At 67.0% G+C, this 220,357-nt stretch carries 227 protein-coding genes, 4 tRNA genes, 1 other RNA gene and 1 pseudogene (2 of these 233 cut by a window edge); 124 read left to right on the top strand and 109 right to left on the bottom strand.

What is annotated here, in order from left to right:
- On the top strand, positions 1-622 hold the 3' portion of the coding sequence (locus ACW17W_RS10225; protein WP_492076757.1) for a hypothetical protein. 335 nt of this gene lie to the left of the window's left edge; 622 of the gene's 957 nt are visible here — the last part of the coding sequence; its start codon lies beyond the left edge, outside the window; the stop codon is at positions 620-622.
- 23 nt (positions 623-645) lie between these two features.
- Here the strand turns inward: ACW17W_RS10225 and ACW17W_RS10220 are convergent, their stop codons facing one another.
- Entirely contained in the window at positions 646-3,222 is a 2,577-nt protein-coding gene (locus ACW17W_RS10220) for a TSCPD domain-containing protein (RefSeq protein ID WP_492076756.1), read from the bottom strand.
- A gap of 198 nt (positions 3,223-3,420) precedes the next feature.
- Between ACW17W_RS10220 and ACW17W_RS10215 the strand changes: the two genes are divergently transcribed.
- On the top strand, positions 3,421-3,813 hold the full coding sequence (locus ACW17W_RS10215) for an NADH:ubiquinone oxidoreductase subunit NDUFA12 (RefSeq protein WP_492076755.1): 393 nt from the start codon (positions 3,421-3,423) through the stop codon (positions 3,811-3,813).
- Positions 3,810-4,490 (top strand): DUF2155 domain-containing protein, encoded by a 681-nt coding sequence (locus ACW17W_RS10210; protein WP_492076754.1) that lies wholly within the window; start codon positions 3,810-3,812, stop codon positions 4,488-4,490. Before ACW17W_RS10215 ends, ACW17W_RS10210 begins: the two co-directional genes overlap by 4 nt.
- A gap of 5 nt (positions 4,491-4,495) precedes the next feature.
- Here the strand turns inward: ACW17W_RS10210 and aat are convergent, their stop codons facing one another.
- The 4 genes from aat to ACW17W_RS10190 are packed head-to-tail and all read right to left on the bottom strand — an operon-like array spanning position 4,496 to position 7,524.
- A complete protein-coding gene (aat, locus tag ACW17W_RS10205; protein ID WP_492076753.1) occupies positions 4,496-5,200 on the bottom strand; it encodes a leucyl/phenylalanyl-tRNA--protein transferase in 705 nt (234 codons plus the stop codon).
- Entirely contained in the window at positions 5,170-6,522 is a 1,353-nt protein-coding gene (accC, locus tag ACW17W_RS10200) for an acetyl-CoA carboxylase biotin carboxylase subunit (protein ID WP_492076752.1), read from the bottom strand. The genes aat and accC overlap by 31 nt, the downstream gene beginning before the upstream one ends.
- Before the next feature lie 9 nt (positions 6,523-6,531).
- Positions 6,532-7,032, bottom strand: coding sequence for an acetyl-CoA carboxylase biotin carboxyl carrier protein (gene accB, locus ACW17W_RS10195; protein WP_492076751.1), 501 nt, complete (start codon positions 7,030-7,032; stop codon positions 6,532-6,534).
- 18 nt (positions 7,033-7,050) lie between these two features.
- The gene (locus ACW17W_RS10190) at positions 7,051-7,524 is read right to left on the bottom strand and encodes a type II 3-dehydroquinate dehydratase (RefSeq protein WP_492076750.1); all 474 of its coding nucleotides are present in this window, start codon (positions 7,522-7,524) and stop codon (positions 7,051-7,053) included.
- 116 nt (positions 7,525-7,640) lie between these two features.
- On the opposite strand from ACW17W_RS10190, the gene thiS reads away from it, so the two are divergent.
- A complete protein-coding gene (gene thiS, locus ACW17W_RS10185) occupies positions 7,641-7,838 on the top strand; it encodes a sulfur carrier protein ThiS (RefSeq protein ID WP_492076749.1) in 198 nt (65 codons plus the stop codon).
- 41 nt (positions 7,839-7,879) lie between these two features.
- The gene (locus ACW17W_RS10180) at positions 7,880-8,677 is read left to right on the top strand and encodes a thiazole synthase (protein WP_492076748.1); all 798 of its coding nucleotides are present in this window, start codon (positions 7,880-7,882) and stop codon (positions 8,675-8,677) included.
- 51 nt (positions 8,678-8,728) lie between these two features.
- On the opposite strand, the gene ACW17W_RS10175 is transcribed toward ACW17W_RS10180, so the two are convergent.
- The 3 genes from ACW17W_RS10175 to ACW17W_RS10165 form a co-directional block, all read right to left on the bottom strand.
- The gene (locus tag ACW17W_RS10175) at positions 8,729-9,550 is read right to left on the bottom strand and encodes a DsbA family protein (RefSeq protein ID WP_492076747.1); all 822 of its coding nucleotides are present in this window, start codon (positions 9,548-9,550) and stop codon (positions 8,729-8,731) included.
- Between the two features lie 22 nt (positions 9,551-9,572).
- Positions 9,573-11,045: a M48 family metalloprotease gene (locus ACW17W_RS10170; protein ID WP_492076746.1), complete on the bottom strand. Its 1,473-nt coding sequence runs from the start codon at positions 11,043-11,045 to the stop codon at positions 9,573-9,575.
- 62 nt (positions 11,046-11,107) lie between these two features.
- On the bottom strand, positions 11,108-13,813 hold the full coding sequence (locus tag ACW17W_RS10165; protein WP_492076745.1) for an Rne/Rng family ribonuclease: 2,706 nt from the start codon (positions 13,811-13,813) through the stop codon (positions 11,108-11,110).
- Positions 13,814-14,314: 501 nt separating this feature from the next.
- Here ACW17W_RS10165 and ACW17W_RS10160 point away from each other — a divergent pair.
- From ACW17W_RS10160 to prfB, 4 genes are all read left to right on the top strand, one after another.
- A complete protein-coding gene (locus tag ACW17W_RS10160; protein ID WP_492080305.1) occupies positions 14,315-15,499 on the top strand; it encodes an N-acetylmuramoyl-L-alanine amidase family protein in 1,185 nt (394 codons plus the stop codon).
- An 82-nt stretch (positions 15,500-15,581) separates the two neighbouring features.
- A complete protein-coding gene (locus ACW17W_RS10155; protein WP_492076744.1) occupies positions 15,582-16,334 on the top strand; it encodes an exonuclease domain-containing protein in 753 nt (250 codons plus the stop codon).
- An 84-nt stretch (positions 16,335-16,418) separates the two neighbouring features.
- Positions 16,419-18,812, top strand: a complete 2,394-nt coding sequence (locus tag ACW17W_RS10150; protein WP_492080304.1) for a penicillin-binding protein 1A — start codon at positions 16,419-16,421, stop codon at positions 18,810-18,812.
- Positions 18,813-18,960: 148 nt separating this feature from the next.
- Positions 18,961-20,083, top strand: a protein-coding gene (gene prfB / locus ACW17W_RS10145) for a peptide chain release factor 2 (protein ID WP_492076743.1) whose coding sequence is annotated in 2 segments (ribosomal slippage) — positions 18,961-19,029 and positions 19,031-20,083 — 1,122 coding nt in all. Because the reading frame shifts where the segments join, the coding sequence is not laid out codon by codon here.
- 84 nt (positions 20,084-20,167) lie between these two features.
- Here the strand turns inward: prfB and ACW17W_RS10140 are convergent.
- The 4 genes from ACW17W_RS10140 to tyrS form a co-directional block, all read right to left on the bottom strand.
- Complete coding sequence (locus tag ACW17W_RS10140) at positions 20,168-20,692, bottom strand: bactofilin family protein (RefSeq protein ID WP_492076742.1); 525 nt, start codon at positions 20,690-20,692, stop codon at positions 20,168-20,170.
- 37 nt (positions 20,693-20,729) lie between these two features.
- Positions 20,730-21,881: a M23 family metallopeptidase gene (locus ACW17W_RS10135; protein ID WP_492076741.1), complete on the bottom strand. Its 1,152-nt coding sequence runs from the start codon at positions 21,879-21,881 to the stop codon at positions 20,730-20,732.
- 206 nt (positions 21,882-22,087) lie between these two features.
- Entirely contained in the window at positions 22,088-22,555 is a 468-nt protein-coding gene (bcp, locus tag ACW17W_RS10130; RefSeq protein ID WP_492076740.1) for a thioredoxin-dependent thiol peroxidase, read from the bottom strand.
- Between the two features lie 44 nt (positions 22,556-22,599).
- A complete protein-coding gene (gene tyrS / locus ACW17W_RS10125) occupies positions 22,600-23,868 on the bottom strand; it encodes a tyrosine--tRNA ligase (RefSeq protein ID WP_492076739.1) in 1,269 nt (422 codons plus the stop codon).
- 280 nt (positions 23,869-24,148) lie between these two features.
- Here tyrS and ACW17W_RS10120 point away from each other — a divergent pair, with 280 nt between their 5' ends.
- Genes ACW17W_RS10120 through ACW17W_RS10105 form a run of 4 tightly spaced genes read left to right on the top strand, consistent with a single transcriptional unit; the run spans position 24,149 to position 27,143 of the window.
- Positions 24,149-24,442 (top strand): hypothetical protein, encoded by a 294-nt coding sequence (locus tag ACW17W_RS10120; protein ID WP_492076738.1) that lies wholly within the window; start codon positions 24,149-24,151, stop codon positions 24,440-24,442.
- 9 nt (positions 24,443-24,451) lie between these two features.
- Entirely contained in the window at positions 24,452-24,991 is a 540-nt protein-coding gene (locus tag ACW17W_RS10115; protein ID WP_492076737.1) for a DOMON-like domain-containing protein, read from the top strand.
- Positions 24,988-26,190, top strand: a complete 1,203-nt coding sequence (locus ACW17W_RS10110; protein ID WP_492076736.1) for an exo-beta-N-acetylmuramidase NamZ family protein — start codon at positions 24,988-24,990, stop codon at positions 26,188-26,190. Before ACW17W_RS10115 ends, ACW17W_RS10110 begins: the two co-directional genes overlap by 4 nt.
- Positions 26,190-27,143, top strand: a complete 954-nt coding sequence (locus ACW17W_RS10105; RefSeq protein ID WP_492076735.1) for a DMT family transporter — start codon at positions 26,190-26,192, stop codon at positions 27,141-27,143. Before ACW17W_RS10110 ends, ACW17W_RS10105 begins: the two co-directional genes overlap by 1 nt.
- Positions 27,144-27,405: 262 nt before the next feature.
- On the opposite strand, the gene ACW17W_RS10100 is transcribed toward ACW17W_RS10105, so the two are convergent.
- Complete coding sequence (locus ACW17W_RS10100) at positions 27,406-28,056, bottom strand: alpha/beta hydrolase (RefSeq protein WP_492076734.1); 651 nt, start codon at positions 28,054-28,056, stop codon at positions 27,406-27,408.
- Between the two features lie 157 nt (positions 28,057-28,213).
- Between ACW17W_RS10100 and ACW17W_RS10095 the strand changes: the two genes are divergently transcribed.
- The 13 genes and pseudogenes from ACW17W_RS10095 to ACW17W_RS10035 all read left to right on the top strand — a co-directional run bounded on the left by ACW17W_RS10095 (position 28,214) and on the right by ACW17W_RS10035 (position 37,118).
- Positions 28,214-28,702: an Rrf2 family transcriptional regulator gene (locus ACW17W_RS10095; protein ID WP_492076733.1), complete on the top strand. Its 489-nt coding sequence runs from the start codon at positions 28,214-28,216 to the stop codon at positions 28,700-28,702.
- Entirely contained in the window at positions 28,699-29,829 is a 1,131-nt protein-coding gene (locus ACW17W_RS10090; RefSeq protein WP_492076732.1) for a cysteine desulfurase family protein, read from the top strand. Before ACW17W_RS10095 ends, ACW17W_RS10090 begins: the two co-directional genes overlap by 4 nt.
- Entirely contained in the window at positions 29,829-31,295 is a 1,467-nt protein-coding gene (sufB, locus tag ACW17W_RS10085) for a Fe-S cluster assembly protein SufB (RefSeq protein ID WP_492076731.1), read from the top strand. Before ACW17W_RS10090 ends, sufB begins: the two co-directional genes overlap by 1 nt.
- Complete coding sequence (locus tag ACW17W_RS10080; RefSeq protein ID WP_492076730.1) at positions 31,292-31,768, top strand: hypothetical protein; 477 nt, start codon at positions 31,292-31,294, stop codon at positions 31,766-31,768. The genes sufB and ACW17W_RS10080 overlap by 4 nt, the downstream gene beginning before the upstream one ends.
- Positions 31,752-31,898 (top strand): annotated as a pseudogene (gene sufC, locus ACW17W_RS10075) (Fe-S cluster assembly ATPase SufC); the annotation flags it as partial. The gene ACW17W_RS10080 and the pseudogene sufC (ACW17W_RS10075), both read left to right, overlap by 17 nt.
- A gap of 7 nt (positions 31,899-31,905) precedes the next feature.
- Positions 31,906-32,370 (top strand): hypothetical protein, encoded by a 465-nt coding sequence (locus ACW17W_RS10070; protein ID WP_492076729.1) that lies wholly within the window; start codon positions 31,906-31,908, stop codon positions 32,368-32,370.
- Positions 32,371-32,423: 53 nt separating this feature from the next.
- On the top strand, positions 32,424-32,669 hold the full coding sequence (locus ACW17W_RS10065; protein WP_492076728.1) for a hypothetical protein: 246 nt from the start codon (positions 32,424-32,426) through the stop codon (positions 32,667-32,669).
- 5 nt (positions 32,670-32,674) lie between these two features.
- On the top strand, positions 32,675-33,424 hold the full coding sequence (sufC, locus tag ACW17W_RS10060; RefSeq protein WP_492080303.1) for a Fe-S cluster assembly ATPase SufC: 750 nt from the start codon (positions 32,675-32,677) through the stop codon (positions 33,422-33,424).
- Entirely contained in the window at positions 33,421-34,434 is a 1,014-nt protein-coding gene (gene sufD / locus ACW17W_RS10055) for a Fe-S cluster assembly protein SufD (RefSeq protein WP_492076727.1), read from the top strand. The genes sufC (ACW17W_RS10060) and sufD overlap by 4 nt, the downstream gene beginning before the upstream one ends.
- A 131-nt stretch (positions 34,435-34,565) precedes the next feature.
- Positions 34,566-35,783, top strand: coding sequence for a cysteine desulfurase (locus ACW17W_RS10050; RefSeq protein ID WP_492076726.1), 1,218 nt, complete (start codon positions 34,566-34,568; stop codon positions 35,781-35,783).
- Positions 35,783-36,175: an SUF system Fe-S cluster assembly protein gene (locus ACW17W_RS10045; RefSeq protein WP_492076725.1), complete on the top strand. Its 393-nt coding sequence runs from the start codon at positions 35,783-35,785 to the stop codon at positions 36,173-36,175. The genes ACW17W_RS10050 and ACW17W_RS10045 overlap by 1 nt, the downstream gene beginning before the upstream one ends.
- Positions 36,176-36,347: 172 nt before the next feature.
- Positions 36,348-36,743 carry a HesB/IscA family protein gene (locus ACW17W_RS10040; RefSeq protein ID WP_492076724.1) on the top strand — a complete coding sequence of 132 codons (396 nt, stop codon included), beginning with the start codon at positions 36,348-36,350 and terminating at the stop codon, positions 36,741-36,743.
- A gap of 3 nt (positions 36,744-36,746) precedes the next feature.
- Positions 36,747-37,118, top strand: coding sequence for a TfoX/Sxy family protein (locus ACW17W_RS10035; RefSeq protein WP_492076723.1), 372 nt, complete (start codon positions 36,747-36,749; stop codon positions 37,116-37,118).
- Between the two features lie 7 nt (positions 37,119-37,125).
- Here ACW17W_RS10035 and ACW17W_RS10030 read toward each other — a convergent pair whose 3' ends face one another.
- The 3 genes from ACW17W_RS10030 to ACW17W_RS10020 form a co-directional block, all read right to left on the bottom strand.
- Positions 37,126-37,914, bottom strand: a complete 789-nt coding sequence (locus ACW17W_RS10030) for a lysophospholipid acyltransferase family protein (RefSeq protein WP_492076722.1) — start codon at positions 37,912-37,914, stop codon at positions 37,126-37,128.
- Positions 37,915-37,944: 30 nt separating this feature from the next.
- A complete protein-coding gene (locus ACW17W_RS10025; protein ID WP_492076721.1) occupies positions 37,945-39,006 on the bottom strand; it encodes a GGDEF domain-containing protein in 1,062 nt (353 codons plus the stop codon).
- Between the two features lie 231 nt (positions 39,007-39,237).
- Positions 39,238-40,818 (bottom strand): DEAD/DEAH box helicase, encoded by a 1,581-nt coding sequence (locus ACW17W_RS10020; RefSeq protein ID WP_492076720.1) that lies wholly within the window; start codon positions 40,816-40,818, stop codon positions 39,238-39,240.
- Positions 40,819-41,161: 343 nt separating this feature from the next.
- Between ACW17W_RS10020 and ACW17W_RS10015 the strand changes: the two genes are divergently transcribed.
- Together ACW17W_RS10015 and ACW17W_RS10010 are read left to right on the top strand one after the other, a co-directional pair.
- Positions 41,162-41,452, top strand: coding sequence for a hypothetical protein (locus ACW17W_RS10015; RefSeq protein ID WP_492076719.1), 291 nt, complete (start codon positions 41,162-41,164; stop codon positions 41,450-41,452).
- A gap of 81 nt (positions 41,453-41,533) precedes the next feature.
- The gene (locus ACW17W_RS10010; protein ID WP_492076718.1) at positions 41,534-42,922 is read left to right on the top strand and encodes an MATE family efflux transporter; all 1,389 of its coding nucleotides are present in this window, start codon (positions 41,534-41,536) and stop codon (positions 42,920-42,922) included.
- A 52-nt stretch (positions 42,923-42,974) separates the two neighbouring features.
- Here ACW17W_RS10010 and ACW17W_RS10005 read toward each other — a convergent pair whose 3' ends face one another.
- Together ACW17W_RS10005 and ACW17W_RS10000 are read right to left on the bottom strand one after the other, a co-directional pair.
- Positions 42,975-44,927, bottom strand: coding sequence for a DNA topoisomerase IV subunit B (locus tag ACW17W_RS10005; protein WP_492080302.1), 1,953 nt, complete (start codon positions 44,925-44,927; stop codon positions 42,975-42,977).
- Between the two features lie 151 nt (positions 44,928-45,078).
- Complete coding sequence (locus tag ACW17W_RS10000; RefSeq protein ID WP_492076717.1) at positions 45,079-46,395, bottom strand: O-antigen ligase family protein; 1,317 nt, start codon at positions 46,393-46,395, stop codon at positions 45,079-45,081.
- A 112-nt stretch (positions 46,396-46,507) separates the two neighbouring features.
- Between ACW17W_RS10000 and ACW17W_RS09995 the strand changes: the two genes are divergently transcribed.
- Positions 46,508-47,662, top strand: a complete 1,155-nt coding sequence (locus ACW17W_RS09995) for a low temperature requirement protein A (protein WP_492076716.1) — start codon at positions 46,508-46,510, stop codon at positions 47,660-47,662.
- On the opposite strand, the gene ACW17W_RS09990 is transcribed toward ACW17W_RS09995, so the two are convergent.
- Genes ACW17W_RS09990 through ACW17W_RS09980 form a run of 3 tightly spaced genes read right to left on the bottom strand, consistent with a single transcriptional unit; the run spans position 47,650 to position 50,590 of the window.
- A complete protein-coding gene (locus ACW17W_RS09990; protein ID WP_492076715.1) occupies positions 47,650-47,868 on the bottom strand; it encodes a type II toxin-antitoxin system RelE/ParE family toxin in 219 nt (72 codons plus the stop codon). The genes ACW17W_RS09995 and ACW17W_RS09990 overlap by 13 nt on opposite strands.
- A gap of 54 nt (positions 47,869-47,922) precedes the next feature.
- Positions 47,923-48,192, bottom strand: coding sequence for a hypothetical protein (locus tag ACW17W_RS09985; protein ID WP_492076714.1), 270 nt, complete (start codon positions 48,190-48,192; stop codon positions 47,923-47,925).
- A 43-nt stretch (positions 48,193-48,235) separates the two neighbouring features.
- Positions 48,236-50,590, bottom strand: a complete 2,355-nt coding sequence (locus tag ACW17W_RS09980; RefSeq protein ID WP_492076713.1) for an ATP-dependent helicase — start codon at positions 50,588-50,590, stop codon at positions 48,236-48,238.
- A 149-nt stretch (positions 50,591-50,739) separates the two neighbouring features.
- Between ACW17W_RS09980 and ACW17W_RS09975 the strand changes: the two genes are divergently transcribed.
- Entirely contained in the window at positions 50,740-50,925 is a 186-nt protein-coding gene (locus tag ACW17W_RS09975) for a hypothetical protein (RefSeq protein ID WP_492076712.1), read from the top strand.
- Positions 50,926-50,927: 2 nt separating this feature from the next.
- The gene (locus tag ACW17W_RS09970) at positions 50,928-51,218 is read left to right on the top strand and encodes a hypothetical protein (RefSeq protein ID WP_492076711.1); all 291 of its coding nucleotides are present in this window, start codon (positions 50,928-50,930) and stop codon (positions 51,216-51,218) included.
- Position 51,219: 1 nt separating this feature from the next.
- Here ACW17W_RS09970 and ACW17W_RS09965 read toward each other — a convergent pair whose 3' ends face one another.
- Both ACW17W_RS09965 and ACW17W_RS09960 read right to left on the bottom strand, forming a co-directional pair.
- Positions 51,220-51,936: an SIMPL domain-containing protein gene (locus tag ACW17W_RS09965; protein WP_492076710.1), complete on the bottom strand. Its 717-nt coding sequence runs from the start codon at positions 51,934-51,936 to the stop codon at positions 51,220-51,222.
- A gap of 106 nt (positions 51,937-52,042) precedes the next feature.
- Positions 52,043-52,270 carry a ribbon-helix-helix domain-containing protein gene (locus tag ACW17W_RS09960; protein ID WP_492076709.1) on the bottom strand — a complete coding sequence of 76 codons (228 nt, stop codon included), beginning with the start codon at positions 52,268-52,270 and terminating at the stop codon, positions 52,043-52,045.
- A 234-nt stretch (positions 52,271-52,504) separates the two neighbouring features.
- Between ACW17W_RS09960 and ACW17W_RS09955 the strand changes: the two genes are divergently transcribed.
- Positions 52,505-53,437, top strand: coding sequence for a DMT family transporter (locus ACW17W_RS09955; RefSeq protein WP_492076708.1), 933 nt, complete (start codon positions 52,505-52,507; stop codon positions 53,435-53,437).
- 11 nt (positions 53,438-53,448) lie between these two features.
- Here ACW17W_RS09955 and ACW17W_RS09950 read toward each other — a convergent pair whose 3' ends face one another.
- Positions 53,449-53,628 carry a DUF4169 family protein gene (locus ACW17W_RS09950; protein ID WP_492076707.1) on the bottom strand — a complete coding sequence of 60 codons (180 nt, stop codon included), beginning with the start codon at positions 53,626-53,628 and terminating at the stop codon, positions 53,449-53,451.
- A gap of 109 nt (positions 53,629-53,737) precedes the next feature.
- Here ACW17W_RS09950 and ACW17W_RS09945 point away from each other — a divergent pair, with 109 nt between their 5' ends.
- Positions 53,738-53,974 carry a DUF2171 domain-containing protein gene (locus tag ACW17W_RS09945; RefSeq protein WP_492076706.1) on the top strand — a complete coding sequence of 79 codons (237 nt, stop codon included), beginning with the start codon at positions 53,738-53,740 and terminating at the stop codon, positions 53,972-53,974.
- On the opposite strand, the gene ACW17W_RS09940 is transcribed toward ACW17W_RS09945, so the two are convergent.
- Positions 53,968-55,224: a patatin-like phospholipase family protein gene (locus ACW17W_RS09940; protein WP_492076705.1), complete on the bottom strand. Its 1,257-nt coding sequence runs from the start codon at positions 55,222-55,224 to the stop codon at positions 53,968-53,970. The two genes, ACW17W_RS09945 and ACW17W_RS09940, sit on opposite strands and share 7 nt — an antisense overlap.
- 126 nt (positions 55,225-55,350) lie before the next feature.
- Between ACW17W_RS09940 and ACW17W_RS09935 the strand changes: the two genes are divergently transcribed.
- The gene (locus ACW17W_RS09935; RefSeq protein ID WP_492076704.1) at positions 55,351-55,746 is read left to right on the top strand and encodes a YccF domain-containing protein; all 396 of its coding nucleotides are present in this window, start codon (positions 55,351-55,353) and stop codon (positions 55,744-55,746) included.
- 6 nt (positions 55,747-55,752) lie between these two features.
- Here ACW17W_RS09935 and ACW17W_RS09930 read toward each other — a convergent pair whose 3' ends face one another.
- The 4 genes from ACW17W_RS09930 to fumC are packed head-to-tail and all read right to left on the bottom strand — an operon-like array spanning position 55,753 to position 58,520.
- Positions 55,753-56,493 carry an AAA family ATPase gene (locus ACW17W_RS09930; RefSeq protein WP_492076703.1) on the bottom strand — a complete coding sequence of 247 codons (741 nt, stop codon included), beginning with the start codon at positions 56,491-56,493 and terminating at the stop codon, positions 55,753-55,755.
- Position 56,494: 1 nt separating this feature from the next.
- The gene (locus ACW17W_RS09925; RefSeq protein ID WP_492076702.1) at positions 56,495-56,806 is read right to left on the bottom strand and encodes a CcdB family protein; all 312 of its coding nucleotides are present in this window, start codon (positions 56,804-56,806) and stop codon (positions 56,495-56,497) included.
- Positions 56,806-57,063, bottom strand: a complete 258-nt coding sequence (locus ACW17W_RS09920; RefSeq protein ID WP_492076701.1) for a type II toxin-antitoxin system CcdA family antitoxin — start codon at positions 57,061-57,063, stop codon at positions 56,806-56,808. The genes ACW17W_RS09925 and ACW17W_RS09920 overlap by 1 nt, the downstream gene beginning before the upstream one ends.
- 53 nt (positions 57,064-57,116) lie before the next feature.
- Positions 57,117-58,520, bottom strand: a complete 1,404-nt coding sequence (gene fumC, locus ACW17W_RS09915) for a class II fumarate hydratase (protein ID WP_492076700.1) — start codon at positions 58,518-58,520, stop codon at positions 57,117-57,119.
- A 100-nt stretch (positions 58,521-58,620) separates the two neighbouring features.
- Between fumC and ACW17W_RS09910 the strand changes: the two genes are divergently transcribed.
- Positions 58,621-58,992 carry a RusA family crossover junction endodeoxyribonuclease gene (locus ACW17W_RS09910; protein ID WP_492076699.1) on the top strand — a complete coding sequence of 124 codons (372 nt, stop codon included), beginning with the start codon at positions 58,621-58,623 and terminating at the stop codon, positions 58,990-58,992.
- Here ACW17W_RS09910 and ACW17W_RS09905 read toward each other — a convergent pair.
- The 4 genes from ACW17W_RS09905 to miaA all read right to left on the bottom strand — a co-directional run bounded on the left by ACW17W_RS09905 (position 58,968) and on the right by miaA (position 61,424).
- Positions 58,968-59,372 carry a GFA family protein gene (locus ACW17W_RS09905; protein ID WP_492076698.1) on the bottom strand — a complete coding sequence of 135 codons (405 nt, stop codon included), beginning with the start codon at positions 59,370-59,372 and terminating at the stop codon, positions 58,968-58,970. The two genes, ACW17W_RS09910 and ACW17W_RS09905, sit on opposite strands and share 25 nt — an antisense overlap.
- A gap of 113 nt (positions 59,373-59,485) precedes the next feature.
- Positions 59,486-59,977 carry an SspB family protein gene (locus ACW17W_RS09900; protein ID WP_492076697.1) on the bottom strand — a complete coding sequence of 164 codons (492 nt, stop codon included), beginning with the start codon at positions 59,975-59,977 and terminating at the stop codon, positions 59,486-59,488.
- A 163-nt stretch (positions 59,978-60,140) separates the two neighbouring features.
- Positions 60,141-60,509, bottom strand: a transfer-messenger RNA (tmRNA) gene (gene ssrA, locus ACW17W_RS09895).
- Between the two features lie 39 nt (positions 60,510-60,548).
- Complete coding sequence (gene miaA, locus ACW17W_RS09890) at positions 60,549-61,424, bottom strand: tRNA (adenosine(37)-N6)-dimethylallyltransferase MiaA (protein ID WP_492076696.1); 876 nt, start codon at positions 61,422-61,424, stop codon at positions 60,549-60,551.
- 97 nt (positions 61,425-61,521) lie between these two features.
- Between miaA and ACW17W_RS09885 the strand changes: the two genes are divergently transcribed.
- Together ACW17W_RS09885 and ACW17W_RS09880 are read left to right on the top strand one after the other, a co-directional pair.
- Entirely contained in the window at positions 61,522-62,592 is a 1,071-nt protein-coding gene (locus tag ACW17W_RS09885) for an Mrp/NBP35 family ATP-binding protein (RefSeq protein ID WP_492076695.1), read from the top strand.
- A gap of 122 nt (positions 62,593-62,714) precedes the next feature.
- On the top strand, positions 62,715-63,812 hold the full coding sequence (locus ACW17W_RS09880) for an NADH:flavin oxidoreductase (RefSeq protein WP_492076694.1): 1,098 nt from the start codon (positions 62,715-62,717) through the stop codon (positions 63,810-63,812).
- Between the two features lie 110 nt (positions 63,813-63,922).
- Here ACW17W_RS09880 and ACW17W_RS09875 read toward each other — a convergent pair whose 3' ends face one another.
- The 8 genes from ACW17W_RS09875 to ACW17W_RS09840 form a co-directional block, all read right to left on the bottom strand.
- Positions 63,923-64,258: a YbjQ family protein gene (locus tag ACW17W_RS09875; protein ID WP_492076693.1), complete on the bottom strand. Its 336-nt coding sequence runs from the start codon at positions 64,256-64,258 to the stop codon at positions 63,923-63,925.
- 2 nt (positions 64,259-64,260) lie between these two features.
- Complete coding sequence (locus ACW17W_RS09870; RefSeq protein ID WP_492076692.1) at positions 64,261-64,788, bottom strand: dihydrofolate reductase; 528 nt, start codon at positions 64,786-64,788, stop codon at positions 64,261-64,263.
- Positions 64,789-64,842: 54 nt separating this feature from the next.
- On the bottom strand, positions 64,843-65,511 hold the full coding sequence (locus ACW17W_RS09865) for an aquaporin (protein WP_492076691.1): 669 nt from the start codon (positions 65,509-65,511) through the stop codon (positions 64,843-64,845).
- A gap of 124 nt (positions 65,512-65,635) precedes the next feature.
- On the bottom strand, positions 65,636-65,938 hold the full coding sequence (locus tag ACW17W_RS09860) for a phosphoribosyl-ATP pyrophosphohydrolase (RefSeq protein WP_492076690.1): 303 nt from the start codon (positions 65,936-65,938) through the stop codon (positions 65,636-65,638).
- Positions 65,938-66,303, bottom strand: coding sequence for a hypothetical protein (locus ACW17W_RS09855; RefSeq protein ID WP_492076689.1), 366 nt, complete (start codon positions 66,301-66,303; stop codon positions 65,938-65,940). Before ACW17W_RS09855 ends, ACW17W_RS09860 begins: the two co-directional genes overlap by 1 nt.
- Complete coding sequence (locus ACW17W_RS09850; RefSeq protein WP_492076688.1) at positions 66,282-66,707, bottom strand: hypothetical protein; 426 nt, start codon at positions 66,705-66,707, stop codon at positions 66,282-66,284. The genes ACW17W_RS09855 and ACW17W_RS09850 overlap by 22 nt, the downstream gene beginning before the upstream one ends.
- On the bottom strand, positions 66,707-67,558 hold the full coding sequence (locus ACW17W_RS09845) for a thymidylate synthase (RefSeq protein ID WP_492076687.1): 852 nt from the start codon (positions 67,556-67,558) through the stop codon (positions 66,707-66,709). Before ACW17W_RS09845 ends, ACW17W_RS09850 begins: the two co-directional genes overlap by 1 nt.
- A gap of 245 nt (positions 67,559-67,803) precedes the next feature.
- Positions 67,804-68,346: a DUF924 family protein gene (locus tag ACW17W_RS09840; RefSeq protein ID WP_492076686.1), complete on the bottom strand. Its 543-nt coding sequence runs from the start codon at positions 68,344-68,346 to the stop codon at positions 67,804-67,806.
- Between ACW17W_RS09840 and ilvC the strand changes: the two genes are divergently transcribed.
- Positions 68,345-69,370 (top strand): ketol-acid reductoisomerase, encoded by a 1,026-nt coding sequence (gene ilvC / locus ACW17W_RS09835; RefSeq protein WP_492076685.1) that lies wholly within the window; start codon positions 68,345-68,347, stop codon positions 69,368-69,370. The genes ACW17W_RS09840 and ilvC overlap by 2 nt on opposite strands.
- 35 nt (positions 69,371-69,405) lie before the next feature.
- On the opposite strand, the gene ACW17W_RS09830 is transcribed toward ilvC, so the two are convergent.
- Positions 69,406-69,482: transfer RNA gene (locus ACW17W_RS09830), tRNA-Pro, on the bottom strand.
- A 154-nt stretch (positions 69,483-69,636) separates the two neighbouring features.
- Between ACW17W_RS09830 and ACW17W_RS09825 the strand changes: the two genes are divergently transcribed.
- A tRNA-Gln gene (locus ACW17W_RS09825) sits at positions 69,637-69,710 on the top strand.
- Between the two features lie 69 nt (positions 69,711-69,779).
- Here ACW17W_RS09825 and ACW17W_RS09820 read toward each other — a convergent pair.
- The 5 genes from ACW17W_RS09820 to ACW17W_RS09800 form a co-directional block, all read right to left on the bottom strand.
- Positions 69,780-71,156, bottom strand: a complete 1,377-nt coding sequence (locus tag ACW17W_RS09820) for a hypothetical protein (RefSeq protein ID WP_492076684.1) — start codon at positions 71,154-71,156, stop codon at positions 69,780-69,782.
- 64 nt (positions 71,157-71,220) lie between these two features.
- Positions 71,221-71,610, bottom strand: a complete 390-nt coding sequence (locus tag ACW17W_RS09815; RefSeq protein ID WP_492076683.1) for a hypothetical protein — start codon at positions 71,608-71,610, stop codon at positions 71,221-71,223.
- Positions 71,607-72,182, bottom strand: a complete 576-nt coding sequence (locus ACW17W_RS09810) for a GNAT family N-acetyltransferase (protein ID WP_492076682.1) — start codon at positions 72,180-72,182, stop codon at positions 71,607-71,609. The genes ACW17W_RS09815 and ACW17W_RS09810 overlap by 4 nt, the downstream gene beginning before the upstream one ends.
- Entirely contained in the window at positions 72,179-74,419 is a 2,241-nt protein-coding gene (locus tag ACW17W_RS09805) for a S9 family peptidase (protein WP_492076681.1), read from the bottom strand. Before ACW17W_RS09805 ends, ACW17W_RS09810 begins: the two co-directional genes overlap by 4 nt.
- Positions 74,420-74,687: 268 nt before the next feature.
- Complete coding sequence (locus ACW17W_RS09800) at positions 74,688-76,472, bottom strand: acyl-CoA dehydrogenase family protein (RefSeq protein WP_492076680.1); 1,785 nt, start codon at positions 76,470-76,472, stop codon at positions 74,688-74,690.
- A 136-nt stretch (positions 76,473-76,608) separates the two neighbouring features.
- On the opposite strand from ACW17W_RS09800, the gene ACW17W_RS09795 reads away from it, so the two are divergent.
- Genes ACW17W_RS09795 through ACW17W_RS09780 form a run of 4 tightly spaced genes read left to right on the top strand, consistent with a single transcriptional unit; the run spans position 76,609 to position 78,885 of the window.
- Positions 76,609-77,160 (top strand): cytochrome b, encoded by a 552-nt coding sequence (locus ACW17W_RS09795; RefSeq protein WP_492076679.1) that lies wholly within the window; start codon positions 76,609-76,611, stop codon positions 77,158-77,160.
- Between the two features lies 1 nt (position 77,161).
- Complete coding sequence (locus ACW17W_RS09790; protein WP_492076678.1) at positions 77,162-77,737, top strand: YceI family protein; 576 nt, start codon at positions 77,162-77,164, stop codon at positions 77,735-77,737.
- Positions 77,734-78,660 (top strand): L-threonylcarbamoyladenylate synthase, encoded by a 927-nt coding sequence (locus ACW17W_RS09785; protein WP_492076677.1) that lies wholly within the window; start codon positions 77,734-77,736, stop codon positions 78,658-78,660. Before ACW17W_RS09790 ends, ACW17W_RS09785 begins: the two co-directional genes overlap by 4 nt.
- 27 nt (positions 78,661-78,687) lie before the next feature.
- The gene (locus ACW17W_RS09780; RefSeq protein ID WP_492076676.1) at positions 78,688-78,885 is read left to right on the top strand and encodes a hypothetical protein; all 198 of its coding nucleotides are present in this window, start codon (positions 78,688-78,690) and stop codon (positions 78,883-78,885) included.
- Between the two features lie 12 nt (positions 78,886-78,897).
- Here ACW17W_RS09780 and ACW17W_RS09775 read toward each other — a convergent pair whose 3' ends face one another.
- The 5 genes from ACW17W_RS09775 to ACW17W_RS09755 form a co-directional block, all read right to left on the bottom strand.
- Complete coding sequence (locus ACW17W_RS09775; RefSeq protein ID WP_492076675.1) at positions 78,898-79,983, bottom strand: patatin-like phospholipase family protein; 1,086 nt, start codon at positions 79,981-79,983, stop codon at positions 78,898-78,900.
- 18 nt (positions 79,984-80,001) lie between these two features.
- Positions 80,002-80,814, bottom strand: a complete 813-nt coding sequence (locus ACW17W_RS09770; RefSeq protein WP_492076674.1) for a 3-hydroxybutyrate dehydrogenase — start codon at positions 80,812-80,814, stop codon at positions 80,002-80,004.
- A 102-nt stretch (positions 80,815-80,916) separates the two neighbouring features.
- Positions 80,917-81,690 (bottom strand): peroxide stress protein YaaA, encoded by a 774-nt coding sequence (yaaA, locus tag ACW17W_RS09765; protein WP_492076673.1) that lies wholly within the window; start codon positions 81,688-81,690, stop codon positions 80,917-80,919.
- 75 nt (positions 81,691-81,765) lie between these two features.
- Positions 81,766-82,257, bottom strand: a complete 492-nt coding sequence (locus ACW17W_RS09760; protein WP_492076672.1) for a YybH family protein — start codon at positions 82,255-82,257, stop codon at positions 81,766-81,768.
- Positions 82,257-83,678, bottom strand: coding sequence for an FAD-binding oxidoreductase (locus ACW17W_RS09755; protein WP_492076671.1), 1,422 nt, complete (start codon positions 83,676-83,678; stop codon positions 82,257-82,259). Before ACW17W_RS09755 ends, ACW17W_RS09760 begins: the two co-directional genes overlap by 1 nt.
- A gap of 98 nt (positions 83,679-83,776) precedes the next feature.
- Between ACW17W_RS09755 and ACW17W_RS09750 the strand changes: the two genes are divergently transcribed.
- The 4 genes from ACW17W_RS09750 (at position 83,777) to ACW17W_RS09735 (ending at position 86,281) form a co-directional block, all read left to right on the top strand.
- A complete protein-coding gene (locus ACW17W_RS09750) occupies positions 83,777-84,217 on the top strand; it encodes an NUDIX hydrolase (RefSeq protein ID WP_492080301.1) in 441 nt (146 codons plus the stop codon).
- Between the two features lie 82 nt (positions 84,218-84,299).
- On the top strand, positions 84,300-84,647 hold the full coding sequence (locus ACW17W_RS09745; protein WP_492076670.1) for a hypothetical protein: 348 nt from the start codon (positions 84,300-84,302) through the stop codon (positions 84,645-84,647).
- 158 nt (positions 84,648-84,805) lie between these two features.
- Positions 84,806-85,804 (top strand): SPFH domain-containing protein, encoded by a 999-nt coding sequence (locus ACW17W_RS09740; protein ID WP_492076669.1) that lies wholly within the window; start codon positions 84,806-84,808, stop codon positions 85,802-85,804.
- Positions 85,805-85,819: 15 nt separating this feature from the next.
- Entirely contained in the window at positions 85,820-86,281 is a 462-nt protein-coding gene (locus tag ACW17W_RS09735) for an NfeD family protein (protein ID WP_492076668.1), read from the top strand.
- On the opposite strand, the gene rnhA is transcribed toward ACW17W_RS09735, so the two are convergent.
- Complete coding sequence (gene rnhA, locus ACW17W_RS09730; RefSeq protein WP_492076667.1) at positions 86,278-86,736, bottom strand: ribonuclease HI; 459 nt, start codon at positions 86,734-86,736, stop codon at positions 86,278-86,280. The two genes, ACW17W_RS09735 and rnhA, sit on opposite strands and share 4 nt — an antisense overlap.
- A gap of 58 nt (positions 86,737-86,794) precedes the next feature.
- Between rnhA and ACW17W_RS09725 the strand changes: the two genes are divergently transcribed.
- The 5 genes from ACW17W_RS09725 to tatC all read left to right on the top strand — a co-directional run bounded on the left by ACW17W_RS09725 (position 86,795) and on the right by tatC (position 89,318).
- Entirely contained in the window at positions 86,795-87,022 is a 228-nt protein-coding gene (locus ACW17W_RS09725; RefSeq protein WP_492076666.1) for an AbrB/MazE/SpoVT family DNA-binding domain-containing protein, read from the top strand.
- Between the two features lie 10 nt (positions 87,023-87,032).
- A complete protein-coding gene (locus ACW17W_RS09720) occupies positions 87,033-87,434 on the top strand; it encodes a type II toxin-antitoxin system death-on-curing family toxin (RefSeq protein ID WP_492076665.1) in 402 nt (133 codons plus the stop codon).
- Positions 87,435-87,577: 143 nt separating this feature from the next.
- Entirely contained in the window at positions 87,578-87,796 is a 219-nt protein-coding gene (locus ACW17W_RS09715) for a twin-arginine translocase TatA/TatE family subunit (RefSeq protein WP_492076664.1), read from the top strand.
- A 41-nt stretch (positions 87,797-87,837) separates the two neighbouring features.
- Complete coding sequence (gene tatB / locus ACW17W_RS09710) at positions 87,838-88,443, top strand: Sec-independent protein translocase protein TatB (RefSeq protein ID WP_492076663.1); 606 nt, start codon at positions 87,838-87,840, stop codon at positions 88,441-88,443.
- A gap of 47 nt (positions 88,444-88,490) precedes the next feature.
- Positions 88,491-89,318 (top strand): twin-arginine translocase subunit TatC, encoded by an 828-nt coding sequence (gene tatC / locus ACW17W_RS09705; protein ID WP_492080300.1) that lies wholly within the window; start codon positions 88,491-88,493, stop codon positions 89,316-89,318.
- 55 nt (positions 89,319-89,373) lie between these two features.
- Here the strand turns inward: tatC and ACW17W_RS09700 are convergent, their stop codons facing one another.
- From ACW17W_RS09700 to ACW17W_RS09690, 3 genes are all read right to left on the bottom strand, one after another.
- Positions 89,374-89,772 carry a host attachment family protein gene (locus ACW17W_RS09700; protein WP_492076662.1) on the bottom strand — a complete coding sequence of 133 codons (399 nt, stop codon included), beginning with the start codon at positions 89,770-89,772 and terminating at the stop codon, positions 89,374-89,376.
- 169 nt (positions 89,773-89,941) lie between these two features.
- The gene (gene glnA, locus ACW17W_RS09695; protein ID WP_492076661.1) at positions 89,942-91,351 is read right to left on the bottom strand and encodes a type I glutamate--ammonia ligase; all 1,410 of its coding nucleotides are present in this window, start codon (positions 91,349-91,351) and stop codon (positions 89,942-89,944) included.
- Positions 91,352-91,432: 81 nt separating this feature from the next.
- On the bottom strand, positions 91,433-91,771 hold the full coding sequence (locus tag ACW17W_RS09690; RefSeq protein ID WP_492076660.1) for a P-II family nitrogen regulator: 339 nt from the start codon (positions 91,769-91,771) through the stop codon (positions 91,433-91,435).
- Positions 91,772-91,892: 121 nt separating this feature from the next.
- On the opposite strand from ACW17W_RS09690, the gene ACW17W_RS09685 reads away from it, so the two are divergent.
- A complete protein-coding gene (locus ACW17W_RS09685; RefSeq protein WP_492076659.1) occupies positions 91,893-92,720 on the top strand; it encodes an NAD(P)H-hydrate dehydratase in 828 nt (275 codons plus the stop codon).
- A gap of 1 nt (position 92,721) precedes the next feature.
- On the opposite strand, the gene ACW17W_RS09680 is transcribed toward ACW17W_RS09685, so the two are convergent.
- Both ACW17W_RS09680 and ACW17W_RS09675 read right to left on the bottom strand, forming a co-directional pair.
- A tRNA-Leu gene (locus ACW17W_RS09680) sits at positions 92,722-92,806 on the bottom strand.
- A gap of 96 nt (positions 92,807-92,902) precedes the next feature.
- Positions 92,903-94,477, bottom strand: a complete 1,575-nt coding sequence (locus tag ACW17W_RS09675) for an amino acid permease (RefSeq protein WP_492076658.1) — start codon at positions 94,475-94,477, stop codon at positions 92,903-92,905.
- Positions 94,478-94,674: 197 nt separating this feature from the next.
- Between ACW17W_RS09675 and hrpB the strand changes: the two genes are divergently transcribed.
- From hrpB to ACW17W_RS09660, 3 genes are all read left to right on the top strand, one after another.
- Positions 94,675-97,128: an ATP-dependent helicase HrpB gene (gene hrpB / locus ACW17W_RS09670; RefSeq protein ID WP_492076657.1), complete on the top strand. Its 2,454-nt coding sequence runs from the start codon at positions 94,675-94,677 to the stop codon at positions 97,126-97,128.
- An 88-nt stretch (positions 97,129-97,216) separates the two neighbouring features.
- Entirely contained in the window at positions 97,217-98,002 is a 786-nt protein-coding gene (locus tag ACW17W_RS09665; protein WP_492076656.1) for a hypothetical protein, read from the top strand.
- Positions 97,999-99,291, top strand: a complete 1,293-nt coding sequence (locus tag ACW17W_RS09660; RefSeq protein ID WP_492076655.1) for an MFS transporter — start codon at positions 97,999-98,001, stop codon at positions 99,289-99,291. The genes ACW17W_RS09665 and ACW17W_RS09660 overlap by 4 nt, the downstream gene beginning before the upstream one ends.
- Here ACW17W_RS09660 and ACW17W_RS09655 read toward each other — a convergent pair.
- From ACW17W_RS09655 to ACW17W_RS09645, 3 genes are read right to left on the bottom strand one after another with little or no spacing between them, the layout of a single operon-like run.
- Positions 99,288-100,085 carry a TrmH family RNA methyltransferase gene (locus ACW17W_RS09655; RefSeq protein ID WP_492076654.1) on the bottom strand — a complete coding sequence of 266 codons (798 nt, stop codon included), beginning with the start codon at positions 100,083-100,085 and terminating at the stop codon, positions 99,288-99,290. The two genes, ACW17W_RS09660 and ACW17W_RS09655, sit on opposite strands and share 4 nt — an antisense overlap.
- Positions 100,082-100,987: an RsmD family RNA methyltransferase gene (locus ACW17W_RS09650; RefSeq protein ID WP_492076653.1), complete on the bottom strand. Its 906-nt coding sequence runs from the start codon at positions 100,985-100,987 to the stop codon at positions 100,082-100,084. The genes ACW17W_RS09655 and ACW17W_RS09650 overlap by 4 nt, the downstream gene beginning before the upstream one ends.
- Positions 100,988-100,997: 10 nt before the next feature.
- The gene (locus ACW17W_RS09645) at positions 100,998-102,452 is read right to left on the bottom strand and encodes a glycosyltransferase family 2 protein (RefSeq protein WP_492076652.1); all 1,455 of its coding nucleotides are present in this window, start codon (positions 102,450-102,452) and stop codon (positions 100,998-101,000) included.
- Between the two features lie 94 nt (positions 102,453-102,546).
- Here ACW17W_RS09645 and ACW17W_RS09640 point away from each other — a divergent pair, with 94 nt between their 5' ends.
- On the top strand, positions 102,547-103,206 hold the full coding sequence (locus tag ACW17W_RS09640; protein ID WP_492076651.1) for a TetR/AcrR family transcriptional regulator: 660 nt from the start codon (positions 102,547-102,549) through the stop codon (positions 103,204-103,206).
- 7 nt (positions 103,207-103,213) lie between these two features.
- On the opposite strand, the gene ACW17W_RS09635 is transcribed toward ACW17W_RS09640, so the two are convergent.
- The gene (locus ACW17W_RS09635) at positions 103,214-105,286 is read right to left on the bottom strand and encodes a transglycosylase SLT domain-containing protein (protein ID WP_492076650.1); all 2,073 of its coding nucleotides are present in this window, start codon (positions 105,284-105,286) and stop codon (positions 103,214-103,216) included.
- Positions 105,287-105,396: 110 nt separating this feature from the next.
- On the opposite strand from ACW17W_RS09635, the gene dapA reads away from it, so the two are divergent.
- Positions 105,397-106,293 carry a 4-hydroxy-tetrahydrodipicolinate synthase gene (dapA, locus tag ACW17W_RS09630; protein WP_492076649.1) on the top strand — a complete coding sequence of 299 codons (897 nt, stop codon included), beginning with the start codon at positions 105,397-105,399 and terminating at the stop codon, positions 106,291-106,293.
- Positions 106,293-106,796, top strand: a complete 504-nt coding sequence (smpB, locus tag ACW17W_RS09625) for an SsrA-binding protein SmpB (protein WP_492076648.1) — start codon at positions 106,293-106,295, stop codon at positions 106,794-106,796. The genes dapA and smpB overlap by 1 nt, the downstream gene beginning before the upstream one ends.
- 42 nt (positions 106,797-106,838) lie before the next feature.
- Here smpB and ACW17W_RS09620 read toward each other — a convergent pair whose 3' ends face one another.
- The 3 genes from ACW17W_RS09620 to ACW17W_RS09610 all read right to left on the bottom strand — a co-directional run bounded on the left by ACW17W_RS09620 (position 106,839) and on the right by ACW17W_RS09610 (position 109,547).
- Positions 106,839-107,828, bottom strand: coding sequence for a hypothetical protein (locus tag ACW17W_RS09620; RefSeq protein WP_492076647.1), 990 nt, complete (start codon positions 107,826-107,828; stop codon positions 106,839-106,841).
- Positions 107,829-107,892: 64 nt separating this feature from the next.
- A complete protein-coding gene (locus ACW17W_RS09615; RefSeq protein ID WP_492076646.1) occupies positions 107,893-108,903 on the bottom strand; it encodes a hypothetical protein in 1,011 nt (336 codons plus the stop codon).
- 110 nt (positions 108,904-109,013) lie between these two features.
- Positions 109,014-109,547: a LabA-like NYN domain-containing protein gene (locus ACW17W_RS09610; RefSeq protein ID WP_492076645.1), complete on the bottom strand. Its 534-nt coding sequence runs from the start codon at positions 109,545-109,547 to the stop codon at positions 109,014-109,016.
- Between ACW17W_RS09610 and folK the strand changes: the two genes are divergently transcribed.
- From folK to ACW17W_RS09550, 12 genes are all read left to right on the top strand, one after another.
- The gene (folK, locus tag ACW17W_RS09605; protein ID WP_492076644.1) at positions 109,546-110,088 is read left to right on the top strand and encodes a 2-amino-4-hydroxy-6-hydroxymethyldihydropteridine diphosphokinase; all 543 of its coding nucleotides are present in this window, start codon (positions 109,546-109,548) and stop codon (positions 110,086-110,088) included. The two genes, ACW17W_RS09610 and folK, sit on opposite strands and share 2 nt — an antisense overlap.
- Positions 110,089-110,111: 23 nt before the next feature.
- On the top strand, positions 110,112-110,492 hold the full coding sequence (locus ACW17W_RS09600; RefSeq protein WP_492076643.1) for a hypothetical protein: 381 nt from the start codon (positions 110,112-110,114) through the stop codon (positions 110,490-110,492).
- Positions 110,493-110,581: 89 nt separating this feature from the next.
- Positions 110,582-110,941, top strand: coding sequence for a DNA-directed RNA polymerase subunit omega (gene rpoZ, locus ACW17W_RS09595; protein ID WP_492076642.1), 360 nt, complete (start codon positions 110,582-110,584; stop codon positions 110,939-110,941).
- Between the two features lie 221 nt (positions 110,942-111,162).
- Positions 111,163-113,229, top strand: coding sequence for a RelA/SpoT family protein (locus ACW17W_RS09590; RefSeq protein ID WP_492080299.1), 2,067 nt, complete (start codon positions 111,163-111,165; stop codon positions 113,227-113,229).
- The gene (locus ACW17W_RS09585) at positions 113,229-114,035 is read left to right on the top strand and encodes an LOG family protein (RefSeq protein ID WP_492080298.1); all 807 of its coding nucleotides are present in this window, start codon (positions 113,229-113,231) and stop codon (positions 114,033-114,035) included. Before ACW17W_RS09590 ends, ACW17W_RS09585 begins: the two co-directional genes overlap by 1 nt.
- 16 nt (positions 114,036-114,051) lie before the next feature.
- Positions 114,052-114,642, top strand: coding sequence for an orotate phosphoribosyltransferase (gene pyrE / locus ACW17W_RS09580; protein ID WP_492076641.1), 591 nt, complete (start codon positions 114,052-114,054; stop codon positions 114,640-114,642).
- A gap of 4 nt (positions 114,643-114,646) precedes the next feature.
- Positions 114,647-115,411: a pyridoxine 5'-phosphate synthase gene (locus ACW17W_RS09575; RefSeq protein WP_492076640.1), complete on the top strand. Its 765-nt coding sequence runs from the start codon at positions 114,647-114,649 to the stop codon at positions 115,409-115,411.
- A complete protein-coding gene (gene acpS / locus ACW17W_RS09570; RefSeq protein WP_492076639.1) occupies positions 115,408-115,809 on the top strand; it encodes a holo-ACP synthase in 402 nt (133 codons plus the stop codon). The genes ACW17W_RS09575 and acpS overlap by 4 nt, the downstream gene beginning before the upstream one ends.
- Before the next feature lie 58 nt (positions 115,810-115,867).
- On the top strand, positions 115,868-116,776 hold the full coding sequence (lepB, locus tag ACW17W_RS09565; protein ID WP_492076638.1) for a signal peptidase I: 909 nt from the start codon (positions 115,868-115,870) through the stop codon (positions 116,774-116,776).
- Positions 116,776-117,480, top strand: coding sequence for a ribonuclease III (gene rnc / locus ACW17W_RS09560; protein WP_492076637.1), 705 nt, complete (start codon positions 116,776-116,778; stop codon positions 117,478-117,480). Before lepB ends, rnc begins: the two co-directional genes overlap by 1 nt.
- Complete coding sequence (gene era, locus ACW17W_RS09555) at positions 117,477-118,436, top strand: GTPase Era (protein ID WP_492076636.1); 960 nt, start codon at positions 117,477-117,479, stop codon at positions 118,434-118,436. The genes rnc and era overlap by 4 nt, the downstream gene beginning before the upstream one ends.
- Positions 118,437-118,440: 4 nt before the next feature.
- Positions 118,441-119,706, top strand: a complete 1,266-nt coding sequence (locus ACW17W_RS09550; RefSeq protein ID WP_492076635.1) for a serine hydrolase domain-containing protein — start codon at positions 118,441-118,443, stop codon at positions 119,704-119,706.
- Between the two features lie 7 nt (positions 119,707-119,713).
- On the opposite strand, the gene ACW17W_RS09545 is transcribed toward ACW17W_RS09550, so the two are convergent.
- Entirely contained in the window at positions 119,714-120,490 is a 777-nt protein-coding gene (locus tag ACW17W_RS09545; RefSeq protein WP_492076634.1) for an NAD kinase, read from the bottom strand.
- 31 nt (positions 120,491-120,521) lie between these two features.
- Entirely contained in the window at positions 120,522-121,676 is a 1,155-nt protein-coding gene (locus ACW17W_RS09540) for a DUF2336 domain-containing protein (RefSeq protein ID WP_492076633.1), read from the bottom strand.
- Between the two features lie 175 nt (positions 121,677-121,851).
- Between ACW17W_RS09540 and ACW17W_RS09535 the strand changes: the two genes are divergently transcribed.
- Together ACW17W_RS09535 and ACW17W_RS09530 are read left to right on the top strand one after the other, a co-directional pair.
- Positions 121,852-122,616: a class II aldolase/adducin family protein gene (locus ACW17W_RS09535; protein WP_492076632.1), complete on the top strand. Its 765-nt coding sequence runs from the start codon at positions 121,852-121,854 to the stop codon at positions 122,614-122,616.
- Positions 122,616-123,428 (top strand): hypothetical protein, encoded by an 813-nt coding sequence (locus ACW17W_RS09530; RefSeq protein ID WP_492076631.1) that lies wholly within the window; start codon positions 122,616-122,618, stop codon positions 123,426-123,428. Before ACW17W_RS09535 ends, ACW17W_RS09530 begins: the two co-directional genes overlap by 1 nt.
- A 1-nt stretch (position 123,429) precedes the next feature.
- Here the strand turns inward: ACW17W_RS09530 and ACW17W_RS09525 are convergent, their stop codons facing one another.
- Positions 123,430-123,912: a c-type cytochrome gene (locus ACW17W_RS09525; protein WP_492076630.1), complete on the bottom strand. Its 483-nt coding sequence runs from the start codon at positions 123,910-123,912 to the stop codon at positions 123,430-123,432.
- 176 nt (positions 123,913-124,088) lie between these two features.
- Here ACW17W_RS09525 and ACW17W_RS09520 point away from each other — a divergent pair, with 176 nt between their 5' ends.
- The 3 genes from ACW17W_RS09520 (at position 124,089) to ACW17W_RS09510 (ending at position 127,215) form a co-directional block, all read left to right on the top strand.
- Positions 124,089-124,364, top strand: coding sequence for a FeoA family protein (locus ACW17W_RS09520; protein WP_492076629.1), 276 nt, complete (start codon positions 124,089-124,091; stop codon positions 124,362-124,364).
- Positions 124,365-126,263, top strand: coding sequence for a ferrous iron transporter B (gene feoB / locus ACW17W_RS09515; RefSeq protein ID WP_492076628.1), 1,899 nt, complete (start codon positions 124,365-124,367; stop codon positions 126,261-126,263).
- 181 nt (positions 126,264-126,444) lie between these two features.
- A complete protein-coding gene (locus ACW17W_RS09510) occupies positions 126,445-127,215 on the top strand; it encodes a prepilin peptidase (protein ID WP_492076627.1) in 771 nt (256 codons plus the stop codon).
- On the opposite strand, the gene ACW17W_RS09505 is transcribed toward ACW17W_RS09510, so the two are convergent.
- The 3 genes from ACW17W_RS09505 to ACW17W_RS09495 form a co-directional block, all read right to left on the bottom strand.
- Positions 127,212-127,844: a TetR/AcrR family transcriptional regulator gene (locus ACW17W_RS09505; protein WP_492076626.1), complete on the bottom strand. Its 633-nt coding sequence runs from the start codon at positions 127,842-127,844 to the stop codon at positions 127,212-127,214. The two genes, ACW17W_RS09510 and ACW17W_RS09505, sit on opposite strands and share 4 nt — an antisense overlap.
- A gap of 37 nt (positions 127,845-127,881) precedes the next feature.
- A tRNA-Thr gene (locus ACW17W_RS09500) sits at positions 127,882-127,957 on the bottom strand.
- A gap of 49 nt (positions 127,958-128,006) precedes the next feature.
- Entirely contained in the window at positions 128,007-128,444 is a 438-nt protein-coding gene (locus ACW17W_RS09495) for an HIT family protein (RefSeq protein WP_492076625.1), read from the bottom strand.
- A 78-nt stretch (positions 128,445-128,522) separates the two neighbouring features.
- Here ACW17W_RS09495 and ACW17W_RS09490 point away from each other — a divergent pair, with 78 nt between their 5' ends.
- The 7 genes from ACW17W_RS09490 to ACW17W_RS09460 all read left to right on the top strand — a co-directional run bounded on the left by ACW17W_RS09490 (position 128,523) and on the right by ACW17W_RS09460 (position 136,733).
- Complete coding sequence (locus ACW17W_RS09490; protein ID WP_492076624.1) at positions 128,523-130,130, top strand: carboxyl transferase domain-containing protein; 1,608 nt, start codon at positions 128,523-128,525, stop codon at positions 130,128-130,130.
- A 13-nt stretch (positions 130,131-130,143) separates the two neighbouring features.
- Positions 130,144-131,043, top strand: coding sequence for an enoyl-CoA hydratase-related protein (locus ACW17W_RS09485; protein WP_492076623.1), 900 nt, complete (start codon positions 130,144-130,146; stop codon positions 131,041-131,043).
- Between the two features lie 135 nt (positions 131,044-131,178).
- Positions 131,179-133,080: an acetyl/propionyl/methylcrotonyl-CoA carboxylase subunit alpha gene (locus tag ACW17W_RS09480; protein WP_492076622.1), complete on the top strand. Its 1,902-nt coding sequence runs from the start codon at positions 131,179-131,181 to the stop codon at positions 133,078-133,080.
- 77 nt (positions 133,081-133,157) lie between these two features.
- A complete protein-coding gene (locus ACW17W_RS09475; protein ID WP_492076621.1) occupies positions 133,158-134,987 on the top strand; it encodes an aminopeptidase P family protein in 1,830 nt (609 codons plus the stop codon).
- A gap of 34 nt (positions 134,988-135,021) precedes the next feature.
- The gene (locus ACW17W_RS09470; RefSeq protein WP_492076620.1) at positions 135,022-135,285 is read left to right on the top strand and encodes a type II toxin-antitoxin system VapB family antitoxin; all 264 of its coding nucleotides are present in this window, start codon (positions 135,022-135,024) and stop codon (positions 135,283-135,285) included.
- A complete protein-coding gene (locus tag ACW17W_RS09465) occupies positions 135,282-135,683 on the top strand; it encodes a type II toxin-antitoxin system VapC family toxin (RefSeq protein ID WP_492076619.1) in 402 nt (133 codons plus the stop codon). Before ACW17W_RS09470 ends, ACW17W_RS09465 begins: the two co-directional genes overlap by 4 nt.
- Positions 135,684-135,743: 60 nt before the next feature.
- Positions 135,744-136,733 (top strand): aldo/keto reductase, encoded by a 990-nt coding sequence (locus ACW17W_RS09460; protein WP_492076618.1) that lies wholly within the window; start codon positions 135,744-135,746, stop codon positions 136,731-136,733.
- A gap of 63 nt (positions 136,734-136,796) precedes the next feature.
- Here ACW17W_RS09460 and ACW17W_RS09455 read toward each other — a convergent pair whose 3' ends face one another.
- Together ACW17W_RS09455 and ligA are read right to left on the bottom strand one after the other, a co-directional pair.
- On the bottom strand, positions 136,797-139,559 hold the full coding sequence (locus ACW17W_RS09455; protein ID WP_492076617.1) for a TonB-dependent receptor: 2,763 nt from the start codon (positions 139,557-139,559) through the stop codon (positions 136,797-136,799).
- Positions 139,560-139,799: 240 nt separating this feature from the next.
- Positions 139,800-142,127, bottom strand: coding sequence for an NAD-dependent DNA ligase LigA (gene ligA / locus ACW17W_RS09450; protein ID WP_492076616.1), 2,328 nt, complete (start codon positions 142,125-142,127; stop codon positions 139,800-139,802).
- A 111-nt stretch (positions 142,128-142,238) separates the two neighbouring features.
- Here ligA and ACW17W_RS09445 point away from each other — a divergent pair, with 111 nt between their 5' ends.
- From ACW17W_RS09445 to ACW17W_RS09435, 3 genes are all read left to right on the top strand, one after another.
- Positions 142,239-143,222: a M20/M25/M40 family metallo-hydrolase gene (locus ACW17W_RS09445; protein ID WP_492076615.1), complete on the top strand. Its 984-nt coding sequence runs from the start codon at positions 142,239-142,241 to the stop codon at positions 143,220-143,222.
- A 68-nt stretch (positions 143,223-143,290) separates the two neighbouring features.
- Entirely contained in the window at positions 143,291-143,911 is a 621-nt protein-coding gene (locus ACW17W_RS09440) for a methyltransferase family protein (protein ID WP_492076614.1), read from the top strand.
- Positions 143,912-143,919: 8 nt separating this feature from the next.
- Positions 143,920-144,510 (top strand): hypothetical protein, encoded by a 591-nt coding sequence (locus ACW17W_RS09435; protein ID WP_492076613.1) that lies wholly within the window; start codon positions 143,920-143,922, stop codon positions 144,508-144,510.
- A 44-nt stretch (positions 144,511-144,554) separates the two neighbouring features.
- Here the strand turns inward: ACW17W_RS09435 and ACW17W_RS09430 are convergent, their stop codons facing one another.
- Positions 144,555-145,016, bottom strand: a complete 462-nt coding sequence (locus tag ACW17W_RS09430; protein ID WP_492076612.1) for a peptidylprolyl isomerase — start codon at positions 145,014-145,016, stop codon at positions 144,555-144,557.
- 68 nt (positions 145,017-145,084) lie between these two features.
- Here ACW17W_RS09430 and ACW17W_RS09425 point away from each other — a divergent pair, with 68 nt between their 5' ends.
- Positions 145,085-145,822: an RlmE family RNA methyltransferase gene (locus tag ACW17W_RS09425; RefSeq protein ID WP_492076611.1), complete on the top strand. Its 738-nt coding sequence runs from the start codon at positions 145,085-145,087 to the stop codon at positions 145,820-145,822.
- A gap of 15 nt (positions 145,823-145,837) precedes the next feature.
- Here ACW17W_RS09425 and ACW17W_RS09420 read toward each other — a convergent pair whose 3' ends face one another.
- Positions 145,838-146,404 (bottom strand): DUF2061 domain-containing protein, encoded by a 567-nt coding sequence (locus ACW17W_RS09420; protein ID WP_492076610.1) that lies wholly within the window; start codon positions 146,402-146,404, stop codon positions 145,838-145,840.
- Positions 146,405-146,527: 123 nt separating this feature from the next.
- On the opposite strand from ACW17W_RS09420, the gene guaB reads away from it, so the two are divergent.
- From guaB to ACW17W_RS09385, 7 genes are all read left to right on the top strand, one after another.
- Positions 146,528-147,985: an IMP dehydrogenase gene (guaB, locus tag ACW17W_RS09415; RefSeq protein WP_492076609.1), complete on the top strand. Its 1,458-nt coding sequence runs from the start codon at positions 146,528-146,530 to the stop codon at positions 147,983-147,985.
- Between the two features lie 15 nt (positions 147,986-148,000).
- A complete protein-coding gene (locus tag ACW17W_RS09410; RefSeq protein WP_492076608.1) occupies positions 148,001-148,402 on the top strand; it encodes an MAPEG family protein in 402 nt (133 codons plus the stop codon).
- A gap of 8 nt (positions 148,403-148,410) precedes the next feature.
- Positions 148,411-149,820: an RsmB/NOP family class I SAM-dependent RNA methyltransferase gene (locus ACW17W_RS09405; protein WP_492076607.1), complete on the top strand. Its 1,410-nt coding sequence runs from the start codon at positions 148,411-148,413 to the stop codon at positions 149,818-149,820.
- Entirely contained in the window at positions 149,817-150,488 is a 672-nt protein-coding gene (locus ACW17W_RS09400; RefSeq protein ID WP_492076606.1) for a 5'-methylthioadenosine/S-adenosylhomocysteine nucleosidase, read from the top strand. Before ACW17W_RS09405 ends, ACW17W_RS09400 begins: the two co-directional genes overlap by 4 nt.
- Positions 150,485-152,050, top strand: coding sequence for a glutamine-hydrolyzing GMP synthase (guaA, locus tag ACW17W_RS09395; RefSeq protein WP_492076605.1), 1,566 nt, complete (start codon positions 150,485-150,487; stop codon positions 152,048-152,050). The genes ACW17W_RS09400 and guaA overlap by 4 nt, the downstream gene beginning before the upstream one ends.
- A 290-nt stretch (positions 152,051-152,340) precedes the next feature.
- Positions 152,341-153,594 carry a tyrosine-type recombinase/integrase gene (locus ACW17W_RS09390; RefSeq protein ID WP_278069324.1) on the top strand — a complete coding sequence of 418 codons (1,254 nt, stop codon included), beginning with the start codon at positions 152,341-152,343 and terminating at the stop codon, positions 153,592-153,594.
- Positions 153,595-153,732: 138 nt separating this feature from the next.
- On the top strand, positions 153,733-154,272 hold the full coding sequence (locus ACW17W_RS09385) for a YjaZ family protein (RefSeq protein ID WP_278069323.1): 540 nt from the start codon (positions 153,733-153,735) through the stop codon (positions 154,270-154,272).
- A gap of 258 nt (positions 154,273-154,530) precedes the next feature.
- On the opposite strand, the gene ACW17W_RS09380 is transcribed toward ACW17W_RS09385, so the two are convergent.
- The 4 genes from ACW17W_RS09380 to ACW17W_RS09365 form a co-directional block, all read right to left on the bottom strand.
- On the bottom strand, positions 154,531-154,812 hold the full coding sequence (locus ACW17W_RS09380; protein ID WP_278069322.1) for a helix-turn-helix transcriptional regulator: 282 nt from the start codon (positions 154,810-154,812) through the stop codon (positions 154,531-154,533).
- Positions 154,813-155,025: 213 nt separating this feature from the next.
- Positions 155,026-156,243: a hypothetical protein gene (locus ACW17W_RS09375; protein WP_492076604.1), complete on the bottom strand. Its 1,218-nt coding sequence runs from the start codon at positions 156,241-156,243 to the stop codon at positions 155,026-155,028.
- A 158-nt stretch (positions 156,244-156,401) separates the two neighbouring features.
- On the bottom strand, positions 156,402-156,599 hold the full coding sequence (locus ACW17W_RS09370) for a hypothetical protein (RefSeq protein ID WP_278069320.1): 198 nt from the start codon (positions 156,597-156,599) through the stop codon (positions 156,402-156,404).
- Positions 156,600-156,881: 282 nt separating this feature from the next.
- Entirely contained in the window at positions 156,882-158,162 is a 1,281-nt protein-coding gene (locus tag ACW17W_RS09365) for a DUF4238 domain-containing protein (RefSeq protein WP_278069319.1), read from the bottom strand.
- 232 nt (positions 158,163-158,394) lie between these two features.
- Here ACW17W_RS09365 and ACW17W_RS09360 point away from each other — a divergent pair, with 232 nt between their 5' ends.
- On the top strand, positions 158,395-159,258 hold the full coding sequence (locus ACW17W_RS09360; RefSeq protein WP_492076603.1) for a DUF3800 domain-containing protein: 864 nt from the start codon (positions 158,395-158,397) through the stop codon (positions 159,256-159,258).
- Between the two features lie 44 nt (positions 159,259-159,302).
- On the opposite strand, the gene ACW17W_RS09355 is transcribed toward ACW17W_RS09360, so the two are convergent.
- Both ACW17W_RS09355 and ACW17W_RS09350 read right to left on the bottom strand, forming a co-directional pair.
- The gene (locus ACW17W_RS09355; protein ID WP_492076602.1) at positions 159,303-160,445 is read right to left on the bottom strand and encodes a GIY-YIG nuclease family protein; all 1,143 of its coding nucleotides are present in this window, start codon (positions 160,443-160,445) and stop codon (positions 159,303-159,305) included.
- Between the two features lie 40 nt (positions 160,446-160,485).
- Positions 160,486-161,481 carry a hypothetical protein gene (locus tag ACW17W_RS09350; protein WP_492076601.1) on the bottom strand — a complete coding sequence of 332 codons (996 nt, stop codon included), beginning with the start codon at positions 161,479-161,481 and terminating at the stop codon, positions 160,486-160,488.
- A gap of 11 nt (positions 161,482-161,492) precedes the next feature.
- Between ACW17W_RS09350 and ACW17W_RS09345 the strand changes: the two genes are divergently transcribed.
- The 3 genes from ACW17W_RS09345 to ACW17W_RS09335 all read left to right on the top strand — a co-directional run bounded on the left by ACW17W_RS09345 (position 161,493) and on the right by ACW17W_RS09335 (position 166,887).
- Positions 161,493-163,184, top strand: a complete 1,692-nt coding sequence (locus ACW17W_RS09345; protein WP_492076600.1) for a hypothetical protein — start codon at positions 161,493-161,495, stop codon at positions 163,182-163,184.
- Between the two features lie 90 nt (positions 163,185-163,274).
- Entirely contained in the window at positions 163,275-164,654 is a 1,380-nt protein-coding gene (locus ACW17W_RS09340) for a hypothetical protein (RefSeq protein ID WP_428062574.1), read from the top strand.
- Positions 164,655-164,892: 238 nt separating this feature from the next.
- The gene (locus tag ACW17W_RS09335) at positions 164,893-166,887 is read left to right on the top strand and encodes a ParB/RepB/Spo0J family partition protein (protein WP_428062576.1); all 1,995 of its coding nucleotides are present in this window, start codon (positions 164,893-164,895) and stop codon (positions 166,885-166,887) included.
- Positions 166,888-166,971: 84 nt separating this feature from the next.
- On the opposite strand, the gene ACW17W_RS09330 is transcribed toward ACW17W_RS09335, so the two are convergent.
- Together ACW17W_RS09330 and ACW17W_RS09325 are read right to left on the bottom strand one after the other, a co-directional pair.
- On the bottom strand, positions 166,972-167,595 hold the full coding sequence (locus ACW17W_RS09330; protein ID WP_428062578.1) for a DUF2026 family protein: 624 nt from the start codon (positions 167,593-167,595) through the stop codon (positions 166,972-166,974).
- 228 nt (positions 167,596-167,823) lie between these two features.
- Positions 167,824-168,204, bottom strand: coding sequence for a hypothetical protein (locus ACW17W_RS09325; protein ID WP_492076599.1), 381 nt, complete (start codon positions 168,202-168,204; stop codon positions 167,824-167,826).
- A 70-nt stretch (positions 168,205-168,274) separates the two neighbouring features.
- On the opposite strand from ACW17W_RS09325, the gene ACW17W_RS09320 reads away from it, so the two are divergent.
- The 7 genes from ACW17W_RS09320 (at position 168,275) to ACW17W_RS09290 (ending at position 174,527) form a co-directional block, all read left to right on the top strand.
- Entirely contained in the window at positions 168,275-169,219 is a 945-nt protein-coding gene (locus tag ACW17W_RS09320; protein ID WP_492076598.1) for a phage exclusion protein Lit family protein, read from the top strand.
- A gap of 28 nt (positions 169,220-169,247) precedes the next feature.
- Entirely contained in the window at positions 169,248-169,718 is a 471-nt protein-coding gene (locus ACW17W_RS09315; RefSeq protein ID WP_428062584.1) for a thermonuclease family protein, read from the top strand.
- 214 nt (positions 169,719-169,932) lie between these two features.
- Positions 169,933-170,709, top strand: a complete 777-nt coding sequence (locus ACW17W_RS09310) for a Shedu anti-phage system protein SduA domain-containing protein (RefSeq protein ID WP_428062586.1) — start codon at positions 169,933-169,935, stop codon at positions 170,707-170,709.
- The gene (locus ACW17W_RS09305; protein ID WP_428062588.1) at positions 170,706-171,533 is read left to right on the top strand and encodes a hypothetical protein; all 828 of its coding nucleotides are present in this window, start codon (positions 170,706-170,708) and stop codon (positions 171,531-171,533) included. The genes ACW17W_RS09310 and ACW17W_RS09305 overlap by 4 nt, the downstream gene beginning before the upstream one ends.
- 70 nt (positions 171,534-171,603) lie before the next feature.
- Positions 171,604-172,203, top strand: coding sequence for a hypothetical protein (locus ACW17W_RS09300; protein WP_428062590.1), 600 nt, complete (start codon positions 171,604-171,606; stop codon positions 172,201-172,203).
- A gap of 58 nt (positions 172,204-172,261) precedes the next feature.
- Complete coding sequence (locus ACW17W_RS09295; RefSeq protein ID WP_428062592.1) at positions 172,262-173,176, top strand: HEPN domain-containing protein; 915 nt, start codon at positions 172,262-172,264, stop codon at positions 173,174-173,176.
- Complete coding sequence (locus tag ACW17W_RS09290; protein WP_492076597.1) at positions 173,163-174,527, top strand: AlbA family DNA-binding domain-containing protein; 1,365 nt, start codon at positions 173,163-173,165, stop codon at positions 174,525-174,527. The genes ACW17W_RS09295 and ACW17W_RS09290 overlap by 14 nt, the downstream gene beginning before the upstream one ends.
- Here the strand turns inward: ACW17W_RS09290 and ACW17W_RS09285 are convergent.
- Complete coding sequence (locus ACW17W_RS09285) at positions 174,524-175,453, bottom strand: S1 family peptidase (RefSeq protein WP_492076596.1); 930 nt, start codon at positions 175,451-175,453, stop codon at positions 174,524-174,526. The two genes, ACW17W_RS09290 and ACW17W_RS09285, sit on opposite strands and share 4 nt — an antisense overlap.
- 182 nt (positions 175,454-175,635) lie before the next feature.
- Positions 175,636-178,881: an error-prone DNA polymerase gene (locus tag ACW17W_RS09280; protein ID WP_492076595.1), complete on the bottom strand. Its 3,246-nt coding sequence runs from the start codon at positions 178,879-178,881 to the stop codon at positions 175,636-175,638.
- A 126-nt stretch (positions 178,882-179,007) separates the two neighbouring features.
- Here ACW17W_RS09280 and ACW17W_RS09275 point away from each other — a divergent pair, with 126 nt between their 5' ends.
- Genes ACW17W_RS09275 through ACW17W_RS09260 form a run of 4 tightly spaced genes read left to right on the top strand, consistent with a single transcriptional unit; the run spans position 179,008 to position 182,699 of the window.
- Complete coding sequence (locus ACW17W_RS09275) at positions 179,008-179,571, top strand: hypothetical protein (RefSeq protein WP_428062600.1); 564 nt, start codon at positions 179,008-179,010, stop codon at positions 179,569-179,571.
- Positions 179,568-180,941 carry a 7-cyano-7-deazaguanine synthase gene (locus ACW17W_RS09270; protein WP_492076594.1) on the top strand — a complete coding sequence of 458 codons (1,374 nt, stop codon included), beginning with the start codon at positions 179,568-179,570 and terminating at the stop codon, positions 180,939-180,941. The genes ACW17W_RS09275 and ACW17W_RS09270 overlap by 4 nt, the downstream gene beginning before the upstream one ends.
- A complete protein-coding gene (locus ACW17W_RS09265) occupies positions 180,938-182,110 on the top strand; it encodes a helix-turn-helix domain-containing protein (protein WP_428062604.1) in 1,173 nt (390 codons plus the stop codon). The genes ACW17W_RS09270 and ACW17W_RS09265 overlap by 4 nt, the downstream gene beginning before the upstream one ends.
- A 10-nt stretch (positions 182,111-182,120) precedes the next feature.
- Positions 182,121-182,699, top strand: a complete 579-nt coding sequence (locus ACW17W_RS09260; protein WP_428062606.1) for a PIN domain-containing protein — start codon at positions 182,121-182,123, stop codon at positions 182,697-182,699.
- Between the two features lie 11 nt (positions 182,700-182,710).
- On the opposite strand, the gene ACW17W_RS09255 is transcribed toward ACW17W_RS09260, so the two are convergent.
- Both ACW17W_RS09255 and ACW17W_RS09250 read right to left on the bottom strand, forming a co-directional pair.
- On the bottom strand, positions 182,711-184,231 hold the full coding sequence (locus tag ACW17W_RS09255) for a Y-family DNA polymerase (RefSeq protein ID WP_428062608.1): 1,521 nt from the start codon (positions 184,229-184,231) through the stop codon (positions 182,711-182,713).
- Complete coding sequence (locus ACW17W_RS09250) at positions 184,146-184,904, bottom strand: ImuA family protein (protein WP_428062610.1); 759 nt, start codon at positions 184,902-184,904, stop codon at positions 184,146-184,148. Before ACW17W_RS09250 ends, ACW17W_RS09255 begins: the two co-directional genes overlap by 86 nt.
- 149 nt (positions 184,905-185,053) lie before the next feature.
- Here ACW17W_RS09250 and ACW17W_RS09245 point away from each other — a divergent pair, with 149 nt between their 5' ends.
- From ACW17W_RS09245 to ACW17W_RS09235, 3 genes are all read left to right on the top strand, one after another.
- Complete coding sequence (locus ACW17W_RS09245; RefSeq protein WP_428062612.1) at positions 185,054-185,632, top strand: SOS response-associated peptidase family protein; 579 nt, start codon at positions 185,054-185,056, stop codon at positions 185,630-185,632.
- Positions 185,633-185,968: 336 nt separating this feature from the next.
- Positions 185,969-186,262: a DUF736 domain-containing protein gene (locus ACW17W_RS09240; RefSeq protein WP_228184609.1), complete on the top strand. Its 294-nt coding sequence runs from the start codon at positions 185,969-185,971 to the stop codon at positions 186,260-186,262.
- Between the two features lie 72 nt (positions 186,263-186,334).
- Positions 186,335-187,228 carry an ArdC family protein gene (locus ACW17W_RS09235; RefSeq protein WP_428062615.1) on the top strand — a complete coding sequence of 298 codons (894 nt, stop codon included), beginning with the start codon at positions 186,335-186,337 and terminating at the stop codon, positions 187,226-187,228.
- 70 nt (positions 187,229-187,298) lie between these two features.
- On the opposite strand, the gene ACW17W_RS09230 is transcribed toward ACW17W_RS09235, so the two are convergent.
- A complete protein-coding gene (locus tag ACW17W_RS09230; RefSeq protein WP_428062617.1) occupies positions 187,299-187,733 on the bottom strand; it encodes a hypothetical protein in 435 nt (144 codons plus the stop codon).
- 293 nt (positions 187,734-188,026) lie between these two features.
- Here ACW17W_RS09230 and ACW17W_RS09225 point away from each other — a divergent pair, with 293 nt between their 5' ends.
- From ACW17W_RS09225 to ACW17W_RS09215, 3 genes are all read left to right on the top strand, one after another.
- A complete protein-coding gene (locus tag ACW17W_RS09225) occupies positions 188,027-188,545 on the top strand; it encodes a MobC family plasmid mobilization relaxosome protein (RefSeq protein ID WP_492076593.1) in 519 nt (172 codons plus the stop codon).
- Complete coding sequence (locus ACW17W_RS09220) at positions 188,545-189,567, top strand: relaxase/mobilization nuclease domain-containing protein (protein ID WP_428062621.1); 1,023 nt, start codon at positions 188,545-188,547, stop codon at positions 189,565-189,567. The genes ACW17W_RS09225 and ACW17W_RS09220 overlap by 1 nt, the downstream gene beginning before the upstream one ends.
- Positions 189,568-189,650: 83 nt before the next feature.
- The gene (locus ACW17W_RS09215) at positions 189,651-193,412 is read left to right on the top strand and encodes a hypothetical protein (RefSeq protein ID WP_492076592.1); all 3,762 of its coding nucleotides are present in this window, start codon (positions 189,651-189,653) and stop codon (positions 193,410-193,412) included.
- 26 nt (positions 193,413-193,438) lie between these two features.
- Here the strand turns inward: ACW17W_RS09215 and ACW17W_RS09210 are convergent, their stop codons facing one another.
- From ACW17W_RS09210 to ACW17W_RS09135, 16 genes are all read right to left on the bottom strand, one after another.
- Positions 193,439-194,074, bottom strand: coding sequence for an LPD7 domain-containing protein (locus tag ACW17W_RS09210; RefSeq protein ID WP_428062624.1), 636 nt, complete (start codon positions 194,072-194,074; stop codon positions 193,439-193,441).
- The gene (locus ACW17W_RS09205) at positions 194,071-195,927 is read right to left on the bottom strand and encodes a type IV secretory system conjugative DNA transfer family protein (RefSeq protein WP_492076591.1); all 1,857 of its coding nucleotides are present in this window, start codon (positions 195,925-195,927) and stop codon (positions 194,071-194,073) included. The genes ACW17W_RS09210 and ACW17W_RS09205 overlap by 4 nt, the downstream gene beginning before the upstream one ends.
- Positions 195,893-196,900, bottom strand: coding sequence for a P-type DNA transfer ATPase VirB11 (gene virB11, locus ACW17W_RS09200; protein WP_492076590.1), 1,008 nt, complete (start codon positions 196,898-196,900; stop codon positions 195,893-195,895). Before virB11 ends, ACW17W_RS09205 begins: the two co-directional genes overlap by 35 nt.
- Positions 196,900-198,057, bottom strand: a complete 1,158-nt coding sequence (virB10, locus tag ACW17W_RS09195) for a type IV secretion system protein VirB10 (RefSeq protein WP_492076589.1) — start codon at positions 198,055-198,057, stop codon at positions 196,900-196,902. The genes virB11 and virB10 overlap by 1 nt, the downstream gene beginning before the upstream one ends.
- The gene (locus ACW17W_RS09190; RefSeq protein ID WP_492076588.1) at positions 198,054-198,866 is read right to left on the bottom strand and encodes a TrbG/VirB9 family P-type conjugative transfer protein; all 813 of its coding nucleotides are present in this window, start codon (positions 198,864-198,866) and stop codon (positions 198,054-198,056) included. The genes virB10 and ACW17W_RS09190 overlap by 4 nt, the downstream gene beginning before the upstream one ends.
- A gap of 8 nt (positions 198,867-198,874) precedes the next feature.
- Positions 198,875-199,558, bottom strand: coding sequence for a VirB8 family type IV secretion system protein (locus ACW17W_RS09185; RefSeq protein ID WP_314135996.1), 684 nt, complete (start codon positions 199,556-199,558; stop codon positions 198,875-198,877).
- Between the two features lie 223 nt (positions 199,559-199,781).
- Positions 199,782-200,705, bottom strand: coding sequence for a TrbL/VirB6 family protein (locus ACW17W_RS09180; protein ID WP_492076587.1), 924 nt, complete (start codon positions 200,703-200,705; stop codon positions 199,782-199,784).
- 9 nt (positions 200,706-200,714) lie between these two features.
- Positions 200,715-200,867, bottom strand: coding sequence for a hypothetical protein (locus ACW17W_RS09175; RefSeq protein WP_492076586.1), 153 nt, complete (start codon positions 200,865-200,867; stop codon positions 200,715-200,717).
- 56 nt (positions 200,868-200,923) lie between these two features.
- Positions 200,924-201,628, bottom strand: a complete 705-nt coding sequence (locus ACW17W_RS09170; protein WP_492076585.1) for a TrbJ/VirB5 family protein — start codon at positions 201,626-201,628, stop codon at positions 200,924-200,926.
- On the bottom strand, positions 201,625-204,000 hold the full coding sequence (locus tag ACW17W_RS09165) for a VirB4 family type IV secretion/conjugal transfer ATPase (protein ID WP_492076584.1): 2,376 nt from the start codon (positions 203,998-204,000) through the stop codon (positions 201,625-201,627). The genes ACW17W_RS09170 and ACW17W_RS09165 overlap by 4 nt, the downstream gene beginning before the upstream one ends.
- Complete coding sequence (locus tag ACW17W_RS09160) at positions 203,993-204,328, bottom strand: VirB3 family type IV secretion system protein (protein ID WP_003170565.1); 336 nt, start codon at positions 204,326-204,328, stop codon at positions 203,993-203,995. The genes ACW17W_RS09165 and ACW17W_RS09160 overlap by 8 nt, the downstream gene beginning before the upstream one ends.
- Positions 204,321-204,500 (bottom strand): hypothetical protein, encoded by a 180-nt coding sequence (locus ACW17W_RS09155; RefSeq protein WP_134581276.1) that lies wholly within the window; start codon positions 204,498-204,500, stop codon positions 204,321-204,323. The genes ACW17W_RS09160 and ACW17W_RS09155 overlap by 8 nt, the downstream gene beginning before the upstream one ends.
- Positions 204,500-204,799 carry a TrbC/VirB2 family type IV secretion system protein gene (locus tag ACW17W_RS09150; RefSeq protein WP_492076583.1) on the bottom strand — a complete coding sequence of 100 codons (300 nt, stop codon included), beginning with the start codon at positions 204,797-204,799 and terminating at the stop codon, positions 204,500-204,502. Before ACW17W_RS09150 ends, ACW17W_RS09155 begins: the two co-directional genes overlap by 1 nt.
- Complete coding sequence (locus ACW17W_RS09145) at positions 204,796-205,434, bottom strand: lytic transglycosylase domain-containing protein (RefSeq protein WP_492076582.1); 639 nt, start codon at positions 205,432-205,434, stop codon at positions 204,796-204,798. The genes ACW17W_RS09150 and ACW17W_RS09145 overlap by 4 nt, the downstream gene beginning before the upstream one ends.
- Before the next feature lie 76 nt (positions 205,435-205,510).
- Positions 205,511-205,780 (bottom strand): LuxR C-terminal-related transcriptional regulator, encoded by a 270-nt coding sequence (locus ACW17W_RS09140; protein WP_492076581.1) that lies wholly within the window; start codon positions 205,778-205,780, stop codon positions 205,511-205,513.
- 83 nt (positions 205,781-205,863) lie between these two features.
- A complete protein-coding gene (locus ACW17W_RS09135) occupies positions 205,864-206,346 on the bottom strand; it encodes a helix-turn-helix domain-containing protein (RefSeq protein ID WP_492076580.1) in 483 nt (160 codons plus the stop codon).
- A 265-nt stretch (positions 206,347-206,611) separates the two neighbouring features.
- On the opposite strand from ACW17W_RS09135, the gene ACW17W_RS09130 reads away from it, so the two are divergent.
- From ACW17W_RS09130 to ACW17W_RS09115, 4 genes are all read left to right on the top strand, one after another.
- The gene (locus ACW17W_RS09130; protein WP_492076579.1) at positions 206,612-207,208 is read left to right on the top strand and encodes a GntR family transcriptional regulator; all 597 of its coding nucleotides are present in this window, start codon (positions 206,612-206,614) and stop codon (positions 207,206-207,208) included.
- A gap of 91 nt (positions 207,209-207,299) precedes the next feature.
- Positions 207,300-207,533, top strand: a complete 234-nt coding sequence (locus ACW17W_RS09125) for a hypothetical protein (RefSeq protein ID WP_292176471.1) — start codon at positions 207,300-207,302, stop codon at positions 207,531-207,533.
- A gap of 52 nt (positions 207,534-207,585) precedes the next feature.
- Positions 207,586-208,209 (top strand): lasso peptide biosynthesis B2 protein, encoded by a 624-nt coding sequence (locus tag ACW17W_RS09120; RefSeq protein WP_492076578.1) that lies wholly within the window; start codon positions 207,586-207,588, stop codon positions 208,207-208,209.
- Positions 208,206-209,942 (top strand): asparagine synthase-related protein, encoded by a 1,737-nt coding sequence (locus ACW17W_RS09115; protein WP_492076577.1) that lies wholly within the window; start codon positions 208,206-208,208, stop codon positions 209,940-209,942. The genes ACW17W_RS09120 and ACW17W_RS09115 overlap by 4 nt, the downstream gene beginning before the upstream one ends.
- Here ACW17W_RS09115 and ACW17W_RS09110 read toward each other — a convergent pair.
- The 4 genes from ACW17W_RS09110 to ACW17W_RS09095 all read right to left on the bottom strand — a co-directional run bounded on the left by ACW17W_RS09110 (position 209,832) and on the right by ACW17W_RS09095 (position 216,796).
- Entirely contained in the window at positions 209,832-212,282 is a 2,451-nt protein-coding gene (locus ACW17W_RS09110) for a S9 family peptidase (protein WP_492076576.1), read from the bottom strand. The two genes, ACW17W_RS09115 and ACW17W_RS09110, sit on opposite strands and share 111 nt — an antisense overlap.
- Positions 212,282-215,236 carry a TonB-dependent receptor domain-containing protein gene (locus ACW17W_RS09105; RefSeq protein WP_492076575.1) on the bottom strand — a complete coding sequence of 985 codons (2,955 nt, stop codon included), beginning with the start codon at positions 215,234-215,236 and terminating at the stop codon, positions 212,282-212,284. The genes ACW17W_RS09110 and ACW17W_RS09105 overlap by 1 nt, the downstream gene beginning before the upstream one ends.
- A gap of 71 nt (positions 215,237-215,307) precedes the next feature.
- Entirely contained in the window at positions 215,308-216,402 is a 1,095-nt protein-coding gene (locus tag ACW17W_RS09100; RefSeq protein ID WP_492076574.1) for a FecR family protein, read from the bottom strand.
- Positions 216,314-216,796, bottom strand: a complete 483-nt coding sequence (locus tag ACW17W_RS09095) for an RNA polymerase sigma factor (RefSeq protein ID WP_492080297.1) — start codon at positions 216,794-216,796, stop codon at positions 216,314-216,316. The genes ACW17W_RS09100 and ACW17W_RS09095 overlap by 89 nt, the downstream gene beginning before the upstream one ends.
- 520 nt (positions 216,797-217,316) lie before the next feature.
- On the opposite strand from ACW17W_RS09095, the gene ACW17W_RS09090 reads away from it, so the two are divergent.
- A complete protein-coding gene (locus ACW17W_RS09090) occupies positions 217,317-217,556 on the top strand; it encodes a helix-turn-helix transcriptional regulator (RefSeq protein ID WP_492076573.1) in 240 nt (79 codons plus the stop codon).
- A gap of 79 nt (positions 217,557-217,635) precedes the next feature.
- Positions 217,636-218,034 carry a nuclear transport factor 2 family protein gene (locus ACW17W_RS09085; RefSeq protein ID WP_013269060.1) on the top strand — a complete coding sequence of 133 codons (399 nt, stop codon included), beginning with the start codon at positions 217,636-217,638 and terminating at the stop codon, positions 218,032-218,034.
- A gap of 421 nt (positions 218,035-218,455) precedes the next feature.
- On the opposite strand, the gene ACW17W_RS09080 is transcribed toward ACW17W_RS09085, so the two are convergent.
- Positions 218,456-218,935 (bottom strand): MerR family transcriptional regulator, encoded by a 480-nt coding sequence (locus ACW17W_RS09080; RefSeq protein WP_013269061.1) that lies wholly within the window; start codon positions 218,933-218,935, stop codon positions 218,456-218,458.
- A 54-nt stretch (positions 218,936-218,989) separates the two neighbouring features.
- Between ACW17W_RS09080 and ACW17W_RS09075 the strand changes: the two genes are divergently transcribed.
- From ACW17W_RS09075 to ACW17W_RS09065, 3 genes are all read left to right on the top strand, one after another.
- On the top strand, positions 218,990-219,646 hold the full coding sequence (locus ACW17W_RS09075) for a cation efflux transmembrane domain-containing protein (protein WP_013269062.1): 657 nt from the start codon (positions 218,990-218,992) through the stop codon (positions 219,644-219,646).
- 226 nt (positions 219,647-219,872) lie between these two features.
- Positions 219,873-220,175 carry a hypothetical protein gene (locus ACW17W_RS09070; RefSeq protein ID WP_492076572.1) on the top strand — a complete coding sequence of 101 codons (303 nt, stop codon included), beginning with the start codon at positions 219,873-219,875 and terminating at the stop codon, positions 220,173-220,175.
- A 57-nt stretch (positions 220,176-220,232) separates the two neighbouring features.
- A protein-coding gene (locus tag ACW17W_RS09065) for a TolC family protein (protein ID WP_013269063.1) crosses the window boundary here: on the top strand, positions 220,233-220,357 show its 5' end (the start). It continues 1,129 nt past the right edge of the window; the window shows 125 of its 1,254 coding nt (coding positions 1-125); it begins with the start codon at positions 220,233-220,235; its stop codon lies off the right edge, out of view.

The raw sequence follows: 220,357 nt of genomic DNA, 5'->3' as shown, positions 1-220,357 counted from the left end.
GGGTCAGGAGGCCATGGCTTCGGACGCCGTCGTCCGGGCCCGCGATCAGTACTATCTGGCCCTGACAGAATTCGTGGACGGGCTGATCGCCATTCGCGCCTGCGGCCTCGGACCTGACCATGCCCTGCATCAGCCGATCCATGACTACGGCGGGGTGGCCACAAGGCTGGGCTGTTCACATATCCTGCGCGGGGTTCGCCTGATCCGGGAGATCCTGCCGGATCTTCGTTTCACCACCATCTTCGTCCTGATTACCGTCAACTATCTGACCGGGGCCGACTTGAGGCTTGATGACGTCGCGCCCGGTCGATCCGGCGCCCCGACGCTGCTGAAGCCCCGTCTGGGCCCCGTCAGGGGGAGTGAGGTGGCGAAGTTCACGGGGCTGCCCGAGGAGACCGTTCGCCGGCACTTGCTGGCTCTCACGCGCTGCGGCGAGTTGAGAAAGGTCGACCGGGCCTATGACATGGCTCTCGACGATCCGGAACGGGTCGCCATCCGCCGCAAAATCCACAACCGCAGACGCGCCAGCGTGAACCAGTTTGTCTGGAAGATGCGGCTGGCCGGCGCCATCACCGGGCCGGACGCCCCCGCATCGATGGCGGTGACGGCCGAGGCCTCGTGAGGCCCGGGCCTATGTCACTGGCGTCAGCCGATCTCGCCATGCAGGGCGGGAACTATTCCGCAGCTGTCGCAAATCCAGCCCCCGCCGCGCTGTTGCAGGCTGAAGTCGCCACAGGCGGGACAGGCGTCGGCCTGGACGGCCTCGGGGGCGGGGGCGGGCGGCTCCCGATCCCGGCCAAATGGCAGGACGACCAGATTGTCCGGCGCATGGCCGCGGGCGAATCCCTTTGAGATGAAGCGGGCGGCGGGCACCAGTTCATCGGCCTTGCCGGATCCCAGACCATCGGCGTCCAGGGGCTCGGCGTCGGCGTTGGCCAACTGCTGGCGGCCCAGATAGGACACGCCGAGTTCACGGAAGATATAGTCGAGGATCGAGGTGGCCGAGCCGATCGAGTCATTGCCGGTGACCCGCCCGGCCGGTTCGAACCGGGTGAAGACGAAGGCGTCGACGAACTCGTCCAGAGGCACTCCGTACTGAAGGCCGATGGAGATGGCGATGGCGAAGTTGTTCATCAGGCTGCGGAAGGCGGCGCCTTCCTTGTGCATGTCGATGAAGATCTCGCCCAGCTCGCCGTCGTCGTATTCCCCGGTGTGGATATAGACCTTGTGGCCGCCCACGGCCGCTTTCTGGATATAGCCCTTGCGGCGGTCGGGCAGTTTCCGGCGGGTGCGGTCGCGTTCGACAACACGCTCGACAATCCGTTCCGGGGCAGGGGCTTCGGCCGCAGTCGGCTGGCCCGCAACGACGTCAGGCCGTCGGGCTGGAGCCGGCTCTGGCTCGACGATGTCGAACAGGCGGCTCGAAGGCGGCGCGGCGCGGCGGACGACGAAGGCCCGGCGGCCTTCCGTCGCCGCGGCGACCAGGAGGGGGCGGGCCTCGTCCGCCCCCGCCTGCCAGTCCAGCACGACGGGACGGACGTCAGGGATGTCGCTGTGGACGGCGATGGCGGCCCGCACCCTGCGTTCGACCTCACCACCGGAAAGGCCGAGGAGGGTCGTCAGGGCCGCGGGCGCATCTGTCCAGTCGCCAAGGTCGGGGTGCCCCAGCGCATGGCGTGCAGCGGCCTCGACGTCGCGCGATGACAGACCCAGCCGGATCAGGAGCGGAATGTCGCTGCCGGGCTCAAGCCCCAGAACATCGCGGACAAAGCCGGGATCAAGCCAGGGACTGCGGAAGGCCTCATCGAGGGTCGCGGCATTTGCAAGCCCGGCTTCCATGGCCCTGAGCTCCACATCGGTGAAGCCGAAGCGGCGCAGGATCTCGTGATCGACCCCGGGCGCCTCGATGAGGGTCCGGTGGCCGAACAGCCGCCGCTCGGCGCGCGCCGTCGTCTCCCTGTCCATGACCTGGGCGAGCCCGGGGCGCAGGCGGCGTCCGATGTCGCCGTCCGCGGTCTGGAAAACCTCGACATGGCTGAAACCTGAAAGGCCCAGGCGCAGGTCCAGCTCCGCGTCATCGCGCAACAGGCCGAGAGTCAGGTTGCGGCGCTCTCCGGGCGCGCCCAGCCGCACCGCCAGTTCGCGCGAGGCGTCCGAGGCGGCGCGGGCGAAACGCGCCGCCACCGCCGACAATGCTCCAAGCCCCGCCTCATCCAGCGCGCTGCCGGTGTTCAGCAGCCAGTCGGCGCCGCCGGCCAAGCCAAGCACCAGGGGGCGACCGGCCTCGTCGGCCTCGGCGTCGGCGGTGGCCAGATCAAGGGCCGTCGTCCAAAGTCGAGCGACGGCCTGAAGCGTCGTTTCGTCATCGCCGATGGCGGGCAGGTTGATGGCGCAGGCTGCCGCCGCGTCCGCGTCCGCCAGGGCCTCGGCGGTGGACCCGTCGAAGGCAACCACCACACCGGCTTCCGTCAGGCCCGCCGCGACGACGGCCCGCATCGCCGGACTGTCGCCCTGATCGGGCAGGTCGGGGCTCGCCCTGACGAGAACCGGGGGCGGGGTCGGGCCATCCGGCAGCGGACGCTCGATCCGTTCGCCCGCAATGGCCCGCTGGATCTCCGCGTCGAGGCAACCGGTGCGACGGGCGGCGAAGACAGCCCGCGCGAGAGCCGGGTTGGACGCGGGGTCGGAACAGTCGCGGGCCGGGCCCTCACATCGGGCCACGGCATCCCCGACAGCGGACAGGGCGTCGATCGCCGCCTCGACGGCCGCGCCGGCGAGGGCTGTCGCGCGTGCTGTGCGGGTCGCCGTCAGGAGCATCTCGAGGTCGTCGGGACGGGTCAGATCCAAGGCCGGACGCCGGCTGCTGCGGCGGTGCGCCGCGGGCGCCGCCAGTCCCAGCCACAGGGTCGCCGTCAGTTCGGCGCTGAAGACCCGGGCTTCCTCCAGGCCGGAGAACAGGCCGTTCTCTATCCCCCGGGCGCCCAGGGTCGCCGCCCATCGGCTCGCCCGACCCTCGAAGACAGCGTCGAGGCCTGAACGGGGGACGCCGCTGTCGTCAGACGCGGCCGGAAGGGCGTCGACCCAGTCCAGCCAGGCTTCGACCTGAACGTCGCTCCAAGCGGCGGGAGCCAGGGTCGTCGTGACCGAATCGCCGCGCTCGATCTCGCGCCAGTCCAGGGTCAGGTCGGCCGCCGCCGGAGCAAAGCGGGACGAGAAACGCATGCGCACCTCCGCAAGAAGCGTCGAGACTAGGTCGCGTCGGCATGGCCTTCAATATATGTTGCGGTCTGGGGTCGTGTTACCCCCAAGATGTTGACCGCGGCCGGAGGCCTGACGCGCTGGACGCCGGGCCGCGCGCTTTCTATGATGGGCGCACCGCCGCGCGACCGCCGTCGCGGCCGAAACGACTGGATCATCCGAGTGTTCGACAAGATCTTCACCTGGTGGAATGGCGCCACGATCGGCACCCTGTTCACCATCGCCAGGCGCGGCAGTCTGGTCGGCGCCGATGAGTTCGGGAACCGCTACTACCAGTCGCGCGACCATCAGAGCTATGACGGCCGCAAGCGTCGCTGGGTGGTCTATGACGGCTATGCAGAGGCGTCGAAGGTGTCGCCGGACTGGTATGGATGGCTGCACTATACGTTTGATGAGCCGCCGACCGAGGCGCCCCTGCCGCGGCGCCGGTGGGAGAAGGATCATCAGCCGAATATGACCGGTACGCCCCTGGCCTGGCGTCCGCCGGGCTCCCTGGCCGCAGAGGGCGTCCGTCCCGCCGCAACCGGCGACTACGAAGCCTGGGCCCCGGAATGACAGGGCGCGCGTCGCCGCGTTCCGGATCTGGCGCTGTCCGCATCCTGCTGATCGGCGGCGTCGGACTGGCGCTGGCCCTGGCCGGCGGGGCGGTCGTCGCCGGAGGCTTGCAGCAGTCGACGCCGCAACCCGCCACTCCGTCCTCAGATCCGATCGGCGATCTGCTGCGCAATCAGGCGCCGGTCGAAAGCGCCCCGGCGGGCGCCCCGGCCCCATCATCGCCTGTGGCGGTCACCCCGCCCGCTCCGGCCATTGTTCCCGAGGCGGCTGATATCGATCCGACGGTCGAGGACGCGGCCCCGGCGAAGATCGAGAAGGCCGAGGTTGTGGTCGAGCCCGACGCGCCGGCGCCGCGGCGGCGTCTGCGGATCGCTGTGGTCGAGGCCATCGACAAGATCACCGCCGAGCGGATGCGGTTCGAGGTGGTTGTGGGCGGGCGTCCCGTCCGCTTCAACAACAGCCTGATCTTTTCGGCCCGCGCCTGTGAGTTGTCGGCCCCGAATGAGTCGGTCGAGGATGCGATCGCCTATATGGACGTCAGTCTGCAGCCGCGCGGCGCGCTCCCCGGCGCCGAGGCCCGCCAGATTTTCCGCGGCTGGATGTTCGCCTCCAGCCCCGCCGTCAGCGGCCTGCAGCATCCGCTGTATGACGCCTGGATCGTGGGCTGCAAGGCCTAGGCGCTTCAGGCGACAGCCCGGTCGACGGCCTCGGCGCCGGTCATCGGCAGCGACAGCGACCCCGGGTCTGTTTCGCCCTTCAGGGCGGCTTTCAGCAGCCTGAGATAAGCCGCCTGCGGGGTTTCGACCGCGCCGAACTGGCTGAGGTGATCGGTCAGGAACTGGGCGTCCAGCAGGCTCCACCCGCCGCGTTTCAGCCGCGCAACCAGATGCACCAGGGCGATCTTGGATGCATCACGCTCCCGACTGAACATGCTCTCCCCGAAAAAGGCCCCGCCCAGGGTGACGCCGTACAGGCCGCCGACCAGAACCTCGTCCTTCCAGCATTCCAGACTGTGGGCCCGACCCATGGCGTTCAGGGCCAGGTACAGACGCCGGATCGGGCCGTTGATCCAGCTGTCCTCGCGCCCGGGGGCCGGGGCCGCACAGGCATCGACGACGGCGGCGAAGGCCGTCGATATGCGGATGTCGAACGGCTCTGCCCGGACGGTCCGCCGCAGCCGGGACGGAATATGGAACCCGTTCAGCGGGATGACGCCGCGCTGGTCCGGCTCGACCAGGAAGACCCGCGGATCATCGCGCGCCTCGCCCATTGGAAACACGCCGCGCGCATAGCAGGACAGCAGTTGTTCGGGCCCGAATGCGCCGAACGGGCCTCCGGCGCTGAACCCGGGATCGGTCAGTTCGGCGTCTTCTGCTTCGCCGCCCATTTTTCAAGCCAGTGGATGTCGTAGTCGCCGGACAGGATATCCGGTTCCTGCAGCAGCTTCTGGAACAGGGGGATGGTGGTGTCGATGCCGCCGACGACCATCTCGTTCAGGCTGCGCTTGAGCCGGGCAATGCACTCGGCGCGGTCGCGGCCATGGACGATCAGCTTGCCGATCAGGCTGTCGTAATAGGGCGGGATCGAATAGCCGGCGTAGATGGCGCTATCCAGCCGCACGCCTAGGCCGCCGGGAGCGTGGAAGTCGGTGATGAGGCCGGGGGAGGGGGTGAAGGTCTCGGGGTTCTCGGCATTGACCCGCACCTCTATGGCGTGGCCTTCGAAATGGATGTCGTCCTGTGTGAAGGACAGGGGCAGGCCGGCGGCGACGCGGATCTGCTCGCGCACCAGATCAACGCCGGTGATGGCCTCGGTCACCGGGTGCTCGACCTGCAGCCTGGTGTTCATCTCGATGAAGAAGAACTCGCCGTCCTCCCACAGGAACTCGATGGTGCCGACGCCCAGATAGCCGATGGCGGCGATGGCCTTGTTGACCGTCTCGCCGATCTTCTTGCGGCCCTCGGCCGACAGGGCCGGCGAGGGGGCCTCTTCCAGCACCTTCTGGTGGCGGCGTTGCAGCGAGCAGTCGCGTTCGCCCAGATGGACGACATTGCCGTGGCTGTCGGCGATGACCTGGATCTCGATGTGGCGCGGCTTCTGGAGATAGCGCTCCATATAGACCGCGCCATTGCCGAAGGCCGCCTTGGCCTCGGTCTGGGCGGTCTGGACGGCCTCGACCAGATCGTCGGCGGTCAGGGCGACCTTCATGCCGCGTCCGCCGCCGCCGGCCGCCGCCTTGACGATCAGGGGGAAGCCGATGGTCTTCGAGGCCTCGATGGCGGCCTCGACGGTCTCGACCTCGCCGGCCGAGCCGGGCACGCAGGGGATGCCCGCCTCCAGCACCGTCTTCTTGGCGCTGATCTTGTCGCCCATGACCCGGATATGTTCGGGTTTCGGCCCGATGAAGGTCATGCCGTGGGCCTCGACGATCTCGGCGAACCGGGCGTTCTCGGACAGGAAGCCATAGCCGGGGTGGATGGCCTGGGCGCCGGTGATCTCGGCCGCCGCGATGATCGAGGGGATGTTCAGATAGGACTTCGCCGCCGGCGCCGGGCCGATGCAGACGCTCTCGTCGGCCAGCCGCACCCACATGGCGCCCCGGTCCGCCTCGGAGTGCACGGCGACCGTTGAGATGCCCATCTCCTTGCAGGCGCGGTGGATACGCAGGGCGATTTCACCCCGGTTGGCGATCAGGACCTTGGTGAACATCGGCTCGCCTTACGCTTGCAGCAGGACGAGGGCCTCGCCGTATTCGACAGGCTGGCCGTCGCCGACCAGCACCTCGACCACCACGCCGTCGCGCGGAGACTGGATCGGATTCATCGTCTTCATGGCCTCGACGATCAGCAGGGTCTGGCCCTTCTTGACCGTGTCGCCGACCTTGATGAAGGGCGGGGCTTCGGGCGAGGCCTGCAGGTAGGCGGTGCCGACCATGGGCGACTTCACCTCTTCGCCCGACCTGGCGACGATGGTGGCGGGATCGGACGGCATGGAGGCGGGCGCTGCGGCGGCGGCGGGCTGTACCGCCGGAGCGGCCTGCGGGGCGGCCGCGTACTGGACGACGGGTGCGGCGGTGATCTCGCGCGCCACGCGTATGCGCAGCTCGCCGCGCTCGACCTCGATCTCGGTCAGCGAGGTGTCATTGAGGATATCGGCCAGCTGGCGAACCAGGCTTGTGTCGATCTCGGCGTCGTTCTTGAGGGTCTTGGCGTCGGCCATCGGTCTGGAGCCTTCTTCTTATCCTTGAGGCGAACGGGCGGCGGCGAGGCCGCGTTCCCGTATCAGCCCGAGTGCGGCCGTGACGGCCAGTTGATAGCTTTGCGGGCCGAAGCCCGTCACCGCGCCGGTCGCCGCCAGCGAGACATAGGTATGGCGCCGGAACTGCTCCCGCGCCGCCGGATTCGACAGGTGGCATTCGATCACCGGGATCGACAGGGTCTTGAGTGCGTCCAGCAGGGCCACCGAGGTGTGACCGTAGCCGGCGGGATTGAGCACCAGGGCCGAGGCTGCGGTGCGCGCCTCCTGCACCCAGTCGATCAGTTCACCCTCGTGATTGGTCTGGCGAAAGACCACGACGGCGTCGCCGGCGGCCCGTTCGCAGATCGCCTGCACGTCCGCCAGGGTTTCGTGGCCATAGATATCCGGCTCCCGCACTCCGAGGAGGTTGAGGTTGGGGCCGTTCAGGACGTAGATGACGGGAGTTTCTGGCATTCCTTGACGGGGTTCCGGGCGCGGCGGCCGCATATGAATCGGGCGGCCTTTTAACTGACAGACGACGCGGGTCAAAGCGGCGCGCCCATCACGATCAATCAGGTTGACCTAACGGTATGCAGATTCAAGTCAACGGGGATATGAAACAGGTCGAGGCCCGGACCATACTGGACCTCGTCGCCGAACTGTCCCTCGACCCGCGCAAGGTGGCGGTGGAGCGCAATCTGGAGATCGTGCCGCGGTCTCTCCACGCGACGACCGCTCTTGCCGAGGGCGACCGGATCGAACTGGTCCAGTTCGTCGGCGGCGGATGAGACGGGTTTCGTTTCGGCCCGCGTGGGCCTAGATCAGGGCCATGAACGCGCAAAGCCCTATCGCCGCTGCCTCCGATACCTGGACCGTCGCCGGCCGCACCTTCACCTCGCGCCTGATCGTCGGCACCGGCAAATACGCCGACTATGCCCAGAATGCCGCGGCGGCCGAGGCGGCGGGCGCCGAGATCGTGACCGTGGCCCTGCGCCGGGTGAACCTGTCGGACCCGTCCCAGCCGATGCTGGTCGACCATGTGAAGCCGGACCGGTTCACCTTCCTGCCCAACACCGCCGGCTGTTTCACCGGCGAGGATGCGGTGCGCACCCTGCGGCTGGCGCGCGAGGCGGGGGGATGGAGCCTGGTCAAGCTGGAGGTGCTGTCAAACTCCGCGCACCTGTACCCCGACATGATCGAGACGCTTCGGGCGCTGGATATGCTGGTCAGGGACGGGTTCGACGTCATGGTCTATTGCACCGACGACGTGGTGATGGCCAGGCGACTGGAAGACGCGGGCGCCGCCGCCATCATGCCCGCCGCCTCGCCGATCGGATCGGGTCTGGGCATCCAGAACCGCGTCAATATCCGTCTGATCGTCGAACAGGCGAAGGTCCCTGTGCTGGTTGACGCCGGGGTCGGCACGGCGTCGGACGCCACCATCGCCATGGAACTGGGCTGCGACGCCGTCATCGCCAATACCGCCATCGCCGGGGCGAAAGACCCCATCCTGATGGGCTCGGCGATGAAGCACGCCGTCATCGCCGGGCGTCAGGCCTATCTGGCCGGGCGGATGGCGAGGCGGATGTACGCTGACCCCTCGTCGCCGCTCGCCGGGCTGATCTGACGGCTGGTTTGCCGGATGACGCGCCTGGCTGCGCGGGGACGGCAGCCGGTGCTATTTCGCCTTCGCGGCCTCGATGGCCTTCAGCACCTCCTGCGGGGCGATGCCGGCGGTGGCCTGGCCGTTGATGATAAATGTCGGGGTGCCCGTCAGCTGGAAGGCGGCGGCGGTGGTGTGGATGTCGGCCAGATGGCGCGCCACCTCGGGACTGGCCATGGCGACTTTGGCGCGGGCCAGATCGACGCCGCGCTCGACCAGCACCCGGTCAACGGCGGCCTCGTCCAGCGCCGGTTCCGCCATCAAACCCTCATAGACCTCCAGATACTTGCCCTGCAGATGCGCGGCGACGGCGGCGCGGGCGGCGTAGTGCGAGGCGACATCATCGCCCCGATCCAGAATGGGCCAGTCCTTGAACACGAAGCGCACGTCCGGATGACTCTGCATCAGCCGGACATAGTCGGGCGCCACGGCCTTGCAGCCCGGACAACGGAAATCGAAGAACTCGATCACTGTGACCCTGGCGTTCTGCGGCCCGAAAGCGGGATCGCGCGGGTCGGCGCGCAGCAGGGCCGGATTGGCGGCGATGGCGGCGTTTGTCGTCTGGACCCGTGCGCCGTCGTCGCGCGACTGACGGGCGGCGACGACCTCGTCGAGCACCTCCGGATGGGCCAGAAGATAGGCGCGGACCTGGGGGCCGATGTCGCGCGGCAGGACGTAGGGCGCGGCCGCGAGGCCGAGCGCCAGGACCGACACGGCCAGGGCCAGGACGCTGCGTCCTGAAAGCCAGCGGGACAGGCGATCCGGCCCGGTCTTCGCCGGCGCCGGCTCCGGGGCGGGGGTTGGCGTCGGGGCAGGCGAGGGGGCGTCGTCAGTCATGAAGTCGGCAATCCAGAGCGGCTCAGGCCGTCGGCAGGGGCGAGGCCACAGGCGGGGCCACGGGCGCGGGCAGCAAGGGCGTGTCACGGGCCGGCGGCTCAATGACCGTCGGACGCCGCCGGGCCTGACGCGCATCCAGATCGTCGATGTCCTGGGTCGTGGCGCCTGAGGCGAGAACGATGTCCACAGCGCGGCGCCATTCGACGCTGCTGCGATCCAGCAACGGCCGGGCGCGCAGGGCGAACTGGGTGGCCTGATCCTTGTCGCCGACGGCGAAATAGGCTTCGGCAGAGGCGAGGCGGGCCTCGCCCTCCTTGCCCTGGGCGGCATAGGCCTGGGACAGCAGCCGCCATGCCAGACTGTTGTCGTCCTCGCGCGCCACGGCCCGTTTCAGCTCATCGATGGCGCGGTCCAGATTGCCGGCGTCATTGGTCTCGATCAGGGCGTGGGCCAGGTTGATCCGCAACAGGGGCGCGTCCGGCTTCAGTGTCACTGCCTTCTGGTGGGACTCGATAGCGTCGTCGGGGCGACCCTCCTCGAACAGGATCTGGCCGCGCAGCTCCCAGAGGTAAGGGTTGTCGGGCTGCTCGGCCAGCAGGGTGTCCACGCTGGCGATGGCGCGGTCGGTCTGACCGTCCCGGTAAAAGGCGATGGCGCGGGCGTAACGGGCGGGGAAGCCGGTATCGCTCTCGGGATAGGCCCGCAAGGTCGTTCCGGGCGGATCCATGAAGGCGTGGATCTTGGCCAGGATCAGGGCGTGCTGGGCCAGCCGCTCGGGACTGTCCACGCGGCTGTAGTGCGAGGCGGCCTCGACCGGGCGACGCAGGGCCTCGATCCGCTGGCCGGACAGGGGGTGGCTGCGGAAATAGGGATAGCGGCGCTGGTCCGAGAACACCTCCTGCGAGCGGAAATTCTCGAAGAAGTCGACCAGTCCCTTGCCCGACTCGCCCGCGGCCTCGAGAGCCCTCGCACCCGAAATATCGGCCTCGCCCTCCTGGCTTTGCATATACCTCAGGGCGCCAAGCGTGCCGAAATACTGGCTGTTCGCCATCAGCATGGCGCCGGCGCCGGGCTCGCCGGCGAGGGCGGCCAGGGCGCCCAGGGCCATGGTCATCAGGAAGGGCTGCATGCCTGCGTTCTGGACGCCGTCACGCAGCAGATGCCGGTTCTTGATGTGGCCCGCCTCGTGGGCGATGACGCCGAGCAGTTCGTTGGGCGTGGAGGTCTGCTCGATCAGGCCGGTGTTCAGACCCATGATCCGGCCGCGCAGGGCGAAGGCGTTCAGGCCGGGGTCATTGACCAGAAGGATCTCGACCTCTTCCGGATCCAGGCCCATGGCGCCCAGAACGGGCGCCGACCATTCATGGATGATCCCCTCGACCTCGGTGTCGCGGATCAGGCTCTGGGCCGAGGCCTGCCCCGCCGCGCCTGACAGGATCAGGGCGGCGGCGAGGCCTGCGATCAGGCGAGAACTGTAGCGAACAAGGCGGCTCAAGCGGAACTCCTGGACGGCAGGCCCCCGCCTGATTTCGCAGACGACTATCTAATCGCGGCCATTCAACGGCGCCACCATCCACGCTTGGGCTTTTCGGGCGGAGCGGCGATCTGGGCCGGGTCCGCTGCGATGATGGCGGACAGGTCGGCTGCAGGCGCAGGCGGCGTGTGTTCGACGACGGCCGCCGCGACAGGCAGGGCAGCGGGCTCGGGCTCGCTACCGGCTTCCTGGGCAGGATCGCCGTCAGCTTCAGAGACCGCCACCGGCCCGGCCTCGGCGGCCTCGGCCGGAGTCACGTCCAGTTCGACGGGGGCCGTGGTCGGCTCGGCCTCATTGGGCTCAACCGCCGTGTCCAGATCGACATCGAGCGTTGCGGCCGAGGCGCTGGCGGGGCGGCGACGCACCCGACGACGCTGGGGTTCCGCCGGTGCGGCAGGCGCTTCGCCTTCAGCCTCGGCCATGACGACCGCCATAGGCGTATCAGGCGAGCCGTCCGGCGGCATGCCTTCATTGGTGGCGCGGGCCTCGACCTTGATCTCGTGCGGTTGCGCCTCGGCGCCGCCGCGACCGCGACCCCGACGACGACGGCGCGAACGACCGCCTTCATTGCCGGTCGGCTCCAGGGTTTCGCCGTCGGGCCGTTCGCCGATCCGTTCCTCGACGTCGCCCGTGACAGAGGCCGCCACCGGCTCGGTCGCGCGTTCAGACCGCGTGGGGTTGATCGGGTCGAACCAGACGTAGGGGTCTTCCAGCGACGGCGTACGGCCGCGCACCCAGAAGAAGCCCGAGCCGGAGGCCGCCGGCGCCTCGCCGTCCTCCCGCGCCCGGCGTCCGCCACGGCGGCCGCGCCGACGCCGGCGACCGGCCTCGCTGTCATCATCGTCGTCCGAGGCTGCGCCGACGGCCGGCGCGTCCTCGGCGCCGCTCGAGACTTCCTCATCGCGACGACCTCCGCGACGGCGACGCTTGCGACCACGGCCGCCGCCGCCGCCGACCTCGAGCCGCCCGCGAGCCTCGTCGTCGTCGGTGTCCTCGCGCTCCAGATCGCCTTCGTCCTCGTCGTCCTCGTCTTCTTCGTCCTCTTCGTCTTCGTCGTCGAAGGCGGTGTCGTCGAAGTCGTCCTCGAGATCGGCCAGAGAGACGGCCGCTTCCGGCGCGACGAAGTCCTCATTGGTTTCGGTGCGCTCGATGGCGCTCTCGCCCTGGGCCAGGCTGTCGTCGATCTGGATGATGACCGACAGACCGCGCTGCTCCAGCAGGGCCTGCAGATAGGCGCGCTTGTGGTTCAGGATGTAGAGGGCGACGGTGGTCGAAACGCGCAGGTTCACCGATCCCGCGCCGTTCTTGCCGGCCTCGATATCCACGGCGCGCAACACCATCAGGGCGGCGGATTCCGCAGAGCGGATACGACCGGCGCCCTGGCAATGCGGACAGATTTCTGTGGCGCCCTCCAGCACGCCCAGACGGCGGCGCTGGCGGCTGATTTCCATCAGTCCGAAGGCGGAGATCTTGCCCATCTGGATGCGGGCGCGGTCTTCCGACAGGGCGTCCTTCAGGATGCGTTCGACGGTCCGGTTGTTCTTGGACTCATCCATGTCGATGAAGTCGATAACCACCAGACCGGCCAGGTCGCGCAGGCGCAGCTGGCGGGCGGCCTCGACGGCGGCTTCGCAATTGGTCTTGAACGCCGTCTGTTCGACGTTGCGTTCCTTGGTCGCCCGGCCCGAGTTGACGTCGATGGCGACCAGGGCCTCGGTCTGGTTGATGACCAGATAGCCGCCGGACTTCAGCGTCACCACCGGCTGATGGATGCCGGTCAGGACGTCCTCGATGCCATTGGCGGCGAACAGGGGTTTGGAGCCCTGATAGAGGTGCACCTTCTTCGCCTGCGACGGCATCAGCACGCGCATGAAGTCGCGCGCCTCCTTGAAGCCCTCGACGCCCTGGACCTGGATGCCGTCGAAATCCTTGTCGAACATGTCGCGCACGGCGCGGCGGACGAGGTTCTCCTCCTCATAGATCAGCGAGGGGGCATGGCTGGCCAGGGTGGTTTCGCGGATCGTCTCCCAGAGGCGCAGCAGGTATTCGTAGTCGCGCTTGATCTCGGCCTTGGTCCGCTTGGCGCCGGCCGTGCGGATAATCAGGCCCATGCCCTTGGGCACATCCAGGGCCGAGGCGGCCGACTTCAGGCGGCGGCGGTCCGAGGAGTTGGTGATCTTGCGCGAAATGCCGCCGCCCTTGCCGGTATTGGGCATCAGGACGCAGTAGCGGCCGGCCAGCGACAGCCAGGTGGTCAGGGCCGCGCCCTTGGCGCCGCGTTCATCCTTGACGACCTGGATCAGCAGGATCTGGCGCCGCTTGATGACGTCCTGGATCTTGTAGCGCCGCATCAGGCGACGCTTCAGCCGTTCCTCGTCCGCCAGACCGCCTTCGGATTCGCCGTCATCGCTGTCGCGGCCCAGGTCGTCGTGCTCATCCTCCTCGGACGGCGCCTCGGCCATGATGGCTTCGCGGTCGGCGACCGGGATCTGGTAGTAGTCCGGGTGGATCTCGTTGAAGGCCAGGAAGCCATGGCGATTGCCGCCGTATTCGACGAAGGCGGCCTGCAGGCTGGGTTCTACGCGGGTGACCTTGGCGAGATAGATGTTGCCGCGCAGCTGGCGTTTGGTTTTCGACTCGAAGTCGAACTCCTCAACCTGGCGTCCGTCGACGATCGCCACCCGGGTTTCTTCCGGGTGGGCCGCATCGATCAGCATTGTCTTTGACATGGAGGGTCTCTCTCTGGCGCGCTCTGGCCGGACCTGGGTTCAGGTCCCGGGCGGCTCGCCGAATGGGATGAAGGGCCAGGGCGTGCGTCTTCCCGACGGCGATCGCGGCGATGGCCGGATCGAAATCCCGGACGAGCCGGGCGGGAACGCAGGCGAAATGGCCCATGGGGTCTGGCAGGTCCTCGACCCGGACGCGCCATATGCGGCGGCGTCGTGGGGCCGGTCTTCGAACGCGCGGAGCAGGCCCGGCGCATCCTCGGAGGGGTGAAAGTCAATGTGCCGCGAAGATCACGCGCCGGACGCCGATCGGATCGGCAGGCGAGAACACTCCGCGAGCGGAAACAAGCATAGGCATGCCGAACACGAAAGAAAAGGTTTCGCCGCTTAACTCTATCCCAACCCCGATCGGCGAGGCTGGGGGCCAGCGAAAGTGGATCGCCCGTCAGAATGATCGGTAGCATGTTAGCCAGAACCGCCCTGTGGGGGGTGCGAGAGTGGTCGATGACGGCATTGGCCTTCGTCGCAATCTGTGTCGCCCTGTTCCTGGGCGGACGCAGCGCCGCAGGCGGCGCGGCCGGCGATATCTTCGGCGTCCGCTTCGGCGGCGATGACGAGCGGACCCGCGTGGTCCTGGACCTCGGGGCCTCGGCGAGGGGCGCGGTCATCGAATCGGGCGAGGACGGCCGTGTGGTCCTGACCCTGGCCGGCGTGGCGTCCGGGCGAGGGATTTCCGGCTCCGGATCCGGTCTGGTGCGCGGGTATCGCGTGGCCGCCTCGGGGACGGCGTCGCGGGTCCAGCTTGAACTTTCGCGCGCCGCCGAGATCGAGCGTCGGTTTCTTCTGCCGCCCGGCGACGGCGTGGCCAACTATCGCTATGTCGTCGACCTGAAGGCGAAACCCGGCGCGACCGCGCCGGTTCGCCCCTCCGTCGCGGCCAATGCCCGTCCGGCGGCCGCTGCTGCGGTGCGCGCCGACAAGCCCCTGATCGTCATTGATGCCGGTCATGGCGGCCGGGATCCGGGAGCCCGGGGCGCCGACCATCATGAAAGCGCCCTGACGCTGGCCGCCGCCCAGGCCCTGAAGGCCGAACTGGAGCGCGGCGGACGCTATCGCGTCATCATGACCCGCACCAATGACGCCTATGTCGATCTGTACCAGCGCGTCCGGATCGCCCGGCGGGCCGACGCCGACCTGTTCATCTCGCTGCATGCCGATGCCGGCAGCGATCCGGCCCTGCGCGGCGCCAGCGTCTATACCTTGTCGGAACAGGGGGCGAACCGGGCGGTGCGCGAGGTGACGCGCGGCGACGACTGGCACCGCGACCTCCATCTGCCCGGCCGCGACCCCTCGGTGGACCGCATCCTGCTGGACCTGACCCAGCGCGCAACCCAGAATCGGTCAGCCCAGTTCGCCCGCGTCCTGCTCAGCCATGTCGAGGCGGCCGATCATCCGATGCTGAGGCGCAGCCACCGCGACGCCGGTCTCGCCGTCCTGCTGGCGCCCGACGTTCCCGCCGTGCTTCTGGAGATGGGTTTCATCACCAATCCGGACGATGAGCGACTGCTTTCGGACAGCCGACGCCGCAGTCGACTGATGCGGGCCGTGGCCGAGAGTATCGACCGGTATTTCCGTGAGCCCGCCGCGCCGATCCAGATGGCGGCGAACCGGGGCGGCCAGGGCGGCTGATCGGCGGAGGGTGGGGCGCGGACGGCGCGTGCGCCGGGATCGTCCTCTCGCAAGGCCCGTGCGGTCGCCGTATGTTTCATCCATGCGCCTGCGAGTCGTCGATCTTGAAACCACGGGCGGCGACCGGTCCTCGGAGATCATCGAGGTCGGCTTCGTGGATGTGGTGCAGGACGGGGACGGGTGGCGGGCCCTGGCTCCGGTTTCGAAACTGTTCCGGCCTCGGGGCGAGATCTCGTTTCACGCGATGGCGGTGCACCACCTGACGCCCGATCACTTCAGCCCCGACGATCCGCACTGCGACGAGGCCGCCCTGCGCGCGATGTTCGCCCCCCGATACGGGGAGGGCGGACCCGACATCATGGTGGCCCATTCGGCGCGGTTTGAACGGGCCTTCATCGCCGACAGCGCAACCGGCGGCCTTCCGTGGATCTGCACCGTCCGGGCGTCGAAGGCGGTCTGGCCACAGGCGCCGGGCCATTCCAACCAGGTCCTGCGCTACTGGCGGGGGTTCCGGCTGGATCCCGCCATGGCGGATCCGGCGCACCGCGCCGGCCCCGATGCCTGGGTCACGGCCCATATTCTGATGGATCTGCTGAGGGAGGCGACGGTCGAACAGCTTCTGGCCTGGTCGAACGCCCCCCGGGAGGTGGCCACGGTTCCCTTTGGCAAGCACCGGAAGAAGCCGTGGAGCGCGGTGCCCGCCGACTATCTGAAATGGATGGCGGCGCAAACCGATATGGAGGTCGAGGTTGTGGCGGCCGCGCGCGCCGAGCTGGAGCGACGCCAGACGGTTCCGGTGGATCAGGCCCTAGCCGCCACAGGCAACGCGGTCTAAACCGGATTCTGCGCCCGATCGTCGGCGGCGAACGGGTTGGTTGGTCTGGAGTCCGCGGTGAAGATTGCCGAACGCTGGTTCGTGATGGCGGGCATCGGCCTGTTGGGCGCGATCGCCCTGGGCGGGCTGATCGTGGCGGTCTATGCGGCCTGGCTGTTTCACGACTTGCCGGACGCTTCGGAACTGGCCGACTACCGTCCGCCGACGGCCACCCGGGTCTATGCCGGCGACGGCACCCTGATCGGCGAGTTCTCGGACGAGCGCCGCATCTATGTGACCTATGACCAGATCCCCGAGCCGGTGATCCACGCCTTCCTCGCGGCCGAGGACAAGAATTTCTTCCAGCACGGCGGCATCGACGTTTCGGGCGTCGGTCGGGCCATGTTCAAGAACGTCTTCAACTTCGTCTCCGGCCGACGGCTGGAGGGGGGCTCGACCATTACCCAGCAGGTGGCCAAGAATGTCCTGCTGACGAATGAATCCACCCTCGGGCGCAAGCTGAAGGAAGCGATCCTGTCCAGCCGCCTTGAGGCGACCCTGACCAAGGAACAGATTCTCGAACTGTATCTGAACGAGATTTTCCTGGGATACCGCTCCTATGGCGTGGCCTCGGCCGCCTACAACTATTTCGGCAAGTCGCTGAACCAGTTGACGCCCGACCAGGCCGCCTTCCTGGCCGCCCTGCCCAAGGGCCCCAACAACTATCATCCCAAACGCCATCCCGGGGCCGCCAAGGGCCGTCGTGACTGGGTGCTGGGGGAGATGGCCCAGAACGGCTGGCTGTCGGCCGGGGACCTGGCGGCCGCCGTCGCCCGGCCGCTCGGCGCCCAGGACGCGCCGCGCCGCGCCCAGTATCAGGACGCCGACTTCTTCGTGGAGGAGGCGCGTCGTCAGGCCCTGCTCAACAAGGATATCGGCGAAACGCTGAACGCCGGCGGCTTCTATATGCGAACGACGCTGGATCCCGACCTGCAGACGGCGGCGCGCGACGCCCTGATGACCGGGCTTGAGAACTACGATCGCCGGCACGGTTGGCGGGGCGGCTGGGGACAGACCGATCTGTCCGAGGGCTGGCAGGCGACGGCGTTGAAAAAATCCGCTCCGCCCGAACGTCGGGCGTGGCGGGCGGCGGCGGTCACCGCCGCCTCGCGAGGCAGCGTACAGATCGTTACGGCCCGCGACGGCGACACCGGCAGCCTCGTGCCGGCAGACGTCGCCTGGGCCAATGCCGGGCGCGGGCTGAAGCGGGGCGACCTGATCTTCGTGGAGCCGCGCGGCGGTCAGTTCGCCCTGAAACAGATCCCGGCGGTCAATGGCGCCATGGTCGCCATCGAACCCCAGTCGGGCCGGGTCCTGGCCATGGTCGGCGGCTATTCCTACGCCCTGTCCAGCTTCAACCGGGCGACCCAGGCGCGCCGCCAGCCGGGCTCGGCCTTCAAACCCTTCGTCTATGCGACCGCCCTGGAAGGTGAGTTTACACCGGGCTCCATCGTGCTGGACGCCCCGATCAGCTTCGCCGGCGGGGCCAATGGCCAGCGCTGGACCCCCGAGAACTACAGCCGCGAATACTACGGACCACAGAGCCTGCGTCGCGGCCTTGAGCTGTCGCGCAATGTGATGACCGTCCGCCTCGCACAGGCGGTCGGAATGCAGAAGATCGTCACCCAGTCCGCGCGGATGGGCCTGCCGGGTCTGTCGCCCAATCTGTCCGTCTCGCTCGGAGCCGGGGAGGTGACGCCCTATCAACTGACGGCCGCCTACGCCGCCTTCGTCAACGGCGGTCGGCGCGTCGAGCCCTATCTGATCGACTATGTCCAGGACCGGAACGGCGAGACCGTTTACCGCGGCGACCGGCGGAACTGCCGCGAATGCGGTCGGGGCTTCAGCGGACAGCCGTCGCCACGGCTTGATCCGCGTGGAACCCAGGTCATTGACCCGATCACCGCCTATCAGATCAGCTCCATGCTGGAGGGCGTGGTCCAGAGAGGGACGGCGGCGAGCGCCCGCGGCCTGGGCCGCTGGGTCGGCGGCAAGACCGGCACCACCAATGAATACCGCTCGGCCTGGTTCGTGGGCTTCACCACCGACATCGTGGTCGGCGTCTTCATCGGCTTCGACGACAACCGGTCGCTGGGCTCTGGCGAGACCGGAACCACGGCGGCGGTGCCGGTCTTCATCAACTTCATGCAGCAGGCGTTGAAGGAAAGGCCTGCCCGTCCGTTCGTGCGGCCGCGCAACGCCATCTTCCGCACCGTCAACGGCATTGAGGAAGCCTTCCGCCCCGGCACCGAGCGTCAGCGCGAGGAACAGGCTCCGGCCGGACCGGCCCTGCCCGCCGGACCCCAGACCTATGATGATGTGGTCCGTCGCGAGATGGAGGCCGCCGCCCCGCCACCTGGCGCCGCCGCGCCTGCAGCCGCACCGCCGCCGCCGCAGCCCCAACGCCCGCCGGCAGAGGATCTGAGCGGCCTGTACTAGGGCCAAACCGGTTGGACTCCACGCAATCCTGCGGTGGCTAGGGTTCGCGACAGGAAATGGTCCGGTGCGGGCCCGTTCAATTGCGGCTTTCCCTTTGGGGCGCGGACCTCTATGTCCGCGCCTCACCTTTGTATCGCAGGAGTTCGCGATGAGACCGGATGTCGAGGCCATGAAGGCCGACATCGAGCAGAGCGTCGCTCTGCTCAGGAGGCGTCTTTGACTGGGATGTCGCTCTAAGAAAGCTCGACGAGCTGAATGCGCGGGTCGAGGATCCGACGCTCTGGAATGACGCCGAGGCGGCCCAGGCCGTGACCCGGGACCGTTCGCGCCTGAAGGGGCAGATCGACACCGTTCTGGAGATGGAAACAGCGCTGGAAGAGGGCGTGATGCTCTCCGAAATGGCCGATGAAGAAGGCGACGAGGCGGCGCTGGAGGATGCGCGGGCCAGTCTGAAGGCCGTCAAGGAGCGCGCTGCCCGGGCCGAGCTGGAAGCCCTGCTCTCCGGCGAGGCCGATGGCAACGACGCCTATCTGGAAGTGAACTCCGGGGCCGGCGGCACCGAGTCCAATGACTGGGCGGGCATGCTGCTGCGCATGTATTCGCGCTGGGCCAGGGCTCACGGATATGAGGTCCAGATCGAGGCCGAGGAGCAGGGCGAACAGGCGGGCATCAAGTCCGCCACGATCCTGATCTCCGGGCCGAACGCCTATGGCTGGCTGAAATCGGAGTCGGGTGTTCACCGCCTGGTGCGCATCAGCCCCTATGATGCGGCGGCCAAGCGCCATACCTCCTTCGCCTCAATCGGCGTCTCTCCGGTCGTGGACGACACCATCGAGATCGACATCAATCCGTCCGATGTCCGCACCGACACCTACCGCGCCTCCGGCGCCGGCGGCCAGCACATCAACAAGACCGATTCGGCTGTGCGCCTGACCCACGTCCCGACCAATACGGTCGTGGCCTGTCAGGCCGGCCGGTCGCAGCACCAGAACCGGGAACAGGCCTGGAAGATGCTGAGGGCGCGGCTGTACGAACTGGAACTGCAGCGGCGCGAGGCCGCCGCCCAGGCCATGGCTGACGCCAAGACGGATATTGGCTGGGGTCACCAGATCCGGTCCTATGTCTTGCAGCCCTATCAGATGGTCAAGGACCTGCGGACCGAGGTCGAGACCTCCGACACCCAGGGCGTTCTTGACGGCGACCTGGATCCGTTCATGGGGGCTGCGCTGGCCGCGAGAGTGGGCGAAACACGCGGGTCAACGGTCGAATAGCCCGCTCCACGACCGAACAAGGCCCCGGATCGCTCCGGGGCCTCGTTCCTTGCGCCAAACTTGACCAACCCGGCCGAACGCGTCCTAGAGAGGACGCAGGGGTACCGCATCGAGGGCATTCTCCAGCGCTGCCGTCGGGTTGGCGGCGGGCTGCGGTGCAGCCTGTGGAGCGAACGTGGTCGGCTGAACCGGGGCGGCGACGGGCGTCGCTACCGCCGGAGCGGGAGCCGGGGCCTCGCGCCGGCTTTGCAGCACGCGGCCCTGGAAGTAGGCGCCGATATCGATCGACAGCTGTTCGGCCGTGATGTCGCCATCGACATAGGCGGTGGCGACCAGCTTGACCTGTTTGCCGGTCACGCCGCCCACGACACGGCCGCGCACCTCCAGATAGTCGGCGGTCACATTGCCCTCGATGGCCCCGGTCTCGCCGACAATCAGGCGGCCGACGCGGACATCGCCCTTGATCGAACCGTCGACCTGCAGATCGCCCTGGCCGGCGACGACCCCTTCGAACTGAAGGTCGGCAGACAGGGTGGACAGGCCGCGCGGCGGCGCCGCATGACCCTGGGCGGGGGCGGCGGACAAACGGGGGGCAGTTGCCTCGGGCATGGGCGGAATCTCGGGAACCGGGGGGCGGACGGGGGCTTTAGTCATCTTGTTGAACAAGGGTCTCTCCTGCTCTGAGGAAGCGGGCTGGGTTCTGCGGGCGGCCGTCCACCCACACTTCGTAGTGGAGATGCACCCCGGTCGAGCGACCGGTGGTGCCCATGGCGCCGATGCGCTGGCCGAGCGCCACCGCCTGGCCGGGCTGGACAGCGATGGCGTTCAGATGGGCGAAGCGGGTCTTGAAACCGCGCCCATGGTCTAGCTCGACAGTATTGCCATACCCTGAACGCACACCGGCGAAGGACACCACGCCCGGGGCCGTGGCGTGGATGGGCGCGTTCAGGCCGGCGGCGAAGTCCTGACCCTGATGCAGGGCGGGATGGCCGTTGAAGGGATCGAAGCGGAAACCGAAGCCGGACGTCGTGCGGGCGTCTGCGGGGCGGTGGAGCGGCAGGCTGGCGGCGGCATCGGCCAGGCTGCGCATCTCATAGAGGTTGTCAGCGGCGCGGCGGATGCGCAGGGCGAACGCCTCGTCCACATCCAGAATGGCGGCCAGGGCGCGCGGATCGCGGGCCTCGACCAGCGGGCCGCCGAGCGCGGCGCCCGAGGCCGCATAGGCCGCCGGGTTCAGCCCGGCCAGGCGGAAGGCGAGCCGCAGGCGTTCGGATCGGTTCTGGGCGAACAGTTCGGCCCGCTCGATCAGCCGCTCCTGATCCAGCCGCACCGACAGGATGCGCTGGACAGGCGAGGCGGAGGCGTTCAGCGGCCGGGCAGGGGCCAGTGCGGTCCGGGCCCCCGCGACGCCCTGGAACATCCCCATGACGCCGGTAAGGGCGGCGTGGCGCCGCTCGACCATATGGGCCATCTCATCCAGCGAGCCCGTGGTGGCCGACATCCGGACCACGGCGGTGTCCAGCCGTGCCTGGAGGTCGGCGTTCAGCCGCTCGGCGCCCGCCCGCTCCCGCGCCAGACGGGCCTCGGCCCGATGGGCGGTGAAACCGGTCATCACCGTCGCGCCGGTCGCCACAACGGTCCAGCCGGCGACGACCATCCCTGCGGCAGCCAGCATCAGCTGCTTGCGCGTGCTGATGGCATAGCCGCGGATGTCCCCGTCGGCGCGAAGATAAATTTGCCGCTCGGGGAACCAGCGCCTGATCCAGCCCCCGCCGGTCCCGTCTGTCTTGTGGCCCATGTGAACCGCCCCGTTTTCGGGCGGCACTATCCGTCAGTCAGGCCACTGGAACAACACTGTTCATGGTTGGTTAACCATCAATCTATCGTTCAAACGCCTCGCAGGAATACATGGTCATCGCAGATTCGCGTTTGAGGCGAGCTGTAAAACACGTGTACCCGGCGCCGGACCTTCTTCAACTATTTATGACAGGCCCGAACGGTAGGTCAGGGCGCCTGTACAAAGCCCAGGACGGCCTCTGCATGCCCCTTGACCGACACCTTTCGCCAGACCTGACGGATCAGTCCGTCGGCGGCGATCAGGACAGTGGCGCGTTCGATCCCCATATAGGTCTTGCCGTACAGGGTTTTCTCGACCCAGACGCCGAAGGCCTCGGTGACTGAGCCGTCTTCATCAGAGGCCAGGATCACCCCCAGCTCGCGCTTTTCCGCAAACCGCGCCAGCTTCTTCACAGGATCGCGCGACACGCCGATCACCGCAACGCCCGCCGCCTCGAACTGCGGCAGCAGGGCCGTAAAGTCCTGCCCCTCGGTGGTGCAGCCGGGGGTGTCGGCCTTGGGGTAGAAATACAGCACGAAGGGCCGGCCCGAGAGGGCGGCGGACGAGACGCGGTCGCCCGTATGGGTCGCCATATCGAAGGCGGGCGCGGGATGGCCGGGAGTCAGGTCCGTCATGGTCGAAATCCTCTCATCGATTGCCGTCACTACGACTTCGGCGATCAAACGGGTCGCACCAGAACGATTTTTTTCTTGCCGGCCGCCAGTTTGAAGACGCCGTCGGCATTGATGTCGCCCGCCTCGATCAACCGTGCGCCGTCGGCGACGGGCTGGTCGTTCAAACGCAGGCCGCCGCCCTGGGCCAGACGGCGGGCCTCGCCGTTGGAGGCGCTGAGACCGGCCCTGGTCATGACGGAGGCGATCATGGCGCCGATTACCTCTTCGCGCGGCAGTTCGACGGTCGGCAGGTCGGCGGACAGCCTGCCTTGTTCGAAGGCGCTCTCGGCCGCGCCTCTGGCGCTGGCCGCCGCCTCTGCGCCGTGCAGCAAGGTGGTCGCTGCGTCGGCGAGAGCCTTCTTGGCCTCGTTGATCTCCGCCCCGGGCAAGGCCTCCAGCCGGGCGATCTCGTCCAGCGGCAGGTCGGTGAACAGGCGCAGGAACTTGCCGACGTCGGCGTCTTCGGCGTTGCGCCAGAACTGCCAGTAGTCATAGGGACTGAGCTGTTCAGCGTTCAGCCAGACCGCCCCTTGCGCCGTCTTGCCCATCTTGCCGCCCGAGGCCGTGGTCAGGAGGGGGGTGGTCAGGCCGTAGGCGGCCTTCTGGTCCACGCGGCGGACCAGATCGACGCCCGAGACGATATTGCCCCACTGGTCCGACCCGCCCATCTGCAGGGTCACATTGTGGCGGCGGTTCAGCTCCAGGAAGTCCACTGACTGCATCAGCATGTAGTTGAACTCGAGGAAGCTCATCGGCTGTTCGCGTTCCAGCCGCAGCTTGACCGAGTCGAAGGCCAGCATCCGGTTGACGGTGAAATGGGCGCCGTAGTCGCGCAGGAACTCGATGTAGCCGTACTGCGACAGCCAGTCGTCATTGTTGATCAGGATGGCGTCGGTCGGGCCGTCGCCGAAGGTCAGGAAGACCTCGAACACCGACTTGATGGAGGCGATGTTGGCGGCGATGTCGGCGTCGGTCAGCTGCGGGCGTGAGCTGTCGCGGCCGGTCGGGTCGCCGACCTTGGTGGTGGCGCCGCCGATGATGACCACGGGCTTGCCGCCCGCCTGCTGCAGCCGGCGCAGCATCATCACCGAGATGAGATTGCCGACGTGCAGGCTCTTCGCCGTGGCGTCGAAGCCGACGTAGCCGACCACAATCCCGGCCGCAGCGGCCGCATCCAGCTCGGCGGGGTGGGTCACCTGGTGGATGTAGCCGCGGTCACGCAGGGTGGTGAGGAAGGCGGACTTGAAGTCGGTGGGGGCAGGGGTCTCGGTCATGGCGGTTCCGTTAGCAGGGAGGCCAGCGGGCGTCATCCGTTTCCGGGGAAGAACGCGCCGCCGGCGAGGGCGGCGCGTGGGTTCGCGGCCGCTCGCTAGCTCAGCGGGCGGTAATACAGGCCGGTGCGGGCGGTGACGGCGAACATCCGGGCTGGATAGGGCGCGGTGCGCCGGAGCGTCAAGCCCGCCCCTTTGAGGCGCGGGGCGAAATGGGGTTGAAGCCACGCGGCGTCATGGTCGATTAGAGGCGTGACGCCGCTCCTGACGAAAGACGATCCTCATGGCCCTACCCGTGCGAAACCCGGCGGCCCTGCGCCTGCTGATCGGCTGGATCGTCATCGCGGCGCTGACGCTGGGCGGACTGGCCCTGATCGGGTTCGGGCCCGGGAGCGCGGGCTTCAACTCCGTCTTCCTGCCGGCGATCGTCGCGGTCCTGTTCCAGGGCGGCGCGGCCTTGATGGCGGTCCGGCGCGGCCATGTGCGGCTGGGCTGGATCATCCTTCTGTCGCCGACCGTGCTGCTGATCGGGACGATCGTGCTGATCTTCGGTCTGTATCTCCTTGGCAGACCCTGAGGCCGATCCGTGCCCGGCGCCACTCTCATTCCGCACCCCGCATCGCCGTCCGGCCCTGCGACGACGATCGCGGTCGAATATGTGCGGCGGGCCGGGCAGCTCTGGCTTCGCTTCATTTTCGAGGGCGATCCCGACCTGGTCCTCTGGCCGGCAGAAGCACCGTCGGGACGTGCGGATGATCTCTGGACCCACACCTGTTTCGAGGCCTTCGTCAGCACGCCCGACGGCTATCGAGAGTTCAACCTGTCTCCGTCCGGTCAATGGGCTGCGTACCGTTTCACCGGCTATCGCGACGGCATGAGCGCTGCGGATGAGGGCGTCGTGGTCGATGGTCTCGACGGCGGATCGGACTACGTGGCTCTGGAGGGCCGGATCGACCTTCCCGACGACGCGCATCGTCTCGGCCTCTCCGCCGTCATCGAGGACATCGACGGCGACAAGACCTATTGGGCCCTGGCCCATCCGTCGGATAAGCCGGACTTCCATCATCCCGACTCGTTCACGCTGGTCCTGCCGGCGCCCGAAGCCGCTGCAACGGAAGCCAAATGAAATTCGGCATCGACCGCCTGATCTCCGAACACGCGCTTCAGGCGGAACTGAAGGGACGGCGCGTGGCCCTGCTGGCCCATCCGGCCTCGGTGACGGCGGACCTGACCCATTCGATCGATGCGCTCGCCGCCATTCCCGGCATCCAGCTGACCGCCGCCTTCGGTCCCCAGCACGGGATGAAGGGCGATCTGCAGGACAATATGATGGAGACCCCGGACGAGACGGATCCGGTGCACGGCATCCCGGTCTTCAGCCTGTATGGCGAGGTGCGGCGGCCCAGCGGCCCGTCGATGACCACCTTTGACGTCATCCTGATCGACCTTCAGGACGTCGGCTGCCGCATCTACACCTTCGTCACGACCCTGCTCTATGTGCTGGAGGCTGCGGCGGAGCACGGCAAGACGGTCTGGGTGCTGGACCGCCCCAATCCGGCCGGGCGCCCGGTGGAGGGCACGATCTTGCGGCCGGGCTGGGAGAGTTTCGTCGGGGCCGGGCCCATGCCGATGCGGCACGGCATGACCCTGGGCGAGATGGGCCACTGGTTCATCGATCATTTCGGGCTGAAGGTCGACTATCGCGTCATCGAGATGCAGGGCTGGGACCCGGAGGCCGCGCCGGGCTACGGCTGGCCGCTGGGCGAACGCAGCTGGATCAACCCCAGCCCCAATGCGCCCAATGTGTCGATGACCCGCGCCTATGCCGGGACGGTGATGCTGGAGGGGGCGACCCTGTCGGAGGGACGCGGCACCACCCGGCCGCTGGAGCTGTTCGGGGCGCCCGATATCGACGCCCGGGCGGTGATGGCGGAGATGAAGGCGCTGGCCCCCGACTGGATCAAAGGCTGCGTCCTGCGCGACTTCTGGTTCCAGCCGACCTTCCACAAACACGTCGGCCGGCTGTGCAACGGGGTCCAGATCCACGTCGACGATCCGCACTATGACCACACCACCTTCAGGCCGTGGCGGGTGCAGGCCCTGGCGTTCAAGGCGATCCGGCGGCTCTATCCCGACTATGACCTGTGGCGGGACTTCCCCTATGAATATGCGTTCGGGAAGCTGCCGATCGATGTGATCAACGGTGGGCCGGAGTTGCGCGAGTGGGTGGATGACCCCGCCTCGATGCCGGACGACCTGGACGCCGTGGCCGGCCCCGACGAGCGGGCGTGGATCGAGGCGCGCAAGCCCTTCCTGCTGTATTGATGACCACCTCCCGCGACCGGTGGGTCGGGACGGCCTGCGGCGTCGGGGCCGGGGCCATGTGGGGGCTGGTCTTTCTGGCGCCCAAGATCGCGCCGGACGCCTCGCCCCTGCTGATGAGCGCGGGCCGGTATCTGGCCTATGGGCTCATCGCGGCCCTTCTGCTGGCGCCGCGCTGGCGCAGGGTGACGGCTCTGCTGAACGCCAGGGCGTGGTGGGCGCTGGCCTGGCTGAGTCTGGCGGGGAACATCGTCTACTACCTGTTCCTGGTCGTCAGCGTGCATTTCGCGGGCGTCGCGGCCTCGGCCCTGATCGTCGGCATGGTGCCGGTGGTGGTGGCGGTCTGGGGCCTGCGCGACGCGGACGCGCCGCCGCTGACGAAGGTGGGGCCGCCGATCCTGCTGGCCGCGCTGGCCGTGGCCCTGATCGGGTGGGAGAGCCTGTCGCGCGAGGGCGCGGGGCGGGATGGGGGCTCGGTGTTGATCGGCCTCGGCTGCGGACTGGCGGCCCTGCTGTGCTGGTCGGCCTATGCGGTGGGCAACAGCCGCTGGATGGCCCGGCTGCCGCAGGTCAGCGCGCATGAGTGGTCGTTGTTGACCGGAGTGGTGACCGGCGGTTTCGCCCTGCTGCTGGCCGGGCCGGCCCTGGTCGGCGGCGGGGCGATGACGCCGGACCAGTGGGCGCGGCTGGGGGCGGTCAGCGTCGGGGTGGCGGTGCTGGCCTCCATCGTCGGCAACGCCTTCTGGAACCAGGCGAGTCGTCTGTTGCCCCTGTCGATGCTGGGCCAGATGATCGTGTTCGAGACCCTGTTCGCCTTCCTGTACGGCTATCTGTGGGAAGGGCGGGGGCCGACGGTGGTGGAGGTCGCGGCCATGATCCTGATGGTGGTCAGCGTGGTGTGGTGCCTGCGGGCGCACCGGTCGTCCACGGTCGCGGTGGTGGAAAGCGAGCACTGACCCGCCAGGCGGGAAAAAGCGCACTCGAAGAAAAATGGAGTGCACATCGTGCACATTTTCTCGTGAGGCGGGGCGTGGTGAGCGCGCTCAACGGGAAGCGAGCGTGATCGGCGGCGATGTCAAAGACCGGGCCGCAGAGTGGCATGGCGATGCGTCAGAAACGGTCGTGTGCTTCCACAACCCGGCTATCGTCATCCTCCGGTCTGCGCCGCTGCGCGGCTTGCCGGAGGATGACGATCGCTAGAGAAGCGAAGCGTGCGGCTTACGCCGGCTCGGCTTCCAGTCGCTTGTCCAGATACAGGCCCACGCGGCGGTCGACGGCGTCGATATGGTCCTGCCAGAAGTGGCTGGCGCCGTCCTCCAGCTCATAGTCGATGACGATGCCCTTCTGGGTGCGCAGCTTGTTGACCACGCGCTCGACCTCGACCGGCGGCACGATGGTGTCGGCGGTGCCATGCAGGAACAGGCCCGAGGCCGGGCAGGGGGCCAGGAAGCTGAAATCGTACATGTTCGACGGCGGCGAGACCGAGATGAAGCCGTCCGTTTCCGGACGGCGCATCAGCAGTTGCATGCCGATGTAGGCGCCGAACTGATAGCCGGCGACCCAGGTCTGGGTGGCGGCCGGGTTGTTGGACTGGAGCCAGTCCAGGGCGGTGGCCGCGTCGGCCAGTTCGCCGATGCCGCTGTCGAACTCGCCCTGGGACTTGCCGACGCCGCGCGAATTGTAGCGCAGGGTCGCAAAGCCGCGCTTCACGAACAGCTGGTACAGGGTCACCGCCACCGGGTTGTTCATATGCCCGCCCGCCTTGGGGTGGGGGTGCAGGATCAGGGCGATCGGGGCGTTCGGGCGTTTGCCCGGAGAATAGCGGCCTTCGATGCGGCCCGATGCGCCGGGCAGGATGACTTCAGGCATAGGGCTCTGGAATCCGTTCAACTGTCGTTTCGAGACGGGGGAATACTTGACCGCAGCGGTAGGACTTTCTAAGTCCAGCCGGCGCGCAACCGCCTTCGGGAAGGCGCGGGTCTTAGCATAGAGGCCCCGAAAAGCGCGAGATTTTTGAAGGCCCCCGATGCGACTCTCGACCAAGGGACGATACGCCGTCATGGCGATGGCCGATCTGGCCAGAAACGGCCGCGCCGACGGCGAGGTTTCACGCGCTGTGTCGCTGGCCGAAATCGCCGCCCGACAGGAGATTTCGCTGTCCTATCTGGAACAGCTGTTTGCCCGTCTGAGGAAGAGCGGGCTGGTCCAGAGCGTGCGCGGCCCCGGCGGCGGCTATCGTCTGGCCAAGGGGGCGCATGAGACGGTGGTGGCCGAAATCGTTCTCGCCGTCGACGAACCGATCCGCGCCACCCGCTGCGTGGCCCACGGCTCGCCCAAGGGCTGTATGCTGGCCGGCGAGCGCTGCATCACCCACAATCTGTGGGAGGACCTGGGCGACGAGATCCATCGCTATCTGGCCGGGGTGTCGCTGGAAGACGTGGTGATGAACCGAACCGGCTCGCGTCGGCACACGCCGACCAGCCCGGACGCCTCGTCCGTCGGGGTGGCGGCATGACGGTTTATCTCGACAACAACGCCACCGCCCCGCTGCGGCCGGAGGCGGTGGAGGCGATGACGGCGGCGCTGGCCGAGGTCGGCAATCCGTCGTCGATCCATGCGGCCGGCCGCAAGGCGCGGGCGCGGGTCGAGACGGCGCGCGGTCAGGTCGCGGCCCTGATCGGCGCCTCGGCCCAGGACGTGACCTTTACCGGCTCGGGCACCGAGGCCAACGCCCTGGCCATCCATTCGGCGATCGCGGCGGGCTTTCGTCGACTGATCGTCAACCCGACCGAACACCCCGGCGTGCTGGAGACGGTGCGGGCCACAGGACTGCCGGTCGAATGGCTGGAGGTCGAGGAGGACGGGCTGGTCGCCATCGACGAGATCGGCGAGCGGCTTCAGGCCTCCGATAGGCCGGCGCTGGTCATCGTCCAGTTCGCCAACAGCGAGACGGGGGTGGTCCAGACCTTCCCGGAGGTGGCCCAGGTCTGCAAACGCTTCGGCGCCTGGCTGCACGTCGATGCGGTTCAGGCGGTCGGCAAGACCCCGATACAGGCGCACCATGTCGGCGGCGACACCTGGACCCTGTCGGCGCACAAGCTGGGCGGACCCCAGGGCGTGGGCGCCGTGGTCAACGTGACCGGCCGGACGTTGACGCCTGACCTGCGCGGCGGCGGTCAGGAGCGCGGCCTGCGCGCCGGCACCGAGAATGTCGCGGCCATCGCCGGCTTCGGCGCGGCGGCCGAGGCGGCGCTGAACGACTTCGACGCCATCGCCCGCCAGCAGCCCTGGCGCGACGCGGCCCTGGCGCGGATGGAGGCCGTCGGCGCCGAGGCCGTCGGGGCCGGCGCCTGGATCCTGCCCAATGTCCTGTCGGCGGCCGTCGAGGACTGGCCCAGTGGAATGCAGGTCATGGCCCTGGATCTGGCGGGGGTCATGGTCTCGGCCGGCTCGGCCTGTTCCTCGGGCAAGGTGGCGAAGTCGCCGGCGCTGGAGGCCATGGGGTTGACCCATCTGGCCGGGGGCGTGATCCGCGCCTCGGGCGGCTGGGCCACGACCGAGGCCGACTGGGTCCGGTTCGCGGACGTGTGGATTGAAGCCTACGGCGCCTGGCGCGCCAGACGACAGGAGAGGGCCGCGTAATGGCCGCCGTTCAGGAAACCATCGACGCCGTCGCCGCCCTCGAGAAATACGAGCACGGCTTCACCTCGGACATCGAGACCGAATACGCCCCCCGCGGGCTGAGCGCCGACATCGTCCGCTTCATCTCCGAGAAGAAGGGCGAGCCGGAATGGATGCTGGAATGGCGTCTGGCCGCCTATGAACGCTGGCTGGCCATGGAGGAGCCGAACTGGGCCTCGGTGAAGTACGAGCCGGTCGATTACCAGTCGCTGTTCTACTACGCCGCGCCCAAGAAGAAGGACGGGCCCAAGTCGCTGGACGAGGTCGATCCGGAAATCCTGGCCATCTACGCCAAGCTGGGCATTCCGCTGGGCGAGCAGGCGGTGCTGGCCGGCGTCGAGGGCGCGCCGCGCTATGCCGTGGACGCGGTGTTCGACAGCGTCAGTGTGGTCACCACCTTCAAGGCCGAACTGGCCAAGGTGGGCGTGATTTTCATGCCGATTTCTGAGGCCTTGCGCGAATATCCGGATCTGGTGCGGCAATATCTGGGATCGGTGGTGCCGGTCTCGGACAACTATTTCGCGGCCCTGAATTCGGCTGTCTTTTCTGATGGATCCTTCGTCTACATCCCGCCGGGCGTAAAATGCCCGATGGAGCTGTCGACCTATTTCCGCATCAACGCCAGCCAGACCGGCCAGTTCGAACGCACCCTGATCATCGCCGACAAGGGCAGCTACGTCTCCTATCTGGAGGGCTGCACCGCCCCGATGCGGGACGAGAACCAGCTGCATGCGGCGGTGGTCGAGCTGGTCGCCCTGGACGACGCCGAGATCAAATATTCGACGGTCCAGAACTGGTACCCCGGCGACGCCGAGGGCAAGGGCGGCGTCTACAACTTCGTCACCAAGCGCGCCGACTGCCGGGGCGACCGGTCCAAGGTCAGCTGGACCCAGGTCGAGACCGGCTCGGCCGTGACGTGGAAATATCCGTCCTGCGTCCTGCGCGGCGAAGAGAGCTCGGGCGAGTTCTATTCGATCGCCATCACCAATGGACATCAGCAGGCCGACACCGGCACCAAGATGATTCATCTGGGCAAGAATTCGAAGAGCCGGATCATCGCCAAGGCGGTGTCGGCGGGGAAGTCGGACTCGACCTATCGCGGCCTGGTCTCGGTGCATCCCAAGGCGACCGGGGTGCGCAACTTCACCCAGTGCGACAGTCTGTTGATCGGCGGCGACTGCGGCTCCCACACGGTGCCCTATATCGAGGCCCGCAACGGCTCGGCCCAGCTGGAGCATGAGGCGACGACCACCCGCCTGAGCGACGACCAGCTATTCTACGCCCAGCAACGCGGCCTGTCGCAGGAGGAGGCGGTGGCGCTTCTGGTCAACGGCTTCGTCCGCGACGTGATGCAGAAGCTGCCGATGGAGTTCGCGGTGGAAGCGCAGAAGCTGGTGGCGATCTCGTTGGAAGGGAGCGTGGGGTGAGCTTCCTTCAGGCGCAGTACGAAGCAGAGACGCACCGACTGGAAATGGAATCGATGGCGAAGGCGGAAGCTGATCGACTAGCCGAGCTGGCTAGGAAGAAAAGTCCAGAGCGACTTTGGCTCGAGGAGCTTTTCGAGATGCTCGCCGTCGAGGCAGCGTTTGCATCGGCTAAGGGTTTCAAACTGGAGGACCGGCACGATCAAATCGTCCTTCAAGGTGAGCACAGTCTCATCTCGGTCCACGTGAACTGCCAGAAGCTTCAGGTGTCCAAGCTGGCGATCATGACGGTCCTGCCGGGTGACAAGGCGAAGAAGAAGGCCGCACCAGAGAACGCTCAACCTCTCCAGTTCGCGATGCCTATCGGCGAGGGCGATACCCAATGGGTCGAAACGGCCAAAGAAGCCGTCGAACTAATCGGGCGCTATCTCGCTCAAGCAACTTTCCGAAGTGATTTGAATGCTATCGATCAATAACCTCCACGTTTCCGTCGGCGACAAGCCGATCCTCAATGGCCTGACGCTCGACGTTCCGGCGGGCGAGGTGCACGCCATCATGGGGCCGAACGGGGCGGAAAGCCGGGAGCTGTGCTATGTCAGAGACGGAGGTCAGCATGTCCGCCTTACCTAAGACCCGCGCCATAACCCTCGAAGTTGAGGACGGTCTCGCCGAGCGGTTTCAACGCGCCGCCGAGGATCGGGGTATCTCCCTGAACGAGCTGATCGTCGGTTTCGCGGACTGGACCTTGCAGGAGCAGCAGTCCATGTCGAACGCCCCGTTGACGCCTGAGCAGATCGCTCAGGTCGAGGCCGGGATCGCGTCCGCCGAGCGCGGTGAGCTGATCCCGCAAGAGGAAGTGTTTGCCCGACTGAAGGAGCGCTTTCCAGACGAGACCGGGCGCGAAATCCTCGAACGCGCCGTGGAGTCGTACAGCGAGTTGCTCACCTATGCCGCCGATATGCCCGCCCTGCACGAAGACTGGGATGCTCAGGTCGCGAGGGGCCTGGCCGATGTCGCGCGAGGGGACGTCACGCCGCAGCACGAAGTCTTCGCCCGTTGGAAGGCAAAGTACGGGTGAGGATCGTCGAGTGGGGTAGGTCCGCGGAACTCTCGGCTGAGCGATTCCTGGACATGCTGCTGGACGAAAATCCAGCGGCAGCCAAGCGAGCGCGCGAGGAGATCCAGGGCGCCACCCGGCGCTTCATGTGGATGCCGACGCCGGGGCGAACCTCAACGCGGTGGCCCGGCTGTCGAGAACTGGGCCTCCTGCGTTGGAAGAAGATTATCGTGTTCAAGATCTTCCCAGACCGCCTTTCTGTGTTGGCCTTTCTCGACGCCCGACAAGACCTCGACACCATCGACCTGACTGAAAAATGAAACCCATGCTCTCCATCTCCAACCTCCACGTTTCCGTCGGCGACAAGCCGATCCTCAAGGGCCTGACGCTCGACGTTCCGGCGGGCGAGGTGCACGCCATTATGGGGCCGAACGGGGCCGGGAAGTCGACTCTGGGCTATGCCCTGTCGGGGCGGCCCGGCTATGAGGCGACCGAAGGCGCTGTGTCGTGGAATGGCGAGGACCTGCTCGACCTCGACCCGGCGGCGCGGGCGGCGAAGGGCGTGTTCCTGTCGTTCCAGTATCCGATCGAGATCCCCGGCGTCCCGGCCCTGACCTTCGTGCGCACGGCGCTGAACGCCCAGAAGCGGGCGCGGGGCGAGGAGGAGGTGTCGGCGCCCGCCTTCCTCAAACAGGTCAAGGCGGCGTCGGCGGCGTTGAAGATGGACTTTGACATGCTGAAGCGGCCGCTGAACGTCGGCTTCTCGGGCGGCGAGAAGAAGCGGATGGAGATCCTGCAGATGGCCCTGCTGGAGCCGTCGTTGCTGATCCTCGACGAGACCGATTCCGGCCTCGACATCGACGCCCTGCGCATCGTGTCGGAGGGGGTGAACGCCCTGCGTTCGCCCGACCGCGCCATGCTGGTCATCACCCACTATCAGCGGCTGCTGGACTATATCAAACCCGACCGGGTCCATGTGCTGGCCGCGGGCCGGATCGTGGCCTCGGGCGGGCCGGAGCTGGCGTTGCAGCTGGAGGCGGAAGGGTACGACAAGTATCTGCCGCAGGCGGCATGACGGCGCTGGACCTGCGCGACCCCTCCACCTTCCCGTCGCGGCGGGTGGAGGCGTGGAAATACACCGACCTGCGGCGGGTGCTGAAGGATGCGCCCGAGCCGTCGCCGACCACCGCGATCGGCCCGCCCGGACCCTTCTACGACCTGGGCGGCGAGGCCATCGTCTTCGCCAACGGCCGACCCGTCGGCGTCGCCGACTTCATCGCTTCGGGCGACCAGACCCTGCGCCTGCGGTTCATCTCCAACGCTGTCGGCTCCGGCCATACCGCCTCGGCGCGGGTGGTGGCGCGACCGGGCGCGCGGCTGCTGCTGGTGGAGACCCACGAGGGCTCGGGCTCGGCCTATGTCGCGCACAACCGGCTCGACATTGACGTGGCGCGGGACGCCGAGGTGATCCGCGTGGTCCTGGTCGAGGAGCCGGAAGACTCCATCTCGATCACCGACATCGACGTGCGCGTGGCGCCGGGCGGCGTCTATCGCCAGACCACCATCACCACGGGCTCGAGGCTGCAGCGTCAGGCCACGACGGTCGCCCATGGCGGCGAGGGGACGGAGATCACCCTCGACGGCCTGTACGCCCTGTCCGGCGAACGCCATGCCGACCTGACCAGCGTTGTCCGCCACGGCGGGCTGAACGGCGTCACCTCGCAACTGACCAAGGGCGTGGTGCGCGACACGGCGCGCGGGGTGTTCCAGGGCAAGATCGTGGTCGAGCGCGGGGCGGACGGTACGGACGCCCGCATGGGCCACCACGCCCTGATTCTGGGTGAACGGGCCGAGGTGGACGCCAAGCCGGAGCTGGAAATCTATGCCGACGACGTCCAGTGCGCCCACGGCAATACGGTCGGCAATCTGGACGAGAGCGCCCTGTTCTACATGCAGCAGCGCGGGATCCCGCTGGACGAGGCGCGGGCGCTGTTGACCCAGGCCTTCCTGTTCGAGGTCTTGGACCGCATCGCCCACGAAGGCGCGAGAGAGGTGGTGAGGGCATGGCTGACGGAACGGCTCTAAATCCTCCCCCATCGGGGGAGGGGGACCACCCGAAGGGTGGTGGAGGGGGCTCGCCCCAGACACCGTCTTTGCAGTCAGCCCCCTCCGTCACGGCGCAAGCGCGCCGCGCCACCTCCCCCAACGGGGGAGGAATGTTCGACCCCTATGCCGCCCGCGCCCAGTTCCCGATCCTGTCGCGGACGGTGAACGGCAAGCCGCTGGTGTATCTGGACAACGCCGCCTCGGCCCAGAAGCCGCGCGCGGTGATCGACGCCCTCGTGGCGACGATGGAGGGCGGTTACGCCAACGTCCATCGCGGCCTGCACACCCTGTCGAACGAGGCGACCGAGGCCTTTGAAGCCGCGCGGGAAAGCGTCGCCCGCTTCCTGAACGCGCCGTCGCCGGACCAGATCGTCTGGACCAAGGGGGGGACAGAGGCGATCAATCTGGTCGCCAACGGCCTCGGCCTGTCGATCCAGCCCGGCGACGAGATCATCGTCTCGGAGATGGAGCACCACTCCAACATCGTGCCCTGGCACCTGCTGCGCGAGCGGCAGGGGGCGGTGCTGAAATGGATCCCGATCCTCGATGACGGGTCGCTGGACATGGCGGCCTATGCCGAGCTGCTGGGACCCCGGACGCGGATGGTCGCGGTCACCCACATGTCCAATGTGCTGGGCACGGTGAACCCGATCACCGAGATCACCCGACTGGCCCATGCGGCGGGGGCCCAGGTGCTGATCGACGGCTGTCAGGGCGCGGTGCACGACACGCCGGACGTGCAGGCCGTGGGTTGCGACTGGTATGTCCTGACCGGCCACAAGCTGTATGGCCCGACCGGCATCGGCGCCCTGTATGGCACGGCCGGGGCGCTGGAGGCCCTGCCGCCGTATCAGGGCGGGGGCGAGATGATCGAGACGGTCACCCGCGACGCCGTGACCTATGCCAGGCCGCCGCACCGGTTCGAGGCCGGCACCCCGCCGATCCTCGAGGCCATCGGCCTGGGCGCGGCGCTGGAGTGGCTGTCGGGCTTCGACCGGTCGGCGGTGGCGGCGCACGAGCATGCGCTGTACGCCCACGCGCGCGCGCGCCTGGACGGTCTGGACTGGCTGCGGGTGCTGGGCGAGGCGGACGGGAAGGGGGCCATCCTGACCTTTGCGGTCCAGGACGCCCACGCCCACGACATCGCCCAGATCATGGATCGCTACGGCGTCGCCGTGCGGGCGGGGCTGCACTGCGCCGAACCCCTGTCGAAAAGACTGGGGGTGACGTCGAGCACCCGGGCCTCCTTCGCCCTATATAACACCGTGGAAGATACGGATGCCTTTGTGGACGCGCTGATCAGGGCGCGGGAGTTTTTTGTGCAGTGATGACCGACGACGTAAAAATCAGCGACAGCCCGACCTTCGCCGAGACCTGGTCGGAACCGCAAAAGAGCGCCCTGTCCCAGGCCGAGCTGGACCAGCTGACCGACGACCTGATCGCGGCGCTGAAGACGGTCTATGACCCGGAAATCCCGGTCGACATCTATGAGCTGGGCCTGATCTACAAGGTCGATGTCTCCGACGATCGCGATGTGCTGGTCGAGATGACCCTGACGGCGCCCGGCTGTCCCGTGGCCGGCGAAATGCCGGGCTGGGTCGAGGATGCTGTGGAAAAGGTCCCGGGCGTGAAGTCGGCCAGGGCCAACCTTGTGTTCGACCCGCCCTGGGATTCTTCCAAGATGAGCGACGAGGCCAAATTGGCCCTGAACATGTTCTGATGGGGAGAACCCTCCACATTCCGTCACCCCCGGGCTCGACCCGGGGTCCGGACGTTCCGGGGCGTTGCGTGGGAGCGCGTGTCCAGGTCGCAGGGCCCGCCTTCCCTGTCTTGAGTGGGGAAAATCCGATCCTCGGGTCGAGCCCGACGATGACGGTTGGAGACATGGCGAAATGACCGACCTGCAGACCTCCCCCCGCGCCCGCCGTCCCCGTCCCAAGGTCGTCACCCTGACCGAGGCGGCGGCCGAACGCGTGCGCGAGATCATGGCGAATGCCGACACCGACTACGTCGGCCTGAAGATCGGGGTGAAGAACGGCGGCTGCGCGGGTCAGGAATACACCTTCGCCTATGCCACCGAAATCCAGCCTCTGGACGAGGTGGTCGAGGACAGGGGCGTCACCGTCCTGATCGATCCCAGGGCCGTGCTGTTCCTGATCGGCACAGAGATCGACTATGAGACCACGCGCCTGGCGTCGAAATTCGTCTTCCGCAATCCGAACCAGACGGACGCCTGCGGCTGTGGCGAGAGCGTCACCATCGTTCCGGCGTCGGCGTTGGAGGTCTGAATCATGGCCGCGCGCGATCCCGCCTTCGAGGACTGGGTGCACGAGCATTTCGCCGCGCTCGGGACCCTGGAGATCAAACGGATGTTCGGCGCCGGCGCGGTGTATCGTCAGGGCGCTCTCTTCGCCCTGCTGGACGACGGCGCGGTCTGGCTCAAGGGCGACGAGAGTAACATTCCCGCGCTTGAGGCCGCCGGGGCGCGCCCGTTCACCTATCCCGGAAAGGACGGGGCGGTGATGAAGCTCGGCTACTGGAGCCTGCCGGACAGCGCGGTCGATGACGCCGACGAGGCTGTCGAATGGGCTCGGGGCGCGATCGAGGTCGCTTTACGCAAGGCCGCTGCGAAGAAGCCCGCGAAAAAGAAAGGTCAGGCCTGAAGGCGCCTCAGGCCTTCGGAGCCGGGGCAGCTGCGGCCTTCTTCGCCTCATCCGGCGTCATGACCTGTACGGCTGGCGTTACGGGTCGGCCCGTGGCTTCGGCCACCAGTTCGGCCGTCCGACCCTCGATGACCCGTTCCAGCCGATCAAGGAACTCGGCCTTGTCGAGGCCGGTGGGGATGGGGTCGAGGAACTCCAGGGTCGCCGTGCCGGGGTGTTTTTCGTACTTCTCCTCGGGCCAGAAGAGGCCGAGGTTGGTGGCCAGGGGCACCACCGGCATGTCGAAATCGCGGTACATATGCCAGACGCCCGAGCGGTAGCGGTATTTCTCGCCGATCTTCGCCAGATGCCCCTCGGGATAGATCAGGATCCTGCGACCCTCCCGATGGGCGTCAGCGCCGCGCTGTTTCAGTGAATCCCTCGCTTCGCGCCCGCCGCAGCTGTTGACGACGATGGCGCCCAGCTTCTTCAGCACCGCGCCCAGCAGGGGGAATTTCTCAAGGTGATCGCCGGTGACGAAGGCCAGATCGTCGAACTGGTCATAGGTGGCGAAGCCGTCGCCCCAGCTCTGGTGTTTGGAAGCGATGATGAAGCCGCCGTCCGGCAGTCGCTCGCGCCCGCGCACCTCCAGCCGGATGGCCGCGAACAGGGCCATGGCCTGGACCATGCGACGGACATAGGCCCGTATGACCCGGGTGGTCAGCTGGCGTCCCGGCGCCAGGGCGGCAAAGGCCGCCGTCAGCCCGTAGGCGACCGACAGAACCCAGTAGGCGATATTGAAGCCAAGGCTACGCATCCCGCCTCCATGCCCTGAAACCCGGGAGGATCAGGCGGCGACCTTCGGCTTCAGGCGTTCGGCGCAAGTGACCCGGTCCCTGCCGTTGTTCTTGGACATATAGAGGGCGGCGTCCGACCGGTCGAGCAACTGGGAGCCGCTTTCGCCCGGCTGACGCTCGGCCAGACCGGCCGAGATGGTCACCGCGCCGAGCTCATCATCGGTCGAACGCCGCCGCAGGGCGCGCGAGCCGATTTCCTGACGGATGGCGTTCAGGGCCGTCTCGACCCCGGCGGCGCTTTCGCCCGGGAAGATGATGGCGAACTCCTCGCCGCCATAGCGCGCGGCGACGCGCGGATGCTTGGAGATACGGCCGATGACGCTGGCGACATAGCGCAGCACCTGGTCGCCGGTCTGGTGGCCCCAGGTGTCGTTGAACCGCTTGAAATGGTCGATGTCGAGGAGGGCAAGGCTCATCGGCTTGCCTTCGCGCTCGGAGTCGTCGCAGGCCCGCAGCAGCTCTTCATCGAACGCCTTGCGATTGGCGAGGTTGGTCAGGGCGTCCGTCATGGCGTCACGACGCACCTGTTCCAGGTGTTCGCGCAGACGGGCGACCTCCTTGGTCGACATCTCCAGCCGGGCTTCCAGGGTGGCGTTCTCGCGCTGGACCTTGCTGGTCGCGTCGGCCAGGCCGGTCACCACCTCCTGCAGGGCGTCAGGACGATCGGCCTGTTTGATATTCGCCGAGGCGTCGGCGAGGGTTTCGCCATAGGCCATCTGGGACTGTTTGGCCTGGGCGATGGCGGAGGCCACGCTGGTCAGTTCGCGATTCAGCACGGCGCCGGCGTCGCGGATTTCCTCCGAAAGGCGGCCGCGCGGCAGGAATTCGGCGGCCAGCATTTCCGAAGTGCCCTCGGTGAAGGCGCCCTGTGCGCTCAGCAGCCGGGTCATCTCCCGTCCGAGCGCGCTTTCGGGATTGCCGATGAAATGCAGCCAGAGTTCGTAGTTCAGGGGCGTCGGCCATGCGCCGGCGGCTTCCATGGCGTCCAATGCCCGACGAGCGAGCTTGAAGGCTTCAGGTCCACGAAGCATGCTTTCGACGTCTGATGACATTCCGGTCCCCGTCGGCGCAATCCACCGCGCCACGGGAGACACCCTAGATGCGCTTCCGTAACACCGGGTTAAACGCTGCGAAATTTCGCCGACCAACGCTCGGGGAACGGCCGTCGTCCCGGGCCCGCCTCCGGATCCCGGTCGGCACAACCGGGGTCCGGACAGGGGCTGGCTCATGCCGGAGCGAAATCCGGCCCGGGTTGGGCAGCGTCCAACCCAACCGGTTTCACTCTAGCGGTTTACCGGAACCGGACGGCGCAGGAAGGCGGGGATGTCGGCGCCGAACCCTGCGCCTTCACGAACCGGATCGGCCTCGCGCGATGACGGGGCGCCGCCATGGCGCTCGGACTGGCGCAGGCGCGGTTCCCGATCCGGTCGTGGCGTTTGCACCGCAACAGCGGGCGTCTTGATGGCTTCGGCGAGGTCGACGTGGGGTTCGACAGACGTCTCGACTTCCGCCACGGGCGCGGCGGCGGGTGATGCGGATTCAGCGGCGGGGCGGGCGCTGCGTCGGCTGCGTGTGCGGCGCACCGGTTCAACCGCATCTGCCGCCGCTTCCGGAACTGCTGCGGCCACGCTCGTTTCGGCAGGGGCGGCCCTCGGGGCGCGCGGCCGGTCCGCAGTCGGGGCGGCTTCGGCGCGCGTCCTGGCCGGACGCCGGGCCCCGCCCGAGCCGGACCAGTCGATGTCCAGCACCAGTTCTTCCGGCGCCATCTTGATCAGCTTGAGGACCTTGTCCAGGCCCTTGTCGTCCGCCGGCGTCACCAGCATGAAGGCCTGTCCCGTCTTGCCGGCGCGACCGGTGCGGCCGATGCGGTGCACATAGTCGTCGGCGTGGTGCGAGACGTCATAGTTGAAGACGTGGCTGACGTCCGGGATGTCCAGACCGCGCGCGGCGACGTCGGAGGCGACCAGGATCTTCAGCGCGCCCGAACGGAAATCCGCCAGGGTCTTCATCCGCAGCGACTGATCGAGGTCGCCGTGGATCGGGGCGGCATCGAAGCCGTGCTGTTTCAGCGACTTGGCGACGACATCGACTTCCGACTTGCGATTGCAGAAGACGATGCCGTTCTTGACGTCCGGTCGGCCGACCAGGGCGCGCAGGGCCTCGCGCTTGGCCTTCGGGTCGCTGGACGGGATGCGGACCAGGTACTGGGTGATGGTCTCGGCCGTCATGGCCGGCCGCGAGGCCTCGATCCGGGTCGGATCCTTCAGGAACTGGGTCGTCAGCCGGGTGATCTCGGGCGGCATCGTGGCCGAGAAGAACAGGGTCTGGCGCTTGGGCGGGGTCAGTTTGAAGATCCGCTCGATATCGGGAATGAAGCCCATGTCCAGCATGCGGTCAGCCTCGTCGACCACCATCAGCTCGACGCCGTTCAGCATCATCTTGCCGCGCTCGAACAGGTCCAGCAGTCGGCCGGGCGTGGCGATCAGGACGTCGACGCCCTTGTTCAGCGCGGCGACCTGGTCGCCCATGGAGACGCCGCCGATCAGCAGCACCCAGGTCAGTTTTGTGCCCTTGGCGTATTTCTCGAACGACGAGGCGACCTGGTCGGCCAGTTCGCGGGTCGGGGCCAGCACCAGGGCGCGAGGCATCCGGGCGCGGGCGCGGCCCTTGGACAGTCTGTCGATGAGGGGAAGGGTGAAGGCGGCGGTCTTGCCGGTGCCGGTCTGGGCGATGCCGAGAACGTCGCGTCCGGCCAGGGCGACCGGGATGGCCTGGGCCTGGATAGGGGTGGCGGTCGTATAGCCGGTATCGGCGACCGCCTGCAGGGTCGTGGGCGAAAGGCCCAGTTGTGCGAATTCTGTCATGGATCCTTGAGGACGAAAGGTATCCCCGTCACGGGGATGCTGCGATGCGCGGAACCGCCCCTCGGTGGGCGAGCGGGCGGCGCGGATTCGCCAGACCTGTCCCGTACGTGGGCCCGATATAGAAACCCCCGTGATTTAGTCAAGTATTTCGAGGCTTTCGCCCGGTTGCATTTCGATCGCGGCGCCTGATAGTCACTCCGGGGACACGCTGTGGGGAAGCGTCGTGTCGACATGGTCTTGGCTGCGGGCGGGGTGGTTTATGGGACGCAAGGGGCTTTTGCGGGCTTCGGCCCTGCTGGGTTGCGCCGCATTGGCGGCTCCCGCTCTCGCGACGGAGCCGCCGATGGCGGCGGCTTTCGGCAATACGGTGATCTCGCGCTATCCGGACGGCGGCTGGGTCAAACACTGGTTTGAACGCAGCGGCGGCTATACCGCCGAGTTTTCGGACGGGCGGCGGATAAGGGGCTCCTGGCGGATCGAGGGCGAACGCCTGTGCCTCAACGACATCCAGCCGTCGATCATGCTGATCCGTCGGTTCTGTTCGCCAATGATCGAGGTGCGTCCGGGCCAGACCTGGGCGTCGCGCGATCCCCTGGGACGTCGGGTGCAGAATGAACTGGTGCCGGGGCGGTAGACAGCCTCGTGAATTTACCCGGGCAATATTGACCCGCGGTTATTGCCCGGGTAAATCATCGTCCGAAACGGAGGCGACCCCATGCAACAAGACCTGACCCAGGGCTCGATAACGGGTCGTCTGATGAGCATGGCCGCCTTCATCGGGGTCGGACTGATCTTCCAGACGGCCTATTTTCTCGTCGATCTCTATTTTGTGGCCAGTCAGGGCGCCGCAGCGATCGCCGGGGTGGGCCTGGCCGGCAGTGTCTTCTTTCTGGCGATGGCGGCGGCGCAGATGGTGGGGGTCGGCGCCCTGTCGCTGATCGCCCGGGCCATCGGCGGGCGGGCGTTCGATGACGCCGAACGGACCTATGGCCAGGCCATGCAGATCGCCCTTCTGCTTGCGGGGGTCAGCCTGGTCGGCGGCTACGCCCTGGCCCGCCCCGCCCTCGGGCTCCTGGCGGCGGATCAGGCGACCGTGGAGGCCGGGGTCCAGTATCTGAACGGGTTCCTGCCCGCGATCGCCATTATGTTCCCCTCGGGCGTGATGGCGTCCGCCCTGCGCGCCGCCGGCGTCGTGCGTCCGCCCATGCTGGTCCAGATGGGCACCGTGGTGCTCAACGTCATCCTCGCGCCCGTCCTCGTGGCGGGTTGGGGTTCCGGCATGCCGCTGGGGGTCTTCGGCGCAGGTCTGGCCAGTTCGCTGGCCGCCCTGGCCGGACTGGTGGCGACGCTTTGGCTCTTCGCCCGGGTCCAGACGGTGATCAAGGCGCCCGTCGCCATGGTCCGCGTCGATCTTTCGATCTGGCGCCGCATCGTCGGCATCGGCCTGCCGTCGGCCGGCGAGTTCCTGCTGATGTTCATCACTGCGGGCGTGGTCTATTCGGTCATACGCCACTTCGGCAGCGAGGCCCAGGCGGGCTACGGAGTCGGCTCGCGCGTGATGCAGGCGGTTTTCCTGCCCGCCATGGCGGTGGCCTTCGCCGTCGCCCCGGTGGCGGGGCAGAATTTCGGTGCGGGTCGGGCGGATCGGGTGCGGCGCACCGTTCGCGATGCGGCCGTCATCTCTTCGGCCCTGATGCTGTGTCTGACCCTGATGTGCCAGATCTGGCCGCAGGCCCTGATCGCGCCCTTTGCTCCCGACCCGGTGGTGGTCGAGATCGGCTCGACCTTCCTGCGGATAATCTCGCTGAACTTTGTCGCCACGGGTCTGATTTTCACCGCCTCAGGCGCCTTCCAGGCCCTGGGCGACACTCGTCCGGCCCTGATCGGCAGCGCCTCACGCCTGATCACCTTCGCCGGACCCGCCGTCTGGATTTCCGTTCAACCCTGGGCGAGGCTGGAGCATATCTGGATCGCCTCGGCGACGTCCGTGGCCATCCACTGCCTGATCTCGCTGGTCTTCCTGATGCGGGAGTTGCGCAACAAGCTGGATGGTCTGGCCCCGCCGACGGCGCCGTCAACCGTCCAGCCTGCGTCGGGCGTCTGACGCCCCGGATGGCCGACCGTGTCGGGGGGCGGACCGCGTTGTCGAAACCGCCCTAGACGTCCAGATCCGCCACCGCGAACCGGGCGTTGTCCTGGATGAAGCGGAAGCGGGCCTCGGCCTTCTTGCCCATCAGCCGTTCGACCAGATCCTCGATATCCTCCTCGGAGGCGGGCAGGGTGACGCGGGCCAGGGTCCGCTTCTTCGGATCCATGGTGGTCTCCTTGAGCTGGGAGGCCATCATCTCGCCCAGACCCTTGAACCGTCCGATCTCGACCTTCTTGCCCTTGAAGGTGGTGGCCAGCAGCTCCTCGCGGTGTTCGTCGTCGCGCGCATACTCCGACAGGGCGCCCGCCGAGATCCGGTAGAGCGGCGGCAGGGCCATGAACAGCCGCCCCTGACGGATCACCTCGGGCATCGAGCGGTAGAAGAAGGTGATCAACAGGGCTGCGATATGGGCGCCGTCGACGTCGGCGTCGGTCATGATGACGATCCGCTCATAGCGCAGGTCGTCGATATTGAAGCGCGGGCCCGGCGTGACGCCGAGCGCCAGGGTCAGGTCGGACAGTTCGATATTCTGGCGCAGCTTGTCGGCCGTGGCCGAGGCGACGTTCAGGATCTTGCCGCGCAGGGGCAGGATGGCCTGGACCGTCCGGTCGCGCGCCTGTTTGGCCGAGCCGCCGGCCGAGTCGCCCTCGACAATGAACAGTTCGGTGCCGTCCGATGAGTTGCGCGAACAGTCCGACAGCTTGCCGGGCAGGCGCAGCTTTCGCGTCGCCTGGGCCCGCTGGACCTCCTTGTCCCTGCGGCGTTTCAGCCTGTCCTCGGCCCGCTCGATGACGAAGCCGAGCAGGGTGTTGGCCTGTTTCGGGCTCTCGGTCAGCCAGTGATCCAGCGGATCGCGCAACAACTGTTCGACCAGCCGCGCGCCCTCGGGCGAGGACAGGCGGTCCTTGGTCTGGCCCTGGAATTCCGGATTGCGGATGAAGACCGAGATCATGGCGCCGGCGTTGGCGATGACGTCCTCGGCGGTGATCAGGCCCGCGCGCTTCTCGTTGGTCAGTTCGCCATAGGACTTCAGCCCCTTGACCAGGGCGGCGCGGAAGCCGGCTTCATGGGTGCCGCCGTCGGGGGTCGAGACGGTATTGCAGTAGGACTGGACGAAGCCGTCGGCCTCGCCGAAGCCGATGGGCGACCAGGTCACAGCCCATTCAACGGCGCCCGCCTCGCCCTTGCGCTCGACCCGGCCGGTGAAGGCGGGGGTGACCATCTCCTGATCGCCGATCCGCTCGGCCAGGGCATCGGCCAGACCGCCGGGGAAGTGGAGCAGGGCCTCGGCCGGGGTCGCGTCGGTGATCCGCTCGGGCGAACAGGTCCATTTGATCTCGACGCCACGGAACAGATAGGCCTTGGACCGGGCCATGCGGAACAGGCGGGCCGGCTTGAAGGCTGCGCCGGCGCCGAAGATCTCATGGTCCGGGTGGAAGCGGATCAGGGTGCCGCGCTTCTTCGACGGCTGGATCTGCCGGATGGGCCCCTGGGGGACGCCGCGGCTGAAGGACTGTTTCCACTCGAACCCGTCGCGCCACACGGTGACGTCCAGAATGTCAGACAGGGCGTTGACCACCGAGACGCCGACGCCGTGCAGACCGCCCGAGGTCTCATAGGCCTTGCCCGAGAATTTCCCGCCCGAGTGCAGCACGGTCATGACGACTTCCAGCGCCGACTTGCCCGGATGTTTGGGATGGGGATCGACCGGGATGCCGCGCCCGTCGTCATGCACCGACAGCACGCCGTCGGCGTCCAGATCGACCCGGATGGTCCTGGCGTGTTTGGCGACCGCCTCGTCCATGGCGTTGTCGAGGACTTCGGCGAACAGGTGGTGCAGGGCCCGCTCGTCGGTGCCGCCGATATACATGCCCGGACGTTTGCGGACCGGCTCCAGACCTTCCAGCACCTCGATGGAGGAGGCCGAATAGCCGCCCGGCGACAGGGTGGAGGGCTGCATCGGCGTCGGGGCCGGGGCGGGGGCCAGGGGCGCGGCCAGAGTCGGGGCCAGAGTCGGGGCCAGAATCGGGGACGGCGTCTGGATGACGGACGCCGGCGCGACAGCAGCGGACGCTGCAGCCTTTGAAGGGGCGGGGGCGGCTGCCGGGCGTTCAGGCTCGGGCGCGTCGTCGAACAGGGAGGGGGGCAGGGCCATGCGTACAGGGTGGGGCGATTCGGGATCGGGTGAGGTAGCCCTCACGCCCCTGACGATCAAGCGCAGGCGGCGGATCCGCCCTTTGAGGCTGTGGATCGGGCAGGAAGCCCCGGGCCAGGGCCGCGAGCAACAGGGTCCATGGCAGGTTGGCGTTGGTCAGCAGAACGCTTTCAGACAGGCTGAGCAGGAGGAAGACGGCGAAATAGGCGAGGCTGAAATAGCCTTCCCGGGCGCCCGCGCCGCCGATCCGCCCGATCAGGATCAGGACGGTCAGCAACAGGGTGAAGCCGACGATGATCGCCCCCGGCCAGCCGAGCTGGACCAGCAGGTCGATCCAGCCGTTGTGCGCCGAAGGCACCGGCCACTGGGTCTCCTGACGGATCCATGCGGCCGGAACCGAGGTCCGGCCCCAGAAGGCCTGATAGCCGAAGCCGGTCCAGGGCTTCTCCGCCACCTTGCGCATCAGGGCTTCCCAGATGTCGGTCCGGCCGGTGAGCGAAGGATCCTTGCCCAGGGCCTTGAGGATCATGGCCGGCTCGGTGATGACCAGATACAGGATGAAGGCCCCGAGGACGACGCCGAGCCACAGACAGACGACGGAAAAGGCGGCGCCGCCGCGGCGCATCGCCCACAGGCCGCCGATGATGCCGACGCCCAGGATCATGCAGAGCAGGGAGGTCTTGGACTGGGTCGCCAGCACCAGGAGGGCGCAGACCGCAACGGTCAGGCCCGACAGGATCATCGACAGGCTGACCCGGCGATTGTCCGCCGAGGCCAGGCAGGCGGCCGCAGCGATGACGCCGGCCACCATGACGACCCCCATCTGGTTCTTCTCATACCAGAGACCGCGCCACAGGCCGGCGTTGTCGTACTGGTGCACGCCGATGGTCGGGAATCCAAAGACCATCACCAGACTGCCCAGACCCATCAGCAGGCAGGACATCATCAGCACACGGGGCAGATGCGGCCCCTTGAACATGGCGCCCAGATAGATGGCGAAGACGCTGGACATCGCCAGGGCGATGGTCCGCCGCGTCGTCACGCCTGGATCGATCGACCAGTATTTCGAGGCATAGGCATGAACGACCATGATCCCCAGCAGAAGGAAGGCCGGCCAGGCGCGCCAGATGCGATCGGCGCGGAACAGCAGCAGTCCCATGGTCGCCGCATAGACCGGCAGCCACATCAGCCGCAGGATCGGAGTCTCTTCCTGCGTCGGCGCCATGATCGGGCCGACGAGGGCGCCCGTCAGAAGCACAATGATGACGACCACGATCGCCTGCTCCCACCACGGCGGGGCCGGTTCGTCGAGCGCAACCTCTGGACGTGCAAGGGACACAAGGTCACCATGAACGGCGTCGCTTAAGGAAGGGTTGGGGTCGGGGATGGTCGGATCATTGCTGCGCGAACGTCGCGCGGGGGAACACGCCCGGGTGGGCTTCGTCGAGCTGTTTTTCGACCTCGTCTTCGTCTTCGCCATCACCCAGGTCAGCCATCTGCTGATCCACCACCCTACGCCGCTCGGGGCGCTGGAATCCCTGATGCTGCTGATGGCCGTGTGGTGGAGCTGGAACTACACCAGCTGGGTCACCAACTGGGTTGATGTCGAAACCACGCCCGTCCGCCTGATGATCTTCGCCGTCATGGCCGGCGGTCTGGTCATGGCCATGGCCATTCCGGAGGCGTTCGACGCGCGAGGCCTCGTTTTCGCCGCCGCCTATGTCGCGATCCAGGTCGGGCGCAGCCTGTTCATGCTGTGGTGCGCGCGCAGCGACCAGAACCTGACGCGCAACTTCCAGCGCATCCTGATCTGGTCTTCGGTCGCGGGCGTGCTGTGGATTGCGGGCGGGCTGGCCGACCCGCACGACCGTCTGTGGTGGTGGCTGGCGGCTTTGGCCGTCGACTACGCCGCACCGGCCATGGGGTTCCGCGTGCCGGGGCTGGGCAAGGCCGTGACGGCCGACTGGACGGTCGAGGGCGCGCATCTGGCGGAACGGGTCGGGCTGTTCATCATCATCTGCCTCGGCGAGACCCTGATGGTGACCGGCGGGACCTTCGCCGAACTGGAGTGGACCGCCCCGCATCTCTGGGCGCTGGTGTCGGCCTTTGTGACCTGTCTGGCCATGTGGCAGCTGTTCTTCGGCCGGACTCACGAAGCCGCGTCCGAGCATTTCGCCCACGCCGCCGATGTCGGCGCGATCGCGCGGCGCGCCTATACCTACGCGCCCATCGTGGTGATCGCCGGCATCATCCTGGCGGCCGTCGGCGACGAGTTCGTCCTGGCCCATCCGCTCGGCCACGCGGAGCCGCATGTCGCCGCCGCCATTCTGGGCGGGCCGCTGCTGTTTCTGTTCGGCAGTTCACTGGCCATCTTCGCCGTCTGGGGCCGCTGGAACGTGGCGCGGCTGGTCGGGTGCCTGGCCCTGACCGGTCTGGCCTTCGGCTGGCAGATGCTGTCACCGCTGACGTTGAGCCTGTGTTCGACGGCGGTGCTGGTGCTGCTGTGGGTGTGGGAAGGCGTCCGGCCTCAGCGATCCTGACGACTGTGGAAGATGCGAAGGACGGTGACCCTTCGGTCAGTCCGTCGATAGCGGATCACGAACCCGTCGCGGCCGAACTGAACGTGCTTTTCTCTCCAACCGGCGGGATTGCTTACGCCTATGTCCGGGAAATCACCGAGCAAATCGACGGCCGAAAAAAATGTTGCGCGCGGCACGTCGGGCGGCATCGGGTGATCGGTCTGCAAGCCAATCCATGAGCGCCTCGAAGTCCCGCTTGGCGCGGGCTGAGACGTGAACCTTCATTTCCGAGTGGCCAGCTTCAGTTCAAGTCGCTCGAGCAACCCGGCCTTGACGTCTTCCCATGCCGAAGTTGGTTCATCGGGGTCGTAGGGCGGTTCTGGCTCGCGGGGATCGCCGTTGATCCGGGTGAAGTCATCATAGTCGACCAACCGGTCATCCAGAAGCATGGCGGCGAGGTCCGAAGGCTCAACGCCCATGGCTTTCGCTTTTTCCGCCAACTTGGCAGCGGAGTATTCGCTGAGCTTTACGTTCAGAGCACCGTCGGCCATTTTCGCATCATGCCTCAACTTTGAATTTCATGCGAGAGCGCGCTCACTCCGCCTTCTCCACGAAGGTGTCGATCACCCGCTTTTCGCCGGCCTTCTCGAAGTCGATCAGCAGTTTGTTGCCTTCTATGACCCGGACGGCGCCGTAGCCGAACTTCTGGTGGAAGACGCGTTCGCCCTTCTTCCAGCCCGAGCCGGCCTTCGGGTCGGCGGTGGCGACGAGGCGGCCTTCGCCCTCAATGACCGTATGGCGCGCATGAGCGGCGCGCGGGGTGGCGGCGGCCGTGTGAGACTGGGCCCTTTTCCAGCCCGGCGAGGAATAGCCGCTGCCGAAAGACGGCGCGTCGTCCCAGCGGGACTTGGCCTCCTTCATCCCCTGCGAGGCGCCGTAGTAGCCCGTGTCCGACTGGGCCTCGACGTGGTCCAGCGGCAGTTCGTCGACGAACCGGCTGGGCAGCTGTGACGTCCAGCGGCCATAGACCAGACGGTTGGCGGCGAACGAGATGCGCGCATCCTGCTTGGCCCGGGTGACGCCGACATAGGCGAGGCGGCGTTCCTCCTCGAGGCCCTTTTCGCCCTTCTCGTCGATGCTGCGCTGGCTGGGGAAGACGCCTTCCTCCCAGCCCGGCAGGAAGACCAGAGGGAACTCCAGCCCCTTGGCGCCGTGCAGGGTCATGATCTGGACCGCATCGTCGGCCGCCTCGCCGCGATCGAGGTCCATGACCAGGGAGACATGCTCCAGATAGGCCTGCAGCGTCTCGAACTGCTGCATCGACTGGGTCAGTTCCTTCAGGTTGTCGAGCCGGGTCTGGCCGCTGGTGCGGTCGGCCTTCTGCATGTCGGTATAGCCGCTCTCCTCCAGCAGGGTCTCGGTCAGCTCCCAGTGGGGCAGGTGGGCGGCCATGGCGCGCCAGCGGTCCAGATCGCGCACGAAGTTGGACAGGGCCGTCCGCGTCCGCGCCTGCAGCTCGTCCGTGCCGATCAGGTCACGCACCGCCGTCATGGCCGAGACCTGGCGGTGTCGGGCGATGGAGAGGACCTTCTGGACCGAGGTGTCGCCGATGCTCCGCTTGGGCACATTGACGATCCGCTCGAAGGCCAGGTCATCGTCCTCTGACTGGATCAGCCGCAGATAGGCGTGGGCGTCGCGGATCTCGGCCCGCTCGAAGAAACGCGGCCCGCCGATGACCTTGTAGGGGATGGCGAGCATGAGGAACCGCTCCTCGAAGGCCCGCATCTGGAAGGAGGCGCGCACCAGCACCGCCATGTCCTTGTATTTCAGGCCCGGTTCGCCGGCGTGGGGCCGACGGGCGGTCTCGATCTCCTCGCCGATCAGCCGGGCCTCGGCCTCGCCGTCCCAGACGCCGCGCACCCGGACCTTGTCGCCGCCGTCCGCCTCGGTCCACAGGGTCTTGCCCAGCCGGTCGCGGTTGGCGGCGATCAGGCTGGAGGCGGCCCCGAGGATGTGTTTCGTCGAGCGATAGTTGCGCTCCAGCCGGACCACCTTCGCCCCCGGGAAGTCGCGTTCGAAGCGCAGGATGTTGTCCACCTCGGCGCCGCGCCAGCCATAGATCGACTGGTCGTCATCGCCGACGCAGCAGACGTTGCCGGTGGATGAGGTCAGCAGCCGCAGCCACAGATACTGGGCGACATTGGTGTCCTGATATTCGTCGACCAGGATGTAGCGGAACCGGCGGCGATATTCGTCGGCCAGGTCGGCGTGCTTTGACAGGATGGTCAGGTTGTGCAGCAACAGATCGCCGAAGTCGCAGGCGTTCAGGGTCGCCAGCCGCGACTGATAGGCGGCGTAGAGGGCGTGGCCCTTGCCGTTGGCGAAATCCTCGGCCGGCGGCAATTTGTCCGGCGTCCAGCCCCGGTTCTTCCAGTGGTCGATCATCCCGGCGAGGGATTTCGGGGTCCATCGTTTGGTGTCGATATTGGCGGCTTCCAGCAGCTGTTTCAGCAGCCGTTCCTGGTCGTCGGTGTCCAGAATGGTGAAGCTGGACTTCAGCCCCACCAGCTCGGCATGCCGCCTCAGGATCTGGGCCGCCACCGAGTGGAAGGTGCCCAGCCAGCGCAGGCCCTCCGCCGAGGGGCCGATCAGATGGGTGATCCGCTCGCGCATCTCGCGCGCGGCCTTGTTGGTGAAGGTGACGACCAGCAGTTCCCACGGCTTCGCCCGGCCGGTGGCGAGGATGTGGGCGAGGCGCGTGGTCAGGACCCGGGTCTTGCCCGTCCCGGCGCCCGCGAGGACGAGCACCGGGCCCTCGGTCGTCTCCACCGCCTCGCGCTGTTCGGCGTTCAGTCCGGCCAGATAGTCGGACGGCGTTTCGGCGGCGTCGCCCGCGGGTCCGCGCGCGCGCGCAAGATCGGAAATACGGGGGGCAGGAACATCAGACACAGGCGCAGGACTTCGGCAGGAGCGGGCGGGGCGCTCGGGAATCGGAGAACATATGTAGCACACGCGCCCGCGCCAAGCGCGGTCGCCGCCGTCCGGAACCGCCACGCTCGCCCGCCGTTTCAGCCCCACAACATTGGGAGGAACGACATATGGCCGAGAACACAGGATCGGGTGGCGGCGGCAACGCCGGCATTGCCTTCATCGTCGGGGGCCTGCTGGTGGTGGTGGCGATCATCGCCTTCTTCGTCTTCGGACGCGGCGGCATGCCCGACACGACCAGGGACGTGAACGTCGACGTCAACCTGCCCTCCGTCGAAGCCCCCGCAAAGAACTGACCATGACCGATCCGCACAACAACATCCCGCGCGAAACCCCGACGACCCACACGACGATCAATGTGGAGCCTGAACGCAAGAGGGGCGGCGGCGCAGGTATGGCCTTCATCATCGGCGGCCTGCTCGTCGCCGTGATGGTGATCGGCTACTTCGTCTTCGTGCGCGGCGGCGGGGTCGAGGCCCCGTCACGCGACGTCGATATCGACGTCAACCTGCCGAAGATGGAGGCGCCGAAGCTTCCGCCGATCGAGACCCCGACGGTTCCCACACCATCGCCCGCACCGGCGAATTGACCTACTTCAGCCGATAGCTGACCGTCGTCACCACCCGGACCTTCTTGTCCAGCGAGGTGGTCTCGTCGCCGATCTCGTCTCGCGCCAGGATTTCGAACGAACCCTGGGTCGCCTGACGGATCGGCCCGAGCGGCGTGCGGGAATCCTTGGCGAACTGCTCGGCGCCGGTTCGGGCCGAGGCCGTGGCCTCGGCGATCATGGCCGGGCGTACGTCGTTCAGTTTTGTGAAGACATAGGTCGGGCCATTGAAGTCCTGCAGGACCACGCCCTGACGCACCAGTTCGTTCAGGGCGCGGGTCGTGGTCTGGACCCGGTCGACGTCATTGGTGCGCACCACGACGGTCTGGGACAGGATGAAGCGAGGTCCGCCATTCTGGCTGCCCCATTCGCGCGACCGGGTGTCGGCGACCGACAGCTGACCCAGAGACACCGTCCCGGCCGGATAGCCCTGGGCGGTCAGGAACTGGCGCACGATGGCCAGATCGCCGTCGATCCGCGCCTGAACCTCGGACAGGACTTCGCCTGATGCCGTGAACTTGAGCGGCAGCACCGCCAGGTCGGCCTTCACATTGCGCTCCGCCACGCCGCGCACCGTGACGCCGCGTTCGCCGGTGCGGGCATTGACCACGCCCTGGCCCACGGCCCAGCCGCCGCCGATCAGCCCGAGGGCCAGAAGGGCCCCGACAAGGGCGGCAGGCGCAATACGAGTGTCGCTCATGATGAAGTCTCTCCTGGACGGCGGTCCGCGCGGCGAGCATGACGCCGTTATGCGATGATATTCAACAGGCGATATGAACGATTGCTGACAGGGGCGGCGGGGGCGTTCAGTCCGCCCGGGGCCCGGCGGCCAGGGCCCGCTCCAGCGCAAGCAGCCGACAGGCCGAGGCGAGGGGGCGGCGACCCCGGCGGCTGTCGATCCACATCAGCAATCCGGCCTGGCTGAGCTCGCGCTCGGCGGCGATCCGGTCGAGGACGACCCAGAACTCCGGCTCCAGCGCCACCGAGGTCGCATGGCCGGCGAGCGAGACCGAGCGCTTCTTCAGGCCGCTCATGAGAATGGGCGCGCGGCGGCGTAGCCGGCGGTCCCGAAGCCCGGACCGGGCTCGAGGCGGGAAGCGAACCTTCTGGACATGACGAACTCCTGAACCCGGCGCAGGCGACGCTGGTCCTTATCCTATGCCCGAACAGACGGCGAAACATTCGGGATCGAACCGTGAGGCGACGCTCGCCGAATCCATGATAGGGGCTGCGCCGCGCCGACCCCCCGGCGGCCTGGAAGTCCGATCGTGTCCCGTTCCTCGTCCAATCCCGTCAGATCCCCGGTCGCCATGGGGCGCAACCTGGCCCTGGCGTCGGTCGCAGTCTGCGCCGTGATCTGGGGCACGACCTGGTTCGCCATCACCTTCCAGCTGGGGGTTGTCGACCCCGTGGCGTCGGTGGTCTGGCGATTCGCCATCGCTGCAGCGGTTCTGTTTGCAGGCTGTCTGGTGAGCGGGCGGTCCATCCGTCTGACGCGCGGCCAGCATCTGACGGCGATGGGGCAGGGCGCCCTGGCCTTCGCCCTGAGCTATGCCTGCGTCTACATGGCCGAGGAACGGGTGACATCGGGCGTCGTGGCGGTGGCCTTCGCCTCAATGGCCCTGATGAACCTGATTCTGTTCCGCCTCGTCGAGGGTCACAGGGCCGCGCGCACCGTGTGGCTTGGGGCGGCGCTCGGGGCCCTGGGCGTTCTGGTGCTGACCGGGGGCGAACTGGCCGGCGCCCGCCTCGGCCCCACGGCCGGCGTCGGCATCGCCCTGGCCATCCTCGCCTCGGCCGCCTCGACCGGCGCCAACTATTTCGCCTGGCGGGGGCAGCAGACCGGGGCGATGGTCCTGCCGTCCACGGCCTGGGCCATGACCTATGGCGCGGGGCTGCTGACCCTGATCGGCCTGGCCACTGGCGTTGAATGGCGGTTCGAGATGACCGTCGCCTACGTCGGTTCGCTGCTTTATCTGGCGGTCTTCGGCTCGGTGATCGCCTTCGTACTGTACTTTTCCCTGGCCCGTTCGAGAGGATTCACCCTGGCCAGCTATATCGGTGCCCTGACGCCGTTGATCGCCATGGCGGTGTCGGTGCTGTTCGAGAACGCCCGTTTCGGCTGGCCGGCCGCCGCCGGCCTCGCCCTCGTCATCGCCGGTCAGGCCCTGATCGTGCGCGCGCCCGCCGAGAGGGCCTGAGGCGGGGCTGTTCAGTCTTCCTCGCGTTTCGCTCCATCCAGAAGGCGCGCAGCCCGCTCGGCCTCGATCCGGGCGGCGGCCTTTTCCGGACCGGTCCGGCCATGGACAACGCGATTTTGCGCCGCACGGCTTTTCGATGCCGCCTTGTCCCGCGCCTTGCGCACCCGGTTCAGATTGATGACCTCGGACACGCGACTTCCTGTGAAGCGATGATTGTCGGCGACTTGCCGCAGCCACGCTGAAACGGGGCGGCGGGGCGGGCGTTGATCATCCATCGAAACCCTCTGCAGGAGAAGACCCATGGTGGACCCCACCCTGATCCGTGAACATCTGGAAGTCGTCGGTTCGGACGGCGAACATATCGGTCGGGTCGATCATGTGATCGGCGACCAGATCGAACTGGCCAAGCTGGACCTCGCCGGCGGATTCAAACACCACATGATCCCCGTCAGCTGGGTCGATCATGTGGACGAGCATGTCCGCCTGACCCTGACGAAGGACGAGGCCAGGGCGCGCTGGACTGAAAAACCTCACTGATCCGGTACGGGCGTCGGTGCGGGAGCCTCGTCCGGCGTGTCGGGGCTCTTCAACTCGTCCGGAATCTGGTCTGCCGGAATATCCTGGCTGGCGATGAAGGGTTCAGGCCGCCCGGAGAGGCTGACCGACGACCATGCCGAGCCAGAGGCGGCCCGGGCGCGGCCGAGCTCGAACAGGGCCTCCATGGTGGCGGTGTCGAACTTCAGGCTGGAGACGCTGACGTTGTCCGGGATGGCCGACATCGACATGGCCAGGCCGTTGCGCGCGGAAAAGGCGGCCGTCGCCGCCAGCGATGTCCGCAGCGACGCCTTGCTCATACTGTCATAGGTACGGGCGAGAATTCCGTCCAGCCGGCCCGGCGTCACCCCGGCGGTGCGACCCACCTGGCCGTTGACGACGATATACAGGGCGCCGCCGGCCCTGTTCTGGCGCGGATTGGTCCAGAGCAGCAGATCTTCCGGTATCGCGAGGAAGGGGATGTTCACGCCGCCGTCCACATGCATGTCCATGATGATCTCGTCGTCATCGTTCACGCCGGCGATCAGGACGGGCGGAAACACCCCGGGGATGCTGGCCGAGGCGACCAGAACATCCCGGAACAGCGAAAGGGCGGGTTCGCCCTGGGCGGCGATGACCCCCATGTCCCAGATCACCGTCTCCTCGGTGTCCAGATTGGTGGTCGCCACCAGAAGGCGGCGGCCCCTGGCGTGTTCGACAGCGATCGCCTGCAACAGTTCGGGCGTGACATTCTGCTCGACCAGAGCCTTGAGAACGCGCGAACTGAACAGGGCGGGCGCGCGAAAGGCGGAAAGCGTACGCGGGCTGAGCAGGCCGGCGGTGCCGCCGCCTGTGTAGGCCGCCCTCAGCTCGTCATCCCATTCCGGGCCCAGAAAGGCGAAGGGGGCCGCGAGAGCTCCGGTGCTGACCCCCGTCACCATGCCGAAGGCCGGACGATCGCCCCGTTCGGTCCAGCCGACGATCACGCCCGCCCCATAGGCTCCGTTGGCCCCGCCGCCCGACAGGGCCAGAACCGCCTGGCCGCGCCCGCCGCCTCCGAGCCGCGCGGCCATGTCATTCGCAAGGGCCTGCAGTTTGACGGCGTCATTGGCCCGGATGCGGGGGTCGGCCACGCGTTGCACGCTGGACGGCGCAATCCGCAGCGGGCCGTCGGGACGTTCGAGCGTCCCGCAGGCGCCAAGCCCCACGCTCCAGGTCAGGAGCAGTATCAACAGTCCGGCGCGACGGGTCATGATCGGTCTCAAGGCGGATGAACCTGTCTCCACTATGCCGTGACAACGACGCAAAGGTGAAATCGTGGACATCTTTTCCCCTGAATCATTGCGTCCACGGCTCTGCTTCGCCAAATTCACAGCATCATGATCCGACTCATACTCAATCTGCTCTGGCTCCTGTTCGGCGGTTTCGTCTCGGGCGTCGCCTGGCTGTTCGGCGGCCTGTTGCTGGCCGTGACCATCGTCGGCCTGCCCTGGGCCTTTGCGGCCTGGCGGATCGCCGCCTATTCCTTCTGGCCGTTCGGGCGCGAGATCGTCTGGCGCGACCCTGATCCGGCCGACCTGGGTCAGGGGTGCCTGGGCGTCGGCATGAATGTGATCTGGCTGGTGGTGGCCGGGTGGTGGATCGCCCTGGCCCATCTGATGATCGCCGTGGCCGAGTTCGTCTCGATCATCGGCATCCCGTTCGCGCTCAAGGACCTCGAACTGGCCAAGCTGGCCCTGGCCCCCATCGGCCGCACGATCCGGGAAAAGCCCTGAGCGCGGTCAGTCGTCGTCGGACAGCAGGACGTCCAGCATCATCTCGCGCCGGGTCAGGAAGTTGCGCGTGATCTGGTAGTGGTCGGTGTCCTCGTAGGCGACACGGTCCAGCCCGTGTGCGGACGCCTGATAGATCCAGGCGTTCGGATAGCCGAGCAGGATCGGGGAGTGGGTGGCGATGATCAGCTGCGACCGCGCCTGAACCAGCTCATGCATCCGGGCCAGAAACGACAGCTGCCGGGTCGGCGACAGGGCGGCCTCGGGTTCGTCGAGGATGTAGAGGCCGTCGCCGATGAACCGGTTGTCGAACAGGGCGAAGAAGCTCTCGCCATGCGACTGTTCGTGCAGCTTTTGCTTGCCGTATCGGGTCCCGCGGACTTCGGGGTCCTCGAGATAGCTGGCGACGTTGAAGAAGCTCTCGGCGCGCAGGAAGAAGCCGTCCTGAACCCGTTGCGGTGATTTGACCGGCCGGACAAAGCGGTGCAGCGGCGAATGGCTGTCGCGGGCGCCGAACTGGTGCTCCCGTCCGCCGCCCTCGGCATTGAACCCCCAGGCCACGGCCAGGGCCTCGATCAGGGTCGATTTGCCCGAGCCGTTGTCGCCGACGAGGAAGGTGACGTTCGGGTGAAATTTCAGACTGTGCAGCGACCGCACCGCCGGCAGGTTGAACGGATAGATGGCCTCGTCCCACCCCTCGCGCCGTTCGAACAGGGCCTCGATCCAGTAGGGGCGTGTCAGGGCGGTCATCTCAGAAGCCCGTGAACAGCCGGTCGAGCGCGCGACGGATGTCGTCATCATACCGCCTGAGGTCGCCGACGGCCCGCTTGAGTTCTGATCTTCTGATGGGCGCCATTTCAGGCAGCGATAGATGGAGCCGTTCGTCGTTCCATCGAACCGCGAGCGAAACACGGGTGAAATCGCCGCTGCGAGGCTCCCGGATCAACGGCGCGATCAGCGCCGTTGGCATCTCCTCTACGAAGTGGGATTGCATCAGGACGATGTATGGAGCGGCCATGCGAGAGCGCGGCGACGGGTTCGAAAACACGTCGAACTGGCGCATCACCAGGTCCTGAAATCCTCACCGAAGACGCCGTCGCGCTCAATGCGCGCACTGTAAGCTTTCATCGCTTCTGCGTTCTCCTCGGCCCAGGCACGGGCATCCCGTGCCCGGTCCGCGTCCGTCATCAGAGCATTCCTGCCTCGAGCGAGCGCCAGTTCTACCCCGCCCAGCCCCGCCCTCGACAGGTCCACGCCCAGTTTCTCCGCTTCCGCGACCATTGCGGGATCGATCTCGATCTTCAGCTCGCCCTTGCCCATGAATGTAGCCTACATCCAAATCAAAATGCCCGCCACCAAACAGGGCAGGCGTCTTACCCCGGCGAGATCATCTTCTCCGGCCGCACGGCCTCGTCGAACTCGGCGTCCGTCAGATAGCCGCCGCCGACGGCTTCCTGGCGCAGGGTGGTGCCGTTCTTGTGCGCGGTCTTGGCGATCTTCGCGCAGGCGTCATAGCCCAGCTTGCCGTTCAGGGCGGTGACCAGCATCAGGGAGTTGTTCAGGCCGCGCTCGATGTTGTCGATGCGGGGCTCGATGCCGACCACGCAGTTGTCGGTGAAGCTGACGGCCGCATCGGCCATCAGCCGGACCGACTGCAGGAAGTTGTAGGCCATCACCGGGTTGTAGACGTTCAGCTCGAAATGGCCCTGTGACCCGGCGAAGGTGATGGCGGCGTTGTTGCCGAACACCTGGACACAGACCTGGGTCAGGGCCTCGCACTGGGTCGGATTGACCTTGCCCGGCATGATCGACGACCCCGGCTCGTTTTCCGGCAGGGCCAGTTCGCCCAGACCCGAACGCGGGCCGGAGCCGAGGAAGCGGATGTCGTTGGCGATCTTGAACAGCGACGCGGCCACCGTGTTGATGGCGCCGTGCGAGAAGACCATGGCGTCGTGGGCGGCGAGGGCCTCGAACTTGTTCGGGGCCGTGGTGAAGGGCAGGCCGGTGATGCCGGCGATCTGTTCGGCCACCTTCTCGGCGAAACCGATCGGGGCGTTCAGGCCGGTGCCGACGGCGGTGCCGCCCTGGGCCAGTTCCATAAGGGCGGGCAGGGTCATTTCGATCCGGGCGATGCCGTTCTCGACCTGTTGGGCATAGCCGCCGAACTCCTGACCGAGCGTCAGGGGCGTGGCGTCCTGGGTGTGGGTGCGGCCGATCTTGATGATGCGGGCCCAGGCCTCGGACCTGGCCTTCAGGGCGGTGTGGAGATGCTTCAGCGCCGGGAGCAGGTCGTTGACCACCTGTTCGGCGCAGGCGACGTGCATGGCCGTGGGATAGGTGTCGTTGGACGACTGGCTCATATTGACGTGGTCGTTGGGGTGGACCGGCTTTTTCGAGCCCATCTCGCCGCCCAGCATCTCGATGGCGCGGTTACTGATCACCTCATTGGCGTTCATGTTCGACTGGGTGCCCGACCCGGTCTGCCAGACGACCAGCGGGAAGTGATCGTTCAGCCTGCCTTCGATGACCTCATTGGCGGCGGCGACGATGGCGGCGCCGATGGCCGGGTCCAGCCGGCCCAGGGCCATATTGGTCTCGGCCGCCGCGCGTTTGACGATGCCCAGGGCACGGACCACAGGCAGGGGCTGTTTCTCCCAGCCGATCCTGAAGTTGCCGAGGCTGCGCTGCGCCTGGGCGCCCCAGTAGCGGTCCGAGGCGACCTCGATGGGACCGAAGGTATCGGTTTCGATGCGGGTATCGGCTTTGGCGTCGGTCATGGCGCGGACGGCTCTCTCAGGCGTGGCGGAGGAATGCGCCGCGGTGTAGCACGGGATCCATGCAGGACAAGGCGCGCAGGACCAGCCCGGGGCTTCGTCGATGACGGCAGGCTGGATCGGTACGGGCAAGGTCCGGGCGCGCGAGGTCGGTGACGTCGTCGAAATCACCATCGAAGGCCTCACCACCCAGGCCAAGTACTACAAGCCCCTGGTGTATGAGTTTATGCGCAAGGAGTGGTCGTCGCGGCCGTCATGGGGCGACTATGTGGTGGAGATCCGCATGGAGCATGTCGGCGAGCCGCCCGTCCTCGACCTCGACAACCTGGCCAAGGCCCTGCTGGACGCCATCAAGGGGTATCTGTTTCATGACGACGCCCAGGTCGCCCGACTGCTGGTCGAGCGGTTCGAGGGCGAGCGCGAGCGGATCGCGATCCGCGCCTGGCCGCGTCAGGCCTCCGGCGGCCCCGGGTAGCGCGCAAATGCCGGAAGCTGGTCCAGATTGGCCATCCAGCCGATTCGCTCGGCGGTCTGGATCTGACCCTGGAGCGGGAGGGCGTCCGGGTTGTCGAGGGTGGCGCTCTGTATGTCGATCTGGTCCGGGAAGACCTCCGCATTGGTGTAGAACAGGCCCGTGCCGCAGCGTCCGCAGAAGCCGCGCCGCCCGTGCCCGGACGAGGCATACCAGACCGGCTCGCCGCTGATCCGCACCTGATCCGCCGGGGCGAGCGCCCAGGCCACGGCGGGGGCGCCGGACGATTTGCGGCAGTCGGTGCAATGGCAGAGCGAATGATGGACCGCCTCTTCAGCGGTTTCGTAGCGGATATCGCCGCAGTGGCAGCCCCCGGTCAGCATCGCCTTTCCCTCCTCGATGTTCACTAAATGTTCTATTCCGCCATCCAGCCGATGGCAAGCGTCGCGGCCCGCTCCCGCCGGCACAGGCGCCGTGAGGCGGCCCCCGCGACGGTCTATTTCTTGCGAAACTGGTCCAGGGACACGACCTTGGGGCCGTCGTCCGGGCCGTCTTCGGAGGCCGGGTCGGTCGCCGAGCGGACGTCGGACTTCATCGTCAGCACGGGTTCGGGCTCGATGTCGGGCGCGTCGAACGTCAGTTCATAGTCCACGGCCGGATCGGCAAACCGGGTCACGGCGGAATAGGGCACCGTCAGCACCTTGGGCATGCCGCCGAACTTCAGCATGACCGAGAACAGGTCATGGTCGACCGTCAGGTCCCAGTACTGGTGCTGGAGAACGATGGTCATGTCGTCCGGATATTTCGCCACGACATCCGGCGGCAGGCTGACGCCGGGCGCCCGGGTCTTGAAGGTGATATAGAGGTGATGCTCGCCGGGCAGGCCGTCAGATTCGGCAGCGCGCAGCAGGGACAGACGCACGACGCTGCGCAGGGCTTCCTGCTCCAGCGTTCCATAATCCATCAGGTCGGCAGGTTCGTCGGCCATCATATCCTCAACGCTTCGTCAGACCTGATAGCCGCGCCTGCGCCGCCGCGAAAGGCGCCGTGTCCGGAAAACAATGTCGATGAAGGCGAAGTACCGGGGATTCGGTTGCCAGGCTTCCCCATTCTCCTGAAAAAGAAAGGAGGGCGCCTCGAGAGGTGGGGAGAGTGGAGGGCTTCTGTTGCCAGGCGCCCTCCGGGCCCCGCCTGAGGATCTGAACCCCCAGGACTTAAGTGTTCGAAATCAACCGAACCGCATTACGCGGCGAGGCGGACTTCTCCAGCGAAGTTATCGTTCGCAGTTAGAAAATGGCCCGATACGGTGGGCCAGGACGAGCGAAAGCAATCCTCTTTACACGTCCGTCGATGCTAGTCGGCCCCATGCTGCCTCCGCCGATAACGCGGGGAGAAAGTTGGTGGAGCCGCCGGGAATCGCACCCGGGTCCGGTCCGCTTATTACAAGCGCGTTTATCGCCATAGTCCGGGCGAACCCGGACAGGGCCTATATAGGGGATGCTTGGCCCGACTCCAAATTTCCTCGCGGAAAGGAATTGTCGGCAGGCCTTGCGAGGAGATCAGGGAATGTGACGGGGCCATTCCCGCGTCTGGTTCCTGAACCAGGTCAGCTGGCGTTTGGCGTAGTTGCGGGTCGCCTGTTTCAGCGCCGCCACGGCGTCATTGCGCGACAGCTCGCCCGCCAGCATCGCCGCCAGTTCGCGCACCCCGACGGCCTTCATGGCCGGCAGGGCCGGGGCCAGGTCGCGGGCGACGAGGGCGCGCACCTCCTCGACAGCGCCTCCCGCCATCATCATCTCGACCCGGTCGTCACAGCGGGCGTAGAGCGCCGCTCTCTGGGGCTCAAGGACCAGCGCGGTCCATGATCCGGGCGGCAACAGGGGGCGGGTGGCCGCCTGCCAGTCGCTGAGCGACCGGCCGCTGTGGCGCAGCACGCTCAAGGCCCGAACCAGCCGCTGGCGGTCACCCTGCGCGATAGCGGCGGCGGCCCTTGGGTCGCTTTCGGCGAGATCCGCGCGAAAGACGGCCTCGCCCCGCGCCTCATAGTCGGCCTCGACTGCGGCGCGTACGGCCGCCGGCACGGCCGGAATATCGGCGAGGCCGCGCGTCAGGGCGCTGAAATACAGGCCCGTGCCGCCGACGAGGATCGCCGGACGGTTCTCCGCCGCCAGTTCAGCCAGCAGGTCCAGGACCGCCCGGCTCCAGCGGCCGACCGACCAGGCCTCGGCCGCATCAGCCACGCCGTACAGCCGGTGATCCGCCATGCCCTCTTCCGCGGGCGAGGGACGGGCGGTCAGGATGCGCAGGTCGGCATACAGCTGCTGGCTGTCGGCGTTGACGATGACGGCCCCGCTTTCGGCCGCCAGCTTCAGGGCCAAGGCCGACTTGCCCGAGGCGGTCGGTCCGGCGATCAACTGTATCGGGGGCAGGGACACGGACAGGACTCGCCGACAGGGAGGGTTCGGCGATAGAAGGCCTGCACCCCGCCCGCAAGCCCGCCAAGGCCTGCCCGAAGCCCGACTGGAGATCCGCTTGATCGACCGTGACGCCGTCATCGCCGTTCTGAACGCCATCGCCGATCCGAAATCGGGGCAGGGGCTGTTCGACGCCGGTCTGGTGCGCGGCTTGACGGTGGCCGAAGACCGGGCCGGCTTCGCCATGGAGGTTCCGGCCTCCGAAACGGCCCTCTATGCCCCCATCCGCGATGCGGCCGAGGCGGCGCTGAAGGCCCTGCCGGGCATGATGAAGGTGTCGGTCATCCTGACCTCCGAGACCGCCCCCGCCGTCCGGCCCGTCCGCACCGCCTCCCTGTCGCCCCAGGCGGTGGACCAGACCCGGGCCAGGGCCCCGGTCGCGACCGAGCGCCCCGCCCACGTCCGCCGCGTCCTCGCCATCGCCAGCGGCAAGGGCGGGGTCGGCAAGTCGACCGTCGCGGTCAACCTGGCCGTCGCCCTGATGCAGAGGGGCCTGTCGGTCGGCGTGCTGGACGCCGACGTCTATGGTCCCTCCCTGCCGACCATGCTGGGCATCGCAGGCAAGCCCGAATACCGCGACGGCATGATGGAGCCGCATCTGGCCCATGGTCTGAAGGCCATGTCGGTCGGGCTGTTGACCGGCGCCGGGGACGCCATGGCCTGGCGCGGCCCCATGGCCTCCCAGGCCCTGACCCAGATGCTGACCCAGACCCGATGGGGCACGGAGGCGGCGCCGCTGGACGTTCTGGTGGTCGATCTGCCGCCCGGCACCGGCGACGTCCAGTTGACCCTGATCCAGAAGACGCCGCTGGACGGCGCCGTTATTGTATCGACGCCGCAGGAGGTCGCCCTCGCCGACGCCCGTCGGGCGCACGCCCTGTTCCAGAAGGTCGGCGTGCCGACGCTCGGCCTGATCGAGAATATGTCCGGCGAGGTCTTCGGTCGCGGTGGCGGCGAGGCGGAGGCGGGGCGCCAGTCGATCGACTATCTCGGCGACCTGCCGCTGGACGCGGCCTTGCGTGAGGGCGGGGATGCGGGGGTGCCGGTTGTGGCTGGAAACCCGGCCGGGGAGACGGCGGGGCGGTTTGGTGGGTTCGCCGGGCGGATCGCAGCGGCGCTGGGTATCTGAATCCCTCTCCCATAATGGAGAAGGGCGGAGACGCGGCCGGAATTTTTCGCCCGCCTGAGGGTTTTCAAACGCAACGGCAATCGCCACCTTGGCGGTTCCAGCCCTCCCTTCCGAGACCGCCCATGTCTGTCGACGCCCTGTTCCGCCCGTTTACGATCAAGACCCTGACCCTGCCGAATCGCATCGTCATGGCGCCGATGACCCGGTCGTTCTCGCCGGGCGGCATCCCGACCTCTGACGTGGCCGCCTACTATCGCAGGCGCGCCGAGGGCGGCGTCGGCCTGATTGTCACCGAGGGCACGGTGGTCGAGCGTCCCGCCGCCCGTAACGATGCGGCCGTGCCGGTCTTCCACGGCGAGGCCCTGCCGCAATGGCAGACGGTGGTGGACGAGGTCCATGCCGCCGGCGGTCTGATCGCGCCGCAGATCTGGCATGTCGGCGCCGCGCGCGGCCAGGGCGAGAACTGGCAGCCGCTGGGTCAGGTCGACAGCCCCTCGGGCCTCGTCGCCCCCGGCAAGCAGAAATACGAGCCGATGACCGAGGAGGACATCGCCGACACCATCTCCGCCTTCGGTCGTTCGGCCCGCGCCGCCCGGGATATCGGCTTCGACGCCGTCGAGATCCACGGCGCCCACGGCTATCTGATCGACCAGTTCTTCTGGACCGGGCTGAACGGCCGCGAGGACCAGTGGGGCGGCGCCACCATCGCCGAGCGCGCCCGGTTCGGCGTCGAGGTGGTCAAGGCGGTGCGTGAGGGCGTCGGCGACGACATCCCCCTGATCCTGCGCCTGTCGCAGTGGAAGCAGCAGGACTATGCTGCGAAAATCGGCCAGACGCCGGACGAACTGGCCGAATGGCTGATGCCGCTGTCCGACGCCGGTGTTGATGTCTTCCACTGTTCGCAGCGGCGGTTCTGGGAGCCCGAATTCGAGGGGTCGGATCTCAACTTCGCCGGCTGGGCCAAGAAGATCACCGGCAAGCCGACCATCACGGTCGGTTCCGTCGGTCTGGACGGCGAATTTATCGCGGCCTTTGGCGGCGCGGGCTCGCAGCCGGCGTCCCTGGACGGGCTGATCGAACGGCTGGAGCGTGAGGAGTTCGATCTGGTCGCCGTCGGGCGCGCCCTGCTGGCCGACCCGCGCTGGGTCGAGAAGATTCGCGAGGGCCGCCACGACGAATTGCTGGCCTTCGACCGTTCGCACATGGCGGAACTGACCTGACAAGAGTGAGTAGTGAGTAGTGATTAGTGATTGGTAACCGGGAATTTGCGAATCAGGCCGCTCGATCACTAATCACTACTCACTATTCACTATTCACTATTCACTATTCACTATTCACCAATCACTCGCGCCGGCTCCACCACCACCGCCGTGCCATAGGCGAGCACCTCGGTGACGCCCTCCATGATCTCATTGGCCTCATAGCGCATGGCGATGACGGCATTGGCGCCCATGCCCTCGGCGTGGGCGACCAGCTCCTGCAGGGCCTCGGCCCGCGACGTCTCGGCCAGTTTGACATAGGCGCCGACACGACCGCCCAGCATTGATTGCAGCCCGCCGATGGCGTCGGAAATGACGTTGCGCGAGCGCACCGTGATGCCCCGCACCAGTCCCAGCGTCTGCGTCACCCGATAGCCGGGGACGTCATTGGTCGTCACGATCAGCATGGTCAGCTCCTCTCCAGAATGCGGAAGGTCATGGCGTGGTCGTCCTTTTCGCCGGCCGCCTGGCTGACGGATTCGACCTCCGTCCAGCCCGCCTCGTCGAAATCGGGAAACCGAACGTCGCCCTCGGGTTCGGCATCCACCTCGGTGATGTAGAGCCTGCGCGCGCGGGGCAACAGGGTCTCGAACAGGGCCGATCCGCCGATGACGCAGACCTCATGCACATCGTCGTCGATGGCGGTCTCGCGGGCGATGTCGATGGCCTCGTCCAGATTGGTGCAGACCACGGCGCCCTTGGCCTTGCCCTGTTCGTCATAGGACATGTCGCGGGTCAGGACGAGGTTCAGCCGGCCGGGCAGGGGGCGCAGCGGCAGGCTCTCCCACGTCGCCCGTCCCATGATACAGGGCTTGCCCAGGGTCACGGCCTTGAACCGCTGCAGGTCGCTGCGCAGGGTCCAGGGCAGGTCGCCGTCCCGGCCGATGACGCCGTTCCTCCCGCGCGCAACCACAAGGGCGATCTGGGGAACTGGCATGGGTGTCTCCGGTCTTCGGGAGCGACGCGGGCGCCGCTCCCTTGAGACATATGCTTAGGCCGTCGGCTCCAGCAGTTTCAAGCGGAACAGCAGGGCCCCGATGATCGCACCGACGGCCGGGGCGACGAAGAACAGCCACAGCTGATCCAGCGCCTGACCGCCCGCCAGCACGGCGGGGCCGAAGCTGCGGGCCGGATTGACCGAGACGCCCGTTACCTGAATGCCGACCATGTGGATGACCGCCAGGGTGATGCCGATGGCCACGCCCGCGAACGGCCCGTGGGCCTTCTCGCCGGTGACGCCCAGGATGACGACCACGAAGATGGCGGTGAAGACGATCTCGAAGATCAGGGCCGCCGTCATGGCGTATTCGCCGAGATAGCCCGGGCCCCAGCCGTTCTGGCCCAGACTGGCGAAGCCCGTCTTTGCGATCGTGCCGAGGATCGCGGCCCCGATCACGGCGCCGATGAACTGGGCGACCCAGTACAGCCCCATGTCCTTCGCCGACATCCGCCCGGCTACGAAGGCGGCCAGGCTGACCGCCGGGTTCACATGGCAGCCTGACACCGGCCCGATGCCGTAGGCCATGGCCACGATGGCGAAGCCGAACGCCAGGGCGATGCCCAGCTGACCGACATTGTCGCCACCCAGAACCGCCGCCCCGCACCCGAACAACACCAGCACTGCCGTACCGACCAGTTCGGCCGAGAATTTCTTCAGCATGTTTTCCTCCCTGCGTGTCTCGCGCCCGGTACGCGGGGCGCTCGAAAGGCGGAGAGGGTGCGCCTGACACCACGGTCAAGCTAGGCGCAGAGACGCCATTTAACGATTGTTGACGGATCGGGGCTCAGCCCCCGGTCGGCTCCAGCCACTTCAACCATTTCCGCTGCATGGCGGTTTCCAGATCGATGCCGGCCCGGGCGCAATAGATCAGCAGCATGCCCAGCACGTCCGCCGCCTCGTCGCCCAAGGCTTTTTCATCCGGCGTCCCCCGCGCCCGGCCAGACAGCCGCAGATGCTCGGCCGTCAGCTCGCCCAGCTCTTCCTGCAGCTTCAGCAGGGCCCAGTCGCGGTCGCGGTCGATCGAATGCTCGGCGGCGTAGATGTCGGAGATGCGCAGGACGGAGGCGGTGAGGTCGGAGAGAAGCACTAAGCCGCCAAGCGATAGACGAGCGCATCCTCGACATAGACGCCGTTAAAAGTGTTTTGCCGCATTCTGACTGCGCCTGTTCCCTCAATGTGTATCATGCCGCCTAGTGCGCGGAAAACGGCGCTTTCAGGTGGCTGAAACTCGACATTGGACATATCGATCGCGGCGCCAGCATTTATTGCCTTGAGGTAGAGTTCTTTGCCTCCCTTTCGGGCTTCTTCGGTCACGATGATCAGGCGCCAACGGCAGGCGTCAGGCTGATAGAGCCAGAATGCTCCCGCTACAGGTACGCCGACGCGGTCAAGCAACTGCACAAATGCGGAGCCGGCTCGAATGTCAGAATCTACCAGTGCTTCTTCAGCCATGCCAAAACTCCATGAGCTTCGTCGCCGACGGCGTTGACCATCTCGACCGCTCGGAACTCGTCGATCATCTCATATCGGCTCGACACAGACCACTGGCTCACTGTTGACCAGTTGGCGCTCAGATTGGCGTCCGCTGCGCGGTCTTCTTCAAACGCTTTACTCAATCCCGCAAGGCCCGGTAATATCTTGAGGTCGTGACCACTCGAATAGAGGCTTGCGACAAGGTTCCGATCCGGTAGGCACTCCGGTAGAAAGAGCTTGCAGGCGGCCGCCTTGAAGCCGAGCTCCAGCGCATATCCGGCCAGATAGTAAGCGTTGGAACATCGGTTGTTGCGCAAGAGCAGCAGAGCGTCGTCATGTTTACCCTGAGCGAGACCCTGAAGCGTTTTTCGCGAGACGAACATCAGATCGCAACCGGCGCCTTGATGTGCGGCCAGGGCGAATAGTCGCCGAGGGTGAAGTCGGCCAGTTCATAGGCGAACAGATCGCTCTTCGGCGTGATCTTCATGGTCGGCAGGGCCAGGGGCTCGCGCGTCAGCTGCAGCCCGGCCTGTTCGACGTGGTTCAGATACAGGTGGGCGTCGCCGAAGGTGTGGATGAACTCGCCCGGCTCCAGCCCGACCACCTGGGCCATCATCATCGTCAGCAGGGCGTAGGAGGCGATGTTGAACGGCACGCCGAGGAAGACGTCGGCCGAGCGCTGGTACAGCTGGCAGCTCAGTTTTCCGTCCGCCACGAAGAACTGGAACAGGCAGTGGCACGGCGGCAGGGCCATGTCATCGACATCGGCCGGGTTCCACGCCGTGACGATATGACGGCGGCCGTTGGGATTGGTTTTCAACCCGGTCACCAGCTTCTCGATCTGGTCGATCATCCGGCCGTCGGGCGCCGTCCACGATCGCCATTGCTTGCCATAGACCGGACCCAGCTCCCCCTCGGCGTCGGCCCATTCGTCCCAGATGCGGACGTTGTGGTCCTTCAGATAGCCGATGTTGGTTTCGCCGCGCAGGAACCACAGAAGCTCGACGATGATCGAGCGCAGATGCAGCTTCTTGGTGGTCAGCAGGGGAAACCCCTTCGACAGGTCAAACCGCATCTGGCGGCCGAACACGCCCAGCGTCCCCGTGCCCGTCCGGTCGTCGCGCCGCGCCCCGTTGTCGAGGATGTCGCGCAGCAGGTTCAGATACTGGTGCTCCGGATGGTCAGCCGGGGCGGCCTGGATCGAGAGATCGGCATGGGCGAGGGCGACAGTCATGGAGCGGAGGATGCCTGTGATTCGCGGGCTTGGCACGCGACTGATTCGTTTGCCCACAGGCGCGGAACCCTCTCCCGGCGGGAGAGGGCTTGAGCCTCCGGGAGCGAAGCGATCGGCAAGGCGAAAGGGTGAGGGATTTCGGTGACTCCCGGCTCGCATCGTACCCCCTCACCCGCCCGCGCCAGAACGACGGCTGACGCCGCCGTGCGCGGCCTCCCTCTCCCGCCGGGAGAGGGAGAGTGAGGTCATCCCCCGAATCCGCCTCCATCCAGAAACGCCTGCTCCTCGGCTGTCATCTCGCGGCCCAGCGCCCTGTTGCGGTGCGGAAACCGGCCGAAGCGGACGATGATGTCGCGGTGGATGTGGGCGAACTTCAGCACCTCGGGCATGTCGGCCGAGAGGGCCACGGCCATATCCTGATCAGCCAGATCCTCGGAATGTTCGTACGGGGTGACGAAGAACTGGCGCAGGTCCGCGTCGAAGGTCTGCGGCCAGCCGCGGGCCCAGGCCTGTCGGGCGAACATCAGGCCCAGGCCGTCGGTGGCGAACTGGTGGGCCGTGCCGCGATACGAATTGCGCGGATACTGATCCAGCAGGATCATCAGGGCCAGCGCCCCCTCGGCCGTCTCCATCCAGTCGTCCAGCTCCCGGCGCGCGGCGGCCCGGTGCAAATCCCGACCGGCGTCCCGGAATTCGGCGTCGAAGGCCTCGTCCCTGGCGTACCATCTGGCGGGGCCGGCCTCTTTCCAGAAGGCGACGACGGAGGAAGCGGTTATGAGACGGGTCATGACTGACACCATAACCAATCCGCTGCCCGTCTTCCACGACCGCGACTGCGACCTGTCGATCATCCGGGGCAGGCGGGTCGCCGTGATCGGCTATGGCAGCCAGGGGCGCACCCACGCCTTGAACCTGCGCGACTCGGGCGTGTCGGACATCGTCATCGGCCTGAAGGCGAGTTCGGCGACCCGGGCGAAGGCCGAGGCCGACGGTTTTCCGGTCATGACGGCCGGCGAGGCGGCGTCCGGCGCCGACGTCGTGGCCATGATGGTCTCCGACGAGGCGCACCGCGACCTGTATCGCGACGAGATCGAGCCCCATATCCGCCCGGGCGCCGCCCTGATCTTCGCCCACGGCCTGTCGGTGCGGTTCGGTCTGGTGACGCCCCGCGCCGATCTCGACGTCATCCTCGACTCGCCCAAGGGCATCGGCCCGCGCATCCGCGATCTGTATGAGGCCGGGGAGGGGGTCTTCTGCCTGTTCGGCGTGCATCAGGACGCAACCGGCGACGCCCATGCCCTGGGCCTGTCCTATGCCGCCGCGCTCGGTTGCGGCCGCAAGGGCATCCTCGAGACCACCTTCGCCGCCGAATGCGAAAGCGACCTGTTCGGAGAACAGGTCGTGCTGTGCGGCGGGGTGGCCGAACTGATCGACGCCGCCTTCATGAAGCTGGTGAACGCCGGCTATCCGCCCGAGGTGGCCTGGTTCGAGTGCTTCTACGAGGTCAAGCTGGTGACCGACCTGATGTACGAGCGCGGCATCGCCGGGGCCTTCGCCAGGATCTCGAATACGGCCGAGTACGGCGCCTATCTGACCGGGCCGCGCGTGATCGGGGAGGCGTCGCGAACCGCCATGGACGGGGTCCTGGCCGATGTGCGCGACGGGTCGTTCGTGAAGCGGCTGATGGACGACTACGACGCCGGTTCCCCCGAACTGCTGGCGCGGCGCAGGGCCCTGGGCGAACGCACCATCGAATCCGTCGGCGCGCATCTCAACGCGGCCGCCGCGAAGGCCGCTGATTCAAAGACCTGAGGGGGATCGCCTTCGGGAAAGGCGCGAAATCCAAATGGTCGGAGTGAGAGGATTCGAACCTCCGACCCCTGCGTCCCGAACGCAGTGCTCTACCAGACTGAGCCACACTCCGACTTGGAGGCGGGCTTATAGCGAGCGGCCCGGGGGGCTGCAAGAGCGATCTCGCACCGGCGAAATTTCCCGCGAAACCGGGTGTTGCATCCCCTGACGCCTTGGCGTATTCGACCGCCTCCCGGCGCTTCGGCGCCTGGATACGCCGAGCCTGCTGGGGAATGGTGTAATGGTAACACTCCGGTTTTTGGTACCGTCATTCTAGGTTCGAGTCCTAGTTCCCCAGCCATCGGCCCTCCCTGACATCAGGATCGACCCCGCCGGGAACGCCGCAGCGCCCCCGGCGGGCCGTCCGGCGTCAGCCGATCTTCAGCCGAACGAAGACCATGCTTCCGTCCGGATCGCCGCCGTAGGACGGTTCCAGGGCCAGCGGTATGCGGTTGACCGAGTACATCGCCCCGAGACCAAACACCGTCGAGGGCGACAACCGCCAGTCGCGGATGGCGCCGATCGAAGCCTTGGCCACGGTGAACAGGTCGCCGTGGCCGCCGTGGGCGCCGGGCAGCAGCTCGTCGGTCTCGATCCGCTCGGCGCGGGCGAAGACGGTCCAGTCGGCGTTGGGGTGGACGGCCGATTCCAGCATCCAGGCGTCCTTCGATTCGTCGTGGTCATTCGTCTTGCGCCCGAACGCCAGGCTGGTGGACCACCAGCCGCCGGCGCCGAACCGGCGGGTGTGGAGGGCGCTGGCGGACAGCTTCGTCTCGTCCTCGTCCGGCTCGAGCTGTTCGGGGGCGGAGACGTCGGCGTATGAGGCCTGAAGCGACCATTCCGGCGTCGGGTTGAACGAGGCGCGCACGGACCAGCTGTCCAGACGCGGCGCGTCGATGTCCCAGCGGTGCTGGTCCGGCTCCTCGCCCTTGAAGGCCGAGGCCTCGACCTTGAAGCGGTCATGCGTCCAGCCCAGGGTGGTGACGCCGAAGACGATATGGGTCGAGTCCAGCCAGTGGTGGGTGATCGGCGCCTCCGGACTGTCCATGGCGCTCATCCGGTGCATGAAGGCCGGCGGGCCGAACGCCGGCTCTCCGGGCAGGCCGACATAGGCATAGACGCTGTCCTTGTCGCTCAGCCGCCGTGAGTAGCTGGCCGAAAGCTCCATCAGGAAGTCGTGGGGGTGCTGGCGATCGACCAGGGGATGGACCCCGTCGGCCGTCTCGCCCGCCGCCAGAAGCAGCGGATAGCCGGCCTTGCCCATCAGGGGGTCGGGGCTGACCATGGCGCGCAGGTTCAAGGCAGACCCGTCGTCGAAGTCACGCCGGGCGGCGCCCATCAGCATGCCGGCCACGAAGGTCTTCGAGCCGCCACGCGGGCCGTTCTGCTGATCGTAGACGAGGTTCAGCATGGCGTGGCCCATCAGGGACCAGTCGCCGGCCTGACCATGCAGACCGCCGTGCTCCGACATATCCGGTTGCCAGGCTGTGCCCGAGGCGTCGCGGGTCATGGGCCATGGGCCGAGCGGGCTGGTCATCGGCATGGCATGGCCGGCATGGGGATCGGCCTGCGCCGTCTCGGCCGCCGACATGCCATGCCCGGCGTGGGGATCGGCGGGAGGGGTCTGGACGGGCGAGGGAGCAGGCGGGGGCGTCTGGTGGTGGGAATGGTCCTGCGCCGTCGCCGTCCGGGCGAGGGCGAACAGGGATGCGCCGGCCAGCAGGCCGACACGGGAGGGGATGGCCATCGAAGGCTCCTTTGAAATCTGAATCCGGATGCGGCTGCGGTGCGCCGTCGTGCGAGGTCGGACGTCAGGCTTTCGGAGGTTCGGGCTCAGGGGCGGGGATCAGGCCGGTCCGGATCGGCTGCAGCGCGGGCTGGACGCCCGGGCGGGCGAACACCACCGGCGTAGCCTCGGGCGCGGCGGGCGTCGCGGCCACACAGGCGATGCAGCAGGCCATGAGCTTCATCGCCCTGGCCGGCGGTTCGGGGGCGTCGTCCCCGACCATGCCATGATGACCCGCCTTCTGCGGTGAAGCCGTCTCGTGGCAGGGCGCGGCCTCTGCGGTCGCCGCCGACGCGGTCACAGCGCCCAGACCCATCAGGGTCAGGGCGGCCATCATGCTCAGCAAGGCCATCAGGATGCGCACGGCTGTAGCCCAGGCCTCCGGATGTCCGGCCGCCACCCCGTGCGACGTCACAGCGGCATGCCGCTCGCGTCAGGCGCTTCGGCATCGCCCGGCCCGAGGGCGCGCTGCATGAAAACCACGTCGCGCCATTGGTCGAACTTCCAGCCGACCGTCTTCATTGTGCCGATCATCTCGAAGCCGCAGGCGGCGTGCAGGGCCACCGAGCCGGCGTTGGCCGAGTCGCCGATGACGCCCAGCATCTGGCGCAGGCCCAGGGCCTCGCACTGGCGGATCAGTTCGCCCAGCAGGGCCTTGCCGAGGCCCTTTCCATGGTGCGCCACGTCGACATAGACAGAATCCTCGACCGTATAGCGATAGGCGGGCCGCGTCCGGAACGGACCGGCATAGGCATAGGCCGCCACCGCCTTATTGCCATCCGCCCCGTCCACCTCGGCCACCAGCCAGGGCAGGCCGAGGGCGCGGATCGTAGCGTGGCGCCGGATCATCTCGCCGAGATCGGGCGTCTCCAGTTCAAAGGTCCCCGTGCCGCTGGTCACATCCTGGGCGTAGATGGCCGTGATCGACCCCATATCGCTGGCGGCGGCGTCACGGATGCTGAATTCGAGGGGCCGGACGTCGCTCAAGCCTGTTCCCAACCCTTCTCGATGGCCCAGACGGCGAAGGCGTAGTCGTGGGCGACCTCCTTCAGATAGTCGAAGCGGCCGGACGAGGCGAAATGGCCCGCCTCCATATTGATCTTGAGCAGGACCGGCTTGCCCGAGGTCGTGGCGGGCCGCAGCTTCGCCACCCACTTCTCCGGCTCCCAGTAGGTGACGCGCGGGTCGGACAGGCCGCCGGTCGCGAGAATGGCCGGATAGGGCTTCGCCTCGATCTGATCGTAGGGGCTGTAGGAATACATATAGTCGTAGGCGGCCGGGTCCTCGATCGGATTGCCCCATTCGGGCCATTCCGGCGGGGTCAGCGGCAGGCTGGTGTCCGACATGGTGTTGATCACGTCGACGAAGGGCACGCCGCCGATCACGCCCGCCCACAGGTCAGGCCGCATATTGGTGATCGCCCCCATCAGCATGCCGCCGGCCGACCGGCCCTCGGCCACGATCCGGCCCGCCTGGGTGTAGTCGTTGGCGATCAGGTGCTCGGCGCAGGCGATGAAGTCGGTGAAGGTGTTCTTCTTGGTCATGCGCCGGGCCGACAGGAACCAGTTCCAGCCCTTGTCGGAGCCGCCGCGCACATGGGCGATGGCATAGATGAAGCCGCGATCCACCAGCGACAGCCGGTTGGTCGAGAAGCTGGCAGGGATGGCGTTGCCGTAGGAGCCGTAGCCGTAGAGCAGCAGGGGGGCGGAGCCGTCGACCGGGGTGGTCTTCCTGCGCAGCACGGTGACGGGCACCAGTTGGCCATCGGGCGCCGGGGCGTTCAGCCGCTCGACGACATAGTCCGCCGCATTGTGGCCTGACGGCACCTCCTGAACCTTGCGCACCGTCCGTTCGCGCGTCTGCAGGTTGTAGTCATAGGTCGTCGTGGGCGTGGACGGCGAGTTGTAGGCGTAGCGCATGATCGGGGTGTCGAACTCCGACGCCCCGCCCAGAGACAGGGCGAAGGCGGGTTCGTCGACCGCGATCTCGTGCTCCTGACCGGCGCGGTCGCGGATGACAATCCTGGTATTGGCGTCGGCCCGTTCCTGGCGGCCGATATGGTCCTTCACCAGACTGACGCCCTCGATGAAGCGGCCGGGGGTGTGGGCCACCAGGTCGGTCCAGTTCGCCTTGGCGGGAGTCGCGGTCGGAGCCTCGACGATCTTGAAGTCCATGGCCTCATCGGCATTGGTGCGGATCACCCAGCGGTCGCCCCAGTGGTCCGGCTCGTACAGGCGGCCCTCGTGCCGGGGCTCGATCACGGCCGGTGCGGCGGTCAGGGCGTCGGCGGCGATGACCTGCGATTCCGAGGTCTCCTGATTGCCGATGGAGATGACGAGGAAGGCGTCATCGGCGGTGCGGCCGATGCCGATGAACATCCCCTCGTCGGTCTCTTCATAGACCAGGGTCGTCTCGCCGCCGCGCGCGGGACGGCGGAAGATCTTGTCGGGGCGGCCGTTGTCGTCGCGGTTGGTCCAGAAGATCCACTGGCTGTCCGGCGACCATGTGAAGTTGCCGCCCGTGTCGCCGATCACGTCGGGCAGGACCTCGCCGGTGGCCAGGTCCTTGACGTAGATCCTGTAGACCTCCGAGCCCTGGGCGTCCTCGGCATAGGCGAACAGGGTGTGATCCGGGCTGGGCTCGGTGGCGCCGACGTCCGAATAGGCCTTGCCCTTCGCCAGTTCGTTGGCGTCGAGGAGCAGCTCCGGCGTCGGGGCGGCGACGAAGTTGATCGTGACGTCCTGACCGTCCACGCGGAACGCGCCGCTGCGGGCGACCCGCATGTAGCGCGGGTGCTGTTCGCCGGTGCGATATTCGGTGAAATACTCCCAGCGGCCGTCGGGTGCGGGGACCGAGCTGTCCGCCTCCTTGATGCGGCCCTTCATCTCGTCGAACATCGCCGCCTGCATCGGCAGGGTCGAGGTCATCATGGCCTCGCGATAGGCGTTCTCGGCGGTCAGGTGTTCCTTGACGTCGGCCTTGATCAGGGACGGGTCCTTGAGCACCGCCTGCCAGTTGTCGTCCTTCATCCACTGGTAGTCGTCGGTCCGGGTGCGGCCCAGCTGTTCGATGACGACCGGGATCTTCCGCGCGACGGGCGGAACGGGACGGCTGTGGGGCATGGAAGGTCCGGACTGGAGATTTGAAGGCTGGGCCCGCGCGGCAGGGGCGACGGCGACGACGGTCGTGGCGGCGGCCGAGGCGATCAGTTCACGACGGTTCATGGCGGGATTTCCGGGCGGAAGGGCGGCGGCAACCATGGGCGAGCGGAGCCGTGAAGGTCAATGCGGCAGGGTAAGCCTTTTCGTCTCCTCCCTGCGCCTCAGGCGTGGGGAGGTGGATCGGCGCGCTTGCGCCGGGACGGAGGGGTTCTTTCTTCATCACAGACAAGGCGGACGCTGAAAAAACCCCTCCACCGCCTGGCTGCTACGCGCCCCCCTTCGGGTCGCGGTCCCCCTCCCCATCGCAAGGGCCATGGGGAGGAGAAAGGCGTCAGGCTCCCAGGGCTTCCCGGGACATGCGGGCCAGAAGGTCGCCGCCCTGGCCGACGGCGGCGAGGCGGCTGGAGGCGTGGCCGAGGACATTGGCGGCATAGACCTCATAGAGGGCGATCTTGCCGTTGAGCCAGGCGACGTCGCTGTCTCCGGCGTCCAGACGCGCCCTGGCGGCGAGGGCGGCGCGGGCCAGCATCCAGCCGCCGACGACATCCCCGAGCAGTTTCAGATAGGCGTCGGCGCCGGCCAGAACGTCAGCCCCGCCGTCCGCCTCGGCCTTGCGGTCGAGCAGCCAGAGGGTGGCGTCCTCGACGGCCTCGACGGCCGTCAGGAACCGTTCGAGCGGCTTGCCGGCATAGAGTTTGGCCAGGGGGAGGGCGGTCGCCTTCATCTCGGCGATCAGGGCTATGGCCGCGCCGCCGCCGTCCATCGACAATTTGCGCCCCACCAGATCCATCGCCTGGATGCCGTTGGTGCCTTCATAGATCGGGGCGATCCGGGCGTCGCGATAGTACTGGGCCGCGCCGGTCTCCTCGATGAAGCCCATGCCGCCGTGGATCTGGACGCCCTGGGACGCGACCTCGCAGCCGATGTCGGTCGACCAGGCCTTGGCGATCGGGGTGAACAGATCCTCCCGGCCCTTCCAGTGGTTGCGATCCTCCGGGGTGGCGGCGTGTTTGGCCAGATCGGCGGCGACGCCGGTGGACAGGCAGAGGGCCCGGGCGGCCTCGATCTTGGCCTTCATCACCGACAGGGTGCGGCGCACGTCCGGGTGGTCGAAGATCGGGGCGTGGCTTTCGCCGGTCCAGATCGAGCGGCCCTGTTTGCGGTCCAGGGCATAGGTCAGGGCGTGCTGGTAAGCCATCTCGGCGATGCCGACGCCCTCGACGCCCACGGCCAGACGGGCCGCGTTCATCATGACGAACATGTGCGACAGCCCCTCATTGGGCCGGCCGACCAGGGTGGCGCGGGCGCCCTCATAGCTCATGACGCAGGTGGGAGAGGCGTGGATGCCCAGCTTGTGCTCGACCCCGACGGGGCGGAAATCGTTGCGGTCGCCCAGCGATCCGTCGGCCTTCACCTCGAATTTGGAAGCGAGGAACAGGCTGATGCCCTTGGGGCCGGGAGGGGCGTCGGGCAGGCGGGCCAGCACCATGTGGACGATGTTGGGGGTGGCGTCGTGGTCGCCCCAGGTGATGAAGATCTTCTGGCCGTTCAGGGCGTACGTCCCGTCGCCGTTCGGGGTGGCAGTGGCGGTCAGGGCGCCGAGATCCGAGCCCGCGCCCGGCTCGGTCAGGACCATGGCGCCGGTCCATTCGCCCGAGACCAGTTTCGGCAGATAGACGGCTTTCTGTTCCTCCGTACCGTGGGCCTCCAGCGCCTCGATGGCGGCGAGGGACAGCATGGGGCAAAGGCCGAAGGCCATATTGGCCGAGTGGACCGTCTCATAGGCCGCCAGTTCCAGCGCCTTGGGCAGGGCCTGGCCGCCGGATTCGGCGGAGGCCGTCAAACCGGTCCAGCCGCCCTCGGCGAACTGGCGATAGGCGTCGGCGAAACCCGGGGCGGCGGTCACCGCGCCATTGGCGTAGGTCGCCCCGGCCTGATCGCCCGGCCGGTTCAGAGGGGCGAGGACTTCCTCGGAAAACTGACCGGCCGCCTCAAGGATCGCGCCCATGACATCGGCGTCATAGTCGGGAAAGGCGCCGGTCGCGGCCACGGTCTCGATGCCGGCCACGGCGCTGAGGCTGAAGGCGATGTCTTTGACCGGGGCGCGGTAGGCCATGGCGTATTTCCTCATGTTCGGATGCGCTCTCGCGCCCTTGTCCCTTCATGCCGTGTTGCCGTATCGGCAAGCAAGCGGGTTGGCGTGGCCGTCAGGCTTTGCAAGAGTGGGTCTTTATCGAGATCGAGCGTGTCAGATGGCCGAACCCCGCAATCGCTATTCTGCTGTCTCGTTGACCCTGCACTGGCTGCTGGCGGCGCTGATCCTCGTCCAGGTCCTGCTGATCACGGCGCATGAGGCGACGGAGGGGCCCCTGTCGCGGGATCTGGTCGGCTGGCACAAGTCGGTCGGCCTGACAATTCTGGTCCTGACCCTGGTCCGTATCGGCTGGCGGCTGGCCAATCCGGCCATCGCGCTTCCCCGCCACATGCCGAAGTGGGAGCAATGGGCGGCGCGCGGTGTGCATATCCTGTTCTATGTCGTGCTGATCGCCATGCCGATGACGGGCTGGCTGGCGTCCTCGGCGGGCGGACGGGCCATTGAATGGTTCGGCCTGTTCAACTGGCCGCTGCTGCCGGTGGAGGGCGGACGCGAGGCGGCGCGGGGACTGATGAACCTGCATGAGCTGGTGATGAAGGGGCTCTATGGGCTGATCGCCCTGCACGTCCTGGGCGCGCTGAAGCACCAGTTCATCGACCGCGACAATGTCCTGCACCGGATGATCCCGATCATTCCGCGCCGGCCGTGAGATGAATCTCTCCGCCGTCCTGGCCGGCGTTCTTCTGCTGGGGCTCGGCGACGTCGGGCCCGCCAGCGCCGCCGAGCTGCGCTGGTCGGTCCTGACCGACCGCTCCACCGTCAGCCTGTCCGTCAGGGCCTTCGGCGCGGTGCAGACCGGCCGGTTTTCGGACTGGTCGAGCAGCGACATCCGTCTGAACCCCGAGGGGGGCGGCGTAGCGGAGGCATCTATCGAGGTCCGCGCCGGCTCGCTGGTGATGCGGCAGAGGGCGCTGACGCGCCGGGCGATCGGGTCCGATTTCCTGGACTCCGGCCGTTACCCGCTGATCCTGTTCCGGCTTCGTTCGGTGACCCGGGGCGAGGGGCGTCGTTACACGGCCGAGGCGGATGTGACGATCAAGGGACAGACGCGCCGGATCAGCTTCCCGGTCGACCTGGGGGCGGCGGGCGGCATGGAGCGGCTGACCGGGGGCTTTACCGTCGACCGCATGGCCTATGGCGTGGGCCATCGCAGCGGGCTGAACGGGTTGATCGGGCGGGACGTGCGGGTGGATGTGTCCCTGGTCCTGCGCGAGGCGACGCCATGAGGGCGGGCGACGACGACCGGACGGCGAGTCAGGCCCTGCGCGCGGGCGGTCTGGTGATCCTGCCGACCGAGACGGTCTATGGACTGGCGGCCGACGCCGCCAACCCCGAGGCGGTCGCGGCTATCTTCGAAGCCAAGGGAAGACCCCGATTTAACCCATTGATTGCTCACATATCAGATGCCGCGGCGGCCGAGACCGTGGCGGTGTTCGACGGACGCGCCCGGGCCCTTGCCGAGGCCTTCTGGCCGGGGCCGCTGACGATCGTGGCGCCGGTGCGGGACCGGGGGACGGTCTGTGATCTGGCGCGGGCCGGGCTGGACAGTGTGGCGGTGCGGGTTCCGGGCCATGCGCGGGCGCGGGCGGTGATCGACGCCTTTGGCGGCGCGGTCGTGGCGCCCTCGGCCAACCGGTCGGGCCGGCCCAGTCCGACGACCTTTGCCGACGCCCTGGAGGAGACGGGCGCCTCTGCCGCCGCCGCCGTCGACGGCGGCCCCTGCGCCGTGGGGGTTGAAAGCACGGTGGTCTCGGTGCTGGACGGACGGGTCGCCCTGTTGAGGCCCGGCGCGGTCACGGCGGACGATCTGGAGGCCCTGATCGGGCCGCTGGATCGCGGGGGCGGGGAGGGACACCGTTCCCCGGGGCGGCTGGCCCTGCACTATGCGCCCGACGCGCCGGTGCGAATCGAGGCGGAGGCGGCGAGGGCGGGAGAAATCCTGCTGGGCTTCGGGCCGGGCCTCGGCGATTCGCGCTGGAGCCTGAGCGTGTCCGGCGATCTGCGGGAGGCGGCGGCGAACCTGTTCCGGCTGTTGCGCGAGGCGGACCGCCAACGGCCCTCGGGCATCGCGGTGGCGCCGGTGCCGACGAGCGGGCTGGGCGAGGCGATCAATGACCGGCTGCGGCGGGCGGCGGGGTTTGTGGGGTAGGCGCTCGCAATTGTGCTACGGTTGCACATGACCCAGTCCGATACGCCTGACGATACGCCTGCCGCTCCGCCCGCAAATCCGGACGAAACGCCCGTCCAGCGCGCCTTGCGTCTAAAGAAGGCGCTTCTGGACGCCCGGCCCACGCCCCCGCGCGGCGGGCGGTTCCAGCGCGAACAGGCGGCCAAGATCGCGACGGGCAAGTCCAAGCCCTGGATGAGCCGATAGGGCTCACAGGCGTCAGGAAAACCGGGCCTGAAGATCCACGCTCGACCGCTCGCCCACGGCGTCGAAACAGTTGGCCAGCCACTCGTCCGCCGCCTCGCGACCCCTGGTCTTCAGCCGGTTGAGGAAGGTCCATTCGGTGTTGAATTTCGAGCCCGAGCCGAGGTCGTCCAGCCAGCCGTCGGCCTCGATGGCGTGCATGCGGACGTGGCGATAGCGGCCGCGGGCGTCCTCGGTCAGCCGGCCTTCCTCGAACAGTTCCTGCATGAAGGCGACGGCTCGCAGTTCGGCGGTCAGGGGGGCCGAGAAGGCGATCTCATTGATCCGGTCCATGATGTCGCCGGCGGCGCGGGGCGTGTCGTCCCGCTCGAACGGATTCAGGGTCATCAGCAGGATGTCGTCGGGGGTGTCGCCCTCGTAAAGGGGCCAGAGCGGCGGATTGGCCAGATAGCCGCCGTCCCAGTAGGGCTCGCCTTCAATCTCCACCGACTGGAACAGGTGCGGCAGACAGGCCGAGGCCAGCAGCACCTGGTCGCTGATCTCGGGCGAGGTGAAAATCCGGGCGCGGGCGTGGCGGACCTGGGTGGCGGCGACGAAGAGCTTCACCTTCGACGTTCGCACCGCCTCGAAATCGATCGAGCCATCGAGAACCCGTTTCAGAGGATTCAGGTTAAAGGGGTTGAATTCGTAGGGGCTCATGGAGCCGGCCAGGGTCTCCATCGAGCGCCACATCGGGCTGTCCTTGATCCAGCCGGGCGTCAGGGCCGCGCTCCAGATGGCGCTGTCGCCGAAGACGTTCTTGCCGCCTGAGCGGTTGGTCTCGCGCCACAGGGTGTCGAGGGCCGCGCGCGCGCCCACGGCCCCGCCCTGGGCCAGGCCGGAGATCAGGGCCGCGCCGTTCATGGCGCCGGCCGATGCGGCCGAAACGGCGCGGAGATCCAGACGGTCGTCCTCCAGCAGCCGGTCCAGCACGCCCCACTGGAAGGCGCCATGGGCCCCGCCGCCCTGGAGTGCCAGGCAGATCGGGCGTTTGCCGGAGGGAGGCGGCGAAGGTTTTGTCCTGGCCGCCGGGGCGGAGGTCTTGCGGGTGAAGAGCGCCATGGACCTCCCGTTTCGTCGCTACTGGGCGGTCCAGCCGCCGTCGATGGAGAAGGTGGTCCCGCTGGCGCCCGCGCCGGCGTCTGACACGACGTAAAGGAAGCAGCCGACCAGCTGTTCCACCGTAATGAACTCTTTCGAGGGCTGTTTGGCCAGGATGATGTCCTCCATCACCTGTTCGCGCGGCATGTGGTTGACCCGGGCCTGGTCCTCGATCTGTTTGTCGACGATCGGGGTGTGGACGAAGCCCGGGCAGATGGCGTTGCAGGTGATCCCGTCCCGCGCCAGCTCCAGGGCCACGGTCCTGGTCAGGCCGACCAGGCCATGTTTGGCGGCGACATAGGCCGACTTGTACGGGCTGGCCACAAGACCGTGGGCCGAGGCCATGTTGACGATCCGGCCACGGCCCTGGGCCTTCATAATGGGGATGGCGGCGCGGGTGGCGTAGAAGGCTGACGACAGGTTGATGGCGAGTATCTGTTCCCATTTGGCGGTGGGGAAGGTCTCGACGGCGTCGACGTGCTGGATGCCGGCGTTGTTGACCAGAATGTCGATGCGTCCGAGCTCGCGATGGGCCCAGGCGACCATGTCGGCGACCTGGTCGCCGTGGGTCATGTCGGCGCCGTGGTACAGGACGCGGACGCCATGGTCAGTCGCCAGCTTCGCCCGGGCCGCCTCGATCTGGAGCGGATCGCCCAGGCCGTTCAGGACGACGTCGCCGCCCCGCGACGCCACGGCCTCCGCCAGGGCCAGGCCGATCCCCGAGGTCGAGCCGGTGATGACGGCGACCTGACCCCTGAGGTCCTCAGGGCTGCGATACACGGGGGGTGACACGGCGTCGGGGTTCCGCTGGGACATGGGACTGAACGTTTCCGGCTTGTTTCTGCTTTTGCCGTCAGCTTAGGCGAGTGCAACCGCGAAGGCGACAGGCGGGGATCAAGAATTTCCCGATCGGGTGAATATCCAGTCGCGGGCGTCCGAGCGTTCGGGATTGAAGCGATAGCCTTCGACCTCGAAGGCCTTGAGCCCCTCCGGGTCCTCGATGCGGCGTTCGATGGCCCAGCGGGCCATCAGGCCGCGCGCCTTCTTGGCGAAGAAGGAGATGATCCGGCTCTCTCCGTCCTTTTCCTCGCGAAAATGGGGGGTGACGACAGGCAGTTTCAGCGCCTTTGCGTCCACGGCGCCGAAATATTCCTGGCTGGCCAGGTTGATCAGGACCGGATGGGCGTGGCCCCCGGCGTCCGCATTCAGCTGTTTCGAGATCCGGTCGTCCCAGAAGTCATAGAGGCTGGCGCCGCGCCGGGTCTTGAGCCTCACCCCCATCTCCAGCCGGTAGGGCTGGATGCGGTCCAGCGGGCGCAACAGGCCATAGAGGCCCGACAGGATGCGCAGCCGGTCCTGGGCCCAGTCGAGGGCGGCGGCATCGAGATTGCGCGCATCCAGGCCCTGATAGACGTCGCCGGCGAAGGCCATGACCGCCTGGACGCCGGCGTGCGCGTCGGTCGGGTCAAACGCCTTGAAGCGCGCCTGGTTAAGCTTGGCGAGGTCGGCCGAGATCCCCATCAACCGGCGCAGATCGGCCTGGGTCTGGCGTTTGGCGGTCTTGGCCAGGGTCGCGACGTCGTCGGCGAATCGCGGCGTGGAGGCCGGCAGGGCGAGGTCGGTCTCGGTGAAGTCCAGCCGTTTGGCCGGGGACAGGACGATCAGCAAGGCGCAGCTCCGTTCAGCATGCCGGGCAGATAGGCCGGTTTGGCGACGATTTGAACCGTCGGCGCCCGCACCCGGTCAGGGCGTTTCGACCGGACGGGCCGAGACATGGTTGAGGGCGATGACCCAGACGCCGTCGATCTTGCGGAACAGGCGGGTATTGATGCCTTCCATCGAATTCTCGGGCCGGACCAGGCGATAGCGGCCAATGAGCTGGGCGGCGTCCGGGGCGAGGAATTCGACCGTCATGTCCGAGAAGGTCAGGTCGCCGCGTGATTCGGGCGTGGGGCCATAGTTGCGGATGTATTCGTCCAGGGCGCCCTGCCAGCCGTCCTTGATCCGGCCGCCCGAGACGAAGATCACGCCCGGGTTCTTGAAGCCCTGCATATAGCCGCGGTAGTCGCCCCGGTTCCAGGCCGCCTGCATGTCGGCGATGACGGTCAGGATGGCGGCGCGTTCGGTCGTCTCGTCGAAGGCCGGCGGCGTCTGGGCGATGGCGGGCGCGGTCCCGGCGAGGGCGGCGGCCATCAGCCCCGCGCCCATGATCCTGGCAAAGGCCCGACGGCGCATCAGAACAGGACCTTCGGGTTCATGATCCGTTGCGGGTCGATGGCGGCGCGGATGGCGCGCATGGTCTCGATCTCCAGCGCGGTCTTGTAGCCGCGGGCCTCATCGGTCTTCAGACGTCCCAGACCGTGTTCGGCCGAAATGGAGCCGTCATAGCGACCGACCACGCCATGGACGACGGCCGAGCCTTCCTTCCACCTCCCGATGAAGGCGGCGATATCGGCGCCCACTGGCGGCAGGATGTCGTAGTGGAGGTTGCCGTCGCCGACATGGCCGAAGACCGAGACCCGCGCCCCGGGATGGAAGGCCTCCACCGCCGCCCCGGCCTCCTCGATATAGTCAGGAATGCGCGAGATCGGCACCGAGACATCGTGTTTCCAGCCCCCGCCCTCGGGCTTGAGCGCCGCCGAATGCTCCTCGCGCAGACGCCAGAATGCGGCGCGCTGGGTCTCGTTCTGGGCGATGGCGGCGTCGGTGATCAGACCGGCCTCGAAGGCGGTCTCCAGCACCCGCTCCATCGCCGCTTCCGCCCCGCCGGGCGCCCCATCGGCCAGTTCGATCAGCACATACCAGGGCGGCGTCGTGTCGAGCGGTTCGCGCGTATCCGGTATGTGTTTGAGGACGAACTCCATCCCCATCCGCTTCATCAACTCGAAGGCCTCGACCCCGCCGCCAGCCTCGTCGCGGGCGCGGGCGAGCAGTTCGATGGAGGCGGCCGGGCTGTCGACCCCGACGATGGCGACGGCGCGTGAGCGCATGATCGGGAACAGCTTCAGGGTCGCCGCCGTAACGATGCCGAGCGTGCCTTCCGCGCCGATCAGCAGCTGTTTGAGATCATAGCCGGTGTTGTCCTTCCTCAGCCGTTTGAGGCCGTGGAAGATCCGCCCGTCCGGCATGACCGCCTCGAGGCCCAGCACCAGGTCGCGCATCATGCCGTAGCGCAGCACCTGGGTTCCGCCGGCATTGGTGGAGATCACTCCCCCGATCGTGGCGGTGCCTTCGGCCGCGAGGCTGAGCGGGAAGTAGCGTCCCGCAGCTGTCGCCTGCTGCTGGGCCTCCAGCAGGGTGACGCCCGCCTCGACGGTCATGGCGTCGTCCAGCGGGGTCACGTCGCGAACCCGGCGCAGCTTCTTCGTCGAGATCAGAACCTCGCCAAAGGGAATCTGGCCCCCGACCAGACCGGTGTTGCCGCCTTGGGGGGTGATCGCTACGCCGGCGGCGGCGCAGATTTTCACGGCCGCGGCCACCGCGTCCGTGGTCTGCGGTGTCAGCAGGATCGGGGTGTGGCCGGTCCATCGTCCGCGCCATTCGGTCAGGCAGGGCGCGATCTCGAAGGCGTCCTCGGTCCAGCCGTCCGGCCCGAGCGCGGCTTTCAGCGCCGCGATGACGGCGGGGTCGACAGGGGAGGGCGAGGGAGCGTCCATGTCGCCCTTGTCGCAAAGCCCTCGGCCCGGCGAAAGGCGAAAGCTAGGATAGGCCCAAGGTTTTCGCCCGGATTTGACCACCCATGCCCTTTCCGACCATGACCGCCCCCGTTCCCGCCGTCGGCGTGGCGTGTTTTCGCGGCGAGGAGGTGCTGTTGATTCGTCGCGGCACACCGCCGCGCGCCGGGGAATGGAGCCTGCCGGGCGGGCGGATCGAGCCGGGCGAGGGGGTGCGGGAGGCGGCCCTGCGGGAACTGGCCGAGGAAACCGGCGTCACGGCGGATCTTGTCGGGCTGGTTGATGTGGTGGACGGCGTCTTTCCCGGGATCGGGCGGCACTATGTGCTGATCGACTATGCGGCCGTCTGGACGGGCGGAGAACCGAGGGCCGGCCACGATGCAGCCGAGGCGGCCTTTCACCCCCTGTCGTCGATCGAAGGGATGGTCGACTGGGAGGAAACGCGCCGGATTATCCGTCAAGCGCATAACGTTGTCTCGACCTGCGCGCTGGCATCAAATTTCGTGACGTCGCCCGCTTGACGGTGAAGTTCTGCGGAGTAGTGGAAAGGCGTTCGGGCGACATTGCGCCGCTTGGTTTCGGCCGAGGCCGAGGGGAAATTTGATGAGACTGATGACTTCCGCCGTACTGGCGGCCCTTATCGCTTGCGCCGCACCCGCCGCCGCCCTGGCCCAGGTGACCGAGCCGGTGACCTTTACCCTGAACAACGAGACGGACCATGTTCTGGTGTCGCTCTACATCTCCGTCGTCAGCACGGATGAATGGGAAGAGGACATCTTCGGCGACGGCGTTCTGGACGCCGGCGACAGCGTCGAGGTGACCATCGACGACGATCTCGAGGACTGCGAATACGACCTGAAGGCCGTGTTCTCGGACGGCAGCGAACTGGTGCTGGGTTCGCAGGACTTCTGCGAGCTGGACGGCGGCTCGATCGACGTCACGGAAGGCTGATCGCCTCCTGAGGCGCTTTTCAGAGGGGCGGCTCCGATCGGGGCCGCCCCTTTTTCATGCCCGACGTGCGCGATCGCCGACCGGGCGTCGCCTGCCGCTTTTTGTGGCGCAGCCGGCCCGTCCGTCGTAGCCTGTCATCCACAGCAATGGGGTATCCAATGGTCTGGTTTGTCGGCGTTCTGATCGTTTTCGCGATCATTCTTCTGTTCAGTGTCGTCAAGATCGTGCCGCAAGGTCGCGAATTCACGGTCGAGCGGTTCGGCAAATACACCCGCACCCTGGCGCCCGGCATCAGCCTGTTGACCCCGTTTGTCGAGCGGATCGGCCGCCGGATGAACATGATGGAGCAGGTCCTGGACGTGCCCCAGCAGGAGGTCATCACCAAGGACAACGCCATGGTGAAGGTCGACGCCATCGTCTTCATCCAGGTGATGAGCGCCTCGGCCGCCGCCTATCGGGTGGAGGATCTGCCCTATGCCATCACCCAGCTGTGCTCGACCAATCTGCGCACCGTGGTCGGTTCGATGGACCTGGATGAGGTGCTGTTCCAGCGCGACAATATCAACTCGCGCCTGCTGACGGTGATCGATGCGGCGACCGAGCCCTGGGGCGTCAAGGTCAACCGGATCGAGATCAAGGACCTGACGCCTCCGGTCGACATCACCAACGCCATGGCGCGCCAGATGAAGGCCGAGCGTGAACGTCGCGCCGTCATCACCGAGGCCGAAGGCGAGAAACAGGCCGCCATCGCCCGCGCCGAGGGGGCCAAACAGGCCGCCATTCTCCAGGCCGAGGGCCGCAAGGAGGCCGCCTTCCGCGATGCCGAGGCCCGTGAGCGGGAAGCCCAGGCCGAGGCCAAGGCGACGGCCATGGTGTCCGAGGCCATCGCCCGCGGCGACGTCAACGCCATCAACTACTTCATCGCCCAGAAATACGTGGAGGCCTTCGCCGAACTGGCCCGCAGCCCGCAGCAGCGGACGGTGATCGTACCGGCCGAGATGAGCGGTCTGGTCGGCACCCTGGCCGGTGTCGGGGAACTGGTCGGCCTGGCGCGCGCCCAGCAGTCGGACCGCCCGGCGCCCCCGACGCCGCCGCGCGCCCCGACCCCGCCGTCCCGCACCGCGCCGCGCGGCGGGTCTGTTCCACCTACCTCCTGATCGCCGGAGCGCATGATGCAGAACGTGCTCGATCTCTATGCGTCCCAGCCCTTCTGGTTCTGGCTGGCCCTGGGCGTGGCCTTGCTGGCCATCGAGGCGGCGCTGTCGACGGAATGGCTGTTGTGGCCGGCCGTGGCGGCGGGGGTGGTGGCGGTGCTCACCGCCTTCGGCCTGCGTTTCGGATTCTGGGGCGAGGCGGGCCTGTTCGCCATCCTGACCATCATCGCCACCCTGGTCTCCAGCCGGTTGATCAAGCGCGTCAATCCGTCGGACGCCCCCGACATCAACGACCGGGACTCGCGTCTGGTGGGTCAGCGCGCCCGGGTGGTCGAGGCCTTTGTCGACGGACGCGGGCGGGTGTTTGTCTCCGGCGCTGAATGGGCCGCCGAAATCACCGGCGACGCCCCGCCTGTGGGCGACAGCGTCATTGTCGAAAGCGCGGCCGGATCGGCGCTGAAGGTCCGACCCTCCGCCTAACGGGCCTTCAGCACCGCCTCGACGCCGAGGTTGGCCAGCTGGTCGGCGCGTTCGTTCAGGGCGTGGCCGGCGTGGCCCTTGACCCAGCGCCAGTCCACCGTGTGGCGGGCCCGGGCCGTGTCGAGCCGTTTCCACAGGTCGTCGTTCTTGACCGGTTTCTTGTCCGCCGTCCGCCAGCCGCGCGCCTTCCAGCCGTGGATCCACTGGGTGATGCCGTCCATGACATATTTGCTGTCTGTATGGAGCTCGATCCGGCACGGGCGGGTCAGAGCCTCCAGCGCCATGATGGCCGCCGTCAGCTCCATGCGATTGTTCGTCGTCAGCCGCTCGCCGCCGTGGATTTCCTTGGTCTTGCCCTGGGACTGCAGGATGGCGCCCCAGCCTCCGGGACCCGGGTTGCCCTTGCAGGCGCCGTCGGTGTGGATGATGACGGTCGTGGTGGGGACGGGGGTCAAGGGAACTCGCCTAGCGTAATAACATCTGTTATACAGTCTCTCGAAAGTGAGGCCAGTCATGATCGCGCTGAAAGTCACCCAGGTCGGAAACTCGGTCGGTGTTGTGCTCCCCAAGGAAGCCCTCGTTGAGCTGGGCGTGGAGAAGGGCGCCACCCTTTATCTGACGCGCGCGCCGGACGGTTCGATGCGCGTCTCGCCCTATGACGACAGTGTCCAGCAGCAGATCGCCCTTGGCGAAAAGCTTATGGACGAACACCGGGACGTGTTCCGGGCCCTCGCCAGATAGGGGCTGACGGATGACGGAGAACCTTTTCAGCCGTCGCGAACCCATCTGGCTTGAGAAGGCCGCCATCATTGCCCTGCACGACCGCAGCCTCGCGCTGCACGGCGGTTCGGCCGGCATTCGCGACGAAGGATTGCTGGAATCGGTGCTGGAAAGGTCCAGGAACCGCTTCTACTACGAAAATGAGGACGATCTGGCCGCACTGGCGGCGACCTATGCCGTTGGGGTGGCGTCGAACCACCCCTTCGTCGATGGCAACAAACGGGCCGCCTATCAGTCGCTGATCCTGTTTCTGGCTTTGAACGGTCGACCGCTTCGCGCGGACAAGCTGGACGTCATCAAGACCATGCTGGGTGTGGCTGCGGGTGAGGTCGGCCTCAATCAGCTCACGGACTGGGTACGGGCGAACATTTGAGCTCTCCCGGCGTCTCAAACGGACAGCTGACAACACGACAGTCGTGTGAACACGCATTCGATTGCCGCGCGGCCACAGGGTCGCCTATATGGCGCCTATGATTTGCAGCGGGCGGCGTCTGGCCGTCCATAGGAGACTTCGCCATGGGCGCCATGAGCATCTGGCATTGGGCCATCCTCGCCTTGATCGTGCTCGTCCTGTTCGGCGGTCGCGGCAAGCTGTCCGGCATCATGGGCGATGCGGCCAAGGGCATCAAAGCCTTCAAGGAAGGCCTGAAGGACGAGGACAAGAAGGATGGGCCGCACGACGGCGTCTCGTCCCTGCCGCGCACCGACGCGGAAAAGGAAGAGATCAAGCGCTGATCGCGCGTACGGCTGGCGCTTGAGGCGAAGGGTCTGAGACTATGGGTGGCCTGGGTCCCGGCATCGGGGGCGGCGAGTGGCTGGTGATCGGCATTGTGGCGCTTCTGGTCGTAGGACCGGAGCGTCTGCCCGGCCTGCTGCGTGAACTTGGCAAATGGGTCGCCAAGGCGCGCGGCATGGCCAACGAATTCCGCAGCAGTTTTGACGACATGGCCCGGCAGTCCGAGCTGGATGACCTGCGCAAGGAGGTCGAGGCCCTGCGGACCAGCAATCCGATCCGGCTGGGCGCTGACGCGGATGCCGCGTTCGCCGATATAAAATCCGAGTTCAACCGGCCCCTGTTCGATCCGGCGCCGCAAACGGCGGCGACGGCCGAGGCCGCAGCCGAGCCCGTCATGGTCCCGGCCCCGACCGAATGGCCTGTCGATACGGGGGAGTTCGTCGACACGTCGCCGCCCGTCGCCGCAAAGCCCCGCACGAAACGGGCGGCATCCCCGAAGTCTGCGGCAAAGCCGGCTTCCCGGGCGCCGGCGGCTGAGGGCGTCCCGGCCGAGACGGGCGCGGCCAGCACGACCAGGGCCCCGCGAGCCGCCGGCAAGGCCGCGGCCAAACCCCGTGTAGCGCGCAAGAAGGCGGTCGAGCTGTGAGCGCCTATGATCCCGACTCCGAGATCGAGTCCTCACGCGCGCCGCTGATGGACCACCTGATCGAGCTGCGGAAGCGGCTGATGATCTGTGTCATCGCCTTTGTGCTGGCCTTTTTCGCCTGCTTCTTCTTCGCCGGGCCGCTGTATGTGTTTCTGGTCAAGCCCTATGTGGCCGCCAGCGCCTTCCATGCGGCGGCGGGGGGCACGCATGTCAATCCGATCGACATGATCCTGGCCATGGTGGGTCTGCATCCCTTGCCGGGCGACGCCGCCAGGGGGGTGCAGCTGATCTACACCGCGCCGCTGGAGATCCTGTTCGTCAAGATGAAGCTGGCCGGTCTGGGCGGGATCGTCCTGGCCTTCCCGGTGATCGCCTTCCAGCTGTACCGGTTTGTGGCGCCCGGCCTGTATCGCAATGAGCGGGGCGCCTTCCTGCCGTTTCTGGTCGCCTCGCCCCTGCTGTTCCTGCTGGGCGCGGCCCTGGTCTATGTGATCATGCTGCCGTTCGTGATGCTGTTTTCGTTGGGGCAGAGCATCAATCAGGGCGGGGTTTCGGCCAATCTGCTGGCGACCGTGTCGGACTATATGAACCTGGCCACGGCCCTGATCCTGGCCTTTGGCCTGTGCTTCCAGCTGCCGGTGATCATGACCCTGCTGGGTCTGGCCGGCATTATCTCTTCGGAGCTGATGGCGAAGGGCCGTCGCTACGCCATTGTCGCCGTGGTGGCCATCGCCGCCGTGGTCACGCCGCCCGATCCGATCAGCCAGTTGATGCTCGCGATCCCGATGTGCCTGCTCTACGAAATCTCCATCTGGTGCGTGCGGCTGATCGAGACCCGCAAGAAGAAGGCCGATGCGGCCGAGGCCGCAGCCTAGAGGCCCTCGGCGAAGACAGGGGGCCGGGGCGATGCGCGCCGCCCCCCTGCGATCCTCAGGCCTTTTCGATCGAGGCGGCGATCTGGTCGGTTGAATGGCCAGTCAGGTCCTTGGCGAGTTCGCCGACCAGACGGGCCTCGGTCTCCTTGTGCCAGCCCTTGCGCAGCTGACCCAGGGTCTTGGGCGCCGCAATCACCAGCAGATGCTCGACCTTGTTGGTCAGCACCCATTTGTTCAGAACCTCGGCGACGCCCATGGCGAAGCCGTCCTCAGCCTGGGTGTCGTTGTCGGGGTTGGCCTCGCTCGAAATCCGGCCCGCCGCGCCGGAGGCGCGTTCGGCGATATCGGGGACGGGCTTGGGCTGGAGCTGGATATCCTGCTGGCCGGTGTTTTCGAACAGCACCAGCTTTTCGCCATCGACCACGGCCACGAGCGCGCCTTTGGGAAGTTTCATCTGGGGTATCCAAATTGTTGAGGGGATCACTCAACGAACCGGGACGGCGCAGGTTGCCGGGTTCGGCCCGGTGCGACGATCTTGCGGGGCCATGGCGGGGCTGCGGGCGAAACGGAAAGGGGCCGGACGATCGCTCGTCCGGCCCCTCCGCCCATGGCTGATCAGAGGATCAGCAGCTGTAGTACATGTCGAACTCGACCGGGTGCGGGTGCAGGGCCAGTCGCATGACCTCTTCCATCTTCAGCTCGATATAGGAGTCGATGAAGTCGTCATCCATGACGCCGCCCTTCTTGAGGAAGGCGCGGTCCTTGTCGAGGCTCTCCAGGGCCTCCTTCAGCGAGCCGCAGACCTCGGGGATAGAGCCGCGTTCTTCGGGCGGCAGGTCGTACAGGTTCTTGTCGGCGGGCGCGCCCGGATCGATGCGGTTCTCGATCCCGTCCAGACCGGCCATCAGCAGGGCGGTGAAGGTCAGATAGGGGTTGCCCATCGGATCGGGGAAGCGGGCTTCCAGACGCTTGCCCTTGGGCGACGACACCCACGGGATACGGATGGAGGCCGAACGGTTGCGAGCCGAATAGGCCAGTTTCACCGGGGCCTCATAGCCGGGCACCAGACGCTTGTAGGAGTTGGTGGTCGAGTTGGAGAAGGCGTTGATCGCCTTGGCGTGCTTGATGATGCCGCCGATGTACCAGAGGCACTCCTGGGACAGGCCGGCGTATTTGTCGCCCGCGAACTGGGGCTTGCCGTCCTTCCAGATCGACATGTGGACGTGCATGCCCGAGCCGTTGTCGGCGAACATCGGCTTGGCCATGAAGGTCGCCGACTTGCCGTAGGCGGCGGCCACATTGTGGATGATGTATTTGTAGAGCTGGAGCCGGTCGGCCATGGTCAGCATGTCCGAGAACTTCAGACCCAGTTCGTGCTGGGCCGGCGCCACCTCGTGGTGATGCTTCTCGGGCTGCATGCCCATGTCGCGCATGACCGCCAGCATCTCGCCGCGCAGGTCCTGACCTGAATCGACCGGGTTGACGGGGAAATAGCCGCCCTTGGGCCCAGGGCGGTGACCCATGTTCCCCTCGGTGTATTCCGAACCCGTATTGGCCGGCAGTTCGATGGAGTCATAGGAATAGCCGGTGTTGCCCGGCTGGGTCGTCCAGCGCACGTCGTCGAAGATGAAGAACTCGGCTTCCGGGCCGAAATAGACCACGTCGCCCACGCCGGCCGACTGGATATAGCTCAGGGCCTTCTTGGCCATCGAGCGGCTGTCGCGGTTGTAGGGTTCGCCGGTGTCCGGGTTCATGACGTCGCAGAACAGGAACATCGTGGTCTGCTGGTAGAAGGGGTCGATATAGGCCGTCGACAGGTCCGGCTTGAGCAGCATGTCGCTTTCGTTGATGGCCTTCCAGCCCGCGATCGATGAGCCGTCGAACATCGTGCCTTCGGTGAGGAAGTCCTCATCGACCAGATCGACGTCGAAGGTGACGTGCTGAAGCTTGCCCTTGGTGTCGGTAAAGCGAACGTCGACGTATTTGACGTCCTTGTCCTCGATCTCCTTGAGGATCTCGGCGGCAGTGCTCATTCTCGTTTTCCTTTTTTGTTTTTGGGGGAGGAGGAAACTACTGATGCGACCGACCCTGCCGGGACCGCCGCAAATAGGGGGTCACACCGCCTGGGCTCCGGTTTCTCCGGTGCGGATGCGGATGACGTCGTGGACGTCGGAGACGAAAATCTTTCCATCGCCGATCTTGCCGGTGCGGGCGGCGCTCTGGATGGCCTCGACCACGGCGGGATAGAGGTCGTCGGAGACCACCACCTCGATCTTGATCTTGGGCAGAAAGTCGATGACGTATTCGGCGCCGCGATACAGTTCGGAGTGTCCCTTCTGGCGGCCATATCCCTTGGCTTCCAGAACGGTCATACCCTGGACGCCGATGTCCTGCAGGGCTTCCTTCACATCGTCCAGCTTGAACGGCTTGATGACGGCTTCGATCTTCTTCATGGGCGACCTCGAGACGCGGCGCCGACCTGCACCGGACGCCCGGGAAGCAAAAGGACATCGCATTGCAGCATATGGCAAGCGCAAAGACGCATTTTCCATCCGCAGAAACCGGGATTGACGCATGACCGCCAACGTCAATGATCCGTCCGTCTGGGGAAGATCCCTGCCCTGGCCGGAACCGGACGCCCACAAGCACCAGCGCGGGCGTCTGGGGGTGGTTTCCGGCGGCGCCCTGAACACCGGCGCCGCACGCCTGGCGGCGCGGGCGGGACTGCGGATCGGGGCCGGCCTGGTGCGGTTGCTTTGCCCGCCGGACGCGGCGGCGATCGTGGCGCCGGCGATGGAGGCGGTGATGGTCTCGGAATTCGCCAGCCCGGAAGCCCTGGGACGACTGGCCGAACCGCTGGACTGTGTCGTTATCGGCCCGGCGGCCGGCCTTGGCGAGGCCACCGCCCACAACCTGTCGGCCCTGTCCCGCACCGGGGCGGCCCTGGTCGTCGACGCCGACGCCCTGACCCTGTTTCGCGGTCGGCCGGACCAACTGTTCGACGGTCTGGACCGCGACGACGTCCTGACCCCGCATGAGGGAGAGTTCGAGCGGCTGTTTCCGGGCCTGCTGTCCAGAGGGCGGGAGGCTGCGGCCCGGCAGGCGGCGTCGGCGTCCGGCGCGGTCATGGTGCTGAAGGGCCGGGAGACGGTTATCGCCGCCCCGGACGGGCGGGTTCGCGTCAACGGCAACGGCGTCGCCTGGCTGGCCACAGCGGGTTCGGGCGACGTTCTGGCCGGGATGATCGGTGGACTGGTCGCCCAGAGGATGGACAGTTTCGACGCGGCCTGTGCAGCGGTCTGGATGCACGCCGACGCCGCGCGCCGTTTCGGGCCGGGCCTGATCGCGGAGGACCTGCCCGACCAGTTGCCGGCGGTGCTGGGCGATCTCTGGCCGGGATGACTGGTGCGGATGAGAGGACTCGAACCTCCACGCCTTGCGGCGCTGGAACCTAAATCCAGTGCGTCTACCAGTTCCGCCACATCCGCATAGGTTCGACGGCAGGCTCTAGGGCGCCGCATGGGCCGCGCCAAGAAAAAAGGCCCGGGATCGCTCCCGGGCCTTTCCGTTTGTTCCGCGACCGATCAGGAGATCGGCGGCACCGGGGGCGGCGGGATGTCGGAGTCCGTTTCGTGGACCTCCATCAGGCCGCGGCCGACGTGGCTCTTGCGGTAGCCGTAGGCAAAGTAGATCAGCAGGCCGATGCCGCCCCAGATCGGCAGCACCATCTTGGCATCGTGCGGCAGGTTCCAGAACAGGGCCAGGCAGCCGACGGCCGAGAGCGGGGCCATCACCCAGACCAGCGGCGTCCTGAACGGGCGATGGCGGTTCGGCTCCTTCACGCGGAGCATCAGCACCGCGATCGACACCATGAAGAAGGCGAACAGGGTGCCCGAGTTCGAGATGTCGGCCAGTTGGCCGACCGGGAACAGGGCGCCGGCGATGGCGACCGCGATGCCGGTGGCCAGGGTGACGATATAGGGCGTCTTCCACTTGGGGTGGATCCTGGTCAGGCCTTCCGGCAGCAGGCCGTCGCGCGCCATGACGAAGAAGATGCGGGTCTGGCCGTAGATCATCATCAGGATGACCGAGGGCAGGGCCAGCATGGCCGCGAGGCCCAGGCCGTTGCCGACGACCGGCCAGTTGATCTCGCGCAGGACGTGGGCCAGGGCCTCGTTCGAGCAGACCAGGCGGTTGGCGTTCTCGGCCAGCGAACAGGCGGCCACAAAGGCGGGCGAGCCGGGCTGGACCGCTTCGCCGGCAGGACCGACGACCGGTTGGGCGCCGATGGCGCCGACGGCGCCGACGGCCACCAGCAGATAGAAGATGGTGCAGATGCCCAGCGAGCCGATCAGTCCGATTGGCACGTTGCGTTGCGGATTCTTGGTCTCTTCCGCCGCGGTCGAGACGGCGTCGAAGCCGACATAGGCGAAGAAGATCGAGGCGGCAGCCCCGACGATGCCCATGCCCGACGACGTCCCGAACAGCCCGTTCGGGGCGAAGGGCGTAAAGTTCTCGGCCTTGATCACCGGCAGGGTCAGGACGACGAAGATGGTCAGGGCTGCGACCTTGATCGCCACCAGCACGGCGTTGACGCGAGCTGATTCCGTTGTGCCGACCATCAGCAGCAGGGTCACGCCCAGCGCCACGATGATAGCGGGGACATTGATGACGCCGGCCGAAAAATCGGGGCTGGGGATGAAGCCGTTCATGCTCCACGCCGGCCCGGCCTGTAGGGCGTTTGGCCAGTCGAATCCGAGCGCGTTCTCGATCAACCCCAGCACATATCCGGACCAGCCGACCGACACGGCCGAGGCCGCAACGGCGTATTCCAGGATCAGGGCCCAGCCGACCATCCAGGCCAGAAGCTCGCCCATGACGGCATAGGTGTAGGTGTAGGCCGAGCCCGAGACCGGGGCCATGGCGGCCAGTTCCGAATAGCAGAGCGCGGCGACGGCGCAGACGGCGCCGGCGATGACGAAGCTCCACATCATGCCCGGTCCGGCCTTCTGCGAGGCCGCCGCGGTCAGGACGAAGATGCCAGTGCCGATGATGGCCCCGATGCCCAACAGGGTGAGTTGAACAGGACCAAGCGACCGATGAAGCGATTTCTTCTCGGCCGTGGCCAGAATCGCGTCGAGCGACTTAACGCGCCACATAGATTACCCCTCGATGATTGTCCGGCCCCCCGCCCTGTGGCGCGCCGGTTTGGGCGGACGCTAACCATGGAAATGGCCGGACGCAACGCGGTATCACCGCGATGACCGTCGGACGACGCTTTCGTGAACCACAGCCTTGTCGCCAGGCGGGGTCAAATCCGGTGCGGCCGACGGCGTGACGCGCTAGGTGAACGCCGATGATCCTGCCGATCCACGCCGTTCTTGAGGAGTTGATGACCGCCATGGCGGCGCATCCGGCCGTGGTGCTGGCGGCGCCGCCGGGGGCGGGGAAGACGACGGTCGTGCCCCTGGCGTTGCTGGACCAGCCCTGGCGGGGGGATGGCCGGGTGCTGGTGCTGGAGCCGCGACGCATCGCCGCGCGGGCCGCCGCCGACAGGATGGCTTTTACCCTGGGCCAGACGGCGGGCGGGACAGTCGGCTATCGCACGCGGTTGCAGAGCCGGATCGGCCCGGAGACCCGGATCGAGGTCATCACCGAGGGGGTCTTCACGCGGATGATTCTGGACGACCCCGGGCTGGAGGGCGTCGCGGCCGTGCTGTTCGACGAGTTTCACGAACGCAGTCTGGACGCCGATCTGGGACTGGCCCTGGCGCGGGACAGCCAGTCGCTGCTGCGGCCGGACCTGAAGCTGCTGGTCATGTCGGCGACGCTGGATATCGCCGGGGTGTCGCGGCTGCTGGCTGACGGGGCCGGGCAGGGGGCGCCGGTCGTGCAGGCGGAGGGACGGGCCTTTCCGGTCACGCCGCAGTATCCGGGGCGAAACCCCGCCGAGCGGCTGGAGGTCGCCGTGACCCGGGCCGTGCGTCAGGCCCTGGCGGACGAGACCGGATCGATTCTCGTCTTCCTGCCCGGACAGGGGGAGATCCATCGCACGGCGCGGCTGCTGGCCGAACAGGTGAGGGATCCCGTTGTGGACGTGGTCAGCCTGTACGGCGCGCTGGATAAGTCCGAACAGGACCGGGCCATCGAGCCGGCGGCGGCGGGCCGGCGCAAGGTGGTTCTGGCCACCTCGGTCGCCGAGACCAGTCTGACCATCGAGGGGGTGCGGGTGGTGATCGACAGCGGCCTGTCGCGGGTGCCGCGATTCGATCCGGCGGGCGGGCTGACGCGGCTGGCGACCGTGCGGGTCAGCCGGTCGTCGGCTGAACAGCGGATGGGGCGGGCGGGACGGACGGAGCCGGGGGTCTGCTACCGGCTGTGGGACGAGGAACAGACGCGCGGCTTGATCCCGCATCAGAACCCCGAGATTCGCGAGGCCGACCTGACCGGGTTTGCTCTGGATCTGGCCCGGTGGGGCGTGAAGTCGGCCGAGGGGCTGGCCCTGCTCGACCCGCCGCCGGCCGGGGCCTTCGCCGAGGCGCGCAGCGTCCTGACGCGGCTGGGGGCGCTGGACGGGCAGGGCGGCCTGACCGCGCATGGCCGTCGGCTGACGCAGATCCCGCTGTCGCCGCGTCTGGCCCATATGGTCGCCGTGGCCAGTGATGCCGGAAATGCGGCGACGGGCGCCCGGTTGGCGGCCCTGCTGTCAGAGCCGGGTCTGGGCGGGACCGATCCGGATCTTCGTGAGCGGTTGCGCCAACTGGACCGGGACCGGTCGCCGCGGGCGCGCGACGCCCTGAAGCTGGCGGATCGCTGGGCGCGGGCGGCCGGGGGGCGACAGACGGACGAGCCGGTCGATCCCGGCCGGCTGGTCGCCGCCGCCTTTCCCGAACGCATCGCCCGGGCGCGCGGCAAACCGGGCGAGTTCCTGCTGGCCTCGGGGCGCGGCGCCTTCCTTGATCCCACGGACCTGCTGGCGCGGGAGGCGTGGCTGGCCGTCGCCGAGGTCGGCGGCGGCGCGGACCGGGGCGCGCAGGACCGCATCCGCCTCGCGGCCGCCCTCGACCCCGCCGATCTTGAGGACCGGGTCGAGGTCGAGGACCGGATCGTGCGCGAACCCTCGGGCCGGATGACGGTGCGCCGTATCCGCCGGATCGGGGCCGTGGTCGTCGACGAGCGGATCGTCGGCCCCGCCGACCGGGCCGCTATCACTGCCGCCCTTAAGGCGGAGGTCGGCCGCGACGGGATCGGGGCGTTGAAATGGGGCGAGCGGTCGTCGGCCCTGCGCGCGCGGCTGGCCTTTCTGGCCGGTCTGGACGACGGCTGGCCGGATGTGTCTGACGTCGGGCTGACGGCGGCGGCCGGAGACTGGCTGTGGCCGCTGCTGGATCGGGTCCAGTCGCTGGAGGCGATCGCGGACGGCGCGCTGGAGGAGGGGTTGCGGGGCCTGATCCCCTGGGACCGGCATCAGGTGCTGGACCAGCTGGCCCCGCCGCGACTGACCACGCCCCTGGGGTCGGCCGCCATCGACTATGCCGCCGGGGGCGGGCCGCGCGTCGATATCCGGGTGCAGGAGCTGTTCGGCGTCACCGTCCATCCCACAGTCGGGGGCGGGCGCGTTCCCCTGACCCTGGCCCTGTTGTCCCCGGCGCGGCGGCCGGTACAGGTGACCAAGGACCTGCCCGGCTTCTGGTCGGGTTCATGGTCAGCGGTGCGGAGCGAAATGCGCGGTCGTTATCCTCGCCATCCCTGGCCGGAAAATCCCGCCGAGGCCCCGCCCACTAACCGGGTCAAGCCGAAGGGGACGTAGGCGCGGCTTTCACGGGAAGGGCAGCGCGGCGCCTGCCCATTGAGGTTTGCCCTGAACAGGGCATAAACCGCACAGAGGGAGCCAGAACATGAACGCCAACCACGCCGCAGTGCTGATCTTGACGACGGCCTTGGTGGCCGGTTGCGGTGAGACATCCGCCGATCAACGCACCGCCGAGGCGATGCCCGCTGCTCCCGCTGCGGCCACCGCTGTTGTATCACCCGCGACCGATCCCTCGGGTCTGGCGACCACCGGAGCCTCGGCAGAGGCCTTTGCACCTTCGGGCTGGCGAGTCGAACAGTCCGTCACCGGCGACATCAGCCGCGACGGCATTCCGGACCTGGCCTTCGTGCTGCGAAAGACCGATCCGGCAGGCATGATTCGACGCGAGGGGTATGAGCCGGCCAACATCAATCCGCGCATCCTCGGCGCGGCGCTGGGCGGTGCGAATGGCTTTGTGCTGGCGGGGACGAATGATCGTCTGATCCCTGCACGCGACGCTGACGGGCTGAACATGAGCGACCCGTTTGACAATGGCCTGTCTATCACCAATGGCTCGCTGGTTGTGCGTGTGGACCTGTTCATGAATATGGGCGGTAGCGATGCAGGCCCCTACAGTTTCCGCTTCCGACATCAGGACGGGGCGGTCCGCCTGATCGGCTTTGACCATGAGAATGTTCAGCGGATGAGCGGCGAAACCCGGTCGCTGAGCGTCAACCTGCTGACCGGGCGGGTCACTACGGCGACCGGCTCGATCGAGAACGACAAGGAAAAGACCATTGTGTCCAGCACGACGACCCGGCCCATGACGCTGGATCAGGTCGGGGACGCCTTTGCCTTCGAGACCGACCAACTGAGCCTGCCTGACCAATGACCGATGCCGCCGCTGTGCCGAAAGCCTCCCACGGCCGCGTACTATTCGCCAGTCTGATCGGGACGACGATCGAGTTCTTTGACTTCTATATCTACGCCACGGCGGCGGTGCTGGTGTTTCCGACCCTGTTCTTCCCGGGATCGGACCCGGCGGCGGCGCAGTTGAGTTCGTTCGTGACCTTCGCCATCGCCTTCTTTGCGCGGCCGGTCGGGGCGGTGGTGTTCGGCCATTTCGGCGACCGGGTCGGGCGCAAGGCGACGCTGGTCGCCGCCCTGATGACCATGGGATTGTCGACCATCGCCATCGGCCTGTTGCCGACCCATGCCCAGGCCGGGGTCATCGCGCCCCTGTTGCTGGCCCTGTGCCGGTTCGGCCAGGGCTTTGGTCTGGGCGGCGAGTGGGGCGGTGCGGTGCTGCTGGCGACCGAGAACGCGCCGCCGGGACGCAAGGCCTGGTTCGGCATGTTCCCGCAGCTGGGGGCCCCGATCGGCTTCATCCTGTCGACCACGTCCTTCATCCTGCTGACCAGCTTCATGGCCGAGGCGGATTTCCTGGCCTGGGGCTGGCGCATTCCGTTCGTCGCCAGCGCCGTGCTGGTCTTCGTCGGCCTGTGGGTGCGGCTGAAGATCCATGAAACGCCGGAGTTCCAGAAGGTCGTCGCCAGGGCCGAGCGGGTGCGCGCTCCGGTCCTGACGCTGTTCGCCCGCTACAAGGGGGCGCTGGCGCTGGGCGCCGTGGGCGGGATGACGACCTTCGTCATCTTCTATCTGCTGACGGTGTGGGGCCTGTCTTGGGCGACGACGGAGCTCGGGCTGGCCCGGGCCGACATCCTGCCGATCCAGCTGATCGGGGTGCTGTTCTTCGGGGCCTTCATCCCGATCGCGGCCCTGGCGGCCGACCGTTATGGCCAGTTGCGGGTCCTGATGCTGGCCTCGATCGGCATCGGCCTGTTCGGCTTCGCCATCGCGCCCCTGTTCAGCCTGGGGCTGAGCGGACTGCTGGTCTTCTTCGCCGTCGGCTTCGCCCTGATGGGCTGCACCTACGGGCCGTTGAGCGCCGCCATGGCCCGGCCCTTCCCGACGGCGGTGCGCTATACGGGGGCCTCGATGGCCTTCAACGTCGCGGGCATTCTGGGCGCCTCGCTGGCGCCCTATGTGGCGACCAAACTGGGCAAGACCTATGGGCTGGGCGCGGTCGGCGTCTACCTGACCGGGGCGGCCCTGCTGACGACCCTGGCCCTGTGGGCCATGACCCGGCTGAGGAACGAGGAGGGCGAGGGGGCGGCCTAGAGCCCGTCCGTCGCCGCATAGACCATGATCCCCGTGGCGATGGCCAGGTTAAGGCTGTCGGCCCGGCCGCGCATGGGGATCTTCACGTTGACGTCGCAGGCGGCCGCCAGTTCGTCGGTCAGGCCGGCCTGTTCATTGCCCATCAGTATCAGGGCCGGACGCTGGATCGAGGCCGAGCGATAGTCCGTGGTCGCGTCCAGCCGGGTGCCGACCACGCTGCCGGGCCAGGTCTCACGCCAGGCGAGGAACTCGGGGGGGCTGGTGCGGGCGATGGCCACGGCGAAGACCGATCCCATGGTGGCCCTGACGGCCTCGACCGAGAAGGGATCGACGCAGTCGCCGATCAGGATCACCCCGCCGCAGCCCGCTGCATCGGCGGTGCGGATGATGGTGCCCAGGTTGCCGGGATCGCGGACCTGTTCCAGCGCCACCCAGCAGGGGGCGGTTTGCGGCGTCAGGGCCTCCAGCGGCGTGTACTGCTGTTCAAACACGGCCAGCACGGTCTGGGGGTTGTCGCGGCGGCTGATCTTTTCGAGAATCGGGTGGGTGACGACGACGATCTCGCCCCCGGCCGCCAGCGTTTCCGCCTTCGCGCGATCCAGCAGGGCGTGCGGCCGCGCCTCCATCCCGACCAGCAGGGTTCTTGGCGTCCGGCCCTGATCAAGCGCCTCGCCGATGAACTTCAGCCCCTCGGCCAGGAACAGGCCGGAGGTCTCGCGCTCCTTGCGCATATGCAGGGCGCGGACGGCCTTGACCGTGTCATTGGTCAGGGAGGTGATTTCGCGGAAACTCATGTCGCCGACCAGCGGGCGAAGAAGCTGAGGCCGATGGCGCGGGCGGCGATGCCGTCCCGGTCGGCGTCCTCGGACAGGGCCAGTTCGCCCCAGTCTATCCGGCCCCCGCGATCATGCGTCGCCTCGGCCATCAGATGGGCGAGGGAGATCCCCGAGATGCGCGCCGCATAGGCGTTGAGCAGCAGGAAGGAGGCGTCGTCGTCCAGCAGGGCGGCGCAGTCCTTCAGCAGGCCCGGCAGGTCCTCGAACAGCCGCCAGACCTCGCCGGTCGGGCCGCGCCCGTATTTGGGCGGGTCGAGGATGATGCCCTGGTACTTCGACCCCCGCCGGACCTCGCGGGCGACATATTTGCGGGCGTCCTCGACGATCCAGCGGATCGGCCGGTCGGCCATGCCGGACTGTTCGACGTTCTCGCGGGCCCAGGCGACGGACTTCTTTGAGGCGTCGACATGGGTGACCTCGGCCCCGGCTGCGGCGGCGGCCAGGCTGGCCACGCCGGTGTAGCCGAAGAGGTTCAGAATACGCGGCCGCTCAAGTTTGCGAATTCGCTGGTCCAGCCATTCCCAGTTGGCGGCCTGTTCCGGGAAGAAGGCCAGGTGGCGGAAGGGGGTGAAGCGGCCGGTGAACTTCACCTCGCGCCACGACAGGGGGAAGGTCTCGACCGGACGGCCGGAGAAGCGCCAGCGGCCGTCATCCTCCTCGTCCTGCGGGTCGAAGACGGCGTCGGCGCGGTCGAAGGCGGCAGGATCGCGTGGGGCCCACCAGCACTGGGGCTCGGGCCTCACCACAGTGTAGGGGCCATAGCGCTCCAGCTTGCGGCCATGGCCGGAGTCCAGGAGGGCGTAGTCCGCCCAGCCTCGGGTCAGCAGGGTTTCGGGCGTGGGAGAGAGGACGGGAGCCATTCGCCGCTGCTTAAAGCGATAAGCGGCGGATGCGAAGACTGTTGTCGTCTGGCGCGGACTCGATGGCGTCGGCTTCGGCGGCGGGCGCCTCGACGACGTCGGGCTGATGAGCGGTCTTGTCCCAGGAGAAGGGCGCGACCACCAGTCGGTGCGCTGCATGCAGGAAGGCGAGGCTGAGGAGCGCCCAGCTGCCCGGGGCGAGGATCATATCGGCCAGGGTGTATGACACTCCGGCGCGGCGGGCCCCCATGGCGCAACTGAACCAGGCCGAGACCACGCCTATGGCGAGGACGCCAAGCGCGGCCAGTGAGGGCCCGGGGATCAGGCCGGCGAAGAGCGCGACCAGCAGGACGGCGGCCACCGCAGAGAGCGACGCCGCATGGCTGGCCGCCGCCGCCAGGGTCCCGCCGATCATCAACAGCAGGGCGAGGGCGCCGCGCCAGCCCAGACCGGCCGGGTTCCGGGTGTGGACGCCCCAGGTCTGCATGAACCCCTTCAGCCAACGGGTGCGCTGCGGAAGCCAGTCATACAGCCGGCCCGGCGCCGCTTCCCATGTCGGGCAGGCGATGACGTGGGAGGTCCAGCCCGCTCGCCACAGGGCGAAGCCGAGATCGGCGTCCTCTGTCACATTCCAGGCGTCCCAGCCGCCGACCTGACGCAGGGCGTCGGCGCGCAAATGGTTGCTGGTGCCGCCGAGGGGAAAGGGCAGCCCCAGCCTCGCCATTCCGGGCAGGGCGACCTCGAACAGGGCGGCGTATTCGACGGCGAACTGGCGCATCAGGAAGCGTTCGCCGAACGAGCCCGGGCGCGCCGGCCGGATGCGCAAGGGGGCCTGGAGGCAGCCAAGCCGGCCCGTGCGGTCTGCGGCAAAACGGGCGGCGGCCTCGCGCAACTGCCCGGGATGGGGCTCATCCTCCGCGTCATAGATGGTGATCAGGTCGCCCGTGGCCCGGGCCATGCCGAAATTCAGGGCGCGGGGCTTGGTGCGGGGCGCGCCGTCAGGGACGATGACGACCTCGAGCCAGTGCGGTCGGTCGGCATTGAGGGCGGCGGCAATCGTCGGAGCGTCATCCGCCTCCAGCAACAGCATGGCCTGTAGCCGGTCGGCCGGGTAGTCGAGGGCGGCGAGTCGCCGGATCAGCTGCGGTGTGACGGCGGCCTCGTCATGCAGGGCCGCCATTAGGGTATAGCGCGGCCAGATCCCGGGCGCGGGGGCCGATGGCGGCGACCGGCCGCTGACAAGCGTCAGCAGGATTCGCCACGCCGCCACCATGACAAAGCCAAGCTGGACCGCCACGGCGGCGATCAGGATCGTCAGGCGAGAGTCGAGCACCAGACCCAGGGAAAGGGCAGCGGCCAGTCCAGCCCAGAACAGCCATTGACCGATGGTGAGGTCCCGTCGCGAGGCCCAGTCGCGCCGGACGACGGTCTCGCCGTCGCGATATGGATGTCCGGCCCCCGCCATACGGTAGCGGTAAGCGTGAAGAGCGTCGCCTGCAAGCCATTGGCGCGAAGGCGTCAATGGTCTTATTCAGAACCTACGCAGCAGGAGCGCCATAGTGTCCGACGTGTCCACCGGCCGTCCCCCGGCCGCCGCCGAACTCGCCCGAGCCGGGCGCAAGCCGAGGGGCGAAGGCCATTCGCGCCGCGCCGAAATGCTGGCGGCGGCCGAGCGCATCTTTGTCGAACATGGCTATGAGGGGGCGACGATTCGCAAGATTGCGGATGAAGTTGGTCTGTCCTCGACGGCGCTGTATATGCATTTCGCCGACAAGGGCGAGATTCTGCACGAAATCTGTCGCGAGGCCTTCGAGCGCCTGATCGCGGCCAATCAACAGATCATGGCCGAGCCCGGGACAGCCGACGAGCGGCTGCGGCGGATGCTCGACTCCTACATTGCGTTCGGCTTTGACAACCCGAACGCCTACCGACTGGTCTATATGACGCGCCCGATCGAGGCGCGGGACGGAGCCCAGACGGCGGCTCAGCAGCTGGGCGCGGAACTGTTCGGATCCCTGGAGGCCGTGGTCGGGACGATCGGGTCGGAGGGGCGGCTGACAAGCGGCGATGCGCGACTGACGGCCCAGCTGTTCTGGGCGGGCGTTCACGGCGTGGTGTCGCTGATCATCACCAAGCCCTATTTCGACTGGGCGGATCGCGAACTGTTGGGGCGGACGATGGGGGACGCCCTTTACCGGGGGCTGGTTCGTCCCGCCTGAGGCGCTGTTACGGAATATAGGGCCGGGGCCCGCTGCCGACCGCGGACGCTCCCATGCCCGCCACGCCCCGGGCGATGTCCGAGGAGGTGGTCAGCGGCGCCGTCCCGCCGTTCAGCCGGGCCTTGTAGACGGCCATGTTTTCCATCACCCGCATCATATAGTTGCGCGTCTCGGTGAAGGGCGCGCATTCGATGAAGTCGACGGGATCGACCTGACCCCCGCGCGGGTCGCCGCACCTCTGGATCCACTGGGACGGCCGGGCCGGGCCGGCGTTATAGCCAACGGTCGTGAGCAGCATCGATCCGCCGAACTGGCCCATCAGTTCGCCCAGATGATAGCTGCCCAGGGTCATGTTGTAGTCGGCGTCATACAGGCGGTCGTTCGAGAAGGGCATGCCCAGCCGGCGGGCGACCCCGGCCCCGGTGGCGGGCAGGAACTGCATCATGCCCCGCGCATCGGCGTGGGACCGCGCCCGCGGATCGAAGCTGGATTCCTGACGCGTGATCGCGAGGGTGAACTCCAGCGGGGCGGCGCCCGGAACCGAAGGCGGAATACGGACCGGATACATGCGCTCGGGCATCAGCACGCCGCGCTGGCTGGCTGCACGGCCGACCATCATGGCGGTGAAGCCTTCGCCATAGTCGCGCGACAGGTCCATCAGCAGGGCCAGGTCGGTCGGCAGGGGCACGGTATCGTCGAGATGATAGGCGAACACCCGGAACAGGCTGGTTTCGCCCGTTTCCCCGAGGATGCGCATGGCCCGGACCAGTTCGCGGTTTTCGAAGCCGGCGATGTCGGACGCCGTCGGCGAGGGATCCCCGGGCAGGCTCAGGGTCTGGTAGCCGGCCTTTTCGGCGGCGAGCTGGCCATAGAAGGTCTGGATATATTGCGCGCCCGAGCGGTACCACTGCTGGGCGCCGGCCTGATCGCCGCGCGCCTCCGCGGCGCGACCCAGCCAGTAGGCCGCACGCCCCTGGGTGATCGGGGTCGAGGATACCGTGCGCAGCCGCTCGAAATGTCCGGCCGCGCGGGCGGGATCGCCCAGGCGGGTCAGGGCCGCCCAGCCGGCGAAGAATTCGGCGTCCACAAGCCGGTCGCCGGACGGGAAGCCATGGCCGTTCATGGCGTCATAGGCGGCCTGCCAGTCGCGGTCCTGAAGGGCGTCGAGGAAATAGTTGCGCCGCTCGCTCCACAGCGCATCCTGGCCTTCCCTGTGCGACGGGGCGGCCGGCAGATAGCGGAGCAGGGGGTAGCCCTCACGTTCGCGACCGGCCGCGCGGAGGATGCGCACCCTTTCCTGGACCACCGCCGGGTCCAGCGCCTGACGGGTCGTGAGACCGGCGATGACCGCGTCGGGGCTGTAGGCCGTCCGCAAGGCCATCACCGTCCCGGCCGTGGCGCGGCGGTCGCCGGAGGCCAGCGATGCCATGGCGCGTGTGGCCGGGCCGTGCGGGCCGGACAGGAGCATCGACAGGCGTGCATCGTGGTCGTCGGTGGTCAGCCACCCGCCCCATCGGCCCAGGATACGGCTCTGGTTCGCCTCATCGAACGAGCGGGTCCGCCACCAGTCGGAAATCAGGCTGCGCGCCTCGGCCTGACGACCGGACTGCTCCAGCGCCCAGGTCAGGGCAATGGCGCCCTGGACCGTCGTGGGCGGCTGGTCGTCGAACAGGCTGCGGACCACGTCAGCGCCCGCTCCGTCGCGATCCAGCGCGATTTCGGCCGCCGCCCGGCGGGCATCGGCGCGCGGCCAGCCGTCCAGTGAGCGGATGTCCTGGGACAACTCGCTCCAGGACATCCCGGAGGCGCTGGTGTCGACCAGAGCCCATTCGACCAGTTTGCGCGCGGTCGGGTCGCCGATGCGATTGATGGCGTTACGGGCGCCGCCCGCGTCACGGGCCCGGGCGGCGGCCAGGCCCTGGCGGAAGGCGGCGGTGTCGGCATCGTTCAGGACGCGAGGCTGCGTACTGGCGGCCGACACCTGGCTGTAGGGGACCGGGCCCTCGCCGTTCAGGGAGGCCGTGGATTGGGGCAGGGGCGCGAGGACCGCGAGCGCGGCCGCGAGGGTGGTCGCCAGCATTGTTCGTGTTACCCCATTCATACAGTTGCGGCGCTTGATCCGGCGACCTACCCTCTAGGGCTTGTTTCAGGCGCCCGGCGCCCATTTCCCACGCAGGTAGAGTTCTCACCATGACCGCCCCCTTGTTCAAGGGCGTGATCACCGCCCTGATCACACCACTTCGTGACGGAAAGGTGGACGACGTCGCATTCGACCGTCTCCTCGAACGTCAGATCGCCGCAGGGGTGGACGGGGTCGTGCCGATGGGCACGACCGGAGAGAATGCGAGCCTGACCGTTCCCGAGAACCTGGCCGTGATTGAGCGCTGCGTCGACAAGGCGGCCGGTCGCGTCCGGGTGCTGGCCGGCTGCGGAGCCGCTGCGACGGACGAGTCTGTGGAGTGGGCGCAGTTCGCCAAGAAGGTCGGGGCCGACGGCGCCCTGATCGTGACGCCCTTCTATAACCGTCCGTCGCAGGCGGGACTGAAGGCGCATTTCGAGGCGGTGGCCGATTCGGTCGAGCTTCCGATCGTTCTGTACAATGTGCCGTCGCGTACAGGCTGCGATCTGTCCAATGAGGTCGTGGCCGAGCTGGCGCGCCATCCCAATATTGTCGGCCTCAAGGACGCCACGGGCGACATGGACCGCGTCAGCTGGATGCACGCCAATATCGCCGGCGCCGGGACCGGCGACTTCGCCCTGATCTCGGGCGACGACGCCAGTTTCCTGGGATATGCCGCACATGGCGGGGTGGGGGTGATCTCGGTCGCATCCAATGTGGCTCCCGAGGCCATGGTCGCCTTGTACAACGCCATCGCGGCCGGCGATCTGGCTTCGGCCCGGTCGTGGCAGGACCGGCTGATTTCGCTGCACAAGGCCCTGTTCCTCGACAGTTCGCCGTCGCCGGCCAAATACGCCCTGGCGCGCCTGGGCCTGTGCACGGAGGAGATGCGACTGCCGCTGGTGCCGACGCGCGACGAGGTCAAGCCGGCGATCGACGCCGCCATGGCCGCAGCCGGCGCCAGCTGATGGCCACCACGAAGGAAAAGGCCGCCGCCGCGACAAAGGCCCCGATCACCAGGGCGAAGCTGATCGCCGAAAACCGCCGCGCCCGGTTCGACTATTTCCTCGAGGACAATCTGGAGGCCGGGATCATGCTGCTGGGCACGGAGATCAAGGCCCTGCGGATGGGGCGCGCCAATATCGCCGAAAGCTATGCGGCGGTGGAGGGGCGCGAGATCGTCCTGATCAATGCCGACATTCCGCCCTATGTGCAGGCCAACCGGTTCAATCACGAGCCGCGCCGGCCGCGAAAACTGCTCCTGCACAGAAAGCAGATCGACCGGCTGATCGGTGCTGTCCAGAAGGACGGCCAGACCATCATCCCCCTGCGCCTCTATCTGAACGACGACGGCAAGGCCAAGCTGGAGATCGCCCTGGCCAAGGGCAAGAAGCTGCACGACAAGCGTGAGGCCTCGGCCGAACGCGACTGGGCCCGCGACAAGGCCCGACTGATGCGGGACAAGGGCTGATCCAGCCGGACGTTTCCCCAAAAGGCGCCAAGGCCGCCGCCGCTACGGAGCGCTGCTGTCCTCGGCCATACTCATCTCGCGTCGAACGTCGACGATAGAGGCCACGATCTCGGAGGCGTTGGCGCCGAGGTTCTGACGGGTCCGCACGGCGTCATACAGGCCCTTTAGATAGGCCTGATCCCACTGGGTGAGACCCTCCGTCCGGGACGGATCGTCAAAGACGTTGAGGATGGAGGCGTAGCCGCCTGCGTCAGCCTCGGGATCGACCTGGGCCAGGGCGACGAAGGCGATATAGTCTGCGAGCTGGCGGCTGGACACATTGCCGATGCGATCCACATCCACGATGATGAAGGCGCGTTTGGTCTCGTCCACGATCTGGGTGGAGAGACGCGAAGCCTGTCGGGTCGTGATCACCGGCGCATAGTTCATCACGGAATCGCCGTCCGGCCTGTCTGGCGACGGTGTGGCGCGGGCCTGTCCGGGGAGCCGGGTCGCGATCTGGCCGGTGTCGGAATCGACCGGCGCGGTCACCACCCACCAGCGCACCGGCTGATCATTGCGCTTGAACCGCTCCAGCGCCGCCATGCCGCGATCCATGCCCCCGCCCCCGACCCGGAACAGGCGAGGACGACTGGCGATGAAGTCAGGCGTGAAGGCATTGGCGTCGGCGACGGCCACGATCAGCACCGAGGGGGTGCAGCCCGGATGGCCCGGCTGCAGTCCCACGTCCTGGGCCACCGTCGAGACGCGATCGACGATATATCGGGCCAGATCGTTCTGGAGATTGGCCACGCCCACACACAGGCCATCCCGCCAGCGCGCCAGCCCGCGATTGCTGGACGGGGCGCCGACCTCATTGACGAAGTCGCGTGTCATCTCCTCCAGTCGCCGGCCATCCACCACCACCTCGCCGAGATCGACGGGTTCCGACGAGGCAGCCGCCGGGTTCCGGGTCTGCGAGAGCCCGGCAGGCGCGGGCGCCGGGGCGGCCGGCGCGGTCAGAAGGGCGGCAGCGAGGAGTGCGGACAGCATGGGAAAACCTCGTCAATGCGAACAGATGCGCGAAAACCCGGCAGGTCGACGCTGACAGCCAGCCTCAGGGCTGGGCCGCCTCTTCGGCGGTCAGCATGTCGCGCCGGACGTTGACGATCGAGGCGACGATTTCCGATCGGCTGCTGTTGTCGTTCCGACGCGTGCGAACCGTGTCATACAAACCCTTGAGGTACGCCCGGTCCCACTGGGTCAGTCCCTCTGTCTGTGTCGGGTCGTCGAACAGGTTCAGAACGGTGGCATATCCGCTGGTGTCGGCGTCGGGATCGACCTGGGCCATGGTCACCAGCGCGACATAGTCCGACAGCTGGGGCAGGGACACCTGATGGATCTGATCCACATCGATCACCACAAAGACGCGTTGTGTCGTCTCGACGATCTGGGTCGACAGCCGCGATGCCGAGGTCATGTTTATCGTGGGCGCAAAGTTTGCGGGACTGTCGCCGCTGGCGCCGGCGCCATCGCCATTGACCATGCCGCGGGTGCGGACCGCGATCTGGCCGTTGTCGGAATCAATCGGCGCGCTGACCGTCCACCAGCGTACCGGGCGATCTGTCGTCTGGAACCGGCCAAGTGCGGCATAGCCGAGATCCATGCCGCCGCCCGTACCGCTGAACAGTCTCGGTCGCGATGCCACTATGTTGCGGGTGAAGGCGCTGGAATCAGCGGCGGCGACGATGAGGATATTGGCCTCGCACCCCGGAGCGCCCACCTTCAGGCCGAGTTCCCTCGCCACGCCGGAGACGCGGTCGACCATGTACTGCGCCGCCTCATCATTGAGATTGAGAACCCCGACACAGACTTCGCCTTCCCAGCGAGCCAGACCGCGCCCGCGCGCGGGCGCGCCCACCTCACGCACGAACTCGCGGGTCATCTCCTCAAGACGGCGGCCCTCGACGATGATGTCGTCCAGATCGGTGGGCGGGAGCAGGGCGGGGTCGACGGCCTGCGTCGCCTGCCGGGCCAGGGGGAGACCTGAACTGTCGGCGTTCAGGCCCGTGTCGGCGGAGGCGCTGATCGAAGACAGCAGGGCGGCGGCGAGGGCGGCGGCGAACATCAGCAAACCCCGGAAGAGCGCGTGTCACAGGCGACACGTGACGCTATCCCGCCATGTGACCATCAGCAACCGCCGGGGCCGCAAATCCCCGTGACCGTCGCGCCTGAACATCAGGCCTTCGGCCGCGTCCAGTCGCCGATGCGGTCGGCGAGGTCGATGTAGGCGTCGGCCTGACGGCGCAGGTCGTCGGCGATCATCGGCGGCTGGCTTTTCAGCGTGGAGACGACGGTGACCCGCACCCCCTTTGCCTGCACTGACTGCACCAGCCGGCGGAAGTCGCCGTCACCCGAGAACAGGACGGCGTGGTCGAGGCGTGGGGCCAGCTCCAGCATGTCCACCGCAATCTCGATGTCCATATTGCCCTTGATGCGACTATGGCCCTGCGGGTCGGTGAACCGTTTCGCCGGCTTGGTCACGGTCGAGAAGCCGTTGTAGCCCAGCCAGTCGACCAGGGGCCGGACGGCCGAGAACTCTTCGCCCTCGACCACGGCCGTGTAATAGTAGGCCCGGACGAGGGTCGCCTGATCCTCGAACGCGGCCCTGAGGGCGCGGAAGTCGAGATCGACGCCCAGGGCGCGGGCGGCGGAATACAGATTGGCCCCGTCGATGAACAGGGCGACGCGCTCGTGCGGATGGAAGGTCATGGTCGATCCCCTCGAAATCCCGCCGGCCGTTGGACTGGCCGACACGCTGGACGACGCCGTCTTCGTCGCCCTCGGCTGTAATGACAAGGGGGTCTGGTCCGACTGCGCCGAGGCGCTGGAGGCGGCCCTGGCCCGGTTCCGGCCGGAAGGGATCGATGTGGTCGCCCGGTCATCCTGGTGGTCGTCGCAGGCCTGGCCCGATCCGGAAGACCCGCCCTTCCTGAACGGGGTGGTGCAGGTCTCGACGGCGCTGGAGCCGCACGCCCTGATGGCGGCCCTGGGCCGGATCGAGGAGGCGATGGGGCGGGTGCGCGGGGCCCGGAATGCGCCGAGGACGCTGGATCTGGACCTGGTCGCCTATGGCCGGCTGTCGGGCGATCTTGAGGGACTGATCCTGCCGCATCCGCGCGCGGCGGAACGGCTGTTCGTCATGGGGCCGCTGGCGGAAATCGCGCCGGACTGGGTGCATCCGTCTGGAGGAACCGCAGGCGAACTGGCAGGGAAGGCGTCGGTCGGGAGGGATGCGCGTCGCATCCCCTGAGGCGGTCAGGGTGAGGGCGTGACATGATGTCGATGCTGGCGGCGGGCCTCGCCGCTGTTCTGGTTCAATCGGGCCCGGTCCCCGAAACTCCGACTGCGGTCGCTCCCGCGCCGCAGGTCTGGACCGGCGGCAAGGTCGAATGGACGCGGATGCCGCGTCCGGAGCGAAGCCTTCCCACCGACGCCCTGCCGACGGGCGTGACCTATGTCGCCAATCTGGACTGCAGGATCACGCAGCGGGGCGGGCTCGACGATTGTCGGGTCATGTACGAAAGAGAGAACGGCATTGGTTTCGGGCAGGCGGCGGTTCGCGGCGCGCGGGACGCCCGCATCAGGATGTCGTCGCCGGGCCCTCAGCCCGGGGACAGGCTGCATTTTGCCGTGACCCTGACGATGGACGACTGACGCGCCCTGAAAAGGCCGCTGTGGCGTTGCAAAAAACGCTGCACACCTGTATCTGGCGCGGTTCTTCTGCCGCCCCCCGAAGGATTCCCATGGCTCGCGTCACTGTCGAAGACTGCATCGAAAAGGTGCCGAACCGTTTCGGTCTGGTCCTGCTGGCCGGCAACCGCGCCCGCGCGATCGCCAACGGCGCGCCCCTGCTGCTGGATCGCGACAATGACAAAAACCCCGTCGTGGCCCTGCGCGAGATCGCCGAGGACCGCGTGGTCCCGGACGAACTGACCGAGACCATCGTCGTGGCGCTGCAACGCGTCGACGAGCGGACCGAAGCCGAGGACGAGGCCGAGGTCGTGGCCCTGCTGGCCGAGCCTCAGCACATGAACATGGCCGAGCAGGAACTGATCCGCGCCCTGCAGAGCGACCGGGACGGCGGCCAGGAAGAACGCTACTGACGGCCGAGCCCGTCAACGGCGTCACCATTCTTCCGGCGCGGGCCGGCTCGCCCCCGCCGGCTCCCGAAGCTGCGAATCTGAACGATCCGCCCCAACCGGCCGCCGAGGCGCCGGTGGTCAAACGCGCCCCCATCCTGCGCCAGTTCGAGCTGATCGAGGCGGTCAAGGCCTATGACCCCACCGCCGACGAGGCGATGCTCAACAAGGCCTATGTCTATGCGATGAAGATGCATGGCTCGCAGCTGCGGGCCTCGGGCGATCCCTATTTCGCCCATCCGATCCAGGTCGCTGGCATTCTGACCGACTATCGGCTGGACACGGCCTCCATCGTCACCGCCCTGCTGCACGATGTGGTCGAGGACACCCCCGCCACCCGCGACGACATCGCCGCCCTGTTCGGGGAGGAGGTCGCCGTCCTGGTCGAGGGGGTGACCAAGCTGTCGCGTCTTGAACTGCAGGCCGAGCACACCCGCCAGGCCGAAAACCTGCGCAAATTCATCCTGGCCATCAGTCGCGACGTGAGGGTGTTGCTGGTCAAGCTGGCCGACCGTCTGCACAACATGCGGACGCTGAAATACGTCAAGCCCGAGAAGCGTGAGCGGATTAGTCGCGAGACCCTGGAGGTCTATGCCCCGCTGGGCCGGTCGATCGGCATTCACTCGATTGCGTCCGAGCTGGAAGAGCTGGCCTTTGAACATCTGAACCCGACGGCCCGCACCGCCATACAGCGGCGGCTCGAGGCCCTGAAGATGGAGCACGGCCACGCCATTGAGGGCGTGTCGCACGAGGTCGAGCGGGTGCTGTCCGAGGCGGGGATCGAGGCCGAGGTCTATGGTCGGCAGAAGACGCCCTATTCGATCTGGAGGAAGCTGCAGCGCAAGACGGTGGGCTTTTCCAGCCTGTCGGACATCTACGGCTTTCGCGTCATCGTGCCGTTCGAGGATGACTGTTACCGCGCTCTGGGCGTCATCCACCGCGCCTGGCCGATGGTGCCCGAGCGGTTCAAGGACTTCATCTCGACGCCCAAGTCGAACAACTATCGCTCATTGCACACCACCGTCGTCGGGCCCGGCGCACTGCGGATCGAGATGCAGATCCGCACCGAAGCCATGGACCGGGTCGCCGAGGACGGGGTGGCGGCCCACTGGGCCTACAAGAACCACTCCTATGGCCTGGACCGCGAGGCGATGGAGGCCGGGGGCGGGCGCGATCCCCTGCAGAACCTGCGCCATCTCGTCCAGGTCATCGAGCACGGGGAGGGGGGCGAGGACTGGGTCGAGCACGCCAAGCTGGAGATGTACCTTGAACAGGTGTTCGTCTTCACGCCCAAGGGCCGGCTGATCAGCCTGCCGCGCGGCGGCATGCCGCTGGACTTCGCCTATGCCGTGCACACGGAGGTCGGGGACACGGCAGCCGGGGTCAAGGTCAATGGCGAGCTGAAGCCGATGCGGACGGTGCTGCAGAACGGCGACGTCGTCGAGATCATCCGCGGGACCCGGCGCGAGGCGCCGGCCGACTGGCGGTCGCTGACGGTCACCGGGCGGGCGCGGTCGGCGATCCGCCGACACCTGCGCGGGGCCGAGCGGGACGAGTTCCTGAGACTGGGGCGCACGACCCTCGAGCAGACGATCGCCAAGGCCGGCAAGTCGATGGACGATGTGTCGCTGAAGCCCCTGCTGGAGACCATGGCCATCGCTTCCGAGGCCGATCTGTTCGAGGCCATCGGCCGGGGCCGGGTGTCGCCGGTCAAGGTGGCCGAAACCCTGTTCCCGCAGTTGAAGGGCAAGATCGCCTCGGCGGCCAACAGGAAGAAGATCCAGGATTCCCGCGCCCGGCTCTTCGTGCGCGGCGGCGGGCTGACGCCGGGGGTGAGCATCCATTTCGGCCAGTGCTGCTCGCCCCTGCCGGGAGACCGGATCGTCGGGATTCTGGAGCCGGACAAGGGGCTGACCGTCCACACCATCGACTGCCAGACGCTGGCGGACTTCGCCGATGACGACAGCGTCTGGCAGGACCTGCAATGGACGCCGACGGCGGAAAAGGGCGGCCTCGGCGTCGCCCGGCTCAAGGCCACCGTGCGGAATGGCGTCGGGGTGCTGGGCCAGGTCACGACCCTGATCGGCGACGCGGGGGGCAATATCCGCAACCTGACCCTGAGCCACCGGGCCGAGGATTTCTTCGACCTGAATTTCGACGTCGAGGTCGAGGACGCGAAACACGCGACCCTGATCATGGCGGCCCTGCGCGCCAATCCGTCCGTCGACGCCGTCGACCGGTTGCGTGGCTGATCGTGGACTCCCCGAAGCCGAATGCCGCCCAGATCGCGTCGCCGTCCTACCGGTTGGCGGCGATGGACCAGGAATTCCTCCTCGGCGATTCGATGCGGGGCGTCCGCTTCCTGCTGGAATACGCCAAGGCCGAGGAGGCGCTGAGGGAATGGGGCGTGCGTTCGACCATTGTGGTGTTCGGCACGGCGCGGGCAAGGGAAGGCGACGCCGGGTCGCGCGGACGCTGGATCGAACAGGCGCGGGCGTTTGGCCGGCTGGCGTCCGAGCGGGGCGGGGCCCTGCGCGGCGAGGTGGGCGAGCCGCGCGACAATGTCATCGCCACGGGCGGCGGGCCGGGGGTGATGGAGGCGGCGAATCGCGGCGCGACCGAGGCCGGAGCGCCGTCGGTGGGCATCAACATCACCCTGCCGCACGAACAGGAGCCCAACGCCTGGTCGACGCCGGAACTGACCTTCCGGTTCCACTATTTCGCCATGCGGAAAATGCATCTGGCCATGCGGGCCAACGCCCTGGTGGTGTTCCCGGGCGGGTTCGGCACCTTTGACGAACTGTTCGAGATCCTGACCCTGCGCCAGACGGACAAGGCGCCGCCGATCCCGATCGTCCTGTTCGACGAGGCCTACTGGCGGTCGGTGATCAATTTCGACGCCCTGGTCGAGCACGGGATGATCCACGCCGACGACCTGAAGCTGTTCGCCTTTGCGGATGACGCCGAGGCGGTCTGGGCGCGGTTGCTGGAGGGCGGGCTGAGGCCGCACGAAAACATCGAACAAGCGGCGCCGGACGCTTCATCCCCCGCGCAATAGGCGGTATGCGGTCTGCATGACCTCAGATGACGTTCTTGACGAGTTTCGCGGCGCCGGCGCCCTGCGCGAAGGCCATTTCGTGCTGTCCTCCGGGCTGCACAGTCCGGTGTTTCTGCAAAAAAACCTGGTGTTCATGGACGGCGAACGCTGCGCGCGTCTGTGCAAGGCCCTGGCGGAAAAGGTGATCGCGGCGGTCGGGCCGGTCGATGTCGCCATCTCTCCGGCCGTGGGGGGGATCATCCCCGGCTATGAGACGGCCAGACACCTCGGCGTGCGCTCCATGTATGTCGAGCGCGAGGGCGGAGAGTTCAAATTGCGGCGCGGCTTCCATGTCGAGCCGGGCGAGCGGGTCGTCATGGTCGAGGATATCGTGACCACAGGCCTGTCGTCGCGCGAGTGCATCGCCGCGATCGAGAAGGCGGGCGGAACGGTCGTGGCCGCCGCCTGTATCGTCGATCGCTCGGGCGGGCGCGCCGACGTCGGCGTGCCCCTGATTGCTCTCGCCACGCTGGACGTGCCGGCATACCCCGCCGACGCCCTGCCGCCCGAACTGGCCGCCCTGCCGGTCGAGGATCCGGGCAGCCGGCGGTTGTCGGTCGGGGTCTGATCGTATGACCCTTCCTCTGCGGCTCGGCGTCAACATCGACCATGTGGCGACCGTGCGGAATGCGCGCGGCGGCCTGTATCCCGACCCGGTGCGGGCGGCGCGGGAGGCGCTGGACGCGGGGGCCGACGGCATCACCGCCCACCTGCGCGAGGACCGGAGGCATATTTCCGACGGCGACATCGACAGGCTGTCGGCTCTGCTGCGGGATCAGGCCCGGCCGCTCAATCTCGAGATGGCGGTGACGCAGGAGATGCTGGCCATTGCCCTGCATCACCGGCCGCACGCGGTCTGTCTGGTGCCCGAGAAGCGCGAGGAGCGCACAACCGAGGGCGGGCTGGATGTGGTCGGGGGCCACAACTGGATCACGCCCTTTGTCGGCAGGCTGACCGAGGCCGGATGCCGTGTCTCTGTGTTCATCGGGGCCGATCCGGAGCAGATCGCTGCCGCCCACCGCTCTGGGGCGGCCGTGGTCGAACTGCACACGGGCGCCTTCTGCGACGCCGTACGCGAGGGACAGGACGAGGTCGCGGCTCAGGAACTGGCGGCGCTCAGGGCCGGGGCCGCGCAAGCCGCCGCCCTGGGACTGGAAGTCCATGCGGGCCACGGCATCGACTATGAGACGGTCGCGCCGATCGCCGCCATCCCGCAGGTGGCGGAACTGAATATCGGCCATTTCCTGATCGGCGAGGCGATCTTCGTCGGCCTGGGCGCCGCCATCGCCCGGATGCGGGCCCTGATGGACGCCGCGCGGGCGGAGCCGGAGGCGTGATCATCGGCGTGGGGGCGGACCTGTCCGACATCCGCCGCATCCAGAGCTCGATCGACCGGTTCGGCGACCGGTTCAAACAGCGCTGCTTTACCGAGATCGAGCGCGAGCGGTCGGAGCGCAAGCCGGACGCCGCCTGGAGCTACGCCAAGCGGTTTGCGGCCAAGGAAGCCTGCGCCAAGGCGCTGGGCACCGGCATGCGGCGCGACGTCTACTGGAAGGACATGGGGGTGGTGAACCTGCGGTCGGGCCAGCCGACCCTGGCCCTGACGGGGCCGGCGGCCGGGCGCCTGAAACACCTGACGCCCGCCGGCCATGAGGCGAGGATACACCTGACCCTGAGCGACGAGCATCCCTATGCACTCGCCTTCGTGGTGATCGAGGCCTTGCCGCTGTCGTAATCAGTCTATAGTGCGGCGAAACAGGCCGCCAATCAGGCGGGGACGGGCATTTCCACGTATGAGCGACGACAAGACACCCACCGGCGCCGAGAGTGCGCAGGGTGCGACCACCTCCGACAGCCGCCGCCCGATCTGGAGCGATCAGGGTGATGCGCCGTTTGACGATGGCCCCCGTGAAAAGGCGATCCCCAAGGCTGCTCGCGTGAAGGACGATCCCGAACCCCGTTCGGCCGGCAGCGAGACGATGGAGATCATCAAGACGGTCGTCTTCGCCCTGCTGATCGCCTTTGTGCTGCGCGTGATGCTGTTCCAGCCCTTCACCATCCCGTCGGCCTCGATGGAGCCGAACCTCTATGAGGGCGACTATATCGTCGTGTCCAAATGGTCGTACGGCTATTCCAAATTCTCCAGCGGCCTTCCGGTCAATCTGCCCGTCGGCGAGGGCCGCATCTTCGGCCGGGCCCCGGAACGCGGCGACATCGTGGTCTTCAAACTGCCGCGCGACGACAAGACGGACTACATCAAACGCGTGATCGGCCTGCCCGGCGACACGGTGCAGATGATCGCCAACAAACTCTATATCAACGGTCAGCCGGTCGAGGACGCCGTCGTGCGCAGCACCGAGGTGGCCGATATGTTCGGTCCGCGCACGGCGGTTCAGGTTCGCGAGACCCTGCCGAACGGCAGAACCTTCATGACCCAGGACTTCGGTCCGGGCGGCGATCTGGACGAGACCCCGGTCTATAGCGTGCCTGAGGGCCACTATTTCATGATGGGCGACAACCGCGACAACTCGATCGACAGCCGGGTTGAACAGTCGTCGGGCGTCGGTCTGGTGCCGGCCCAGAATCTGGTCGGCAAGGCCCAGATCATCATGTTCTCGTGGGAGCCGGGGGCGTCGCTGATCAATCCGGTCAGCTGGTTCGCCAAGATCCGGCTGAGCCGCTTCTTCCGAATTCTGGACTGATGAAGAAGGGTCGCGCCGGGGCGGTGGCCGAACTGGTCCTCCGGCTCGACTACGACTTCAGGGATCCCGCCCTGCTGGAGCGCGCCCTGACCCACATCAGTGCGGAACAGGGGGCGGTGCGTCCTCTGGGAAACTATGAGCGGCTGGAGTTTCTGGGCGACCGGGTTCTGGGTCTGCTGACGGCCAGACATCTGTTCGACGCCTGGCCGGCGGCGACCGAGAGCGAACTGAACCGGCATTTCCAGGTTCTGGTCGATCGCTCCGCCTGCGCCCGGGTCGCCCGCACGGTCGGGGTGGGGCCGGCGATGCGGATGGACGGCGGCGAGACCCAGGCGGGTCTGCGCAAGAACGACAGCGTACTGGCCGACGTCATGGAGGCCATTCTGGCGGCCGCCTATCTTGACGGCGGGATGGACGGCGCCGGACGGGTGTTCGCCTCGGCCTGGCGGGACGAACTGGCCAAGCCGCCGCCGACCCATGCGACCAGCAACGTCAAGGCGGCCCTGCAGGAATGGGCGCAAAAGGCCGGACGGCCCTTGCCCGCCTATCGCGTGATCCGCCAGACCGGGTCATCGCATGCCCCGACCTTTACCGTCGAGGTTTCGGTCGAGGGCGTCGAGCCGGTGACAGAAGACGGCCGTTCGCGGCAGGATGCAGAAAAGGCGGCTGCGACCGCCATGTTGAAACGGGAAGGCGTCATTTGACCGATACTGAAATCAGGGTGGAAGACCAGAAGGCCGGCTTCGCCGCCATCATCGGCGCGCCCAATGCGGGCAAGTCGACCCTGGTCAACCGCCTGACCGGGACCAAGGTCTCCATCGTGACGCAGAAGGTGCAGACGACGCGCTTTCCGGTGCGCGGCATCGCCATGTCGGACCATGCCCAGATCGTGCTGGTGGACACCCCCGGCGTTTTCACACCGCGTCGACGGCTGGATCGCGCCATGGTCGCCTCGGCCTGGGCCGGGGCGGCGGACGCCGATATCGTGGTGCATCTGGTGGACGCCGCGTCCCACATCGCCTCGGAGGGCCGGGACGGTTCGGCCGCCGACCGCAAGTCGGCCGAGGACACCGAGACCATCATCGCCAACCTGAAAGCGTCGGGGACGAAGGTCATCCTGGCCCTCAACAAGATCGACGGCATGCGCCGTGACACCCTGCTGGCCCTGTCGCACGCCCTGTTCGAGACCGGAGTCTATTCAGAGGTCTTCATGATTTCGGCCCTCAGCGGGGACGGCGTCGAGGACCTGAAGACCCGGCTGGCCCTGGCCATGCCAAAGGGGCCCTGGCTCTATCCCGAGGATCAGTCGGCCGATGTGCCGATGCGGGTCCTGGCGGCCGAGATCACCCGCGAGAAGGTCTATCTGAGGGTCCATGAGGAACTGCCCTATTCGGCGGCGGTGGAGACCACGGCCTTTGACGAAAAGGGCGACGGATCGGCCCGGATCGAACAGACCATCTATGTCGAGCGCGAGAGCCAGAGGCCGATCGTACTGGGCAAGGGCGGCCAGACGCTGAAATGGATCGGGCAGAAGTCGCGCGAGGAACTGACCGAACTGCTGGACCGGCCGGTGCATCTGTTCCTGACGGTCAAGGTCGATCCGCGCTGGCAGGACAGCCGGGCGCTCTACGCCCAGTTCGGCCTGGACTACGACGTCTGATGCGATGAAGGGGCTTCGTCACGGCATCTTTGCGGGGCTGGCGGCCGCCGCCTTCATCGCGGGAGGGTTCGGCGGCGCCGCCCTGTTGCGGGCGGACAGGGCCAAGGCGACGGCCAGCCAGGCCGGGCCCGACGCGGCCTCAGGCGCCGTCCCGATCCGCGTGGTCGAGACCCTGCCGCTTCTCAAGGCGCGGCTGGACGCCAATCCGGCCAATTTCATGGGGGCGGTGCTGGTCGCGAGGGGCGACCGGGTCCTGTTCCGGCAGGTCTATGGCCAGGCCGATGTGGAGCGCGGAATCGCGCTGACCCCCACGACACGCTTCCGACTGGCCTCGATCAGCAAACAGTTCACCGCCGCCGCCATCCTGAAGCTGCAGGATGAGGGGCGATTGAAGACGTCGGACAAGGTCTGCGCCTGGATCCAGCCCTGTCCGGACGCCTGGGCCGACATGACCATCGCCCATCTGATATCACACCAGTCCGGGATCCCCGACCTGATGGCGCGCCCGGGTTGGGGCGAGCGCCGGGTGGCGCCGGCGACGCTGAGTCAATTGACCGAAGAGTCAAAGACATTTGGGCTTCAGTTCCCGGCCGGAACGAGGATCAGATACAACAACGCCGGGTTCAATCTGGCGGCGGACATCGTCGAGCGGGCCAGCGGGGTGGCCTATCCCGACTATCTGCAGGCGACCTTCTTCCTGCCTCTGGGCATGAAGGACACGGGTCTGGGCGATATCGCTGCGGACGGCGGACCCATCGCCACGGGCTATGCCAATCTGCGCGAGGGGCTGATCCCCCAGACCCAGCCGAACGTCAGTATCGTCGAAGGGGCGGGCGCGCTCTATTCGACACTGGACGACCTCCTGAAGTGGGAGCGGGCCCTGCACCACGGGCGGGTCCTTTCGTCCGCCGCCTATGCCGAGATGACCGCCGACCATGCCCCGCCGATCACGGAGGAGGACACCCGCCGGCCCGAGCGCCAGTGGGGATATGGACTGTTCATCATGCCGCTGGGCATCGAGGTCGAGCCGTCCTTCCACGATCGCCAGATCTATCATACCGGCAGCTGGTCCGGGTTCCGCAACCTGGCGACGTATCAGCCGGACAGCGATGTGACCGTCATCGTCCTGTCCAACAGCTACTACCAGCGGGAAGAGGTCCTGCTGATCACCCAGCAGGCCCTGGCCGAGGTGCTGGGCCGGCCGATCCCGACCGCCCTGAAGCCCCGTGATCCCGCAGTCGTCGCCGCGACGCCCGCCGGCGCCAACTAACGCAGGTTCAGGCCGAGAACTGTTCGGCCAGGACCCGTTCCTCGAACGAACGCCCGGCCTCGAACAGCATGGTCAGGGCGACATCGCGGCGCTCGTGCACCTCCACCTTCGCCACCCTCCGGACTTCCAGATTGTCCGCGACGGCGCTGACGGGTCGCTTCTCGGCCTCCAGCACCTCGAACGTGACCCTGGCCTGATGCGGCAGCAGGGCGCCGCGCCAGCGTCGGGGACGGAAGGCGCTGATCGGCGTGAGGGCCAGAACCTTGCTGTCCAGGGGGATGATGGGGCCGTGGGCCGAGAGGTTGTAGGCGGTGGATCCCGCCGGGGTCGCCACCATACAGCCGTCGCAGCTGAGCTCGTCCAGCCGGACCTTGCCATCGACGCTGATCCGGAGCTTGGCGCTCTGGCGTGTCTGGCGGAGCAGGGAGACCTCATTGATGGCCAGTCCGCTGACGACCTCGCCGGCCTCGCCCCAGGCGTCCATCTGGAGCGGGTGAATGACGGCGCGGCCGGCCGCCGCGATGCGGGCGGGCAGGTCGGCATCCTCATAGTCGTTCATCAGGAAGCCGACCGAGCCGCGGTTCATGCCGTAGACGGGCGTTCGACGCTTGAGATCGCTGTGCAGGGTCTCCAGCATGAAGCCGTCGCCGCCGAGCGCGACGATGACGTCGGCCTCCTCGACCGGAACTGAACCATACCGTTTGGCCAGCCGCACCCGGGCGAACTGGGCCTCGGGCCGGTCGCTGGCTGTGAAGGCGAGGGCGAGGTCGGCGGCGGAGGTCATGGCGCTACGCAAGCCGAGCCGGACGACGAAGTCAAACCGGCAGGCCGGTTTCCGCTTCCATCAGCAGGCGAAAAGCATAGCCGGCCTCGACCGGCGTCATGGTCCGCCCCGTCACGCCCGCGTCGTCGCCGGAGCCCGGAAGGCCGCCGCTCAGGGCCCGAAGTTCCTTCAGCAGGGTGGGGAAGACCGCCCGGTCAATGCCGACGGCGGCGCAGGCCAGATACAGCGCGTCCGGGGCCGGGCGCCGCACCGCCTGCCGGATTTGCACCAGAGACACCCCGCTGAGCGCCGACAGGCCGTGTTCGAACAGGCCGATCTGCTTTTCCCGAACGGCGCGGACCAGAAAGCCGGCGCGCAGCTGCCCGGAGCCCAGGAGCTTGTCGACCAGACGACGGTCCATCTCGTCCCGGTCGCCCGGACCCGTGCCTGCGGAACTGAGCAGGACAGTCATGGTCGGCGAACGAGGCCGGCTCATTGCGCTTTCGATGGCGGCGGTAATGGCGGCCGGCAGGGCGGGACCGGTGTCAATGAACCGGGTCTGGAGTTCGGACCTGAGCGCCTCACCGACCAGATTGTAGAGCTCCTGCGCCAGTTGTCTGTTCAGGCCGGGATGACGCGACAGCGGCGCCCGGAGGGCCGCCACGCGACGCGCCTGCTCGATGAGCCGCTTCAGACCCGCTTCGCTGACCTCGGCCGTCGCATTGCCGGCGAGGGCGGTCATGGGGGCCGGCAGGGCGGCGTCGATGATGGCGTCCGCCACGCGACCGCTGAGATGGGGACGGCGCGCGACCTCGACCTGGTGGTCGAGGCTCGCCTCGATCAGGATCCGCATCAGATCCTCGTCGCGGAGCAGGGGACTGCGGGCGATCACCGGTCGGGCGATATCGATCTCGTCCATGACCAGCAGGTCGACGAGGGCGCGGGGCGCCCATACGGCGTCGGCCAGTTGCTCGGCCAGGGCCTGGCGGATGCGCGTCTCGGCGTCCCGCGCCAGGGTCAGAAAGATATCGCTGAGGACCGGGGCGCAGCCCTCGGTCGGGGGGGTGGCCTTGCAGAGGGCCACCACGCCCAGCATCAACCGCTGCCGGTCGTCGACCGAGCGGCTTTCTGCGAGGGTCAGAAGTTCGGCGGACGGCGGGACATCCGGCGCAACGGGCGATCTTTGCGGCATCGAGACGGCGACCAAGGCAGGCTCCAGCGCAGAACGGCGGGCTAACGAACATCGTCAAGATCGCCCGATCCGGTGAAGGCAGGGTTAATGAACCCTGAACCGCTCAACATTTCGATCGCCGGCTTGACGTGGAACCGGGGGAGGCGGAACCTTGCGCCAGCTGCCCACAGAGACGGCAAAGGAGAGGTTCATGGCCGACGGCGCTGCACAGTCCATCAAGTCCCGCGTATCCGAAGCCGAGTGGCAGGTCCGCGTCGATCTGGCCGCCCTGTACCGGCTGGTCGCCCTGCACGGCTGGGACGACATGATCTTTACCCATATCTCGGCGCGTGTGCCTGGGCCGGAACACCATTTCCTGATCAATCCCTATGGCTGGTATTTCGAGGAGATCACCGCCTCGTCGCTGGTCAAGGTCGATCTGGACGGCAATATCGTTCAGGACACCCAGAGCTTCATCAATCCGGCCGGTTTCACCATCCATTCGGCCGTGCATGGCGCGCGCGAGGACGCCCGCTACGTCATCCATCTGCATACGGTGGCCGGCGTAGGGGTGGCGGCGCAGAAGGAAGGCCTGCTGCCACTGGGCCAGAATGCCTGTCTGTTGCAGCACCAGGTCGCCTATCACGGCTATGAAGGGGTCGCGCTGAACCATGACGAGCGCGAACGCCTGGTCTCAGATCTCGGCGACAAATCGCTGATGCTGCTGAAAAACCATGGGACGTTGGCTGTCGGTCAGACGGCGGCGGCGGCCTGGATCGGCATGTTCTTTCTCGAACGCGCCTGCGCCCAGCAGGTGGCGGCCCTGTCTGCCGGTCGTGACGGCGTGCTGCTGGCGCCCGAAGAGGCCCAGGAAGAGGCGAGGATGCAGGGCGGGGGTCTTTCGTACGTCTCGGCCCTCGCCTGGCCTGGGGCGCTGCGGATGCTGGACCGCAAAAACCCCGGCTACGACGCCTGATGCGGGGCGCGGCGTCTCTTCGCCGCGCCGCCCGGGTCGCCCCATTCGTCCTGATGTCCGGTCTGGCGACTCCCGCCGTCTCTGGCGCCTGGACCCAACCCAGGGGGCAGGGACAGGCCATTCTCAAATACGAGGATCTGCGCGCGGATCGGGGCTTCGATCCCTCGGGCGAAGATCGGCCCTTGCTGTCGCAGCGGCGGGATCGGTCGGCGGGGGTCTTTGCCGAATATGGAGTCACCGATCGGCTGACGCTCCAGTTCAAGGGCGACTGGCAGGATGGGCGCGACGCCTTTGTCGACTATGAAGGCCGGGGGCCGCTGGAGATCGGCGCGACCTGGCAGGTCTGGCGGGACGACAGGGCGGCGTTCAGCCTCTACGGCGGCTATGCCTCTGGCGGCGAAGGCCGCAACGCCGGCTATGCTGCGCCCGGCGTCGGCGATCATGACTGGGAGGTTCGCGCCTCGGTCGGCCGGTCGTTCGGACCGGGCAAGGGGCGATGGGCGCCGAGCGGGCGATTCATCGAACTGCAGGCGGCGCGGCGATTTCGCGCCGGTCTCCCCGACGAGACCCGGATCGATGCCACCTTGGGCAGCCACTATGGCGAGGACTGGATGCTGCTGGCCCAGGCGTTCGGCGGCCTGGCTGACGGGGATGCGGCGGGACGGCCCGGCGCGCGCTGGCTGTCGATCGAATCGTCGGTCGTCCGTCGACTGGGGAACTGGCGCCTTCAGGCGGGCTGGCGGCGGACCGTGGCCGGGCGCGAGACGCCGATCGCCAGTGGGCCGGTGATCGCCCTCTGGCGGCGATTCTAGATCAGATCGCCGGCCGGCGCCCCGCCGCCTCGACGCCCAGATAGGCGATGACGTCGCGACGGTCCGCAGCGTCGGGCAGGCCCGGGAAGGTCATCTTGTTACCCGGCAGGAAGGTGCGCGGGTTCTGGAGCCAGTGGTCGATGCGGTCGCCGTCCCAGACGAAGCCGGCGGTCTTCAGGGCGGTGGAATAGTTGAAGCCGGGACGGGCGCCCGCCGGCCGCCCGATGACGCCGGACAGGTTGGGGCCTGTCATATTGGGGCCGCCCGGCGTGATCGTATGGCACGAGCGGCAGCGGGCGAAGGCGGCGCGGCCATTTTCCAGATTCGCCTGGTTGTAGGGGGCAGGCAGGGCGGCCAGCATCGTCGCGCGCTGGGCCTCGGTCAGTTCAGGTACAGGCGGCGCTGCGGCGGACGGTTCGGCCTCGCCACAGGCCGTCAGACCCAGAATCAGTCCGCCGATCGCCAGTCCCGTCAAACGTCGCATGGTTCACTCCCGCTGCCCGCAGTCTGATACCGCAACGGCCGGCCGACGCAATCGGCGTCGGCTGCGACCATAGAGAGGCGACGCCCTATGGACCTTTGCCTGTCGCACCTGATAATCACTCACACAAACGGGGATGGCCATCCGACAGGCGAGCCGCCCGCACGAGTGTATGTTGAATGTCCAGAACCATAAGCCTGAGCGAGGCCCGGATCGGGGATCGCGGCGTCATCACCGGCGTCGGGGCGCACTGCCACCACAAGGCCGAGGCGATCGAGCTGGAGCGCCGCCTGCTGGAGCTGGGTTTTGTCGAGGGCGCGCGGATCGAGCTGATCCACGAAGGCCTGTTCGGTCGCGATCCCATCGCGCTCAGGGTCGATGACATGCGTGTGGCCCTGCGGCGTCGGGAAGCCGCAAGCCTGACCGTCGAATTGTTCGCCGAGGCGGCGGAATAGATGGACGTCGCCCTGCGCTCGGCCCGGATCGCCCTGGTCGGAAATCCCAACAGCGGCAAGACCGCCCTGTTCAACGCCCTGACCGGCGCCCACCAGAAGGTCGCCAACTACGCGGGCGTCACGGTGGAGCGGAAGGAGGGCCTCGTCCGCGCCACCTCCGGCCGGTCGATGTCTGTGCTGGACCTGCCCGGCACCTATTCCCTGCGCGCCCGCAGCCCTGACGAGGAGGTCACGCGCGACGCCATTCTGGGGCGGCTGGCGGGCGAGGCGGCCCCGGACGCGCTGATCTGCGTGGCCGACGCGACCAATTTGCGGCTGGTGCTCAGGCTCGTGCTGGAGCTGAAACAGGTCGGGCGGCCGATGGTGCTCGCGCTCAACATGTACGACATCGCCCAGCGGCAGGGGTTGCGCATCGATCTGGAGGCGCTTCAGGCCGAACTGGGGGTGCCGGTCGTCACCACCACGGCGACGCGCCGGCGGGGCATCGAGGATCTGGTCGCGGCGGTCGAGGCCGCGACGCCGGCGACCTCAACAACGGGCGAAGGCCAGTGGCAGGCGCCCGACGCCGCCGCCATTCGCCTGGCCCATCGTCAGGCCGAACGGATCATGCGCGCCTGCGTCCGTCCGCCCGAGCGGCCCGACACCCTGACCGGCAAGGTGGACGCCGTCCTGCTGCATCCCGTGGCCGGTCTGCTGATCCTGATGGCCCTGCTGTTCGTCATGTTCCAGGCCGTCTTCGCCTGGGCCACCCCGGCGATGGATGCGATCGAGGCGGGCTTCGGCCTGCTGGGGTCCGGCGTGGCGGCGATCGTGCCTGACACAGGCGCCGCCTGGCCGCTGGTGGAGAGCCTGATCGTCGACGGTCTGATCGCGGGCGTGGGCGGGGTGCTGGTCTTCCTGCCGCAGATCGTCATCCTGTTCGCCTTCATCATCCTGCTGGAAGACTTCGGCTATATGGCCCGGGCTGCCTTCCTGATGGACCGCATCATGGGCGGCGCGGGCCTGCACGGCCGGGCCTTCATCCCCCTGTTGTCCAGCTTCGCCTGCGCCATACCGGGCGTGATGGCCGCCCGGGTGATCGACGCCCGGCGCGACCGGCTGACCACCATCATGGTGGCGCCGTTGATGACCTGTTCGGCGCGCATCCCGGTCTATGTGCTGATCATCGGCGCCTTCATTCCGCAGCAGACGGTCTGGGGCTTCGCCAGCCTGCAGGGACTGGTCATGTTCGGCCTCTATGCCGCCGGCATCGTCAGCGCGCTGCTTGTGTCCTTCGTCATCCGAAAGGTGTTCTGGAGGGGGGCGGTCGAACCGTTCATGATGGAACTGCCGACCTACAAGATGCCCGACCTGCGAAGCGTCGGCTTCAACCTGTGGTTACGGGCCAGGATCTTCATCGAGCGGGCGGCGCGCATCATTCTGCCGTTGATGATCATCGTCTGGGTGTTGTCGACCTTCCCCTATCCCCCCGAGGGCGCAACGCGTCCGGCCATCGACTATTCCTTCGCCGGCATGATCGGCCATGCGCTGGAGCCCGTCTTCCGCCCGATCGGCTTCAACTGGCAGATGGTCATCGCCCTGATCCCCGGGATGGCGGCGCGCGAGGTGGCGGTCGCGGCCCTGGGCACCGTCTATTCGATCGCCGACGCCGAGAGCGCGGGCAGTCTGCTGGGCGCGACCCTGGCGTCGCAATGGTCGCTGGCGACGGGACTCAGCTTCCTGGCCTGGTATGTCTTCGCGCCCCAGTGCGTGGCGACGCTCGGCGTTGTGAAGCGCGAGCTGAACAGCTGGAAATGGATGTGGGTCATGGTCGTCTATATGTTCGCCCTGGCCTATCTGGCGTCGCTGGCGACCTATCATACGGCGCTCGCCCTTGGCGGAGGCGGGATCGGGGGCTAGAGCGGTGTTCTCAACAGTCCGTCACCCTCGGGCTTGACCCGAGGGTCGGACGATCCGCCGCCTGTGCGACGACTTTGACGCACAGATTCCGAACTGCACCCGATCCTCGGGTCAAGCCCGAGGACGACGGGATTGAAGCGAGGGCGGCGAGCTGCAGGACCAGACAGGGGCTCTGCCGCCAATGCCCGCCACCGTCTTCGTCGTCGCCGTCACGGGTTTGCTGGGCCTGATCATCGGCAGTTTTCTGGCTGCCGTTTCGGTCAGGCTTCCGCGGGACGAGGACGTGGTCTTCGCCCGATCGCACTGCATGAGCTGCCAGCGGTCGCTGGCGCCCTGGCATATGGTTCCGGTGCTCAGCTGGCTAATCCTTCGCGGCCGCTGCGGCTGGTGCCGGGCGGCGATCTCGCCGCGCTATATCCTGATTGAACTGGCGGCTGGAGGGATCGGCGTCTGGTCGGGGCTCGCCGGTCTGGCCCATCCGGACGCGTCCTGGTGGACGGTAGGGACGACGGCCCTGCTGGGCTGGCAACTGCTGCTGATCGGTCTGATCGACGCCGAGCATTTCTGGCTGCCAGACGTGCTGACCTGGCCTCTGGTGCTTACCGGGCTGGCGGCGGCGGCCTTTCTGGGTCAGGCCGTTCCGTGGTCGCAGATCATCGGCGTCGGGGTCGGCTTTGGCCTGCTCTGGGGGATTGCAGCCCTGTACCGGCTGGTGCGCCGGCGCGAGGGACTGGGCGGCGGCGATCCGTTCCTGATGGCCGGGGCGGGGGCCTGGGTCGGCTGGCCGGGTCTGCCCAGCGTCATGCTGTGGGCCTGCGCCTGCGGGTTCAGTCTGGTGCTGGCGCGGCTGATCCTGAGACGGCCGGTCAGCGGGACGGATCGCCTGCCGTTCGGGACGTTTCTGGCGGTCGGGATCTGGCTGACCTGGCTGTGGGGGCCGCTGGGGCTCTAGCGCCCGGTCACCAGCTTGGCGACGATATGGGCCGTGGTGTCTATGACGGCGTCAGCCGGGGTGTCGCCGCGTTTCAGCAGTTCGAAGCCGTCGGCGGCCGATTCGACCAGACTGGCCACCTGATAGGAGGTCAGGCGGGGATCGAGGCCCGGCGCATGATAACCTGTGGCGTGGGCGCGGGCGATGCGCCGTTCCAGCGCAAGGTGGACGCGACGGAGCCGCCGGATACGGCTTTCGACGAAGCCCGGCTCGCCCTTGTCGGCCAGCATATGTTCGATGCGCAGCACCGGCCCGTGCTCGCGCCATTGCAGCAGGACATCGACGACATAGCCGCGGGCGATTCGGAAGGCGCCGTCGCCCGACCAGTCGCCGTCCAGCTGGGCCGCCAAAGGCTGGAAATCGGCGGCGGCGATGTCGCACAGCGCCAGAACTGTCTCTTCTACGGTTTTGAAATAGGTGTAAAAGTTGGAAGGCGACACGCCCGCATGGGCCGCCACGTCCGCCACCCGGATCTCACCCAGATGTTTGCGGTCCAGCAAGGCCCGGCTGGCGCCCAGAATGGCCGAGCGGGTGCGGCCGCCGCGCGCGCCGATCCGGTGTCCCAGCTTGTTGGTCGTGCTCGCAGGCATCGTTCTCTCAGGCCCGGGGAGCGCCGCAGAGGGGTGGTGGTGCCGGCTGCAGGAATCGAACCCGCGACATCCAGTTTACAAAACTGGCGCTCTACCAACTGAGCTAAGCCGGCTTTCCGGGCGCTTATGCTGGCGTCCGGCGCGCGGGGCAAGGGGCTTGGTCTACTCAAGCGCCGCTGCGATCCGTGCAGCCAGTGCTTTCAATGCATCCGCATCGGCCATCGGCGCATGGCCGTGGCCCTTCAGCGCGCGGTCGGACCAGCGGGGAATCACGTGGAAATGCAGGTGGAAGACGGTCTGGCCGCCGGCCTCGCCGTTGAACTGCATGATCGAGAAGCCTTCGGGCGACAGGGCCCGGGTCACCGCCAGCGCCGTGCGCTGGACGGCCGCCGTCAACTGGGCGAGGTGTTCAGGCGCGATGTCCAGCAGGTTCTGCGCCGTCGAGGTCTTGTGGATGACCAGAACATGCCCCTCGGATTGGGGAAACACGTCCATGAAGGCCAGGATGTTGTCGTCTTCCCACACCCTGGCGGCAGGAATTTCCCCACGCAGGATTTTGGCGAAGATGTTGGCGGGGTCGTAGGCGCCGGTCAGGCTCATGGGCGGTCTCCTCTGTCGGGTCGAGCCTAGCAGAGACGGGCTTTGCCAGGCGACGGTTTCCCTCCTAAACCCTCGGTCATGCCGAAGCTGACCAGCACCGTTGATCCGTCGAGCGCCGCCTTCAGGGCCCTGAAGGCGCACAACGAGGCGCTGGTCGCCGACCTGCGCGAGAAGGTGGCCAGGGCCGCGCTGGGCGGGTCTTCGGCCTCGCGTGAACGCCATGTTTCCCGGGGCAAGCTGCTGCCGCGCGACCGGGTCGAGCGGCTGCTGGACCCCGGGTCGCCGTTTCTCGAGATCGGGCAGCTGGCGGCCAACGGCATGTATGGGACGAAGGATGATCCCGAGGGGGCGCCGGGCGCGGGGATGATCTGCGGCGTCGGGCGGGTGTCGGGGCGCGAGGTCATGATCGTCGCCAACGACCCGACGGTGAAGGGCGGCGCCTATTTTCCCCTGACGGTGAAGAAACACCTGAGGGCGCAGGAGATCGCCGAACAGAACAACCTGCCGTGCGTCTATCTGGTCGACAGCGGCGGGGCGAACCTGCCGCACCAGGCCGAGGTCTTTCCGGACCGTGACCATTTCGGCCGCATCTTCTTCAACCAGGCGCGGATGAGCGCGCGCAACATCCCGCAGATCGCCTGCGTCATGGGGTCGTGCACCGCCGGCGGCGCCTATGTGCCGGCCATGTCGGACGAGACGGTGATCGTGCGCAACCAGGGCACCATCTTCCTGGCCGGGCCGCCGCTGGTGAAGGCCGCGACCGGCGAGATCATCTCGGCCGAGGATCTGGGCGGGGCCGAGACGCACAGCCGGAGGTCCGGCGTAGTCGACTATGTCGCCGAGAACGACGAGCATGCGCTGGAGATCGTCCGCGACATCGTCGGCCATCTGAACAGCGTCAAACGGGTCGATCTGGACGTGCGCGAGCCGCGCGCCCCGGCACTGGACGCGGCGGATCTGTACGGGATTATCCCCGACGACGTGCGCGCCCCCTATGACGTGCGCGAGGTCATCGCCCGGGTCGTGGACGGGTCCGAGTTCGAGGAGTTCAAACGGGACTATGGGGCGACCCTCGTGTGCGGCTTCGCGCGCATCTGGGGCTATCCCGTCGCCATCCTGGCGAACAACGGGGTGCTGTTCAGCGAGAGCGCGCAGAAGGGCGCGCATTTCATCGAACTGGCCTGCAAGCGGAAGATCCCGCTGGTCTTCCTGCAGAACATCTCCGGCTTTATGGTCGGCGGGAAATACGAGGCCGAGGGCATCGCCAAGCACGGGGCCAAGATGGTCACGGCCGTGGCGAGCGCCGAGGTCCCCAAATTCACCGTCCTGATCGGCGGCAGTTTCGGCGCAGGCAACTATGGCATGTGCGGCCGGGCCTATTCGCCGCGCTTCCTGTTCACCTGGCCCAACAGCCGGATCGGCGTGATGGGTGGCGAACAGGCCGCCTCGGTGCTGGCCACGGTCCACCGCGATGCTGAAACCTGGTCGGCTGAAGAAGCCGAGGCCTTCAAGGCCCCCGTGCGGCAGAAATACGAGGACGAGGGCAACCCGTACTACGCCACCGCGCGTTTGTGGGACGACGGCGTCATCGACCCGGTCCAGACGCGCGACGTGCTTGGCCTGGCGATCTCGGCGAGTTTGAACGCCCCGATAGAGGACACGACCTTCGGCGTGTTCCGGATGTAACTGGAGTTGCACGATGACTGACGAACCCACCGAAGCCGAGCTGAACGCTCTGGACATCACCGACGCCGAGGCGGCGGAGATCAACGCCATCGCCAATCCCCTGCTGGCCGACCCGGCGCCGGATGCGGACGACGATCTGGTGCAGATCGATTCCACGGCGGACGGGGTGGTGTTCATCACCCTCAATCGTCCGGCGAAGAAGAATGCCTTTGACGCCGCCACCGTCGCCGCCCTGTATGAGGCGTTCGAGACCCTGCACGGGGCCGATCACGTGCGGCTGGTCTTCCTGCGCGGGGCGGGCGGTGCCTTCTGCGCCGGGGCCGACCTGGGCTGGATGAGCGATGCGGTCGGCTGGTCCGAGAGCGACAATCGTAACGACGCCATGGGGCTGGCGAAGATGCTGAAGGCCCTGCACGACATTCCCGCCCTGACCGTGGCCCTGGTCGAGGGTTCGGCCATGGGCGGCGGCGCCGGCATGGTCGCCGCCTGCGACATGGCGGTGGCGGTCGAGGGGGCGCGGTTCGCCTTCTCCGAGGTGAAGCTGGGCCTGATCCCCGCGACCATCGCCCCCTATGTCATCGAGGCCGTGGGCGCCCGCCGTGCGCGCCAGCTGTTTCTGACCGCCAACATCTTCGACGCCGACTATGCGGCCCATGCCGGGCTGATCGACATGGTTCTGCCCGAGGGGTCGATGGACGAGTTCATCTCCATGCTGACCGACAGCCTGACCGCCAATGCGCCGGGCGCCATGGGCGAGGCGAAACGTCTGGTCCATGACCTGGCCGGCAAGACCCTCGACCACGGGGTGATGGAGGAGACCGCCAGACGCATCGCCCGCGCCCGCGTCTCCGCGGAAGGGCAGGAGGGCGTCCGCGCCTTCCTCGACAAACGCCCGGCGAAATGGGCGGAGTAGAAAAGATGACTCCGTCATCCTCGGGCTTGACCCGAGGATCAGGGGGAAGTGCAGTCTGTGCGTTGGTCCAGTCGCACGAGCGGCGGATCCTCCGGCCCTCGGGTCAAGCCCGAGGGTGACGGAAGGGGAGTGTCGATGTTCAAATCCGTCCTTGTCGCCAACCGTGGCGAGATCGCCTGTCGCGTGTTCCGGACCGCCCGTCGCATGGGCATCCGCACCATCGCCGTCTATTCCGAGGCCGATGCGGACGCCCTGTTCGTGCGCGAAGCCGATGAGGCGGTGCTGATCGGGCCGGCGCCGGCGCGCGAGAGCTATCTGGTGCAGGACAAGGTGCTGGCGGCGGCCAGGGCGACGGGCGCCGAGGCCATCCATCCCGGCTATGGCTTCCTGAGTGAAAACGCCGAGTTCGCCGAGGCGGTTCAGGCGGCGGGTCTGATCTGGGTCGGCGCGCCTGCGGCCTCGATCCGCGCCATGGGGCTGAAGGACGCGGCCAAACAGTTGATGGTCGAGGCGGGGGTGCCCGTCACGCCCGGATACATGGGCGCGGACCAGTCGCCCGGGCGGCTGAAGTCCGAGGCCGACGCCATCGGCTATCCGGTGCTGATCAAGGCCGTGGCCGGCGGCGGCGGCAAGGGGATGCGGCGGGTCGATGAGCCGGAGGCGTTCCTCGATGCCCTGGGGTCGTGCCGGCGCGAGGCGGCGTCCAGCTTTGGCGATGACCGGGTGCTGATCGAGAAATACATCCTGAGCCCGCGCCATATCGAGGTTCAGGTCTTCGGCGACAGCCATGGGACGGTCGTCCATCTGAACGAGCGCGACTGTTCGTTGCAACGCCGCCACCAGAAGGTGATCGAGGAGGCCCCCGCGCCCGGCATGGATGCGGCCACGCGGGCGGCGATCACGGATGCGGCAGTGCGGGCGGCCAGGGCCGTGGACTATATCGGGGCCGGGACCATCGAGTTCATCGCCGATGCGTCGGAGGGCCTGCGCGCGGACCGGATCTGGTTCATGGAGATGAACACCCGGCTGCAGGTCGAGCATCCGGTGACCGAGGCGATCACCGGCGTCGATCTGGTCGAATGGCAGTTCCGGGCGGCGGCGGGCGAGCCCACGCCCCTGAAACAGTCAGATATTCCATTGAACGGCTGGGCCATGGAGGCGCGGCTGTATGCCGAGGACCCGGCGAACGGGTTTCTGCCCAGTATCGGACGGCTGGAGCATTTCGTGCTTCCTGACGACATCCGGGTCGATACCGGGGTGGAGCAGGGCGGGGAGGTCAGCCAGTTCTACGACCCGATGATCGCCAAGCTGATCGTGCATGAGACGTCGCGGGAGGCCGCGGCCACGCGTCTGGCGGACGCCTGCGGCGAGGTCGAGGTCTGGCCGGTGAAGACCAATGCGGGATTCCTGAAGCGGTGTCTGGAGCATCCCCGTTTTGTGGCGGGAGATGTGGATACGGGGTTCATCGGGGCGGAGGAGGACAGTCTCGCGGCGGCGCCATTGTCGGACATCGGACTTCAGGGCGCGGCTCGCGTGATCCGGTTCAAGGATGGGGCGGTTGGACGCGATCCGTTTGCACCTTGGGACGCCTGGAACGAGGCTGCGGGTTTTAGGCTTAACTGCAGTCGCGCCCTCCACCAGACCGTTTTTGTCGATGGTGTCCGCACAGCGATCGAGATCGATGAATCCCTCGCCGCCCACTACGATCATTTGGAGCCTGAACACGGCGCCACGGTGTATTTCGAGAACGGAAGGCCGTTTCATGTCTCCGCCTTGGCGCCGCGAGGCGCTTCCGGCGGCGCTTCGGCCTCTGACGGCGCCCTCCGCGCCCCCATGCCCGGCAAGATCGTCGCGACGCCGGCGAAGGTTGGAGAGGCCGTGACCAAGGGCCAGCCGGTGATCGTGCTGGAGGCGATGAAGATGGAGCATGCCTTGACCGCACCCTTCGACGGAGTGGCGGCCGAGGTCAATGCGGCGGTGGGCGATCAGGTCGGGGCGGATGCGGTGCTGGCCGTGGTCCGGGCGAACCCAGAATAGGTCGCCCCTCTCCCCTTGGGAGAGGGAGAGGTATTCGCCCTCTTGAGCCCCGCCGCGCTGCGGCCTATCCAAACCTCATGCGGCAGACCTTTGACGAAACCACCGATCCGTCCTTCGGGGCCAAACATCTGCCCCTCGTGCGGGCGCAGTTGAAGGCGCAGGGGCTGGATGGCCTGCTGGTGCCGCATGAGGACGAATACCAGAACGAATATCTTCCCGAGGCCAATGAGCGGCTGGCCTGGGTGTCGGGCTTCACCGGGTCGGCCGGGGCGGCCGTGGTGCTGATGGACCGGGCGGCGGTGTTCGCCGACGGACGCTATACGGTGCAGGTCCGGGCCCAGGTCGATCCAGCGCAGTTCGAGATTCTCGATTTCGTCGAGGGCGGGGTGCCGGCGTATCTGGAGCGGGCGCCGAAGGGGGCGGTGATCGGCTATGACCCGCGTCTGCACAGCCCGGATGCTCTGGCGGTGCTGCGGCGTGCGGCGGAGAAGGCCGGGGCCACGCTGAAGCCCGTCTCTCCCAATCCGCTGGATCTGGCCTGGGGCGACGCGCGTCCGGCACAGCCGCAGGCGCCGGTCGCGCCGCACGAGGAACGCTACACGGGTGAGACGGCCGGGGCCAAGCGGGTCCGCATCGGCGCCGCGGTGGCCGCCGCCGGGGCCGAGGCGGCGGTTCTGACGGCGCCGGCGTCGCTGGCCTGGCTGTTCAACATTCGCGGCGGCGATGTGATCCGCACCCCCTTGCCGCTGGGACAGGCCATCGTGGCCGCAGATGGTTCGGCGAGCCTGTTCCTTGATCCGGCCAAGGTGACCAATGAACTGCCCGGCTGGCTGGGCGATACGGTGACGCTGGAGACGCCGGACGCGCTGGAGGCCGCGCTGGACGAACTGTCGGGCAAGGCTGTTCTGCTCGATCCGGGCCTGTCCTCGGCCTGGGTGTTCGACCGGCTGGAGGCGGCGGGGGCGACCGTGGTGCGCGGGATGGATCCCTGCACCCTGCCGCGTGCGGCCAAGAATGCGGTCGAGATCGAGGGCAGCCGTCAGGCCCATATCCGCGACGCGGCGGCCCTGAGCCGCTTCCTGCACTGGGTGGCGACGGAGGCGCAGGAGCAGCTGCCGGACGAACGCGCCGTGGTGACGAAGCTGGAGGGCTTCCGTGAGGAGACCGGCATGCTGAAGGACCTGTCGTTCGACACCATCGCCGGGGCCGGGCCGAACGGCGCCCTGCCGCACTACAAGCCCGTCGGCGCCAAGATCCGGAAGATGGAGCGCGGCTCCCTGCTGCTGGTGGACGGCGGCGGCCAGTATCTGGACGGCACCACCGATGTGACCCGCACCATGGCCGTGGGCGAGCCCTCGGCCGACCAGAAGCACAAATTCACCCTGGTGCTGAAGGCCCATATCGCCATGGCGACGATCCGCTTCCCGGCCGGGACGACGGGGCACCAGCTGGACGCCATCGCCCGTGCGCCGATGTGGGCGGCCGGCTTCGACTATGACCACGGCACCGGCCACGGCGTGGGTTCCTATCTGGGCGTCCACGAAGGACCGCAGCGGATCGCCAGGGCGTTCAACAGCCAGCCCCTGCTGACCGGCATGATCCTGTCCAACGAACCCGGCTATTACCGCGAAGGATCGTGGGGCATCCGCATCGAGACGCTTCAGGTGGTGACGGCCCCCGAGCCGATCCCGGGCGGCGAGCGGCCGATGCACGGTTTCGAGCAACTGACCTTCGCCCCCATCGACTGGCGGCTGATTGACGTGTCGATGCTGACCGGGGCCGAGCGGGCCTATGTCGACGCCTATCACGCGGAGACCCTGGCGAAGGTCGGACCCTTGCTGGCCGAGGGGGTGCAGGCGGATGCGGCGGCCCTGGCCTGGCTGACCGAGGTCTGCGCGCCGCTTTGAGGGCGTCGCGCGGCGTGGTAGAAGCCATTCTACCATGCTGAACATCAAGAACCCAAAGGCGCATGAACTGGCTCTGGCCGTCGCCTCCGAAACGGGCGAAAGCCTGACGGACGCCGTCATTCACGCGCTCGAGGACCGGTTGACGAAGGCGCGCGAGGCGAATGCGGCCAGACCGTTCGACAAGGCCGCCGCCATGGCCTTGCTGGATGAGATTCATGCGGACCTGCCGCAGTGGTTTCTCGACGAAGAGGATTCCACGGCCTTCCTCTACGATCCCCAGACGGGTCTGCCCGCGTGATCGTCGATCCTTCGTCGCTGGTGGCGGTCCTGAAGCGCGAACCGGGCTACGAAGTCTATCTCGACGCCCTGATCCGGGCCGCGACGGAGGGAAGGCCGATCCGCATCGCGACGGCCAGCGCCTTCGAGTTCGGCATGGTGATAGACCGGCTGAAGGACGACAGACTGTCGCGCAATGTCGACAGGCTGATCGTGCAGTTTCGCATCCAGCCGGTCGATGTATCGACCACCCACGCTACGGCGGCCCGTCGGGCCTATGCGCGATTCGGCAAGGGCAATCACCCGGCGCGACTGAACTTTGGCGACTGCTTTTCCTACGCCTTGGCGGAGGAATCGGGAGAGCCGCTGCTGTTCAAGGGGGATGATTTCGGCAGGACCGACATCGTTTCCGCAATCTGACCTTGCGTTGCCTGCTCCGGGCGCCGAACTGAGGCATGCATCACCAAAGGAGTCTGCCTCATGAAGACGCGCACACTCGGTCCGAACGGACCCGAAGTCTCGGCCATCGGTCTGGGCTGTATGGGAATGGCGGCCTTCTATGGCCAGGCCTCGGACGAGGGACAGGCGGCGGCGGTGATCCACCGGGCGCTCGATCTGGGCGTTACCTTCTTCGACACGGCCGAGATGTACGGGCCGCACACAAACGAGATCCAGGTCGGCAAGGCCCTGGCCGACCGGCGCGACAAGGCCTTCGTCGCCACCAAGTTCGGCATCGGCTACAACGCCGACCGGACGGCCCTGACGGTGGACGGCTCGCCCGCCAATGTGCGCCGGGCCATCGAGGGCAGTCTGAAGCGGCTGAACATGGATCACGTCGACCTGTACTATCTGCACCGGGTCGATGCGAACACGCCGATCGAGGAGACGGTCGGGGCGATGGCCGAACTGGTCACCGAGGGCAAGGTCCGCTTCCTCGGCCTCTCGGAAGCGGGGCCGGAGACCATCCGCCGGGCCCATGCGACCCATCCCATTACGGCCCTGCAGACCGAATATTCGCTGTGGAGCCGCGAGCCGGAGGACGGAATCTTCGCCACGGTGCGCGAACTGGGCATCGGCTTTGTGCCCTACAGCCCCCTGGGCCGGGGCTTCCTGTCGGGCGACATCAAATCGATCGACGATCTGGAGCCGGGCGATTTCCGCCGCAGCAACCCCCGGTTCATGGGCGAGAACTTCCAGAAAAACCTCGATCTGGTCGAGGCCGTCAAGGCGATCGCGGCCGACAGGGGCGTCACCGCCGCCCAACTGGCCCTGGCCTGGGTCCTGGCCCAGGGCGAGGATCTGGTTCCGATCCCGGGGACCCGGCGCATCGCCACCCTGGAGCAGAATGCAGCGGCCGCCGACATCGTGCTGACGCCGGAAGATCTTGCGGCCATCGAGGCGGTGTTCCCGAAGAACGCGGCGGTCGGGCACCGCTATGCCGAGGCGGCGCGGAGCGCGTTGAACCGGTAGGCCGCATCACACAGTCTCCCCGTCGCGACCGGAGTCGCGACGGGGAGGTGCAGGGGCAGGGGATCAGAAGGTGGCCGTCAGACTGACCTGGAACACGCGTCCGGTCTCGAGATAGCCGCCGTTCCGGTCGTTGGAGATGTAGGTCTTGGACTCGCCGATTGTGGTCCAATAGGTCTCCGCATCGAGCAGATTCCGCACCGACATCCCGGCTTCGATCATGGGCGTGACCTGATAGGCGACGCCGAGGTTGAGCTGGCTCAGCGGCTGGATGAAGACGTCCGGCTGGGTGTTCTGGATGCCCGCCAGACGTTTGTCGGTGAAGTTGTACCAGAGATTGGCGCGCAGACCGCCCCACTCATAGAACAGCTCGGCGTTGTAGATCAGCTCCGGGGCCAGCGGCAGGGCGCCGGTGCGGGTGGCGGACCCGACGCGATAGTCGGCCTCGGTCTGCTGCAGGGTGATGTTGCCGCCGACGCCGAAGCCCGAAAGCCAGCCGCCGTCCAGAATGGATGCGAGATTGTAGCGCCCGGAGAGCTCAATTCCGGTTGCATTGCCGGACAGGCCGTTTTCCGGCCGGGTGTAGGCGATCCCGTCAATCGTCTGCGTGGTCCGGGTGCTGGTGACCAGCAGGTTCTCGAGCGTCTTGTAGTAGATCGCCGCCTGGAAGACGACGCCATCCTTGCCATAGTATTCCAGGCCGAGATCGTAGTTCCACGACTCGACCGGGGCGAGATCCGGATTGGGTTGCGAGATGGCGATGATCGCACCGGAGTTGCCGTCGGCGCGGGTGATGCTGGTCGGTCCGGCCAGTTGGTCGAAGGACGGCCTGCTGTAGCTCGACCGCGCCGCGCCACGCACGACGACGGAGTCGTTGGGCCGCCAGACGGCCAGAAGCGTCGGGTCCAGGTGGTCATAGTCACGGTCGGAGGAAACGAACCGCGAGCCATCTGCATCTTCGAGATAGAACTGGGCCTTGAACGTATTCTGCTCGTAGCGCAGGCCGGGGATGATCTCCAGATTGCCGAAGGTCAGGGTCGCGGTCGCATAGGCCGCAGCCCGGCTTTCCTCACCCTGCGTCAGATTGCGCGCGACCGCTGCCGCCGAAGGCTTCTGCGGGGCGACATACTGGGCGATCTGGGCCTTGATGAAGCCGCGGTCGACGATGATCATCGGACGGGCGATCGAGGCGCCCATGAACTGGTTCAGAGGCGTGCCCGGAACCTGGGCATAGGCCGGACCGACCACCACGGCGCCATTGTGAAGGTTTCCTCCCTGGGTCGGCGTACGGAAGTTGAAGCCACGGTCATCACCGCTCAGACGACGGCCGTCACGGTTCGAGTCCTCATACAGGCCGCCCACAGCCGCACTGCTAAGAAGACCAGAGCCGGTCCAGGTCAAATCTCCCTTCACCGTCGCCTTGTCTTCCGACAGGAACTCATAGCCTTCGACGATGTAGCGCTGGGTCTGTGCGCCCAGGTCGCGATAATAGGCGGCAGCGCCGGATGACATGATTGGTTGCGGGGAGCGCGGGTCTGACAGGTCGAGTCGAAGACCCTCGGCGGCCACGCCGGTGTTGCCCGGAGTTCCGATGTAGGAAATCGTTCGCCACGCCGCCTCGATACGGCTGGGCGCATCGAACCGACCGTCGGCATAGGCCGCTTCCAGGGCGGCGGTCAGGGCTCCAAGGCGGAACTTGCCGCCGACCTGGGCCGAGAACAGCTCCTGTTCAACGTCTTCGGTGCGGAAGTAGTTCGCCGGGTTGATGCCATAGGGCGTGTAGTCGCCGGCTGCGTTGTAGGCGCCGCCGTTCGGGTTCGGGCTTCGCTGCGCCACGACCGGCGTGACGCCGACGATCGAGTTGGTCAGCTCATTGCGCAGACCTGACTGGTCCATGTCGTTGGTGTTGTTATAGACGGCGTAGTTGATGCGCGCGAACAGATCCATCGGCGCCGTGCGATAGTCCAGGGCGGTCGTCGCACCATACCGCTCTACCCGTGATCTGAAGAAGTTCCACTGCAGACCCACGCCCGACAGGGCGTTGCCGTTTTCGCGCTGGGTGCCGACATTGGCGCGGCTGGTGACATAGGCGCTCTGGACGGCGACCGACTCGGCCGCGCTGTCGCGTTGCTCGTAGTAGGCGGCGCCATAGAAGCCGAACTGGTTCTGGCTGCCGAAGCGATGGGCGAAATCGGCTCCGACGGCGCCGCCCAGGGCATCCTGATCGCGCTCATGGGCCAGTTCGGCGAACTGGCCGAGCGTGCGGACGCGGACCAGGGAGTCGCTGAAGTCGAAAGCGCTGGGGGTCTTCAGGTCCACAATGCCGGCGATGGCGTCGGCGTCCTTGGCCGCGCCCGGAGTCTTGTCCAGATTGATGCCGGCGACAGCGAAGGGCGAGAACAGGTTCAGCGAGATGGAGCGGCCGCCCGAGGTCTGCGGCAGACGCAGGCCGTCCAGGGTGTAGGCGTTATAGGCGGTGTCGAAGCCACGGATGGTGGCGTATTGGGCCTCGCCGGTGGCGGTCTGGTTGCGACCCATGTCAAAGCTGACCGAGACGCCAGGCAGGCGGCGCGCCAGGTCGGCGATATTGGTCTGGCTGTTCAGGGCGATGTCGCCGGTGGAGACGATGTCGATCACCCCGACCGTCAGTCGTTCCTCGACGATCGGCTCGACGACGCGCTGGCCGGTAACCACGACGTCATCGACGGTGGCGGTGTCCGTCTGCTGCTGGGCCTGGGCCGCAAAGGCCAGGCTGGCCAACGCCAGACCGGAGGTTGCACAAAGGAGAACCCGCGCGAGCCTCGCGCGGGCGGCTGTGGTCGATGTCATGGTAAGCCCCGAAATTCCTGATGGGATCGGTCCGAGCCGGACCGTCGGGCGGGGCGTTAGGCGGGCGGCATGTCCGGCTTGTGATGAGATGTTGAAGGGGGTGTGAAATGACCGTTTCCACCCCGTCAAAAAGCCCGCGCGCAGATATTGGCCGGCATACGCGGCCGATATGGCACAGCTTGGCGCCGGGATCCGGCGTGGGCCGTCAAACGACGGTCGCAGGCGCGGCCAGCGGCCGGTTCAGCCGCCGATGAGCGTCAGCCAGTCGTCCTCGGTCAGGACTGCCACGCCATGCTTCTGCGCCTCGGCCAGTTTGGACCCGGCGCCCGGGCCGGCGACGACATAGTCGGTCTTTTTCGATACCGATCCGGAGACCCTGGCGCCGAGGCTTTCAGCGCGGGCCCTGGCCTCGTCGCGGGTGAAGCGTTCGAGGCTGCCGGTGAAGACGACAGTCTTGCCGGCAACCGGGCTGTCCGTCTGCGGGCGTTCGGCGTCGACGACCTGATCCAGCCCGGCGATCAGCGCGTCGACCACGGCCTTGTTGTGGTCCTCATGGAAGAACTCCGCGATGGCGCGTGCGGCCACGGGTCCGACGCCGCCGACGCCTGCGATCCGCCCAAGGGTCTCGGACGGCCCCTCGTCACGCGCGATGGCGACGAGACGACGGAGGCCGCTCCAGTCGGGCGCGAGGTCGGCGAGGCCCCGGCGGGCCGGGGCGGCGAGACCGGGGAAGGCGAGGGCGATCTTCTGGTCCAGAGGCGCCTCGGGCCAGGGATCGGCGTCCGCGACAACGGCCGCAGCGAGGGTCGCCAGGACCCGGGGTGAAACGGCGGGCGCCTGCGCCAGCCGGGTCCAGTCGGGTGAGGGGATACCCGCCGCCGCCTCGATCCCGGCGGCGTGAAACTCGGCCCAGCTGCCGAACTCCCGCGCCAGCAGCAGGGAGGTCTGTTCGCCGATCTCCCTGATGCCCAGGGCGAAGATCAGTCGCTCCAGCCCGATGGTGCGGCGGGCGTCGATGCCCGTGACCAGGTTGCGAACGCTGGTCTCGCCATAGCCATCCTCGTCGCGCAGTGCGGCCAGTTTTTCGTCATCCCGAGCCAGCCGGAAGATGTCGGCCGGTTCGCGGATCCAGCCGCGTTCATGGAAGGCGACCAGTTGCTTCTCGCCCAGGCCCTCGATGTCAAAGGCCCGGCGGCCGACGAAGTGTTTGAGGCGTTCGACGATCTGGGCGTTGCAGATCAGACCGCCGGTGCAGCGCCGGCGCACCTCGCCCTCGTCACGCACCGCCTCTGACCCGCAGACCGGGCAGTGTGTCGGGAAGAGGTAGGGGGCTGCATGGGCCGGGCGGCGCCCGGCGACCACAGAAACGATCTGGGGGATGACGTCGCCGGCGCGTTGCAGCACCACGGTGTCGCCGATGCGGACATCCTTGCGGGCGATCTCGTCCTCATTGTGCAGGGTGGCGTTCCTGACCACCACGCCGCCGACGGTGACGGGCGTCAGGCGGGCCACGGGCGTCAGGGAGCCGGTCCGGCCCACCTGGATATCGATGCCCTCCAGCACCGTGGTCGCCTGCTGTGCCGGGAATTTGTGGGCGATGGCCCAGCGGGGGCTGCGGGCGACGAAGCCGAGGCGGGCCTGCCAGTCCAGCCGGTCGACCTTGTAGACCACGCCGTCGATGTCGTAGCCCAGCCCGGCCCGGTCGGCCTCCAGCCGGCGATAGACATCGATCAGACCCTCGGCGCCCTCGACCCGTTCGGACCAGGGGTTGGTGCGAAAGCCCCATTCGGCCAGCTTTTCCAGCGCCCCGTACTGGGTCTCGCTGAACCCCTCGACCGGCTCGCCCCAGGCGTAGGCGAAGAAGTTCAGCGGACGTTTCGCCGTGATCTCCGGGTTTTTCTGGCGCAGGGAGCCGGCGGCGAAGTTGCGGGGATTGGCATAGGTGCGGCGGCCCTCGGCCCCGGCCGCAGCGTTGAAGGCGGCGAACCCCTCGTTGGGGGCATAGACCTCGCCGCGCACCTCGACCCGGGCCGGCCAGCCGGCGCCGTGAAGCGTCAGGGGGATGTCGGCGTCGCCGAGGGTTTTCAGATTGGCGGTGACGTCCTCGCCGGTGCGCCCGTCGCCGCGTGTGGCCCCGACCTGAAGCACGCCGTCGACGTAGAGCAGGGAGGCCGAGAGGCCGTCGATCTTGGGTTCGGCGACGTAGGCTATGGGGGCGTCAGGAGACAGGTTCAGGAACCGGGCCACCCGGGCGACGAAGTCGCGCACGTCCGCCTCGTCGAAGGCGTTGTCGAGCGACAGCATGGGCACGCCATGGCGGACCTCGGCGAACTGGGTCGAGACCGGCGCGCCGATACGGTGCGATGGCGAATCCGGCCGGACCAGATGGGGATAGTGCGCCTCCAGGGCGGCGTTGCGGGCCTTGAGCGCATCATAGTCGGCGTCGGTGATCTCCGGCTCGGCCTCGGCGTAGTAGAGGGCGTCGTGCCGCGCCATCTCGGACGCCAGGCGCGCCAGTTCCTCTCGCGCGGACTCTTCGGTCAGGAGGTCGGGATCGGTATGGGTCATCGGGTCGTGGCGCGCTCGGGATCGGATTCGGCTCCGAGGCCGATGACCAGAACTTAGGCTGACGGCGGCCGCGCGTCCCGCTATTCCATGCTGAAAGTTGCAGGAGTCCGCATGCGCCGCCCGAACCTCGCCGTCCTGCCCGGACTGGCTGCCCTGACCCTGCTGGCCGGGTGCGGGACCCTGCCGTGGGACACGCGGGAGGCGGCGCCGGTCGTCGTCGCGGCCCCTGTTCCCGCTGAGATCGCGGTTCCGGCGCAGCTGCTGGAGGATGTGCGCATCCTGTCGGCCGATGACATGGAGGGGCGCGACACAGGCGCGCCGGGGGGCGAGCGGGCGCGGGCCTATATCCTGGGGCGGCTGGAGGCGATCGGAATCGAGGCCCCGCCTATGGGCCGGCTCCAGCCCTTTTCCGTTGAGGGCCGGACGCGGGAAGGGCCGAAGCGGTTCAACGGCACCAATATACTGGGCCTGGTTCCCGGGACGCGGGTCGGCGACCGCTATATCGTGGTCAGCGCCCATTATGATCACGTCGGGATCAGCGAGGGCCATATCTACAACGGCGCTGACGACAACGCCTCGGGCGTGGCCACGATGCTGGAGCTGGCCACACGGCTGAAAGCCGATCCGCCCGAACACAGCGTCATCTTCGTCGCCTTCGACGGGGAGGAGCGGGGACTGATCGGGGCGAAGCATTTCGTCGAGGCGCCGCCGGTGCCGCTGTCGTCCATCGCCCTGAACATCAACTACGACATGACCGCCCGGGCGGAGGTCGACGGCAGGCTGTGGGTCACCGGCACATACCAGCACCCGTTCCTGAGGCCCCTGATCGAAACCCTGCCGGCCGTCGGCCCGGTGTCGCTGGCCTTTGGCAAGGACACGCCGATGGACACCGGGGCGGACAACTGGGTCAGCGCCTCGGACCATGGCGCCTTCCACCGCGCCGGGCTGCCGTTCCTGTATTTCGGGGTCGACTATCATCCCGACTATCATCGGCCGTCAGACGATTTCGAGCGGATCACGCCGACGGTGTTCGCCAGTGCGACCGAACTGGCCATAGCGGCGTTCCGGCGTCTGGACCAGGGGCTGGACCACTGACTGAAAAAGGGCGCACACTGAAGGTTCCATAACACGCTCCCATTGCAAGGGAGCCGGGGGGCCAGGGAATGACCACTGTCAATTTCGATCTTCAGCGTGTGCAGAAACAACGAAAATGGGCGGTCGCCCTCGGACTGTTGGCGGCCCTGGCGCTCGTGGCCTCTACGGCCTCGGCCGGGGGCGAGACCCGGCTTCACCAGTGGATCGAGATGGCCGGCATGAGCGCCATTGTCATCTGCATCGTCGGTCGCGCCTGGTGCTCGCTGTATATCGGCGGGCGAAAGAAGGCGGAGATCGTCGATCGCGGCCCCTATTCGATCAGTCGCAATCCGCTCTATCTTTTCAGCTTCATCGGGGCCTTCGGGGTCGGCGCGCAGACGGGCAGCATCACCCTGGCCCTGGTGTTCACCCTCATCACCATGGCGGTGTTCCACCTTACGATCCGCCGGGAAGAGGACTGGCTGACGACGGCCTTCGGTCAGGACTACCGCGCCTATCAGGCGCGGACCCCGCGCTATGGACCGGATTTCGGGAAATGGCGGGACGCAGAGATCATCGAGGTTCGTCCGAGGTTTTTCCTGACCACGATCCGCGACGGCCTGACGTTTCTGGTGGCCTTCCCCCTGTTCGAACTGGTCGAGGTCCTGCAAGGTCGCGGCCTGTTGACCGTTCTCGCCCATCTTCCATGAGGCCTGCCATGTCCGGCTTTCCACGCACCCCGGCCCTCGCGGCGCTTGGATTGGCGGCGGTTCTGGCGGCCTGTGACGATACACCATCACGTCCGGCAGAGCCGCCGGCCGCGCCGGCGACCCGGTCTGCTCCGGCGGGCGCCGCCGCCTTCACCTCGGATCTGGGCGGCGACATCTCGGGCTACTACATGCCCGCCTCAGAACTGCGCGCCGGAAACTGGGTGTTGCGGGACGTCTTCGTCGGCCAGCAGCCTGACTTCCAGAGCTGGGAAGGCGGCGACCGGCCCGGAACCTTTGCTCCGGTGATGCTGGAGTTCGAGGATGTGACCAGCCCGATGACGGCGACCGAACTGGGCGAGGTCCGGTCCGGACAGATCCGCGTCCTGCCGACCCGCTATGCCGTCACAGACGACGCCCTGACGTTCGAGGGCCGGGCGGAGGGGTTGGGCGAGGTGAGCTTCAGGGGACGGCTGGATGCAGAGGCCCTGGCGACCTCGCGCCGCAATCTCGGCGACGAGAGCCCGGTCATGACCGGCACGCTCAGGGTCGGGGACCGCAGCTTCGACAACGCCCGTTTCCGCTGGTGGGCCGGGGACTGATCCGGAATAAAAAAGGGCGGATCTTTCGACCCGCCCTTTTGTCATCAGGCGACCGTGGCTTTCACGATCTTGCCGGGGTTCCGCGGCGGCTCGCCCTTGGGCAGGGCGTCGACATTGTCCATGCCCTCGATCACCTCGCCCCAGACCGTGTACTGGCGGTCGAGGAAGGTCGCGTCGTCGAGGCAGATGAAGAACTGCGAATTGGCGCTGTCGGGATCCGAGGTGCGGGCCATGGAGCAGACGCCGCGGACGTGTTTCTCGGCCGAGAACTCCTGCTTCAGGTTGGGCTTCTTCGAGCCCGAGGTGCCGGTGCCGGTCGGGTCGCCGCCCTGGGCCATGAAGCCCCCGATGACGCGGTGGAAGACCACGCCGTCATAGAAGCCTTCTTCCGCCAGCTCGGCGATTCGGGCGACGTGGCCGGGGGCCAGGTCGTTGCGCAGTTTAATGACGACGTCTTTCTCGACGCCGTCGCCGGTGTCCAGGGTGAAGGTCAGGGTTTCGGCCATGCCGGGGTCTCCGTCTGAATATTGCGGGGGTCATAGCCGCTGAGGGCCGTGGGCGCTATGTGGGGCATATGAGCGACAACGAAAAGCCCCCCAAGCCCGCCGACGGCGCGGAAACGCCCGCCCGGCGCCGGATGGTGCGGCCGCCTACGGGCGGAACCGCCGCTGGCCGCGGCATGGGCTCCCAGATCAAGACCGCCGACAAGAAGTCGATGTCCTCGATCCAGTGGATCAAGCGCCAGCTGGCCGATCCATGGTCCGAAAAGGCCCGGGCCGAGGGCTGGCGCAGTCGGGCGGCCTTTAAATTCAGCGAGATCGACGACCGGTTCCATCTGGTCAAGAAGGGCTCGCGCGTCATCGACCTGGGCGCCGCGCCGGGCGGCTGGGTCCAGGTCTGCGTCAATCGCGGGGCGGCCGCGGTCGTCGGTGTTGACCTGCTGCCCATCGAACCGATTCCCGGGTCGATCCTCGTTCAGGCCGATTTTACGGACCCCGGGGTGGATCAGCAGTTGATCGACCTGCTGGGCGGTGCGCCGGATCTGGTGTTGTCCGACATGGCCCACAATACGGTCGGTCATCGGCAGACAGACCATCTGAAGATCATCGCCCTGATCGAAATCGCTTCGGACTTCGCCATCCGCACCCTGAGGCCGGGCGGCCATTTCGTCACCAAGAACTTCCAGGGCGGAGACGCCGGCCGCGTGCTGGCCGAGCTGCGCGCCGCCTTCCAGGAGGTGAAGTACGTCAAGCCCGCCGCCAGCCGGAAGGGCAGTTCCGAGGTCTATCTGGTTGCCCTGAACAAGCTTTGAAGGCGCTGCCGGCTTTCAGGCCGGCTGATCGGCCGCCAGTCGTTCCCGTTCGCGGCGGGCCTCGATCCGGGTCCAGATCCGGTCGTGCACGGTGAAGAACACCGTCTGCACCAGCGGCTCGATCGTCCCGATGGCGAGGGCGATGCGAATATCCCGCGTCAGGGCGAAGGCCACCAGAACCGCGACCGCGAAATGCATGACGCCATAGGTCATCGTCTTCAGGGCGATCTGTTTGAAGGAGCGGGGCAGGGCGTGGCTGTGACCATGGTGGCCCGCTGCGCCATGACCGTGCGAGCGGAACTGCTCCTCCGGCGACATGACGTCGAGCCGGGCGGTGAAGGCCTCCGCGGCCTCTTCCACACCAGACCTCAGTCGTCGCCGCTCGATCCGGTGCCAGATGCGGTCATGGAAGGAATAGGCGATCGTCTGGACGAAGGGTTCGACGACCCCGACCGCCAGGGCCAGGCGCCAGTCGCGTGTGATGGCGAAGGCCACAGCGACCGCGACGACAAGGTGCATCAGCCCGTAGCTGGCGATCTTGAGCGCCAGTTTGCGCGCGGTGGACAGGATGATCGCGACCATGCGGTGAGAATGGGGATGTCGCCCCGGGGTTGCAAATCAATAAAATATGGCGGCGCGATAAGTCTGGCCTTGCCGTAGAGCCCCTCCCGCCCTTATACGCGGCCCGCAAAACGGAGACTCCCTATGGAGATTCGCGAGGGCCTCACCTTCGACGATGTTTTGCTTGAACCCGGCCCGTCCGAGACCATGCCCGCCGATGCGGATGTCTCCACGCGTCTGACTCGCGACATACGGCTGAATATCCCGCTGCTGTCGTCCGCCATGGACACGGTGACCGAAAGCCGTCTGGCCATCGCCATGGCCCAGGCCGGCGGGCTGGGCGTGCTTCACCGCAATATGACCATCGAGGAACAGGCCGATCAGGTCCGCGAGGTGAAGCGGTACGAGAGCGGCATGGTCATCAATCCGGTGACCATCCATCCCGACACCACCCTGGGCGAGGTTCGCGCCATCGTCGCCCACAAGAAGATTTCGGGCTTCCCGGTCATCGATCCGGTCACGGGCCGGCTGGTCGGCATCCTGACCAATCGCGACATCCGGTTCGACACCGATCCGAACCGCAAGGCCGCCGAGCTTATGACCACGGGCGATCTGGTCACCGTGCGCGAGGGCGCCGGCCGCGACGAGGCCCGGGCCCTGTTGCGGGACCGCAAGATCGAGCGGGTGATCGTCGTCGATGAGGACTATCGCGCCACCGGCCTGATCACGATGAAGGACATCGAGAAGGCCCAGGCCCATCCCCACGCCGCCAAGGACGACCAGGGCCGGCTGCTGGTGGGCGCCGCCTCGACGGTCGGAGATTCCGGCTATGAGCGGGCCATGGCCCTGGCCGAGGCGGGCGTCGACGTCGTCGTCATCGATACGGCGCACGGCCATTCGGTCCAGGTGTCGCGCGTGGTCGAGCGGATCAAGCGGGAGAACAACCGCCTGCAGATCATCGCCGGCAATATCGCCACCTATGACGCCGCCCGGGCCCTGATCGATGCGGGCGCCGATGCGGTGAAGGTCGGCATCGGCCCGGGATCGATCTGCACCACCCGGATTGTCGCAGGGGTGGGGGTGCCGCAGCTGACGGCCATCATCGACGCTGCGCGCGCCGCCAGGGCGACGGGAACGCCGGTGATCGCCGACGGCGGCATCAAATATTCGGGCGATCTGGCCAAGGCCATCGCCGCCGGCGCCTCGGTGGCCATGATGGGCTCGATGTTCGCCGGCACCGACGAAAGCCCCGGCGAGGTCTTCCTGTACCAGGGCCGGTCCTACAAGTCGTATCGCGGCATGGGCTCGGTGGGGGCCATGGGCGCCGGTTCCGCAGATCGCTACTTCCAGAAGGAGGTCGAGACCCAGAAGCTGGTGCCCGAGGGCATCGAGGGCCAGACGCCGTATAAGGGGCCGATCGGACCGGTTCTGCACCAGATGGTCGGCGGCCTGCGCGCCTCCATGGGCTATGTCGGCGCTTCGACGATCGACGAGTTTCAGGCGCGGGCCCGGTTCGTGCGCATCACCGGCGCCGGATTGCGCGAGAGCCATGTTCATGACGTCATGATCACGCGGGAAGCGCCGAACTATCGGCAGGGCTGACCGGGAGGAATGACCATGGATATGACGCCCGAGTTCATCGTACTGGCCTTCACCCTGATCCTGGCCATCGTCCAGATCTTCGCCGCAGCGACGGCGCGGACGATGGAACTGGGGCCGAGGTGGAACGCCGGCCCGCGTGACGGCGTCGCTGCGCCTCCCGGCAAGATCGCCGGTCGGTTGTTGCGGGCCCAGGCCAATCTGTTCGAGACACTGCCCCTGTTCGCCGCCGCCGTAATCATGGCGCATGTGGCGGGCAAGGACGGCGGCGTGCTGACCCTGTGGGGGGCGCACCTCTATTTCTTCGCCCGCCTCGCCTATGTGCCGCTTTACGCCTTTGGCGTGACCGGGGCGCGCACCCTGGCCTTCCTCGTCGCCCTGACCGGCCTGATCATGGTCATTGCGGCCCTGTTCGTCTGAAAGTTTAAGTGACCCCTTCTGCTCGTCTCGCCGCCGCCGCCTCCGTCCTGGACTCCATCGCCCAGGGCCGCCAACCGGCCGAAACCGCGCTCAAGACCTGGGGGTCGGAAAACCGCTACGCCGGGTCGGGCGACCGCCGCGCCGTGGCGGACCGGGTCTATCGCGTGCTGCGGGCGCGGGGCCGTCTGGTCTGGGCCATGGGCGGTCGCGAGGACGGCCGGGCCCTGGTCATCGGCTCGCTCAGCCTGATCGACGGCCTGTCTCTGGACGAAATCGAGGCCCTGCATTCCGGCGACGGATACGGCCCCAAACCGCTGTCGAAACAGGAACGCGCCCGGATCACCACGACCGCCGGTGAACTCCCGGGCTGGATCGCCGCCGGCCTGCCGGAGTTTGTCATGGAGGACTTCAAGGTCAGTTTCGGCGACCGCTGGGCCGCCGAGGCCGAGGCCCTGATGGTCCCGCGCGCGCCGATCGACCTGCGTGTCAATGTCGCGAAGGCGACCGTGGCCGAGGTCGAGGCCGAACTGCGCGAGGCCGGCCTGTCGCCCGTGCGCACGCCCTGGTCGGCGTTTGGCCTGCGGCTGTCGGCCGAGCCGCCGCCGAACGTTCAGGCGCTGGCCGCCTTCAAGGACGGAAAGATCGAGATCCAGGACGAGGGCAGCCAGATCGTCTGCTGGCTGGCCGGCGCTCAGCCGGGCATGACCGTCGTCGACTATTGCGCCGGCGGCGGGGGCAAGACCCTTGGGCTGGCGATGCAGATGTCGGCGGGAAAAATGCCGGACGCCGAACCGGTGGATCCGCCCAGGGTCTGGACGCCGTCGGGATGGGTGGAGGCCCCCGCCTCGGCGAAGAAGGCGGCCCAGGCCAAAGTCGACGGCCGGCTGGTCGCCTTTGACGTGGTCCAGAAGCGACTCGACAACATCAAGCCCCGGTTGCAGCGCGCGGGCGTCACCGCCGAACTGCAGCAACTCGGCCCCAATGGCGGCGGGGTCGAGGAGATGGTGGGGCAGGCCGATGTGGTCCTGGTCGACGCCCCCTGCACCGGCTCGGGCACATGGCGGCGCCGGCCCGAGGACGCCTGGCGGCTGAAGCCCGAGGAGGTGGACCGGATGCACAGCCTGCAGATGGGCATTGTGGCGCGGGCGGCCAAGCTGGTGAAGCCCGGCGGGCGTCTGGTCTATGTGACGTGTTCGATGCTGCGCGGCGAGAACGAGGCGACCCTGGACGCTTTTGAAGAGGATCATCCGCAGTTCGTCCCCGTGCCGATCGCCGGTGCGGTCAAGGTCGCGGGACTGACGGACGCGGGGCGTGAGAAGCTGGTCGCACTCGCTGACGGCGGCCATCGTCTGCGTCTGTCACCGGCGACGGCCAGTACCGACGGCTTCTTCGCCGCTGTCTTCGAGCGGCGGGCGTGAGCGAGGACGGCTTCGAACTCGTCGCCTTCGGGCCGATCACGGCCCTGTGCGTCATGGCGACCGCAGCGGAATACGGCCCGGCTTTGAGGTCGCGAATCAAGCCCCTGATCACCGGGGTCGGTCCGGTTGAGGCGGCGGTGTCGACCACGGCGGCGCTGGCGCGGCTGGAGCAGGCCGATGGCCTGCCGGATCTGGTCATTTCGCTGGGGTCGGCCGGGTCGCAGACCCTGGACCACGGCCGGATCTATTGGGTGGACGAGGTCGCCTATCGCGATATGGACGCCACCGTCCTGGGCTTCCCGCCCGGGGTGACGCCCTTTCTGGACCAGCCCGCCAGCCTGACCCTGGCCAGCGGTCCGCAGGGCCAGCCCTATGCGCGGCTGGCCACCGGCGGCAGCGTCGTCTCGGGCGAGGCCTATGACGCCGTCGACGCCGATATGGTGGACATGGAAACCTATGCCGTCGTTCGCGCCGCCGCCCGGTTCGGCCTGCCGGTCATCGGTCTTCGCGGTATTTCCGACGGCAAGGCCGACCTGACGGTGCTGGAAGACTGGACCGGCACGCTCGCCGTCATCGACGAGGGACTGGCCGAGGCGCTGGACCTGCTCGCCGCCGAACTCACCCGGCTGACCGCCGACCTCCCAGACCCGCAACCGGAGCCGTCATGACGACCCCCGTTTCCGACCACCAGAAGGTCCTCATCGTCGACTTCGGCAGCCAGGTGACGCAGCTGATCGCGCGCCGCCTGCGCGAGGCCAGCGTCTATTGCGAGATCCATCCGTTCCAGAAGGCCGAGGCCGCTCTGGCGGGGATGAAGCCGGCGGCCATCATCCTGTCGGGCGGTCCCGAAAGCGTGCACGAAGAGGGGAGCCCCCGCGCGCCCCAGGCCGTGTTCGAGGCCGGGGTGCCGGTGCTGGGCATCTGCTACGGCGAGATGACCATGTGCGAACAGCTGGGCGGCAAGGTCGAGGGCGGCCACACCCGCGAGTTCGGCCGCGCCGGGATCACCGTCGAAAGGGTTTCACCGCTGCTGGCCGATCTGGCTCCGGTCGGCGAGGAGGAGACGGTCTGGATGAGTCACGGCGACAAGATCGTCGCCATCCCCGAGGGCTTTGATGTCGTCGCGAGCTCGGCCGGCTCGCCCTATGCGGTCATCGCCGATGAGAAGAGACGCTTCTACGGTGTTCAATTTCATCCGGAAGTGATGCACACGCCGCGCGGGGCCACGATGCTGAGGAACTTCACCCACGGCATCGCCGGCTTGAAGGGCGACTGGACCATGGCCGCCTATCGCGACGAGCAGATCGCCCGGATCCGCGAGCAGGTCGGCGATGCAAAGGTGATCTGCGGCCTGTCCGGAGGCGTCGACAGTTCGGTCGCGGCCGTCCTGATCCACGAGGCCATCGGCGACCAGCTGACCTGTGTGTTCGTGGACACCGGCCTGCTGCGCAAGGACGAGGCGACCCAGGTCACCACCCTGTTCCGTGAACACTACAATATTCCTCTGGTGCATGTTGATGCGTCGAAGGAATTCCTCGGGGAGCTGGCTGGCGTCTCTGACCCCGAGACCAAGCGAAAGATCATTGGCCGGGTGTTCATCGAGATCTTCGATCGCGAGGCCGCCAGGGTCGAGGGCGCTGAATTCCTCGCCCAGGGCACCCTCTACCCCGATGTGATCGAGAGCGTCTCCTCGTCCAGCGGCAAGGCCCACGTCATCAAGAGCCACCACAATGTCGGCGGCCTGCCCGACTATATGAAGCTGAAACTGGTCGAACCCTTGCGCGAACTGTTCAAGGACGAGGTCCGCGCCCTGGGCCGCGAACTGGGCCTGACCGACGCCTTCGTCGGCCGCCACCCCTTCCCGGGGCCGGGCCTGGCCATCCGCATTCCCGGCGAGATCACGCCGGACGCCGTCGAGACCCTGCAGCAGGCCGACGCCATCTATCTGGACGAGATTCGCAAGGCCGGCCTGTACGACAGCATCTGGCAGGCCTTCGCCGTGCTTCTGCCGGTCAAGACCGTCGGGGTGATGGGCGACGCCCGCACCTATGAGAAGGTGCTGGCCCTGCGCGCGGTGACCTCGACCGACGGCATGACCGCCGACTTCTTCGAATTCCCGTGGGATGTGCTGGGCAAATGCGCCACCCGCATCGTCAACGAGGTGAGGGGGGTCAACCGCGTGGTCTATGACGTCACGTCCAAGCCGCCGGGGACGATCGAGTGGGAATAGTTCGGACCTTTCGGCAGCATTCGGCATCGCTTCCGAAACGTCCACTAAGCGGCTGACAACATTGTGAATTCTGTCGAGACCCTTCGAAGCCATTCGGAGGGTCTTTCTTCGTTTTGTCGGACTGGCCGACGGTATGCCGCTGCATTGATCTGGCGGACTCGGGCTCATACCGTCCTGACAGCCGGCCACGCCCTGACGGTATTATTTCTCGGCAAGTCATTGAAGATTTGAGAGAAAGTTCTTGATGGCGCGGTCGATTTCGAGGGCCGACAGCCGAAGGCGATTATACCGTGCTAACCGACACCGCACTGAAGAATTTGCGTCCAAAAGCAAGAGCTTACAAGAGTACCGACAGGGACGGCATGTATGTCTACGTCTCGACGGGCGGCGCAGTCTCATTCCGCTACGACTATCGGTTCAACGGCCGTCGGGAGACTGTGACGCTTGGCCGTTATGGCCGGGCCGGGCTGACGCTGGCGCAGGCCCGCGAGCGGCTGATCGAGGTGAAGAAGGCGATCGCCGACGGGGTATCCCCCGCCGTTGAAAAGCAGCGCGCCAAACGTCGCCTCAAGGAGGCTCGCGATTTCGCACAGGTCGCCCAGGGTTGGATGGACCGCGCGCCGATGGCGGACAGCACCCGCGACATGCGCCGGGCGATTTTCAATCGCGACATCCTTCCGAAGTGGAAGAACCGCCTGCTGAGCGAGATCACCCCCGACGACCTGCGGGCGCACTGCAAGGCGATCGTGGACCGCGGGGCGCCCGCGACAGCGATCCACGTCCGGGATATCGTCAAGCAGATCTACGGCTGGGCGATCCTCCACGGCGAGAAGATCGACAACCCTGCGGATGACGTGGGCCCGGCGTCCATAGCGACCTTCCGACCGCGCGACCGATCGCTCACCCCCGCCGAAATCCGGATCATGCTTATGCTCTTGGGTGAGGTGGCGACACTGCCGACCATCAGGCTCGGCTTGAAGTTCATCCTGCTCAGCATGGTTCGAAAGAGCGAACTTCAGGACGGGGTATGGACCGAGGTGGATTTCGGGAATGCGGTCTGGTCGATCCCGGCCGCACGCATGAAACGCTCGCGTCCTCACAACGTCTATCTCTCCACCCAGATGCTTGACATCCTGGTCGCCCTGAAGACCTGCGCCGGCAACTCGAAATACATCCTGCCGTCGCGCTACGATGCCGATGCGCCGATGTCGCGGGCGACCTTCAACCGCGTCACCAGTGCGATCGCTGAGAAGGCCGGAAAGGGTGATCTCCCGCTCGAACCCTTCACCGTCCACGACCTGCGGCGGACGGCCTCGACCCTGCTGCACGAGATGGGCTTCAACTCGGACTGGATCGAGAAAGGGCTGGCTCACGAAGAGCGATCCTCGCGCGGCGTCTACAACAAGGCGGAGTTCGAGACCCAGCGTCGGCACATGGCTCAGGAATGGTCTAACGCCGTAGACGCTTGGGAAGCGGGCCATGCCTACACCCCAGTTCTGACCGTGTCAGAGGTCAGCGCACCGCGTTTTGATCCGAAATTTTGAGATGCATCGGGGGATGCCAACAGAAAAAGCAGGGACAAGGACATGATCGACGCGCGGGATAAGGCTGCCGTCACCGAGCGCGCGGCCGAGCGGCCGGGACTGCGGAAGCGGTCGCCGCACCTGCTTGGATTGTAGGCTATGGCCGGGCCGTACTTTCCGCCGCTGGAGGTCGCGGGGCAGACGCTCGTGTTCGACCATCTCGAGCCCTTCGTGCTGGAGATGGCCACCCAGTCGCGTCCGAACGGAGTGAAGATCGATGTCCGGTTCAGCAACCACTGCTTCAGCGAAACCTTCGACGCCGCTGAGCACGACGACAATGCTGTGACGGTCTGGGACGGCCCGAGGCGGCGCGTCTTCTGTCCCATCCGCTACGGGCTGTCGCAGGCGCTGCCGCACATCCTGAAAGGTCTGCCGACCGCGCATGTCTATCAGACCCCGGAGGCGAACTTCCTGCGTATCGGCGTGCGCAACGACGGCGGAGCAGGGGACTACAGGGTCTTCTTCCGTGTCAAGCGCGGCGCCGATGCCGGCGTCGATCTCAAGCTCTTCGTGGAAAGCGCCTACAGCCCTGAGCCGGCCCAGGCGCTCGCCATCGCCCACATGAGCAAGGTTCGCTTCGCCGTCCTGATCGACAAGACGCTAAAGGGCGAGAAGCTGAAGTTTCACCGGAAAAGATAAGGGCGCCCGGAGGCGCCCTTATCAGAAGTCACTCGGTAGCCGCTTCCGGGATCGAAATCCCTATCTCGCTCACGCGTGGACCTCCGAAGAGGCGGGTGAGGCTGTTTCAACCGATCTGGCCTCGGGACGACATATAGCTCCAGGGAGTGAAGAAATCAATTATCGGCCCTGGAAGCCCTGTCCCGTCGTCCGTGGCTCCGCCATCCCCGAATGAAGCATCTCATGACCCGCTCGCCGCTTTCTGAAGCGAAGCGCAGCTTAGAGGTGCGGTCGGGAGGCGCCCGCCCCGTCGTGGACGGGGCGTGATCGGCGCAGTCGCACATCCGGAGCCTTGGCCGGCGTGACGGGGGCGCGGCGGCGCTTCTCCAGCCAGGTCTGGACCTCCGACAGATCCCAGACCACGCATCGCGGAGTCAGCCGGAAGCGTTTGGGAAACTCTCCGCGCTGCTCCATCTCCCAGATGGTGCTGTCTGCAAGCGGCACCATCTGGCGCAGTTCCGGCTTCTTGATCGTTCGCGGCAGGGAATCTGAGCGGGCCATCTTTCGATCTCCATCGGCTGTCCAGTCCGATAGAATCAAACCGAAACGCAACGAAGGCGAAACCCGACAGGATGCGATGTGACGTTTGCGGGACGAACCCGCCCGGATACTTTATCGCCGACCGCCGTAGACTAGGCCGCACCGCACGCCGTAGGTCGAGGTTGAGCCGCCAAATCGTCGATGTGACGGCGGCAATCGGAACCTGACGGGGGGCTACCTGCCCGGCCTGATCGCACGGACCTTCTGAGCGAGACTGGGCCGGCCTGCCGCCGCTGCGCCGTCGACGAAGGCGTCCAGAAGGTTGGTCTTGCTGAAAACGTCGTCCAGACGCCCCATGGGTCTCCCAGAGACGCCGTACGTGCGCTGGGTCAGCTCGAGATTGGCGTCGTAGTGTTCGCCGTCTTCGCGGTTGCGCCCCAGGTAATACACCGTCTCAAGATCGGCGAGTTCCTCCGATGTCAGAAGGGCGGTCATCGCGGCATTCAGGCTCTGACGCCTTTGCTGATGCGTGGCGATAGCCTCCAGGTCCCGAGGGAAGAATGACGATCCGAGATCCGCTGTCCGGTCCTTGACGGGGTGAGCCTCTGCCCAAGCCGAAAGCGCTTCGACCGCCTTGTCGTCACTGAGGTGCTTCAGGGATGTCTCAATCCCGACGAGCGTCGCCAGCGGACGTGAGTTTCGAATAGTCGTCAACGCTTGGCTGAACTTCCGACTCCCGAGACCAAAGCTCTCCATGACCTTTGCCTTGCGGTCGGAAAATTCGGCGTCGCCCCACCCGGAATGGGGCCCCACCATCGCCGCGACCCGCTTGAGATCCTCTCGTGAACACTCGCCGGTGTGTGCGCCGGTCAGGCGCTCCTGCTCGAGCTCCAGCACGCGGATCTTCATCTGACCCAATATCGCTTCCAACGTCTCGATACTGGTCCTGATATGCGGGAGATTGACGACCGCAAAGCCGCCCAGGCTTTTTACGCCGGCACGGTTGCTGGCGTAACGCAGTTCCTGTCCGTCGTCGTCCACGGCCGACAGGCTCGCCACATAGGGCTCGAGCTGAGCCACAAGATCCACGATCCGTGCGTCTCCGACCTTGGCGTCCCTAAGATGCTTCCACTGGGAGCGGATATCGTGGTCCGGCTTGTGACGCTCGGCGACCATTCCGGCGTCATGCAGCCGGTTTATCGCGAACTTCAGGGACAGTTCGATCGCATGTCGGCAGTTGTACAGGATCGGCATGGCGAGAGAGTCTCGACTGCCGAACATCTTCTTGTCGATGACGGCCACAACGAGTTCGCGCGCAGCCTCAATGTAGCCGTCGACATAGGCCTCCTCGCTGCCCTGCACGCCGATACAGGCGTTCCAGAGTCCATCGGGGATCTTCTCGAAGAAGGGGTCGGGGTGAGGAGCAGGTTCGGGCTGGGCGACGTCGGTCATAAAGTCCGAATGGCTCAACGTCGGAAGGTCGGCAAGCGCGCCGAATGTCGGGTCGCAGTCTTCCCACGCTCCATCGAAATACGACGATGCCCCTGAAGCGCTAAGGGCTCCGCCCTCGCGCGGGCCAAGGTGAAGCGGCTGCGCCGCCGGACCGGCCGCTAAGGTTTGACCTGCGCGGGCTCGGCCTCCTCCGGACCAAGACCATGCTCGATCGCGGGTTCGTCGATCTCTCCCGCGCGGAACGCGTGGACGTTTTTGACATACTGGGAGCAGCCCTGCGGCCGCAGGACCACGGAGAGGTCGCTGTTGACCATCGACGGCCGCCAGTCGTCATAGATCACTCCCGAGCGGAACATTCTCAAGCTGCTGCACAACAGGGCTGAACAAGGCGGAGGTTTGGCGTTTCGCGGCGGCGGCTAGGTCCAGGTGGGTCAGCAACAGAGCGAGAAAGAGCGGTGTCTGGCTATCGCTAGGTCCATCGCCAGCGGCCGACGTGAGGACGGGTTGCGGAAAGGCGTCATCATCGCCGCTTGCCGGAAACTCATAACGCTCGCGCACCATATGAGCGTTCGGCACACAAACCGCGCTTCCCTGCGATCGCCGTGGCGCCCGGTCGAGTCGCCGGTCGCGTCCTTGGGCTATCCGCCTCGGCGCAGCATGGCGTCGAGTTGAGCCATGCCGGGGTCGGACGGAACGAGTTTGAACCGTGTCCTAGGCCCCCGTTCGAGAATGACGACATTAATGTCCCGGATCATTTCGGACCCTTCCGGATAGTAGATCTGCGCCTCGGCGAAAGGCGCGTGGCGCATCGCGGAGCGGAGCAGCGCCGGCTGATCGGTCCAAGCCTGTCGAAGGGAGCGTTGCGGATCGTAGCCCCCAATGGGCAGCTGCACCCAGTTGTCCCGGCCATACAGCACCAGCCATTGCCCCTCCTTGAATTGTTCGGGGCGCGGCGGACCCGAGCCCATCCGACCGACCGAGAACAGGGCGGCGCCGGCGCGTTGCTCGGGGTGCGCTTTCAGCCATGTTCGCGCCGGCTCGAAAGCATCCTCATGGGCGTAGACGAAGCGCTCGCTGCCACCGACCTGTTTCAGGTTGAAGTCCATAACCTGGTCATCGGTGATCGGGACCGGCCGTCCCGAGAGTAATCCGTCCCGCAAGGCCAGGAGCCGGGCCTTGCGATTCGCCGACAGCTCGAGACGTTCGATCGGAGCGTCCGTCAGTTTGGCAAGGATGCTCGGACAGACGAGGCCGAGGAGCAGGTCGCTGGAGATCGGCGCATAAAAGGCTACACCGAGGTCCTTGACGCCACGCCGGTCGTCGGGCGTCGAACCCTCGCGCACGATCGGATGATCCGAGGTCCAGAACCGCGCTCCGCCGGCAGGCTCGTAGAGGATCGGGATTTTCGTGAGCAGACCCTCGACGATCTCGTCCCGATTGGCGATCAGGTCGAGCGTGATCTTGCGGATGTCGTCTTCGCTCGGCATCGGATCGTCTAGCGCGGGTAGGCCAGCCTCCACGAGCCGTTCGACCAGCTGGCGCGGCAGGCGATCCAGCGTCGTCCGAACCTTGGGCGTGCGCAGGAACTGCACCGCTACGCCGGTGCAGACCGCCGCCTTGAACGGCGGATCCAGGTCATCGACCCGACGGCGAGTGGCCAGCGTGTTCCCGGTCGCTGCGAACTCATCGTCAATGTTCTGGAACGCGTCTTCAAAGTTCCAGAGCGATCCGTCCGAAAGCCGAAGCGTATTGTATCCTTGGCCCGACCCGGTGCGTTTCAGTCCGCCCGGAAACGAACGCCCGTCCGATTTGTCGAACACCCAGATCTGTTTGCCGGCGCCGTCGACGGTAAATCGGCGCAAGGCGGACTTCGGCACGAAATGGTGGAAGTTCGACTCGTTCGGGGCCTTGGCGGGCATGGCGTTCGTCCTAGGGGCGGCGGACCGTCCGCGATAAGAGGCGGGCTTTTTGAGCGCTCGCCGTCTGCCGGTCCAGACATCCCGTTCAGCTCGACCCCCAGCGGAGCGCTGCAGCCGGCGGGACCCCTGCGCAGGTAATCATTATCGTCCACGACGGCGGCCGTTGGCATCGCGTTCCGATGGTCGTATCGGTCCCCGGTCGGCCTCGAGCCGAGGGTACACGGACCCAGCCATGGCGACGGGCGCGATCTACGTTGATGATTCCGGCAACCCCGGCGCCGAGTCGGGATCGGCGTTCCTGCCGGACACGCGCAAATCCTGGACGGCGGTCGTTGTCCCGCCCGAGGTTGCGGCCGACGTCGACCACGCGCTGCAGATCTTTCTCGATGGCGTGCGTGCTGACTATGGGGCCGAGGAGCTGCACTTCACCGAGATCTGGAGCGGCCAAGGGGTATGGAAGGCGGTCGCGCCTTCGGACCGCGGCGAGCTCATCTCGTTGATGGCCACGTTGATGGACTCCTTCGCCCTGCCAGTCGTCCACCAGACCGTCAGCGATCAGACCCTGAGCGATCACCCGGACCTGATGTCCGGCCTGAGCCGCAGCCGAACCGGAGACTGGCGGCTCGACGATGTTTCCCATCTCGGTTTCCTGTTCCTCTGCCGGGAGGTCGCGGTCCGCCTTCGCGTGATGGCCGGTAATGCGGCGGATGGTCTGGGCCTTCCGTTGGCGCTTTACGTCGACGAGGGCCTTCTCCCGGCCGGCCGCGAACGCGCCTTGCCGAACTGGGGAGACGTCATTGCGGGGCCGCGCGCCTGTTTCCAGAGATCCGAGGACGTCGCGGGCCTGCAGTTGGCCGACTTTGCCGCCTTCATCATCACCCGCGCCCAGTGGACCGCCGTAAACCGCAAGGCGGGGCCGGAGTTCGGCAAGGCCGAAGCGGCAATCCTCGAGGCGGCGTCGCGCCTGAATGTCCTTAACCTGCCCCGGCTGCTGGTGCGCCCTGCCGAGTTCGGACGCCGCTTGTACGAAGATGAGCTGATCGCAGACCGCCTTGCGAAGGGACTGAGGCCGAGCCCGGCGAAGCGAGACGCCTGATCGCCGTTCGATCCCGCTAAACCGACATCGGTCGAATCAACGGACTATTGCGCCGTCTTCGGCTCGATCGATCCCACCCGGTGATAGGTCTTCCCGTCGATCACGCCCTGAACCTGCTCAGGCCCGGCGGCGCCGATCCGATCTGCGATTTCAGCCGCGGTGTGATCCTCTGCCAGGGCGCGGATGGCCGCGACCTGCTCGATGGACAGCCGATCCTTCCGACTGCAGATCTGAGCTGCGGCCCACGTCCGATCGCCCCATCGGTCCTTCAGCCAGGTGCGCGATAGCGGCGCGGCAGAGCGGGCAGCCAGCCATTCGGCCAGCACCGGCTCGCGCGCATCGGGTTCAGGCGCGGGGCCCGGGGGGATAATCCCATGATCGCGTAGGTATCGGAGGCCGTCCTTGCCGCCGGGGATCATGTTCAGACGCCTTTGATCCTCCCAATGGCCTTCGACGAGGAAGGCTTCCGCCTGGTAGAGAGCTTCGAGGTCGTCGGTGATCCCCATGACCTTGTGATTGACGTACGTGATGCGGCCGGCGGTCTGTTCGTCGCGGAAGGTTCTGTGAAAACGCAGGGCGCTGCCAGAGCGCATCGCCCTCTGATGTTCGGCCCATCGGGTCTGCCAGCTCCGCGTGGTCAGGCCGACATAGAACCAGCCGTCATTGGGGTAGCTGCCGCCTTCGCCGAAGATGTGCTGGTAGAGCACGTAGGCGGCATCGGGCCGCACGGAGGGCGCGATCAGATAGTGGGCGGGAAGGGTGAAGACCTGGCTGGGGCGGGTCACGCCTTGGGGCCGCAGCGGATGTTCTCCACGCCGCGCCGCCTCCAGCAGGACCGGGTCGTCCACGAGGTCCAGACGGATCTCGGGCTGGAGCGCGATCTCGCCCGCCTCCAGCGGCCGCCGCGAGGCCATCTCGGCCTGGCCGACGCCGCGATGCCCCGGCTTGAGCAGCGAGGGCGGCGCGACGAACATGGGACGCCCGTCGAGCTTATTCGCGTGGAAGGCGGGAATGACTTGGCCCGGTTTGACGCGGATCAGACCATTGCCTCGCGCCGCCGAGTTCAACCAGTGCGCCCCGTATGCCGTGCGCACCCAGGCCCGCAACAGGCGCTCTAGCTCCAGCCGCAGGGGATGCATCGCCTTCGGCGCGAGGTGCAGCCACCAATGTTCGTCGATCGTCACCATGACCCGCCGGCGTCGCCCCGTGCGCGGCGTTCCAGCGCCTTCAACGCCGAGCCTGCGCCACCGCCCTGGCCGCGGCAACCCGCGCCTTCGCCTTGGCGGCGCGCTTCTTCAGGCGAGGTAGGCCGTCGGCGACCTCCCAGAACTCGGGATTGAGACGGCGGTGCTCAGGGTTGGCCTCGGCGAGATGGTCCAGCGCGCGCAGATAGTGTCGTCGAACCCAGAGATATTTCTCCGCGCAGGCCGCCACCGGATGCGCCAGGCCCGTTTTGATCGTCGCCGCGAGGCGGGCGAGATAGTTGGGATAGGCCTGGTCGTCGGCGCCGATGGCTTCGACGACGACCTTCCACGAGAACCAGTCGAAGAACATCCATCCGTCGTCGTCCTCGAGCAAGAAGGATTCGAGATAGGCGGACTCTTCCCGGCGAGAATGGCGGTTGCTGCGGTGGCTGCGCCCGACCTCCAGCGCTTCCGGATCGATGATCACGCGTGGGTATTTCGCGCTCTTGCTCTCCAGCTCATAGGCGCGAACCATCGCCGGTCCGACGATCAGCTGTTCGTCGTGATAGAGGTCGCCAACCGTCACGGCGCCGCGGATCATAAAGCCGGCGGACGCCAGCGTGATGGTCGTGATCCCGATGTCATTGAGCAGATAAAATACGCCCGACGGTTCCGTGACCCGGAAGGACAGGACCACGCAGTCGGAGAACTGCTGGAATCTCTGGCTTTCGCCCATGGCGTCGTCGCCGATGGCGCGCAGCTGCTCCATCGCCCACAGGACCTTCTGCAGCGCCTCAGGGTCGGTGGCGGTCCGATCCACGATCTCCTTGAAACCGAGGAAGTCCACAAACAGGATGAGGCGGCGTTCGTAGGTCTTGGGCTCTGGCATGGTCCGGCGGCGAGGGCTGTGAAGGATGGTTCTCCAACTAGCCGATTTCCGATTTACGCCGTGAGCGGCGTTTCTCGGGCGCGGCGTTTCCGCGTTGTCGCGCCGCGTGGCGGCTGTAAGCTGCGACGGGCCGGATCGCGGCGGCGGCACGGAGGCGGCTCTTGACGACAGACACGCCGACGACCGCAAAGGTCTTCTTCTCCTGGCAGTCCGACACCGCTTCCCGCGAGAACCGCAGCCTGATCGAGTGGGCCTTGAACCGGGCGATCAAGATCCTGAAAGCCGACGTCGATGTCAGCGAAGCGGACCGGTCCCTCGCTATCGACCGGGACACCATCGACACCCCGGGCATGCCGCCCGTCGCCGACACCATCTTCAAGAAGATCGACGAGGCGGCGATTTTCGTCTCCGACCTGACCTATGTGGCCTTCAGGGCACGCGGCGAGGGCATCCCCAATCCCAACGTCCTCCTCGAACACGGCTGGGCCCTGAAATCCAAGGGGTGGCCCCAGGTCGTGGGCCTGATGAACACCGCCTACGGCCATCCCAAGACCCATCCGCTGCCGTTCGATCTCCTGCATAGCCGCTGGCCGATCCTGTACAATTGCCCCGCCGGCGCAGACGACGCAGTGCGCAACGCGGCGCGTGAGGAGCTCGCCGCCGTGCTCGTCAAGGCGCTCAAGCTGAGCATCGCCGATGACGGCTTCGGCGCCTCGGCCCTGGGACCGCACCCGCATGACGTCGCGCTGCTCGACCGGCTCCGCAAACTCATTCCCGACCGCATTCACAACTTCCTTGTGACGCACAGCTTCGGGACGCCGTTCCCCCGCGCTCTCCTCGATCCGCTTTTCGCCCTGCGTTTCGAATGGATCGGCGCGCGGCACGAGTTTCATGATCGGAAGCTACAGGCGGCGCTCGAGACGGTGCGCGAGGCCAATGAAGCCTTCTACTCGCTGGTCGACACCCACGTCAGCGCAACCGAAAACCGGAGCGACTGGTGTACGGCCAAGCCTCAGGAGATTCCCAACGAGACGTCCCGCCAGGCGATGTACGCCGCCATCAAGGCGCTGGACGGGACGGCTTCCCGTCTGGCCGAGACCCTGGACGCGTTCGAGCGCGTCGCGCGCCATCGGATTCGCGCCGAGCCGGCGGCGGGGCAGGTCGTAGACACAACGGCCGAGGCGACGAAGGCGTTTGAGGCCGCCTGGCGTGTTCATCCGCCGGCCATCGTCAGCCAGCCCAGCCTGTCGATCCGTTATGCGCCGCTGTCCGTGGACAGCCGTAAACCGTTGACGCCCGCCGCCATCGTCGCCGCCTTGCCCGGGTTCGCGCCCAATCTCGACGACCGCGTCCAGGAGGGTGCCGACGAAACCCAGTGGTGGGTCAACAAGCTGTCGGTCCCTCGGCCCGGCTTCCCCAACCCGGAGACGGAATGGCTGACGCGCGTGATCCAGCCGGGGGTCCTTGAGCACATTTTCACTTTGGGGGCGCGGGAGGAGGACGACGCCGTGATCCTCGTTCCGGGCCGACGCCTAGAAGGCCGCCTGGTCCGGGCGCTGGATCATATCGCCGCGCTCGCCGAGGCCATCGGGCTCGGCGGACCTGCCTTGGTGGATGTCGTGGCGGTCGGCGTCGAGACCGTGGAGCTCACAGAGGCCCGGGGCGGCGGCCGGCCGATCGGCAAGCCCTCCCTAGCCGTCGCCCGCTTCGAATATTCGCCGCGCAACGCCGCAGGGGACGCCCTTCGCCCGATGTTCGAGACCCTGTGGCTGGCGTCCGGATGGCGCAACGGCTCGCCTTCGTTCGGCCGGGGCGCCTGGGACGGGGCCGGCTCGCCCCTGTACGCGGACTGACCCGCCTTTCAAGTCCGATGCACCGGATGCGGTCGCGAGCGGCCATCCGGCGCGTTGGCTCCCGCCCGGCGATGGGCCTAGGCTGACGCCATGACCAAGGATCAGCCGATCGAATTTCCGGACGATTTCTTCGATCCTCCGCAGCATCGTCCTCCGTGGTGGCCCGACGACCCTGTTCTTCGCCGCGCGCTCGACTGGTTCAAGGCGAAGATTCCGGAGCAGCGGTGGAAGAGGCGGCGGCTTGCCGCGGCGGAACGTCTCTACCGGGCGACCTTGCGCGACCTCGCGCCCGGCGACCGCGGCCGCCTGTTCAACGCCGCCGACACCATGGGCTGGTATCTGTTCACAGCCGAAGCGAGCCTGGACCACATCCAGAACTACGACTTCACTTGGGGGTCGCGCGTGGTTCCCGTCTTCCTGGCGATCGGAAGGGATCTGGACCATCTCAAGGAGGTCGCCGGGATCGAGGACCGTCTGGATCGGCTGCTGAACGGCGAAAAGGCCCAGCCCAACGGCGCGCTCTTCGAGATGCTCGTCGCCATCGCCTATCGCAAACGCGGTGCGACGGTGTGCTTCGTCCCTGAGACGCCCGGGCGGGGCCGAACCTACGACCTGCGCGTCGAGATGGACGGGGTGACCTTCGCCGTCGAATGCAAACGCATGGAGGTCGGCGACTACGGTGAAGCCGAGCGCGACATCATGCGCCAGAAATGGGGGCCGCTCGCCGTGACCTTCGCCGAGTTCGGGAGGAGCGTCTTCGCCGACCTCCATTTCTATGTTCCGCTCGCGGACATCCCCGAGGACTATCTGCGCGCTAGGGCGATCGCCTATCGGATGGGCGGCGAACGGGGCGAAACCTGGGATGACGCTATCGGCCGTGGGGTCATCCGCCCGCTCGATCTGACGCGGCTCGCCGAGGCGCTCGAAACGACCATAGTTGGCGCGAGCTCGACCCGCCTCATCGAGTTGCTGACGGGCGACTACGTCCGCAACGGCGCCTACAGCACCATCTTGCACACGACCGCAAGCGCCAATCCCAGGTATGTCGAAGGGTGCGATCTCGCCGTGGTGATGCGCTGGGCGACGGATGCCCCGGCCGCTGTCGACGCCAAGGCGCGCGACATCAAACGCAAGCTCTTCGAGGCGAACGATCAGCTCGCCGATGACCTCCCGGGCGTCATTCACATTGGTTGGGAGGCCGTGGAAGGCGACCATGTCGAAGCCGCCAGGAACGCCAAGATCCTAGAGACCGCGGCCGAGTTCGACCCTCGGGGTAAGCCGCTGGAGTTCGTCTACTGCCACTATCTCGTCCCCGAGGTTCCGCCGGATGAGACCTGGGCGTTCGACGAAACCACCCAGTGGCTGCCGATCCGACCGGATCGGCTGACGCCGATGACGGACCTGTTCCTGATCACCCCGCCTGAGGCACACATGCGGCATGGCGGCCACTGGCTCGCATCAAGACGCTAAGGGCTCCGCCCTCGCGCAGGCCAGGGTGAAGCCGCTTCGCCGCCGGACCGGCCGGTCTCCCCAACCTTCCGCGCCTGCGAGGGCTCGAATGCTCTTAAACCTAGGCAGGCTTGTGCAGGTCGGGCGATCCCCCTCCGGCCGGTCCGCCCTGGCCCTTGCTACCCCGGTCTCGCCGACGGGCAGGGTTTCAGGCGCGCAGTTCGCGTGCCTGCAACCCATGCCCAAAGGAGGCAGAGACATGACTGCTCAATCCATCGAAACCGTCGCGACCGCGCCGCAACACGGCGCGGAACTCATCGTGCCGCTGAACCGGCTCAAGGCTTCACCGAAGAATGCGAGGAAGACGCCCCACAGCCCGGCGACCATCGAGGCCTTCGCGGCCTCGATCAAGGCCAAGGGGGTGTTGCAGCCGCCCGTGGTCGAGATCGAGCGGGACGGGGAGGGCGTTCCGACGGGAAACTACCTAGTGACGATCGGCGAGGGGCGTCGTCAGGGACTTCGGCTGCTGGCCAAGCGCAAGGCCATCAAGCGGACCCATCCGGTTCGGGTCATCGTGGACGCCGAGAACGACGCCCACGAGATTAGCCTTGACGAGAACATGACCCGCGAGGCCATGCACCCCGCCGACCAGTTCGAGGCCTTCCAGCGGCTCGCCGTTGAGAAGGGCTACGGCCCCGAAGAGATCGGCGCCCGGTTCGGTGTGTCCGCCCATGTCGTGCGTCAGCGTCTCCGGCTCGGCTCAGCGGCTCCGGAGTTGATGGCGGCCTACCGGGCCGGGACGCTGGCGCTGGATCAGTTGAGCGCCTTCTGCGTCAGCGAGGATCAGGACCGGCAGCGGCAGGTGCTGGAGCAGGTCGGCCCCCATACCCCGGCCTACGCCATCCGGCGCGCCATGACCGAGGCCAAGGTGAGCGTCGGAGACCGGCGCGTCCGCTTCGTCGGCGTCGAAACCTATGAGGCGGCGGGCGGGCCGGTGTTGCGCGACCTGTTCACCGAAGACGGCGGCGGCTGGCTGGAAGATGTAGCCCTGCTGGATCGGCTGGTCGGCGAAAAGCTGGCCGGGCTGGCCGACGAGGCGCGCGAGCGGGAAGGCTGGAAGTGGGCGAAGCCCGCCCTGGACTATCCGGACGTCTCGGCCTTCGGACGGGTCTATCCGGTGGCCGTCGAACGGTCGGAGGCGGACGCCGCCGAGATCACGGCCCTGTCGGAGGAGTATGACCGGATCGTCTCTGAGGCTGGCGCGGAGGGGCTGTCGCCCGAAGCGGATGCGCGGCTGGAGGAGATCGACAAGGCCTTGCAGGCTTTCGGCCCTGACTTCGACTACGCCGCCGACGCCAAGGCGCGGGCGGGGGTCATGGTGATGCTCGGCCATGACGGTCTGGCCCGGTTTGAGCGCGGACTGGTCCGCGCCGAGGACGCGGTGGCGCCGCCGCTGGAGGAGGAGACGGTCGAGGACGACGGCAGCGACGCCGACGCCGGGAGAGGCGGGGGCGCGCCGGAGCCGGAGGAGGACGGGCGCGCCCTGTCGGACCGGCTGGTCATCGACCTCACGGCCCACAAGACCATGGGGCTGCGCGACGCGGTGCAGGCCGATGTGAGCGCGGCGCTGGCGACGGTGGTTCACGGCTTGGCGCTGCAGGTCTTCTATCCGGGCTATGGCCTCTGGACGCCTCTGCAGCTTCGCCTCACGGCGACCGGGCTGGAGCGGCTGGCGCCGGGCGTGGAGGACGGGCCTGCCGGTCGGCGGGTTCGCGACCGGTGCGAGGCTTGGGGCGCGCGACTGCCCGAGCGCGCCGAGGACCTGTGGGGCGTGGTGTTCGGGTTGGCTCCATCGGACCAGTTGGACCTGATGGCGTGCTGCGCCGGGGTCGGCCTCTACGCCGTGCGTGATCCGCACGACCGGCGACCCGGCGCCTTGGCGCAGGCAGAGACGCTGGCGACGGTGGTCGGCCTCGACATGAGCGGGACGTGGTCGGCGACGGCGGCCAGCTACTTCACGCGCGTTCCAAAGACGCGGGTGCTGGAGGCGGTGACGGAGGCCGTCAACGCGGAGGAGGCGGGGCGGATCGCCGGGTTCAAAAAGGGCGACATGGCCGAGGCGGCGGAACGGCTGGTGGAAGGCAAGGGGTGGTTGCCCCCGGTCCTGCGGACGGTGTCCGATGCAGCCGAGCCGGAGGACGAGAGCGCGGACGAACCGCGCGATGACGACGCCTATGCGTTCGCGGCAGAATAGCCGTCTCCACCGCGTGTGAAAACTTGCCGCGCGCCCTTTGGGGGCGCGCGGCTTTTATTTGGGGCGGGCCGTCTGGCCCGCACGTTACCAAGAACCGCCTGCGACGGTGATCGGGAGCGTCAGCGTGTAGCTATCGCCCTCGCTGTCGCCCATCTCGAGCGACTTCATCTGCGGCTTGCGACGATGGCCGAACCACGTCTCGGCGACCTGTAGAAGGTCGCCGATCGACTGTCGGGAGAGAAAGCGGTCGAGCAGGCGGTCGGTCAGCTCGGGGTTCGGCATTGCGTAGAAGTCGCCGGGCGCCGCGATGGCGTCGAGCGACGCCGCCTCGGTAATCAATGGGCGCTGGAACATCTTGCGCGGAACGGTCAGCCCCTTGTCCGCAAAGGCCTCCGGGAAGATAGGCGCCATGAAGTCGATGATGTGGGTCTCCGTCTGGATCCACATATGGAAGCCGTCTTCCGAGGAGGTGATCGTCGAATCCTGTTGTTCGCCGAAGAAAGCCATCTCTGGCGTGTCGTTGGCGCAGAACGCGAAAGCGCCCGCCACGACCGAAGCCTTGATCCGGTAGTGCTTGTTCAGGATCAGGGCACCGACGCAGGCGAAGAAAATGCAGCCCTTTTCTGACCCGCCGAACGCCCGGCTGACGCCGTGGGCGACCTGATAGATGCGATTGTAGTCACTCAAGGGGATCAGATAGCGGCTCATCGGGCGGTTCCGGTTGGCGGGTCGGTAACATCGCAGCCGTGGCGCTGCGGCACTAGTCGATCAATGCTCGAGCTTGAGACGCAACACGAAGCTCCCGGTCGGGTCGATTACGTATCGCGACAAAAGTCGTTGAGCTGTTACACAAAACCACATCACCCGAGCGCCGAAGCTCTCGGCCGCAATCCGGCGTGACAGGGTGCCCATAATCGACCGTACTAGCACAGGCGCTCAGGAATCGAGGCGGGGCTGGCCCTTCAGGCCGGGACCGAAATAGGCTTCGCATTCAAACCGTCGACGTCGGAACAGCGGAACCACTGCCGTTGCCAGGGCCCGCGACAGCCCCCATCGAAACAACAGCGTCAATCCCGCGAAGGTCAGAACCCAGCCGGTGGTGATGAGCGCGGGTCCACTCGTCCAATCCGTCGGCGTCGATTGTAGGACCGCCGTGACCAATGCTGCGAGGGTATTGCGGGCCGCGTTCGCCAGCAGCAAGCCCAACGCCGCCGCTGAAGCCAGCGCGGCCAATTGTAGAACGACCTGGCTCGGGGACGCGAAGGACAGGGCTCCTCTGAGAAGGCGACGACGAGATTTTTCGGGAAACACGACCATGATTGAGCATATGGTCACGCTACCGGACTATCCAAGATCAGCGCCGGCATTATGAAATTCGAGATCCGCCATGTCCCACGGAGACGACGACGCCTTGGCCGCGCCCATAGAGGTCATCGATCTGATCATCGATGCTGCTGCGCCAGAGAAGGCGGACGCATGGCGACGATTGCGCGACGGACTGTCGATCAGCTTTCATCCGGTTGAGGATCGCAAGGGCGTCACAATGCACGCCCGCGGTCGGCGCGTGGAGTTTGACGCCAAAACCATGGCCTGGATCTGGCTGCTCGGCTTTACAGCTTGGCACGCCTTCCGGCTCCACGGGCCCCATCTGTTCTGGCGCGTCCTGACCGGCCGCCAGATCGATGCCGCGCTGCGATCAAACGACGGCGGCTATGCTGCGGCGGAAGGCGACTACGAGGCGCTGCTCTATGCGATGCGCGATTTTCACGCGCTCCAGGTCTTTGACCTGTCTGACGATTGGCCTGCTGGAGTGCCCCAACCCCAAAAGGACAAGGCCGGCTTCGACATCGAACAACAGGCCGCCTTCGACCTGACCATGATCGCGACGGCGTATGTGCTGCTGCATGAGGTGAAACACGTCGAATTCAACGCCGCCGGTTCGCGACCGACGCGACCCGAGGAGGAATTCGCCTGCGACGCCTTCGCCCGTCATTTCATCCTCGATGACGCGGCCGACTACGCCGCGGAGGCGTCCTCCGCCGCCGACGATGTCATCGGAAAACGCGCGGCGGGCATCGCGATCGGCATATACATCCTCTACGCTTTCACGCCCTCCGGCGGCCGCGCGGGTTCGGCCGAATACCCGCCTGTCGCCGAACGGATCGAAGCCTTGTTTCCCGACGTCCGGCTGGCGGACGATCACTGGTTCTGGGATTTCGCCGCCTCGCTGCTGATCGCGCTCATCGTTTCGCAGGATCGGTCAGCGACGATACCTGAGCTGGACGGGGCGCCCTTGGCCCATGCCCTCGTGCAGATGCTGCGCGGCAGCTAGCGCGATTTGACGGTATGACGGACGTCAGATGCACCGCCTGATTCCTCTTATCGGCCTACTCGCGGCCTGCACGCCATCGCCGCCGACCGTCACGGGCCGGGGCTCGGTGATCGATGGCGACACAGTCGAGATCCACGACCAGCGCATCCGGCTTTGGGGTGTTGATGCGCCGGAAGGGCGGCAATCCTGCGATGGTGCCGACGGGGCCGCCTATGCCTGCGGTCGCTTGTCCGCCAATCGCCTCGACCAACATCTTCAGGACAAGACGGTCTCGTGCTTCGAAGAAGACACTGACCGATACGGGCGGATGGTCGCCCGCTGCGAGGTCGATGGAGAAGACTTGGGCGCATGGCTGGTGCGGCGGGGCTATGCTGTGCGCTACGACCGCTACGCGGGGTCAGCCTATGTTCTTGAGGAAAGGGCGGCTCGTCAGGACCATACCGGTATCTGGGCCGGCGCGTTCACCAACCCGGAAGACTGGCGCCGGGCGCACCGTTGAAGGGGCATGAAGCCAGCGAATTAAAGCGACGTCTGCCTGCTCGCCGCCTCAGCCCCGTCGCCAAGTCGGCGAGCTCGGTCCAATGAATTGGTCGCGCGTGCTGGCTATGTCCACCTTGGCGCGAGAAGGGCTCGAATGCGCCGGCGCGCACGCGGCGCCGCATTACCTTTCTCTCAACGGTTGAGCTACACCTGTCCGTATGAAGCTCACTCACATGGACGAGGCGTACTGGGCGGAGCGGCGCATCGCAGCGGAGCGCGAGTTCCCGGGCTCCTCCTATGGCGTTCGTCCAGATCTGACGGCGGAGGTGGTCGATCGCTTTGAAGACGCCCTTCATGCCGAGTCGGAGGAGGCGATTCAGAACTGCCTGACCGAGAACCCCTATCTCGTTCAGTACGCCATTTCGAATTCCGGCCATCACGGCACGTGGGTCTATCCCAAGCAGATGATCCGGCCGAAGGCCGCGACGGGCGAGCCGGGGCTAATTCCGGACTTCCTTGCCGTGACCCGGTCGTCGCTGGGTGACCACTGGTGGGTCGTAGAGCTCAAGCGGTTCGACACGCAGTTCGCCGATGCCCAAGGCGGAGGAATGAGCCCGATGGGGCACAAGGCCGTAAGCCAGGCGGCCGGCTATCTCTCCCACTTCCGTGAGTACATCGATGCCATTCGGAGCCATGTCCGTATCCCGCGCCTCACCCAGCCGTCCGGCGCATTGATCCTGATCGGCGACTCCCAGACCGAGAGTGAAGCCCAGCGCACCGTCCGCTCCAACTTCGTCCGAACCGCAACAAACATCGACGTGGCGAGCTACCGACGCATCGTTGTGCACGCTCGCATGGATGTGGGGTTCACCCGCAATTCGAGGCCCTTCAGGCTTGAGCCCATGGGAAGATCTGATCTGGCAGCGCTGGGCGAGGACGGCGCTGGACCGGGTTCAACCTGCCCAACCAAACGGACCGAAGGGGGCGCCGCGCCTGGAGGCCGACGTTGATCCTCACCGAGCTTGATTATGGAGAGGTGCGTAGCGAGAGAAAGGATCTCGACCTCATCATCGAGGCGGCCGGGGAACGCTTCCAGGTTCCGGTCCGCTTCGTCGAGGACGAGCTGAACCTCGGCCCGATGGATGATTTCACGCTGAGTTATGGCGCGACCCTTAACCTGACGAAACTGGGGCCAGCGGCGTTCCGGACCCTCGGCCCGGCGAACATCACCCGGGGCTTTCGTTTGGCCAATGTCGGCGGAGTCTACATCCAGACCCGCGGCGACCTTCACCTGTGCCTGGAGCTTGAGGCCGTGCCCTCGGTCGATCCCGCCCGGGGCGGCGAACTGGTGTCTTGGTATCGACTATTCCGGAGCACGGAGGGCGAAGATGCTTTGATCCCTCTGACCAAACGGCCTGACAGTGCCTTGGTGGATGCGATCGATGAGGCGCTGGCCGCGCTTGAGCAGGTCACACCGCATGACGAGGGCGAGGCCGGTGGCCACAACGGGCCGCCGGAGCCTGAGGCCCTCTCGGCCGAGGACTACGAATCCGTCAGAGAGACGCTTGTCATGCTCCGCGCTCGAGCTGTGAGAGAGGACCTGACCGCCGCCCAGCTGCCGGCCGCGATCGCCACACTCGACGACTGCGTGCGCAAGATCACAGGGTGGGCCCGCAAGCGTCTGGCGATGGTCGAAGAGGGCTTCTATCGCGGTGTCGGAACCGCGGTTGGCACCGGTCTGGTAGGTCTGGCCGCCTGGGTGGCGACCGGCGGAAAAATCGGCACAGTGAGTGCGTTGCTCTCGACCTACGCCGGGCACCTCCTCGGCAAATAGCCGGCGTTGGCGACTTGCGTGGCAACTGAGTCCCGGTATCCCATCCTCAACCGAGCCCGGCGGAGGATTCGTGAGCGCGATTTCAAACAGAACCAAACATAAGGCGCAGGTTTACGACGTCGCCTTGAATGCCTTCTTCAAGGCGCGCGATCTCGACGCCGAGAGCCTCGATACGCCGAAGACGGACATCGGCTGGGATATCGCCGAAGCTATGGTCGCGGCAGCGATCAGCGGCGTCACCTACAAAACCCGCAACCCGGAAACCCTGGCCGATGCCGCTATGCTGCTGCGGGGTCTCGCCGACCAAGTTGAGGACAATGGTCTCGCGACACTGGATTGGGGTTATCGGGGCGACATGCTGTCGCGCCATGCGTGGCGGCCCGACATTCGTAAGACCGAGGGGCTGGCCGAACTTGACCGCCGCATTGACGCGGTGATCGAGGGGATGATGGGGACCACCCGCTCGCTGTCCGTCCCCGACAAGCGCGCCATCGTCTGTCTCTCGTTCGTCCGCTTGGCGCTGGACCACGTCTGCGATCTAATCGACCAGGAGCCGCAGAGCGCCGATCCGATCCGCGCAATGGCGGTGGCCGTCGTCGAGGGACGGCTGGATGAGATTAAGACGACTTCGGCAGGCTCGATGCAGCGCGCTCCCAACAGCGACGACTGATGTTGAGAAGATTCAATCATGCCTTGCTCACAACGGGGTCATCGGGGAGACTCCCCCGGTGAAAAAGACGCTCGATCATCTCCCGCTGCCCAAGCAGTCTGAACTCCGTCACGTCGTCGATGTGATCCGCGCGTCTTTCGATGAGGCCATTTCGACGCGTCGCGCCGCCCGCTTGAAGAACGGCAAGATCCTCAAGATCATCCTCTATGGCTCATATGCGCGCGGCGACTGGGTGCATGACCCGGTCGGCCGCTACTTCTCAGACTTCGACCTGTTGGTCGTCGTGGATCACGAGGATCTCACAGACGGCGAATTCTGGTTCGACGCCAACAATCGGACCATGCCGGGCGAGGGCGAAATCCGCACGCCGGTCAGCATAATCGTCCACAGTTTGGACGATGTGAACTATCAGCTCGATCGAGGTCGCTACTTCTTCGCCGACATCCTGCGAGACGGCGTCATCCTGTACGACACGCCCGGTGTGACACTCCACAAGCCGGTAACGATCAAGGCGAAAGCCGCCTTGGCGGAGGCCGAAGGATTCTTCTCCAAGTGGATGGTCAGCGCGCAAGACTTCACCGAAGTCGCTGAGTTCTGCGTGACGCGGGGCAAGTCAAACCTGGCGGCCTTCAATCTCCATCAGGCATCAGAGCACCTTTACCACTGCATTCTGCTCGTGGTGACGCTCTACAGCGGCAAGGCTCACAATCTCGCCTTCCTGCGCAAGAAGGCCGAAGCGATCGACGCTCGTCTCGCCGAAGCTTGGCCGCGTGAGACCAAGTTCGAACGCCGGTGCTTTGAGTTGCTACGAGAGGCCTACGTGAAGGCGCGCTACTCCGAACACTACAAGATCAGTGACGAGGAGCTAACCTGGTTGACCGAGCGGGTCCAGATTTTGCGCGGGTTGACCATAGCCGTGTGCGAAGACCGTTTACGCGATCTACGCGACGAGGCGGGTCGTGGCGACATTTGAGCCGCGCGGGCCGGACGCTCTTCGGCTCCTAATCGTGGATCCGAACGAAGACCTTGGGACCGAGTACAAGGCGAAGGTCAATCTAGAGACGACGCTGGGGCGTGCGAAGCTGGCGAAGCATTTGGCGGCGCTCGCTAACCATGGGGGCGGATATCTTGTCGTCGGCTTCGATGACGATCTCAAGCCCGAGCATCCTCGGCTGGCGCTGCCCAACCGGGACGACATCTCCCGGGTCGTGAAGACATATCTGGACCCGCCGTTTCAGTGCGATGTCCGTGAAGTGTCGGACGCGGCCGGGCTGCTCTACGCGGTCATCTCCATACCATCCCATGGGGCGACCCCAGTTTGCTGTCGCGCCGATGGTCCACAAGACGAGAAAGGAAGGGTGCAAGGCGTCAGCTGCGGTGCCTACTACATCCGCAAACCCGGCCCCGAAAGCGCTCCGATTACGTCGCCTTCAGAGTGGGCTCCACTGATAAGGCGATGCGTGTCCACAGAGCGGTCGAGCATCTTGGGCGCTATTGAATTGGCGCTTGGGGGCGGCCAAGCCTCGATCTCAGCACCATCTCTGCAAACGACGCTAGACCTGTGGGACTCAGCTGCGGCCTCTGCTTACGCCAAGGATGTCGAGACGCATCGTCCTGGCGACAAAGTCGCTACGGCTCACTATCGCTTCAGCTATGCGATCGAGACGACAGGAGACTTACCGCGCCTCGATGATCTGCCTGAAATGATGAGGCGGGTCGGCCTCGAGCTCGACCGCGAAATCTACACCGGCTGGGGGATGTTCCATGTCTTCCCGGGTCCCTTGGCCCCGCATTTCAAGACCGACCTGAATTTCGATGATGGGAACGTCGAGTTCCTTGAGATGAACATGGTCGAGGTGCCGAGCCAAGTTGGCATGACCGACGTTTGGCGGGTCTCCGGTACCGGGCTGGCGTGTATCCATCGCGGCTACATTGAGGACACCCACTGGTGGAAGCAGGTTCCGCCGGGCACTGCCTTCAGCCCCAACCAGATGGCGATGAACATCGCCGAGCTTGTGCGTCATGCGTCCCTGCTTGCCCGTGAATTTGGCTCCGCCAACCAAGTGCATTTCCGGTGTGAGTGGCGCGGCCTCTCCGGCCGAAGCCTGCAAGACTTCAGCTATCCCTGGATGCTGGAAGGTCACCCGGCGACCACCGACGTGCGCAAGTCCCGGGCGGCCGCGACGATCGGGGCCTTGGAAACGAACTGGACCGAGGTCGCCGCGGAACTCGCGGGGCCTGTCGCCCGGGCCTTCGGCATCGGTCGCGTTCTGACCCCGGAATGGTTCGCCGGACAAAGCACGACTTGGCGCAAACGGTCCTAGCCTGAAATGAACTCGTCGGTTCCGATGGCCCAGGATCCCTTGAGCTTTTCGAAACCCGGACTCGCCTGAGCGAGCATCGCATCGGCCTCATTCTCGTCCGGGGTGACTCCGGCGAGCGACCAAGGCGCGAGGCGGATGACGCCCCAGCCGCGCCGGTTGTTGGGCATGAGGGGATCGACGGTCGGAATCCATTCGGTGAGCCGAGGCAGCGCCTCGAACCACGTCGCCCAGGCCGTGCCGACCGCCTCTCCTTCGGACGGCTCCAAGCCCCGACTGACAAGGCCAATCACCTCGCCAGCCATGTTGAAGACAGGGCCGCCGCTCATCCCGGATGGCCAGTTGGCGCCCACCTCGAAAACCGGAGTGGGATTGGCCCGATCACGACCCTGGGGGTAGAGCGCTTTCACGACGCCGTAGCCCGCGAACATGCCTTCGGCGACGCGGGTCTTCGCCCGCTCGGCGTCGCCATGGAAGGTGTCGATCTGCGGATATCCGACAGCAACCACGACATCTCCGATGCGGGGTCCCGGCTGGCGAAGGCGGATGGGGAGATTGGCGATCAGTTTTTCGGGGGGCCGTTCGGCGGAGCGCAGCACCGCCAGGTCCAGCGGTTTGCGTGTCACGCCGCCCCCGGTGAAGGCCATCGGATCCTCGACCTCGATGCCGGGGGTGTAGGTCTGGATAATCCGCGCCAAGGCCTCTTGCGGAATGCCGATGGTGCCGAAGATCATTCCGATCCCCAGCATGGCGACCAGCGTCTGGCCCCCGTGGAATTCATAGACCAGGTCAGACTGTTCGCCCGCCTTGGGGCGGCCGGTTCTCATGAAGTCGACCACGTGATCGGCCGTCAGGAATGTGCCCCAGGGATCCGCGGCGAACGCGGTCCCCATACCATGCAGCCGTCCCTGTTCGTCGGCGGCGAACATCGGCAGGATCGCCCGGCGGATGCCGAACGGATCCTGCACGAGGAACCGCTCGATGCCCTCGCCAGATCTGGGCTCAAGACGGTGTTGACGCTCGCCCGCTACGCGCGCCTCGCAGGTCTGGATCGGAACTGCTGAGAAGGTGATGTTGGTCTCTGGCATCGGGGGGCCTCGCTTCGAGGATATTAGCGGAAATCCCGCGTCCGCACCCGGATCGCCTCCAGCGACAGATCGGGGATGTAGATGTCCCGCACCTTGGGTGATCGGGCGTCGGGCGCGCTACCGCGATAGACTTCGTCGCCGCGGCCGTGGGGCAGGGGGAAGGGACCGCGTTGGCCTAGCGAGGCCAGGAGGTCGGAGCCGTCATGAAGGCGGGTCGCCACGATGTGGACGACCTCGCCCTCGCGCTGGACCTTCCCGTCGACGACGAGAAGGCTGGAGCTGAGCACGACCCGGCGCTGCTGTTCGTAAAGGCTCGGCCAGATCACCAGATTGGCGACCCCTGTCTCGTCCTCGATTGTGATGAACATCACGCCCTTGGCCGAGCCGGGCTTTTGCCGGACCAAGACCAGGCCGGCGACCCGCGTCAGCCGCCGGTCTCGCATCGCCGAGGCGTCAGCGCAGGTCATGACATGGCGGGACTGCAGAGTGTTGCGCAGGAAGGCGACCGGATGCTCGCGCAGCGTCAGGCCGACGTGGCTGTAGTCTTCCACGACCTCCTGGCCGGCCGGCATCCCCGGTAATGTGAGTTCGGCTTCCGAAACCTCGGGCGTCGTTTCTCCATCGTCCTGAACGACCGCGAACAGCGGCAACGGGTCGTCGCGAAGGCCCTTGATCGCCCATAGGGCCTCACGCCTTTGGAGGCCCAGGCCCGGCAGGAAAGCGTCCGCTTCCGCCAGTCGCGTTAGGGCGCCCACCGGCGTGGAAGCGCGTCGCCAGAGGTCCTCGACGGTCGCGAAGACGCTCTCGCACCGGTGAGCGACGAGGCGGCCCGCCTCCGCGTTCGCCAGACCGCGCACCATGCGCAGGCCGAGGCGCACCGCGAACCGGTCTTCGCGATCCGTGGGCTCTAGGGTGCAGTCCCAGCGGCTGGCGTTGACGCAGACCGGGCGGACCTCGACGCCATGCTCTCGCGCGTCACGGACAATCTGGGCCGGGGCGTAGAAGCCCATAGGCTGGGCATTAAGCAGGGCGGCGCAGAAGACGTCCGGGTGATGGCATTTGAGCCATGACGAGGCGTAGGCAATCAGGGCGAAGGACGCCGCGTGGCTCTCGGGGAAGCCGTAGGAGCCGAAGCCCTCGAGCTGACTGAAGGTTTTTTCGGCGAACTCGGCTGTATAGCCGCGCTCGACCATCCCGCCGACCAGCTTGTCCTTGAAGTGGCTGACCCCGCCGGTGAACTTGAAGGTCGCCATGGCCCGGCGCAGCTGGTCGGCCTCGGACGCGGTGAAGCCGGCGCATTCGATGGCAACCCGCATCGCCTGCTCCTGAAACAGGGGCACGCCGAGCGTCTTGCCGAGCACCTTCTCCAGTTCCGGCTTGGGATAGACGACAGGCTCCTTGCCCTCGCGCCGACGCAGATACGGATGGACCATGTCGCCCTGGATCGGGCCGGGTCGAACGATCGCCACTTCGATCACCAAGTCATAGAAGGTGCGCGGCTTGATCCGGGGGAGCATGGCCATTTGCGCCCGGCTCTCGATCTGGAAGACCCCGAGCGTGTCCGCCTTGCGGATCATGGCGTAGGTCTTCGGGTCCTCGGCCGGGATTGTCGCCAGATCGAGCCCTATCCCCTTGTGGTCGCGCAGCAGGTCCAGGCCGCGCCGCATGCAGCTCAGCATCCCGAGTGCGAGAACATCGACCTTCATGAACTTCAGAACGTCAATGTCATCCTTGTCCCACTCGATGACCTGTCGATCCTTCATCGCCGCCGGTTCGATGGGAACGAGATCATCGAGCCGATCGTCCGTCAGCACGAACCCGCCGGGGTGCTGGCTCAGGTGACGCGGAAAGCCGATCAGCTGGCGCGACAGGTCGAGCGCCAACCTCAGGCGACGGTCCTGGAGATTGAGGTTCAGCTCTTGGACATGCCGATCTTCGACCCCTTCGCTGGAGTAGCTCCAGACCTGGGACGACAGGGTCTTGATCAGGTCCTCGGACAGGCCGAGGGCCTTGCCGACGTCGCGCAGGGCCCCGCGAGACCTATAGCGGATCACCGTGGCGCATAGCGCCGCGCGGTTCCGCCCGTAGGTCTCATAGATCCACTGAATGACCTCCTCGCGCCGCTCGTGCTCGAAGTCGACATCGATATCCGGCGGCTCCTTACGCTCCTGGCTGATGAAACGTTCGAACAGCAGGTCGTTGCGGCCGGGATCGATGGAGGTGATGCCGAGCACGAAACAGACCGCCGAGTTGGCGGCGGACCCGCGCCCCTGACAGAGGATGTCCCGGCTTCTGGCGAAGCGGACGATCGAGTTCACCGTCAAGAAATACGGCGCATAGCTCAGCGCCTCGATCAGTGTCAGCTCATGGCGAAGGCTGGCCCGCACCTTGTCCGGCAAGCCCTCGGGGTAGCGCTCCGCCGCGCCCTCCCATGTTAGTTGCTCCAGCGCCTTCTGCGGCGTCAGGCCGGGCAGGGCGGCTTCCTTTGGATACTGATAGGTCAGTTCGTCCAAGCTGAACCGGCACCGATCGGCTATATCCAGACTTCGCTGGAGCGCCTCCGGATAGCGAGCGAACAGCCGATGCATCTCTTCGGCTCGCTTCAGGTAACGGTCGGCGGACCGCTCGCGCTTAAACCCGACGTCATCGATCGTGCAGCCTTCGCGGATGCAGGTCACGATGTCCTGCAGGATGCGGCGGTCCGGATGATGGAAGAGAACGTCATTGGTCACGACTGTTTTGACCCCGAGTTCTATCGCCAGCTCGGACAGCTGATGCAGCCGCATCTGATCGCGAGGCCGGCGGCGCAGCGTCAGGGCGCAATAGGCGTCAACGCCGAAGATGCCGGACAGGGCGGAGAGACGTTTGCGGCATCGCGCATCGGCGCGATCGGTCACGAGCACGGCGATCAGGCCCTCGGCATGGTCGGCCAGATCGGACCAGTCCAGATGACAGGCGCCCTTGCCGGCCCGGGACTTGCCAATGGTGAGCAATCGACACAGCCGGCTGTAGGCGGCCCGATCGGTTGGATAGACCAGAATGGCAGCTTCATCGACGAGCTCCACGCGACAGCCGATAATCAGACGAACGCCGGTAGCCTTCGCAGCTTCATGGGCTCGGACAATGCCGGCGACGCTGTTCAGGTCGGTAATGGCAAGCGCCTCGAGACCGCACGCGGCGGCTTGAACAAAAAGCTCATCACACCCGCTCGCTCCACGCAGAAAGGAGAATTGGGAAGCGCACTGGAGCTCAGCGTATGCCGGATTCATGTTCCGTATTTGTTCTGAATTAAGGTCGCAGTCAAACCCTCCTGTCTGACAATGTCAGAATTGCATCGAACTTATGTTGACAATGTCAGATGATTCGGGAGACAGTGTTATTACTGGAGGTGTCCAATGAGTGATGGTCCCTATCGCACCCTCGATATGAGCAAGGTTTGGAAAGCCTTGGCGAAGATCGCCGAGAACGCCGCGCATACGGTCGCGGAGGTCGCCGAGGCGTTTCGCCCGGCGTTGGTCGAGGAGTGGAACGCTATCCGTCCTGACTTCGCCGAAGCGGTGAAGGCCGCGCTCGGCGATGATGATCGTGGACGACTCTTCTCCGAAATCGCGGTTGCCGAGACCGAGCGGCTGCGTTCTCAAGCCGCTAACCCCATGGAGGCGCTGCTGGCGGACCATGCCCGGGACCAGGCGCGGGACGCCCACCTCGGCGGCGCCGCCTACGAAAAGAGCATCGAACACTTCCTCGAAGACCGGGCGATCCGAGGCTCCCGCCAGATGGAAGAACATTATCACCGCGAACGCTCGCCGGACGCCGGACGTCTCCGCAACCACCTCGCGGCAGCGATCACCTCGGGGGACCTGGCGCAGTTGGCTTCAGGGCTCGCGAGCGGCGCAGGGCGTCGCGCCCTGACCGCGAAAGCGGACCGAAGCGGCCTGGATGAAGGAGTCGCCCTGTGACTGCGCTCAACACCGTCAGCGGACAGCCGACCTTCCTGGTCGATGTTCTTGAGCCGGGCGTGGCCGTGCGCGCCGAATCGTCTGCCGCAGTCATCGGCGAGGTAATCGAGCTCGATACCGAAGGGCTTGAGAGTTACTTCTTCGCTGACTGGAATCCGACCCTGATCGATCTGCTTGTCGTCGCCGGCGCCGCAGAGTTCTGCGATGCCGTCAAACGACGCCCTCTGCACCAGTGGGGCCGCCACTTCGACCTGCGCATCGCCGTCCACGACCCTGCGCTCTGGAACAGCGAGGCGGTCAAGACCGCGCTTGAGGACGCTCTGGGATATCTGACCGGCGACGTCTGGCGCTTTACCTTCGTGCCGCGCCGCAAGGCGGTCGAGCGACGGAACTCCACCCTCGATCTCGCGGGCGGCGTCACCACCATCATGCCCTACAGCGACGGGCTGGACTCCCGCGCTGTGCATGCGCTCGTGGCGGCGAAAGAGGGGGCAGCAGGCCTTGTGCGTGTCCGCCTCGGCTCCGGCGGCGTCGATCAACCGCGCAGCAAGAAGAAAAGGCAGCCCTTCACCGTTGTGCCTTATAAGGTGAACTCCAGCGAGAGGGTCGAGACCTCCGCGCGTTCGCGCGGCTTCAAGTTCGCGGCCGTCACCGGCATCGCCGCCATCCTGGCCAAGGTGGAAAGGATCGTGGTGACCGAGAGCGGTCAGGGCGCCTTCGGTCCAATGCTCGCCGTCAGCGGCCAGATCTACCCGGACTATCGCGTCCATCCGACCTTCTCGCGCCGCATGGAGCGGCTTCTGTTCGCTCTGACCGGGCGGGCGGTCCACTATGAGTATCCCCGGCTGTTCAGCACCAAGGGCGAAACCCTTCGCGCCGCGAACGCCCTGCGTCAGCCACCGACCTGGAATGACACCCGGTCCTGCTGGCAACAGTCGAGGCAGACCGGATTTGACGGCAAACGGCGTCAGTGCGGTGTTTGCGCCGCCTGTATGTTGCGCCGGGTCAGCATGTTGTCGGCGGGCATCGATGAGCCTGCCAGCGCCTACGTTTGGGAACGCCTTTCGGCAGAGCAGTATGAGGACGGGGTCGTCGACGGCTTCGTCAAACTCACTCCAGCGTTAAGGGCGTATGCCGTCGCAGGTGTACTTCACATGGACCACTTGGCGGACCTCGTGGAATCACCTCTACACGCACGCCAGCTGAGGCACGCCGCGCGAGACGCCGCCGAAGCGTTGAGTGCCGACCGGGTAGAAGTGGAAGAGCAGTTGCGTTCGATGTTGGAGCGGCACGCCGAGGAATGGCGCGCTTTCAGGAAGTTTCTCGGGCCGCGCTCATTCGTCTCGCAGCTCGCAAGCGCGCGGTCGTGACCGACGCTCTCTCGCCGGAGGAGTTGGGCGAGCGCCTGCGCCTCGCCCGGGAAGCGGCCCGCGTGACTCAGGCCGCCGCGGCTGAGGCCCTGCAGATTGCTCGGACCACTGTCGTCGCGATCGAGCAGGGACAGCGCCGGCCCCGCCTTGATGAACTGCAGCGGTTCGCGTCAGTATATAATGTTTCGGTCAATGCGCTCCTTCGACGAGAGGCAGTGCAGATCGATCTCAAGCCACGCTTCCGCCGCACCGGCGAGCCCGATGCAGCGGTTGAGGAGGCGGTGGAGTTGCTGACCACCCTGGTCCAGGCCGAGCTTGAGCTTGAAGCTCTTCTGGGGGTGCGGCGTGTTCGTAACGATCCGCCCGAACGGCCTCTGTCCCCGGGGAATGTCGTTCTTCAGGCGGAGCAGGACGCAGGCGAGCTCCGCCAGTGGCTCGGGATAGGGAGCGGACCGGTTCAAGACATCGTCTCGGTTCTGGAATTCCAGCTGGGCGCCCGAATCTTCACCCGCAGACTGCCGGCAAAGATCTCTGGCCTCTACGCCTTCGACGAGGTCGCCGGCGCCTGCATCCTGCTGAATGCGTCGCATCCGAAGGATCGGCGAGCGCAGACCGCCGCGCATGAGCTCGGTCACTTCGTCTCGACGCGCAAGCACCCCGACGCGCTCTACGCTGGGTCGCCGGAGACTAGCCGCGAAGAGCGCTACGCCATCGCATTCGCCAAGGCCTTGCTCACTCCGGCGCGCGCCGTGATGACCCAGTTCAACTCTGTCACCGTCGGCGCGACCCAGCTCACCCGGCGCCATGTCATCGTCATGGCCCATCTGTTCGGAGTCTCTCGCGAGGCGATGGTTCGACGGCTTGAGGAAATCGGACTCACCAAGCCGGGAACCTGGGACTGGTTCGTCAACAACGGCGGCATAACCGACCAACAGGCGCGACAAGTCTTGGGGGAGGCGATTGCGCCCGATGAAGGACGTGCTGACGCCGCTCGCCCCGTGTCAATGCGGGTCGGCCTGCTGGTGGGCGAGGCGTGGGCCAAGTCGCTGCTTAGCGAAGGTCAGATCGCCCAACTGCTTCAACTCGATCGGGTCGATGTGCGGGCTTTGATCGATGCCTATGAGGACGAGGAGGTCGGACGGGACGACTCGCCTCGGCTCTTGGTTTGAGGCGAGCCGCATGAGGATCGCTGACGCGAGTGTTTGGATCAATCTCATCGCCACCGAGCGCGCGCATGTCATTCTTCGCGCTACGCCGGTCCCGCTGCGCATCACTGACGTGGCGCTCGCCGAACTAGAGCGCGGTCGTTCTAAGGGAAGGCAGGCCGCCGACGAAATGGCGGCGCTGCTGCACATGGGTCTGACCGACGTGGTAGCCCTCGCAGCGGAAGATGAGGCGCTGTTCGTCTCTCTGGTAAGCGGCCCCGCAGCAGAAACTCTAGACGATGGTGAGGCCGCGACCCTGGCCTGCGCCCACAGATTGGGCGTCTGCGCGTTGATCGACGAACGAAAGGCCACCCAAATTGCCGCGCGGCGTTTCGAAACGCTTGAGGTCCTGTCCACAGTGGACCTGCTTCTTTCGCCGGAGGTTCGCAACGCCTGTGGCGAGGACCTCGGCGATGTGCTGTTCGGAGCCCTGACCGGCGCCCGGATGCGTGTGCCCGATCACCATGCCGAAGAGATCGTGCGGGTGGTGGGCGCTGAACGCGCCATGAGTTGCCACAGTTTGCCGGCGCGTTTGCGTCGGCCAGGGGGCTGACGCCGGGGCGGTCAGCCAAACCGCCCGTGGATGAACCAGGCCTGCGAGCCCGTCATGGCGTCCTCGCCGTCGCCCGCGCGGAAAAGCCAGAAGCGTTCGCCAGCATCGTCCTCGACCTGGAAGTAGTCGCGGACGGCCCACATCTCGGCGTCGCGGCGTCCCCATTCGCCGAAGATCCGTTCCGGGCCGTCGGCCCGGCGGACCCGACGGCGGACGCCGCGCCAAGTAAAATGGGTCGGCGGATTATCGGGCAAGAGCGCCATGGTCTCGATCGGCTCGGGTCTCCGGAATAGCCGCGTCGGACGCGGCCAGTCCGGCGTCCAGGCCGTTCCGGTCGGCGCCGCCATAGGCGCGACCTTGCGGGTCGATCGCTCGGGGACGTCGCTCTCCACGGGGGCCAATCGGTAAAGCCGTTCGGCGCCGATGCGGTTCGACAGGGTATCGACCAGAATCGATACGTCCGGCGCGGCCTCCGCGCCCAGCCCGGCGGCGGCGTGGCGCCATTTCAGGGGTTCCGCCGCGCTGGCCGCGAGCGTCATGCGCTCGATGCCGAAGCCGGGCTCGATGGTCTCGATCTTGTCGGTCAGCAGCCGTGCCAACCGTTGTGCATCCCTGATCGGCTGGGCCAGGCCGATGCGAACGGCCTCGATCCGGTTGTCGACGCGGAAGCAAAGCCAGTCGAGGCGGCGCGCGCCAAGCCCGCGCGTTTCCAGCTGTCCGCACAGGGCCTCGGCGAGGGCGCCGGCGTAGCGGGCCAGCGTCTCAGGAGCTCCGATCGGCTCGGCAAAGACTTTTTCGACGCGAGGCGTCTCGGGTGCCTCGACCGGGATTAAGGGCTCGCCTGACCGGCCATAGGCCTGGTCGAGTCGTCGTCCAAGCGCCGCGCCGAACCGCAGTTGAAGCGGCGCGCGCGGCCGGTGGGCGATGTCGCCGATCCGCTCGAACCCCATCCGCCTCAAGCCGGCAGGAAGGTCCGCCGGGAGGCGCAGCGCTTCTAGCGGCAAGGGGGCGAGGGCCGCATCGATGCCGTCGTCTCCGATTATGGTCTGGTCGGTGCGAAAGCGCGCGACCGCATGGGCGGCGCCCAAGGTGGGACCGATGACGCCTCGGCCGCCTATGCCCACGCTTCGGAGCCGCGCTGTCAGATCGCTCAACAGCGACACCTCGCCCCCCTGAAGGTGGGCGGCGCCGGTGATGTCGATCGCCACGCCATCCGGTGGATTAGCCTGACACATCGGCGCGTATCGATGCATGGCCCACAGGGCGAGGCGATCCAGGGCGTCGGTATCATCGTTCGGGTCGGCGGCTCTGACGTCCAGGCCCGGAATCAGCGTCTGGGCCTGGGTCGCGGCCATACCGACACGCGCGCCGAATACGGCGGCAGCGGCATTGCAGGCCGTCACGACCCGCTTGCGACCCATCCTGCCCGTGAGGATGAGGGGCTGATCAAGCGGCGGCGCGCCGGCGCCCAGTCGCCGGCGCAGCCGATCGACGGACCAGTTTGGCAGGAAAAGCGAGACGACCCGTCTCATCGCAAGCGTCCAGAATGAAATCCGCCGCGTCGGCGCCGCGGCAGCGCATGAGTTCGATCCGCCAGCGCGCCCGGCCAACGCCGGGAACAGGCAAGGGAGCCGACGGCTCGGCGCTGACACGCCACCGTGTGGCGGCGGCAGTCGGCTGGCCGAAGTCGGCCGCCTCGGCCGCTCGTCGCCATCGGCGGACCGCCACACCGACGACCCCCGACGCCTCGGCGGCGAGCTGAAGGCGTCGGGAGGCGGTCATGGTCAGACGCGACGTCTCGCAGACGACACCGGCCAGTCCGCCATGTCGCAGACCCTCTTCGAAACAGGCCATCAAAGACTTCTCGTCCCCGGCCTCGACATAGATGACCCGATCTGGATTGAGCCCGGCGTGGCTGAGTGCGGGGGCGAACAGGTCCGGTCGGGTGATGCACCACAGCACTTGTCCGGGCAGGCGGGCGACGATTCCCGCCGCGAACAGCGCCGCCGCAGCGCCGCCCACAGCGTCGTCTCCGCCGCCGGCCACTTCGTGCAATGCGCCCAGAGCGAGCCCCCCGCCCGGAAGGACGGCGTCCAGCGCAGCCACCTCAAAGGGAAGCACGCCGACCGATTTTCGATCCGTCTGCTCCAGGGTGCGCACCTGGGCGCGCAGGTCTTCAAGGTCGGCCGGGCAGACGGCCTGCATGGTCGAAATCCTCCCTAGGGGATAAATGTTCTTGAAACGTTCTGGCTCTAAGGCGGCACCAGAGTCAATCCGTTTGAAGCCTTATCCCCGGATTTGCGGAGACGACGGACCCGTGAAATCCTCGTCGGGAGTTCATTGGAGGCCCAACCATGTGCAACGAGTATCAACTCGTCCTGCCGTTCGATGACGTCATCGCGGCGTTCAACGTGACCGGCGACCGGCTGGCGTTTCCTGGCGGCATGCCGAACTTCGGCCCGATGGCCTCGGTTCGGATCGGCGATCGGGCGCCGGTCATTCATATGGGGAAGGCCGGACCGGAAGCGGTAATGACGCCCTGGGCCTGGAAAGGGCCGGGCGGGCGGCCGGTGTTCAATTTCCGATCCGATGGGCGGTCCTTCGAGGGATCGCACCGGTGCCTGATTCCGGCTGACGGCTTCTTCGAATTCACCGACCCCGAGCCCGGACAGAAGCGAAAGACCAAGTGGCGGTTCACCCTCTCCGGCCAGCGGCTCTTCTGGGTGGCGGGACTGATCAAGGATGGCGCCTTCGCCATGCTGACCACGGAGCCGGGAGTGGATATCGGCCCCTATCACGACCGTCAGATCGTGCTTCTACGGCCCGAGGATGGCGCGGCCTGGCTCAATCTTCAGCGACCCGAAGCCGAACTGCTGCGGGCCCTGCCCGCAGGGAGCCTTAACGTTGAGAAGGTCTTCCCGGTGGCGGCCTGAGCCTGGACGACCGAGGGGATGTGCACGACCGTTCGTGCGTTGCCTGCGGTGTAGGAGGTGAGGCGGCGGCCACCGTCTCGCATCCTTTTCGCGCCAGCCGGCGCGGCCTCTCGATGAGGCGGATCTGACCGAAGCCCGGTCGGCTGGCGCAACCGCTTCCGCGACTTTCATCCCCGGCCTGACGGCCTTCCTCGCGAAACAAGAAAGTCTCTCATCGCGGTCCTTCGCTTCGCTGCGGGGGCTCGCTTCGCTCTCCCTGCGCGCCGCCCGAACCTCGGTCTGCCGATCGCCATCGAGGCCGCGGCAGGCGTGGCCCGAAGCAAAGGAGAGACTGACATGGCCACCATCGGCACCTTCACCGCTCAAGGCGACGGCTACACCGGTTCGATCAAGACCCTCACCCTCAACGTCAAGGCTGCGGTCCTGCGGCCCAACGAGAAGAGCGACGACAAGGCCCCCGACTTCCGGATCTTCGCCGGCCAGACGGAGTTCGGCGCCGCCTGGAAGAAGACTAGCCAGCAGAACCGCGAATATCTCTCGGTCAAGCTCGACGATCCCAGCTTCCCGGCGCCGATCTACGCCTCCTTGGTGGAGGTCGAGGGCGGACACAGCCTGATCTGGTCCCGCTGAACCAAGAGCCGCGGCGGCGCGGGAACCGCGCCGCCGCTTCTTCTTCCCACAATCCGTTTCGAGGAGGCCGCCATGACGCGCCCCGCCGATCCTGCACGCCCGGACATCCATGCCCGGATCACCCAACAGATCATCACTCAGCTTGAAGCCGGGGTTCGTCCCTGGATCCAACCCTGGAAACATTCAGCCTCCGTGAGCCGACCTCTGCGCCACGATGGGACGCCCTACAACGGCATCAACGTCATCCTGCTCTGGGGTGAGGCCGCCGACCGAGGCTACACCCGGTCCACCTGGATGACCTTCCGGCAAGCGCTGGCGCTGGGCGCTCACGTCCGCAAAGGTGAACGCGGCGCGACGGTGGTCTACGCCAACCAGCTCGTCAGGACCGAGGCCGACGAGGCTGACGGCGATGTCGAGCACCGCATTCCATTCCTGAAAGCCTATACCGTCTTCAACGTCGATCAGATCGAGGGCCTGCCCGACCGCTACGGCGAGCCAGAGACCCTCGTCATCAACCCGGACGAACGGATCGCCCGGATCGACGGCTTCTTCCGGAACTGCGGAGCCGATGTCCGACACGGCGGCGGGGCTGCCTACTACGCGCCGGGCCCGGACCATGTGCAGATGCCGCCGTTCGAGTGCTTCGAGAGCGCCGACGCCTACTACAGCACTCTCGGGCACGAAATGACGCACTGGACGCGGCATCCGGCACGCCTCGACCGGGACTTCGGTCGCCAGCGGTTCGGCGATCCCGGCTACGCCCGCGAGGAGCTGGTCGCCGAACTCGGCGCTGCCTTCCTCTGCGCGGATCTCGGCCTGGAGCTCGAGCCCCGCGACGACCATGCCGCCTACATTGCGAACTGGCTCCAGGTCTTGAAGGACGACAAGCGGTTCGTCGTGTCGGCGGCGTCGCACGCGCAAAAGGCCGTCGATCACCTCAAGGGATTGCAACCCGTTGTCGTTTGAGAGTCGAGGCGCGCCGCCCTGGCGGCGCGCCTCGGCTTGAACCGCCTCGCGACAGGCGAGCAGGGTGAGGTCAGAGGAACCGGTTATCCAGGCTCGGATCTTCCCTGTACCAATCCGGAGGGATCACCGGGTCAGGACCGAGGAGGTGATCGACCGTCGGGATGCGCCCGATAATCTCGCGTCGGAAATGATCGTCATCGAACGGGTGGAGGATGAACGCATAGTTGGGAGCGCTTTCGCTCAGGCTGATGTCGAGCAGTTCCCCGCCCGCGCTTCGGACGATCGAGTGAGAGTGAAACCGCAGCCGTTTCTCGAAGGTCTCGCCCCTTGCATTGAGCCAGCCATGGACGATCGCATACGTCGGGTTAGCCTCGACCCAACGGCTAGCGTTCTCGTGACAGTGGCCCGGCTCCGGACGCCAGCCCGGCGTCTGGTCGCCGATGTTCGAAAGTCGCGTTCCCGGGAGAGCAGCCGCGAGGCGGGCCGCCAGTTCATCTCGGTCCAATGCATACTCCGGATCATGAGTTCGAGCGCCGTCGGGAGCGACGGCGTTCCAGTGGAACGGCGAGGCTAGGGGTAAGCGGTGGATCGGCCAAGCATCAGCGACAGGCGGTGCACACTGGCCAGGAACGCGCGTCCCGCCGTCCGGCTGGGGCGCCCTTCAGGGCGGCGGGCGAGCGGCCGGCTTCGGACGCCGAGGGGAGGGCGGGCAGCACCGGAGACCTACGGGGCGAGGTAGGTGATGGTCTAGGGCAGGATAGGCTTTGCGCCGGCAATGTCAGACAGATCACCCCGCTCATGGACCGCCTCACCGTTCGCCTTCCGCCCGATCTGATCCGCCGCTTCGACGCCGCGGCGGCCGGGCGAGGCGGTCGCTCGCGCTTCCTGCGCGGCCTCATCGGAGGCGCAGCGCAAGGCGCTCTGCCAGAGCCTGTCGCCCCGCTCGTGAGCCCGCGCGACGCCAAACTGTCTCTCCGCCTCACCGCTGACGACATGGCGCTGCTGGAGGCCGAGGCGGCCCGCACAGGCTTGTCCCGCACTCAGTGGACGGTCGCGTTGATCCGACGACGGCTTCATGAACGGCCTCAGCTCTCGCCGTCCGAGGCCATCGCCTTCGTGGGCATCCAGCGCGAGTTGCGGCGTATCGGCGTCAATGTGAACCAGATCGCCAGGGCTCTGAACACCGCAGTACTCGAAGGCAAGGTGCTCGATCTGGAGGTCGCCCAGCTCGCCGACTTCGCCACCGAGATCCGCGCCCATCTAGTGGGTGTGCAGGACGCTTTCAGGGGCAACCTCGACTATTGGTCGGACCGCTGATGGCGGACTTCGTCCAGGTCCGAGGGTTCGAGGACGCGGTGCGTCCGCCAATCCGGCAAAGACGCGCACGCCTGACCGATCCGCCGGGGCGGGTCGCACGGTCCCGGCCCGACATGGCGCCCCGCGCCCGGCTCGACCGGATCGCCAGGCGGGTGCCCGAAGTGATGGTCAAGATCACGGGCCGGACGCGTGACGGCGGTCACCTCAAAAACCATCTCGCCTATATCGGCCGGAATGGAAAACTTCCGCTCGAGGGGGCGGACGGCGAGCGAATACAGTCCCGGGGCGAAGTCGCGATGCTCGTCGGGGACTGGATGGCGGAGGTCGAGGCGGATCCGCGCCGTCGCAAGGACAGCGCGGTCAGCCTGTCCATCGTGCTCAGCATGCCGCCGGGTACGGATCCATTCCGCATGCACGATGCGTCGCGAGCTTTTGCCGGCCGGACGTTCGGCGACAGCCACCCTTATGTCTTCGCGTTCCATACCGACGAGCGGCATCCCCATGTCCATCTGACGGTTCGGACCCTTGGTCATGACGGCCACAAGCTGAACCCGCGCAAGGCGGATCTGGAGCGCTGGCGGCAGACCTTTGCGGCTGCGTTGCGGGATCGCGGGGTGGAGGCCGAGGCGACACCGCGTCGCGCGCGGGGGATCGTCATGAAGGCCGAGACCGCTCCCGTCCATCGTATCCGCTTCCGGTTTTCCCGGCAGGGAGGTCCCCCGCCGAAAGTCGATGTTGCGGCGGTCCGAGACGCGCTCGACCAGGCTCGAGAGACGCCATGGGTCGAGGCCAGCCGCGCGCGTCAGACGTCGATCCGGCGTTACTTCGTGGCTCAGGCGTTGGCCTTCTCACGATCGGACAGTCGCGATGACCGGAAGCTGGCCGAGGATCTTCAGACCTTCGTCAAGACGATGCCGCCTGTCCGGACCCGCGCCGAGGAGATCGTGAGCCGGGTTAGGGAGCGAACGACACCAGCGGCTGATCGCGACCGTTCGCCCGATGCGCCCCTTCGTCGGCGCTGACCGTGAACGGGTGCGTTGCCCGGCTGTGAAGAGGTGATGTGCACCCCCTGCCCACGCGCCGACTCGGCGCATAAAGTCAGATCATGTTCGACATCACCGGTGAAGACATCGCGAGCCTGAACGATACGGATCTGCGCACTCTCGTGGCGCGGTTGGCGCAGGCCGAGCTGTCGTCACGTCGCGCACCCCTGTCGAGCGTGACCGCGGGCGGGGCGCAGGACGCCGCAGACGGCGGCATCGACGTGAGGGTCGATCAGGAAGCGCTCCATGCCGATCCGGACTTCGTGCCGCGGGCGAAGACCGGGTTCCAGGTCAAGAAGCCGGATTTGGCGGCTCAGGGGATCAAGGACGAGATGCGCCCCGGCGGCGTCCTGCGCCCGTCGATCGCGGCCCTCGCCGAGGCGGGTGGCGCCTACATCATCGCCAGTTCCGGGGCGTCGCTCACGGACACGACCCTGGCGCGACGGCGCGCTGCGATGCGGGAAGCCGTGAACGACCATGCGCAGGGCGAAGACCTGTTCGTGGACGTCTACGACCGTGATCGATTGGCGACCTGGGTCAACCAGAATCTGGGTGTCGCCGCCTGGGTGCGCAGACGAGCCGGCCGACCGCTTTCGGGCTGGCGGCCGATCGGTGTTTGGGCCGACCTCCGCGTCGCCGACGACAACGGCTATCTCATCGACGACGCCCTCTCGCTAATCGATGAAAGGGACGGCGCGAAAACCCTGCCGATCAGTGAGGGCATGGGTCTGCTTCGCGAGGCGTTGCAGAAGGGCGGGCAGTGCGTTCGCCTGATCGGGCTGTCCGGCGTCGGGAAGACCCGTCTCGTTGAGGCGCTCTTTGAGGCGGACGTCGGTGAGGGGACGGCGCTGGACCCCGGGGTGTCGGTGTATGCCGACTATGCCGAAGAGACGACGCCTTCCGCCCGGGAGATGGCGTCGCGGCTCGTGGAGGATGGCCAGCGGGCCATCCTCGTCGTCGACAACTGCAACCCGCGGACGCACGGCCAGCTGACCGAGGTCTGCAGCCGCCCCGGGAGCCAGGTCAGTCTTCTGACGGTGGAATACGATATTCGCGACGACGAACCAGAGCATACCCAAGTGTTCCGGCTGGCAGTGGCGTCGGAGGGCCTTGTTGTGACGTGGCTGGAGCGCGACTTTCCCCATGTCACACAAGGCGACCGAGGGCGCATCGCCGCGTTCAGCGGCGGCAATTTCCGCTTGGCGCGGGCGTTGGCCAATACCGTGCGTCAGGGCGAGACGCTCGGCCAGCTGCGTGATCAGGAACTGTTCGAGCGAATCTTCGTCCAGCGCAATGACCCGGACAAGACCCTGCTCCACGACGCCGAGCTGCTGTCGCTGTTCTACTCCTTCGACGTAACGGAAGGCGGGGACGGCGAACTCCACCGGATTGCATCCTTTAGTGGACGGACGGTCACTGACTTCTACGCCTCCATCGCCGAGCTTCAGGCTCGGGGCGTCCTGCAGGCGCGGGGGCGCTGGCGGGCGGTCCTGCCCCATGCCATCGCGAACCGCTTGGCGACCGGCGCCCTGCGGCGGGCGCCGCCTCAGGCCTTCGATTCATTCTGCAGTGTCCTCCCGGAACGCATGATCAAATCGATGTCGCGACGCTTGGGATTCCTGCACGACGTTCGTGAGGCCCGCGCCGTCGTGGCCCGATGGCTCGATCCGGCCGGTCCCGTGGGTGACCTCTTGGCCGAGCCGGACTTGGCAATGTTGACGAACATCGCCCCGGTTGATCCGGCTGCGGTGCTGGCGCGTATCGAGGCCGCAGTCGCGGCCGGCGCACTCGACGCGCTCGACGGGCGAAATTCACGCCGCGGGGCGTGGAACAACCTCCTCAAGGCGTTGGCCTATGAGGCCGAACTCTTTCCCAAGGCGGCATCCCTGCTGGCCCAGTTCGTCGCCGCCGAGGCGCCGAACGAGAACTACGACAGCGCGAGGAGCGCGTTCGGGGAGCTGTTCCAGCTCTACCTGTCGGGCACCCTGGCCCCTCCCGAACTGCGTCGCGCCCTGATCGCCGATTTGTTGGCCAGTCCCGACCCCGGCCTGTGCCGAGCCGGACGCGTCGCCCTAGATAGCCTACTGACTGCCGGCCGCTTCAGCGCCACCTCGATCATGGATTTCGGAGCGCGACCCCGCGGCTACGGTTGGGAACCCGGCACACGGAGGGCTCAGGCGGTCTGGTACGAGGAGGCGCTTGATCTGGTGAGGGGCGGCCTTTTGGACGCGGCCGAGGTTCGAAAGCTGCTCGCCGAAACCATTCGCGACCTCTGGGGCTATGCGGGGTGCCGATCGCGGCTGACGGCCGCCGCCGAGACCTTCGCCGGTGAAGGCGGCTGGCTGGAGGGCTGGACGGCGCTCCGGGTGATGATGCAGTTCGACGGCGCGGGAATGCCGGACGATATCCGCGCCGAAGCCCTTGCGGTCATCGCGCTCCTGGCGCCGAACGACGTGTTCACCGAAGCCCGGGCGTGGGTTCTGTCCGTAAGGCCCGGAGCCTGGGACGTGGCTGATCTCGACGATGACGCCGAAACAGATCCGTCGGCGGGGTGGCGCAGAGCCGAGGAGAAGGCGCGGGAAATCGGTCGCGTCATGATCAACGAGCCTGACGCTCTGGCCCCCTTTCTGCCGGAGGTCCTCGCGGCCAGCGGCGGCGGCGACCGGAGTGCGTCGTTCGGCGCAGGTCTAGGCGAGGGGGCTTCCGACCTTGGTGTGGCCTGGGCGCAGCTCTGCGCGGCTTTCGCCGACCTAGATCCAGCGGTGCGAAACTCGACGGTGCTCGGCAACTTCCTGAGGTCCGCAGGGGTGCGCGACCAATCCTTCGTCTCAGCCTGTCTCAATGACGCGGTCGATGACCCTGTGCTCGCTCCCCACTTTGCCTTCCTCCAGGTCGTCTCGGGCCTCGACGGTCCGGGCATCGACCGCACCGTAGGAGCCTTGAACGCGGCTGGGACAGTAGAGAATTTCTGGCATCTCTCCCATATCGATCCCGAAAAGCTGCCGGCCCAGGACATGGCCCGGCTTCTCGATGTCGTCATCGAACTGCCCCGCGGCCCGGCGCTCGCCGTCGACATGCTGTGGCGCTACTTCTATCGGCTGCAAAAGGAACCGGCACCGGTCTACGACCCTGTGCTTATCGATCGCGGTCGCCGGATTCTCACCCTCATCGATCTGAACGATTTTAACGACTTTCGGGACTCGTCGATCAAGACGCTGGCGTCGGCTGTCCTTGCTGGCGATGAGGGGCGCGCGACGGCGCGGGTGGTTGGCCAGCGGCTTTATGCCGGTCTCAACGCCGACAGGGCGTGGCGAAGGGAGGCGCACGGCCTTGTCCGGGCTCTGTTCAAGACCCAGCCGGAGACTGCACTCGATACTTTGGTCGATGGGCCAGAGGGGCCGGTTGAAAGGCTGTTCAGGAGACTGGTGGGACAAAGATCGCCGCTCGATAGCATCGATCTGGGCCGCCTAGTTGCATGGGCCGAGCACGCGCCCGAGCGGCGATACGCCCAACTCGGGGCAATGACATCGCTCTTCCGCAAGGACCAGATGGACACCGTGCTCGGGCTGAATCCAACCTTCATCGCCCTCTTGAATGCCGCGCCGGACAAGTTGGGCTTCCTCGGCGACGCCCATTCTCGGGTTCAACCGAACGGGTGGAGCGGGTCCCTCGCCGAGATTTTGGCGTCCCGGAAAGCGCTGCTCGATGATCTGCCGGACCATCCTGACATCGCGGCCTGGCGCGCGCGGGAATATCCACGCATCGATCGATGGATCGCCGCCGAACGTGAGCGGGAGTCCGAGCAGGAAGAGAGCTTTGAATAGGCCGGGTCGGGCTGGCCGACGTCAGCTCAACGCGCCTTCGGCCTGTCTCTTGCCGTCTCGCGCCTATCGCGATCCTGATACTGGGTGGGGGCTGTGCGGCTCCTCAGTCGCTCTACGGCGTGTTCCATGAGGCGTGCCCTCGCTGCCGGGTCTTCGATCAGGCGCTTGACCACTATGGCGGCAGCGCGGAGGCGGTCGTCCGGCACTCGGATGTTCGGCTGCGGCGTCATGCCGGGAACGTGACGCGTAGGACTTTCTCCCGCCGCCTGCCGGTCGCGCTCCCTCGGATGATAGCCCTTCACCTCCAGACCCAAGCCGCGGGCCTGAACCCAGGCCTCGCGCCTGAAATTCTCATCCCCTGAGACGCGGACCTCGGACCAGCCGCGATGCTTCGCGATCTTCAGCATGTCGGCGACGGCGTCGGGATAGGGCTGGGTCGCGATCAGCTTTCGGCCCTCATCTCGAAACATCGGCTCGGTTGCGCGGTGGTCCCGGTAGAAGCGGGTCGGACGACCGAGCCGATCGTGTTCGATCAGGTAGCGGTCCAGAACCGCCTGGGGGGCGTCGCCGCGCTTGCGGGACCGTGCGTCGCCGCCTCTTGCGGGCGTGGGGGCCACGGCGTTGGCTGCCGACTTGCCTTGGGCGTTGGCTCGCTCGCTCATCGGCCGCCATCCCGATCCGGTGCGTTCACAACCACGTCGATGATCTGGTCCAACCAGTCGGCGACTTCGTTCTCGGTCGCGCCGATCTCGGGCGGCGGGCAGCCCTGCTCGGTGAAGGCCTGAATCACGGCTTCGTAGGTCATTTCGGCGTCCTCAAGGGGTGGAGGCAGGGTGGGCATGGCGACTCCGGCGACTGTCGGCGCGGCGGGCGGCTTGGCCTGCGTGGGGGGCGGTCGCTGGCGACGGGTGAACACCCGTTCGCGGAAGAACCGGATCTTTTCGCCGCGCGCCGGCGGCATCCCGGCCTTGAGGACAATCAGGGTCCGGTCAGGAAGCTGCATCAGCTCCTGGGGCATCATCAACGCCCGGCGTTGATCGGATGTCGTCGTGCTTCGCCGGCCGGAACCGAGGCCCATGGGACGGCTCTGGCTGCGGGCGTGATAGGTATAGTAGCCGAGCCGTTCGCTCAGCTCCTGGGCCACCTTCAATTCCTTTGGCGCGAAGACGACCTCGATCCCGCAGTTGGTCAGGATGTCCTCGGTCACATCGGGGCCGTAGAGGGCCCGGAGCTGCGACGGGCTCTGGATCACCGGCAGCAGTCGAAAGCCGTAGCCGGCGAGGTAGGAGAAGGCGGCGGCGAGAATTGGCGCGCGGCCGAGCCGGGCGAACTCGTCCAGCAGAACCAGAACGGGGCGATCGTCAGGGCCGGGCAGCCGGCGGCTGTTCAGGTCGACGAGTTGCTGGAAGAGCAGGCTGTAGAGCGGCGCCACCCGCAGCATGTTGTCGGGCGAGGCGCCCAGATAGAGCGACAGCCCGCCTCGTCGCAGATCGCGCAGATCGAAGTCGCTGACGGCGGTCGCCGCGTCTACGGCGGGATTCAGCCACAGTCCCATGCGGCTGGTGATCGTCTGCCGCACCGAAGCGAAGGTGTTTTCACTGGAACTGCAAAAGTCCGTCAGGGCGGAGGTGCAACCGGTGGAAAGCGGCGTTCCGGCCAGCGTCCGCGCCTTGATCAGGCCGGGGAACTTTTCCCTTGCATCACCGTGTGTGAGTTGCCGGAAAATCTCGCCGAGTGAGAAGGGGAGATCAGGCGTCTCCGCGACATAGGCCCCGACCCCGATAAAGCCGGTTCGGGCGGCTTCCGACCAGAAGGGGTCGGCATGATCGTGGCCAGGGAAGAGCATGACCGCCATGCGCTGGAGCTCGTCCAGGACGGCGGAGGCCGACGATCGTGTGATGTGCGCCAGAGGGTTGAAGCGCGCGGTTCGGCCGTCCGGGGCGAGGGGGTCGAACAGCAGAACCGTTTGACCGGCCGCGGCCCGAAACCCCGCTGTCGCCGAATGGTTCTCGCGCTTGATGTCGAGGACCACGACCGAGCCCGGCCAGGTCAGGAGATTGGGAATGACGATCCCGACTCCCTTGCCGGTCCGTGTCGGGGCGTAGAGCATCACATGCTCCGAGCCGCCGGCGATCAGCCATGAGCGACCGCGCCGACCGAGCAGGATGCCTTCGCGCGCCGCAAGTCCGGCCGCCTTCAGATCGCGCGTAGAGGCCCAGTGCGCCGCGCCATGAAGCGGACGGCGAATGCCCAGCGCAACCGCCGAGACGATGACGACGGCGAGGAGAATGCTGATCAGGCCGCCGATCCGAAGCCAGCGCTCAAGGTTGGGGTCGCCGCGGTAATGCCATAGCCAGGCTGGGACCCGGGCGGGTTCGACGTCCGGGGACAGGCGCCCGACGCCGGCCAGCGCGATCATCGCGGTCGAGGTTCCGGCCAGAAGCAGCAGGACCAGGAGACCGACAACGACGAGCGTCGCCCTAGCGGCCGGGCTGACGTTTTCGAAGCGGGTCATGCCAGACCTCCGTCACCCGGAACCGCCCATCGGTCTTGCGCATCTGGACGACGATATCGACGAGCAGGTGCAGCAGGGCCCGAATGTCTTCCCGCGGCAGATCGCGGCCCCCCTCGGATTCGCGGACCAGCAGCGTCAGTTGCTCAAAGGCCAGGGACGCGCTGTCGGCGTGGACGGTCGTGATCGAGCCGGGGTGGCCGGAGTTGACGTTGCGAAGATAGAAGAAGGCCGTGCCGTCCCGCAGTTCCTGCAGCAGGATCCGGTCGGGCCGCATCCTGAGGGCGCTTTCGAGCAGGGATTTGGCGGTGACCTGCGCCAAACCCTGCCCTTCCTTGGAATAGGTCAGGTGGACGACGTTGCGGTGGGGCACGACGAGTTCGCGCGTGTCTTCGATCGTCAGCAGCCTCTCATGATCGGGAATGGCCTCGACCAGACCCTTGGCGAAGGTGGTCTTGCCGGAGCCGGTGGCGCCGGAGACGAGGATGTTGCGCCGTGAGACCACGGCCAGTTTGAAGAAGGCCGACCAGTCTCCCGATCTTTTCAGGCCGAGGAGTTCGGCATCGACCGGATCTGCAGACCCGTCATCCGCCGCGACGACCGCGTCGAACAATCCCCCGGTCGCAAAGGCGTCGAGACCGAACTGCCGGCGCGAGGGCTTACGGATGGTGAGGGACACCGTGCCGGTCGGGGCTGCGGGGGGAAGAACGATCTGGCATCGTTCGTCGCCGGGCAGGGTCGTCGAACAGATCGGCCGGGCGTCGCTGACATCCTGTTTGGTGAAGGCGGCGGCGGCGACGGCAAGCGTCCTGAGCCAGGCCTCGGTGAGCAGCGGCTCTTCATGCCAGCGCCACCGGCCGCCCTGTTCGATCCCGACCTCGCCGGGGCGGTTGATCACCAGTTCGGTCACGTCGTCTGGCGCGAGCAGGGGTCGCAGCGGCGCGAGGTAGTGTTCCAGGACAGCTGTGTCGTCCATCACCTTGCGCTCAGCCGATAGACACCGGCGAAGTTCAGGTCCTGGGCCACGAAAATAGAGACCTCAGCGCCTTGGGGTTTGCGCAGGGTCGCGGGGATATCGACCGAGTTCTGCAACGCGACGCCGGCCGCGTCCGACGGAACCCGCGCGGTCTCGCGCACGGCATCGTCACGTCCCGCGGCGGCGTAGAGACCGTCGTCCACCAGCGACAGCAGGAGGGCGCCGCCGAACCGGTCCCAGAAATGGGTGTCCACGCGGCCATCGAAGCCTGCGCGCCCGAGGGCGTCGGCGGCCGGAGACGCCAGGCCCACGGTGACGCCCGCAGGCGTGACCGCGCGGGTCCACAGGACGAAGAGCCGATTGCGGCCCTGCTGCAGACCGCCCTGGTACTCGCCGAGCACCCGGGTGCCGCGCTCCATCAGCACCACGGTTCCGCTCTCCGAGTAGACGTCGCGTGGCAGGATGCAGCTGACGAACCCGGGGGTCGCGCTGTCCATCGCCGTCTGCAGGATGCAGGGGATGGTGGCTCCCGCCGTCAGCAAGAGGTTGCGATCCCCCAACTGGCCGGCGCGCGCCTCACTGACCGGCGAGGTCTGGCGCAAGCCGTCGAGCGGCGTGACGCGGGCCTGGATCGGCGCAGGGGGCCCGGGCGCAACGGCCGTAGCGGTCAGGCTGCCGGTCGGTGCGACGCCGGAGCCTTGGCGACTATAGGCGAGGACCGGGGACCGCCTCGCCTCGTCGATCAGGGTCTGGCGCCGTTCGGCTGCCGAGGGGCCGTTCGCTGAAGAGGAGGGCGAGGTCTCGAGCGCCGGCACCTGTTCGCCCGACGACGTCAGGACCGGCGCCTCGGGATCGAGAGGCTGATCCGTGAGCAGGGGCGGCTCGGCGTCACGGCGTGCCGGTTCGAACGGAACGACCTGCCGGGCCGGTTCGTCCGCCGCCGCCTTCCGGTCATCCCCCTCGCCACGATCCCATGTGGCGAAGAGGAAGACCGCGCAGCCGAGGCCCAGGGCGGCCAAGGTGACGACCTTGGACCCGCGGCCGCCGAAACGGCCGGCGATGGGCGATATGCCCCGGTCGGTCGTCGGCGGCAGACCCTGGCCTTCCGAACGGGCTTCCGCCGCGGCGTCGAACTGCGGTTCAGGCGAGGCGGTCATGGTTGGGCTCCTTGCGTCACGCTCCGATCCACGATCGGCGAGGCCGTGCCGGTTCCGGTGGCGACACCGCGCGGGTCGTAGGCTTCGTTGAAGATGCACAGCACCGAAGCGCCGCGGCGCAGCCGCAGGCCCGGGACGACCGCGTGGATGACCACGAACTCGCCGCGTACATCGAAGGGGACCAGGCTTTCCTCGCCGTCGGCGGACACAGCGAAGATCGAAGGAAGGGGCTGGTTCGCCGGGAACCTCAGCACGGTGAAGCGGCCGTTGTCGGTGACCTCGCTGGGCTGCAAGTCCGACGCGCCCTGGACGCTGTAGGCGAGGTTGCGGGGACCGGAAAGGGCCGCCTGGTCGAGCGTCAGATCGATCACGCGCTCTTCGATCGCCTCGGCGGCGGCGTCGAGCGACGCCACGGTCGCGGCCTGGAGGTCCGCCGGGTAGCGGAACCGGATCTGGTAGGCGATGGAGGACCGATCGCGAGCGTCTCGCGCCGCCAGTTCGAACGCATAGTGACGCGTCGCGCCTCCGCGTTCGGTGACCACCAGCAGATTGGTCGCCTGCAGGCGTTCGCGGGGTTTGAGGAAGAGGACGGAACCCTCGGCCGCGACCTCCCAGCTGACGCTGTCACCGATCGCCACATGGCGGATGGCTTCGTCCGGACCGAACACGATCTGCGTGGCGGTACGGAAGGCCCCGGAGATGCGGTAGACGGCGCCCAGGGCGTAGTCGACCTCGACCATCCGGGCATCGCGCTCTTCGGCCCAGGCCGGCGACGTCATCATTACGAGGCCGGTGGCCAGGGCGATCAACAGGGTTCTCATCGGACCACCTCCGGATCGGCGCGGTACGAGGTCACCTGGAACCCGAGCGGATTGCGCAGGCGATCCGGCTCCGACATCGGCGCGCGCGTATAGGTGAAGGCGATGGTGGCGATCCAATCGCTCTCCACGATCTGCTGGGCCTGACGCACCGTGCGGTGGAACCGCACATTGGCGACGCCTTCGTTGATGAAGCCAATGGCGCGGATCGCGATCACGGCCTCGGCCTCAGGTCCGTAGAGATTCTGGGGACTGGCTGGATTGGAGCCGCGATAGAGGTCGGCCCAGCGGCGTTGCTCCGTTGCGCCCGACAGGATCGACACCAGGGCAAAGCTTTCCTCGGCGGCGGGGTCGAGATAGCCCTCCCGGGCGCGGACGTACTGGCCGAGGAAATACTTGCTGACGGCCTCGTCATAGGTGGCCGGGCCTTCAGCCGAGGAGAGACCCCGCACCACATCAACCGCGCCGGTGGTCTGATCGACCCGCACGACGAAGGGTTCGGTGGTCTTGAGCGGGGTCAGCACCGCCACCGCTGCGACGGCGACGACGGTCAGGCCGGCGGCCACAGCCGCCACGGTCCAGGCCAGCCGGCGCGAGCGTATGGCGGCGCTGAGCCGGTCCTGATCCCATCGCCGCGCTTCGGCGAAATAGGCCTTCAGATCGGAGGAGGGGACGCCGGTCATGCGCAGCCTCCTGCGCCAGGGTCGGTGGTTGAAGACGCGTCGGCCGCGGACGCGGGCACGTGTGGCGCCGCCGGGGAGAGGATCGAGCCGTAGGGATTGGCGGGTCGGCGATGGCGGCCGTCACAGACCGGCGGATCGGCGGTCCGGAAGGTGGCGCACGCAGACAGAGCCTGGACCGCCAGGGCGATCGACACGACGCGGGACGATGTTCGCAAAGAGGGCATTAACGGGCTCCTGTGGGACGGATGGATCCGCCGCCGCGCGGCGGTTGACGGCTGGCCTCGAGAGGCCCCCGCGCGACGGCGCTTGGGCTGGATCCGAGGGAGGCGGCGTTGGCGAAGTCGGCGAGCCCGGCGCTGGCGCCGCCGGCGATGCCCGCCGCGATCGCGGGCGTCTGCAGGAAGAAGATCGCGCCGAGCAGGCAGAGGGCGATGAAGATCAGGCCGCCGACCATCGGGTCGCCGCCCTCGATGGCGCCCCACTGATCCCGGACCAGTGACAGGACGAGCTGGAAGATCGTGATGATCAGGGCGAACAGGACCAGATAGTTCACCGCCTGGGACAGCCAGCCGAAGAAGAAGCGCCGCGTCGCGTCGAACAGGGCGCAAGCGATGAAGATGGGCCCGAGGGTGACCAGAAGGGCGAGCGCCAGTTTGGCGACGAGAACAACGCCGAAGCCGAGCGCGCAAGCCAGGGCGCCGACGATGAAGACGACTGCGGCGACGATGTAGGGGGACAGGTCGAAGGCCGAGCCCTCGCTGCCGATCTTCTCTCCGAGATAGCCGGCGTAGGCGAGGAACTGGTCGAAGGCCGCGCCGACGTTCGGCGTCTCCGCGCCGCTGATGGCCCGCGTCAGAAGGTTCGGCAGGTCGCGGAACAGCGGCTCGGTGACGAAGTCCGAATAGGCCGGGGTGGTGGCCAGCACATAGATGAACAGCAGCTTGATCGCGCGGATCGCGAAATCCATGACCGGTTCGCTGATGGCGCCCCGGAAGATCGCGAAGCCATAGAGGACGATGTAGAGGACCAGGGCGATGCGCAGCGGGCCTTCGACCTCGGCGATCACCGCGCCCAGCCGGTCCCCGAGGAAGGCGCTCAGCCTTTCGTCGAGGAAGACATAGGCCGGCTCGAAGACCCGAAACGACATGGCGACCTCCTAAAAGCCCTGCCGGTAGGCGGCTATCCGGTCGTCCCGCCGGACCTCGGCGAGACGCGCCTGGGCGGCGTCACAGCCTTGCCGGCGGGCGCCGCGTTCGCAGTCCTCGACGGCCGCCTCGAGGGCGGCGCGATCCGGGCGCGGCTCAGCCATGGGAGCTTCCGGCTCGCCGCAACCCGCGAGCAGGCCGAGCAGGACCAGGGCGGCTTTCACTGAAAGGCCTGACGGTAGGCGTCCATCCGGGCCGACCGTTCCGCGGCGATCCGCTCCCGTGCCCGCTGGTCCTCGAGACGGGCTTCGGCCGCCTGGGTCAGGGCCAGGCCCTGCAGCCGGACCTGTTCGTTCTGGATCAGAGCCTGCTCCGCCGCGAGCCGGGCGTTCAGGTCCATCACGGCCCGCGCGTTCGGCGCGGTGTCGAGCGCTCGACGCAGCGTCTCCAGGCCTTTGAGGCGATCGGTCGCCGCCCGGTCGACGGTCTCGCCGATCGCCAGATCACGGGCGGTCCGCGCGCCGGACCGCTCCAGGGCGTCGGCGGCGGCGGACGGCGCGTCAGCCGTATAGACGCGGGTCTCGCGGCGGATTGCGTCGGCGCGCTCGGCCAGTTCGCCGAGCGCAGCCAGATCCCCATCGGCGGCCGACCGGAGCGTCGCCATGTCCGGCAGCGGATTGCGGATCTCCGGCAGACCCAGCCGCTCCGCGATCGCATTGACGTTGGACAGCTCGTTGAGGCTGGCGAACAGTTCCTGGCCCTGCTGGACCTGGGCCTTCAGGCTGTCGAGCTGTTCGATCGCGGTCCTCGCGTCCTGAACCATCTGCGCCAGCGACCGCGGGTCATGCACCAGTGTCTGGGCGTCGGCCGGAACAGCGGTCATCGCGGCCAGCGCGACAGCGATCGAAAGGATGGAGCGTCTCATGTCAGTCTCCTCTGGGTATGGAAGGGGCCCCGCCAGTCGGCGTAGTCGTCCCCGGTCTCGGCTCTCAGCCGGTCGAGAAGGGCGACGGTTTCGGATCGTCCGGACAGGACGGCCAGCGCGTCATCGAGACCCTTGAGGTCCAGCTCCACGACCACGCTGTCGTGACCCTGTTTGACCAGGAAGCGATGAGACTCTGGCGTCAGTTCGTCCCGGATCAGTCGGAACTCCTCCTCGCTCAGGCCGAAGCCTTCGACATAGTCGCGGGCCTGGCCGTGGGCGTTCGGCAGGAAGATCTTGGTCGCGCACTGTTCGAGGATGGTGTGGGCGATGGGCGAGCGCAGCGCGTCGGCCGGGGACTGGGTGCCGAACACCATCAAGGCGTTCTGCTTGCGCCAGGTCTTCAGGCCGTCCTGGGCCAGGTCGGTGAAGGCGGCGTCGCCCAGCACCTTCCAGAACTCGTCGATGTCGAGGACTAGCCGGCGCCCATCCACCCGCTGGGCGATCCGGTGGAAGAGGTAGAGCATCATCGGCGTGCGGACCTCGGGGTGGTCCAGCACATCGGTCATGTCGAAGCCGGCGAAGCGGGCATCAAGCGACAGGGCGTCGTCGTCGCCGTCCAGAGCCCAACCGAGCGGCCCGCCCCGGATCCAGCGCTCCAGCCGCGCCCCGACGCCGCCGACGTCCGATTGACCAAGCAGGCTGCGCAGCGCCGAAAGGGAGCGTCGCTCGCGCGGGAGGGCCTCAAGCGCGGCGACCGCTTCGTCGATGGCGCGCGCTTCCGGGACCGACAGGGTCTCGTTCGGTCGGGCGACCAGCGTCCGCACCAGTCGGCTGAGGAAGGCGCGATTGGCGGGTGACGGCTCCAACGCCTTGAAGGGCGCGAAACCCGTCGATACGCCGTTGCGCAGGGCCAGATAGGTCCCGCCGCACGCCCGAACAAAGATCTCGGCGCCCCGGTCCTTGTCGATGAATAGCTGCTGGGCGTCGAACCGCTCCAGCTGCGCCAGCATGAAGTTCTGGACGACCGTTTTGCCCGATCCGGAGGGGCCGCAGATGAAGGTGTGGCCTAGATCGCCGACGTGGAAGTTGAAGTAGAATGGAGATCCGGCTGTCGTGCGCAGCGTCGCCACCGCCGGTCCCCAGTGATTGCCGTGTGGCTTTCCGACGGGATAGGCATGGAAAGGCGCGAGGGCGGCGAAGTTGCGTGAGGTGATCGCGGCTGGACGCGTGCGCCGCGCGAAGCCGCCGGGGAACTGGGACCAGAAGGCGGCCTCAAGGCCGAGGTCCTCGCGGGCGACGACCAGGCCGGAGTCAGCCAGATGGGCCCGCGCCTTCGAAAGGTGGTCGGCGAGGGCGGCGGGCGTGTCGCCGTAGACCAGGACGGACGCCTGGTGTTCGCCGAGCACGAACCGGTTGCTGACCAGATCGTCCAGAGCGTCCGAGAGGCCGTCGATCTGGGAAGCGGCCCGGTCACGCGCGGAGACCATCTGGTTCTGCTTGCGCTCCATCACCGATCGCCCGCCCGCCTTGGACACGAAGGCGAAGGACTGGGTCATGACGAAACCGAAGGGTGCGCTCAGCAGCGCGTTCCACAGTCCGGGCCGGGTCGACGCCGGATATTCCTTGATGGCGAGGACGCCGGCGTAACGGCCTGCGTCGACGTCCCGAAGCTCCAGGCTTTCGCGTCCGAAGATGACCCGCACCGTATGAACCGCGGATCCGAGATGGCCGTAGACGATGGGGACGCGTCCCGGCCGCCCGGTGAGAACGAGCCGAACCAGCTCCATCGGTTCGGAGCACCAGATCTCTCCGTGTTGGTACAAGCCAAGGCGGCGCGGCGCGTAGCGGCCGAGATACTGCTCAAGGTCTCGCGCGGCGTCCTCGAGCCGTTTGATCTGTTCGGGCGCGACCTCCGTGTCCTGACGGCGGGCTGTCTGCAGGCGACGCATCAGCGCCTCAGCGCGATCGCCTGGATCACGGCCGGGATGGAGCACCAGGGTGACAAAGAGTTCGTTGACGAACAGCCGCCGGCCTGCGAGCCGCGCTTCGTAGGCCTGGCTCAGATCGCATGCGAAGTCGGAGCGGAACCCGCCCATGACCTCGGGCTGGACCTCGCGCCGGACGATGTGGTGCCAGACCGCCAACCGGTCGTCGGCCAAGTTGCGCCAGGTCTGGTTGAGCTTGACGTGCCAGTCGTTCAGATCGCGCGGGTCGGCGGTCTCGAACGCCGCGCCCTGAAGCTGGAAGGCGATCATCAGCGCCCCGCTATCGAGCGTGACGATGTGGTCCGAGGCGTGGCGCGCATAGGGCAGGCCGGCCAGGGCGTCGCCCTCTCTGCGCAGACGCGACGGTGAGAGACGGAGCTCACCCACGGACCAGCTCCCTTGCGCTGTAACGCCGTACAAGGGGGAGGGGTGTCGCCGAGCTGCCGCCCCACAGGGCGCCGTTGCGGGACCGGCCCTTGGTGTCGACGAAGACCAGCAGAAGCCGGAAGGCGTTGTGGTCCACCTTGCAGATCGCCCGGAAAACCAGATGCAGGGCCGGGGCGATCAGCAGATAGAGCAGGCTGCCCCCGACGAGAAAGGCCAGGCCGGAGATCATGACGTTGACGCCCATGGCCTCCATGGGCACGCCCAGGATCATCGCCGGCCGAGTGCAGGCGAGGAACAGAGGCTCTTCGATCAGTCGTTCCTCAGCCATGGTCGGCCCCGCTCAGAACCAGGGCGGCTTTCGCCACGGCGAGACCGACCAGACCGCCGCCCAGAGCCTGGGCGAAGCGTGCCGGCGAGATCAGCCGGACGCCGAGCATCAGCGTCAGCGCCAGGCCGCCGGCGATCCCCGCGACGATGAGACAGGCATCGGCCCGGGCCATCAGGCGCCGCCCGTGATAAGGCCGACGATCTCGGCGGCGCCGAAGACCACGACGATGCCGAGAATGACGATGGCGGCGCGCCGCAGATCAAACAGGCCGAACATCCACAGGATGCCGACGATGACGACAGCAAGGATGGCTAACAGCCTGGCCGTGTTGCCAGTCAGCATGTCGACCACGTTCTGCAGCAGGCCCTCGACATTGGCCTGGGCGAAGGCGGGCTGCACCGACATCAGGGTGGTCGCCAGGGCGATCGCTCCGACCGCGCATTGGCGGCGTCGAACGGGGGACAGGGTCATGGGATGACGCTCCAGGTCTGGGGCTGTGAGGCGGGGGCGAAGAGGACGACGGCGCTGGCGGTGGCGCGCGCGAACACGTCCCAGGCGGCGGGTGGCGCAACGGGGTCTGGCGCCACCTGATCGGGGAGTAAGCCTGAACCGGCTTCGGTTAGCGGCGGCCCGGAGACGGCCAGGCCCAAGCGGGCGGCAGAGGCTTCGACGCGCGCGACGTAGCCGTTGCGAAAGCCGCGATCGGGATGACCGGTGTTGTATCGGGACAGGGCCACGCGCAGGGCCTGTTGGCGGTCAGAGCCTATCGATGCGGGATCGAAGCCGGCGCGCAGCACGGTGCCTGCCGCAGTGAGGTTGCGGCAAGGGTCGAAGGCGTCCTCCACCGTCAGACGCAGCCATCCAAGATTGCTGGAGTTGATCTGGGCGAGACCGAGATCGACGTTGACGCCCGAGGCGATCAGGCGGCGGGCTACGCGCACCGCTTCCTGGCGCGTCCTGGGCTGGCGCACGGCGGCGCCGCGATTGACGCCGATCGCCAGGGCGTTGAAGCGGCTTTCCGTATGCGCAATCGCGGCCAGGGTCTGCGGCGAGACGCCGGGCGCGCACTGGGCGGAAAGGGCGAGGACGAGGGCGAGATCGAGCAAGGTAGGGCTCCGTTGAGAGCCCTCAGCAGACCGCATCAGCCGCGCGCGTTCGATCCGCTAGGGCGCCACCGGAGAGCTACGGTGCGAAACTCCGGGGCTCGGCGGCGCGGCGGTCGTCTCTCACCAAAAGCGCGACGGCCTGGACCCGGGTCCTGACCCCCAGCGACCGGCACCCCAACAGGATGTGGTCGTCGACCGTACGGGCCGACAGCCCGAGGCGAAGCGCGATCTGCCGGGATGACAGCCCCTGGCCGGCCAGACGCAGACAGTCGGCCTGGCGAGCGGACAGGCCGTCGCTGGAACGCGGTGGGGCATGTTTGGAGGGAAGGGAAAGCGACTGGGGCATGGACTCAAGCCAGACCCGGATCGAAGTTTGCGGCAAGACCGCAAGGTTCGGACAGGAAATCTACGGTGTGAGGCGTACCCCGATCAGTCTTCCTCGTCCTTCGTGGGCGTGACCAGCCGTCCAATCCGTTCATCGAGCCAGGCCTTGGCCGCGTCATCCCGTCTCACGGCCTGCATTCCGAGATCCTTCAGGGTGCGGGTGAAGGCGTTGATGATCGAGCGCGTGTCGAGCTCCATGATCGCGTCGGCGACCTCCTCGTCAAACTCCTGCGTGACGACCCGAAGCGCGAGCATCGCCTTGTTGTCGGCGCAGCGGACGGCGAACTCCGGAGAGCCGAGCGCCATGCAGTCGATGATGGCGTAAGGATCGCTGTCCGTGGCCTCGGCGAACCGGTGGATGCGTTCGAGATTGATCTTCCCCTTTCCCGCTTCGAAATGCTCGTAGGACCGTTTGGCCATGCCCATGGCGTCGGCGACCTCGGCCGGCTTCATGCGTCGGTGCAGGCGGATCAACCGCAGAGCCGCAGCCAGGATTTCATTCTGAGAGCGGGGACGATCGCTTTCCATCAGCTCGGCTGCCTCGGGTTGTGGAGGTCAACGCGATTCTCGACGCCGTACTCCCGGTGGTTGAAAAATGGGGCAGTTGAGCATCAAATGAAAGACGGGAAGCTCACGGTGTCCCAAGTCTTGTGGAAAGTGCGCAAAGAACATGCGGTTCTTGTATGAAAACTGATATCCGTCCTTCCGCTACTGACCGACCGCCTCCGTTGTGTATTCCGGAGGTTCATTTCGGTTGCCTGGCGCCACACCGCATTCGGACGGGTGGCTCGTGATGCGCGAGAGAGACCATTTCGCGGCCGCCCGCACAGCGTTGGCCGGCTACGCCGCAGCGGGGCGTTTTGGCTGGGGTCACCCGCTCGTCGCCACCAGTCTGGCGAATGAGCTTGGTCTAAGTCCGACGCCTGTCCGCGAGGCCTTGGCTCATCTTGCCGGCGAGGGCATCATCGAGCATCGGCCGGGACGCGGCTATTTCGCACCGAGCCCGACCGCATCCGATATTGTTGGGCTCTACGAGCTACATCACCAGTTCTTGCGCTGGTGCTCCGTAGACAGCCTCCCGCCCGAAGCGTCGTCGACCGATCCGCCTGTGGATCCGGATCTGCGGGTTGAGACCATATTTGACCAGCTCGCGCAGCGTGGGGAAAACAGCGCTGTCCTCGAAGCCTATCGCCGGGTTTCAGCGCAGCTCAGACCAATTCGCAGGATTGAGGCGCTCCTTGGGGACACGGGACTGGAGATCGCGCTCGAGATTGAACGCCTGAGCTCGCGCGGTCCGGTTGGCGAGTTGGCGCGTGCACTCGACCAGTATCACGGAGAGCGGATCGCCCTTGCGCCATCGCTGGAGAAAGTGATGCGGCAATCGGCGTGAAGTATATTTCAAATATAGTTTGAAAATACGATCACCTGCGCGCGTCCTGATGCCGTCGGACAATCCCGTCCGGCAATAGGAGGCAATCACCATGCTGAAGAACCTGACGCGTCTGATCTCCCTGGGGTCGGCCGCCCATCACACCCGCGCCGAAGTCGGCACAGAGAAGCCCGAACTGAACCCGATCCAGTACTACGACGAGGCCGGATCGGGCCTGCTCCGGCTTGGCGCCGCCGCAGATCAGACCCGCGCGGACTCCCCGGACGGCGAGTTCGAGCTGATCCCGGTCCAGCGCTGGACAATGACCGGCGTGCGTTTCCACTGAACGACGGGACGTCGGCCCGCGAGGGCCGGCGTCCTCATCAGGGCGATCTCTCATGATGTTTCTGAAAGGCGGCGTGCATGCGGCCGTCATCGATACGGCGCTCGTGATCCTGGATCTTGAGGCCGACAACTATTTCTGTCTCCCGAACAGCGGCGAGACCATCGTACCTCGGCCCGACGGCGGCGCGGAGGTCCTGGACGGTCCGGCGGGCGACACGCTCGAGGCCGCGGGATTGCTTCAAGCCGAAGCGCCGCCATTGGTGCGAACACTGCCGGCGAAACCGTCGCGGACCGTCATCTACGAGCCCGCCGTTGTGACGTTGCGCGATATCACCGCGGGTCTCGCCGCCGCGCTCGAGATGAGGAAAATCAAACCGGGGTCCGGGATCGTCGCCTACTTGTCTGACCCCCCTCTACCTCAGAAGGGTGAGCGGGATGTGCTGAGGGCGGCGCGGGCGTTCTGGCGCCTGCAGCCATGGCTCCCGATCGAAGGGGAATGCCTCGTGCGGTCGGCGCTGCTCGTGCGCGCCCTCCGGCGGCAGGGGCTTGAGGCCGAGTGGGTCTTCGGTGTGCGGCTCTATCCGTTCATGGCCCATTGCTGGGTTCAAGCGGGCGACACATGCCTCAATGATGATGTCGAGCGCCTCTCGACGTATCAGCCCCTGCTGTGTCGATGATCCCCGCTGTCGACGCTCGCGCCTATCTCCTCGTCGACAGCGCCGACGCGACGCCATGCGATCGGGACCGCCTTGATCACGTCCGCCAAGAGCTCCTGAGAACAGGTTGGCGATCGGCTTTGATCGTTGACGACATCGAAGTTTTTCTCGGACCAAACGCGACCCTGGATGTGAAACAGGTCCACCGCCGCCACATCCTGATTGGAACTTGGCGACCGACCGACCGCGCCTTGTCGTCGGTCATCGGCACGAGCCAAACATCAACGGGCCTGGGCTCGGAGGTCGTCCGTTCCGGCTGGGGTCGATATCTTCTGGCGTGGCGCGATAACGACCGGCGTCTTGCTCTCCTTCGGGATCCCAGTGGCGCCCTCGACAGCGTCTGGTGGCGCAGCGGGACGCTGAGACTGGCGTCGGATCAGCCTCCGCAGGTCGCGGATGCGCTTCTCCCGCCGGAGATCGCGATCGACTGGGAGGTCTTGGAAGCCTTGTCGAACGATCCCGGACTGCTCAGCGACCAACCTCCGCTCCGCGGCCTCAACGTCCTCACGCCGGGAGATTTGATCGTCCTGGGCGACACCGTCGAGCGTCATGTCCTCTGGCGCCCGTCCAGATTTGTTGGTGCTGCGTTCGACGACAGTCCTGACGCCCTCCGCACCGTTGTCGATCATGTCGTCGCCGCGTCTCTGTCATCCCATGAGCGGATCCACGGCGAGATCTCCGGCGGCCTCGATTCTGCGATCGTTTCAAGCAGTGTCGCCGCCGCAGGGCTGGGGTCGCGGGCGCGCTTCGTCAACTATTTCGGCGACTGGGGGGAGGGGGACGAGCGTTCGTACGCGTTCGCAGCGGCCGAGAGATCCGGACTGCGCCTCACCGCGCGCAGAAAGCCCGTGGCTGCCATTACCGAAGCGCTTCTCCGCCCCTTGGGAGAGGGCATTCGCCCTGCGCTGCACGGCGTCGATGTCGCCTATGATCGCGACGTCGCCGGACGCCTCCAGCGGGGACGCGCCACCGCCCTGGTGACGGGGCAGGGCGGGGATGCAGTCTTCTATCAGGCGCCGGAACCTCGCATCGTGGTGGACCGCCGCCGCCGTGAAGGGCTGGCAGGGTTCCGACCTCGCTACTGGGGCGAAATGGCCCGATGGACGCGCCATTCCGCCTGGACGCTCGCGCGGGTGGCCCTCTGGCCTCCGCCGCGAGTACCCTCGGCGACGTCCCTCCACCCATGGCGGGCGGATGCCGCAGACCTCCCCCCGGGAAAGGATGGACAAGTCCACCGGCTCGCTAACTGTCAGCTTTTCTGGAGCGACTGCCTGCGCGCCAGGGCCGCCGAGCTGATCCATCCCTTGCTCAGTCAGCCCGTCATGGAGCACTGCCTTGCGATCCCCGCCGATCGTCTGACACAGGGCCCTAGAGACCGAGGCCTCGCGCGCAAGGCCTTTGCAGACCGATTGCCGGCGTCCATCGCCCAGCGGCGTGACAAGGGTGACCTCGGACGATTTTATGGCCACGTCGTCCAGCGCAGTCTTGCGGACCTGCGCCCCCTGCTGATGGAGGGGCTGATGGTCGAGCACCGACTGCTGGATCCGGTGGAACTGGGTCGAGACCTGGAGCCTGAACGCCTCCTATGGAGCCCTGGCGCTAACAGGCCCCTGCTGCTCGGCGTGCTCGAGGTCTGGGTGCGGCGTTGGACCCAGCGGATCGAGGCGCGCCGGCGGGCCGAGATAACGGCCTAACCAGTCGAGGATTCGCGCATGAAGATCCCTCACATTGCCAGGGCTCTCATAGACATGTCCCTCACCGTAGTAGGTCACCAGGGCCGCCTCGCGGTTTAGTCGATAGAGCGCGCTGAACAAGGCGCCCATGCGGGCGTTCTCCTGGTCGCCTTCTGCAAGGAGGGTCGGACTGCGCAGGCGTTCCACGCTGAAGAGGGGACTTTGAGCCACATAGTTCTCCGGGGAGGTCGAGAACGCGCCGAACCCGCCTTGGCCCGTCTCGCCCCATCCGGCCATCTGTCCGACCGGAACACCCTCCTCCGGCGACACGCGGAAGAATGGCGGCAACTCCATCGAACGAGTCAGCTCCGGATAGCCGCTCGTGGCGATTACCGCCTTGAAGCGATCAGACTGGGTCGCGGCGCGCAGGCTCGCATAGGCGCCGTAGCTGTGGCCCGTTACGGCCACCCGGTCCGGATCGATCAGGCCCCGCCGGCCGGCCTCTTTGACGATGGCGAAGATGCGGTCTGCGAGATCGTCCAGCCGCGGGCCGGATGCGGGGTCGGGCAGGTTGGCGATGAGCACAGCATAGCCGGCCCCCGCGATCACTGACGGATTGTTCTGCGGATTCCTGGAGCCAGGCAGGATCGTCGGTGGCGCCGCCGTCAGGGTCCTGCCGGGATAGATCTGGACCACGACCGGCGGACGTTCGCCGACTGCCATGCCGGCAGGAAGGAGAAGCCAACTCGTCAGGGACTGTCCCTCCGGTCCGGCGTGAGCGACCGGTTCGACCCGGCCCCAGGCGACGTCACGCCATGCCGCGTTGACCGTCGTCAGCGTCTGAACCTCATCCAGCGTATGAAGGCGGACGGTTGTGACGCCATGCTGGTCGAAACCCGTCGTCACGATCCCGGCCGGCATCACCGCTATAGCCCGCTCACCCTCCGGGATCGGCGATACGCAGAGCGGAGCCGCCGTCACAACCGTCTGGATGCAGGGCCCGTCAACGACCGCCCCCTGCCCAAGAAGAACGGGACTGGGGTTCCATTGTGCGGGATTGGCGCCGTCGGACATCTGCCCCGCGTCCACAAGCCGGCCCGAGGCGATCTTGGCCCCACTCAGGGCGTAGAGCCCGTCGCGACGTTGAAGCACGGTCCGATCGTCGAAGCGGGCGACGCGTTCGCCCGGCTCCCTGACCGGGAAGCGCGCGCCGTCGTCCCTTCGCCAGTACCGGTTCTGTTCGGTCGCACCGACCTGTACCAGAGGGCGCTCGCCGTCCCAGCTCGCCAGCGGAATGGCCACGCCGTCCCACGTCCTCTGCAGCCGGGGTCGGTCCTCGCCCGTGTCGAGCCTTGCGGCTCGCCCGTTGCGTCCGATGAGCCAGTAACGCCCGTCCTTGTCGAAGTCCGCCGACCCGTAGGGGCGCCCGAACGTGAGCAGCCGCGCGGAATCGGGGGACCAGGAGAGGAGATACATGGCGAGGTCCTCGCCCGGCAGCGGGTCGGAGACGACGCCGCTGTCCAGATCGATCACCGCGAGACGGCGGCGACGGATCGGATCCCCAACCAGGAGGGGTCGGTCCACTGCCGGTTGGATGTCCTCTCCATTGCGGAGGGCGGCGAGACGGCGCCCATCCGGCGAAAGCGCCATATCGAACCATTCGCCGTGCGCCAGAACACGATGGCTGCCTGTTTCGGCGTTGACGAGGATCAGGCATGAGGGAAGGGCTTGAGCCCGGGCGTCTCGCGTCGCCCCGCTGGGTATGTAAACGCCGCTCGAAGCATGACCGGAGGCCGCGTTCCGCCAAAGACCTTCAACCCGGTCCTGGGCTTGGAAACCGACCCGCATCTGAATCGGGAAATCGTCAAGCGGTCGAGCTATGACGGCCACTTCGGTCTCTGATCTCCAGGCGATGGAACGCCCGAACTGGCTCTGTTCCGGCGTGATCGGGAGCCACTGAACGTCGCCCGTCGCCAGGGTGAGGATCCCCATCCGGTAGGTGGCCTCGGTGACCTTGATCACCACCATTCTTGCGCCGCTCGGCGAGAAGGGGCCTGCGAGATAGCCCACATCGTGACCCGCCGCTGCGAACCGGCGCGTAGGCGACGCTGCGTCGACCGCGTGGATCTCCAACTCGGTCAACAGTGCGTAGGTCATGGTCTGGAAGCGATAGGTCGCGGCCTTGTTGTGGGCGGCCTGCCGTTCTACGACGACCCACCGTCCGTCGGGGCTAGTCCGGACCTGGCCGACGCCTTCACGTCCGATCAGATCTTCGACCCCGAACCGATGGGTTTGCGCCGACGCCGGACAGACTCCGGCCAGGCTCGCGGCGAGGGCGAGCATCAAGGGCAGCTGTCGCATCACCACGACTTCGTCAGCTGCAGCGAGATGAAACGGCCGAGCACATTCGCGTTGGCGGCGTCGTAGGCGATGCCTTCCGGCGCGTCGTAGAACGGCGGATCGCGGTCAAAGAGGTTCTGCACCGTTAGCGACACGGCGGTCCCTTCGAGCAGACCGGCGTCAGGCGCGAACCGCACCAGAACGTCGGCCGTCGTCCAAGAGCCGATACGGCGACCGGTGAGATCGGCGTAGTCGCTCACGTAGTTTAGCGAGGGGGCCACCGTCCAGGACCCTCGCGACCAGCTCGCTGACGTTCGTCCGCGCAGGCCCACCGGGAAGTTCGGGCGGTCGAGTTGGGATACGGTCGGTGATGTCGGTGTGGGCTGGGCGTCGAAACGCTCCAGCCAAGTCAGGTTGGCGTCGAGATCGAAGGCGTTGTCCTCGAGACTGAAACCGTAGCCGGCCGAGAGATCGAGGCCCTCCACCTGAACTCTGGCGGTGTTCACATAGCGGGCGTCCACGATCGCTCCGTAGGACGTCGCCGGGAACAGGTCGCGCAGATTTGTGGTCGGTAGATCGAGAATGGCCTGGACGGCTGCGCGATCGGCGGCGTTGTTCGCCGGATCGAGGGGGCGAACGAAGGGCGCCAGCGATGGATCGGAAAGGGCCGTGAGAATGCTCTCCAGCGCAGGTTGTCCGATGCGGTTGTCGAAATCGGTTCGGAAGACGTTCACGCCCACTCTCAGGCCGGGAACCCCTGCGGGCTTGATCTCAAAACCCGCAGTCCACGTGTCCGCTTCCTCGGGCTCAAGGTTCGGATTGCCGCCATAGAGGATCATCGACAGAATTTGCGATGATCCGCGCGGCAGGATGGAAGGACTGGCGCTGGCCGGGTCATTCAGCTCACGCAGGGCCGGCGCCCGAAAGGAGCGGCCGTAGTTTGCCCGAAGGAGAAGCCCGGCGGTCGGCTCCCACAGCACGCCGGCCTTTGGGCTCGTCGTCTGGCCAATGTCTCCGTAATCTTCGAACCGCGCCGCTAAAGACAATTCCAGTCGCTGAAGGCCGGGAAGGGCATTGGTCTCGCCGAAGATAGGCACGCGGAGTTCCGCAAAGGCGGCGCTGACATCGCGTTCGGTTTCCGTTCGGGCCCCGACGGTCGGAACCGCGCCCGAGGAGAAGGTGGTGACCTGACGTTCGAAGGTCTCCTGACGGAAATTCAACCCGGTTGCGAGACGAAGCGGTCCGCCCGGCAGCTCGACGACTGTGCCGCTGATCTGCAGATTAGCGGAGAGATTTCCGGTCTGGCTTTGGCTTCGCGTGTAGCCGGCGCTGATGAAGTTCAAAATGGTTGCGCTGTTGGAGGCGCCACTGCCGAAGGGGTTGAAGAAGCCGTCGCGCGCCGTGCTGAACGACGTGGCGGGGCTGTCCGCAATCGCGCCGAGGGCCTCACGGAGATTGGTGGACTGCAAGGCGCCGTCGGAACCCGTACGGGCGTCTTCTGTGCTGTAAGAAACGTAGGACTCGAGCCGCCAGTCCCGGAAAAGGTCAGCCGTTCCCCCGAGGCTGGCGCCGAAAGATTCGACTTCGCCGAAGACTTTCGGAGCCGCGATCTCGCCCTGGAAGGAATAAGCGATCGTGTGGGAGTTGGCTCCGGTCGGGGACGCGAAGTAAGGGTTGGCTCGTGTCACGGTCAGCAGCGTGGTGATCGCGGTCGAGACGGTTTCGTATTCGCGGAGGCCCCATCGAGCATCGCCGCTGAACTCGAAGCGGTCGCCAAAAGATTGGCGAGCGGCGGCATAGGCGCTTTGGCGCGTCTGGCGCGGAAGGACGTTACCCATCGCCCTGAAGTTCTCGAGATTGGTCTGCCCCAGCCGGAAATCGGCCGGGAGCAGGCCCACCCCGTTTTGGCCATCCGGGATACTGTATCTCGGCACCTGGCTCCCGGTCGCGGGATCAAGAACAACGATGTTGCCGGGATTACTGTAGAACGAGCGCCGATCGCGTCCGCCTAGCCAGGTGTGGTCCGCATCGCTCGCGCGCCGGCGCTCTGATGCAGCCAACGCATCGCGGTCGTTGTATTCGTAGGTGAGCATGGCCGAACCGCTCGCCCACCGTCGTCCCCAGACCTGCGCAATTTGATATTCGCCGCTCGCGCCGTCGGCCGTACTGCCGACCCTTACCCGGGTCTCCGCACCGTCGTAGTTGTCTCTGAGGACGATGTTCACGACGCCGCCGACGGCGTCGGCGCCGTACAAGGCCGAAGCGCCATCCAGCAGGACATCGACGCGTTCCACGGCAGCGGTGGGAATGGTTGAGACGTCGACGAAGTCTCCTTTGGAGCCGGTGCCTGCGAGCCGCCGCCCGTTGATCAGGACAAGGGTCGCATCGCTTCCGAGCCCGCGAAGATTGACGCCGTTTGCGTAGTTCGAGTTGGTGCCCGAGCGATCTCCCCCGTTGTTGATTGCGCCCTCGTTTGCCGACCCGCCGAAGTTCTGGGGCAGGGCGGCCAGGAGTTGGGCGACGGTTGCACGGCCTTGGCGATCCATCTGGTCGCGGGTCACCGATACGACCGGCGAAGGACCATCGGCGACCCCTCGGATCAGACTGCCGGTGACGATGACGTCTTCGATCTCGGTCGCTTCATCAGAGACCGCCGCCCGGGTCGATGGGTCGAAGACGACGAGGGTGTTCGGGCTCGTGCGGCGGGCGCGCAGCCCCGTGCCCTCCAGCAGGGTGGTGAGAGCCCGATCCGTGTTGAGCGACCCGGTGACGCCCGGGGACTGGCGGCCTGCGACGAGGTCGGTGGAGTAGAGAATTTGCTCGCCGCTCTGGGCCGCGAACAGCGGCAGTGCGGTTTGCAGCGGGCCGGCCGGAACGCGGAACTGCACGGCAGCCGTTTGCGCCTGGGCGATGACTGGCGTCGCCGCAGCGAGCATCAATACGCCAAGCGCAGTGGAACAAGGACCGATACGCATAACACTCCCCCGAAATGGATACCCGCACAAACGCGGGTTGGGGAAGAGACGAAGGGGCGCGGTAAAACCCCTCAGCGCACCGCCGCATTTTTCGCAGGGGCGTCACGAATGACGATTTGACCGGTTGGAGTCCGCTCGGCGACGACGGGATAAAGCTCGACGAGCGCGGAGACGAACCCCTCGACGTCGCCCGTGTTGAAAGCGCCGCTGACGGCGATGCGGGATATGCCAGGCGACTGAAGTACGACCTTGGTGCGGCTGTAGCGATTGACCTCGGCGACGGCGGTTTGGACGCTGTCGCCAGCGAAGATCAGTCGCCCCGCCGTCCAACTCGTTTCCGAGGCGACGTCCACGGTCCGGACGGCGGGACGCGGCGAGGTCGTGACGATCTGCTGGCCCGGCGTGAGGGACCACCCCTGAGAGACCGCTGAACGATCGCTTACATCGACCTTGCCCTCGACGAGGGTCACCTGAGCGCCGTTACCCGATCGACGCACGTCGAACCGGGTGCCGACGGCCGTCACGTCGGTGTCCCCGGCGCTGACGATGAACGGGCGCGCACGATCGCCCCGAACCTCGAAGAAGGCCTGACCGCTCGCCAGTTCCACGGCGCGTCGCTCGCGGGTCAGCTTCACGCGGATGGTGGAGGCGGTGTCCAGCGTCACCCGCGACCCGTCAGCCAGGACCACCACCCGGCGCTCCCCTAAATCCGTCTCGTAAGACTGAGGGCGGCTGGACCATAGGGCGACGCCGACCGCAAGCGCGGCGATAGTGGCGATCGCCCCCAAGGGAACGACACTTTTGGCCAACCGGCTTTGGGATTGACGCGACGCGTCGGCTCGAGCGCGCGCACCCTGCGTCAAGGCGGCGATATCGGCGTCCCCCTTGAGGCTTCCCGCCGCCTCCCACATGGTCTCGATGCGCGAATAGGCCTCGGCGTTCTCCGGGTTGCGGCGCCATTGGCTGAAGGCTGTGATATCCGAAGCCGCGACCCGCTTCTGGTTGAGGGTCGCGAACCATGACGCGGCTTCGCGGCGTCTTGCGTCCAGGTCTTTGTCGGCAGTCATCGTTCGTGCCTTAGACGTCCAGTTGCGCCATACAGTGCTCGACGGCCTTGGCCATACGTCGTTCGACTGTAGCCAAGCTGATCCCGTGAGCCAGAGCAATCTCAGGGTATGTCATACCGTCAAACCGGCTCAGGACGAAGACGTCCCTGTAGAGTGGCGGCATCGTCTGCAGGATTTGCTTGAGATAGAGGCGATCAACAGGCGCGTCAGCCCCCGTGCTCAGGATCGGAGCCGCACCTTGCAACGCGCGGTCACGCCGGACCAAACGGCGATGCTCGTCGCGGACAAGGTTTAGCGCGACCCGAAGGAGCAGCGCCTTTGGGTGCCGGATGTCCTCAAGGAGATAGGGGGTGAGACGCAGATAGGTCTCCTGCACCACGTCGTCCGCCTCGTCGACGCCGACACGCCCGCGAAGCCGCTTTTCCAGCCATCCCGAATAGCGGCGGTAGAGCCCGTTGAGGCTCGCCGCTGCGCCCGGATTCAACTCCTTCACATCGCTCAACGCGACCTCCAGCCGGCTGTCAGACGGCGGGAATCCGAGAGCGCGTCCGCGCGGGCCGGACGCACTCAGGGGTGCGCTGCGGTCGATGGCGGACGGACGCCGCGCGACAGGGCGCGGTCGTAAAGGTTGAGCTTCGCACAGGGGATTCCCGGCCCCTATCGACGCAAACGCCGACGGCTGAGCATGAATCAAACCGAGTCCGTGTGCAAGGCGGAGGGGGTCGGGCGAGGAATCCTCTGCGAAGAGGCCCGCTACTTCAGGGTGAAACGCCGCCTCCGCCAAAGGCAGGCCCCGGCTCAAGTCCCGCCCCTATATGACGGCGCCCGACACCAACCCGTTTAGGCGCCGTCACCCGCCAGGGCAAGTCATCCGTGACGCACGATACGCGACCGGAACGACCGGGTTTGGCTGATGCGTTTCCGCAAGATTTTTGCGGAGTCGCCGCAAAGGGCTTGCGTTGTCGGGTCGGAGAGGGCGGGTCACGATACGACGGTCAAAGGCGAGGTAAATCATGCCCCCAGACCATCAAATGGATGTCGGATCGCAGCGCTTCGCGTTGAGCCCGAGGGAGCTCGAATGCCTCATCTGGGTCACTCGCGGAAAGAGTTCCGGGGATATCGGCGGCATCCTTGGACTGTCGCCCCGCACGGTCGACAGCTATTTGGAAAAAGTCTGTTCGAAACTCCGGGTCCGGACAAGAATCGAGGCGGTCGCAGTCGCAGTGCGGGCCGGCGTGATTGAACCGGATTAATAGGTCGCCACACGCAGCGCGCGATTTTTGATCAAGAATCGGATCATGATCGCTCATCTGAACTGTGATCATATCGTCGATGCCCGGATCTGTTGTCCAAGCTTTCGCCAAGGAGATCGCATTTCGCGACGTACGGCGGCTTGAAACCTATCTTGCCGAGCATGTCGCGGCACGGTTCGACATCGCGGGCGACCTTATCGGCAGAACGGCGCTGCTCGGGTTCTGGCGCCGGCTCTTTCAAACCTATTCGCTCTTCGAACTGCACATCCTTAAATGCGTCGCCGAAGATGATCTCGTGATCGCGGAGAGCGCCTACCTCCTGGCGGCACGCCGCGGAGGATTGCTGGACGTGCGCGCCATCAGCGTCTTTGAGGTCGAGCAGGGCGTCATTACGCGCTGGCGCGACCATGCGGATTTGGCGGAGGTGCCGCTGTCTGAGAAGGACCGGTGGCGGCGACTCAGTGCTGATCGTTGGTGAAGGGGAGGGGGCGGGCCGGGAACTTCTGTGTGAAGCTCGACGTCTTCACCCGTGATCGCCGCCGACGCAGAACGTCCCCTGGCTCAAGATCAAAGGCTATCCGGTCGAGGCCCGCCGACTGGCATCCTAGCTGGAGTTTGAGCCAAGCCAAACCCTGATGCTTGGCGCTCGATCGTGGGACTAAGGTTGGCCGGAGCCCGTCAGCGGAAGAAGGCGCGAGGGTTTATTTGGAGCGTGCGCCTTCACGCTCCAGTTTCCCGAGCTGTTCGCCGACGAAGTAAGGGGACTCAGCAGTCGGGAGGTTTGCGGAACATCCGGCCCAAACCTATGCTGGCTCAGACTGGCAGTGAGGCGCCTTGCGCCATGGCGGCGAAACGCATGGCGCCCAGCGCCCAAGGTTCGCTCTTGCCGGCGGCGAAACTCACCCGACGTTCCCCTGAGACAATACCGTTGGAGAAGGCGAGGTGACCGCGCCGAGCTGCAGGTCGCCAGCCCCGCTGAGCGCCTCGATCACACGGCAGTCCGAAACGCGTCCGCCGGCGCAGGCGACCTGCATTCGCGAAAGCTCGGTGCGAAGGGCCTGCAGACCCGCTATCTTGGCGTCGACGGCCGCGAGCTGGCGTTCCGCGATCCGGTTGGCGTCCCCGCAGGGCCGTTCCGGTTCGTCCGCGAGATCGAGCAGCGCTCGAATGTCGTCGATCTCGAACCCGAGCTGGCGGGCATGACGAATGAAGGACAGGCGACGAAAGGCGGGCTCGTCATAGACCCTGTAGTCGCTCTCGTTGCGCGCGGCGCGCGGAAGCAAGCCGATCTGTTCGTAGAAGCGGATGGTCGGGACTTTCACGCCAGTCGCCGCGGACAAACGGCCGATGGAACGGGCGGGCGATGAGACGGTGGGCATGACGGCAGGATAGGCGCTTGACCCTCTAGTGGCTAGAGGGTGCAGAAGGCGGGCATGAGCGCACGCGATACCCCGGTTTCCTGCTCGACGGCCCCCTCCGGCTGTTGCGGTCAGGTCGTCAAGTTCGACGGGGCCTCCCCGGCTTATCGGCGCATTCTGGTCGCCGTCATCGCCATCAACCTGGTCGGCTTCGCCGCGATCGTCGCCGGCAGCGTCGTTCAGGGCTCTGCAGCCCTTGCCGCCAACGCGATGGACTTTCTGGCCGACAGCGCGACCTACGCCATAAGTCTGTGGGTGATCGGCCGGTCCGTCCGGGTGCGGTCAGGGGCGGCGATGTTCAAGAGCCTGAGCCTGGTCCTCATGGCTGTCTCCGTATTCGGCTACGCCGTCTGGCGAGCCGTTTCCGGACAGCCGCCCGAGGGATCCGTCATCACCGGCCTCGGCCTGTTTGGCTTCGCCGCAAACCTCGTGGCCGCCCTGCTGCTGGTGCGCTATCGCGAAGGCGACGCGAATGTCCGCTCCGTCTGGCTTTGCACCCGCAACGATCTCGTTCACAGTCTCGGCGTGGCCGCCGCCGGCGGTCTTGTCTGGCTGACGGGTTCGCGCTGGCCCGATTTGCTGGCCGGCGCGCTGCTCGGAGCCGTCTTCCTGCATTCCGCCCTGTCCATCCTGCTGCAGGCGCGGCAGGAGAGCCGATCGGCTCGGGCATGACCCGGCGCGTTCAGAAGGTAAGACGGACCGGCTTGGAGCGCTTTGCGGGAGAGGCGCGACCCGCTGTCCGCCGTGCGTCGTTCGCTCGCGGGGCGAGGTCTGCTCGCGGAGCGGTGAAACCGTCGCAGCAAGCGGACTGTGTAACAGATTGCTCCTCCGCTCGAATAAAAGTATTCAGCGCGCGATGACTTGGTCAATGGCGACATGGGCGAGACTGATTCTGGCTGTGACCTTGGTCGCCGCCGTGTTTTTCGTCGCCCCTATCGCTGACGCCGCGACCTGCGCCCCAGAGACGACCTCGGCTCACGCCATGGTCGCTCAGGATGCAGGCGATAGCGACCAGGCCGACCTAGGCGGTGGGCACGGCATCTGCACCCACGGTCATTGCCACCACAACGGAACCGCCCGTGCGGATGTCGCCGACGACATCGCGATGCAAATCCACGCAAGGCCGGTTCACGCCTTCCCCTCGAGTGATTTTCCGTCGTCGATCTCGCCCGACGGCCTGAAGCGCCCGCCCAGAGTCTGACTCGACCTCTGCGCCGCCGTGCGCGCGATCTCGTGTCAAATTTCTGGAAGATGAATCATGCCTCCCTCACATCGCAGGCCGCCGCGTTTCGCGGTCGGCTGCGCGCTGGCCGCATTTGCGGCCGTGCTGGCCAGTCCCGCTTGGGCTGACCCCGCTCCGTCGTTCGCCGAGCTGCTCGCCCA

The organism is Brevundimonas sp. FV1ye29L, assembly GCF_058681095.1.
Note: the sequence above shows the minus strand (reverse complement) of the source record. Positions and strands in the feature narration are given on the sequence as shown.

Bases quoted from the DNA above. Each gene is read 5' to 3' on its own strand.
- thiS (WP_492076749.1), top strand. From the start codon at position 7,641: ATGCAGATTCAAGTCAACGGGGATATGAAACAGGTCGAGGCCCGGACC.
- ACW17W_RS10035 (WP_492076723.1), top strand. From the start codon at position 36,747: ATGGCCGCGCGCGATCCCGCCTTCGAGGACTGGGTGCACGAGCATTTC.
- rpoZ (WP_492076642.1), top strand. From the start codon at position 110,582: ATGGCTCGCGTCACTGTCGAAGACTGCATCGAAAAGGTGCCGAACCGT.
- ACW17W_RS10025 (WP_492076721.1), bottom strand. From the start codon at position 39,006: ATGTCATCAGACGTCGAAAGCATGCTTCGTGGACCTGAAGCCTTCAAG.
- ACW17W_RS10045 (WP_492076725.1), top strand. From the start codon at position 35,783: ATGACCGACGACGTAAAAATCAGCGACAGCCCGACCTTCGCCGAGACC.
- ACW17W_RS10070 (WP_492076729.1), top strand. From the start codon at position 31,906: ATGTCCGCCTTACCTAAGACCCGCGCCATAACCCTCGAAGTTGAGGAC.
- ACW17W_RS09875 (WP_492076693.1), bottom strand. From the start codon at position 64,258: ATGCTGATCGTGACGACCAATGACGTCCCCGGCTATCGGGTGACGCAG.
- ACW17W_RS09755 (WP_492076671.1), bottom strand. From the start codon at position 83,678: ATGGACGCTCCCTCGCCCTCCCCTGTCGACCCCGCCGTCATCGCGGCG.
- ACW17W_RS09340 (WP_428062574.1), top strand. From the start codon at position 163,275: ATGACCAAGGATCAGCCGATCGAATTTCCGGACGATTTCTTCGATCCT.
- ACW17W_RS09130 (WP_492076579.1), top strand. From the start codon at position 206,612: ATGCGCGAGAGAGACCATTTCGCGGCCGCCCGCACAGCGTTGGCCGGC.
- ACW17W_RS09245 (WP_428062612.1), top strand. From the start codon at position 185,054: ATGTGCAACGAGTATCAACTCGTCCTGCCGTTCGATGACGTCATCGCG.
- ACW17W_RS10015 (WP_492076719.1), top strand. From the start codon at position 41,162: ATGGCGGCGGCTTTCGGCAATACGGTGATCTCGCGCTATCCGGACGGC.
- ACW17W_RS09960 (WP_492076709.1), bottom strand. From the start codon at position 52,270: ATGAGCGGCCTGAAGAAGCGCTCGGTCTCGCTCGCCGGCCATGCGACC.
- ACW17W_RS09140 (WP_492076581.1), bottom strand. From the start codon at position 205,780: ATGCCCCAGTCGCTTTCCCTTCCCTCCAAACATGCCCCACCGCGTTCC.
- ACW17W_RS10090 (WP_492076732.1), top strand. From the start codon at position 28,699: ATGACGGTTTATCTCGACAACAACGCCACCGCCCCGCTGCGGCCGGAG.
- ACW17W_RS09700 (WP_492076662.1), bottom strand. From the start codon at position 89,772: ATGAAACTTCCCAAAGGCGCGCTCGTGGCCGTGGTCGATGGCGAAAAG.
- ACW17W_RS09480 (WP_492076622.1), top strand. From the start codon at position 131,179: ATGTTCAAATCCGTCCTTGTCGCCAACCGTGGCGAGATCGCCTGTCGC.
- aat (WP_492076753.1), bottom strand. From the start codon at position 5,200: ATGGGCGGCGAAGCAGAAGACGCCGAACTGACCGATCCCGGGTTCAGC.
- ACW17W_RS10150 (WP_492080304.1), top strand. From the start codon at position 16,419: ATGGCGGGCATCGGCCTGTTGGGCGCGATCGCCCTGGGCGGGCTGATC.
- ACW17W_RS09435 (WP_492076613.1), top strand. From the start codon at position 143,920: ATGTCCGGCTTTCCACGCACCCCGGCCCTCGCGGCGCTTGGATTGGCG.
- ACW17W_RS09850 (WP_492076688.1), bottom strand. From the start codon at position 66,707: ATGTTCGTCTCGCGAAAAACGCTTCAGGGTCTCGCTCAGGGTAAACAT.
- virB11 (WP_492076590.1), bottom strand. From the start codon at position 196,900: ATGGACGACACAGCTGTCCTGGAACACTACCTCGCGCCGCTGCGACCC.
- smpB (WP_492076648.1), top strand. From the start codon at position 106,293: ATGGCCACCACGAAGGAAAAGGCCGCCGCCGCGACAAAGGCCCCGATC.
- ACW17W_RS10175 (WP_492076747.1), bottom strand. From the start codon at position 9,550: ATGACTGACGACGCCCCCTCGCCTGCCCCGACGCCAACCCCCGCCCCG.
- ACW17W_RS09280 (WP_492076595.1), bottom strand. From the start codon at position 178,881: ATGAATCCGGCATACGCTGAGCTCCAGTGCGCTTCCCAATTCTCCTTT.
- ACW17W_RS09900 (WP_492076697.1), bottom strand. From the start codon at position 59,977: ATGGCCGACGAACCTGCCGACCTGATGGATTATGGAACGCTGGAGCAG.
- folK (WP_492076644.1), top strand. From the start codon at position 109,546: ATGGTCGATCCCCTCGAAATCCCGCCGGCCGTTGGACTGGCCGACACG.
- ACW17W_RS09590 (WP_492080299.1), top strand. From the start codon at position 111,163: ATGAAGATGCATGGCTCGCAGCTGCGGGCCTCGGGCGATCCCTATTTC.
- ACW17W_RS09385 (WP_278069323.1), top strand. From the start codon at position 153,733: ATGGCCGGGCCGTACTTTCCGCCGCTGGAGGTCGCGGGGCAGACGCTC.
- ACW17W_RS09380 (WP_278069322.1), bottom strand. From the start codon at position 154,812: ATGGCCCGCTCAGATTCCCTGCCGCGAACGATCAAGAAGCCGGAACTG.
- ACW17W_RS09365 (WP_278069319.1), bottom strand. From the start codon at position 158,162: ATGCCCGCCAAGGCCCCGAACGAGTCGAACTTCCACCATTTCGTGCCG.
- ACW17W_RS09925 (WP_492076702.1), bottom strand. From the start codon at position 56,806: ATGCGCCAGTTCGACGTGTTTTCGAACCCGTCGCCGCGCTCTCGCATG.
- ACW17W_RS09330 (WP_428062578.1), bottom strand. From the start codon at position 167,595: ATGAGCCGCTATCTGATCCCCTTGAGTGACTACAATCGCATCTATCAG.
- ACW17W_RS09865 (WP_492076691.1), bottom strand. From the start codon at position 65,511: ATGCTGAAGAAATTCTCGGCCGAACTGGTCGGTACGGCAGTGCTGGTG.
- ACW17W_RS10005 (WP_492080302.1), bottom strand. From the start codon at position 44,927: ATGCAGCCCTCCACCCTGTCGCCGGGCGGCTATTCGGCCTCCTCCATC.
- tyrS (WP_492076739.1), bottom strand. From the start codon at position 23,868: ATGACCGAGACCCCTGCCCCCACCGACTTCAAGTCCGCCTTCCTCACC.
- sufD (WP_492076727.1), top strand. From the start codon at position 33,421: ATGACGGCGCTGGACCTGCGCGACCCCTCCACCTTCCCGTCGCGGCGG.
- bcp (WP_492076740.1), bottom strand. From the start codon at position 22,555: ATGACGGACCTGACTCCCGGCCATCCCGCGCCCGCCTTCGATATGGCG.
- ACW17W_RS09150 (WP_492076583.1), bottom strand. From the start codon at position 204,799: ATGACCCTGTCCCCCGTTCGACGCCGCCAATGCGCGGTCGGAGCGATC.
- ACW17W_RS09455 (WP_492076617.1), bottom strand. From the start codon at position 139,559: ATGACATCGACCACAGCCGCCCGCGCGAGGCTCGCGCGGGTTCTCCTT.
- ACW17W_RS09075 (WP_013269062.1), top strand. From the start codon at position 218,990: ATGAGCGCACGCGATACCCCGGTTTCCTGCTCGACGGCCCCCTCCGGC.
- ACW17W_RS09645 (WP_492076652.1), bottom strand. From the start codon at position 102,452: ATGGCGGGGGCCGGACATCCATATCGCGACGGCGAGACCGTCGTCCGG.
- ACW17W_RS09870 (WP_492076692.1), bottom strand. From the start codon at position 64,788: ATGCCAGTTCCCCAGATCGCCCTTGTGGTTGCGCGCGGGAGGAACGGC.
- ACW17W_RS09550 (WP_492076635.1), top strand. From the start codon at position 118,441: ATGAAGGGGCTTCGTCACGGCATCTTTGCGGGGCTGGCGGCCGCCGCC.
- ACW17W_RS09745 (WP_492076670.1), top strand. From the start codon at position 84,300: ATGAGACTGATGACTTCCGCCGTACTGGCGGCCCTTATCGCTTGCGCC.
- ACW17W_RS09125 (WP_292176471.1), top strand. From the start codon at position 207,300: ATGCTGAAGAACCTGACGCGTCTGATCTCCCTGGGGTCGGCCGCCCAT.
- ACW17W_RS09600 (WP_492076643.1), top strand. From the start codon at position 110,112: ATGATGTCGATGCTGGCGGCGGGCCTCGCCGCTGTTCTGGTTCAATCG.
- ACW17W_RS10095 (WP_492076733.1), top strand. From the start codon at position 28,214: ATGCGACTCTCGACCAAGGGACGATACGCCGTCATGGCGATGGCCGAT.
- ACW17W_RS10190 (WP_492076750.1), bottom strand. From the start codon at position 7,524: ATGCCAGAAACTCCCGTCATCTACGTCCTGAACGGCCCCAACCTCAAC.
- ACW17W_RS09530 (WP_492076631.1), top strand. From the start codon at position 122,616: ATGCGGGGCGCGGCGTCTCTTCGCCGCGCCGCCCGGGTCGCCCCATTC.
- ACW17W_RS09420 (WP_492076610.1), bottom strand. From the start codon at position 146,404: ATGGTCGCGATCATCCTGTCCACCGCGCGCAAACTGGCGCTCAAGATC.
- ACW17W_RS09945 (WP_492076706.1), top strand. From the start codon at position 53,738: ATGGTGGACCCCACCCTGATCCGTGAACATCTGGAAGTCGTCGGTTCG.
- ACW17W_RS09805 (WP_492076681.1), bottom strand. From the start codon at position 74,419: ATGAACCGTCGTGAACTGATCGCCTCGGCCGCCGCCACGACCGTCGTC.
- ACW17W_RS09880 (WP_492076694.1), top strand. From the start codon at position 62,715: ATGTCTGTCGACGCCCTGTTCCGCCCGTTTACGATCAAGACCCTGACC.
- ACW17W_RS09485 (WP_492076623.1), top strand. From the start codon at position 130,144: ATGACTGACGAACCCACCGAAGCCGAGCTGAACGCTCTGGACATCACC.
- ACW17W_RS09910 (WP_492076699.1), top strand. From the start codon at position 58,621: ATGACGGCAGGCTGGATCGGTACGGGCAAGGTCCGGGCGCGCGAGGTC.
- ACW17W_RS09845 (WP_492076687.1), bottom strand. From the start codon at position 67,558: ATGACTGTCGCCCTCGCCCATGCCGATCTCTCGATCCAGGCCGCCCCG.
- ACW17W_RS10110 (WP_492076736.1), top strand. From the start codon at position 24,988: ATGAAATTCGGCATCGACCGCCTGATCTCCGAACACGCGCTTCAGGCG.
- ACW17W_RS09610 (WP_492076645.1), bottom strand. From the start codon at position 109,547: ATGACCTTCCATCCGCACGAGCGCGTCGCCCTGTTCATCGACGGGGCC.
- ACW17W_RS09110 (WP_492076576.1), bottom strand. From the start codon at position 212,282: ATGCGACAGCTGCCCTTGATGCTCGCCCTCGCCGCGAGCCTGGCCGGA.
- hrpB (WP_492076657.1), top strand. From the start codon at position 94,675: ATGATCCTGCCGATCCACGCCGTTCTTGAGGAGTTGATGACCGCCATG.
- ACW17W_RS09120 (WP_492076578.1), top strand. From the start codon at position 207,586: ATGATGTTTCTGAAAGGCGGCGTGCATGCGGCCGTCATCGATACGGCG.
- ACW17W_RS09210 (WP_428062624.1), bottom strand. From the start codon at position 194,074: ATGAGCGAGCGAGCCAACGCCCAAGGCAAGTCGGCAGCCAACGCCGTG.
- ACW17W_RS09310 (WP_428062586.1), top strand. From the start codon at position 169,933: ATGGACGAGGCGTACTGGGCGGAGCGGCGCATCGCAGCGGAGCGCGAG.
- ACW17W_RS09235 (WP_428062615.1), top strand. From the start codon at position 186,335: ATGACGCGCCCCGCCGATCCTGCACGCCCGGACATCCATGCCCGGATC.
- ACW17W_RS09510 (WP_492076627.1), top strand. From the start codon at position 126,445: ATGCCCGCCACCGTCTTCGTCGTCGCCGTCACGGGTTTGCTGGGCCTG.
- ACW17W_RS09940 (WP_492076705.1), bottom strand. From the start codon at position 55,224: ATGACCCGTCGCGCCGGACTGTTGATACTGCTCCTGACCTGGAGCGTG.
- ACW17W_RS09220 (WP_428062621.1), top strand. From the start codon at position 188,545: ATGGCGGACTTCGTCCAGGTCCGAGGGTTCGAGGACGCGGTGCGTCCG.
- ACW17W_RS10065 (WP_492076728.1), top strand. From the start codon at position 32,424: ATGCTGCTGGACGAAAATCCAGCGGCAGCCAAGCGAGCGCGCGAGGAG.
- ACW17W_RS09185 (WP_314135996.1), bottom strand. From the start codon at position 199,558: ATGACCGGCGTCCCCTCCTCCGATCTGAAGGCCTATTTCGCCGAAGCG.
- ACW17W_RS09410 (WP_492076608.1), top strand. From the start codon at position 148,001: ATGGATATGACGCCCGAGTTCATCGTACTGGCCTTCACCCTGATCCTG.
- ACW17W_RS09470 (WP_492076620.1), top strand. From the start codon at position 135,022: ATGCTGAACATCAAGAACCCAAAGGCGCATGAACTGGCTCTGGCCGTC.
- ACW17W_RS09985 (WP_492076714.1), bottom strand. From the start codon at position 48,192: ATGGCCGACGGTGCTCTGAACGTAAAGCTCAGCGAATACTCCGCTGCC.
- ACW17W_RS10040 (WP_492076724.1), top strand. From the start codon at position 36,348: ATGACCGACCTGCAGACCTCCCCCCGCGCCCGCCGTCCCCGTCCCAAG.
- guaB (WP_492076609.1), top strand. From the start codon at position 146,528: ATGGAGATTCGCGAGGGCCTCACCTTCGACGATGTTTTGCTTGAACCC.
- ACW17W_RS09160 (WP_003170565.1), bottom strand. From the start codon at position 204,328: ATGGCTGAGGAACGACTGATCGAAGAGCCTCTGTTCCTCGCCTGCACT.
- ACW17W_RS09775 (WP_492076675.1), bottom strand. From the start codon at position 79,983: ATGGCGCTCTTCACCCGCAAGACCTCCGCCCCGGCGGCCAGGACAAAA.
- ACW17W_RS09800 (WP_492076680.1), bottom strand. From the start codon at position 76,472: ATGGCCTACCGCGCCCCGGTCAAAGACATCGCCTTCAGCCTCAGCGCC.
- ACW17W_RS09215 (WP_492076592.1), top strand. From the start codon at position 189,651: ATGTTCGACATCACCGGTGAAGACATCGCGAGCCTGAACGATACGGAT.
- ACW17W_RS10160 (WP_492080305.1), top strand. From the start codon at position 14,315: ATGACGGCATTGGCCTTCGTCGCAATCTGTGTCGCCCTGTTCCTGGGC.
- ACW17W_RS09355 (WP_492076602.1), bottom strand. From the start codon at position 160,445: ATGGTGACGATCGACGAACATTGGTGGCTGCACCTCGCGCCGAAGGCG.
- ACW17W_RS09720 (WP_492076665.1), top strand. From the start codon at position 87,033: ATGACGGAGAACCTTTTCAGCCGTCGCGAACCCATCTGGCTTGAGAAG.
- ACW17W_RS09475 (WP_492076621.1), top strand. From the start codon at position 133,158: ATGCGGCAGACCTTTGACGAAACCACCGATCCGTCCTTCGGGGCCAAA.
- ACW17W_RS09920 (WP_492076701.1), bottom strand. From the start codon at position 57,063: ATGGGCAAGGGCGAGCTGAAGATCGAGATCGATCCCGCAATGGTCGCG.
- ACW17W_RS09780 (WP_492076676.1), top strand. From the start codon at position 78,688: ATGACCCAGTCCGATACGCCTGACGATACGCCTGCCGCTCCGCCCGCA.
- ACW17W_RS09520 (WP_492076629.1), top strand. From the start codon at position 124,089: ATGTCCAGAACCATAAGCCTGAGCGAGGCCCGGATCGGGGATCGCGGC.
- ACW17W_RS10030 (WP_492076722.1), bottom strand. From the start codon at position 37,914: ATGCGTAGCCTTGGCTTCAATATCGCCTACTGGGTTCTGTCGGTCGCC.
- ACW17W_RS09205 (WP_492076591.1), bottom strand. From the start codon at position 195,927: ATGACCCGCTTCGAAAACGTCAGCCCGGCCGCTAGGGCGACGCTCGTC.
- ACW17W_RS09360 (WP_492076603.1), top strand. From the start codon at position 158,395: ATGGCGACGGGCGCGATCTACGTTGATGATTCCGGCAACCCCGGCGCC.
- ACW17W_RS09750 (WP_492080301.1), top strand. From the start codon at position 83,777: ATGACCGCCCCCGTTCCCGCCGTCGGCGTGGCGTGTTTTCGCGGCGAG.
- tatB (WP_492076663.1), top strand. From the start codon at position 87,838: ATGGGTGGCCTGGGTCCCGGCATCGGGGGCGGCGAGTGGCTGGTGATC.
- ACW17W_RS09840 (WP_492076686.1), bottom strand. From the start codon at position 68,346: ATGACCCGTCTCATAACCGCTTCCTCCGTCGTCGCCTTCTGGAAAGAG.
- ACW17W_RS09685 (WP_492076659.1), top strand. From the start codon at position 91,893: ATGACCGCCAACGTCAATGATCCGTCCGTCTGGGGAAGATCCCTGCCC.
- ACW17W_RS09080 (WP_013269061.1), bottom strand. From the start codon at position 218,935: ATGCCCACCGTCTCATCGCCCGCCCGTTCCATCGGCCGTTTGTCCGCG.
- ACW17W_RS09315 (WP_428062584.1), top strand. From the start codon at position 169,248: ATGCACCGCCTGATTCCTCTTATCGGCCTACTCGCGGCCTGCACGCCA.
- ACW17W_RS10120 (WP_492076738.1), top strand. From the start codon at position 24,149: ATGGCCCTACCCGTGCGAAACCCGGCGGCCCTGCGCCTGCTGATCGGC.
- ACW17W_RS09650 (WP_492076653.1), bottom strand. From the start codon at position 100,987: ATGGCTCCCGTCCTCTCTCCCACGCCCGAAACCCTGCTGACCCGAGGC.
- ACW17W_RS09440 (WP_492076614.1), top strand. From the start codon at position 143,291: ATGACCACTGTCAATTTCGATCTTCAGCGTGTGCAGAAACAACGAAAA.
- sufB (WP_492076731.1), top strand. From the start codon at position 29,829: ATGGCCGCCGTTCAGGAAACCATCGACGCCGTCGCCGCCCTCGAGAAA.
- ACW17W_RS09795 (WP_492076679.1), top strand. From the start codon at position 76,609: ATGGCCGAACCCCGCAATCGCTATTCTGCTGTCTCGTTGACCCTGCAC.
- ACW17W_RS09375 (WP_492076604.1), bottom strand. From the start codon at position 156,243: ATGACCGACGTCGCCCAGCCCGAACCTGCTCCTCACCCCGACCCCTTC.
- ACW17W_RS09735 (WP_492076668.1), top strand. From the start codon at position 85,820: ATGCAGAACGTGCTCGATCTCTATGCGTCCCAGCCCTTCTGGTTCTGG.
- ACW17W_RS09170 (WP_492076585.1), bottom strand. From the start codon at position 201,628: ATGAGACGCTCCATCCTTTCGATCGCTGTCGCGCTGGCCGCGATGACC.
- ACW17W_RS10180 (WP_492076748.1), top strand. From the start codon at position 7,880: ATGAACGCGCAAAGCCCTATCGCCGCTGCCTCCGATACCTGGACCGTC.
- ACW17W_RS09785 (WP_492076677.1), top strand. From the start codon at position 77,734: ATGAGGGCGGGCGACGACGACCGGACGGCGAGTCAGGCCCTGCGCGCG.
- ACW17W_RS09490 (WP_492076624.1), top strand. From the start codon at position 128,523: ATGCCGAAGCTGACCAGCACCGTTGATCCGTCGAGCGCCGCCTTCAGG.
- ACW17W_RS09615 (WP_492076646.1), bottom strand. From the start codon at position 108,903: ATGTTCGCCGCCGCCCTCGCCGCCGCCCTGCTGTCTTCGATCAGCGCC.
- ACW17W_RS09675 (WP_492076658.1), bottom strand. From the start codon at position 94,477: ATGTGGCGCGTTAAGTCGCTCGACGCGATTCTGGCCACGGCCGAGAAG.
- ACW17W_RS09285 (WP_492076596.1), bottom strand. From the start codon at position 175,453: ATGTTCGCCGCCGACGAACAGGGACGGCTGCATGGTATGGGGACCGCG.
- ACW17W_RS09575 (WP_492076640.1), top strand. From the start codon at position 114,647: ATGACCCTTCCTCTGCGGCTCGGCGTCAACATCGACCATGTGGCGACC.
- ACW17W_RS10155 (WP_492076744.1), top strand. From the start codon at position 15,582: ATGCGCCTGCGAGTCGTCGATCTTGAAACCACGGGCGGCGACCGGTCC.
- ACW17W_RS10010 (WP_492076718.1), top strand. From the start codon at position 41,534: ATGCAACAAGACCTGACCCAGGGCTCGATAACGGGTCGTCTGATGAGC.
- guaA (WP_492076605.1), top strand. From the start codon at position 150,485: ATGACGACCCCCGTTTCCGACCACCAGAAGGTCCTCATCGTCGACTTC.
- ACW17W_RS09665 (WP_492076656.1), top strand. From the start codon at position 97,217: ATGAACGCCAACCACGCCGCAGTGCTGATCTTGACGACGGCCTTGGTG.
- ACW17W_RS09090 (WP_492076573.1), top strand. From the start codon at position 217,317: ATGCCCCCAGACCATCAAATGGATGTCGGATCGCAGCGCTTCGCGTTG.
- dapA (WP_492076649.1), top strand. From the start codon at position 105,397: ATGACCGCCCCCTTGTTCAAGGGCGTGATCACCGCCCTGATCACACCA.
- ACW17W_RS09715 (WP_492076664.1), top strand. From the start codon at position 87,578: ATGGGCGCCATGAGCATCTGGCATTGGGCCATCCTCGCCTTGATCGTG.
- glnA (WP_492076661.1), bottom strand. From the start codon at position 91,351: ATGAGCACTGCCGCCGAGATCCTCAAGGAGATCGAGGACAAGGACGTC.
- ACW17W_RS09255 (WP_428062608.1), bottom strand. From the start codon at position 184,231: ATGAGACGGGTCGTCTCGCTTTTCCTGCCAAACTGGTCCGTCGATCGG.
- ACW17W_RS09970 (WP_492076711.1), top strand. From the start codon at position 50,928: ATGACCGATCCGCACAACAACATCCCGCGCGAAACCCCGACGACCCAC.
- ACW17W_RS09790 (WP_492076678.1), top strand. From the start codon at position 77,162: ATGAATCTCTCCGCCGTCCTGGCCGGCGTTCTTCTGCTGGGGCTCGGC.
- ACW17W_RS09635 (WP_492076650.1), bottom strand. From the start codon at position 105,286: ATGCTGGCGACCACCCTCGCGGCCGCGCTCGCGGTCCTCGCGCCCCTG.
- ACW17W_RS09085 (WP_013269060.1), top strand. From the start codon at position 217,636: ATGCCCGGATCTGTTGTCCAAGCTTTCGCCAAGGAGATCGCATTTCGC.
- fumC (WP_492076700.1), bottom strand. From the start codon at position 58,520: ATGACCGACGCCAAAGCCGATACCCGCATCGAAACCGATACCTTCGGT.
- ACW17W_RS09660 (WP_492076655.1), top strand. From the start codon at position 97,999: ATGACCGATGCCGCCGCTGTGCCGAAAGCCTCCCACGGCCGCGTACTA.
- accC (WP_492076752.1), bottom strand. From the start codon at position 6,522: ATGTTCACCAAGGTCCTGATCGCCAACCGGGGTGAAATCGCCCTGCGT.
- ACW17W_RS09225 (WP_492076593.1), top strand. From the start codon at position 188,027: ATGGACCGCCTCACCGTTCGCCTTCCGCCCGATCTGATCCGCCGCTTC.
- ACW17W_RS09535 (WP_492076632.1), top strand. From the start codon at position 121,852: ATGGCCGACGGCGCTGCACAGTCCATCAAGTCCCGCGTATCCGAAGCC.
- ACW17W_RS09760 (WP_492076672.1), bottom strand. From the start codon at position 82,257: ATGCGCCGTCGGGCCTTTGCCAGGATCATGGGCGCGGGGCTGATGGCC.
- ACW17W_RS10165 (WP_492076745.1), bottom strand. From the start codon at position 13,813: ATGTCAAAGACAATGCTGATCGATGCGGCCCACCCGGAAGAAACCCGG.
- ACW17W_RS09370 (WP_278069320.1), bottom strand. From the start codon at position 156,599: ATGTTCCGCTCGGGAGTGATCTATGACGACTGGCGGCCGTCGATGGTC.
- virB10 (WP_492076589.1), bottom strand. From the start codon at position 198,057: ATGACCGCCTCGCCTGAACCGCAGTTCGACGCCGCGGCGGAAGCCCGT.
- ACW17W_RS10105 (WP_492076735.1), top strand. From the start codon at position 26,190: ATGACCACCTCCCGCGACCGGTGGGTCGGGACGGCCTGCGGCGTCGGG.
- ACW17W_RS09240 (WP_228184609.1), top strand. From the start codon at position 185,969: ATGGCCACCATCGGCACCTTCACCGCTCAAGGCGACGGCTACACCGGT.
- ACW17W_RS09260 (WP_428062606.1), top strand. From the start codon at position 182,121: ATGAGGATCGCTGACGCGAGTGTTTGGATCAATCTCATCGCCACCGAG.
- ACW17W_RS09855 (WP_492076689.1), bottom strand. From the start codon at position 66,303: ATGGCTGAAGAAGCACTGGTAGATTCTGACATTCGAGCCGGCTCCGCA.
- ACW17W_RS09180 (WP_492076587.1), bottom strand. From the start codon at position 200,705: ATGTCGTTTCGGGTCTTCGAGCCGGCCTATGTCTTCCTCGACGAAAGG.
- sufC (WP_492080303.1), top strand. From the start codon at position 32,675: ATGCTCTCCATCTCCAACCTCCACGTTTCCGTCGGCGACAAGCCGATC.
- ACW17W_RS09620 (WP_492076647.1), bottom strand. From the start codon at position 107,828: ATGCTGTCCGCACTCCTCGCTGCCGCCCTTCTGACCGCGCCGGCCGCC.
- ACW17W_RS10100 (WP_492076734.1), bottom strand. From the start codon at position 28,056: ATGCCTGAAGTCATCCTGCCCGGCGCATCGGGCCGCATCGAAGGCCGC.
- ACW17W_RS09545 (WP_492076634.1), bottom strand. From the start codon at position 120,490: ATGACCTCCGCCGCCGACCTCGCCCTCGCCTTCACAGCCAGCGACCGG.
- ACW17W_RS09105 (WP_492076575.1), bottom strand. From the start codon at position 215,236: ATGCGTATCGGTCCTTGTTCCACTGCGCTTGGCGTATTGATGCTCGCT.
- ACW17W_RS10220 (WP_492076756.1), bottom strand. From the start codon at position 3,222: ATGCGTTTCTCGTCCCGCTTTGCTCCGGCGGCGGCCGACCTGACCCTG.
- ligA (WP_492076616.1), bottom strand. From the start codon at position 142,127: ATGACCCATACCGATCCCGACCTCCTGACCGAAGAGTCCGCGCGAGAG.
- ACW17W_RS09905 (WP_492076698.1), bottom strand. From the start codon at position 59,372: ATGCTGACCGGGGGCTGCCACTGCGGCGATATCCGCTACGAAACCGCT.
- ACW17W_RS09460 (WP_492076618.1), top strand. From the start codon at position 135,744: ATGAAGACGCGCACACTCGGTCCGAACGGACCCGAAGTCTCGGCCATC.
- ACW17W_RS10050 (WP_492076726.1), top strand. From the start codon at position 34,566: ATGTTCGACCCCTATGCCGCCCGCGCCCAGTTCCCGATCCTGTCGCGG.
- ACW17W_RS10135 (WP_492076741.1), bottom strand. From the start codon at position 21,881: ATGGGCCACAAGACAGACGGGACCGGCGGGGGCTGGATCAGGCGCTGG.
- ACW17W_RS09930 (WP_492076703.1), bottom strand. From the start codon at position 56,493: ATGACCGCCCTGACACGCCCCTACTGGATCGAGGCCCTGTTCGAACGG.
- ACW17W_RS09320 (WP_492076598.1), top strand. From the start codon at position 168,275: ATGTCCCACGGAGACGACGACGCCTTGGCCGCGCCCATAGAGGTCATC.
- ACW17W_RS09325 (WP_492076599.1), bottom strand. From the start codon at position 168,204: ATGGTCGTGTTTCCCGAAAAATCTCGTCGTCGCCTTCTCAGAGGAGCC.
- ACW17W_RS09725 (WP_492076666.1), top strand. From the start codon at position 86,795: ATGATCGCGCTGAAAGTCACCCAGGTCGGAAACTCGGTCGGTGTTGTG.
- feoB (WP_492076628.1), top strand. From the start codon at position 124,365: ATGGACGTCGCCCTGCGCTCGGCCCGGATCGCCCTGGTCGGAAATCCC.
- ACW17W_RS09430 (WP_492076612.1), bottom strand. From the start codon at position 145,016: ATGGCCGAAACCCTGACCTTCACCCTGGACACCGGCGACGGCGTCGAG.
- lepB (WP_492076638.1), top strand. From the start codon at position 115,868: ATGAGCGACGACAAGACACCCACCGGCGCCGAGAGTGCGCAGGGTGCG.
- ACW17W_RS09425 (WP_492076611.1), top strand. From the start codon at position 145,085: ATGAGCGACAACGAAAAGCCCCCCAAGCCCGCCGACGGCGCGGAAACG.
- ilvC (WP_492076685.1), top strand. From the start codon at position 68,345: ATGACTGACACCATAACCAATCCGCTGCCCGTCTTCCACGACCGCGAC.
- ACW17W_RS09250 (WP_428062610.1), bottom strand. From the start codon at position 184,904: ATGCAGGCCGTCTGCCCGGCCGACCTTGAAGACCTGCGCGCCCAGGTG.
- ACW17W_RS09965 (WP_492076710.1), bottom strand. From the start codon at position 51,936: ATGAGCGACACTCGTATTGCGCCTGCCGCCCTTGTCGGGGCCCTTCTG.
- ACW17W_RS09275 (WP_428062600.1), top strand. From the start codon at position 179,008: ATGAGTGATGGTCCCTATCGCACCCTCGATATGAGCAAGGTTTGGAAA.
- ACW17W_RS09115 (WP_492076577.1), top strand. From the start codon at position 208,206: ATGATCCCCGCTGTCGACGCTCGCGCCTATCTCCTCGTCGACAGCGCC.
- ACW17W_RS09820 (WP_492076684.1), bottom strand. From the start codon at position 71,156: ATGGCCATCCCCTCCCGTGTCGGCCTGCTGGCCGGCGCATCCCTGTTC.
- ACW17W_RS09335 (WP_428062576.1), top strand. From the start codon at position 164,893: ATGACTGCTCAATCCATCGAAACCGTCGCGACCGCGCCGCAACACGGC.
- pyrE (WP_492076641.1), top strand. From the start codon at position 114,052: ATGACCTCAGATGACGTTCTTGACGAGTTTCGCGGCGCCGGCGCCCTG.
- ACW17W_RS09655 (WP_492076654.1), bottom strand. From the start codon at position 100,085: ATGAGTTTCCGCGAAATCACCTCCCTGACCAATGACACGGTCAAGGCC.
- ACW17W_RS09690 (WP_492076660.1), bottom strand. From the start codon at position 91,771: ATGAAGAAGATCGAAGCCGTCATCAAGCCGTTCAAGCTGGACGATGTG.
- rnc (WP_492076637.1), top strand. From the start codon at position 116,776: ATGAAGAAGGGTCGCGCCGGGGCGGTGGCCGAACTGGTCCTCCGGCTC.
- ACW17W_RS09740 (WP_492076669.1), top strand. From the start codon at position 84,806: ATGGTCTGGTTTGTCGGCGTTCTGATCGTTTTCGCGATCATTCTTCTG.
- ACW17W_RS09175 (WP_492076586.1), bottom strand. From the start codon at position 200,867: ATGGCTGAGCCGCGCCCGGATCGCGCCGCCCTCGAGGCGGCCGTCGAG.
- ACW17W_RS09975 (WP_492076712.1), top strand. From the start codon at position 50,740: ATGGCCGAGAACACAGGATCGGGTGGCGGCGGCAACGCCGGCATTGCC.
- ACW17W_RS09155 (WP_134581276.1), bottom strand. From the start codon at position 204,500: ATGGCCCGGGCCGATGCCTGTCTCATCGTCGCGGGGATCGCCGGCGGC.
- ACW17W_RS10020 (WP_492076720.1), bottom strand. From the start codon at position 40,818: ATGACAGAATTCGCACAACTGGGCCTTTCGCCCACGACCCTGCAGGCG.
- accB (WP_492076751.1), bottom strand. From the start codon at position 7,032: ATGGCCGACGCCAAGACCCTCAAGAACGACGCCGAGATCGACACAAGC.
- ACW17W_RS10140 (WP_492076742.1), bottom strand. From the start codon at position 20,692: ATGCCCGAGGCAACTGCCCCCCGTTTGTCCGCCGCCCCCGCCCAGGGT.
- ACW17W_RS09505 (WP_492076626.1), bottom strand. From the start codon at position 127,844: ATGCCTGCGAGCACGACCAACAAGCTGGGACACCGGATCGGCGCGCGC.
- ACW17W_RS09995 (WP_492076716.1), top strand. From the start codon at position 46,508: ATGGTCGGATCATTGCTGCGCGAACGTCGCGCGGGGGAACACGCCCGG.
- ACW17W_RS09135 (WP_492076580.1), bottom strand. From the start codon at position 206,346: ATGGAAAGCGATCGTCCCCGCTCTCAGAATGAAATCCTGGCTGCGGCT.
- ACW17W_RS09495 (WP_492076625.1), bottom strand. From the start codon at position 128,444: ATGAGCCTGACCGGCGCCTACGACCCCGCCAACATCTTCGCCAAAATC.
- ACW17W_RS09525 (WP_492076630.1), bottom strand. From the start codon at position 123,912: ATGCGACGTTTGACGGGACTGGCGATCGGCGGACTGATTCTGGGTCTG.
- ACW17W_RS09935 (WP_492076704.1), top strand. From the start codon at position 55,351: ATGATCCGACTCATACTCAATCTGCTCTGGCTCCTGTTCGGCGGTTTC.
- ACW17W_RS09445 (WP_492076615.1), top strand. From the start codon at position 142,239: ATGCGCCGCCCGAACCTCGCCGTCCTGCCCGGACTGGCTGCCCTGACC.
- ACW17W_RS10210 (WP_492076754.1), top strand. From the start codon at position 3,810: ATGACAGGGCGCGCGTCGCCGCGTTCCGGATCTGGCGCTGTCCGCATC.
- tatC (WP_492080300.1), top strand. From the start codon at position 88,491: ATGGACCACCTGATCGAGCTGCGGAAGCGGCTGATGATCTGTGTCATC.